Consider the following 230,686-nt stretch of genomic DNA (forward strand, 5'->3'; position numbering starts at 1 on the left):
GGGTGATTGACCCATCTGTAAGGATAGCACAGGATAATCAGTTTGGGAGTGATCCGAACAGATTACCCAATATTCAGATCAGGGGTGCCAATAATTTACCTTCTTTACAGCCTGGGGGTACCACAGGGGCAAATCCGGTTTCCAATGGCGATATCATGGCCAATTATCTGGCTAACCCCAACCAGCCGTTAATTATTTTAGATGGTTTTGAGACTACATTGCAAACACTATTTGATATGGATATCAACCTGATAGCCAATATCACGGTGTTAAAAGATGCGGCAGCAACTGTTGCTTATGGTTCAAAGGCCGCAAATGGTGTAATTGTAATCGAAACAAAAGTACCACTGGCCGGAAAACTGAAAGTGACCTACTCCGTTAATACAAGTGTAGAGCTGCCGGATCTATCATCTTATCATTTGATGAATGCAGAACAGCTGCTGGAGGCGCAAAGGTTAACCGGAATTTTTAGCGACCCCAATAATCAATACAATGATATTGCAAAAAAGCAATGGTACGATTACCGCTTAGCGAAGGTAAAAAGCGGGGTTGATACTTACTGGCTTTCTCAGCCCTTACAAATTGGTTTTGGCTTAAACCAAAGTCTTTCCCTGTCTGGTGGTTCAGGCCCGCTGCGGTATTCTTTTGGTTTAAACTATAATGCTTCTGACGGGGCTATGAAAGGCTCTGGAAGGAACCGTTATGGTTTAAGTTACAATGTTTCTTATGCTGTTAGCCGAATTAAATTAAGTAACAGCATTCTGGTAGGCTACACCAAAGGGAATAATACCTCGTGGGGATCTTTTAATGATTACGTAGATCAATTTCCGTATTTTAGAAATAACGATGAAAACGGAAACCCGATTAAAATTTTAGAGCCTGGTCAATCTGCTTTAGGATTTAATATTACTGCACCGGGTGGCGCATTTACCAATCCATCCTATAATTCTACCTTAAATGTTAAAGACTATAGTACAATTTTAAGTTTTACCAATAATACCAATTTGGATTGGTCGATTACAAATGATCTAAAAATAACAGGTAGCTTAGGCTGGAGTAGTAATTTACCGGGTGCTGAAACATTCTACCCGGCTGATCATACCCGGTTTGTTTCAAATTCATTAGCACTATTTCCTGATTTGGGCTATTACCAGCAGCTTAAAGGTAAAAATAGCGCAATTAGCGGACGGTTAAATGGAAGTTATCGCCTGGCTTTAGGTAAAAATACTATTTTGGCCAATTTGGGTACCTCTTTGCAAAAAACAAGTAGTAATTCCACTACTATTGAAGTATATGGCATTCCTAACGATTATCTGGGTGAACTGGGCCTTGCAAATGGTTTTGATTATCAAACCATAAAACCCAGAACGACTAATAACCTAACTAAAAATCTTTCTAATTATTTAAGCTTAAGTTATAATTACGATAACCGCTATACTTTAGAATTTACAGCTAACCAAAGCGGGTCTTCGCAATTCGGTTCGAATAGCCGGTTTGCTCCATTTTTTGCAGGTGGTTTGGCCTGGAATATTGCCAACGAAAAGTTTTTTAAACCTAACGATATTATCCAGGTGGCTAAACTGAGTGCCAGTATTGGTACTACAGGTAACCAAAACTTTTCTTCGGATATGGCACAACAAATCTATCAGTATAATTATGCAAACAATTACCGCTTAATGGTAGGTGCTTCAACGCTTAATTATGCTAATCCTGATTTGAAATGGCAGCAAACACTTAAAAGCAATATCGGATTAAATCTGGGATTTTTCAAAGGAAGGCTTAATGCCAGTATTGAGTTTTTCAGGGAAACGACTGACAACCTGATATTGCCGCTTGATCTTGCGCCCTCTACCGGTTTTTCAACTTATCAGAATAATTTAGGTGCCACTAAAAATGAAGGATTTGAAGTGGGGATTACCGCTCCTGTAATTAAAAATCCGGCAAGAAACATATTTTGGACGGTTAGCTTTAACGCTGGACATTATACCAATACCATTACCAGGTTATCGCCTGCTATTGTAGCTATAAATAATGCATTTAACAGTGCTACAGCTCCAAATGATGTTTTAAACTCAAGATACCAAACTACGCCGTTGCCACGTTTCGAAGTAGGGCAATCCATGTCGAGGATTTGGGCCGTACCCTCTTTGGGTATCGATCCGGCCACCGGTAAAGAAGTATTCGTTAAATTAGATGGAAGCCAAACCTTTATCTGGGATGCCAGGGATAAACGCCCGATTGCTGATGCTACTGCTAAAATTAAAGGAAGTGCCAGCTCCAGTCTTACTTACAAAAATTTTATCCTGAACTTAAATGTTAGCTATCAGTTTGGTGGTTACATGTATAACCAAACCTTGGTTGATAAAGTTGAAAATGTTGATTTGTTGCATGGTAATGCGGATTTAAGGGTATTAACAGAACGCTGGAAACAACCCGGTGATCAGGTTGCATTTAAGGCTTTGGTAGCAGATGGTTCAACCGGACTGCAGCAAACAAATGCAACTTCGCGTTTTGTTCAGAAAGATAATTTTCTTGAACTGGCAAGTTTAACGGTTGGTTATAACTTTCCGACAAGCCTAAAATGGGTGAAGGCCGCTCATTTATCTGCACCTCGTATCATGATTACCCAAAACAATTTACTACGTTTTGCAACAATTAAAACCGAAAGGGGAACGAGCTATCCTTTTTCCAGAAGTTTAAATTTTGGAATAACTACAAATTTCTAAGTGTATGTTTAAAAAGAATAAAATTACACCGAAAATCAATCAGGCAGCCACTGGCTTGTTATGTTGCTTTGTACTGTTGCTTACATTGAACGGATGTAAGAAATTTCTGGAAATGCCATTAAAAGATAAAGTCCCTCAACAAGCTTTGTTTAATGATGAACAAGGTTTCACCGACGCCCTGACAGGCGTTTATTTAGGGATGGATAAGCCGGCTTCTTTTGCTGGAAAAGGTTTATATACGCAAGATTTATCGGTAGGAATGCTTTCGGTATTGGTGAATAATTACACCAATGCCTCAACCTCGGCTTTAGGCGATAACCTTTACGCCAATACTTACCGGTATGATTATGCCCAGGTAGGGGTAAAAGCTGAAATGGCATTGATATGGGGCGGAATGTATAACAACATCGCTAATCTAAATAACCTGCTTGGTTATGTTGATGCAAAAAAAGAAGTTTTTTCAAGAGATCACTACAATAAGGTTAAAGGAGAGGCTTTAGCACTAAGGGGTTTATTCCACTTTGATCTGGCCCGTTTATTTGGTCAGTTACCTTTAACGGGTATGAATGAGAAGGCAATACCATACGTGAGTAATTTTACAGCTAAAGCAGCCCCTTTTTTAACGCTTAATGCAGTATTGGATTCTTGTATAGCAGATTTAAATCAGGCTAAAAATATACTGGCCCAGGCAGATACTTCAGCGTTACAGCAAGGCAATTTAGATTTATTTTCGGGCTATACCCAAAATCACATGAACTATTGGGCAACCAAAGCCTGTTTGGCCCGTATTTACCTGTACAAGGGAGATTATGCAAATGCTATGGCCAATGCAAAAGAAGTTATTGGAAGTAATAAATTTCCGCTGTCTACCAGTAACGTAGCTTTGGCAACGGCCAGTACCAGAGATCGCCTTTTTTCAAAAGAACTGGTTTTTGCACTTTACAGTACCAACATCGGCTTAATTAACGAAGGGCTTTTTAATGTAGGCGGAACGACGGGAGTTTCACTTCAGCTTGCACCTGCTAATAAAACTGCACTTTACGGCACTACCGACTGGAGGTTATCGTGGTTCGATAATAATTCGGCAAAAGCCTTTAATGTTCCTTCTAAATTTTTCCAGAATGCGGGATTACCCTATCCCATGCAAAATATTATGCCTGTGATCAGGATTTCTGAAATGTACTATGTGGTTGCTGAATGTGCTAATGCAATGGGAGATCTTGCAACAGGATTATCGTACTTGAATTTAGCCAGGAGCGCAAGGGGCTTAACTACATTAACAACAGCCACTGTACCAGATGGAATAGCCTTATCTGCAGAGATTACCAGAGAATATAAAAGGGAATTTATCCAGGAAGGACAAACTTTCTTTTACTATAAAAGACTGAATAAAGATTTGAAAACAGAATCGGGAACAACAGTTCCTGTTCCTGCCAATGTATATGTATTTCCAATTCCGGATAAGGAATTAGAGTACAATAAATAGTAACCATTAAATTAAAGAATTGTTATGAAACTTATTTTGCTGTGTATGACAGCTTTTTTGTCCATCTCCTTTTTTAGCGGATGCAGCAAGGATCCTGCTTTGTTTGCAGAAGCCGATGCCATTTATTTTGGAACGGCCGACACAAGCATCTCTTACTCCTTTGCTAAATACCCTAAAAAGTTAAAAGATACCATTAACGTGCCTGTAAATGTATTGGGAAATTCTGCCGCGACAGATAGGTCGTTCAGTGTTGAAATATTGCCTTCTGCTAACAACGCAGCCATTGAAGGCACACATTTTAAGCTGTTAACAAATCTAATTATCCCTGCAAAATCGGTAATGGGTATGCTTCCGGTTGTAGTATATCGTACTGCTGATTTAGAAAACGGGAAACAGGTTAAAATAAACCTTAAACTAAAGAAAGATCAGAATTTCGCAGCAGAGGGGATTACCACTAAACAGAAAATAACAATTAACCTGGGGTATATGCAGAAACCAGATTCGTGGGGTGAGTTTACCGGAACGGTAACCGGTTTTTTTGCGGGCTATCAGACTAATTTCGGCACCTGGAGCCCCACAAAATACAAAGTGATTTTAGATGCCCTGTACGATCCGGCAACAGGAGTAACCATAACAGAGTTTCCCGGAAGCAGATTTTCTCCCCCTGTGGCCTATAACTTATATCTGGCAACGGTAAGAAATTATATCAAAACAAATTACCCGGGCAATTACGGCTTACCAGGCGCGGTATTAAACGATCCTGACAATGGGAATAAACCCATCCAGGTTGGACCGGCAAACTATTAATGAACTTTCATTTGACAAGTGAAGAAATGAAACAGATGAAAAAAATATTAGGTATTTTCTTAAGCTTAACTGCTGTCGCATCAATAATTATAGGCTGTTCTAAAGATCAGGGAAATTACGATTATATCGAAATCAATACTTTGAAGATTTCGGCTGACATGGCCAGCGCAGATCCAGCTATGTTTGTTACGCCAGATTCAATTATTCTACGTCAGAATGATAGTTTAAAGGTGAAACTAAAAATAGACGCTTCAATTGGTGCTCCGGGCAACCTTTCTTATCAGTGGTTAATTACACAATATTTACAGGCAAATGCGAATCCTTCAAAATATATGATTAGTGAGGCGGCGAGCTTAAAGACTAGGATTACCCTTCCTCCGAATTTATACAGATTGGTGGCCCGGGTAACCAATAACGATACAGGGGTTTCCTATTATAAAACATTTGTACTCAATGTATCTGGGGCAGAATGGGGAGGTGAAGGCTGGCTGGTATTGCAAGAGCAGCAAAATGGAGCCGATATTTCAGTAATTACCACCAGGGATGGCGGGGTAAAAGGGAAAGTCTTCAATAATGTGTATGCTACCATGAACGGGCACAAGCTGCCTGCCGGAACTTTTAAGGTAAACGTAGTTAATTATGCAACTGCAATTAATGCACAAAAGGTCTCGTTCCTTTATCCAAATGGAGGATTACAGGTTAGAAGTGTTGATTTTGCGGACTCAACAAGGATAGAAAACTGGTTTACTCCCGGTGCAATATCTTCGATGAATTTTCAGGCAAACGGTTCTGCGGGTGGCTCGGGAGCTGGATGGGAATATGTAATTGTAAATAACCAGATTGCTTACCGTCAGTTTCAAAGTGTGGCTCATTTGGCTAACCCCCCTTTGTTTTTTCCACCTTATGCTGGTCTTACTATTGCGCCATATGTAATTAATGCCAGTACAAGTGATCAAATATATACCCTTTATGATAGGGTGAATAAAGGGTTTGTGTTGTTTAATGCCTCTACATCTGCATTGGTAAATATACCCGCCTATGCTGCGGCCACAACAAATTTAAATCCTGTTACCGGGAGTGGATTTGATTTGAAAAACATGACCGATAATATGATTTATGCTGAGAATGCACAACCCATGACGGCATCGCTCGCCATATACTGGAATTGTTTCTTTAGAGATGACGCTGGTAACAACACCTACCTGGTGCAGTTTCCAAGAGGTATAGCTTATTCAAACAATTTTACAACCGGACGTTTCCAGTTAAAAGAAGCAAACTGTCCGGGTATTAATACTGCGACCATGTTTGCTAATCCGACCTTTTTATCGCAGCCAAAGGGAGTGTTTTATTATGTAAACAGCAATAAAATATACACTTGTACAGTGAATAATCTGGCCAGTTCTGCTGCAACGGTTGGTTTAACATTTCCAGGTGGCACAGTAATCAAAGCGATGAAGATTTTTAATTCGGGTTATACTGCCGCTAATATTACCGCACTTAATGTACCCGAAGGTAAGGTGTTGGTAGTAGCAACCGATGAAACGGCCAGTGGTGGTGGAAACAAGGTTTATTTCTTTAACCTCAACGCTCAAACTGGCGCTATTTTAGGCTCAGTGTCATCTCCAGCCGATGTTTATACCGGCTTTGATAAAATTACCGATATCACCTTTAAAAAATCTCTCGGGAGATAAGTATATAGAACTTAATTAAACACACATATGGCCGTGAACAACGGCAGCTAATAAGATCAATTAATAAATATGATAAAATTAAAGTTTATACCTGTTTTTGCCCTCGTTTTATTTGCGGCAGAAAAAGGATTCGCACAAGATTCGACCTCGGTTACCAAACCTGTAGTTGTAGCTAAATTAAAGCCCTATAACCAGGTTATTACAGCTAAGTCTATATCAAAGCTGGGTTTGTTTACTGTTCACAAAGTTGATGAACGTTATTATTTTGAAATCCCTGATGAATTGTTGTCAAGGGAATTCCTGTTCACAACGCGTTTGAGTAAAGTTCCGACCGGAAGTCCCCGTTATAGTGGAGATCTGATGAATGGCATTATTGTTTCTTTCGAAAAAGCAGCTGGTGATAAACTATTTGTACGTGCTATAACCAATGTCGCACAAAGCGACCCGTCAAATGAACTGGCAAAAGCAGTTAAAAATGCTACCATTGATCCCATCATTATGGTATTAGATTTAAAAGCACGCAGTGTTGATGGTAAATCTTCTGTTGTGGAAATGACAGATTTCTTTTTAAAGGATAACCTGATTTCCGGTTTCCATCCTGCGGCTAAAAAACAAATGGGTACCGGTGCACCGGCAGCGGATAGGTCGGCAATTCTGGGAATGGAAGCTTATCCAAATAATATCGAGGTAAAATCACTTAAAACCTATGCTTTGGCTGTGGCCCCAAGGCCAGCAGCGGCTGATGGAGATTCTCCTGCCGACGCTTCGGCACCAGCGCCGTCGAGCGTTGGCGTTACCTTCGAAATTAGCAATTCAGTAATGGTATTGCCTAAAGAGGCCATGAAAATTCAGGCTTATGATCCAAGAGTTGGTTTCAAATCTGATTCTTACACTGTTTTTTCTGATGCACAACAGAAGGTGGAGGAAAGACGCTTTATCATTAAGAACAGACTGGAAGTAAAACCCGAAGATTTAAAACGTTATCAGGCAGGCGAACTGGTAGAACCTAAAGAACCATTGGTGTATTATATCGATCCAGCAACGCCAAAACAATACAGAAAATACATGATTGCCGGTATCAATAACTGGAACGAGGCATTTAAGGCCGCAGGTTTCAAGAATGCCATTATTGGCAAAGAGTGGCCGGTTAACGATAAATCAATGGATTTGGAAGATGGACGTTTCCGCGTTATTCGCTACATGCCAGCTATCAGCCCCTTTGTTGATAATAACCAGGTAACAGATCCACGTTCGGGAGAAATTATCCAAACTTATATCGGTTGGTCGCACTCGCAGGTTAAAACCCTTCACGACTGGTACATGATTCAAGCCGGGGCGGCAGATAAAGATGCACGAAACATGAAATTTAGCGAAGAACTAATGGGTGCATTAATACAGGCGGAAATCAGCAGAACTGTAGGCTTTACACTGGGTTTAACAGAAAACCTGGGCAGCAGTTATGCAATCCCTTTAGAAAAACTGAGAGATAAAAACTGGCTGGCAAATCACCCGTTTAATTATTCGATCATGGATTATAACCATTATAATTATGTGGCCCAACCTGCTGATCAGGTTTCGCGTAAAGGTTTAATTCCACAGATTAGCGATTATGATAAATGGGCTATTAAATGGGCTTATACCAACACCGGGGCTACCAGTTTCGAAGCAGATAAGAAAATCAGATTGGGCTGGATTAAAAACAATTTAAATGCAAATACTAACCTGATTTTTGCAAGCCAGCCTGCCGGTATTAAACCTACGGATATTACCAATCCTACAGCGCAATGGGAAGATTTAAGTAATAACCCAGTAGGGGCAGCAGCATATGGTATAAAAAACCTGAAGTATGTTATGGCTAATTTAATTCCGTGGACGACTACAGGCGAAAATACGTATTATAATACTTCAGACCTTTATTACACTCTTGTAAGCCAATATTCGTTCTTTATGCGTTATGCTTTTACTCAAATTGGCGGTGTTACAGAAAATTTGAAAACTGTAGACCAGGTTGGCGATGTATATGTTCCTGTTGCGAAGATAATTCAAAAACAGGCAGTTGCTTTTTTAAATAAGGAAGTTTTTAACACGCCAAACTGGATTTTGGACCCTAACGTATTAAACAAATTCAGAAAGCCCGCTAAAAAAGAAGACGTTACAAAAATGCAGGAAGATGCACTTTTTAAACTTATTGATCCTAACCGCCTTTTCCGTATGAACACTGCTACCATGCGTTTTGGAAAGGATAAAACCTATACGGTTGATGAGATGCTTACTGATCTAAGAAGTGGGCTTTATGCCGAGTTCAAAAATCACCAAATGGTAGATGGCAATAAGCGGTATCTGCAAAAATTTGCAGTAAATTATTTGCTTAAATATCTGGCAGAAGGCGAAGTAGTTCCAGATCCAACAAAAGATGTCCTTATTGCGGGGACAGATATTCCTTTGGCCATGCGTAAAAACTTAAAAGCAATTGAGGCCCAATGTAAAGCTGCAATTCCAACTTACACTGATCCGGTAATGTTGGCGCATCTTAAATACATTTCGGACAAAATCAACAATGCCCTAAATCCGAAAAATTAAAATCACTGTATATTAAGATAATAAGTAGATAATGAAATTCATATATATAGTATTGTTAGGTTTGTGCAGCACTTCGCTATTTGCGCAGAACCCAAAAGAGCAACAAGCTGCGATCAAAATTGATACAGTAAAAAAAGCCGATCCGTTAAAAACAATTATTACCAAAGAGACGGTCATCAAAAAAGGCTTGTTTAATGTTTACCAAACTGGTAACAGGTATTATTTCGAAATTCCGGATTCACTTTTAAAGAGAGAGTTACTATTAACCAATTGGCTGGTTAAAGTACCAGGAGGCAGTCCGAAATACGGAGGTGAAGAAATGGGACAAAAAACCATTTTATTTGATAAAGGGATCGGGAAAAAGATCAACCTGAAAATTGTTAATCAAATTACAAAAGTAGATTCGACAAGTACGATTGCCAAAGCTGTTGCCTATAATAACCTTGATGCTATTGCTACGGTATTTGATGTGAAAGCCAGGGGAGAGGCCAACAGAAGTTCTTTTATAGATGTAACTGATTTTCTGCAAAAGGAAAATTCATTTACCAAACTAAATGATGAGGTACAGAAGCGATTAAGCCTTGGTGCCATCGCCCAGGATAAAAGCTTCCTGAAAAATGTAACAGCCTATCCTATTAATATTGAGATAAAATCGGTTCGGACTTATTCAGCTACAGTACCAGGGAAGCCCTCACCGGTAATGCCAGTTTTAGATGCCGCTAAAATCGGAAATGCCGTTACCATGGAGGTTTCGACATCTATTTTGCTCATGCCCAAAACACCTATGGTGCCGCGCGAATTTGATTTGCGCGTTGGATATTTTGCCGATAGTTATACGCCATTATCAGACGATCAGCAGAATATTGAAACCAAATCATTTATTGTTCGCTATAACCTGGAGCCCAGGGCAGAAGACATGGCCAAATACAAAAGGGGCGAACTGGTAGAACCCAAACAGCCTATTGTATACTACTTAGATCCTGCAACACCAAAGCAGTGGCGGCCATACCTGATTCAGGGAATTAATGACTGGAATGAGGCATTTAAAGCGGCTGGTTTTAAGAACGCGATTATCGGTAAGGAATGGCCGGAAGGCGATACAACGATGAGCCTTGAAGATGCCCGTTATAAAATACTACGTTATCTGCCTTCAGATGTTGCCAATGCCTACGGGCCTAATATCCATGATCCCCGAAGCGGGGAAATATTGCAAAGTTATATCGGGTGGTATCATAATGTAATGTCTTTGGTACATGACTGGTATATGCTTCAGGCAGGACCGAATGATCCAAGAGCGCGCCATATGACTTTTAGTGATGATTTAATGGGCGAGTTGATCAGATTTGTATCATCACATGAAGTAGGGCATACTTTAGGCCTTCGCCATAATATGGGCAGCAGTAGCTTAACACCTGTAGAAAAATTAAGGGATAAGGCCTGGGTAGAGAAATATGGCCATACCAGTTCAATTATGGATTATGCCCGTTTCAACTATGTGGCACAGCCCGAAGACAGCATTGGTGCAGCCGGTATTATGCCACGCATTAACGATTATGATAAATGGGCAATTAAATGGGGTTACACTTATATTGGTGCCAAGGATGTAGCTACTGACCGGAAAATTGTTTCTAAGTGGATTAGCGATACGCTAAAAGATAATCCAAGGTTATGGTTTGGTGGGGAAGGTATGAATAATGATGCCCGCTGCCAGACTGAGGATGTTGGTGACAATAGCATGAAAGCCAGCGAATATGGGATTAAAAACCTAAAGTACGTGGTTAAAAACTTACCCGAGTGGACCAAAGAGGAGGGGATTTATATAAAAACCTTAGCCAAATGTATATTCAGGTGATTAACCAGTTTAACCGCTATGTAACCCATGTGACCAAAAATATTGGAAGTGTTTACGAAACGATTAAATATCCTGGAGATGCAGGTGACAGTTATGCCTCAGCGCCCGTTGATAAGCAAAGAGAAGCGGTAGCGTTCTTAAATAAACAGGTTTTTGAAACGCCTACCTGGCTGCTTGATCAAAACATCTTAAATAAAATTGGTAATCCGATACGTTACAGCAGTGTTAGGGTTATTCAGGAGCGAGCCATGAATGCTGTATTCAGTGATCGTGCGTTTAACACCCTGTACATGATGGAGGAACGTTTTGGTAAAGAAAATACTTATTCGATGAATGCATTGCTGGCCGATATGAAGGCTGGTGTTTGGAGCGAGTTGAATACCCATCAGCCAATAGAGCAATTTCGCAGGGATGTTCAAAAATTCTATGTTAATGCTTTGCTGCGGAGTATGAAAGAATCGGAGGTGGGTTACAATGCCATTGGATTATTATTCGGTGGTACTCAAGCTGCAGAAATGATGCCTTTAACCACAGGCTCAGATATTGGGGCATTAATAGCTGTTCATTTAGAAGACTTGCGTAAAAATATTCTCGCCACAATTCCTTCAACGACCGATATCGATTCAAAAGAGCATCTGGAATATGTGGCCGATTATATCAAGAAAGCCCTCGATAACCGTTTTAGCACTAAATTATAACACTGAGAGAACTTAGGATAATTGATTTTGGGAATTAATACGAAAGCAAAAATGAGGAGTAAATTATTAGCCATTTTATTATGGTGCAGCCTCGCGGCTGGCAACGTTTATGCTAATGGAAATAAAGCAACTATTGACTGCACCATTTATGGAAACAGAGCCAGTGGATTGTTTTTATACGAGCTCAAAGATGGTACGACGGTAAGTTTAGGGTTTAAACGACCCGATGTTAATGGGAACTGTAATTTTGAAGTTGATGTTAAAGAAGGTATCTTTTTTTTCAAAAAGGCAGGAGGAAAGGGGCATGAGTTCAAATATACCATCTACCTTAAAGCAGGTGAACATAAAAAAGTTAGCTTTTACATGGAAAAGAGCTCTGTTGATTACGATAGTTGCGTTATTGAGAATGAAAATACCGAAAGCAAATTTTTACAGGAATGGTTAAATGCCAAGAATGAATATAGTCATTCCGTTGCTACTAAACCAGATATTGGCCGTAGTAAGTATGCTCAGTTCGAAAAATTTGCCATCTCATTTTTGGCTTCACACAAAACCAATAACACTTATTTTAATATCTGGCTTAACGATAAGGTTAGTATTGATCTTAAATATCTGAAAGCTGGCAATTATTTTGGTTTAGGGAGGCTGAATGCCAATTATGATAGTACGGCAAATGCTCAGCCATTTTATAAACCTCTGCTTGATAAAAATATAGTGAACGATGTTCGTTTGCTACGTTCTGAACATGGAATGGAATTGCTTGATTATGTTTTTGGTTATCGGAAGTTTATTGAAGTTAAAAATCAGGAGAAGGTTTTAGAGAACTATTTTTCTCCTGAAAATGCCGCAAAAATAAATAATGGTAGTGTTAAGGTAGCTTTCCTTTTGCATAAGATGCCCGGGGTTAAAGAATTTGAGCATTTTGTGAAGTATGTAGAGCCATACAAGGATATTTTTACAACTGTAGCGCAAAAAGAGGCTTATCAGAAATTATACAATGATTTAACTCCGTTTGCAGTAGGGAAAGCTGGTTATAACTTTGAGCTTAAAGACGTAAATGAAAAAACGTATACCTTAAACGGCTTTAAGGGCAAGGTTGTGGTTATAGATGTTTGGGCCATGTGGTGTGCTCCTTGTTTAGCAGAAAAGCCAATCATGGAAAAAATTGCCGAAGGCTATAAGAATAGGAATGATATTGCTTTTATTGGAATGTCGGTTGATGGGTACAGTAAAAAGGATGCCTGGAAAGGTTTTGTGAAAAAACATGCCTTTACAAGTATTGAATTATTATCACAATTCGATGAATCACTTTTTAAGTTCTACAAGATATCTGTTATTCCACGTTTTCTGATTTTTGACCGTGAAGGAAAAATAGTAACGGTTGATGCACCGCGGCCATCAGATCCCCGCTTTAAGAAAATAGTAGATGCTGCATTAGCGGTAAAGTAAATTATATATGCTTTAAATATTGCTATGATGCAATAATTAATTAGTGAAATGAAAAAAGAGATAAAAATAGTTTTGTGTGCCATTTTTTGCTTTGTTAATGTAATCAATGTTTTAGCACAACAAAAGCCTGCGGAAATTTCGGGAGTGATTACGCAAAAGAAAAATTATGAAATTACTATAGTTGGCAAAGCTGAAGGCAAGTCGTTCAGGGCCATTCAATACTTAATTGATACTGCCACAAATAAGTTTTCGATTGTAATGCCGGTCTTAGCAAATACATCGTATGAAATGCGGGTTGCAGTAATGAAGATGGGCCACAGAAGGTTAGAGACCGATTACGTGGTTAATTTTCCATTGAAACTGGTGGCTGGCCAAAAACTAAATATAGCCCTTGATGAGGCCGCTTTTAAAGCGAAAAAAGGGTTCATTATTGCGAAACAAGCGGCCAAATTCCCGATGACTCAGGTTAGTGGTAAAGTGGTTACAAGTTTAAAATGGGCTATTGATCTTTCTTTAGAAAAAGTGGTTGAGGGGCGTTGTCAAACAATTGAAACGTATACCATAGCTAAAAGCGATTCAACCTTTAATTTTAATCTTCCGATCCAAAAAGAAGGTCTTTACTACCTTTCTTCGGCCAGGTTTAAAAAACGGTTATACCTTAAGCCCAATGATCAGATTAATCTGGTATTTGATTATAATACGGGTGTTGAACTGAGCGCTTCAAAAACAACTGAAGCCAACCGGTTGATTAGTGAATGGGAACGGTTGATTAACCCACTAAAGCTCATGAGCCTCGAAAAGAAGCCTGATCGTGAAGCATTTTCTGCGCTTTATAAACCGCTCCAGGTAAAAGTTAGTGATTTTATCCGCCAGGTTAAAACAGCCGACCCTGCTTTTAACTCGCTCTTTAAGGTAGCGGTTCAGATGGATAACAGTCTGCTGGCATTAAACATGCTGTTAAAATCTTCTACTGAAAAAAGAGGAGGCTACATTTACCAGTCTAAAAACTTTTTAGCCGTCCCTGATTACTATCAGCAGCTTTTGAGAGATAACAGCATAAAATCAGGACAAATTCTTCAATTGGGAGAAGGGTATGATTATATTAATTTGTACGCCAGGTTTTGTTTAAATCATCTGAACGAAAACCAGAAAGCGCAAATGGGTGATGCAGAGCGGGTGAAGTTATTGATGAATGCCATTACAAACGACAGTCTGAAATCTTTTGTACTGAAAGCGCAGCTGGAAGAGTTAGAATTAAACATTGCTAATTACAGCGAATTTAGGGATACTTTCATGCCTTATCAAAAATATGCTAAACCATCTTCTGTGAAACAGAAATATGAAGCACAGTTAAAAACGTTTATTGCCGACACTGCTTTTATCGGGAAATCGGCTGCTGACTTTATTTTGCCTGATGCAAGCGGTAAAATGGTTTCGATGAAAGATTTTAAAGGAAAAGTAGTATTAATTGATGTATGGGCAACCTGGTGCGGACCTTGTAAAGCACAAATACCTTTCTTAAAAGAAGTAGAAGAACATTACAAAGGCAATAACAATGTAGTGTTTGTGGGAATTTCTTTAGATGCCGAAAAAGATAAAGAGAAATGGCTGGGCATGATTAAAGAGAAAGCATTAGAAGGTGTACAGCTTTTGGATAATGTTGGGGATGCTTTTGGGCGGAAATATAAAATGGTGGCTATCCCAAGATTCTTATTAATTGATAAGCGCGGAAATTGGGCTGAGGTAAGATGCCCGCTGCCTGAGAATAAGGAAAAGCTTAAGGGCTATATTGATCGAGAGCTTAGCAGAAGCCTGTAAAAAGAAAAGCAAGAATCCTTAAGGGTTCTTGCTTTTTTAGCATATATGCCAGCTAACTTTAGTTGCCGGGATTTAATTAGCATGAATAAACCGCATGCCATTTTGGTTGTGGCGCCTGTTAGACAAAGTGTTTAGCTCTTTGTATTCTCGCGGGGTTTTTCCGGTAACTTTTTTGAAAATTCTGGTGAAATAGAAAGGATCGTCATAACCAACCTCGCCCGCAATTTCCTTTACAATTAAGTTGCTGGTGGTTAGTAATTCGCTTGCATGCTTAATTTTTATCCTGATAAAGTATTCTATTGGCGATAAGCCTGTTTTTTGTTTAAAAAGAACCGAGTAGTGTGAGGGAGAATACCTGAAGGTTTCAGCAATTTCATCCACACAAAGGCGCTTATGAAGATTGGCTTTCATGTAAGAAATCGATTGTTCCAGCTGATCTTCTCTTTCTAATACTGGTTTCTGCTTTTGGTTCGAAAACAGAAAAAATGAAATAAAACGGTACAGGCAAAGGTTAGCATAAGCTATATTTTCAGCGCTAAGTTCTTTTGACAGGCTGTTAAATATTTCATTCCATGAATCGATAATGAGCCCGTCGAAATGAAGTTCGGTAGGGGAGGCAAATTTATTTAAACCAAAGGCCACATTCAGTTCATTGATCATGTTTCCGTTAAAATGCAAACAATAAATTTCTCCGGGATACTGTTCATCTACTTCATAGCTGTAAAACTCATTTGGAGGGAGTAACATAAACTGGTTGGATTTGAGCTGGAAATTACCATAAGAGGTATTGCAATTCAACTTACCCGTTAAACAATAAATCAATACATAGTCTGGTGTATGTGTTTCACTTTTTAACGGCGATTGACCAATTTGAGTAATGTACAGCAGGTTCTTAAAAGGCATATTTTTAATGCTGTTTTGTACTTCTTCCGGAATGGTAATTTGTTCAGCTAGGAGAGCGCCTTCATGCAAAAAATAATTCATAAACCCTTGGTTAGTTTGTGTAGTTGTTGATGCTCAAAGATGGGGAGAAAAAAAAGGTAACAAGAAAAAAGTACCACTACAAAACCATAACAATATGCCTTTAAATGCAAATAAAGGGTGCTCTTTGCCTAAAAAGGATAAAAAAGCCAAGGTGCTCAGTTTTTTTACCGGCAGCGGGGATAAAAGGATTTGCAGGTATTGGGGTTTTAAATGTGGTAAATTATAGCCGCTGAAGCTGTGAAAGGAAAGTGACTAAGTTATAATCAAGGCCGGTTAAGTTTAACTTTTTACGTAAGCGGGTTCGTGCGATTTCGATCGATTTAATGTTTTGATGAGTGATGGCCGAAATCTCTTTGGTAGTCATGTTCAATTTTAAAAAAGCACATAATTTTTTCTCGCTCGGACTAAGGTTCGGAAATCTTTCGTTAAGCACATCGTAAAAATCTTCATGTATCTGCTGAAATCTGAATTCAAATTCTTTCAGAATCTCGGGACGTAAATTTGACTGCAAATCTGATACGAGTTTTTGCATTGCAGGTTGGACGTCCTGATCCATACCGCTCTTCATCTTTAGCAGTTTTTCCGAAATATGGTCAATAAGCTCATTTTTCTGAATCAGATGCAAGATGTTGGTAGTGAGTTCCTTGTTTTTTAGCTCGATGTCTTTTTCTAAACTTTCTTTCTCTCGTTTTAAATGCGCCTGTTCGAGTACTGAATTCTTTGCCTTATTTCTTTGCAGGTAAAATAAGAGACTCACAATAATCAGCGATAAAACAAGGCCAACCCCTGCCAATAGGTAAGTCAACTCTTTTTCGCGCTGGCTTGCTTCTTTCTCCTTTTGTTTCCTGTCAAACTCAAACTGCATTTCCAGCTGGGTAATCTTATTAGATTTTTCGGCATTAAATAGCGAGTCGCTTACCCGTTTGTTTAACATCAGGTACTCAAAGGCTAGCTGATAATTGCCTTGTTGCTGATAGAGTTTATACAGGTTGGTAGAAGCGCGGCGTACCGTTAACAGGTCGCCTGTTTGTTTTCCAAGGTTAATGGCATCCTTTAAGTATTTCTCTGCTAAAGGGTAATTTTTCAGCTCAAAATAAAACTCCCCTAAACCATCGTACGATAGGATTACGCCCGATTGATCATTGTTTTTTTCGCGGATTGCCAATGCTTCGAGGTAATGCTGAAGTGCCATTTCATTTTTACCTTGTTTATGAAACAGCCTGCCCTGATTGGTTAGTACGTGAACCAGGTTCTCCTCATCATTTAATTGTTTGCAGATCTTTAAGGCTTCATTATAAAAGAAGTTCGATTTGTCGAATTCCTTCATCTCTTCGTAAATGATTCCCAGGTTATTTAAAAGGCTTTCCTTTAATTTTTTTTCACGTTCTATTTCTGACTTCTCGGTAGTGGAAAACTGAAGGGCCTTATTGTAATATTTAATGGCGTTTTTATAATCTCTCTGGTAGTAATTAATGATGCCAATTCCATTGTACGCCGCCAAAAGGTCATTTGATTTTGCGGTTTTACTTTTTATAATCTCCTGATAGATAGTTAAAGATTTTGGATAATTTCCAATTTGTAAATAAGCCCTGGCCAGATTGATGATTGCTTTATTGATAATGGTATCTAATTCGATTTCATTTGCCAGCTGCATCGATTCTTCGGCATAAACCAATGCCTGTTTAGCATCCGATTTACCAACCAGTTTGGAAAGGGTTAACATAGTCCTTACCTTTTCAAGTTTGGAAGATGCTGTGGATAGATGAACTTTTAAACTATCTATTGTACGTCTATCTGATTGCGCATAAATGACATGGCAGACTGAAAATAATGTGATTAAGGTAAAATATATTTTTAGTCGGTATTTCATTCTTTTTTGATATTAAAGAAAGGGGATGCTGTCATTAAACCGAAAGTTTTTTATGATAGTCAAACTTACAAATCTTAAGTTGTATTTGTATAAAGCGCTTGGTTAAATACTTTGTAATATTTAAAAAAAACTTCTACAGGGTAAAGGCAATTTTATTTTTTAGTATAAAAGATATTGAATGAGCGCAGAGTTGATGGCTTCCGACACTGAATGTCTTTTTTCTTCATACCTTAAAATTGGTGGAATAGGATCCAAAATGGTTTACGCAAAATAAGTAAAACTTCCAGTTTTTTTCATTAACATATCAATCATTCGGTAGAGCCAATTGAAACGCGCTTTTAATGGATTCGCAAATCGACTGTTTTTTTTCGCAATCCGATAATATTTTCCCCGAAAAGGCTCTTAGATTTACATAACCAAATTTAAATGAGCCAGTGAAAAATTGTTACCTGAGGCTGCACCCTGTAGTTTCCTTAATGATTTTTATTGTTTTTACTATCCAATAAGAGCTGCAATAAATGAAGAAATAATCTATAGAAACGGTGAAGAAAACACTTGGCTATCTTAACTGGCAGGATTTTTTTCTTAAGTAATTATTCATGAAGTATATCATTGCAATATTTTTTATCAGGAGTCTTTTTGAAAATCAGACCTTTTACCGAGCATAAACCTTGCCTAAACAGTAAATAAATACGAACGGACATTAATCAAAAATAATCACAAAAAATGAGAAGTTTCTTTTCTTTATTACTTTTACTTACACTTAACCAGGCATTTGCACAACAGCCTGCCAATTTAGTTAACCCATTTGTAGCTACAGAAAAACCGCGTTACGATTTTTTCGGGTCGGCAACTCTGCCATCTGGTATGGTCGCGCTAAGTCCTGATACACGGCATGGTGATTTATGGGATGCAGGTTATCGCTATAATGATGGATATGTGCTTAACTTCAGTCATGTACATAATGCACAAACGGCTGGTATTCCTGTAATGCCAGTGGTGGGCACTTGTAAAGCATTACAAGGTTTAGCCTCCTCCAAAAGTAAATTTACCCATCAATCTGAAATCGCCCATCTTGGTTATCATAAAGTGGTTCTAGATGATTATGGCATTACAGCCGAACTTACTGCTTCATTGAGGGCTGGTTTTCATCGTTATACTTTTCCTGAGGCCAAAGAAGCGCACATTATCATGGATTTAACGGCGCCATTAGGACCGGTATCGATGGACAGGGCCTATGCAAAAAAAGTTAGCAATACTGAGGTAGCTGGCTATTCGGTAAATAGTCCAACCTTTAGAAGAAAGAAACCCTTTAAGGTTTATTTCTTTGCCCGCTTTAGCAAGCCGTTTAATAAGTTGAATTTCTGGAAAGCAGAAAGCGAAACATCGGCACAAAAAGTATTGGCTGAAAGTGATATGGTCGATGATAAAAAAGCTGGTCTTTATGTTAGCTATTATGATCTTAAAGCTCATGAGCAAATTATGGTACAGGTTGGGATTTCTTACGTAAGTACTGAAAATGCAAAGCTTAACCTTGATACTGAAATTCCTGACTGGAATTTTGATCTGATTGCTGCCAAAGCAACAAAAGCCTGGAATGAATATTTAGGAAGGATAGAAATAAAGGGAGGTACTAAAAAGCAACAGACTAAATTTTATACCGATTTGGCGCACACTGCAATGGGCCGAAGAATAGCAGAAGATGTAAACGGCGCTTATATCGATAATAATGGAGATAAGCCGGTTGTAAGGCAGGTTTCTATGAACAAGGGCGTTCCTGCTTATCATTTTTTGGATGCGGATGGCTTATGGGGTTCACATTGGAACTTGAATATTTTATGGTCTATGGTGTATCCGGAATTCGGCAATAATCTAGCCTCAACTTTTATTGATTACTATAAAAATATGGGACTATTGGGGCGCACCTCCTGGGGTGGAGAAGAGTGCTATGTTATGGTGGGGGATCAAACCGTACCATTGCTGGCTGCATTAATGCAGACTGGCCGGGCTACCTTTGATAAAGAACTGGCTTACAAAGGAGCTTATAAAAATGCTTTTCCAGGCGGTATAAAAGATAGGGCGGGTTATGAATCAGGGCCAAATCCCGCAGGTGGCGGAATAGATTGGTACCTTAAATATGGCTATGTTCCAATCGAAATCCAGGGGCGTGGCCAGGGGTTTCACAGGGGCGGCGCTGCCATGACCCTTGAATATGCCTATCAGGATTGGTGCGTAGCCAATATGGCCTTAACATTGGGTAAAAAGAAAGACAGCCAGCTGTTTTTGAAAAGGGCTGGGAACTGGAAAAATCTATTTGATGCCTCTACTGGCTATATACGCCCGAAAGATACTTTGGGCAAATGGCTAAGCCCTTTTGTCCCTTTGGACCTCAGGGGAGGTAGCGCTGGTGGTTTTGCAATGCCTGGTTTTATAGAATCAAGCAGTGCTGTTTATAGTTATTATGTGCCACAGGATGTAAACGGTTTGATTAAGAAAATGGGAGGCAATGATTCCTTTATTAAAAGATTAGATACCAGTTTTCAAAAGTCGGTGAGTGTCGAATTTGCTGCCGATCACGGCCATCATGGCGGGGCACTGGTAGATTATGATAACCAACCCAGTTGTGAGATTGCTCACCTATTCAGTTATGCAGGTGCTCCCTGGAAAACCCAATATTGGGTCAGACAAGTTAAGGAGGTTACTTTTGGTGGCATAACTCCTTCTAGCGGGTACAAAGGCGATGAAGACCAGGGACAAATGAGTGCATTAAGCACACTGATGTCGGTAGGTTTGTTTAATGTGCAGGGACTGGCCAATGTCAATCCGTCTTTAGAAATTACCTCACCTATTTTTGATAAAATTACTTTTCATCTTCCAGGTAAAAAAACATTTGTGATAGAAACCAGATCTCCGGTGAAAAAAGATAATACCTATATCCAATCTGTGTTAATAAACGGTAAAACTTGGACGAGTTTCAAATTTCCTTTTAGTGTGTTTGCAAACGGAGGTACCATGAAAATAGATTTAGGCCCAAGCCCTAACAAAACCTGGGGTATAACAAAATGAATCAAATAAGTCTGTAAGAAAAATCTATCATTTCAAATTTAATGCATTTAACTATGAAAATGATACAGCTGAGAGGATAGAAAAACAAGAGTTAACATTTTGTGCCTCGGAAAAAAATAGAATATGCCAATTAACAAGCCAATCATATAAAAACTCAAGATAATTTTTGATATGAAAACCACATTTATAACAAATCCATTCGATTTGGCTAATTATAGCAACCCAATTGGTCACTTATTTCAGCAGCCAAAAACTGCGGCAGAATGGGAGCAATATGTGTTGACAAAAGAACAGATCGATTCTTTTAAAGAAAACGGTTATCTTTCTGGTATCAAAATACTAACCGAGCAACAAGTTGATGCGCTGAATGTTGAACTTATACGCCTGCAAAGTGGTCGTCCGGAAGATAAAGAATTGTTTTATCATTATGAAAGTAATGAATCGGAAGATCCAGATAAAGTGCTTTTTCATGCCATTGGTGCCTGGCGTGTTACTCCGGGCTTTCACGATCTGATTTGGGCACCAGCCTACCGTATGGCAGCTTACCAGTTGCTAGGTCAACCTTTTAGACTTTTTCACGATCAGTTGTTTTGCAAACCAGCCAAACACGGTGGGGTAGTAGCCTGGCACCAGGATTTTTCTTATTGGACATTTACAAAGCCAATGCAGCACCTTACCTGTTGGATTGGTCTGGATGATGCTAATATAGACAATGGCTGTCTTTACTATATTCCTGGTAGCCATAAATGGGGTTTGCTACCTGTCACTGGTTTGGCTGGCGATATGGATGCGGTTAGACAAATTTTAGATACAGATCAAATGCTGGCTTTTGAAAAGAAGTTTGCCAACGAACTACCTAAAGGATATGCCAGCTTTCATCATCCTTTAATGATGCATGGTTCTTACGCAAACTCTTCACAGAGATCGCGCAGAGCCGTAGTAATTAATAGCATGGGACAGGACACGATGGGAAATACAGCTGGTTACGAACGGTTGGAAGCTTTGGGTCATTTTCCGCCAATGCCTCAGGATCAATTGTTAAGTAGCCAGTTTTTCCCCAAATTATTCCCCGATAGAGAGGATGACATCCAGCGACTCATCAATAGTGTACCAACTATAAGCTCTTTAGATTAATTACCCTGAATACGTCAATAACAGAAAAATAATTTTATTGTACTTGTCGCAGGTGTGACGATTCTGGGGGATTATTATTCGGTTTCGGTACAGCCATAATTTGGGGAAACGTTCTCAGATAGTATTGATTGAAAAATGGAAGACATTTTTTAAGTAATAATTGCCAGGTTTTTTATGTAATTGTAAAATAATTTAAACAAAAGGTTAAATGAATAAACAGAGTAGTTGTATCGGATTGGATATTGGTGGAAGTCACGTTTGTGGGGCAATTGTAACCAATTCGGTGTCAGCTTCTAGTCAATCCGAAATCATATATAAGTCGCTAGATACAAGCGGTAGTAGCCTGGCAATTGTCAATATCATTAGTCATGTGATTAGCGAGTTGGTTGCCCAAACAACCGGGAGGGTAATTATTGGTATTGCGATACCTGGACCATTTAATTACGAAGATGGTATTTGTGAAATTTACGGGGTGGGTGGGAAATTCAAGAATGCTTTTGGACTGAATTTAGCAGAAGCGTTTAAAAATTTTGGACATCTGCCAGAAAAAAATGAGCTGTATTTTGCAAATGATGCTCATTGCTTCGCGGTAGGGGTTTATAGGTTTCTGAATCTGCAAAGCAAATTTGCAGTCACTATTTCACTTGGCACAGGTTTTGGCTCTGCCTTTTTGGAAAATGGTAATTTGGTCTTCCAGCACGCAGGTATTCCCGAATCCGGGGCATTTTACTGCGAATCGTTTAAAAATTCTACCCCTGACGATTATTTTTCAAGCAGATGGTTTATTAATGAATTTAAGAAGGTATGTGGTAAAGAAATTCTATCAGTAAAAGCACTTGCCTTGCTGGCTGAGGAAGTAATGGAAGCCAAAATTATTTTTGAAACGTTTGGTGCGAACCTCGCTGAATTCCTAATTCCCTGGTTAATTAAATTTGACTGCGAAACGCTAGTGATCGGAGGTAAGATTGCCAGGGCCTGGCATTTATTCGGTGAAAAATTTTGTGAGGCGTTGGTGAATAGTAACTGCAGCACCAAAGTAATGTTTTGTGATGATACAGAAGAATGCATTATTACCGGAGCGGCCCTGCTTGCAAAAGAAAAAGCAAGCAGAGTTGCATCCAGTGATCATTCAAATCAAAAAATCAAACAAAACTATTCTTATAGAGAAACGCTACCACCCTTATTTTCCCCTGGCAATGAAACAGCTGATCATGACTCTAACCTTTATCCTCCCTTTCAAATACCAATAGAAAAAATCGAAACAGGATTAGATACACTGGCAAAAAAAATTGCTTTGAATAAAAAGGCAATCATTGATGGCATTAGTGTAGTTTGCTGGACTGAGTTTCGAAAACAGTTAAATACTGCTTTAGTGGCGCAGGGAACCAGGCCACTATGGTATGAGGTTACGGCCTGCTTAAAAGGGGGGGATGTCATTGATAAAATGATCAAGGAAAGTTTAAATGATGACGATAGTGGTCTTGGTAAAGAACTTCCTGGAGAGCTTATCGATTTTTTTGATCCACAAAAATTGGCTTTACTACAAGCAGATACTGATGCCGATATTAGCATTGTTTACGGTACTGGCGCTGCCTTAAGTAACTGGGATGGCCCATTGGTTTATCTTGATGTTCCGAAAAATGAAACCCAATACCAAATGAAGGTAGAAGGCATCACAAATCCGGCTACATCCAAACTCAGGGATAATGGGCAAATGTGTAGTCGATTTTATTTTGTCAACTGGTCTGTCCTTAACAGGCATATGCAACAGTTGCTTCCTAAAATTGATCATCTGGTAGATGAGCAGTGTATTCTTAGAATTAGCTAAGGCTAGTCGTATGCAGGAGAAACTGATATTTAAAGCTGAAACAGCCAGAGAATAGACGAATGGAAAAGTCCTGATGCTGTCTAGAGATGAGCGGTAATGGGTAGCGTAAAGAAATCAGGTTAATAGTACAAATGGAGAGCATAACATCTGTATAATGAAGAATTGCTTTTTCATTTCTTTGTGCCATATTTATAATAGGTTTGCAAACCAAATAAAGGCTTTAGCCCGCTACCGATAAATATCAAATCTAATGAATAAGAAGAAATTTAAAATCGCGATCTTGTTGCAGGTTTCCAGGGTATACGATAGAGATATCCTTACGGGAATTACAAACTTTAATAAACTTCACGATAAATTTATTTTCTTCCTTTCCCCGCCTTATTATACCGATATTGATAACGGCGCTAAGCTGATACAACGAATTATTGATTGGAAACCTGATGCTATTTTGACCAATGAGGTACCAGGATTAGATAAATTGGAAGCGTTAGATATTCCAATTATTGTACTGCCATTTAATCAACCTCTCCCAGAGCATATCAACCTAAGGGGCGATGGTAATGAGCTTGGCGGGTTGGTTGCTGACTATTTCACCTCAAGGGGATATAACAATTTTGCATTTTTTGGCCTCAAAGATTTTTACTGGTCTGTTGAGCGGCAAATGGGCTATTGCTTTTCTCTTGAAAAATTGGGATATACTGTCAATACATTCCTATATGATACAAAGGCTTTAAAGTGGGAAGAACTTCCAGTTAAGCTTGTAAACTGGTTTGCTTCAATAAAAACACCATGTGCCATTTTTTCGGCCACTGATGAATTAAATGTTCCATTAATAGAAGCGGCAAAGGAATTTGGCGTAAAAGTACCCGATGATATCTCGATAATGGGAGTAGATAACGATATCATGATCTGCGAGATGATTAGCCCATCTTTGTCTTCTGTAGGGCAAGGTGCAATTCAGGCTGGCTTTGACACGGCTTTAGCTCTACATAGATGGCTGGCTTACAATGAACGACCTGAAGGTGATATCCTGGTAGGCATTGGAGCGATAGTTACGCGAAACTCCACAAACGCATTGGCTATAGCTGATGAACAGGTGCGTAAAGCCTTACACTATATTGCTAATACTGCACCTTATAAGGATATTTCTGTTGAAGATGTGGTTCAAAATACTACCTTATCCCGTAGGGTGCTCGAAAAAAAATTCAAAGGCATAACCAAAACAACTATTCTTGAAGAAATCAAGAAAAAGCGGATTGAAAGAATTAAATTCTTATTGGTAAATTCCGACCTCACCGTGAAGGAAATTGCCTGGGAACTGGATTTTCGAAATGTCGATAATATTACCAGATATTTTAAACAATATACCCATTCTGGGCTTCTGGAATATAGAAACAATTTCAGAAGATTTTAATGTACCCTGTATTTAGAACCTAATCAGAAAGGATAGAAGCATATTAGTTCAATCAATTATGACCAGATCATCCTTTTATTTTTTCTTCTACCGTAATAACACTGCATTGCTGTCATAACCTTATACTTAAGGCCTAAAGACAATTGATTGTAGTCAGTACTATTCTCCTCTTTTGATACTTAACCTATTGATATTTCCTGCGCTTTCAGTTCCCAGATTTCTAAGATGTTTTGATTTAACTTCTTTGGGATATCTGCTATAAGTGTGCTATTTAATAACTTGATTTTTAGTTGTTTGTGGTTTTGTTTAGTCTTCGCAAATTGACTGTTTTTTTTCGCAAAGTGCTCAATCCATGTGCTGAAGGTGTTTTAGATTTACAATACCAAATATAGATTTAAAGGAGCCAAACGATAAAGCTAACTATGAGCCTATGCTTACACGTTACTTCTTCAAGGTTTCTTCTTGTTGCTATACTTGGCCCAAAACCAGAGAATTAACTAATCAATGCACTACAGAATCTAAATAGCAACTGGATGAAAAACCACATTACGCTTAGAAGAAGATTTGTCCTGTTCTCTCTGCTGTTTTTTACAGCTTTTCATAACAATTTATTTGCCCAGTCGCTTGTAAAACAAAATAGAGAAAGCGAAGCAGTCCAAAGAAACCAAAATGTCAAAGAAATCATTGTAGTATTTAAGACGCATTTCGATTTAGGTTATACCCACAGGGTAAATGATCTTGTTCAATACTACCGCACCGATATGATTGATCGGGGACTCAAGACCATGGAATCATCACAATCCTCATCTAAGGAGGAACAGTTTAGATGGACGGCACCAGGCTGGGTGATGTCGAAAGTGATGGAGCCTTGGGAGGGACAAACAGAGGAACGAAGAAAAAAACTGGATGAAGCTTTCCGTAAAGGACGATTCTTAACCCATGCCTTGCCTTTTACTATAGAGTCAGAAATTTGCGAGCCAGAGGTAATTACCAGAGGGCTTGGCTTTGCGTCCAATCTTTCCAGACGCTATCAATTGCCGATTCCGATAGCCGCCAAAGTTACCGATATGCCTTCTCAGGCTGGATCGCTGGCAACAGTACTGGCAAATGCAGGTGTGAAATTTTTGCATATTGGTTGCAACTGGCCCAGTGGATATGTGGAAACGCCAGGTTTGTTTTGGTGGGAAGGCCCTGATGGCTCACGTTTGCTTACCTTTTATTCCAGTAACTATGGTACAGCTACAGGATTGAGTTACCCCCACAAATGGAGCAAAGGCGAAAAATATGTTGGCCGAAATTTAATACCTCCTGCTGACTGGCCTTACAAAGTTTGGCCTGCTATTTTGGTAACCATGGATAATAGTGGTCCTCCAAAGCCGAGCGAAGTGAAAGCATTGTTTGATGAGGTACGTAAAGCGATGCCAGGGGTAAGGGTGAGGACCGGATCAATGGATGATTTTGTTAAAGACTTTCTAGCCGATAACCCTAAAATACCTGTTTTCAAGAAAGAAATGCCCGATACCTGGGTACATGGTGCCATGTGTGACCCGGGAGGTTTCAAATTGGCTAGAGCAACAGCGCCTTTGCTGGCAGCTGATGAACTGCTGAATACACAAATGAGAAACTGGGGATTAACTGTTCCAGCTATTGGTGACTCTATTGCGAAAGCCTACGAAAAAATGGCCTTATATGCCGAGCATACCTGGGGAGGCTCCGCCAGTGTAAAAGAATACGGCAGCGACTTTAAAAAATTACCTGCTGGTAAATTTGCCAATTTAGAGGCTTCCTGGGAAGATAAAACCAATTATGTCCGTACTGCATGGAATATTTCCAGCCAAATCAAACAGGACAACTTGAAAATGCTGGCACAATCAGTTAAAGCGGCCCCAAATACCGCCATTGTATACAACCCTTTACCCTGGGCGCGAAGTGGACTTGTGGAGGTAAATGGTCAGCTGATATGGGCGAAAAATATCCCTGCAGGAGGTTATGCCACAGTACCATTAGTTAGCAAAGAGACCGGTTCGAAGTCAAGCAATTCATTTATCGAAAATCAGTTTTATAAAATAACTTTCAATGCCAGTAAAGGTACTATTCAATCGCTTGTTGACAAACGTAGCGGTCATGATTGGGCGGCAAATTTGTCTGGTAACCAAACGGGTGCATACGTTAATGAACGGTTTACCTATGAACAAAGCGTAAAATATACATCGGATTACCAACAGCACCGGGCTTGGGAGTTGGAACAGAAGAATGTTGACTGGCTACATCCTGGCATCAATAAACCTGGAATGATTTCTGAAAAGCAGGTGCCTTATCGCAAAGCCTCACCAGAGGGAGGTAGCTTAAGCGTTAAAATTAGTGCTTTGCAACAAACCGCAGCAATGGAAATGCCTGCCGATACTGCCAATCATTTACCGGCAACAAAACTAGTGGTTACCCTTACTGATGGGCAGCCTTACCTTGATTTGGAAATAACAATTCTGAACAAGGCAAAAGATAACTGGCCAGAGGCCGATTGGCTCGCGCTTCCGTTTAACATTAAAGACCCGGTTTTTAAAGTCTATCGCCAATTGGGTGTTATGAATCCTGCAACCGATATTGCCACTGGTGCAAACAAAAATTTATATGCTGTGGGGCAAGGGCTTACCATTACAGGGGCCGGTGGAAAGGGTATTGCGGTAGCTCCGTTGGACCATCCCCTAATTAGCTTAGATACCACGGGGATTTGGCAATTTTCACGTGATTTTGTTCCTAAAAAACCGATCGTTTATATCAACTTGTATAACAACCAATGGAATACCAATTATCGTTATTGGTATCCCGGGTCCTGGAGCTCCCGAGTGAGGATATGGAGCTTTGATGGACATACCTCAAAACAGGATCAAATGACAGTTCCAGCTTTGGAAGCCCGAAATCCTTTAGAAGCCGTAATCCCGCAAAATCCAACAGGTAAACTACCGGCCTTGCAAAAAGGCATTACCATTTCCCGCAAAGGCATTACGGTAACAGCCTATGGAAAAGACAATGATGGTAATAAAGGTACGCTGCTTCGTATTTGGGAACAGGCAGGCAGTTCAGGCCTAGTTACCATCACGCTGCCTAGGAAAGGGGGCTTTAGCAAAGCTACGCCAATCAACCTTCGTGGAGAAGTAAGTGGAAAGCCTATTAGTATTCTTGGCGGGAAGTTTAACTGGAATGTTAAGGCATTTGGACCCTCCAGTTTTATATTAAACTAGTCTTTAATCATCAAAATTCAGCAGGGAAGCATGCTGAGCAAAATAATCCATTCTTAATTAATTTTTAATCCATAAACAGCTAAAATATATTGCCTATGAACTAAAAAAATACAACATGAATTTGCTGCTGGCAATGCTAAAATGTAACTAAAAACTGTATTTGGCCAGCTAATTAACTGTTTGTCATTAACCAGCTTATTTGGGGAGGGAATTCTTTCCAAGGAGCTATTAAGATGTATTAAAACCAAATAAACAAATATGAAGAATCGATTTTTTTTAACCCGGCTAAGAGTGAGGTACCTCTGCCACCTGTTGTTTTTTATGGTCATGGCTTTTGAGGTAACCGCTCAGACCACTGTTACTATAACAGGTAAAGTTACCGATGTAAAGGGCGGCCCACTGCCTGGGGTAAGTGTTACCCTAAAAGGTTCTACCACTGGCGGTGTTACCAACAGCGAGGGTGTATATACAATTAAATTAACAAATGGGACAGGAACTCTTGTTTTTTCATTTGTTGGTCATAAGAAACAAGAAATAGCTATTGCAGGACGCAAGACCATTAATGTAGAGCTGCAAGAAGACGAAAATTCCTTGGAAGAGGTTAAAGTTGTGGTGGCCTATGGAACTCAAAAGAAGGAAAGTTTGGTTAGCTCGATTACGACGATTAACCCCAAAGAATTGAAAGGGCCTACCAGTAACTTAACCACCATGCTAGCCGGACGCTTATCCGGCGTTGTGGCTTATCAGAGAAGTGGCGAGCCTGGGTCAGACAATGCACAATTTTTTATCCGGGAGTAGGCTCTTTTGGAGCGGGAAAGATAGATCCTTTAATTTTGATCGACGGGATGGAATCTACGCCAACAGACTTGGCGAGGCTGCAGCCAGACGATATTTCTGGTTTTTCTGTATTGAAGGATGCCGCTGCATCATCATTATATGGGGCAAGGGGAGCAAATGGGGTCATATTGGTTGTTACCAAGTCTGGTGCTGACGGTAAAACGAAATTTAATTTCAGGGCGGAAAATTCGCTATCCTCGAATGTGCAGAATTTTAAACTGGCAGATAATATTACTTATATGAAAATGGCCAATGAAGCGGTATTAACGCGCACCTTGCCAGGTTCCAAATCTGCTCCACAACCTTATTCACAAACGAAAATCGACCGCACTGCCGCGGGCTGGAACCCCTATCTTTACCCCAATAATGACTGGATAAAAACGCTAATTAAAGACTATACCTTAAACCAGCGTTTTAACATGAATATGAGTGGGGGAGGCAAAGTTGCCCAGTATTACATTGCCGGAACCTATAATATCGACAATGGCGTATTGAAAAACGAGGCGCTGAACGCATACGATAATAACGTTAAATTAAAAAGCTATCAGGTACGTTCGAATGTTAATGTAAAACTAACCCCAACTACGGAGGGGATTGTAAGAACCTCAGGTAGTTTTGATGATTATCAGGGGCCAATAGGCGGTGGGGCCGGTATTTTTGCTCAGGCCCTTGCATCAAATCCGGTATTATTTCCTGCTATCTATCCCGAATCAGCACTGCCTTTAGTGAAACATCCTTTATTCGGGAATGCCCTGATTGGTAGCGGGAATGTTTTTTATAATAATCCATATGCTAGTATGGTTTCTGGTTTTCAGGCTTACAATACTTCAACATTAAATGTACAGCTTGAAGTTAAGCAAGACTTTAATTTTATTACGCCAGGACTTACCGCCCGGGTGATGGGCTACACCTCAAGGTATTCTTATTTTGCCTTGAACAGGCAACTCTTCCCCTTCTTTTATGGTGCAAATCCTGTAGATGCACAAGGAAGTAATTACACCTTATCATTGTTAAATGAACAAAGCACCCCGGCCCCTACAGAATATCTTAACTATACGCCGGGAGAACGGAAGGCAAATACGACCACTTATATGGAGGCTGCTGTAAATTATAACAGAACCTTCTCTCAAAAACATGCAGTTGGCGCGCTATTGATTACCACAATGCGCAATTATTTAACGGCAAATGGTACCGATCTTCAGTCTTCGCTTCCTGCCAGAAACCAGGGGCTTTCGGGCAGGGTAACCTATGGTTATGATAGCCGATATCTTTTTGAGGCTAATTTTGGCTACAATGGTTCTGAGCGCTTTGCCCAAAATAACCGCTATGGTTTTTTCCCATCGGTAGGTGTGGCCTGGAATGCAAGTAACGAGAAATTTTTTGAACCCTTAAGAAGTGTCGTATCTAAGCTTAAATTCAGGGCTACTTATGGCTTGGTGGGCAATGATCAGATTGGAAAGCCTGAAGACCGTTTCTTCTATATGGCTAATGTGAATTTAAATGGAGCCGCACAGGGAGGTTTCGGAACGGATTACAGTTATAATAGGCCATCTGTTTCTATAAGCAGGTATCCAAATGATGCAATTACCTGGGAAAAAACAAAAACCACCAATTTGGGGATGGATCTAAGTTTGTTTAATAGCTTAAACCTGGTTGTGGAAGCATATCAAAATCACAGGAGCAATATTCTAATGACCAGGAGCTATATTCCAAGCACCATGGGGCTTTCTGCTGCCATTCAGGCCAATGTTGGTGAAGCTGAATCGAAGGGTATTGATGTTTCCTTAGATTACAATCAAAATTTTGGAAAGGTATGGTTACAGGCACGGGGGACATTTACTTACGCTACTAGTAAATTGCTGGTTAATGAAGAGCCAAATTATGGCGCTGACTTAGCCTACCTTTCTAAAGTGGGCAACTCTCTTGGACAAAATTATGGTTATATCGCCGAAAGGTTGTTTGTGGATGATGAAGAGGTAAGGAATTCACCTCGCCAGGCTTTTGGCACTGGTCTGGACCCGGTTAGGGGTGGGGATATTAAGTACAGAGATGTGAATGGTGATGGTATCATCAGTCCATTGGATATCGTTCCGTTAGGCTTACCAACCACACCGGAGATCGTTTATGGTTTTGGGTTATCCGCAGGGTATAAAAATTTCGATATCAGTGGATTTTTCCAGGGCTCTGCCCGTTCATCCTTCTGGATTGATCCAACCAAAATTACACCATTTGCTTTTGGTACCGATCCAAATAAACCTCTGAATTATCAAAATGGGCTTTTACAAAGTATAGCCGATAATTATTGGTCCGAGGATAACAGAAATATGCAGGCTTTTTGGCCACGCTTAAGTTCAACTGTTAATTCAAACAATATCCAGGTTTCTAACTGGTGGATGCGTAACGGTTCTTTTTTAAGATTAAAAACTGTTGAACTTGGCTATAATGTCTCAGGGAAATGGATTAACAAATTTGGTATTGGTTCTTTGAGAATTTATAGCAATGCTACCAATTTATTTGTCAAAAGCAGTTTCACCATGTGGGATCCTGAACAAGGAAGTAACGGATTAGGTTATCCGCTTCAAAGGGTATACAATTTTGGAGTTAACGTTCAGTTCTAAATTTTAAAAACAAAAGAGATGAAACTATTTAAAACTACATATCTTATTTTATCAGCGGTGGCATTAACTTTGGTGATACCCTCCTGTAAAAAAGGCTTCCTGGACATTGTGCCAGATAATGTACCAACACTGGATAATGCTTTTACCAATCGGAATGAAGCGGAAAAATTTTTATTTACCTGTTACTCGGCATTGCCAAATGATGCAAACCCTGATTTTAACCCAGGGATGAATACGGGCGACGAGTTTTGGATTTACCCAAACCCCTTAGCGAGTGATTACGCTTCTTTTGAGCCTTTTAATATTGCCCAGGGATTGCAAAGCAGGGTAAACCCGGCTATGAATTACTGGGATGGATCCGGGAGCGCTAAATCACTATGGCTAGGTATTCGTAATTGTAATATTTTCCTGGAAAATGTGGATAAACCAATCGATTTGCAGCCTTATGAGAAAGAGCGTTGGATTGCTGAGGTAAAATTTCTCAAAGCCTATTTACATTGGTATTTGTTCAGAATGTATGGGCCAATTCCTATCGTTGATAAGAATTTACCGATTACGGCATCTATCGAAGAGGTAAAGCTAAGCCGCAAACCTGTCGATTCAGTTGTAAATTATATTGCTGATCTCTTGGATCAGGCAGCGGCAGGACAAGGTTCAGGGCTGCCCGATAAGATTTTGAACGCAAGCACCGAACTGGGCCGGATTACAAAGCCGGCGGCATTAGCTATCAAAGCCAGATTATTGGTAACAGCAGCCAGCCCATTATTTAACGGAAACGCTGATTTCAGTAATTTGAGAAGTAAGGATGGACAACCGCTGTTTAACCCCAGCTATGATGTAAAGAAATGGCAACGTGCCGCTAATGCCTGTAAAGCAGCTATTGATGCTGCAGAAGTTTCAGGTGCTTCCCTTTATAGGTTTATCCCAACCAGCCTTCAGGTTGTTGATGAGGCAACCAAAACGGAAATGAGCATTAGAAATGCTGTATGTCAGAAATGGAACCAGGAATTAATTTGGGGTAGTACAGCTTCTACCAATTACCTTCAAAGAACTGCTTGTCCGAATTTATTTGCGGCACCACAGTTTGATAATGGTTTGAGGGGACAGCTGGCCCCAACTTTAAAAATGGCCGAATTATTTTATACCAAAAATGGTGTGCCCATTACCGAAGACAAAACCTGGGATTATGCCAACCGGTATACCCTGAAGGCAACAACGGCTACTGACCAGGGTTTGCAGAACAATTACCAGACTGTAGGTTTGCATTTTGACAGAGAACCACGTTTTTACGCTGATATTGCATTTGATGGCTCTAAAATGTATATGCAGAGTAATCAAAACCCGCCATTGAATATCCAAAATAAACTCACACAAATTTCGGCAAAAAAACAGTCCCTCTATTATTCCATAACGGGCTACTTTACCAAAAAACTGATCAACTGGAATCTGGTTATTGGTGCTAACGGGGGAATTACTACTGAAAATTATCCCTGGCCAATTATCAGGTTGGGAGACCTGTACCTGCTTTACGCAGAAGCTTTAAATGAAACCGGGGATTTAGCAACACCATTAACCTATTTAAATAAAATTCGGGATAGGGCAGGTTTGCAAAGTGTAGAAAGCTCCTGGACGAATTTCTCAAATAATCCTGGTAAATACACTAGCCAAGGTGGATTAAGAGATATCATCCAGCAGGAGCGTGCAATAGAAATGGCCTTTGAAGGAAGCCGTTTTTGGGATTTGAGACGCTGGAAGAAAGCGGGCGCTCAGCTTAATGCCCCAATTTACGGTTGGAATGTTTCTACAGCAAGTTTTGCAGATTACAATACCAGGGTGTTGTTGTTTAACCAAACTTTCGTTAGCCCAAGAGACTATCTCTGGCCAATAAAGGAAAGTAATTTGCAGGTAAATCCAAATTTAGTGCAAAATACGGGCTGGTAAGCAGTGTTCAGTTTATAAAACCTGATTTATTTAATATTAAACTTAAGTAAAATGAAACGATTAATATATAGATTGTCCCTTTGCCTGCTGGTTGCCATGGTAACACACGCTTGCAAACAATCCGCAATAGCACCAATAGAAAACGATGGGGTAGCCCCAGGCCCGGTAACAGGAGTAACTGTAACTAATCTTAGCGGTGCGGCAAAAATAACTTACAAAGTGCCACCCGATCTGGATTTATTATATGTAAGAGCAGTATACACTACTAAACAAGGTGAAGCAAGGGAAACCAAAGTGAGTTCCTACAACAATACCTTGACCGTTGTTGGTTTTGGGGATACCGATAGCTATGAAGTAAAACTGTACGCGGTTGATAAAGGAGGGAATATATCACAACCAACATCAGTTACCGTTAAACCACTTACTGCACCCTTTAAACTTATCCGGAACAGCCTTCAGGTAACGGCTAATTTTGGTGGAATTGATGTTGCTTATCAAAATTCAACAGAGGCAGATATTGCAATTGTTATTTTAATGAACAATAGTGTGGGTGATTTTGTCCCTGTAAACACGGGTTATACCAATTTAAAACAGGGTGTAATCTTAACCAGAGACCTGAAGGCCACTGAAGCCAAATTTGGAGTATACGTGCGGGACCGATGGGGTAATCTCTCGGATACTTTAACCATTAGCCTTACCCCTTTGTATGAAGTTAGGCTAGAGCGGACATTAATGAAGGAAGTAAAATTACCTACAGACGCTACATTAGGCTTTAGTGGTACTGTAGCGGCCCTTTTTGATGGGGTTTCGATTACCGGGGCAGCGCCATATTACCACTCCAACTCCGGTAATGTAATGCCGCAATGGTTTACCTACGATATGGGGGTTACGGCTAAAATAAGCCGCATGGTCTGGTGGATGCGATCGGGTTTTTATTTTGACCTGCATGCACCGAGAAAAGTGGAAATATGGGGCTCTAATAACCCTGCTGCTGATGGTAGTTTTAACGGCTGGACATTGTTAACAACCTATGAACAGATCAAACCTTCCGGCTTGCCTAACGGACAATTATCTACTGCAGATAATGAAGCCGCTCTTGCTGGTGAAACCATTACCATTCCATTAGATGCACCTAAAGTACGTTACATTAGATGGAAAACCCTGAGGAACTGGTCCGATGGCCCTTATGTAAACTTTACTGAAATTGCGATGTATGGTGATCCCAGGCCATAACCTAATTAAATAATAATCAGTTAACGATATAAAATTATGGAAAAGATAAAATGTTTAATCTATCCTTTTCTCCTTGTGACGGTCTTATACCTAAGCTCGTGCACTAGAGATGACGATTATAAAAAGTTTGCAGCTGGCGGAGAGCGTTCTTATCCTGGTAAGCCAACCGCTGTAATTGCACAAACAGGAAATAAACGGGTTTTGTTAAAAGTAGCACTGGGACCAGATCCATTGGTCGCCCGAATTAAATTATATTGGAACAATCGCGCCGATTCCCTGGAGGTTCCTGTTGTAAGAAGTAATGGAGATACCGTAAGGGTTTTTGTTGATCAGCATCTCAACGAAGGCACCAATAATTTTGAGGTGTACACTTTTAACTCCAGAAATGACAAATCGATAGTGACTAATGTTTCTGGAAATATGTTCGGCGATAACTATCTAAGTACAGTACCCAAAACCAACAGGCCCATAACCTCCGTTGCTTTAAGTGCTTTTCCCTTTATAACCATCAATTGGGGTACAGCACTAATCAGTGAACAGTATATAGAAATAAAATATACTGATGTAAGCGGAACAGCTCAGACCCTCACTGTCCCTTCTCCATCGGTATCAACGAAGCTACCCAACTATAAAGCAGGAACTGCAATCACTTACCGCTCTATTTATGCACCAGATGCGACTTCTTTCGATGTGATATCGGCTTCAGCCAGTCCGGTAGATATGTCTGCAGCAAGCTATACGGCGGCCACATCAGGCTACTTATACCAACCTACAGGATCTAAAGTGTTAACTGCGGTAAAAACCTGGGTGCCTAGCGGGACAAATGGTATCGTCATTGGTTTTGCCGATTTGGCCAGTACAGGTTATAAAGCGTTAATTGTGGTAAACCCAGATAATACCTTAACCATTACCGCTGCTCCTGGTCCACCATTGGCTACTGGTGCACCTTATACCATGTTTACTGCTGGCCTGCCAACCCCATATACACCAAATGCGGCGTTCCCGGGGTCTACCTCGTGTAACAATACCTACGATCCGGTTACCAAAACTTACAAGGTGAGATATGGTACAGGCACGGCAGGATCCTATCGTGTAGTTGAAGAGATCATCACCCTTAATTAATTTTTTTGAAGAGTTTTTAAGTAATAATAAGCGTGTGAAAATACCTGAGCGGTGAGCTCGGGTATTTTCATTTTATCGATAGACCTTAAGAGTCCATTACATCCTGATGCTGTGCCTCAAAGAAGACTGCCTCAGCGCTGGCTATTTTTTAATAACCAGATAATGTCATATTTATTAGGTTATCATTCGCAAATTGACATTTTTTTTTCGCAAAGAGTCTGAAAGAAACGCTGGAGGTACCTTAGCTTTATCTAACCAAATGTAAACCACATGAAAGCAATTAGATATCGTCCTGGCTTTGCCTTTATTCTCAAATGCCTCAAGTTTTCCATAATTAGCCTCTTTATTTTTTGGCTAAGCTCAGCCAACGTTTCTGCGCAGTATATTAATGGTAGTATAGCTAATTCGCCAATACCGGTAAGGTACACCAATCCGTTATCTGCTAAAAAAGTGCCGATGGTAACAGATATCTGGGTAGTATTTAAAACGCATTTCGATCTGGGATTTACTGATCTCCCTGAAAACGTTTTTAAGCGATACCGGGAAGAAATGATGGATAATGCATTAAGCATTATTGAAAAAAGTAAAACACAACCAAAAGAAAAGCGCTTTGCCTGGACTGTTTCGGGCTGGCCACTGGAGGCACAAATACTGGGGCCGCTGCAAACGCCCGAAAGAAAAGCAAGAATTGAAAAAGCCATAAAAGAAGGTACACTGGTTGTTCATGGCCTTCCTTTTACCACACATACAGAATCGCTTGATTATGAAGACCTCGTACGGGGTCTTGGTTTTTCTTCTGCAGTAGCCAAGAAATACGGTGTTCCATTACCCATTAGTGCCAAAATGACTGATGTACCCAGTCATTCCTGGATTATGCCAACTTTATTAAAAAATGCAGGCATACAATTTTTGCAATTGGGCTGTAACCCAGCCAGCCAATACCCACGTTTTCCAGAGCTTTTTTGGTGGGAAGGTGCTGACGGGTCGAAAGTATTATGCAATTATACAGCAGAATATGGTTCTGATATCAAACCAACGCCTAACTGGCCATGTAAAAATTACCTGGCTATGCAAATGACGGGCGATAACCATGGACCACCAACAGCAGCGGAGATAGATAAGCTCCTGGCTTACGCTGCCAAAGAGTTGCCAGGTGTGAAAATCCATTTTGGAACACTTGATGATTTTGCTAAAGCTGTACTTGCTGAGAATCCGAATCTTCCAACCGTAAAGGGGGATTGTCCCGATACCTGGATTCATGGCCTGCAATCCAATCCACAGGAAGCAAAAACCGGAAGAAATATCCGTCCACTTGAATCAGCCCTGGATGGGTTAAATACACAAATGAAAGCTTGGGGTATCCCGGTTAAGTCTGTTGCCTCAAAGCTGGCTAAAGCTTATGAGCAAAGTTTGTTATATGCTGAACATACCTGGGGAATGAACGCCGAATATGGTCCACGCTATAGCTATGGCGATGCCTGGAAAAAATGGATGATAGCGGCAGCTGCAGAACCGCTCCCTGAAAATGATAACTATACCGCCCTTAAAAATAGTAATGCTTACCGGATAGAAAGTGGTAGTAAACGCAAATGGTTACGTTCATATGATGATAAACGCCAGTATATCCACAACACGAATGATATTGTCCGTAAAGGACTAGATACAGACCTTAATCTATTGGCTGCATCAGTTAACAAGAAAGGCAAGCGTATTGTAGTTTATAATCCCTTGCCATGGAAAAGATCCGGAGTGATTGAAAATCCCTGGGTAAAAGGAACGTATTTTTATGTAAAAGACATACCCGCTTCTGGTTATAGCTCTTACGGCGCTAATGAGTTAAATGAAGGAAATTTTACAAACGATGAAGCTTCAACCTTTAGTACGCCATATTTCAAAGTAGTTTTTGATTTGAAAAAAGGTGGGATTGCCTCTTTAGTTGAAAAATCTACCGGCCGTGAATGGGTAGATCGATCCTCGAAATACGTTGTCGGACAATTTTTACACGAACGATTCAGTTCTAATGAAGTAGATACCTGGTTTAATGCTTACAGTCGTGTAAAAACTGGTTGGGGCTTAAATGATCTTGGTAAACCTGGTATGCCTAAAGCATCGGAAATTCCATATCTAAATTTTACACCAAATGACTGGGAAATAAATGTCAAACACACACAAGTTGCAGATGTTGCTACATTAACAGCCGTATCAACAGATGGTTTTGCAAAAGGATATACTTTAAGATTTACCTTTCCGCGCAATATGGCTTATATCGATGTTAATTGGGCTGTGGATTCAAAAACACCAGACAAGCAGGCGGAAGGAGGCTGGCTTTGTTTTCCTTTTAATGTAGAAAAACCGAGGTTCACCGTGGGCCGTTTAGGAGGGCCAATTGATCCTGCAAAAGATATTATTCCAGGTACCAACAGGCACCTTATGGCGACCACTACCGGAGTCGCATTAACAGCGGCCAACAAATCTGAGGTAGTGCTAGCCTCATCAGATGCTCCATTGATTAGTCTTGGGGAGCCCGGACTTTGGAAATATTCGATGGATTATGTGCCACGTATTCCATCCGTATTTGTTAATCTTTATAACAACATGTGGAATACCAATTTCGCTTTGTGGCAAGAGGGTTCATGGGATGAAAATGTACGTTTATGGTTGGTTGATAAGAGCACGCAAACAGTTGCGAACCTGACCCATTATGGGTGGGAAGCACGGGTACCTTTATTAACAGGTATAGCTGATGGTGCTCCAGGAGGATTGCCTGTAAGTAAAACTGGTATTTCCCTTTCAAAGACAGGTGTTTTAATTACTGCATTTGGCGAAAATCCAGATGGTGAGGGTACTATATTGCGTTTGTGGGAACAATCAGGTACTGGTGGTGTACTGAATGTTACCCTGCCTTCGGCTAAACAATTTCGTAAAGCTACGCCAGTAAACCTGCGTGGAGAAGTAAAAGGAAAAGCAATCCGTGTCATTAATGGCAATTTCAGCTGTTCAGTTAAGGCATTCGGACCGGTTAGTTTTGTATTGCAATAATTTATTATCAGTAGCCATGCATAGAGGCATATTTGATGTAATTGTTTTGGCTCATTACAACGCTACTCTAAAGAAGGTCAGGTAAACTATGGAAAGAAAAATAATAAATATTATAAAATGTATCTTGCCCATTTTATTATTAATTGGGCCTGTTAGGGGGAGTGCACAATATATTAATGGCAATGTGCCCATATCGCCAATATCAGTACCCCCAATGCCTGCCAATTTATTGCCAGGAAAAAAAGCACCTGCGGTAACCGATGTATGGGTTGTTTTTAAAACGCATTGCGATTTAGGTTACACCATGTCAGCTGAGAAGGTATTTAAGAAGTACCGCGAAGATATGATGGACAATGCGATTCGTTTAATAGAAAACGATCAACAGAAACCTGTGGAAGACCGGTTTAAATGGACAATTGCCGGATGGCCGATGAAAGGCGTTATACTTGGCCCTTTGCAAACTCCTGTTCGAAAACAGAAGGTGGAACAGGCACTCAGATCAGGTGCTATCAGCGTACATGCATTACCCGCCACTATAGAATCAGATGTAATGGAGCCGGAGGATTATGTCCGTAGTTTGGTTTTTTCCTCACAAATTGCACGGGACTATGGGCATAAGTTACCCATTGCAGCGAAGATGACCGATGTGCCGGCACATAGCTGGCTTTTGCCTACATTGCTTCACCATGCAGGTATAAAATTTTTACAAATTGGCTGTAATTATACCGTGCAGCCCATGCGGCTTCCGCAACTTTTCTGGTGGGAAGGTCCCGATGGATCTAAAATACTGTGTAACTATACGCCTCATTACGGTTCGGGGGTAAAACCTCCGGAAAACTGGCCTTCGAAAAATTATTTGGCTGTAATTATGACCCATGACAACGAAGGACCACCCTCACCCAAAGAAATTGAAGATGTTAAAAGGCAGGTTGCGGGGATGAAAGGTGTACGTTTGCATTTAACAGATCTGGATGAGTACGCAAAAGTACTACTGAAAGAAAACCCTGAAGTGCCGACCATCCGGGGGACATGGTAGATCCCTGGATACATGGCGTGATGGCCATGCCACAGGAGTCAAAAACAGCAAGAACAGTTCGCCCGCTGGTGCCTGCTCTGGATATTTTCAATACCCAGCTTAAAAGCTGGGGTATTGGGGTAAGCCCGCTCGCATCTCCTTTAGCTCAAGCCTATGAAAACAGCATGCTCTTCAGCGAACATACTTTTGGAGCCTGGGGACCCAATGGTTATTTTTCACCTGATGGAAAAACAAACCTGGCTGATAAAAATTGTTATCTGTATAATGAGGCATTCTTAAGTGCAAAAAAAGAAGGTTTTTATAAAAGGTTTGAGTCCAGCTTCAGAGACAAGGCACACTACATCAATGTTACTGACAGTATTGTTCGCGACAATTTTACTTCAAGGCTCAAATTATTGGCTGATAACGTAAGAACCAAAGCAGGCAACATTATTGTGTATAACCCCTTGCCATGGAAGCACAGTGGGTTATTTGAGCTCAATGGAGAAAAGTATCTTGCCGAAAATGTTCCTGCCAACGGATACAAAGTAATTGAGTTGAGTGATACGAAATCAGTTAAAATCAAAAACAGCACAATTTTAACCACTCCTTTTTATACTGCAAAGTTCGATCTTAAAAAAGGTGGCATTGTATCATTATTTGATAAACGTACCGGCAAAGAACTGGTTGATCAGCAATCGAAATATGTACTTGGACAATTTTTGCATGAGCGCTTTAGTTATGCCCAAACAAAAGATTACCATGATCGAAATTATACCAGGAATAACCCACACGCCGGGTTGAAACCCAATATGCCCGATGATATTGCCTACCAGGCGAGCACGCCTGCTGATTGGACAATGCAAACCACTCAATCACAAGCCGGCATCAGGGTTATACTCACCGCAACAAATGCAAACCCGATTGCCCAGGCAGTTGCGATTAGTTTTTCTTTTCCTAAAACATTGCCTTGGGTGGATATAGAATGGGAGATAATAAACAAAACGCCTAATACAGTGCCTGAGGGAGGGTGGCTTTGTTTTCCTTTTAAAGTGAATCAACCAAAATATCTCTTGGGGCGTTTAGGTGGTGCTATGGATTTGGCCAAAGATCAGATTGTGGGAGGTAACAGGTATTTATATGCAGTCCAAAGCGGTGCATCTATTGTAGCTCCTGATCAATCAGGAGCCGGTATTTGTGCTATCGATGCACCATTGTTAAGTTTTGGTGAACCGGGACTTTGGAAGTATGATTATGATTATTTTCCAAAGCAACCCAGTGTTTTTGTAAACCTATACAACAATATGTGGAATACCAATTTTCCTTATTGGACAGAAGGCTCCTGGAGCGAAAGGGTACGGATTTGGGGTATTGCTCCAGAAGAGAAAATTGCCGAAAATCTTGCTGTACAGTCCGCAGAAGCAAGAACACCGATTATGGCTGTATTAGCCAGTGGAAAGGGGGTGAAACTTCCGCAATCGCAAACAGGAATTTCACTATCACGAAAAGGCGTGCTGGTAACTGCTTTTGGTGAAGATCCTGACGGTAACAAAGGTACATTACTCCGGCTATGGGAGCAAGGTGGTAATAGTGGTATGGTTAGCGTTACGCTGCCTACGGGTAGACCGTTTCGTAAAGCGACACCGGTGAATCTCCGTGGTGAGATAAGTGGAAAACCACTCAACATCATCCATGGGAAATTCAGCTATGAGATCAAGGCATTTGGACCGGTCAGTTTTATACTAGAATAATTGATATGCAAACAAAAAAAATAAAAACTTTAAAATATATTTTACTCGCTTTGTTACTTGGGGGATGATTAAGGCATCCGCACAAAATGGGCCGGTGTCCCCAATACCAGTGCCTGAACGCCCATCTAATTTATTACCTGGTAAAAAAGCACCAACTGTAACCGATGTCTGGGTGGTATTTAAAACCCACTGTGATTTAGGTTATACCACCTCTGCCAGGGAGGTATTTAAGGAATACCGGGAAAACATGATGGACCATGCCCTTGGTTTAATTGAGGCAGATAGAAAAAAGCCTGTTGATGACCGGTTTAAATGGACGATTGCAGGATGGCCGATGAAAGGTGTTATCCTTGGACCATTACAAACTCCCGAGCGAAAACTGAAGGTGGAACAGGCACTTAGGGAAGGGACAATAAATGTACATGCCTTACCAGTTACCTTAGAATCGGACGCGATGGACCAGGAAGACTATGTTCGGGGATTGATCTTTTCTTCCCAGGTATCCAGAGCTTACGGTCATGAATTACCTATTGCAGCAAAAATGACTGATGTGCCTGCACACAGCTGGTTTTTACCTACTTTGCTTCAACAGGCGGGAATTAAGTTTATACAAATTGGTTGTAATGGCTCATATCGGTCGCCCTTACTACCACAACTATTTTGGTGGATTGGCCCTGATGGATCAAAGGTATTATGTAATTATACTACCAACTATGGTTCTTCGGCAAAACCACCAGTCAACTGGCCGTCAAAAAATTATCTCGCGGTTTTTATGACCTCTGACAACGAAGGACCGCCTTCTGCTAACGAAATTGAGGATGTTAAAAAGCAGGTAGCACAACTAAAAGGTGTAAAATTGCATTTTGCTACCTTGGATGAGTATGCGAAAGCAGTATTAGCTGAAAATCCTGCAATCCCAACAGTAAAGGGTGATATGGTTGATCCATGGATACACGGTGTGATGGCGATGCCACAGGCAACCAAAACAGCAAGGAATGTTCGGCCACTTGAAAGCGCGTTGGATGTTTTCAATACACAGCTGAATGGCTGGGGGGTAGCCGCGGGTTCCTTGTTAAAAGAACTTGGGGTTGCCTACGAAAACAGCATTCTGTTTGGTGAGCATACCTGGGGTGCAAAATCACCAGGTTGGGGTTTCTTTTCAATGGATGGTAAAACCAAGGGAATTGAACGCTACTTATACAATGATGCTTTTGTTAAAGCAAGGGAAGCTGGTTTCTATAAAAAATTCGAAGCCAGTTTTACAGATAAGGCGGCATACATCAATACTACCAATAGTATTGTCTCAACGCAGCTGAATCGGCGGCTTAACCTATTGGCTAATTCGGTAAAGGCTAGTTCAGATGAATACATTGTATATAACCCATTGTCCTGGATACGCAGTGGTTTGGTTGTGGTAAGCGGTAAAAAAGTATGGGTCGATAATGTTCCGGCCAACGGTTATCTAACTATCTCCTTGCCAAAAGAAGCCGCGCCAACCCAGCTTAGCAATCCTTTGATGTTAAACACCCGTTTTTATACTGTTCGCTTTGATGTTAAAAGAGGGGGAATCGCATCAATGATAGAGAAGGCCAGTGGTAAAGAAATGGTAGATCAAAGTTCCAAATATGCACTAGGGCAATATCTTCACGAACGATTCAGTTACGCGCAGACTATTGAATATTACAACCGTTGTTGTAATACCAATAATTCTTTCAATACAACAAAGCCTAACATGCCCAAGGATATAACTTATGCTGCGATCACTCCTGATGACTGGGAGATACAGGTAGAGCACTCTTCCGCTGCAGATGTGGTAACCCTTACCTCAAAAAATAGCAGCCCTCTGTCCAAATCAGTTGCTGTTGTGTTTACCTTTAATACCACTCAACCTTTTGTAGATGTAGAATGGAAGATTGATGGGAAGGTGGCTAACACAGTACCAGAAGGAGGATGGCTTTGTTTTCCATTTAATGTGAACAAACCTAAGTATATTCTGGGCCGTCTTGGTGGAGCAATGGATCTGGCTAAAGATCAGCTTGTGGGCGGAAATAGATATCTCTATGCTGTGCAAAACGGTGCATCTGTTGTTGCTCCGGATCACTCAGGTATGGGCCTTTGTGCAATCGACGCCCCACTGCTGAGCTTTGGTGAGCCTGGACTTTGGAAATATGACTATAGTTATTTCCCCAAACAACCTACCATGTTTGTAAATCTATACAATAACATGTGGAATGTCAATTTTCCTTACTGGACAGAAGGTTCGTGGACTGAAAGAGTAAGGATCTGGGGAATTCAGGCAGGTGTAAAAACTAATGAAAATCTTGCAATACAATCCTGGGAAGCAAGGCTGCCACTTATGACAGTGAAGGCGAGCGGCATGGGGACAAAACTCCCTTCACGGCAAAGCGGTATTGTTATTTCGCGCAAAGGTATACTCGTTACTGCTTTCGGTGAAGATCCTGATGGTAACAAAGGTACGTTGCTTCGGTTATGGGAGCAAGGCGGCAATAGCGGTATAGTTAGTATTACGCTGCCTATAGGAGGTAGACCATTTCGTAAAGCGACACCAGTGAACCTCCGTGGTGAGAGAAGTGGAAAACCCCTCGACATTATTCAAGGGAAATTCAGCTATGGTATTAAAGCATTTGGACCGGCAAGTTTTATTCTGGAGTAAACGCTTAAATATGAGCAACCAAAAAATGAGTGTTATAATGCGGGGGGAAATCAATTTGTGAAGCTCAATTTACACTTCAAATCTGATAATGAAGTAAGGGAAAAGGAATCCCTTCACATTTACTAAAAGCCTTAGCAGTAATGAAAAGACTTTAACAATTATACTCATAAAATTAAAATATGAATAAAAGATTACTATTACTCCTGTTTTTTTTTACTGCTGTTATTCAATTTGCATATGCAGAAGATATAGTAGTTTATGTAGCTCCCAAAGGTGTTGGAAACGGGACTAAAATATCGCCATGCTCACTCGAACAGGCAGTCGCAATGTTGCCGAGGTTGAAAAGGGAAAGCAAAACTGGAAGTATTACCATTCTTTTAAAGGATGGTACTTATGAATTAAACGGTCCTCTTCTCCTTAGCCCGGAGAATGGAGGGACCAATGATTTAAAAATAGTCTTTAAGGCCAGTGGCAATTCGAAACCCGTTATTAGCGGAGGCAGAACAATCACCCTTGCCGGTACTGAAGTTCTATCTGCAGATCTTTCTTTACTGCAGAAAGGGAAGGAGGGAATGCTTCAGGATATTTATGTTGATGGAAAAAGAGCCATACGTGCCAGAATGCCAAATAGTGGTTATTTGAATTTTAAAAAGACTGCTGAAAAAAAGAATTCAGATTTGCCATGGAGCCAAACAAACTCTGTTCAATACTTTGAAATCCCTTCAGAAACCTATGATGAATTAAAAAAGGTACCTGCAGAGAAATTAAAGAACATACGATTTAATGCCTATCACAAATGGATTGCGACAAGCCGCACGATTGATTCATTAAGTTCAGGCAGTCCAGGTTTTTATTCAACCGGTCAAGCCATGGCTCCCCATAACAAAATTGATAAGTCATCGCTTTTCTTTTTTGAGAATGCAGATTATGCATTGGATATGAAAAATGAATGGGTTATCGATGAAAATAATGTGGTGAAATATATTCCTGAAGATAGAAAAATAAAGGAAGTAAAAGCTGTCGTACCCGTAATTGAGAAATTATTGGTTATTCAAGGCGATAGTAAAAATTTGGTAACCAATGTTTCTTTTGAAGGTATCTCATTTTGTTTTGCCAATAAACCATTTATCGCCTCTAAATATGGTCAGGCAGCCACTGCAATTGATGCCGCTATTATGCTAAATGATGCGAAAAACATTCAGTTTGAAAATTGCCGGATCATGCATACTGGCCAATATGCTATTTGGTTTAAAAACAATGTCAAATATTGCGGTTTGCGGAAATGTTATATCAACGATTTAGGTGCGGGCGGTGTGCGTATCGGGCCTACTGAATTGCCTGGTGATACACTAAAAACTACTTCCAATATCCGTATAGAAAATTGTATTATTCAATCCGGAGGAAAAAACTACGCACATGGCGTAGGGGTGTTAGTTGCTCATGCTGCTAATAACATCATCATGCACAATGATATTGCAGACTTTGGGTATAGTGGTGTATCAGTTGGATGGGTTTGGGGCTACGGCTACAGCCCAAGTGTTAACAATAAAGTGTTATTCAATCAAATACACCACATCGGGTGGGGGATTTTAAGTGATATGGCAGGCATCTATACACTTGGTATTTCTCCGGGCACCGAAATAAACAACAATATCATTCATGATGTGTATTCTTACAGCTATGGTGGCTGGGGGCTGTATACTGATGAGGGTTCATCAGATATTCACATGGAAAATAATCTGGTTTATCGTACCAAAACGGGTGGCTTCCACCAGCATTATGGGAAAAACAATATAATCAATAATAATATCATTGCCTGGAGTAAGCAATTCTTAGCTCAAAATTCAAGAATTGAGAAACACCAAAGTTTTGAATTCAAGCATAATATTTTGCTATCAGGCGGAGAAACCTTTTTTCAAGGCACCTGGAAAAAAGGTAGTGTAAATATTGATAGCAATGCATATTGGAACATGCATGATAAAAAGAATTTTTTTATGATTTCAACGAGTGAATATGGAAGTAAACCTGACACTTTATCTTTTAAACAGTGGTCGGAGAGTAGTGGTAGAGACAAAAACAGCATATTCCTTAACCCGCACTTTAAGGATCCTGAGAAATATGATTTTAAGATCAGGAATAAATCTTTGCTAAGGCAAATAGGATTTATTCCATTTGATTATACAAGGGCAGGGGTTACTGGTGATAAGAAGTGGAAAAAATTAGCTGTTTTGCCGGCAAAAATTATTCAGGAATTTGATAGAACAGTTAGGGAAACCATGCTGCAATAAACAGAAAAGAGAATTTCAGGGAATTAGCATTTGTTATTGATGATACAAGCTAAATGAGATATAGTATAATCCATTTTTATGATAATTATCAATAATAGATAATAGATATGAACAATTTGATAGAAAAATATTACAAAGAAGAGAATGGATACCATCCTTTTTTTATTCGTGAACAATGGCAGGTAGCACAATTGAATTATTTGCTATCCTTATGTTTTACCTGTATTGAGCAGGTGGAACGGCATGCGCTTACGGATGAAATTTTGTATTAACAAAAGGTCAGGCCGTATTGATCGGTGCAACAATTGAGCAAGACCAGGTGAGTTTTGAATGTGTACAGATGGAGCAGGGCGTAACGTATAATATTCCGGTTAACTGCTGGCATACGATTGCGATGAGTGAAGATGCTCAGGTCATCATTGTCGGAAAAAACAATACTCATTTGGGTGACGTTTTTTATTATACACTTTCAAACGAGGATAAACAACAGTTAAAAAATACTATAATGGAATTGGTAATAGAATATGGAAGATGCAAATAAACAAAGCCATGAATTGGAATCTTAGGTGACCTTTGCAAGATTTAGTGCAATTTCAGTTGAATGGATAGTGCAGATTATCGCCCATTTCTGGCTCTGGGATTTGTTATAGCCGCAATGATGATTATATAACCATTCAAAGAAATCTTAGTTCCATCTTTTGTATACGCCATAAAAATTATTATTCATGTCATTTATAGATAATTAGAAATGAAAATATTAAAAATCATTGCCTCATTCAGTGTCTTAGTGTTTATTTGCTTTTATGCGTCCGCGCAAAAACAAGTAAATAGTATTATTCAGGAGATTCCTGCAAACGAAATTACCTTGTCAGCATCTACTAGTTTTAGTCCGGATCAAAGTGCTGGCCATTTAATAGACGGTTCTGGCGTTCGAAACAAAGTACATGACAATAATGGTAGCGCTACTACCATGTGGCATACTATTCAAAATCCTGCTGCAAGTATCCCTTCAAAAGGATTGCCTGCATTCAAGGCATGGCTTAGATTTGATTTTTCAACTCAAAAATCTTTTAATAGGGTTTTGATATGGAACCATAATCAGGAGAATCTGACTAACCGTGGATTTCGTTTAATTAAGATTTATGGAACAACTGATAGGGTTAGTTGGACTCAGTTAAATGCATTGGAGTTGCCAAATGCTAAAACGACGAGTGGAAAGGCAACTGAAATCGCCATTGGGGAGAAAAAAAAGCTCAAGGCAGTAATCATTGCTGCAGAATCCAATTGGGGAGGTGATGTTTATGGATTAAGTGAAGTTAGGTTTTTATCTGAGCTTAAGGTTGATAAATCAAATTTTCCTTTTCCCAACGATTTGGAATGTACTTCAACAAGTATTTATCGATTTTGTAGAGATGGGAAGCCGGGGAGAGAGGTCGTACTGAATTTTAAAGGCAATAATTTATTTCAGGCTTCCACTATTGAAGTTTCAGCAGAGGGGCGAACGGAAACTTTTGCTGTTCCATTCCAACAACAGGGACGGACATCAACAAAGGTTACCCTGCCATCCCAAGTAGGTGTTGATAAGGAAGTGTCCATACTGGTCACATTGAAATCAGGAAGTAAAATTCTAAAAAAATCATTTGCGCTGAAACCACAAAGGCAATGGACGGTATATATCTATCCGCATTCTCATGTAGATATAGGCTATACCAACACGCAGGCCAATGTTGAAATTATTCATAAACGTAACCTTCTTAATGGAATGAAGCTGGCCAAAGAAACAGCAAATTATCCTGTAGGATCCCGGTATATCTGGAATCCGGAGGTGATTTGGCCAGTGGAGCGTTATTTAAAGAATGCAACACCAACTGAAAAGGAAGAATTATTGGATGCGGTTCGAAAAGGGTATATCCATCTTGATGCCGGTTACATCAATGACAATACAAGCATTACTGCAGATGAGGAATTTCCAAGATATTTTGGTGATGCAAAGAAATTGGAAAAAGCTACAGGAATACCTGTAAACACAATTGTTCAGGTTGATGTTCCGGGTATGACCTGGGGAATCGTACCCATGGCCGCTCAGTTTGGGATAAAATATGTTTTTGCTCCGTTTAATGGGTCTGATCGCATTGGGTTGGCGGATAAACTCAATTTTAAACCCTTTTGGTGGATTGGGCAGGATGGAGTCTCAAAGGTCTTGTTTCTTCAGCCGGGGGATTATACTCCCGGTGCCAGAGCTAAGGGCTTTAAATATTGGCCTATAATGGCTGGCCAAAAGGATCCTGATAAATTACTGCAAATTGTTAAAACAGCCCATCCCCGTGAAAATTTTATTGATGGTTATTTATGGGGAAAACTAAAGGAATTGGAAAACAACAAAGAATATCCATATGATTTATTTCCAATGACATGGGCAATGGCAGATAATACACCTATTGATGCGGACTTGCCTGAGGCTGTAAAAAGCTGGAATGAAGAATATGCGTTTCCCCGCCTGGTTATTTCCAGTTCAACGGATATCATGTCAGCTTTTGAAAAAAAATATGGTGAGGTCATTCCTTCATATAAAGGGGATTTTACGGAGTACTGGACCGATGGCCTTGGGACGGCGGCCAAAGAGACATCAATGAACCGCAATTCGAAAGAGCGGTTAATTCAATCTGATATTCTTTGGTCAATGCTTTATCCAAATCAAAAGGCACCCCGAACTGAGTTTGATGAAGCATGGCGAAATGTCCTGATGGGGTCAGAGCATACCTGGTGTTACATGAATCCAGCTCAGGCTGATATGCAGGATGTTATATGGAAAGTAAAGCAGGGTTTCTTTAAAACAGCTGAACATAGTAGTCAGCAAATACTTTCTAATATGTTAAAACCTATTGCCAGTGAAACCTCTAATATTGTAGGGGTATTTAATACTTTGTCGTGGCCTCGTGGTGGGCTGATAACACTGACCCCTGAGCAGAGTAAAGGCTTTAATATTGTAAGGGATGAGTATAAAAAGATCATAACTTCTCAGCGGCTGAGCACAGGAGAACTGGTATTTTTGGTGTCTGAAATTCCCGCTTTTGGAACCAAAAACTATTATCTGAGCAATAGCTCTGGAAAGAAGCCTGATGTTAAGATAGCAAAAGGAAATACCCTGGATAACGGAATATTTAAGGTGAAAATAGATACGGTTTCGGGAGATGTCATTCATATAACAGATGCATCGGGTACTGAATTTGTAAATAAGAATGACCCGGCCAATATTAATAGCTTCAGGTATCTGCTGGGAAGTGGCGAACCTGCATCAGCAGGACCTCAGTATGCTGCAAATGCAAACACCGTTTTGAGTAATGATGCTGTGAAAATCGTAAAAGCAACTGGTCCAACGGAAGTGAGAGTCGTTATCAAAGAGAACGGACCTCTTGTCGCATCAATACTGGTCACATCAAAAGCCGATGGCTGTAACAAGCTAACCCGTGAAGTCCGTGTTGTTGCTGGCAAACCTGAAATTGAAATAGATAATTTGGTAGACAAAATAGCAACGATAAAAAAAGAAGGGATACATTTTGGATTTGCTTTTGACGTTCCAAATGGACGTACCAGAATGGATATTCCCTGGGGTGTTGTAGAGGTTGAAAAGAACCAACTTCCTGCAGCAAACCGCAATTGGATGAGTTTCCAGCGCTGGCTGGATATTTCCAATGAGAATAAGGGAGTTTCCTGGTGTGCGCTTGATGCACCTACTTTCGAAAGCGGTAATATGACAGCTAACATTATTGGAGGAGCTTTCCATTCACCACAATGGATTGAAAATCTACCACTAAATTCAACCATTTATTCCTGGGCACTTAACAACCATTGGCATACCAATTACCCCTTGTTCCAAGAGGGGAAACTGAATTTTCGTTATAGGATATTACCTCATAAATATGGGTATAACGCGGTAAAAACAAATCGTTTTGGATTGGAACAATCTCGTCCACTGCTTGCGGTGCTGCTAAAGGAAAAAATATCACTTAAACCTGTAGTTAAAATAGATAATGAAAATGTTTTTATATCAGTCATAAAAACCTCAGCAGATGGTAAATCCAAGGTTATCAGACTACGCTCTTTATCAGAGAAAGAAGAAACAGCAATTTTATCATTTCCAGGCATCAGGCCGAAATCCGTGCGGACCTGTGTTGCAGACGAAACTCCAGGCGAAGAAGTTGGAAGCACCATTCATTTGGCGCCATATGGCATAGTAACACTTGTGATTGAATAGATATTAAAAAGGGAGATATTATATCAGGGAAATGGTTGTAGCGTTAGATTTAGTTATGGGTATTGTTTAACTATATAGTCGTTTGCAAATTGCAGGAGGAATTTATTAGCAAAACATAGGAGATGCTTACTTCGGGGATAGGATTTTTGCTGTGAGGGGTTTCTGAAACTGAAATCGTCAGTTATTCATTAAAGTTAGGCTTAGTATAAGCATCGGTGTTATATATGAACACCGATGCAAATGTATTATAGATAAAGGTTTATTTTAAGTCAGCAGGCTTATAATAATTCTCCAGTGTTACAGGAAACATTTTTTCATTGAATAATTTTTGCATTACCCTGATTGTTACCGGACTGATTCCAGTATTTACATTATTTACTTTAATGGGGTAGGTCATGTTGGAGGAATGCCCGTAGCCTACGCAGTGGCCTACTTCATGAGATAAGACATCTCCTGCCCCCGCAACATTTATATAATCCCTTATTACATGGTTTGCATATCCCAAAGTGGATCCACCGCCTAATCCAGATACATTGGTCACTACTCCGCACTGGAAAAAGCTATGATTTAAAATATCGTTATAGGTTTTTAATTTTTGTGCATCTGTCAAAACAGTTGTTCCATCGTTGGCTACAATCCGCTCGTTTAGGAATTCAGTTTTAAAGTCTGCAGATATGAAAACTGTGCCCATGTTAATCATTAACCCGGTATATCTGCGGATATCTTTCGCAGTTATGTCTTCTGCCCAATTATTTGTTACATCATTATTAGGATCATAATCATGGTATTGTATATCCCATTTGAGCACAGCAAGTTTTTTAAGTTTGAGTATGATGGGATTGTCACCGGTGAAATCGAAGGATATTTTGGCTGGATCGATTCCAGTTCCTTTGTATTGGGAAAGGTCGGTTACTTTATTGTTGGTATCTAAGTATAAAACAGTTCCTTCCATAAATGGGTACTTTATTGTTTGTTTCCCATGAGCCCTTATTTTACTGATTTTAATAAGTTTAACGACCTGTTTGTTTGTGGCATCCGTACCGTTTGAAATAGTTGCCAATATGGTTGCGTTTTCAATATCAATGGGCGCGAAATTGGAAATTTCGATGTTTTTTTCGTCAACAGCCCTTACACGGAGCACATGGGCAATGTTATACCGTCTGGCATCCGAGGTCATGACATCAGGTGATTCGTTGTCCTGAAACATCAATGATGAATTCTGATCGCCATCCAAAGCGATGGTTTTTGTTGTTACCTCTGCTAGCTTTGGGAGCTCAGGGTCGTTGTTTTTTCTACAAGAGAGCGATAAAGCGCTACATAGAAACAAATAAAAGATTTTTTTCATAATAGATAATATTTTAATGGTCTAAAATATGCTTAATAATCTTAGTAGGGGGGAGACATATGTCCTGAAAAGGGGGATAAATGTTTTTTTTGTTGGGTCAGGATTTGAGGTTAAGACCAGCTCAAAAGTAGTAGACGATAAAGGCATACCGGCCATTTTGGTAGATGTAATGCGCTGGTTTAAATGGTTTCGACGATACCGATTTTGCCGCCTTTGCTAATGTTATCAAGCGTAAATGATTTTCGGTATTGGAGTGGACTGATATTTTTTATTTTCTGAAACTGTTTATGGAAATTGGCATGGGTGCTGTATCCGCTTTCATAGCAGATATCAAATATAGACTTGTTGGTTTCAATTAACTGGCTACAGGCATATTCAATGCGCACTTCGTTTAAAAAATCGTTATAGGTTTTTTTCGTGCTGCGTTTAAAGTTCTTGCAAAAAGCAGGAATACTCATACACGCTTTTTTTGCAACATCAGAAAGGGTAATCTGCTCCCGGAAGGAGTCGATAGTGAATTGGAAAACTTTGCCCATAATATCCATACCCTTCTGATCATATGCTTTGGCCTGCTGGGTAGAAACCGAGATATACTCCCGTTGGTTGGCGATTAAAAAGAGGCTTTCAAGTAAAAGAACGATGCGTTTAACGCCGTTCGCGTATTCCAGTTCTTTGATTATTGATGCAAGTTGGTTTTTTATCACAGCTTTTATTTTCAAGCCAAGCATTGATGCTTCAAACAAAGCTTTTATCACACGGTTTTCTGGTAGATGAATGAAACTGGTACCCCAGAAATCTTCCCGGAACTGAACGACTATTGCACTGGTTACCTGATCTCCGGTTTTCTGAAAGGTATGAGGTAGATTAGCTCCAATTAAGTAAATATCACCTGTTTCAAATTCGCCGATATGGTTTCCAACAAAGCTCATACCAGAACCTTCCGTAAAAAGAATGAGTTCATATTCGATATGCTGATGCCAGCCAACTTCAAAGTTTGGGGTGCGGAATGTCTTTGCTATAAATGAGCTGGATTCATCTGGTAATAGCCGCTGGGTAAATGGTTGCATCTGGATGTGGCATTAAAAGAATAATGGATTAAAGTTAACTAAGTTATTCAATAATTACCATTGGTGTGCAATATTTAGTTTATGATAGTTTATTTTTTTGATAATAAAGTAGTGCTGCTTCTTTTTGGAAACATCTAAATTTAAAGTAATTACAAATCTAACCATTTATGTTATCCAACCACTCAATTCTGAAGCGGGACGCTGCAGTAGAAATGCCGGAAAAAGTTGCCGTAAATAAGTCTTTTATCATCTTAATAAGTTTTGTCGCTGCATTTGGCGGATTATTATTTGGCTTTGATACGGCTATTATATCCGGTGCCATTCCTTACATTACTTCTTATTTCCAGCTCAATGAATACATGTTAGGCTGGGCCGTTAGTTCTATTCTTATAGGGTGTGCCCTGGGAGCGCTCATTGCCGGGGTGTTTGCAGATAAGTATGGACGTCGCATCACGCTGATGATCTGTGCCATACTGTTTGCCGTTTCCGGCCTTGGTGCAAGTTTATCTAATGAGTTGTATCTTTTTATACTTTTCCGTTTAGTTGGCGGGCTGGGCGTGGGGGCAGCCGCAATGGTATCGCCAATGTATATTGCTGAAATAGCTCCTGCGAAATTGAGGGGCCGCCTGGTTGCCTTTTACCAAATGGCGATCGTAATTGGGATTTTACTGGCCTATTTCTCTAATTATTTATTTGATGGCTGGGGTACTAACAACTGGAGGTGGATGTTTGCCTCTCAGGCAATGCCTTCCGCCTTGTTCCTGTTGCTGCTATTTGTGGTGCCAGAAACGCCAAGGTGGCTTATTATGAAAGGGAGGAAAAATGAAGCGGCTCAAATTCTGGCTAAAATTTCGCAAGAGATGCCTATAAACGCAGCAGTGCACGAAATTGAACAAAGTTTTCAAAACGATCATAAAATATCTCTGAGACTTTTATTTAGTAAAACCTATAAGCCTGTTTTATTTATTGGAATACTGGTGGCTGTATTTCAACAGGTCACAGGAATTAACTCAATTATTTATTATGCGCCTGTTATTTTTAAAGAAACTGCCAATGATAGCTCTTCGTCGTTAATGCAGACCATCATCATTGGCGTGGTAAACGTGATTGCCACGTTTGGTGCCATTGCACTGGTTGATAAACTTGGGAGAAAGAAATTATTGGTTTCAGGTTGTGTGATAATGGGAATTTCACTGATTGCTGTTGGTTTGTGTTTTCAATACAGGTATTTTGATAATTACATCGTCCTGGTTTTTATGTTGCTTTATGTAGCGGCTTTTGGTAGTACATTGGGGGCTGTTGTTTGGGTATATCTCGCCGAAATTTTTCCTAATCGGATAAGAAGCATAGCCTTGTCTATTGCAACATTGGCCCTGTGGTTAGCAGATTTTGTGGTAACGCTCACCTTTCCGGTTTTGACCAAGCAGCTGGGGATCGCTGGCACCATGTTTATTTACGCCGGTTTTTGTGCAGTGGCCTTTGTATACATGCTGTTTAAAGTAAAAGAAACAAAAGGGAAATCCTTAGAAGAAGTCGAATCATTATTTATACAATAAAATTGTCAAGATGAATAAAGAACATGCTTTTGTTGACCGAAAAGGCCTAACTCAAGAAAATATTTTGTTCTACCAAACCTATGGGTACCTGATAGCCCCGGAATTGTTAATTGCAGATGAAGTAGAAGAACTTAAAGATGAGACTGCTGCAATTTTCCGCGGCGATAGGGGGCAGGTAGAGGGCTTGTTACCGGCCGATAAAAGTAAGAGTAATGCAGAAGTGATGAAGCAATATGTGGCTATACATTTTCCCCACAAAATCTCCCCGCTCATCAAAGAATACCTGTTTCATGAAAAAATAGTAGAAGTGTTAACTAATGTAGTAAGCCCAAACCTAAAATGCATGCAGTCTATGTTGTTTGTAAAGGGGCCTGGTAAAGCTGGACAGTCATGGCACCAGGATGAGTTTTATATCCCAACCAGAGATCAATCGCTAATTGGTGTGTGGATTGCAATTGATGATGCCACAGTTGATAACGGCTGTCTATGGATAATTCCTGGGCGCCCCAAATACATGATGCCCCGTATAAAAAATGAGAATACGCAATACGCAGATGTAGATACGATTGATGTATCTATGTACAGTACTGATCAGATAATACCTATAGCAGTTAAAAAAGGCTCAGTGGTATTTTTTAACGGATATACCCTGCATAGCTCTAAAAGGAATAAGACAAAAGATTGTTTTCGCACCGCTCTGGTAAATCATTATATGAGCGCTGAATCGATGTTGCCCTGGGATCAGGATGGTAAGTTGCCTGCAACTGAAGATCTTAGGGATATTGTGATGATTTCAGGTGAGGATCCTTATGCATGGAAAGGAACCCTAGAGGCAAACCAACCTTATCTTCGTCCAGAAGTATTACAAATTAAAACCAGTTTATAGGGGATGTTAGCAGAATTTTATTGTCCCCGTTGGGGAAGTGAGCAACTGAGTTGGGAAGACTTTTGTGCAAGGGTAAAGCTTGAAGGATTTGATGGTATTGAAGTTGGCATAGCCAATAATGCCTGTCAAAAAGAAATGGATGAAATATGGAATTTAGCCCACAAGCACGAGCTGAAACTTATTGCTCAGTTTTATGACAGTGCTAATCCTGAATTTTCGAAACATTTTGATATTTATGGTGCATGGCTGGAAAAAATAAAATCATATCCTTGTGTGAAGATTGATTCGCAAACGGGAAGGGACATTTTTAGTTTTGAACAGAACCAGAAATTAATATTGGCGGCATCACAGTTTACCAGTCGTACAGGCATAGAGGTCATGCATGAAACGCATAGGCATAAGTGTTTATTTGCTGCGCACATAGCTAAAGATTATTTGCAGAAAATTCCAGAGATGAAAATTACCCTTGATGTCTCCCATTGGGTCTGCGTTGGCGAATCATTTCTGGAAGATCAAACAGAAGCCATACAGTTGGCCATTGCACATGCAGGGCATATTCATGCCCGGGTGGGTTATACTGAAGGCCCCCAGGTACCAGATCCCCGTGCAGAGGAATGGCAGCCTGCTGTAGCAGCCCATTTAGCCTGGTGGGACGGAATCGCAGAACGGAAAAAACAGCATGGCGAAACCCTTACCATTACTTCTGAATTTGGTCCGTATCCCTATATGGTTCATTTACCGGGTAGTAAAACGCCTATTACCAATCAATGGGAGGTGAATGTGTATATGATGCAATTGTTGAAAAAAAGATATCTATAAGTCCTCATGAATAAAATAACAATACAAATGAAAAGAGCTTTTGCTGTTACTGCTTGCATTATGCTTTACTGCAGTATTAGTTTCGCACAAAAACCAATTCTTCCAGCCCAACGCGAATATCATGTCGCTGTTAATGGTAGCGATACAAATACAGGTACATTATCAAGTCCCTATAAAACCATTATGGCTGCGGCTAATAAAGCTATGCCCGGGGATGTAATTACCGTACATGGTGGTATCTATCGAGAATCAATTGTTCCTCCCCGTGGTGGAAACTCCGATAAGGAGCGCATTACCTATCAGGCAGCTAAAGGCGAAAACGTTACTGTAAAAGGTTCGGAAATAGCAAAAGGATGGAAGAGACAGCAGCACGATACCTGGGTATTAAAGCTGCCTAACAACTTTTTTGGATCTTTTAATCCCTATAAAGAGCTGATTCATGGAGATTGGTTTTGGCCGAAGCCCAAAGAACGAAAATATTTGCGAGGCGCGGTATATCTTAATGGCAATTGGTTAATGGAAGCCTCAAAAAAAGAAGAGGTAACAGATAAAGATGCCGATGTCAACAATCAACTTTGGTGTGCTACGGTAGATAGCGACAGTACAACGATCTGGGCGCAATTTAAAAATACAGACCCCAATCAATCTCTGGTAGAGATTAATGTCCGCCAAACTGTATTGTATCCTGATAAACCCTTTATCAATTTCATTACTGTCCGAGGTTTCACTCTTGAGCAAGCGGCAACCAATTGGGCGCCGCCTACAGCCGAACAGCATGGACTTATTGGCACGCATTGGAGCCGTGGTTGGGTGATCGAAAATAACACCATCCGCTATTCAAAATGTGTAGGCATTGCATTGGGTAAATATGGTGATGAGTACGATAATAAAGATACCGAATCAGCTAAAGGCTACGTAGGCACCATTAACCGGGCGCTGGCTTTTGGCTGGAACAAGGGAACAATTGGCGGGCATATTGTACGCAATAATACCATTACCAATTGCGAGCAAACTGGTATTGTGGGAAGCATGGGCTGCTCATTTAGTGTGATAGAAGGGAATAGCATTCATGATATTCATATCCATCGTTTATTTAATGGCGCAGAGCAGGCAGCGATAAAATTTCATGGAGCGGTGGATGTGCAGATTCGCAATAACCATATTTACCGCAGTAATTTTGGGATTTGGCTCGATTGGATGGCACAGGGTGCTCAGATTAAAAACAACCTGATGCACGAAAACGATCACGATATCTTTTTGGAGGTAGATCATGGACCGATGTTGGTAAGTAATAATGTTTTGCTATCCAAAACGAATCTGCTGATGAATTCCAGCGGAGCGGCATTTGTACATAATATTTTCGCTGGCGGAATGAGCGTTATCAATTATGATGGGCGATTAACACCCTTCCATTTGCCGCATTCTACTTTTGTTACTGGTTTACATGATAACCCTGGAGGCGATGTTCAATTTGTAAATAATCTTTTTGTGGCTGCTGGCAATGCCAGTCAATATAGCAAAGCCCTGTTGCCCGTAAGGTTTGAAGGCAATGTATACACCAAAGGAACCATAAGAGCTGTAAACAACGATAAGGCAATGCAGTTTGGAGAAATGAGTAAAGAAGCTCAGGAACAATTTAAAAAATATAAACCAGAAGCAGCCTCCGAAAGCAATGCTTTGGTGAAAACAGATTTTGATGCGATGGCCAATTTATCTGCAGAGAAAGATCATTTTTATTTAGAAATTAATCTGGATAGAAGCTGGTTATCCCAAAAAGCCCGAAAACTGGTTACAAGCGGTTCACTTAATCGTGCTATAGTGCTCAATTTGCCTTTCGAAAATACAGACGGTTCAGTGTTGAGAATCGATACCGATTATTTCGGTAAGAAAAGAAATGTAAATAATCCATCACCTGGACCATTCGAAATAACAGAAAGCGGTAAACAGAAATTAAAATTGTGGTGATGAAATATCGTCTGGAAGAATGGTTCAATGAATGTGTTTTCAAAATTGTAAAGACTGGTATGAAAAGAAAGAATAGCTTAAAACTAAAGATATTGATCACTGCATTTTGCTGGATGTTTGCTTCTTGCATTGTTGTTGCACAACAAATCGTAAAAGCGCCAAAACCTTTTTTTCCCTTGCCGAATGCAGCCCAATTGCGATGGCATAAAGCTGAGTATTTGATGTTCGTGCATTTTGGAATGAAAACATTTTATCCAAGCGATGATCATATGGGCTATGGTCTGGAAGACCCTAAACGGTTTTTTCCCGCAAAGTTTGATGCCAACCAATGGGCCGATGCAGCCAAAACAGGAGGTTTTAAAGGTATTGTGTTCACAAGCAAACACCACGATGGTTTTTGTAACTGGTCCACAGCAACAACCAATCATAGTGTACAAGCTTCGCCCTGGAAAAATGGCAAAGGAGATGTCGTAAAAGAAGTATCGGATGCCTGCAGAAAAGCTGGGATTCAGTTTGGTATCTATGTTTCTATTATCGATAAGCATTTTGAACAAAAGGGATCACCTGAATATAAAACATATGGTGATTACTATTATGCACAAATTAAAGAGCTCAGCACCCGCTATGGAAAAATTGATGAGTATTGGTTTGATGGGTTTAATGCCGATAAACTGAAAATGGATTACCCGAGAATAGGTAAGATGATAGCAAAAAACCAACCCGGCGCAGTAATTTATGATTCAAAGGTATTGGTAAATACTATTCCAGACCGTTGTTTGGCCTGGCCTGGTGGACATGGAGGCATTACTCCTGATCAGGATTACCGGCAGTTGGTAAACGATACGCTACGCTGGTATCCTAATGAGCCCTCAATCATCCTGCAGGGTAATTGGTTTCATAACGGAAAACCTGCTATAGAATTGAAACAGATGCAGGATTATTATCTTAGTTCGGTTGGTTATGGCACCACTGCGTTAATGAATATATCACCTAACAGCGATGGATTGATTGATAAGGAAACTATCCAAAAGCTCAGTGCTTTTAAGCAATGGGTAGATCAGGTTCATCAGCAAAATCCAGCCTTATTAAAAAAAGCAAAATCCTTATCACCATGCAGGGATAACAACTCCAGATATGCAGCTAACAAAGTAAACGATGGCAATTACAACAGCTATTTTGCTACTGATGACAAGGTAACCACGGCAACAATTGAAATTGAACTTGGGCAGACCAAAAAAATTGATGGATTCATTTTGCAGGAATACATTCCACTGGGGCAGCGGGTAGAAGCATACAGCCTGGAATGCCGTGTAAATGGACAGTGGAAAGATGTATTCACCGGAAAAAAAATTGGCTACAAACGCATCATTCTTGCTGGCCGTGCATCGGCAAAAGATATTCAATTCCCTGACGCTGATGCTGTCCGGCTTCGAATTGATAAAGCGGGAGCCTCCCCGTTGATTAATAATTTCCAGGTGATCAGTCTAGGAGGTAAATAAACCTGAAAAGAAGACCTTAAAAGCGGGGATTTTGGTATAGTTCAGACAGTGAATTTCAAGCTTATAGTCATTTTGAATCGAAAAAAGTGTCCGCTTGGAAGAAAAACAAATGGCCATAGTCAATCCCGCTAACGGTTAATCTCTCAAAATGGATTTCCCGAAGAAGTGTGGATTGTGGGGATTACATGGTCTAAGTTTACACTCATTTTCTCTCATTTATCTTCTTCCCGAAAATGAAAGGGAAGAAGATATTTTGTCTTAGCATGCTTGCGGCTTACAACATCAAAGGATTAAGATCGCTCGCCGCCTTTGTACCGGGCGGCAAACCCTGCAACCAGCGGTTTCTGTCGTCTTCCTGGTGTTTGTTGATTGGCTTTGTTACGGTAGCGCCGTCAGCAAAATAAATGATAGTCATTACCTCTCTTGTAACATTAGATTCATTACCTGGAGCTGCATGCAATGTCCATCCATAGTGCCATGTTGCATCGCCGGCATTCATTGTGGTCTCCCTGGTTACTGAATATCCTTTCCGGCTAATATATTCATTCAGTTCCACTTCAGACTCATCCGAAATGGCGACATCTTTAACAGAGCCTTCTGCATGTGATCCTGAAGCAAAAGTGAGCATGCCCATATTCTCGGTAATGTCAATTAAAGGCATCCACATGGTTATAGTATTGGTGGTACTCAGTGGCCAATAGTATTGATCCTGGTGCCAGGGGGTAAAACCTCCACCTGACTCTTTATACAGGGCCTGGTCGTGATAAATACGGACATTGTCTACACCTAAAAGATCGGCGGCAATTTTTGCGAAGCGTTTAGCCAGTGTAAAGTTCTTAACCGCTTTGTCTGATTCCCAAAGGTTCATTATCTGCAAAAATGCTTTTCCGTAAGTATCCCGTTCTTCCAGCTTCCTTGTTTCTGTATTGTATTTATACGCAGCTTCATTAATTACTTCTCTGAAAGCGACAACCTCGCCAGCATTCAAAATTCCTTTTGTAAGGGTGTGCCCGTTTTTTCTGAATGCATTGATCTGTGCTTCGTTCAGAGAGATTGGATCGTTTAACGATGGTAAAATAACTTGGTTCATATATCTGTTTTTAAATACAAACTAACAGCATCTGTAACATGGAAAAAACGAAAATATTGGCTGGCTTATGGATTATTTTGTCATTTGTGTTATTTGTTATAACTTCAAGGGTTAATATTGTCAATAAATGAAGCCGGCATTTGAAGCAGTCAAGACCTCAGAACACATTTCCTTTATTGTGAAGAAGTTTACTGAAAGATATTTCTCAGCGCCTTATCACTATCACCCCGAATATGAGCTAACCCTCATTGTAAAAGGTTCGGGCAAACGGTATGTGGGGACAAACATGCAAGACTATTTTGCTGGCGATCTGGTTATGCTAGGTGCTAACCTTCCACACTATTGGAAAACCGCTGAAGATGCAACAGAGGATTCGGTTTCAATAGTAGTGCATTTCCGCGAAGACTTTCTGGGCGATCATTTCTTCAACATACCGGAGATGAAAAAGATAACACAGCTGTTAAAGGACAGCAGTAACGGTATACACTTTACCGGAGACACTATCGCTGCCCGGCAAATGATGAATGCTCTTTTACTGGAAAACAATAGTTTCAAAAAACTCATAATACTGCTTGACCTGTTGCATCTGCTAGCTACAGCAACCAGGTATTCTATATTGCAAAAACAAAATGAGTTTGCACTGCTATCATTTTCTGGCATAGAGCGCATTCACCAGGTATTTGCTTATATCGTCGACAATTTTCAACATGAGGTTTCACTGGAGGCCGCGGCAAGCATTGCCAATATGTCTACACATGCTTTTTGCAAGTATTTTAAACGGATCACCCGTAAAACCTTTGTTGGGGTTGTTAATGATTACAGGGTCGATTTTGCCGTGCGTGAATTAATCAACACTGACAAATCAATTTCTGAAATCTGTTACGATAGTGGCTTTAACGATATATCCAATTTCCATAAAACGTTTCGTTCAAAAATGGATATTAGTCCCCTGCAGTACCGAAACAATTTTAACAAGCAAACGGCTTAACTTTGTTTATAAAATCCATTGCCTGAAAAGAGGCAAAGAGAAACAAGTGAACTACCCAACCCCAGCATAGCTGATTGGTGTGGCTTCGGAGGTCATAGACTTACTCAGTGGCAACGCCTTACTCCGTTTTTGGTTAATGTCCGAGTTAGTATCTAAACCAGGCAATATTTTTAAACCTTGTATTTTAATGTTTATGCTTGCATTAAAATCTCTATTGGGGACTGTATTACAGCTTTGAAAAGTTCATTCTCTATCTTTTAGAGGTAGGTCTTGGTTCAAATGATTATAGTTTGAACAGGTCTTGCTGCTTGGAAAGAAGCGCTCTATTTTAACAACCGTTTTGTTATTCCAAGTAGCTTTATACTCAAGCATGTCAATATTTTTTGTTTTTATATCAATCCCCAATCCAAAGATATTATCGAAGTTGATTACAGTTATTTCAAAAGAACTGTTTTTTGTAAATTGACTTTACTAATTTTCCATCTATCAAAGAGCATTTTTTAAAATAAAATCTATCATCCGCAGCCAAATTGTTGTTTTTTTTAGGTGTTTTGGCTGTGGATATTTTTTTATCGTCAGCCAAAACTATATATTTGAGATGTGTTTTGGCTGCGGATAAAATTGTTTTTCATCGTTGATCATTAAAAGAAATAAAATGGAATTGCTCATTGGAAGAATAGCTGAGAAAAAAATATTGTCAGAGACACTTGCCTCGCCTTCATCAGAACTCTTAGCGGTTTTTGGCAGGAGAAGGGTCGGAAAAACTTTTTTGATCCATTCAGTCTTTCAGAAGCAGCTTATTTTTGAACTTTCGGGAGTTCATGATGCGAATGCTGCTGAGCAACTGCTCAATTTCAGCAAGGCCATCGCAGATGCCTTAGGCTCCCAATTAACTCCTGCAGCCCCTAAGAACTGGACAGAAGCCTTCTGGCAACTCAGGGAATTTGCAACCCCTATAATTAAAAAAAGAAAAGCTGTAATTTTCTTTGATGAGTTCCCTTGGTTAAGTTCACATAAATCAGGCTTTCTTTCTGCATTTGAATATTTTTGGAACCAATGGGCCTCACAGCAGCCAAATCTGATTGTGGTTATCTGTGGATCTGCTGCCACTTGGATGATCAAAAAAGTTGTCAACAGCAAAGGAGGCCTGCATAATCGCCTAACGCGTAAAATTCGCCTATTACCTTTCACATTGCAAGAGACAGAACAGTATCTAAAAAGCAAAAATGTCCATATTGACCGCTACCAAATGCTAACCATTTTTATGGCAATGGGCGGTGTGCCACATTATCTAAAAGAGCTCAAAAAAGGGGAAAGTGCTACCCAGGCCATTGATAGGCTCTGCTTCACTAAAGATGGTCTGCTTTCAACAGAATTCGCAAACCTATACCGCTCGCTGTTCGAAAACGCAGACAGGCATATTTCCGTAGTGAGAGCGCTCGCGGATAAACCGTCGGGATTGACAAGAAACGAAATTATAGCGGCATGTAACCTAAAGAGTGGAGGAACTACGAGTATTTTACTTGAGGAGCTTGTGGAGTCAGGCTTCATTACACCGCACCTGCCTTTCCAGAAGAATGCCAGTCAGAGCATTTACAAACTCAGCGACGAATACAGCCTTTTCTATCTTAAATTTATCGAACATTCCCGTGCCACTGGTGCAGGGACATGGCTAAAAAAATCATCGACGCCTTCTTGGAGGAGTTGGAGTGGTTATGCCTTTGAAGGGATCTGCATGAAGCATACCGATAATATTAAGCAGGCACTGGGTATTTCCGGAGTGTTCACTGAAGCATCAGCTTGGCGGCATATTCCAAAAGATGGAAACGGTGCACAAGTTGATCTGTTGCTAGACAGACAGGATAATGTGATAAGCATCTGTGAAATGAAGTTTTCAAATACTGAGTTCGCAATAGATAAAACCTATGCTGCCGAGTTACGGTACAAGCTTGATATATTCCGTCGGGAGAGCAAAACTAAAAAATCACTGTTCCTAGCCATGGTTACAACCTATGGCATTAAAAACAACATGTATTCTATTGGCCTGGTACAGAACGAAGTTACCATGGATGATTTGTTTTTACCTTAGCATAATATATCATAAGATAATAAGCCCTAATATTGAAAGTGCTAAAATGTCATGGTCACAGAAAGCAATGAATTGGATGTCTCATCTTTTACCATTTTAATTTTTTATGAATAAAGTTCTTAAAGTTTTGTTCTTTATTTTAGTAGTAATGATTTTTTTTGCTTCAATTATTTTTTTTGTAGAGAAAAGTAGCAATAATAAAATGAAGAAAGACAACGCTGTTTTAGAAAAGAATTTCAAACAGATTCAGTTTAAGGGAAAGGTAATTAAATCTACTATTATAAATCGGTTTGGTAAACAATACTATATCATTTGCATTAAACTCGAATATTCAAATATTAAGGATTTCTATCTTTTCAAGGAGGCCCATGGCCTTATAATAAAAAATGGTATCGCCACGATGTCTGGGGGAATCTTTATGGAAGATAAAATAGTAGATCGTGTAGAAGTAAATATTAATAACAGCAATAAAGAAAAGTTTTTCTATAAGAATGGAGAAATTGATGAATTCGAACTGTCATTTGGTGCCGGTGCAATTAAAGAAAGTGACATGAATGTCTGTAATTAGTGCAATTACTAACCTTATTGTTTTGTTAAGACCTCAAGGATAGTCATTTCAAAGCCTGCATAGTTGTTTGCAGGCTTTTTTTAATAGCATGGCAAGATTGGAATTGCAATAGAGAAGTGGGGGCATTTTATCAGTTTTGGTTTTATTTTCATCATTCACCTTTCAACCTGAGCCGGAGTAAGGTAGCCAAGTTGTGTATTTCAACGAAACTTTCCAGTATCCCAATAACCTGGCGATCGATGCTTCGGGGAGGGGCTCAATTGCGTGTAGCAATCTAATTTTAATTCTATTGGCCTTGTCCAGAACGAAGTTACAATGGATGATTTGTTTTCACTTTAGGTTGTCATCACTATTCAATTGAGATTGCGCAATCTTGTGATTTCAGGACGGTACACTATTCTTTTAATCCGGCTTATTGTCCCCTGAAAAAGGGAAATAGATATTTTTAACCCCTATTTCAGACAATTTTACCCCTCCAATAGAATTGTTTCATTATAGATTTGTATTGGGGAATGCCCTGGGTAAATGGATGTTGTTATGCTCGATATATTTGACAATTGGTAGAACATTGCCCCATCGAAAACTTTAAAGAAATAATTTGGGCAAAAAAAACATCGGTAATAGTCAATATTTGATCATTTTTTAACGAAGCATTTTTTGATTTTTAGAAGAAAAATTAATAGAAGTTTGATGTTGGCTTAGTCAGATGGTTTTAGACGCTGCTTTTAAAGCAAATTAATGGTTTAATAAATATTTAATGCAATTAAAATTTCCTTTTAACACTTTGACAAAAATATTTGCGCTTAAGTTCAGGCATTGGTTTGCTTTGTGCTTTTCACCCTTACGTTTTTTTCCTTGGCCCAGTTACCGGCACTTCTTTTTAGTTTGCCAGGCAACTGGGCTAAGTTTTGTAGCGCGTAATCCCGGATAAATTCTTTAGGTTTTGTAAAGTCCCCTTACACCGAAAGATTATTATTGCCGCTATACAGGAAGGTTACCTTTCTCTGGCCGTGGCAACCTTTCCGCTTAGCACAATATTTTTTGTTACACCAATTATATCACTTTATGACCAATATTCCGGATAATGGCAAATGGGGATCTTATAACGGTAGATCCCCGCTTGTTTCCTTTTGCAATAAGTACCATTTATTAACAGGGGTAATGGAAGCACTTATCAATGCCCAGACTTTTCCTGTCCACTACCGCAAACATAGCTTTATAGTCACCCCAAATGACACGAATCGCTACATTTACCTGATAATGAAAGGTGTTGTAAGGGGATTTTACAAAGATTCAGGGTTTGAGATTACTACCTGGATTTGTCACGAGAATGAGATAGTGGGGGCTATAAATAACCCATGGAAAGATGAGCCTTCACATGGCTATATTCAGGCTTTAGAGGATGTAGAACTCATTGCAGTCCCCCGTGAATTAATTACCATGCTTTATGGGAATTTTTCGGAGGCTGATATCATAGGTAGAAAGATGATGGAACTTTATTATCGGGTAGCATATGATAGGGCATTAATTTGTCAAGTTCGCTCGGCCACTGGACGCTATCGGTATTTACTTAAAGTATTCCCCTGGATGATAGGCCGGGTGCCCTTAATCTTTATTGCTTCATTTCTAGGCTTAAGATTAGAAACATTAAGTAGGACCCGGGCAAGCGAAATCAGAAAAAAAACAATTGACCATGGTCTTAACCTTTAACCCACCATAAGGATTTGATGAATAGTGTGGTAACTATTTTTTGTGTCAATGTTTTAAGGTGATGTTGGCAAAAGAACTTTCCATCAACAGAAATCCAATCCTTTTCCTTGATTAAAAACAGGGGGTATGTTAACAAACTAAAACTCTAAAAAATTGGCGGATGAAATTTAAAGAAAAATTTCATTTTGCAGATGGGTTGTTAAGCCATTGTTTAAAACAAACGGTACAAAATTGTAGAACATAAATAATGAAGATAATAAAGCTTGTTTTTTTGTTAATCCTGTTTTTCCAAAGTGGCTGGTCACAAAATATTTGGACTAAGCCACCAGCGCACACTCCTAATAATGTTTCAATAGATGCCCCATTAATGGGAAATGGTGATGTTACCATGAGTGTAGGCTTTAAAAGAGATCGTCTACGTTATTATTTATCTAAGAATGATTTTTGGCGGTTGCGATCAAAAGCTGATGGGCTGTCAGGCCCCAGGGTGGTAGGTTTTGTCGATATAGCCATTAATGGCTTTAATGAGGATAGTTTTTCTGCTGAACAATCACTTAGCAATGGTGTCACCACCTGTCTGCTACAAAAACAAGGGCAAAGTGTAACTGCAAGATCATGGGTGTCGGCAACAGAAAATCTTATTTTTTTGGAGTTAAGCGCTTCAGGTAAAGCGGCAAAGGTTTCCATTGGTTTAAATGCTCCGGAACATGAGCATGCAAAATTAAAAAGCGGAAAAATAAAAGATGTTTTTTGGTTTACCCGTGCCTTTACCGATAGTGTGGACATTCCGACAGAAGTGGCTGTAGCTTTAAAAAATATTAGCGCTAATGACAGCAGCATTCTACTACAACCAGGTAAGAAAATAACTATTGGAATTGCTGTTGAAAGTAAGTTCAAAAAAGCAAACCCTTTGGAAGATGTGTTGGACCGAATAAAAAAACTTGATAAAAAATCAGCTGCAGCGTTATTGAAAAAACACAATGCGTGGTGGAAAACGTATTGGGACCAATCGAATATAGCTGTTGACGACCCAGTATTGATGAAAGCTTATCATCAGGGACTTTATACGATGGCGGCTTGCAGTCGCGATCCAAAATTCCCTCCCGGAATATTTGGTTGGACCACGACAGATAAACCTGCCTGGAACGGGGATTATCATTTAAACTATAATTTTCAGGCACCTTTTTACGGGCTCTATGCAGCTAACCGAATCGCGCAGGGGGAGCCTCATGATGCCCCTCTTATTGATTTCCTGTCTAGGGAGAATGGTATGCAAAAAATGTTAAAGGAATAAGGGGGATTTTGTATCCGGTGGGTATTGGTCCCTTGGGTATTGAAGTAACCCGTGATTTTGCCGTTGGTGGTTACCAGAAGAAAAGGGATATTGAAAAGGGGGGACTATTTTACGGTCAACGTTCTAATGCAGCATACGGGTTGTTAAATATGGCCCAACAATGGCGTTGCACTTATGATGAAAAGTATGGTAAAAAGATCTATCCCTATGCACTTGCCGTGGTCGAATTCTGGGAGGATTACCTGAAATATGAAGATGGCAGGTACGTCATTTACGACGATGCCATTCATGAGGGATCGGGAGGGAATGAAAATCCTATCTTATCACTTGGTTTGGTTAGAAATGCCTTTGATCTGATCATTGATCTAAGTGCTACATTGAAGCTTGATGAAAGTAGGAAGGGAAAATGGGCAGATATTCTAAATAAATTGAGTGAATTTCCGATTCAGATAAGAAATGGCAGAAAAGTATTTAGGTACACGGAGAAAGGCGTAGATTGGTGGCCTGATAATGGACTGGGAATACAACATATTTATCCCTCAAATTCAATTAACCTGGATAGCAAAGCAGATTTGTTGGCCGTTTCCCGCAATACTATTGATGAGATGAAACGCTGGCAGGACATGAACACGACCAATAGTTTTTTTATGGCAGCAGTTAGGGTAGGATATGATCCGGCTGTTATCTTAAATGAATTGCATAAATATGCCTTGCATACTTATCCCAACGGTTTTCAATTAAATAACCCCCATGGAATAGAAAATAGTTGTACGGTGGCTAATGCACTTAATGAAATGCTATGCATGAGTGCAGGAAATGTAATTAGATTATTCAATGGCATTCCAAAAAAACAAAATGCAAGTTTTGAACGCATCAGGGCATGGGGTGCTTTTTTAGTTTCCGCCAATTTAAAAGATGAAATGGTTACCAATGTTAAGATCATAAGTGAAAAAGGAAAACTTTGTACACTCGTAAATCCATGGGCCGACAAAAAGGTTCTACTCATCAGGAATGGTAAAAAGGCAGAAGTCCTTAGCGGAAACAGGATTTCTTTTAAAACAAGTCCCAATGAATTGATAGAAGTACAATCTAATTAATCTTATGCCAAAAATTACAACATTTTATTTAATTACGGAGTACATTTTGAAGGGAAAAAGGCTACACTTGAATTGATTTTTTAAGTCAGGCTTGCATCGGATGTAAAAGATAGTCAATATTGTTTGAAAGGCAATTATTCAGGTGTTATAACACCTGAATAATTGCCTTTCATTTTTGTGCCATATTACAAGCGATCCTGAAAGTTTGAGTTAATGTGCTGATCCAAAGACTGAATAGAAAAATATTTGTATACTATTTTGCAGCAATATATCTGGCTTGGTACTTTTAAGCTTGCTAGAGCAAAAAAAGTATCAGTAAATATCAATGTAGTTTTCAGATTTAACCATTTTTACTTTTATTGTACCCGATAAGCCTGTTCCAAAATTAATTAACGATCAGGTAAATGTTGTCAATATGGGGATTTCGCTAAAAGTGGTTCTGCACCACTTCTAGCGAAATCCCCAAATAAATATCATACTTACTGTTTTTTTATATTTTTTACGACATACATAAAATGTACAATAAATTATCTTAGCTTCGAAGGCTGAAACTAACTGGAACTGAGCAGATATGTCTTCCCAGACTGATAAAATTTTATTCGTAAAGAACTATAAAGCATTGTGCTATTTTGCCTGGGAAATGGTAAATGATACCGATCTTGCTGAAGATTTGGTTCAGGATGCTTATGTCAGTTTTTTAAAGCATAAACAATCTATTTCCAGCGATGAACAAGCTATCAAATCCTTCCTGTATTCGGCTATACGTAATGCTGTTTACAATCTGAACCGTAAATCCAAAACGGTACAAAAATATTTTCAAAGGCAGAACTTTTCGGATATAGATGAACCCGATTACGAACACATGGTCATCAGGGCAGAGTTCATGTCGGAAGTAAATATGATTGTAGCAGGGCTTCCTGAGGCCTGCCGGAAAATTTTTAAATTAAGCTATTTAGAAGGGCTCTCTAATCAGGAAATATCAGATCAGTTGTCTTTATCCATCAATACCATCAAAACCCAAAAACAGAGAGCTTTGCGTGTTTTAAAACAAAAAATACGTCCAGAGTTTTACGTGGTTTTTACGATGTTATTTTTCCGTTAAAATTTAGTTAACTAATTGTCACCCCTTTTTGTGGTTTAGGTTTCTTATACCTGTAATATGATCCGCATCCTTGAAGTGCAGGATACTAAATATGTATTAAAGATAATCTAGATTGAAGAATTTTATGAACAGCAGAAACTGGAAAGCCCTTTTACTAGGGTTTTGTATAATCGTATGTGGATTTGAAAGCAAATCTCAAGGAATTAATTTCCAACATAACCTGGAGGAGGCCATCGGGCAAGCTAAAAAGGAGAAAAAAATGATTTTTGTAGATTTTTATACCTCCTGGTGTGCACCTTGTAAAGTAATGTCTGATGAAATTTTCCCTAAGAAAGAAGTGGGTGATTTTTATAATCAAATGTTTGTTAACGTTAAGATTCAATGTGATGACAAAGGATATGGCTTAGCGTTAGGTAAGCACTACAAAGTACAGGCATATCCCACTTTAATGTTTTTGGATACAGCAGGTAATACTGTTCATTCTATTGCTGGTGGACTAGATGTGCAGGGCTTTATTCAATTGGGTAAAACAGCTTTAGATCCTAATAAAAATCAATTGGTATTGGTCAAGGAGTGGGATTCTGGCAATCGCACACAAGCCTTCATGACTAAATATTTCAAGACACTGGTTCAATCCTACCGCTCAGATAAGGCGATATATGATTTTGAAAAATATTTTGCATCACTTTCCGGGAAACAGAAGGCCTCAACCAATACGTTTGAGCTGATGCAGATAGTTAAGAGTGTACCCTTTTCTGCTCCATTCGAATATATGGAGATGAATAAGGTGGATTATTATAAGCAACTAGGAAAGAAAAAGATAGACAGTACGATTGCGGCTTCCTATCTCTGGTACTTTAAAAATTTGCAGGCTTCCGGGTTTAGCAATAAGGATCTCAGTGACTTCAAAAATAAAATGAAGCTATTTAGGAGCAAAAAATATCCTTTCTACGATGAGTATGCTGCTTTTTACCAGGTTTTTGATTCCTATGATGCTCAAGGTAAGGATGATATTAAATTGTATATAGCAAGAGGAAATGATTTTTTGACGAAATATGGGTTGAATAATGATGCCTATACTACTTCCTTAACCCATGTACTGGGAAATTTGACCTCCGCTAAAGATGAGGGGGCTGCAGGTATTACCTGGATGGAGTCGCTACTTAAACGCAAGCAAGACCCAAAATATTTAAACACCTATTTCTATATCTTATGGCGTAATTCGCGCTGGGATCAGGCTCTTGAAGTAGGTCAGCAGATCAGGGACAACCAAATCAAGGCTGATCGTTCTACTTTAGATATTGACAAGCAGATAAAAATGGTTAGTGAGCAAAAATCAAAGCATGTTAAATAATTGCTTGAAAAAGATTAAATAATTGTCACCCTTTTTTTAGGTTTCGGTTTCTTAATCTCTAGTATATGAAGAATAACCCATTTGATATAGCTGACTTAATTGTTAAAAAGTTTCGCGGTAACCTTACCGAGGAAGAAAGTACTGCACTTTCCAATTGGCGTGATGATGATTTACGCAACAAGTTATTTTTAGAAGATTTAGAGAAAAAATCAGCCCAGGGAATTGATACGTCGGTATTTAATCAATTCGATACGGCGCGCGGCTGGGAATCTGTGCTTAAAAAACAGCAAAGAGGCACTACAGTATTCATGTGGAGGTCAATAGCCGCCGTACTTGCTGTTTTGATATCGATAACCATATATTTCCTGGTTTATCAGTTTAACGATGGTACTGAGCGGATTGTGGAGAGTAAGGATGCTAAATATAAAAATGACGTGTTACCGGCAATTTTGGGTGCGAAAGTAATCCGGGCAGACGGATCGGAGATCAAGGTAGAAGATAATATTCTTTTCTCTGCCGATGGTCACATGAACAATTCATCTACTGAAGCTATAGGCAGCGAAGCGCAATTGCTGACTAAGCTGAATACACTTGTAGTTCCTGCGGCAAACTATATCAATTTAACCTTGGCAGACGGGACGAAGGTTTGGGTTAATGCGAACAGCCGGTTAAATTTTCCTTCAAAATTTGTGGGAAATGAAAGACGCGTGACGTTGCTGGAGGGGAAGCTTATTTTGAAGTGGCCAAAGATGCTCATCGGCCATTTTATGTAGAAAGTAAGGGAGCAGAAGTTAAAGTGCTGGGTACACACTTCAATGTAATGGCATATTCTAATCAATTGGCAACTACTTTGGTAGAGGGTAGTGTGAAACTCTCTAAAGGGGATAAATCGGTCATGTTACGTCCGGGGAACGGGGAGATATAAACGGGTCATTGATTGACGTACAACCGGCTGATTTTCAAAAGGAACTGGCCTGGAAAAACAATGTGTTCTATTTCAACGGCGATAATATTGTAAAGATTGCCCAGGAGTTACAATCCTGGTATGATTTGGAGGTTTCATTTTCAAATGACATTCCACTATTACAGACCTATACAGGGGAAATCCGCAGAGACGCTAATCTTTCCGAAGTGTTGAACATGTTGGAATTTGTAAGTGACCTGGAATTTAAAGTAGATAAAAATAAGTTGTTAATCTCTAAACGAAAAATATGAAATAAACTTACTCAACTAAACCATTCAAATTTCCAAAAGAAGACAGAGGTGTTGCTGCACCCCTGTCAAGATAATTAAGCTAACCAAACGATTTACATTAACTCAATTACACAAATGTATGAATAACTTATCATTTGGTAAAGGTTGTGGTACACCCGTACACATGCCTTTTCCAATAATTTTCCGGATAATGAAAATAACAACAGCTTTAATGTTGATTTTTATGACCTGTGCGTATAGTAATGGAAAAGCACAGCGCGTATCCCTTTCCCTTCATAATGCCAAATTAGAAGAAGCTTTTAAAGAAATCAGTAAGCAAACCAGCTACAAGTTCCTGTACAATGATGCGTTATTGAAAAATGTTGAGCGAATTAACCTGAATGTTGAAAATGAAGGTTTATCGCAGGTCATGTCGAAATTATTATTGAACCGGAATATGGTTTATAAAATTATTGACCAGACAATTAGCATCAGTGCTGCGTCAGGCTCCAATGTATCAGGTAGTGGCATCGCTTTACAAGAGCCAATCAAAGGCGTTGTGAGAGATGAAGGAGGAGTTTTGGTTGGTGCATCAATTGTCGTTAAGGGGACAAACATTACAACCAGTACCAATTCCAAAGGTGAGTTTAGTATAAACGCACCTGCAAATGCAATTTTGATTGTACGCTTTATAGGTTATAAACCAAAGGAAGTAGCAGTTGCAAACAGGAAAAATATTACAATTCAACTGGAGGCTGATAATCAAACCTTAAATGAGGTGAATGTAGTTTCTACTGGTTATCAAAACATTGATCGTAAATTATTTACCGGTTCAGCAACCAGAGTCAATGCGAAAGATATAGCACGGGCAGGTGTCCCAGATATCTCGCGGATGTTAGAAGGTCAGGTCGCCGGAGTTTCTGTTCAGAACGTAACGGGTACCTTTGGTGCAGCCCCTAAGATACGTGTACGTGGAGCTACTTCTATTTCAGGAGATAATAAACCGTTATGGGTAATTGATGGAATTGTACTTGAAGATATTGTTAATATTTCCAATGAAGCACTTTCTACAGGTGACCCAAATACGTTAATCGGTTCTTCAGTAGCTGGATTAAATCCAGATGATATTGAATCCTTCAATATCTTAAAAGATGCAGCAGCTACAGCGATGTATGGTGCACGGGCCATGAATGGGGTAATCATCGTAACAACCAAAAAAGGGAGAAATACCGATGGGGCACCTCAGCTCAACTACAGCACAACGATGAGTATCTATAGTAAGCCCAGGTATGAGCAATTTAACATGATGAACTCAGGCGAGCAGATGAATGTGTTACTGGAGATGGAGCGAAAAGGATACCTTAGTCATGCCGCCTCTAAAAATTCCAAAGATGGGGGAGTATTTAATAAAATGTATGATCAGATGTACCAATACGATCCGATCAACGATTCGTTTACCTTACGCAATGATGTTGCAAGTAGACAGCAATTCTTAAAACGCTATGCCGATGCCAATACAGATTGGTTTGATGTATTATTTAAAAATTCCCTGATGCAGGAGCACTCATTGAGTTATTCATCGGGTAATTCCAAATCTCAAACCTATGCTTCAACCAGCTTTATGAATGATGCCGGACAGACCGTTGGTGATAGGGTGAAACGATTTACAGCGAACCTACGCACAAACTTCAAATTGAGCGACAAATTCTCTGGCGAGCTATTGTTCAATGGGTCTATTCGAGATCAGCGCACTCCAGGTACCTTGACCAGAAGTGCAAATACATCCACTGGTGGATTCTCGAGGAACTTTGATATCAATCCTTACTCTTATGCGATGAATACAAGTCGCTTAATGACGCCATATAATGAGGACGGAAGTTTAGAGTATTTCAGGCGTAATTTTGCCTCATTCAATATCCTGAATGAACTGGAAAATAATTATATCGAACTGGGATTAAATGAGCTTAAGGTACAGGGAGGTTTTAAATATAAAATACTTCCACAATTAACCTACTCTGTTGATGGTTCTTACCGTTATGCCTCCACTATGAGGAAGCACTATGTCATGGAAAATTCCAATATGGTACTGGCTTACAGGGCACATGGCAATGATCCATTTATTATGGAAAACAATCCATTCTTATTTAGGGACCCTAACTTGCCAACAGCAGCCTTGCCATTTGTCACGCTACCTGATGGTGGCTTTTATAATGCCAACAGTGATAATCTAAAGAGTTACTATGTGCGTCACAATTTGGAGTACGATGCTAAATTTAAGGGAAAACATCGCCTGAATTTATTTGGGTCGATGGAGCTACGTTCAACAGACAGGCAATATGACAATTTTGATGGAGTAGGTTATCAGTATACCAACGCAGGCCTGGTACATCCCGACTATAAATACTTTCAGGATGCGATGTACCAAAACCGGCCATACTTTGGAATGGGTTATTCAAAGGATCGCTTTGCTGCGATGATGTTGCGCGCAGCATATGCCTTTGCAGATAAATACAGTTTCAATTTCACGACTCGTGTAGACCGTTCGAATATGCTAGGCAAGACTACAGCGAAAAGTAAAGCATTAGGCTGGTTACCAACCTGGAATATTTCAGGGGCGTGGGATATCGACCAGGAAAAATTCTTTAAACAAGACAACTGGCTAATAGGTGGCGCCCGTATACGTGGTACCTATGGTTTGGTCGCCAATTTAGGAAATGCCAGAAACAAGTCCGTTTTGTATTTTAATGGCATCACCATGAGGCCCATTGAAGCCGATAAGGAACAGTATGTCAATATTGGCTCCCTGGAAAATGCCGACCTAACCTGGGAAAAACTATATGAAGGTAATATTGGAGCGGATCTGGCTATGTTCAATAGGAAAATTGATGTTACCCTGGATTATTACAAACGCAATATCTTCGACTTGATAGGGCCTGTTACAACATCTGGTTTAGGGGGCAGGTAATCAAGACAGCCAACTATGCAACTATGTCTGGACAGGGATTTGAAGCAACCATTGCAGGCTATCCAATCAAAAAAGGAGATTTCAAATGGCGTTCTTCCTTCAACTTTGGATGGAATAAGAACAAAATTACCAAACTGGAAATTAACCCGGTCATCAATGATCTGGTACGTGCTGAAGGAGGCCCACTTGAAGGCTACTCCCAACGCGGTTTATTTTCCGTTCAATTTGATGGCTTAAACCCGGAATATGGTTATCCAACATTTATTTCCGAGACTGGGGTACGCAATGCGCTACGCCTTGATTTCCAAAGTACAAAAAAAGATTTCTTAATATACCATGGGCCGGTAGATCCTACCTTCACGGGAGGTTTTTATAACCAGTGGGCTTATAAAAACTTCTCTTTATCTGCATTATTTACATTTAGTGCTGGAAATTATGTGCGTCTAGCCCCTGTCTTTGGGTCGGAGATGAGCGATGATATTGGAATGAACAAAGAGTGGTTAAACAGATGGATGGTGCCAGGTGATGAAAAATACACCAATATACCTGCCACCATCGACCCATTGGTCGCTTTCTTTCAAATGTCAACTAACCCAGGTTATCCATATAGTGCCTACAACCTATCTGATGCACGTGTGGCAAAAGGAGATTTTATTCGCCTGAAAAATATTACCCTGGGCTATAGTTTGCCTAAGTCTATAACAGAGCGGTTAAAAGTGAGAAATATCGATGTAGCCATTGTAGGCAATAATATTAGCCTGTTGTATGCTGACAAGAAGTTAAATGGGGCTGATCCAGAATTTTTTGGTAGCGGAGGAGTCGCTTTACCGGTTCCAAGACAGTTTACATTTTCCCTAAAAGCTGGTTTTTAACAATTAAAATGCAATCTAATGAATATAAGAACACTATATAGCATATTGGGATTTACATTCCTTGTACTGATGACACAAGGCTGTAAGAAATATTTTCAGGTTAATCCGGATATGCGTACCGAAATGGATTCTGCCGATAAGGTGGGGCAATTACTGGTTACTGCTTACCCTTCTACAGATTACTTTCTATTTGGGGAGACTGCTTCGGATAACGCTACGGATAAAGGACCTGGAGCTTATGCAACCAATGATGTGGCACGCGGTAGCTATTATTGGGAGGAACTTACGCGGGCAGACGACTCCTATTCTCCAAGCAAATACTGGTTGGATATGTACAAAGTCATTGCAGCAGCCAATCATGCCATCGAAGCAGTGGATGACAACGGTTTTGGCATTAAAGGGCAACAGTTCAAAGGAGAAGCATTAATCTGCAGGGCATACGCACATCATATGTTGGTTTCTCTATTTTCCAAAGCTTATCAGATTGGAGGAGACAATGCTACCTACGGGATACCTTATTTGACTACACCCGAAAAAAATGCCATCCAAAACTACGACCGTGGAACGGTGGCCTCTGTTTACCAAAATATTGAGAAGGACCTTTTAGCAGGCATGAAGTTGATTCGAGGTATAACCTTCAAGTCTTCCAAATTCCATTTCAATGAGCAGGCAGTTAATGCCTTTGCTGCCCGCTTTTATCTTTTCAAAGGAGATTATGATAAAGTAATCCAATACAGCTCGGCTATTTTTCCAGAAAATAATTTCAAGCAAAATATTCGTCCGGTGGCAGGTGCATGGAAAGCAATAGGAAATCCAAACCAGCAATTTGGCAGTTCTACGGCAAATTACAATCTATTGATGGCTAATGTATTTACCAGGTTTGCATACTCATCTGGTGCAAATCGCTACGGAGGGGGTAAACTATTTACGTCCATGATTACCGAAAAAAATGTAACTGGAAAAGGGTTCTTCCAATACCTGACATCAACTGGTGGCGATGCTGAAAAACCAAACCTGAACAAATATCCGGAATATCGGGCAGACGAAAATTATTACAGTGTACAGGTATTGTTTTCAGCAGATGAAGCCCTGATGAACAGAGCTGAGGCCTATATCTACAAAGGACAGTATGATTTAGCATTGAAAGATCTAAACGATTTTGCAGCAGTACGCATTGATGCTTATGATGTGAGCCAACACGCCATTACCCAGCAAAAAGTCCTGGATTTCTATAACACCACGGACATCAAAGAAGGCCTAATTAAAACGGTATTGGATTTTAGGCAAAAAGCATTTGCTCATGAAGGTTTGCGTTGGTTTGACATCAATCGCTATGGAATTGAGATTGTGCATAAATATTATGATAGCAATATGGTTGAGACCACGGATATACTAAAAAAGGATGATCCAAGACGTGTTTTTCAATTACCGGAAAGTAGCTCCCTCTCTGGCCTACCCAAGAACCCAAGATAAAATGAAGGAAATAAATAAACATATAAATAGAATATGATTATGAAAAAATATTATATACCGCTTTTTTTGTCACTTATCATTAGCGCTGCAGGCTGCAGAAAAGCTGAAAAAATTGATTTTCAATTCAATAAAGATTTGGACTATGTCCCTATTGAATTAGATAATTGGCTATCGGGGAATTTCACCAATCCTTATAACATGGAGATCGTCTATCGGTTTGACCGGTATAAAATGGGGGAATTAAAACAAAATTTATCCCCTGCAAAGGAAGAGAAAGTGAAGGAGCAAATGGAGATGATCAGGAATGGATTCATTGTTCCCTTTGAAAAAGCTGCAGGTTCGGTTTTTGCGAAAACTTATTTTCCTAAAGAATGGGTCTTATCTGGTTCCTATGCGGTCACCTCAGATGGGCGTATATTAGCCCTTTCTTCCGGGGGACGCAGTATTACTATATATGAAGTAAACACTGCTGATACGACAAATGCTGAGGTAACCCGGGCGAAGTTAAAGACTGTTCATCATGAGTATGCCCATACCCTGACACAGATTATTCGTATCCCGCGCGAGTTTGAATCCATCTCCGAGGCAAACTATTCTGCAGATTGGCGCAGTAGTTTTACCTATCCTGATGCAATAAATGATGCACAGGGCTTTGTATCACGCTATTCAAGGGCCAATGTAATGGAAGATTTTGCGGAGACTGCTGGATTTCTATTGGTATATGGACAGCTCTGGTATGATACCCGCGCTGGAAAAATACCTGCTTCAGGTTATGATATCCTGAAGAAAAAAGAAGCTGCATTAGTCAAATTCTACAGGGATAGTTATGGGGTAGATTTCAGAAGGGTACAACGTGAAATGGCACAGGCCATGTATACCCGCTTTAACGATAAGCAAAAGCAGTCTTTTGCCTACTGGTTTTTTGATCAGGCTACCTTCACTTACACCTTGCCCTACAACACAGCGGTGAGTTCAGCGGATTTAAAAACGAAGGTAAACAATTTCATTACCAAGGCGCCCTTGGCAGCCAATACCCAATTCGACAAGTATGTTGTAAAAGATCTGACTTTCCTATTTACACCCGGAGCTTTAATTCCAAATAGTAATGCCAAACAAGGGGATTTGATTATCAGGGTTGGTTATCAGCGTAATACGGCCCCAGTAGCCTATGCCGATTATACGTTTAAATATTTAACAAACCCGGCAAACAACACGGTTAAATTTGATAAATCTACTCAAGGTACGGATGTAAACCAAAATGCGAACGCAAAATTGTTTATGACCCCTTTTATGGACGAAATAGCCAGCTATTTCACCAGTGGGAACTTTGTCCCGGAATGGTCTATAGATGCCCCTTCCCGAACAAGATTAGATGAATTCTTTTTTGATTTTGGTGGTTTCTATAAAGAAGCAGATAAGGGTAGTTATATCAATTTCCCCTTACAAAGAGCGAGAAAATAGTATAAACAGTAGAAGTCTAATAAAATAAGAAGATGAAAAAATTAAATAAACTTTTGTTTCTGGGTGTATTATTGTTCTTCGGTTGCCGTCGGGAGGATATTGACTTAGTTTTTGATAAAACGCCTGACCAGCGTATGGGGGAGTTACAAAAAGAAGTTAAACAGCAGTTGGTGGAAGCAAAATATGGTTGGCGGGTGCTTAGCTCAACCTTGACCAAAGGGACATATGGATTTTATATGGATTTTGATGCAGAGGGGAAGGCAGATCGTGTCCGTATGGTTTCCGACATTGACAACGTGTCAAGTAAGGTAGTACGCACTTCTGGTTACCGCGTGAAATTGATTAACGCTCCCATGCTTTCTTTCGAGACATACACCTACATCCATCAACTTGCAGATCCTGACCCTGGTGTAATTGGCGGTGAATATGGGGATGGCTTAAAAGCGGATATTGAGTTTGAACTGCAGCGCACAACTCAAGACTCTTTGTTCTTCAAAGGTCGTAAATTCCGTAGTGATATGATATTAATCCGTGCGAGCCAGGAAGAGCAGCGGGTGTATCTCTCTGGTAATTTCCTGAGCGTGATAAATGAGGTAAAAAGCATATTTGCAAACAATCAAATCTCCTTATTCGACCACGCAGGTGTGACCTACCAGCTGACAATCAACTCCGATTCACGCACACTAGGTATCATGAGTTATGTTAATGATAAAATAGTAACAACCAATGATTTATTTTCTTATACCGCTGACGGGCTTCAAATAGGTAAAGGCATACCATTATTAAATGGAGATGTCATTGCTAAAATTTTACTCCTCGGAGGTAAATTGTATGCAATTACTGGCAAAGGGGACAAACATGAAATCCGGGGTTCCCAAACACCCTTATTGCCACTGGCAGACATGATGGGTAGCATGTATGCCAGAGTATTCTCTCCATTCAGGGTGCAGTACCCTGGGACCAACGCTGCTGGCGCAAATATTCTATATCAGGTACATAGGCAGATCCCAGATCCACCAGTAGCAGGTGGTGCTTCAAAAATTGACCTGGATTTGCAATGGGACACAGCAAATAAATACATTTACCTACAAGGCTATATGTATTATTCTGCTACACCTACGATGACGCGATACCGGTATAATTATACGTATGATAAAACAACAGGCTTATTCAAACTGAGCAATAAGGTGGTACAGTCTACAGGGTTTGCTTCTGTAGGATTAATGGACACTTTCCTTTTGAATAATGAATTCAAATTAGAATACTATTTTGACAGTGGAAATGCTTACGGACGAATAGTAAGTAAGGACGGGAATGTTACTATGACTTTGATGCCCCTTAAATAATCAATCCGAGCTTTAAAGGTAACCCATGTAAACTAGCATCAGTTATCGATGAACAAATGAGTGGAGTATTTTTATTTTTTACTCATTAGGATACATTAGTGGCAAGTGATTATAAATCTAGTAGGGTTTCCCGGTAAAATTCGGTGCTAGCGGTAGGTCGTAAGGAAATGGGGACGACGCACTATTAGCGAAGTCCCCATTGTTAACCAATTTTTTAAGAAAAACATTCACAATTGGTGAATAAATTAGGGTCTTGGTAGTAGTGGCCAGTTATGGAAAAAAATGTCTTTAGCTACTTGTTGGAGAATCACTATAAGGTGAAGAGGGTAAGACAGGAACTGGACAATGTTTTGCTCTGTGAGGGATTGGAGCCGCAACGGATACAGTATGATAATAAAAAACACTGTCAGAGGCACTTGCCTTGCCTTCATTAGAACTATTAGCGGTCTTTGGCAGGGTCATTTTACCAAAGTCTTTCCTAGTCTCTCAAAGGTAAGTTTGGCTTTAATGGAGGGTTCGAATTCCTCTATTTCGTCAATAAGCTTTAAGGTCAATGCTTTTTGGTTTTTCCAAATCGTTGTAAAACTACACGATTTTTGAATCTGCAGAATCACAATTTATTGTTATATTTAAGTAACGTAATCAACTTAGTGTTTCCATTCAATGTCTAACCAAGATACTTCGCTCTACCAATCTGCTAAAAAGATCTGGCGCACTGTTGTTAAAGAAAAACCCAATCGTCCCTACGAGCTTGAGCTACAACTTGAACTCCATAAACGTCTTCTACATCTCTTCCAGCCTGGTACTTACTATTATTATATATTCAATATTTTCCAGGCCGAACTTGAGTTCGTCAGCCCTAGTATCAGCCATGTGCTGGGTTACATACCAGAAGAAATGGATATTCTTCGGTTACTCGACATCCTGCATCCACAGGATAAACCTTATTTCCTTGAGTTCGAACGTCGGATCACAGAGTTTTTTGTCTCACTCCCGTTCGAAAAAATCCCTAAATACAAGATGCAGTACGACCTGCGTATGAGGGCAAAAAATGGTAGCTATATAAGGCTCCTTCACCAGGCGGTGCAAATTGACTATGACGAAAAAGGTTATTACCGTACCTTAGATATAGATACTGATATTACGCATATAAAGCCAGAGGGGACACCCTGTTTTTCGATTATTGGGTTGGATGGTGAACCTTCCTATTTTAACATTAGCACCGATGTTGACCTTCGGCCATCGACAGATCCTTTCACCCCAAAGGAACGCGAGGTGCTAAAACTGGTCATATCATGTTTTAACAGTAAGGAAATTGCTGAGGCTTTGTTCATCAGTCCACATACCGTTAATGCACACAGAAAAAATATCCTTCGCAAAGCACAGGTTCGCACTCCACAGGAACTTATCAGGAAAGCCTTCGAGGCGGGTTGGGTATGAGGGGATAAATAGCTAACGCTAGCTATTGGCGCTGTTCTGACAAATTCGGAAATTTATAGTATCAAACAAATAAATTTATTGTCATGAAAAGATTTTGCTTTTTTTTATTGTTGCTTTTAAGTTTTTATAGGGTTTCGGCTCAAAACCGAGGCTATGGCAAGACCGAATGGAGCGTGGCCAAACAAGCGCCTTGCTTTCCCAATCTATATGTATCTTATAAGTCTATTGGTTATGAGCCTTCAGTAACTGCATATACGTACAATTGGCGCATCGAGAATCGCTCAGACAAACGCGTCAGTTTCACTTTTGGCCCATGGATCGTTGCTGCTGATGGCAAGTTGAAGGAAAAGATGAACGGCGGGTTGTTTGTACTCGATCCTGGACAAACGTATACACATTCACCTGGATATAATAAAGTACTGCCACAGGGAAGTTCTATGGAATTCTTTATAACGGCCTATAGTGATGTAAAAGGCGGACCTTCCTATAACTGTGCGAACGGAACAAAATATTGTGTGTCCAACTGCGCCGGAACAGCTACTGCTTCAAGTACTGGCTCGAAATCAACTTCAAGGTTCGAATCCACGACATCCGTTGGGGCGACAAATGGACAGGCTTCAGGATCTGGGTCTACCCAAAGAACTGGGGCAGTTTCGGCCAAGCAGAATGTAGCTGAGGTAACCCTTCAGGCAACCCGTGGTACCTATAGTGTTAGGGCTGTAATAGATAATGTACAGTGTCCAGGCAGCATTCGTCTTGGTTTAGACCCCGATGCTGGCGATGGAAAAAAATTAACGATCTATGTCATGCCGAAAGCTGACAGCGGAACCTTTGCATCTGACAATGCAGGTGGAAATTGCGCTCTCCATGCTATCCTGTACTGGTTCGAGAATGGAAAATACCGTTATACCACGCCCAATCTAACAGTAACTAAAACTGGCCTCAATAGCTTTACCTTTACCGGAACGCTAAATGGCGGGGAAACGATCAGTGGATCTGGAAATTATACGCTGGTACAATGACAATCGGCTAATTCGCAGAAGCATACGGTGATCCACAGTTTTTTAACTTTATAAGGTAAAAAACATTAGTAATTGTTAAAATTTGAGTAATTCTTGAAGAAGGGCGTTTTAAGTTTTGACACAATTTAGCCGTTTTGTAAGCCCGTGTGGATATACCAATCAGATCCTATAAATAACTACCTGGTACGGCCGAACAGTATTGCAGAAAGATAATTATGGTTGAATAAAAATATCTGAAATCATTAATTTCTTTAAACCTCCTAGTTTATGTAAAATTAGGAGGTTTTTTTGATTTTTATTTTGTCAACTTACGCAAGATATCTTCAAAAGACTCAGACAGCAAAAAAAACTTAGTCTTTTTATTCATCTCCATGGCATCCAAAAGCCCTAATGCTTCCAAATGGTCCAAGTCAGTCCTGGCAGTTTGATTAGAGATACCCATCCGGGTCTCGATCTCCCTAACAGTAAGCAACAAATCAGGCTCATCATATATCAGTTTAATGATAATGGCCTGTCACTCGTTTACGCCATTCATCCTTTGGAAGTTTACCAGCTTCCTCTTCTCTGCTATTTTACGCTCGATATATTTGAAAAGGCAAATGTTTTTACTCCGGGTGTATGTGACCCTTTTGAAATTACAATTAGTGAAATAAATAGCTTTATTGTTATTAAGAATATGCAGATTGGTAAAGTATTTTTTCGTAAATGGACTGTTTTTTTTCGCAATACGACGAGTTTTTCCGTCAAAAGTGAATTAGATTTACTTAACCAAATGTAAACGATCCTGTGATAACTGTTTCTCAGTGGAGGCATCCTGCATTTTGATTAATGATTTTATCAGTTCTGTTTGGGGACTCATAAACACAAATATTGAACGGTGGGATAACACCAGATTGATACTGAGATGAAAATATTAAAATTAATACTTCTGTTCGCTTTATGTAGGGTGGGTGCATATGCCGGGCCAGGGAGTATTGCAAGTAAAGCAAGCGTAAGTGCGTCATCCGAAACTGAGCAGGGAAAAGCAAACTGCATCATCGATGGCATTATCAGAACTGATAATAAAGGCGAATGGGTATCGAAAAGTAAGGTTACCTTTTGGGGGCAGATTGATTACCCCTGGGTGCAATTAGACTGGGATAAAGCCCAGGCTATTAATCAGATTATACTCTATGACAGGGCTAGTACAAAATCGCACAATGCAGGGGGGACACTAATCTTTAGTAATGGAACGCGTATTTCGGTATTTGCCATTCCCAATAACGGTGCGCCAAAAGTGATTAGTTTTCCTGAACAAACTGTTAAATGGGTACGCTTCGAGACTACCGATGCTGACGGTGCAGCTATTGGTTTGTCGGAAATTGAGGTTTACCCCGGGCCTTCGCAAATAGTGGAGCCTGTTTCTTGGGTAAATCCATATATCGAATCCAATCGCGGAAGGTACTTTTTCTTTGTAACCGGGAGTCAGCCTTTTGGGATGATTAGTGCAGCTCCATTAACGCGCAATAAAAACCAGTATGGTGGTGGTTATAATTACAATTCTACAGAAGTTTTAGGCTTTCCGCAAATACACTGCTGGATGATGTCAGGCATTACCTTAATGCCCACAACTGGCGCTATTGACCCCAACAAGGGAGAACAGGAATGGAAATCAACCTTTTCGCACGATGGCGAAATTGTGCAGCCAGGCTACCATCGCCTTTATCTGGATAATTACCATACCTGGGTAGAGCAAACCGCTGGCGACAGGGTAAGTTTTTATCGTTTTACCTACACTAAAGATGCGCTGGCTAACGTGCTGGTTAACCTAGGGGGCTATGTTGGCGAGGCAACCATGAATGATGCGCGGATTGAAAAGATCAGTAACACCCGCATAGAAGGTTCTGTAAATACAACAGGCAGATTATGGGGAGGACCCGAAAATGTGCGCGTTTATTTTGCCATTGATTTCGAAAGGCCTTTTGAACATTTAAACGGATGGGATGGAAAACAGCAGTTGGCTGATGTAAACGTATTAAACGGAACCGCCGATAAGACGGCCAGAAACGGTGGTGGAATGAGCTATTATGATGCAGCAACTACAGGCGTATCGGCACAATATCAGGTAAAAGCTGGTGAAAGTATACAATTAAAAGTGGCGGTTTCTTATACCAGTGTTGCAAATGCGAGGCAAAATCTGCAATCAGAAAGCCCACATTGGAATTTTGGTCAGCTTCGCAAAAAGTCCCAGGAGGAGTGGAATGAGATGTTAGGGCGCATTGCCGTAAAGGGCGGAAGCATTGATCAAAAAACAAAGCTGTATACCGATTTATGGCACGTATTACTTGGTCGCCATAAAATCGATGATGTATCGGGCGATTATCCCGATAATACAGATGGCGAAAAGAAAGGGAGTGCTACGGTAAACCTCAGATTTAAAGTAAGGACCTTGCCCAAAGATGAAAATGGTAAGGCAAAATTTCACATGTACAATTCGGATGCTTTTTGGTTAACCCAGTGGAACCTTAATATTCTTTGGGGCCTGGCCTGGCCCGAGGTACTTGATGATTTTTCAGCCTCATTAATCCAGTATGCCCAAAACGGTAAGCTCTTGCCAAGAGGCCCCAGTGGCGGAGGCTACAGTTATATTATGACCGGATGCCCGGCTACGAATCTGATCACCAGTGCTTATCAGCGCGGAATTTTAACCAAAAAGCCTGTGGCAGTTGCTTATCAGGTAATGAAAGATAACCATGCCCCAGGCGGTATGATGGGCGGTGGTGCAGAGGGTATTAAACCAATGGAATTTTACATCACTAACGGATATTATCCTGGCAATGCCGGTATTACGCTTGAAATTGCCTTTCAGGATTGGGCGCTTGGGCAAATGGCAAAAAAAATGGGGAAAACAGCCGATGCAGCATATTTCACAAAACGATCGCAAGGGTGGACTACACTTTTTAATCCCGAGCAAAAATTAATTTTCCCGAAAAAGACCGATGGCAGCTGGCAAACCAAAGATCCCCTTAGCGGAAGTGGCTGGGTAGAAGCAAACGCCTGGCAGGCCACCTGGTCGGTTTCGCATGGTATAAACCAACTTGCTAAATTAATGGGCGGTGCAGATAGCCTTTGCAACAGGCTTAATTATGCCTTCGAAAAAGCCAAAGACCAGGATTTTGTATTTGGCTATGGAGCAGGATATGTAAGTTATGCCAACCAGCCCGGCTGTTCCAATGCGCATGTATTCAATTATGCAGGTCGCCCTGACTTAACCCAGTACTGGGTACGCAGGGTAGCCGAACAGGCTTATGGTGCTGTTACCCCTGATAAGGGGTATGGTGGGCACGATGAAGACCAGGGGCAAATGGGCGGTGTGAGTGCTTTAATGGCGATTGGTTTATTTAGTTTAAACGGCAATACGGCCATAAACCCCACTTACGATATTACCAGCCCGGTTTTTGACGAGGTAACCATTAGATTAAACAATAAGTATTATAAAGGGAAGGAATTTGTGATCAAAACCCATCAAAATTCAAAAGAGAATTGCTACATCCAAAAAGCAAGCTTAAATGGGAAAGATCATAACCAAATCTCTTTTTCGCATGCCGATTTTAGTAAAGGTGGCATTTTGGAGTTGTGGCTTGGGCCCAAGGCTAATTTGTTATGGGCTAGGTAAATTTCTTTAAGTACCGGTAAGGTTTTTTCTCAAAAATCAATTTGATGGAGACTGTGACTGGTATAGAAGAAATTGGACTTAATCCTTATATTTAGATTGATCAGTTTAATAACCAAATAATTACCTTATGAGGAGGCTTTTTTTTATCCTGCTTGGAGCGGTGCTGCTTCTGGCAGCAAGTATATATTCTTACTCATCGGCCGTTAAGCTGCCTGCCGGGGTAAAAGAAGCTTATGATGCTTTACCGGAGAAATTGGATTACAATGTTGATGTGAAGCCAATCCTTTCCGACAAATGTTTTGCTTGCCATGGGCCTGATAAGGCCAAACAGCAGGCCGGGCTCAGGCTGGATATAGCTGAATTTGCCTACGCCGAATTGCCTGAAGATAAAACTAAGGTAGCCATAAAACCGGGGGATCTGGAGGGCAGCGAATTTTTTCACCGCATTCTTTCCGAAGATCCAAAGTATATGATGCCTTCGCCCGAATCGCACCACACGCTTACCACAACCGAAAAAGCAATATTAATTAAATGGATAAAAGATGGGGCAGTTTATAAACCTCACTGGGCATTTGTAAAACCGGTAAAAGTAGCTATACCTGAAGTGGATGAAGGAAATAGGCTTATCTACAATCCAATCGATAATTTTGTGCTGGCAAAACTGGAGCAAAAAAAACTTCAGCCAGCTAAGCAAGCAGGGAAGGAATTGCTGTTACGTCGGGTTTCGCTTGATTTAACCGGCTTGCCGCCTACATTGAAAGAGATTGATGATTTTTTAAAAGACAATTCGTCTAATGCTTACGAAAAACAGGTTGATAGATTATTGAAATCTCCGCATTATGGCGAAAAAATGGCTGTTGATTGGTTGGATGTGGCACGTTATGCCGACTCGCATGGTTACACGATTGACCGGCTGCGGGATATGTCGCCCTATCGCGATTGGGTAATCAAGGCTTTCAATGCCAACTTCCCATATAATAAGTTCTTGCAATGGCAGCTTGCCGGCGACCTCATGCCGCATCCAACACGCGATATGATTACGGCCACGGCTTTTAACCGCAACCATCAGCAAAATATGGAAGGCGGTATAATTGAAGAAGAGTTTCAAACCGAATATGTGATAGACCGCACCAACACTTTTGGCACCGCTATGCTGGCCATGTCTGTAGGCTGTGCAAAATGCCATGATCATAAGTTTGATCCCATATCCCAAAAGAATTACTATCAGCTTTTCAGCTTTTTTAATAATGTAGAGGAAGCAGGGCAAATTTCATTTGACGATGCATTGCCTACACCAACACAACTGCTACCCACCCGCGAAAAGGAGAAAATACTGCAGTTTATTAACCATAATATTCAACAGGAGCGGGATCAAATCAGGTTAAGTACTAATAAAGCTGCTGCGCGTTTTGAGCAATGGTTAAGCACAGGTAATTATAAAAAGCTGGCGCTTAATCAAATTCCTGTTAATGGCCTGCAAGCTTTTTATAGTTTCGATAAGGGTAACTTTACCAGCAGTGTAAACACTAAAGAAACTGGTGTAATGCGGGGAGATAAACCTGCATTTGTAACAAGCGATGGGGGAAGGCACTCTTGTTTAATGGCGATACCTGGCTTGATTTAAATCAGGTTGGTGTTTTCAGTAGGTCCGAGCCTTTTAGTATCGGATTGTGGGTAAACATTCCGAAGCAGCTTACCGAAGGGGTTATTTTTCACAAAGGTAATTCCGAACGTTTATACAATTTCAGGGGCTACCACCTGTATCTTAAAAATAACAGATTGGAACTGAACATGGCGCATACCGCACCATCAAATGCCCTGACCAGGCTCAGTATAGCAGAGGTCCCCCGAAATAAATGGGTTCAGCTTACTGTAACCTACGATGGCTCGTCAAAAGCCGGGGGTACAGATTATATCTGGATGGTGCCGAAATGGAGATGGAAACCACGATGGATCAACTCACAAAAGATATTTTGTTCACTTCTGGCACGCAGCCCGGATTACAAATTGGTGGATGGTCGCGGGGCGGGGCTTTACAGGCGGTAAGGCCGATGATATTGCCGTTTATAACCGTGGCCTGATTCCTTTTGAAATTAAAACACTTGCCAAAAAGACGAGTTGGGCAAGTATTGCCCTTAAAGATAAACAGGCATTAACTGTTGCAGATAAAGCGATACTCAAAGCTTATTATCTGGCAGCGGTTGATCCGGAATTACTCGCTGAAGAACAAAAGTTGAAAGCCCTGCGCCGCACCCTGGCAGATTCGTCAGAAAATATTGCCGAGCTCATGGTGATGCAGGAAATGCCTAAACCCAAAAAAACTTTTCTGCTAAAAAGAGGCAATTACGATATGCCCGGAGAACAGGTTTATCCCGCTACTCCCGAAGCGATATTGCCTTATGCTAAAAATCTGACTAAAAATCGGCTGGGTTTGGCCAGCTGGGTAACTGATATCAACAATCCGCTGACGGCAAGGGTAGCGGTTAACCGCTTGTGGCAAAACTTTTTTGGTGTAGGATTGGTTAAAACCGCTGAAGATTTTGGTAATCAGGGCGAAATGCCCTCTCACCCCGAATTGTTAGACTGGCTGGCTGTTCAGTTCACGGAATCGGGTTGGGATGTAAAGGCTTTGAACAAATTGATCGTCATGTCAGCAACTTACCGGCAGGATTCCCGTGTAAGTAAAGCGGCTGTTGAAAAAGATACAGAAAATCGTTTCCTCTCTCATGGCCCGGCTTATCGTTTAAGTGCGGAAATGATACGTGATAATGCTTTGAAGGCCAGTGGTTTGCTGAATTCAGCAATAGGTGGCAAAAGTGTAAAGCCATACCAACCCGAAGGTTTATGGGAGATCAACAATACCAGTTATACGCCTGATACTGGAAAGGCGGTTTACCGCCGTAGTTTGTATGTGGTTATTAAAAGATCAGTTCCCAATCCTACACTCTCTACATTCGATGCCCCGGCACGCAGTTATTGCATTATGCGACGCCAGCAAACCAATACGCCGTTGCAGGCCCTGGTTACGCTCAACGATCCCACCTTTGTGGAAGCAGCAAGGGTAATTGGAGAGCAGATGAGCCGGGCAAATCAGATCCGTGAGGGGATAAACGATGCCTATCGCAAGCTTACTGGCCGCAGACCCTTGGCGGCAGAAGTTGAAATGCTTTTAAAGGTACAGCAGGCTGAACTTAAAAAATTTAAACAACACCCTGAAAAGAAATATGGCTGGTTAAATACCGGTCAATATAGAGTGGATAAAAAAATAGACGATGCGCTGATTGCCGCCAACACAGTTGTGGCCAGTACCATTTTAAATTCGGACGCATCATTAACCAAAAGATAAACGATATGTCTAATTTTCATCATCACAACGAGGAGTTCAGGTTACACACCCCTGAATTTAACGAACTTAACAAAAAGCTCGACAGGCGGGAGTTTTTAACCAAAACATCGCTGGGCATAGGGGCACTCGCTGTTGGATCGTTATTTGGGAATAGTCTTTTCGGTAATTTGACTAAAACAGTAGCTACACCATCAGGGGGCGATTTGGAGGCAGATATTTTAAGGGCATTGCCGCATTTTGCGCCTAAGGCTAAAAGAGTGGTATATCTGTTTCAAAGTGGCGGACCATCGCAATTTGAGCTTTTTGACTATAAGCCTAAGTTAGTAGATAGGTTTGGTCAAAACCTGCCCGATTCGGTGCGGCAAGGTCAGCGCCTTACCGGGATGAGTGCTAACCAAAGCGCTTTGCCCATGGTGCCGGCCTTTTGTAAATTTAACCAGCACGGCCAAAGCGGAACATGGATAAGTGAGCTGATGCCGCATACTGCACAAGTGGTCGATGAGCTTTGCATCATCAAGTCTATGCATTCTGAGGCCATTAATCACGATCCTGCCATTACCTTTTTTCAAACCGGCAATCAGTTGCCCGGTAGGCCATCAATAGGTTCGTGGCTCAGCTATGGCTTGGGGTCCGATAATCAGAACCTGCCTACCTTTATCGTACTGGTATCTAAAAACGGACAAAAAGACCAGCCATTATATTCGAGGCTTTGGGGAATGGTTTTCTGCCTTCGTGCCATCAGGGGGTGCAGTTCAGGGCTGGTAAAGACCCAGTTCTCTATTTAAATAATCCGGAAGGTTATGATGGTAAAGACCGAAAGGAAATGCTGGGGTACCTGTCAAAATTAAATCAGTTACAGAATCAGGCCTATGGCGATCCAGAGGTCGAAACACGTATAGCGCAATATGAAATGGCCTACCGGATGCAAACCTCTGTACCTGATGTTATGAGTACTGCTGATGAACCTGATGAGGTTTTTGAAATGTATGGTGCAGATAGCCGTGATTCGGGAACGTATGCTGCCAATTGTCTGCTCGCGCGAAAGCTGTTAGAGAAAGATGTGAAATTTGTACAGTTGTACCATCAGGGCTGGGATCAGCACAGCGGTTTACCAGGTGGTATTACCACACAATGTAAAGCAACCGATCAGGCCACTGCTGCGCTCATTAAAGATTTAAAGCAGCGGGGTTTACTGGAAGATACACTGGTGATATGGGGCGGAGAATTTGGGCGTACCGTGTATTCACAGGGCAAACTCACTGCCAACGATTACGGACGCGACCATCACCCCCGTTGTTTTACTATGTGGATGGCTGGGGCAGGAGTAAAGCCAGGAATAACTTATGGCGAAACAGACGATTTTAGCTATAACATTACCAAAGATCCCGTTCATGTGCACGATTTTCAAGCTACTTTGTTGCACCTAATGGGAATTGACCATGAAAGACTCACCTATAAATTTCAGGGCAGGCGTTTCAGGCTTACTGATGTAGAAGGAACAGTTGTTAAAAATATACTCGCCTAGTTTAGGGGTCGATAATTTAAAAAACAGGATGAACTCAAGAAGAAATTTTATCAAAAATACCGCCGTTGCATCGGCTTTAATTACTGCCTCGCCATCAAAAAGCTTTGCCATCTTACATCCCGATCTGAAACCAGATAACCCAGTCATCGGTCAAGGCGATTTTACCTATAAAGCCGATAAAAACTGGGCGAAAATAAGTGTAAACAGTAATCCGTTGGCCAACTGCCACGAAATGGTACAGGATAGCAAAGGCCGGCTGATTATGCTGGGCGATCATACCCAGAACAATATCCTGGTTTTCGATAAATCGGGCAAACTGCTTGATTATTGGGGTACCGCTTTACCGGGTGGTCATGGTTTAACTATCAGCAAAGAAGGTGGCGAAGATTTTTTATTACTAACCGATTGTGGCTGGGCATTGGATAAAACCGGTAATGGTTATGGCCAATCCGGTCAGGTATTAAAAACCACGGTTGATGGTAAACTGATCTTCGCGATTGGCCACCCCCGAACCATTGGGGTTTATAAAGATAATGAAGACTTTAAACCTACCGAAACGGCTGTTGCCCCTAATGGCGATATTTATGTGGCAGATGGTTATGGCTCTGATTATATTCTTCAGTATAACAGCAAAGGGCAATACATTCGGCATTTTGGTGGACATCACAATACCAATAAAGACCATAATTTAATTAATGCGCACGGGGTAACCGTTGATACCCGCGATCCAAATAATCCAACCTTAATTTGTACCTCGCGGGAGGAGAACTGTTTTAAAGTATTTACACTGGATGGCAAATTTATTAAGCGAATCGATATGCCGGGGATGTACGTATGCAGGGCTGTAATTAATGAACAAAATATTTACGCCGGGGTATGTTGGTCTAAAGATACCGCAGGTAAACGCAATGCCAATACCGGTTTTGTAACGATACTCGATGCCCGGGATAAGGTGATTTCCAATCCCGGAGGGGCGGCGCCAGTTTACAAAAACGGGGTATTGCAGCCAACCTTACAGGCCGTTAACCCTGTTTTTCAGCACGGCCACGATGTCTGTATCGATGAAGATAAAAATGTGTATGTATGCCAGTGGAATGCCTATCATACTGCACCGGTAAAATTAACGCGCGTATGATAGTAGGGGATATAACCACCTTTGCCGGACATCTGCATCCCCTTATTGTGCATCTGCCCATAGGCTTTATTTTATTGGCTGGCATAATCAACACCTTGTCGCATTTTGACCGCTATGCCAATCTGAGACCTGCGCTGCCGGTAATTTTGTTTGTTGGGTTTATTTCGGCGGTATTGGCCTGTATCTTTGGCTACCTGCTTTCCCTGTCAGGTAGTTACAATCAATCTACGCTAAGTCATCACCGGTTTTCCGGAATTATGCTGGCGGCCATTGCTGGTTTGCTTTGTTTTATTTCCCTAGAACGTGTAAAAAGAGAAATACTTATTCCCAAAAAACTATTTTCAGTGTCCTTATTGGCCCTCATTGTTTTGATGAGTTACAGTGGCCATCAGGGAGCCAGTCTTACCCATGGCAGTGATTACCTTACCATGAACATCCTCTTGAAAGAAGTAAGGAAGAAGCCTACCAGCATTCAAAGTGCAATGATTTATGAAGATGTGGTGGCACCAATACTTGCAAATAAATGTGCGCAATGTCATCAGGGCAGTAAACAAAAAGGAGATTTGTCAGTAGAAAGTCTGCAAACTTTACATAAAGGAGGTAAAACAGGTGCTGCGGTTGTTGCTGGCCAGCTTCAGAGAAGCGAATTGTACAAGCGCATTACCCTGGATCCTGCGCACCGGGATTTTATGCCTGCTGATGGCAAGCCACCGCTGAGCAGCACTGAGGTTGCAATAATTAAGTGGTGGATTGAGCAAGCCGGTGCTGTGGAAGGTAAAACCATTGCCCAGCTTAAAAATACGACAGTAATACAACCAAAAATCGGGGCCTATTTAGGTTTTAATAAAGATAACGAAAGTAAAGATACTGATACTCACTTTATCCAGACGGTTAATCCCGATATTCCGCTAACTGTTGATAGTGGGCTGATTGGTAAATTAAGGGCCAGTGGATTAATGGTAAGGATGATGTTGAAGAGACCGGTTATGCTCGATATTACCCTGCCTGCTAGATCAGGATTGAAAATGGCTGATTTTAAGCGAGAGTTGTTGGCTTTGTCCAAAAATATCATCTGGTTAAATTTGTCTGCAAATAATTTTTCAGATGCCGATCTTGCTATATTAAAATCATTCAGCAACCTGGAGAAACTTCGGATTGATAAAAATCCGGTAACGGATCGGATCAGTAATGACTTAATTACTTTAAAACATTTGGAAGCCGTAAATTTAAATCAAACCCAAATTACAGGCGATGCCTTAACCACGCTGAAAAAAAATCCCGCTATCAAACGCGTATATACATGGGGAACTGCCGTGAAGCAGGTTGAATAAATGAGGAACGAAACTTAGAGAATAGTTGAGCGCCAAATCCTGGTAATTTCATAGATGCATAGCTTTTACTTGTACCTGGTTTACCAATAATAAGACGAACAGAGGGCTATGCAAACATATAATGGCGGTAACGATGAAGCTGAATCAATAGTTTACTCATTTTTTGTCGATCCCTTTGCCATCGAAATGGGGAATTTTCAATGCCGCGATGGCTGTTTCAGCTAAGCTTACCTTAAATAATGTAGGAATTCCCAACGACCTCGTTATTAATATCTGGATCTAACTGACCGACATCAATGTCGGTCAGTGCAATACAACATCTTCAGATTGCCTTAATTTAATTTTTATTTCAATCAAATCACAAAATAAATGATTAAGATTCCAATGCGAATTGAAGCAACATATCCTGCGACCTTGCTAACAATCTACTTAAACTTTAATTTCATCATATACAGCATATTAGCGATCATCCTTAATGAATAAACATCAATCATTATCATAGTTCTAATTTTTCATGATGATGAATGTTAAAGTTGCATTTGAACTTTAAACCTCAATGATCAAATCTTTCTCATAGCCATTATACCTCTCATTCAAATAGCCATGTGGATTACAGATAATTTCAGTGTTACCAATAGTATATCTGGTAGGCATATGGATATGGCCATGAATCCAATACAAAGGCTGATGCTCCAAAATCACATCTTCAAGGTTTGAAGCATAGGCAGCTGACAAGACATGATCTCTATCAGGCTCGGGTATCGACTTCACACTAGGAGCATGATGGGTAATTACCACATTCTTAAAACCGCTTGATTCTTTGAGACTTTTTTGTAGCCAAGATTTTGATTTTTTGTGAATCTGGTAAGTATCTATTGATCTTAATTTTGAATATGCTGGATCAACACGTATCTGTGCATAATCGTTCATTCTAGCCTGGCAAATAATGCCAGATTCCACAGGATTTCCAAATAAGCTAAAGTCCGTCCACAAAGTTGCACCGTGGAACCTTATGCCCTCAAACTCAACCATATTATTTTCAAGGACATTTACATTTGAGTTTTTGGATGCTTCAAGTATTTTGTTGAGTGTCTTCGGGTATGATCCCTTATAATATTCGTGGTTTCCCAATAAATATATGACTGGTTTAGAGGGAATATTTTTCTTAACCCATTCTATCCCTTTTGTCCCCAAGTTTGTATCACCAGCCAGGATAACGAGATCGGCATTGCTAAAATCCAAATCTGATAACCCAAATTCTTGATGCAAATCACTAATTATCTTTATTCTCATTTCTTTAGTTGATATGTAGCACACTGACAAGGTTTACTATACTATAAATACCCGTGTTTTTTTCTAATTTGGTCAACGTATTTATAATGATTCCTTTCACTATTCAGTAATTATTCTAAATGCGGGAGACATTTCTTCTTGTTCCGCCCGGGATATTCCCAATTTAGTAGCTATCGTTCGCCAATCCTTTACAGCTATTGAAACCTCTTTAATGACTTGGTGCATTTGATTTTCTTTTAGCTGAAACAATTCGCCAACACTTAAAGCCAAATCGAAATCCAACGCATTATTGTCCATATCAATATTAAGAGCCAATCCATTTTTATCTACTGAGGGATTGATATCATATGCAGGCGATAACCTCCATCCATTTTCTGTCAATAAAAAGCCATGATTCCTTAAATGATCATCCGTGTTGGAGATTGCTATGTTAAATACTATCCTTCTCCACAGTTGATGCAGGTCTGCCTCTATGTTCGATCCATAACGCTGTATAAAATCTGCTATCTCAAGATAACTAGGAGTAGCGTCCCTAATGCTATCCTCACTATTTTTTGTCATAGTCATAGCCGAAGCAAAATGAATACGCTCACCCGTATCCCGATCAAACCGCCTGGATAAAAATGTACGATAGGGGCCTCGTACCTTTTCAAGTGTACAAACTGGCATATTGATTCCAGCCTTGGTCGCCAGTTCATAAGCTAAGTATTCCCATGCAGCTTTATCAATTATGTCAGCTTTTGAGGGAAACTTTGCAATACACAACTGACCATCCAAATCAACAACATTTGCTTTTGGTCTTGCTCCACCCAGCGATGATCCTGGCGCAAAAAGCATTGGAATCCAATCACCACCATTTTTCCCTTCCTCATCTTCTTCGTAAGCTTTGACACTTGCCTGTAGCTCCCGAAGATGAGTAATTGGTGGAGTAGGATTATTCTTGTTATCATCAAGAAAAGGCCCGTTGGGATCTAGCTTAAACCTTAATGCTCCCATCCTGGAAGCATCATGAACGCCCAATAAAAAATCAATTTCGTATAGTTTCGGTGTCGCGTCCCCTTTGGCAAAAGCAGTTTGCGCAGCACGACGCAACATAAGCTTTCGTCCCCAGGTATCCGGCATTGAATCCATAAATATACCAAAATTGTCTTTTTTGTCAGGGTATTGGGTTCCTGAATATAAACCGATTTCAGGATCAAGCAAAAACAACTGATCAGACTTTAGCCAACCCCGGTCGTATTCAAATCCAAATATCCTATGTCCTTTACTCTGCTGAGCAGAAATCACACCTATGCACCGTGGAGTATCCATGCCTTTCCAATGGGCGTATACCCATATATCTGTCTTTGTTGCTGCCATTACTTTAACAAATCTAAGTCCTGAAGCTTTCTGCCAAGTTCATCATCTACTGCCAGCTTAAGGAAATCTTCATGCAGATTCAGTGCCTTAAGTACATTGAAATAAGCTCCCATAGACACTCCAGGATCCCCCCGTTCAATTTTACGAAGAGTTGCTCTTTCAATAGCAGCGCGTTCTGCAAGTTGAATTGCAGTTAGTTTCCTACGCTTCCTAGCAAGCTTGATATTTTCACCAAACTGATCCCAAATCATTTTATATTTTGGAAATATAACAACTTTCTTTGATCTCATAATGAGTATAATTATATCCAAATATAGTTAAAATGAATATAATAACATCCGTTTTCGCTACCTATATAGTTATTTTCTCTCAGTAATTCAGATTAATGAAATATAAATGGGTATTATTATGCTCAATATATGTAAAAATGAGTGTAATATTGATCATGTTTTTCTTTCCTCTGATTAGTTGTGGATGCAGCGAACCGAATATCTCAAACGCCTTATACCCAAAACCTTTTTATTGCTGGTCTAAAATATCTGCAGATGGAACCTATTTTCTGTCGCATTTATGATTTTGTATCCCAGCTTTTCAAGCTTAAATTCAAATAGGACTGAGATTATCGTTGTAGTTAACTAGAAATAATTTGCCTCAGAATTTTTTTTTGAAGTCCGTTTCTCTATACCAGACTATCTTCGATTACCCATATTGAGGCAATTACTGGATGTAGCCTGCTTGAATTCTCTTATGTTGATCTGTTCACACTTAAAGAACGCTCAACGAATATCAAGCTGTGGTGGTTGAGCGTATGCGCGCAAAAAGTCTCCCATTCATTATCATCACTCAGCTCAAAATAGCCATCCGCATCATAACTCACTATTTGCTTTCCGCCGTCTGCATCCAGGTCGGCTAATTGTAGCTGCCCTCCCAAGCTTGATAAAGAAGGTTTGGGAGAAACCAATCTGGCCTGTTCAAATTTCCCCTTACCCTGGTTGTGTTTATAATACCATCCAGTAGCCTGTTCGGTAAGAATGCCTGATAAACCTAAATATACCAAAAGCAATGAAGAGAAAAATCTCATCTAAATGCCTGGGTATATGAAGAATGGAATCAGTAATAAATATAACTAATTGATTGTATATAAATTAATATTTCTTACAGCTAGTTGAATCCTTTTTTGAACAGCTCATCTTTCTGCCTGCTTTGCGCAGATATATTAACCTCAATTCATCAATGTTTGAGCTTAAATTACAATCTGATCGAAGATTTTTGTATTCTGTGCTTAATTCATATCTTGCTTTCCAAATTAACACGATCTCATAGGGTGGTACTAGAGCTTTTTTTACTTGATATTATTCAGACCGGACAGGTTATTGTGCCTGAGAAACTGATTGATTTTGATTCGCAATCTTCAGACCGTTCTGCAATACTGCTACAAGACTACCACAAAACTGATGCACTTCACTTACCTGGCTCGGCACCAGACTTTCATCCTGATGCCGCATTATGGGCAGCCAGGTATATATTCAGCACCATCCAACTGGTACTGCTTCGTGATAGCGGTGAAGATCAAATAAATCGTTTACTGGTCCCTTACGAAGGCAAAAGGTCTGCAGAGGAAATTTACTCAGCTGATCTGATGCTTCGCTTTCTCCCTGATTTATTCAATTTTGCCAGCGGTCTATCCCCGGAGGACCCCCTGGTTAACAAACTAAAAGAAACAGCCGTTCGTTGGCCATTTTCTTCGGTGGGAATAGACAGCGTAACCGTTTCTCCAGAAGTTGCCATTTTGGAGCATCCGGCATTAAAACAAGAATATGTAGATAGAATCATACAAAGGAAAGATCTCAAAAGGCTTAAGGGGATTCCGGAACGAAAGCTTTTAGAAACCGTGCTGGGCATGCACCAGGAAAAACTCTGGCCCAAACTGAACCTGATCCTTGACGAAGAACAAACGACATGAAAGAAATTCAATCAAACATCCTTTTAACCATCGATAAGCTTAAGGCGGTATTAGCACATTTAAAGGACACCTTTGTTGGCAAAGACGAAATTATCGACCTGATGGGTATGTGTCTTGTAGCAAGAGAAAACCTGTTCATTCTAGGGCCTCCGGGAACGGCAAAAAGCGCCACGGTGCGCGAACTCTCGAAGTTGATTGAAGGGCAGACCTTTGAATACCTGCTCACCCGGTTTACCGAACCCAATGAACTTTTCGGCCCCTTTGATATCAGGAAACTTCGCGAAGGCGATTTGGTAACCAATACCGAAGGCATGCTGCCTGAAGCCTCATTTATCTTTTTAGATGAACTTCTAAATGCGAATAGTGCAATCCTAAACAGCCTGCTGATGGTATTGAACGAAAGGGTTTTCAGGCGGGGAGGGAAAATAAGAAGCTGCCTGCGCTAATGGTTATAGGAGCTAGTAATCATTTGCCGGAAGATGAGGCTTTACAAGCGCTTTTTGATCGGTTTTTGATTCGTGTTAAATCTGACAACGTTGATCCCGGACAGCTTAATGAGGTGTTGAATGCCGGCTGGTCACTTGAGCAGAAAATGAGCGCTGAGCGCCCGGGAATTCTCGCCAATGAAATCCGTAGCCTTCAGGAATTGACATCCAGTATCGATCTTGAGCAGGTAAGGCCATTTTATATTGAACTTGTACATAAAATGAGAAATGCAGGGCTTCAGGTTTCTGATCGCAGAGCAGTGAAATTACAACGTATGATTGCCGCCAGTGCCTTACTATGTAAACGCTCAAAGGCCATCCTTTCGGATCTTTGGATATTAAGGCATATTTGGGATACAGAAGAACAGCGGGAGATTATCACCAATATCGTTGATGCGATCATACTCAAAGACGACCAGCAAAACCAGCACCCAAGGGTAAATGAAAATAATCAGCCAGATGCTGAAGAAATTTATAAAGAAGTGAAGCTTCTGTCGAGTCAATGGGCGCAGCCTGAGATTGAACCTGCTGAAAAATCTTTAATCAAAGATCGGTTGATGCATTTAAGCAACCGATGTGAGTGGATTGGCAATCTGGAACAAAGAAAATATATTAAAGAGCCCATTGATGAGCTTTGGAAACAGATAATGGTAACCGCGTGAATTTAGCTGTTCTGGTCTTGGAACCACAATATGAAGGTCAGCTGGGAAAGATCAGGATAATTCCAGGCTGGAAAGCAGCCAGATATGAGGATCATATTTGGCTTAAGGGACCTTTGGATAACGGCAAACAACAGCTTTTGATCAATTCGTTGCCAGCCACTATAAGGTATGAAATGGATGCGAGTAATCGACTTTTTCCTATAGGCAGACTCACACCTACCGCTTTGCTGGAGGAATTGGACTGGTTACCATTAATTGATTTTTTGCCACTGGAAATTCCAGTTTCGGCTTTGCCGGGCATCCTTCAGACTCAAATGGGGATTAGCTTAGTCCACTCCACCAACCCTAAGCCGGCATCCGCATTGCAAACCAGTCTTGAGGAGTGGAAAGCATTCGTTAACGATGCACCATTGATCAGGCTACAGCGGTTGCAATTTGCGGTATCGCTTACTAGGGAGGTAATTGTTATAGGAGATCCCTTGCCGCCTATCCCGGGTAAAGTATACTGGATGGATAAAAACCTGGTGATTCCGGTTGGCTTTGACTTTGACCCTCCTTTTTTAGCTGGGCTAATTGGAAATAAAGCTGCCGCTGAAATCCGGGAATATATTTTATTTAAAGAAAATGGAACTCAAAGATCTATCCCGTCTGACATTTTTAAACCAGCGGAAAGGGCTGTGGTAAGATTAATCAATTTATAACATGGCTTACGAATCTCAGGGTACCATAAATTATTTCAGCGCTTATCATGATTATTTCTGGAGGTGGGCAGATGGAGGGCAGGTAATCGAATTTGCCAATGAAAAAACCATTTGTTATCGTGAGGACCTAACTGGACTACTAAAAGAACTACCCAAAACCACATCCTTTTCCTTAGGGACCATTTTACTGATGCTCTCTGCCTGTAAAGATGATTGGGAAAATGTTTTCAACGCGAAAGAGGTGTTGATCAATTTAATGCCTTTTGATTGTGAGGATAGGGATATACAGGAGGGCGCTGAATTCAATCTAAAAGGGGAGGCTTACGGTTTTTTATCCCTGATCAATCAATTGCCCAAAACATACCGCTCCGAGCTAAACAGGGTTTCGTTATTACAGTCGGTATTTGATGCGCTAAATGTTAAGGGTTATCATATGGGGCTGCTACCGATATTGAGAGAATTCAATAGCGGGGAAATGGATGAGGAAATTTTTAATCATTCCAAACCATTTAACCAAAAGCAGTTAATACAGGATCTGGCGCCACTGGCTTCGGCATATTCCATTTTTAAAAGTGCTGAAAGCCTGGAGAACAAAATACGTACAGGGCTTAATGCTGCTCCTATGCCCGTTGAGCTAATAGATCCGGAGCCAGGATACAAGGATTTACTCGATGAACTTGAGAAAGATGAAAAAACATACCCGGTATCTAAACTGGCTCGCAGCGTAATTGCCTCATTGAATATCCCAATGTATCTCAGCGGGCAAAGTGAACAGCCTCTGGGTGGGGTTTCCGATCTTTCCAATAAGGGTTCCTATGATAAACTTTTGCTGAGTGAACTTGCCCAGGACGATGCACTATTGACAGCAAGGCTGGCTAATAATGAGGCCCTTTATTTAAAGCGCGAAGCATCTCCCGACCAAAAGCCCCAGCAACTGGGCATCCTTATCGATTCAACATTGAAAACATGGGGATCAGCCCGGGTACTTGCTATCGCGGCAGCGCTCGCCTTTAATGAAAGTAAGCTGCCAAATCAACACCTCAAGGTCTTCTCATTGGGTGGAAAAGATATGAGCGCCCAAAGTTTAGCACAAAAAGAAGATGCGATCTCTTTGCTTGAAAAAATGGATCCCGCATTACATTGCGGTCAATCACTTGCAATGGTAATGCAAGACTTTGCTGAAAAACAAGGGCAATATATTTTCATTACCACACCATATTTTTTGAAAGACCCTGTTTCTGCTGCCTATTATTCAAAAATCAGACACCAGCTAAAATATTTGGTTACCGTTAGCAGTGAGGGGAATATCTCACTGAACCAGTTAAATAAAAGGGAATCCAAGTTAATCCGTGAGTTGCATATTGATCTGAATGAATTGCTTTTAAAGCCAAGGAAGATAAAACAAGATATTACCCAATCTGCTCTGCCCGCTATATTTCAGCAAAGTCCATTCCCGCTGTATTTTCCGACTTCAAAAATTAGGCTCCAGGAAAATAGCATCTACCAACTCCAGAATAAAAAGGTGCTTGCGGTTTCTATCGATCAAAGGCTACTATACTGGTCAAATGAAAAAAGTGGTGCGATTGAGCTCCTTGGGAGCGTTGTGAAAGGGAAATATTGTTTTGGTGAATTTGGGGAAACTCCATTTTTGATGATTATCCCAGAAGAAAAAAAAGCCCCTGTTAAGGTCTGTACCTTAAATCTGGTAGACTGTGAAGCTACGGTATCTGAAATCAAAGTGTCGCACCATTCGGTGAGAGAATTTATCTTCATTTCCCCTTTTTTCTATTTCAGGGCTGCAAATGGCATAACCATGATTAATCCGCAGAACAGGATTGTTATTCCAGTACATGATCCGAGCACTGAGATATTCGAAAATCACAAAACGTTATCACCAACGGCCCGTACGCAGATCAAAAGGCAGATTAACAACGGCTATAGCGTGATTAATTCTTCAAAGAAAATCTTTATTTGCTCCGCAGGAAAGCTTTTTTCAGACCGTAAAGAATTTGTCTTGATTAAGGAAGATTTTTTTTGGCAAGAAAATAGGGCTTCGCAAGTTGAGTGGCGAAGAGCCATCCCTCAGCAAAACCTAACCATAGATCATTTGCCGCAGTTAAGCTTCAATAAATTTGTATGGCGCGGAGGCAATAGCGCTATAATGGATTCAAGAGGGTTACTTCATCTTAAAAGCAATGACCCGGCCATCCCGGAGGTTTGTATTGTGATGATTATTGACAGGCCTACGGCCTGTTGGAGCAGCGATGGGTATGTAAGCGGGTCGAAATATTTTACAGGCGATTTTACGCCCCAACAGCTAAAACCATCCGAATTTTATTCGCGGTACATCCAGCCCTTTATCGACCAACTTCAATAATATGAAACTCCAACTCATCTATCAGGAAATCGCCAGTGGGGCTACCAAGGGAGCCTATCTTACTGGTAGCCCCAAGCAATGGTTTGCAGAGATTTCGACATGGGCTATTGATCCCTTATCTATTGAGCTTTATCTGGTTCCCCAGGGCGTTTCAGAACGCAGTTGTAGCGGGATACTTGTGGTTTTTAAAGCGGAGGTACCGCGGCTCAATAAGCTGCGGTTTCCATTAACCCAGGCTGCAGAAGGTTTTTATATTCCACTCCATGCCCGGCTTTTTCCTGCTGTTACCGAGGGTGAAATAGATTCGATTCGCCTTTGGCCAATCCAACTGTTTCATCCCACCATCGGATTAGTTGGTTTTGAACTTAACGATGCAAAATCTTTAAAGGATTTAATCACAAAAATAAGCCCTGAAAAGGTTGAATGGCTTACCGAGATCCCCGTTGCAGCAGAATCACCAAGGCTAAAGGCGATTTCAGTAATGCAAGCAGAGACTGAAAATGTGATGGATGGGCTAAAGGAGTTGATGGGCATCCGGCCACTTTCGGAAATACGGGATTTAAAAGACGACAAATCAGGTCAATCTTCTTTTAGTAAATTACCCAAACCCCTGATGGATTTAGCCTTATGGATCCTACTGGTTTTCGCTTTTATCGGTAAATATATATTAAAGCTAATCTCGTTTTTTCTTCCAAAATCTGATCTGTTTTCAAATCCTAATCAGGCGACTGGGTTTCTTCAGCAATTAGAATCCTGGATTAACCAAAAAATGGAGTCCATTGAAAAGCAGCGTGATACTGAATTAAACAGGCTGGTCAAACTTTTTGATAAGGATAAAGATATGGCTTTGCAGTACGCTATTCCTTTGAATAGCCCGTACCTTAACCGCGGCACCGCCCCTCGGACTGCAAAACTTACTAGAAGGAGTCTAAACCTGAACATTCGGGGTTTTGGTTCGGGAATAGCGAGCGATGCCTGGGATTTAGGGAATTATCATTGGGTATTGCAGCAGCGCTATGAAAAAACTGCAGCAGAGTTAATTGCATCGGGGGATTTTAAAAAGGCTGCGTATGTCTATGCTCACTTGCTTGGGGATCTTTTCCGCTCAGCACAAACCTTGCAGCAGGGCAGGCACTACCGCGAGGCCGCTGCAATTTTCAAGGATCACCTGAATAACAAAAATCAGGCTGCTGAATGTTTAACAAGTGGCGGCCTGTTGACAGAGGCTATTGCTTTGTATGTGGAAATGGAAAATTATGAGAAAGCAGGGGACTTGCATAAGCAGATCGGCCAGCACGATAAAGCCGTTAAATATTATGAAGATGTGGTTCGCAAATCGCTCGGTGCACGTGATCATCTGAAGGCATCGAGAATAATCGAGCTAAAAATTGGAGATCAGCAAAGAAGCCAGCAGGTGTTACTGAATGGATGGAAAGATAATAACCAGTCATATAAATGCCTTAAACAATATTTCGAAAACATCATAACAGTGGGGGAACCCCTTCAGCCAGAAATCAGGCAGGTGTTTGAAAAACATGTCAGCAAAGGCAAAAGTACGAGTTACCTAAACATCATTGCAGATGTAACCCAGCACAGCACGGATGATCTGCTCAAGGCTGAAGCCCTTGATCTTTGCTATACAATCGTTGCTGAGCAGATGAGTTACGGAGATTATAGTGGGCTAAAGCTAATGCCTCGTTTTATGCCGGATGACAGCATGATCATTAACGATGTATCCAGGTATGCGGTGAACAATCGAAATGAGGTTAAATTTCAAAAAGCAGATTATTACATCCAACTTGCCCGAGATATCCAGTGGGAAGATTTTTGTGCTTACCACGACCAGCTTATAGGTATCGGTATCAAAGATAAAAACCTACATCTGCTCAGGATGAGCTGGGAAGGGGAAGAAGAATATTCCTATTTATTCAGAGCTGAAGGGGAGGCGATATACACGCTGACAAGCGATCCTGGTTTATCCGCTGATATCTTGATTAACGGGCCCGGAATATTTGGTCAAAACCAAAAATTACCATCCAGCACTGCATTTGAACGGGAGGCAAACTTACACCAGCTCGACTGGCTTAGTTCCAGTGTCTTTGCCGTAGCTGTCAATTCTACTTTAGGAATGGTAACCTGCATGGTCACCCACTGTGAAGATATCCGGTTAAATACCTATGAAATAAATGGCCGGCCATTGACTTCAGTCGCTTGTCTCGTAGATGAAAGCTTTAATGTATCGGAGCTATCGCCAGCTTTCTCCAAAATGTATAAAAGAAAAGACCACTATTATTTCATGGGAAGGAATATGATTGTTAGGGTTGAGCACAGTGGTATTATGGAAGTCATGGCGCTGGAGCATGTTGTATGGACGTTTTCGATAAGCGGGGTACATGCTGCCCTTAAGATAGCCGTTCTCACAGAGGAAGGTTGCCTTATTGTCGTCCCTAAGCTCACAGAAATGGTTATCGGTACCTCGTATTTTGCGCAGGGACTCGGTGCACATATGGTGCAATTACTGCCCGATAATCACGTGGTACTGGCAACGCCCAAAAAAGCCCATGTATATGATATTAGTGGCAAAAGAGCAGAACTTTTATTTGAGTTGATAACGGATAATGATATTGTCCAGATTTTAAATGTGCCTAAACGCAATCATTTCGCTTTATTGGAAGCGGATAACAGAATTTCAGTTCATATAATTTCAAATGAGCAGTGAAAGTTAAAAGTCTAATCTCAAATAGCGTTAGTGGATATAGCCTAATGTGCTTAAGGGTCAGTAGCTTCCCATGTAAAAAATGATTATAGAAATAATTATTGATTTAACTCCTATGATATGAACTATTTAAATAAATATGGACATACTTTAGGGCTTATTACTGTAATTTCATTCTTAATGATTTGTGTAGCCTGAGATAAAATCGGTGCATTTACTTTTATGATGCTATTGTTGTATCCATTGGTCATTGCGGATGGATCTGCAAATATATTTTTCTTGACCTGTCCGCCGGTATAGTGATATTGGTGGATTTTTTTTATCTGTTTGCGAACTATTTTTTTGTCTTTTTATATTATCAGATCTGCAATTAAGAAAAAAATGCAACATGGGCTAAAAATGCCTGAAAATTAGTACTCGGCCACCTTAGCTCACATCTAGGTCACATCACTAAAATTTAGAAAATACCCACTTTTAGGTATTGATTGACAGTGTTTTGTTAATTACATTAGTTTAACCGAATCTAATCAAACGATCATTGAGAATGAAAACAACAAAAACTGCCGTTGACTTCGTTGATAAAACTGTTTCATTGGTGAAGTATACTATTCAATGGTCAGCTGAAAAAAAAGACTACAATATGTTCCGCCTTGTACACGGGCTTTATGTAATCTTAACTCCTTCTGTCTTCCAGATATTCTCTGGATCCAAATCTGAAGTGAAGCACAGTCATCGTTTTAGGTGCTCACGCAGATCATTGCCTATTTTCCTAGCTGATCCTTCCCCATAATAAGCACTAGTCACAGCGCCATGATTCAACTTAAATTAATTATATACTATTATAATAGGGTCAGTACAATAGAATCATTATCGAGAGATAGTAATTTGGCACAAACAGAAATTTCTATCGAATGATGGTGAGAGAGTTAGAACTTTGATACCCTTGAGGTAGTAATCGATATATTGAAACTCAAAGTAGGTCAAAGTAGTATGGCTAACTTTAATGCAGCGCTTCATTATTTCATTTTAGAGCTAGATTTTTTTAAAAGAAGATACTTTGCCAATTCACTAAGGTGTCAGCCATATTGAATATCATTTAATAATATTGACAAGAGTCTTCGTTTTGCAGTGAGAATGAAGTCCATTGCACAAAATTCTGACAATTTATCAATGCTTTATTCCCATCTCGGGATGTTATACATTTTTTGTCTTGTAGATCAATCTTAAATAATAATCTCATTATGAATAACAAACCAATTGCCTATCTTATCTTAAGTTTATTATCAATCGGAGTTGCTGCATATTTATATGGTGTATGGATAGCCTGTAGCATTTCATGGGCACCTAGAGATACCCCTGTTAGTATCAATTCATTTCTGTCTAGTGTGGTTTCTAGCATTGCTGCCGTATTAGCGACCAATCTAGGTGCTGTATTGGGGATTTCTATAACTAAGCCTCAATCTCCATTCGGTAAGTTAAAGAATTGGACGTCCTTTAGTCTTTTAGCTAACGACGGGGCAACTATATTTCAAATAATTGCCTGTTTTGTGTACGTTCTTTCTCTTCTCGCGGCAGCGATTGTTTGGGTTCATACTGGTTTCGAAACTGAAAGTACTAAAATCATATCGTTAATTCCCGAGATGACGAAATCACTAGTAGGGGTAATTATAGGGGTTATGGCAATTTCTCTTAACGTTAAACCATTGGCAAATAAAGCCTAAATATGCATTGGAGTACTGCTTTCCAATTTTTTAAATAACTGTTTTTAGATTTTACCAAAAGCATTTTCTGTGTTAACCAATCATTCAATGGATTTAGAAAGGCTACGATTACTTCACATCTTTCCAAAATAGTGACTCTTAATTGAATATTAAGATCGCGATTGGACAAAATGCTGCATTAATATTTATTACAGCCTTATAGTCTGAAGAGTATATCATATCTAAGCTAAATACTTGTAGTATATTAAAGTAAAGGAAATGGTGTGGCAAAGCAGAATTTGCGGCGCCCTGAGCGGTCAACTTAAAAGTAAAATTTTAAGGTTTTTGGTAGTGTAAATCCGGTAAGGTACTCGTTAAAATCTATAGAAATGAAACTAAATCAAAACACTTTTTTTTTACAGTTCATCGGTGGGATTGTATTGCTGTGTGCAAGTTGTGCTAAGCCACTGCAGCGGAATTCATTTACTATTAATGATATCATGCCCGCTGGAGTATGGAAAACCTTGGAAAGTTCTTCACAATACATGCGGCCGATTAAACCGGGAAGTATCATACACTTGGACTGTTTTACAGCTACACAGCCGTACGGCCACTCCAGCTTGATGCCGTTACACTACACATTCGATATCCCAGTAAGAATGATCGATACGGAAATAAAAGGCAAAGACGGCAATGTTCTCGGAAAGCTTAAAAATTATGAAAAGGATTTCTTATTGGCTTACCTCGCAACAAATACAAAAGCCGCTTTCGGAGCTATTCCTCCGGATTCAGCACTTGTTAATTTATGGAACTTCTTGATGAAAAATTTATGGTTAACAAAGGGAACGATTAATAGTCCTTTATCAAAAGTGAGTGTTGACTACACTAACCTAGAAAATGATTTGTTGAAGCAGGATCCAACCTTCAGGAACCAATTACGTGGTTTGGGGCAATGGCAGGCAGTGATTATACCACGGGCTATTTATAAAGATCATAGGGGATTTTTCGACAAACAATTAACTGGGAATAATCCCAATGCAGTTTTTTACGAGCCGCTCGACAGCGACCGTTTTTTTTCATACGTTTCATTTACAGTATTTGTAGATGGGGCGTTCTATAATCAAAATCAATCTACAGAAGAGTTACGCACCTGGTCTATATTTGATTGGCTACACTCAGGTATACCCATTTATGAGAGCAATAAGGGAAAAAAGATAAAAATTATAACTTTTAAAAAGAACAGTGGCCGCTATAAAATAGTTCCGGCGGGTACAGTCCCTGGAAGGCAAGTCAACTATAAGATATCGAGCGACCTCCTGTTGATTGGCAACGGTGATCGAAAAACGATTCTTGAAGAAGATCTTACAAATATTTTCCCACCTTCTGTGAAGCGTCTGGTGTTTCGGAAAGTAAAATAATAATATCTAAACTATTGATATGGAAGCGATTATTTTTGGTTATAAATTGCAATTGGAAGATGGAAAAGATGCGAAACTTTTCTGGGGTAGGGAAAAGGTTGCCAGTATTCTGTTAAAAGGTAATAGCCTTAAAGTCAGCTTTGTTGCTGATGCTAGTCATGTGGCAACAGGAGGGACATTTTCTTTTTCAATTAAATCTGGAACGCAATTCTCCTACGACATCGTTTCTCGCAACGGTTCTTATACGGGACAATTTTCCGTCGAAATATTTAACAATACGATAAATAACATTACTCCTGCCATATCTCAAGCTGGTGAGCTGTTGTTTGGCATTGAGATCAACGATGCGCTAAATAAATTTATTTATGACGAGACGATCAATAGCTATTTTCAGGGTTATGGAACCATCGGTCTTAATAATGTAATCGATAAGATTCGTTCGACTGCTTTTACTATTGATCTCAGTAAGGAGGGAGTGGACCTATTTGTTGCAGCGGATCAGTACTATCAAATACGCGACAGGATCAATATTAAAACTGGGCCCGTTGGCGGTAGTGAAGCATTGGAGTTTGGACAAATCATGTCTATCGACAGGATTAGGCTTCATAGTGAAGGCGGATCTGAGTTGTTTGTAGTCCCGGAATATAAATACGTTCCTGTTTTTCCCGATGTACTGAGCATTAATCAGGACATGACGGCCAGTAAAAGTGAACTGCAGATCAAATACCAGTTTGCCTTGGCGAACGGTATATTCTCCTTCGAAAAAATGCCTGGAAAAAAAGGTATAATATCATGGGTTAGCTCGCTGTTTTCCGATGAGCGTCCTTTGTTGATGATGCCCAACCTATCAGATAGTAATAGTTATCCGACTGCGTTGAAAACTGCTACAGATAAATTCAGGCTTGTTTTCAGGGAAGGTCTATTTTCGTTATTTGATCCTACTCCGATAAATCGATTTGAAAAAACCATCCGCGGTCTCTCCATTGAAGAAGTTACCGGCGCTACGCTTCATGAACTAGCATACGAAACGATCGACTGGGAACGCAAGGAACGCCAACTCTATGGTGTTAAACTGAAAAGTTCGAATACCACTGAAGCACTGGTATCTCCGTTTTGGTTGCCTGCCAATGGAATCGTAGTTGTGCAGGAATCCTCGCCCAGCAATATTCATAGCCTTGTAAAAGGGGGCTGGCTGGAATCGAAAAATAAATCTTTGACTACGCTTTTGAAATGTTCTTTAAAGGCAGAGGCTATAGATTTGGGAGGTGAAGATATTTATCATGTAATGACGATTGAACTGGATCCCGCTGATTGGGATCTCTATTCTCAATATGAAGAAAGAGAAAGTTATTTAACAGGGATCCTAGCTGCAAACGGTGTGTATAATATCGATAGTCGCAAATTTGCAACACAGCATACCGGACCACTAGTATTACCGGCCACCGACTATTTACTGGGTGTAGCTAATATTGCTGATCCTGCTGGTAAGAGCGGAGCTAAAATTCCCAAAGTAATACAGGAGAAAATAAAAAAGCTTAACGATGCGTTTTCAAATTTTAGCGCCGATGCGGTAGGACAGGAGCATATTCAGGGTTTTCTGCGTGAATATAATGGATTGACAAAGAAGATAAGTATCGATACTATTTTTCAATACCCCCCATCCAAAGCCAATACGATAAACGATACATTATCGATACCAATTCAATTGAAACCAGCTGCCGTTGATTTTAAACATGGGAATGTCCGACACGTGCCTGCGGCGACTGGGATACCACTTACAACAGTAGTTGTTAATCGGATGGATCCCGTTTCGGCGCAACGTTTGGCTGACCAATTGCATCATCTCTGGAACGACCATCTCCTCCTTGCGGAAAATGCATCGGATGCCGGCTTGCGCAATGCCGCGGTTGCAATACATAAAGTGCGCATTTACCTCGAAAATCTTTCGAGCGAACAGAATATTGCTACACTCCGTGTTCAGACCAGGAACGGCGTTTATTACCGATTGAAACTGAATACACTCGCCCCCAGTCCCGAAAACAAGCTGGCTTTATTACACCGTGTTAAGACTTTGGTGAAAGGAAACTTCAATGCAATCCCTGGGCTGGGAAAACGCTTGAAAACAGTGCAGCAGCAAGTCGAAGACCTTACCATTGCAGCATTCACCACACTTTGGGATCAAGGTTGGAACAAACTGGCGACTGAGGAGGATAAAATAATATATGCTCTTTTAGATACGGTTTATAAGCAATTTGATCGTAGCGTGATCAACAAGCTTCTGGAAATACTTTTAAGTACTCAGACAGCACTGGATGAAATTCGTCTACAGGTGAAGATCATTTTTGATCACCTCAAACTAACTCCGGCTGAAATTGAAGCATTCAAAAATAAAGTTGAAGAAGAGGTTACCACGGTGCTCAGCAATGTGATACAGGGCTTGGATCCCTATGTTGAGAAGTTGCGTGAAATATGGGATAACGCGACAGCGGGCTGCAATGATGTACCGATGTCAGAAATGAAAGCTTTGTATGGTGAACGTTTTGGAGTAAACACTATCAATGGTATACTGAAAGATCTTAAAAGTGGCAATTCCTCAATAGAGCAAAATGCAAAACGGGTAATAAACTGTCTGGAAAGAAAACTGAAGCAGGAAATAAAAAACAAATTACTTGAGGAATGGAATCAATTGGCAGCTAAACCCTGGAATGATATCGAGGGTTGGCTAAGCGAAACATTCGAGGCCTATCAGGAAGATATCTGGAATTTCTACAGTTTTATTTTAAAAGTTGAAGCAACAAAAAGCAAACTCGAAGGATACCTTGTTTTAGTGAGAAAGGCAAGTAAGGTGAAAAATGCGGCAGAACTGATTGCATTGCGAAGCGAGCCGGGTTTTAAAGAATTATATGATGAAGCTTCTATCATCATTCAAAAAGAATATGGGGATGAGCTGCAAAGGCTACAGGTTATTACACAGGCGAAGTTTGAAGAACTTGTGAATAAACACTGGGAAAAGATTCTGTTTGTAGCGGATGCTGTGGAAAAGCTGATCGATGAGTATAACTTTTGGAAGGACATTATTCCAAAACTGAAGGTAGCAATTGAAGATTTAAAGTTTACCATCACAGGTTTTATTACTGGTCTTAATGATGATAACAAACGCCGCGCCATGTTGCGCATCCTGGTGTTTTACCTTCTTGAAAAATACCAGGTAAATATATCGCTTCCCGACTTGCGGATAGACCCGCCTCAGTATATCATTTACAGCAAGCATCTTTCTTTCAACACCAGCCCGGCATTTAAAAAACAGATGGAAGATTTGCTGAAGAAATTACACCTTCAGCAACTGGTACTTTGCAAATTAGGTTCAGGCAAGCAATGGGATCATTCGTTTAGCGAATCTTCAGTGTATATCCTGAAACTGGGGAACGATATGAACCTACCTGCCATTCTGAGGGAAGTAAATTCCAGTAACAAGAAGCCAGGACTAAAATATGGGCCATTTAATGATGAGAAACCCAGCAATAATGCCGATAGCCCCCTGGAGGAATTGATCAAAGATCTGCATCCGGATATGCTTGATGCGAGATGGCGGGGCATATTCATTTATAAGCCATTTGCTGATATACGAAATGATGCACTGTTGCGAGACTTGGTTGGTAAATCCAGTTTACAAATGGCCTACTCGGCAATTGGCGGCACCTCGCCTGGAAGTAGCGCAGGGCAGTTGGATGTACCGTTTAACATTTACGCCCGGGTAAAAGAAAATGCGGAAAAAATGGACATAGAACTGGGAAGTGGTGATGATCGTCCTGATTCGGAACTCACACTAGTCAAGTTCGATGCTTTGATAAAAAATACTACTCTTGAATCGGGAGAAGCTTTGTTGCGTCTAGATTTTAGAAATGTTTTCAGTAAGGAATATCCAAAAGATGCCGAGCATATTATGATCCGCGGCTCACTTCCCTCGAAAATAGAAGGGGTTGATACGCCGCGTGACTTCGAGTTCGGGGTTACTTTTCACCCTGAAAAAGAGTTGAAAGATTTACCAGGTTTTATGGACAGTTTACAGCTGCGGGGCATAAAGGCCACCCGACAGGCGGGCCGATCGGTGCTGGAAATTGACGCAATACTAAATTTTAAAGAATTTGATGTAGTTGTAAAGGTCAAAAAACTTGCCCTGAAGAATTTTTACATCATACTTCCTAGCTCTGATAATGGCACTGAAAACCCTGCTGGAAAACCCAGGGGAGTCAATTTCGACATCGGTGCAGTCGAGTTCATTATTGATGCACCAAGACCGATCAATTTTTCGGGCATTGAACTTCTTCCAAAAGGAATTGGCTATATAAAAAGCTATGTAGGAAAACTAGCGGATGATTTTGATGCCCCTGTTATTTGGATAGCTAACAGACCCTCCAAAGATAATTCCATTATGTACTTCAAGCTAGATGTACAGATGGGCAAGTTGCCTTCGTTGGGAGGAGTGAATGCAAAGGACCTTCGCCTGGAAGGCGTGATTGGTATCAAAGTTAAAAACAGTGTTCCCAATGGAAAGCCTTTCTTCGGCCTTACAGGTCTGAGTGCAAAAGAAATCTCGATCGACCTATTCCGTTTTATATCCATCTATATTAATGAATTGCTCGTTAGAAATGCAAAGATTGGTGTAGCACCGAACGAAACAAAAGTGACATTCATCGGAGCAAAAAAGATAGACCTGAAAATACTGGACTGGTCTCCACTGGGCAAGAATGCTGACTTTAGTTTGGCGTTTTTTCATAATGATCCGAAAGATGCGACCGAAGCTGCCAAATCCCCTAGAACAGGGATGATTGCCGCATACAGCAATAAGAACGGTACAGATATTGGTATTATCAAACTCTATTGGATATTGCTGGCCAACAATCTGCAATTTGATCCAAAGTTACTCAACGGTCTTCTGTCTCCACCCAATGTAGATGCAAGCCCAGTTAACGAAATAATGAATCGCGTATTCAAGGGTATACAGGATGATAGCCAGACATCATTTAAAGATATCTCATTCACGTCTAGCACCAGTTGGTTATTCGGTGCGTCGTTCTCTATTGCAGGCATTCTTGATCGTTGCAGTTTTGTTTTACATGATCAATATTATTATGGTGTCATGCTAAGTTCAACAGAGCTATGGTTCAAAGAGTTGTTTGGCGTTGATGCACTTTCGCTTGCTTATATTCCTGGGAAAACAAAACAACTCGATCGCTTTCGCATTGAGATGGGCCTTCCATTGCTCGACTTGCTTGGCCCCCTACAAGCTGGTCTTGTGGCACTAGAGTACGGACTCAACCGCGACTTCCTGATCGATTTCGGTTTTCCGTGGAAAGATGGTAATCATTATTTATGGCATCGTACGTTCAGCTTTGCCGCAGGAATTTATGAAACAAGGTTTGGTTTCTATTTTGAAAAACGTACGGATATTACCCCGGACAGCAGTAAGTCCATTACCATTGGTGCCGGGGTGGCTTTTTCTTACGGTTATAAAGTTGGTGCACGTAATCCTGTTGCATGGGCTGAGGCAGGTATATCCGTAACTGTTATCTTGATGGGATCGGTCACGTTTAAATTTGCAAATGGTGGTAGTGCAATCACACAGTTGAAAGGCACGCTAGAAAAAATAGAAGTGATTGGTGTAATCGGTATTTACGCTTATGCAAGGGGTGGCATCAATTATTGGGTACTTTCCGCTGAGATACGCGCAGAAGTAGTAGCAGCATTGGCGGGGCATCTGATTTATATGCCCAAAGGCAATAGCTCACTCACGTTTGCAGCTACATTAAGTGTTCGCTATTCGGCTTCCTGTCGGGTACGATGCGGCTTTACAAGCTTTACATTCCGGGTATCCGGAAGCCTGGGATACGGAGTACATGGAAGAATTGGTTTAAACTAAATAATAAGACAATATGCCCGATAAAATATTTTACGTCATCGATAATTTTTGTCCTACATCGTACTACGATCAGTCGTTCATTAAAAATGATATGTTCTATGTGATTGTAAATACTTATATTATCAATACAGATAATTTTAAGGAATGCCCATTGCTGGCAGATTACCTCGATCCTGCAACACAGTTGAGCAGCTATACTTGGGAATATTTGGGTAATAACGCCGCCGCCGCAGTAGAGATACAGAAAGACCCTTCCTGCCTGGTACCGGTACCGCCACCAATAAACATACCATTCTCTTTTTCTTTCAATGCCACTACGCTAGATAATAAACTGGGTTACGAGTTTTCATCTGCCAAAGATATCATTGAATGGATTAGGCAAAGTAATAGTTCGCTGGTAGTAAGTCTGTTAACGAGAAAAACGGGAATCAATTACTTCAACTATATCACCTTTCCCCAGTTAATTACGTTGAATAAATGGCTCACCGCCTTGCTTACCGAAATATTTCGTAAAGAACCCGCCAACATAATTGACGCATTGGAAAGGAAAATCTATGATTGCTTATGGACAGGTATTGATGCCAATAAGTTTCGGGAGAATTTTTTGGAATTGATCGAGAAGGAACAGGGCGGTATCACATCGAAGGCAAAATTACCGTTAGGTATTACTGATTTTTATCTGACCAAGTATTGTAACCTACTTGTTGCCGAAAATGTAAAGACGGATTCATCATTTGCGCCAGATCCCTTGAAGTTGGAGCCAGAGGCGCTTGACTTATTAATTAAAACACCGGCAGAGGCAAAGGCAGAATTAGGTGACGAGAAAAATTATCGAAAAATTCTTTGCCAAAAAATATCTACCGAAAAGAAAGACCCTTCGAAGCTGGCCGAGCGACTGCAATTTTATTATGGAGCCGGTGAGCGGGTTCGAGCGAATGGTGCTGTGACTATATCCATGATGATGATAAAGGATATAGATACACCATCCGGCATGCAGTTGAACACTGATGGAACTCCGACGGGGTGGATTGAAACCAATGCATATTCTTTTTGTGGACAGGTAGCAGCAATTCCTCTAGCGGAAGTTAGGGATGGTGCATTTACCAATTCATTTACGATCAATGCCGGTGGCATGAAGTTATTGGATATGCTTACACCAAAAGACAGAAAAGAATATTTTGAATCCATCAGAGCTCACTTGCATAATATCGATAATAACGATCATACTAAACTGAAAAGGAGCCTTTCGTTGCCAGCAACATATTCAGTAGATCAAATAACGCGTATACAGGAGAAAACCAATTATTATCCGGTAAATGCATTGTTAGAACATAATTTTAAACCCTACACGGTAGTGTTTGATCAAGATCAGTTTGCAACTGCCATTAAGATGCCGGAAGCATTGCTTGATACACTAGTAGATAAACCCAAAGTCAGTTACCAGGATACTAGTACGGACACAGCATTTATTAAGCTTAATCCACAGCGGATGTTACTTCGGGAAGAGGATCTGTTTAAGGACGACAGAACGAATGCGGTGAAACTGATTTCAATGGAAAATAGTGTAGCGCTTAATCAGTTTCGGCCGGCCATCATATTGAGCGTACTGGTCAAGAAAGTTAAGCTTCCGCAGGAACAAAAAGAGGTGTATAAAATTTCGCGTAAAGCATATGTGCCCATTACAAATACAGATCCAGCAGCTAAAGAGGTTTTGATGGAGTTGAAAGAACTACGAGAGCTTCTATATGCACCCGATAACAGTTTGCGTAAGGATGATTTTGCGTTCCGTGTACGTAAGCTCAAACCAAAAGCTGATATCGTGCTTAAGGATATCTGGACGGATGGAAAAATCGATGACGACGAGATGATTGAACTTTACGCAGATGGGCTCAAAACATTATTTGAAGACGGAAATTCGAAAGGAATAAAAGATACAGTAGAGGCTGATTTGGTCATCATCCCGATTGTTGCGAATATATCCAACATGTTTAAACATGGTTTCAATTTATTGTTGCACAAAGATCCGGGACAGAAGGTATTTATAGCTCTAGACAAACATTATCAATTTAGATTTAATGTTTCGATCAATGGCTTTTCACGTTCGATGCAACTAAAGTTGGATAAAGATGGGTTCGTAAATTCAGGTTTAGGAAATGTGGAGCCGCTGCTCTTCGACTATAGTAATTTCAACAAGTTTCGAATATCATTGATGAACGGTGAGGAATTGAAGCTTAATACGAATGATGCATTGTTTCCTGTTGGTGAAAATAATCCAGATAAACTTCCGACAAACTTTTACTACCGCACTACACACCGTTTTGCAGAGGAAGTGAGTGCTAAAAGCACGGATGATGCCCAAGAAAACCGTTATAAACTTTATCGTCTGAATGCAAACGCACTTTCATTGAAAGCCAAAATTGAGAACCAGTATGCCTTCAGGTTGGCTGTGGAACAGAATGGTATACATTTTCCTTACAGTAACCCTATCAGGAATATCGGTGATCTTAAAACGACCAAGGTGGAGGATGAACTGGTATCTGTCATTCCGTTGCTACGCTATGCGGTCTCTGACAAAAATGACCAGATTATTCTTATTCTCAATAAAAAATACTTAAAGGGATTGCTCCGTAACATTAAGGATCAAGATGAAGCGCAGATGACCGTTTATCGAAATCTTTACGAAGCGTTTTTTGATGCGATCAATAACCAATGCCTATTGTGCATCGAACTTTGGAATTTTAATAACATGCTTCATACCCTCGACGACGAATATGCCGCGCATCCGGAATCCTCGAATGAATGGCCTTCGTTGATGAAACATCTGGAAAAAGTAAAAACAGTATCATTTCCGGTTAATTTCACAAACATGCTTACGCCCTTCAATAAATCGACCTTTGCCGGTTTTAAAAAAGCTGTTGAGGAATATACTGATGGGACAGATGAATATACGGAGAAAATTAATCTATCCAGTTCACTCAGTGCCGAGATATTAAAAACAAACCTTCTACGATTGGGGCTCTCCATTGTACGGGCAGAAGATAAAACAATACGAGTCCAGTTCAATAATGGGGTACCGGTAGCCAGTGACTTGCGACCATTTCCTTTAGGTAGTGAGGATGAGCTGGGCAGCGATTTCGCATTTGGCCGAATAGAAGAACCCAGAAAAGCACTGGAGGCTTATCTGGATACGATAAATATGGGCAACCCCCTGTTCAATTCATTTACCTATATCTGTTCCAATTGGTATGATGATAATAAACCAGCGGCAGGTACAGGGGCCGATAAACGAAAGAACATAAAGGAACTACTGGGTGAAACAACTTCATTTATATGGATTCCCAAAGGATCGGCACCAAATACCACCGATATGCTTTTGTATTATGTTCCTTATTCTTTCCGTCCGCTACAGGTGCATTCAAAGTTGATCGATCTTAAAACGACTATCGGCTTTTCTGAGTACCTACTGCGCATCCTGGTTTGGTTGGCATACCCAGAGAAACAGAAGGAAAATCCTGAAAATTTCCTAGTCGATATAAACGTGCTAAACGATATGGAAAAACTTTTTAAAATAAAACTGCAGGCGCGCGATAAAATCCTCCCCGCAATAGCCTCAAAGCTGGCAGCGTTGCTTACTTATGTCGACAACCGTCCGCTCGCTTCAACCGATGCACATTATAAACTGGTAACCGACATCACCAACCGCCTGCAGGATAGTATTTTAAAAGCATTTCGATCGGTGCTTATTGAAGATCCGATGAAATATATTACTGCTAAAGGGTTTGGACTTGGACTTTTTTCGGGTGTAAGCACAAAACACATCAATACACCAATCGGTCTGCCACGTGACGGAGAAATGCAGGATCTTTATATGCTGCAACTGATTAAGGATATCCGGAAGCCATTGCCGCAGAATAGCGGAACCCCATTAAAAGGGAGTGATACTACCCGCATTAATTTTAAAGCATTTCTTGACAATACATCGGCAGGAATAACCGAGAGGTATTTTATAGAAAATCTTGAAGATGCGTTGTATGATAATGAGTTCCAGATCATGGAAGCCAGTAATGCCATTTCAGAACCTTTCGACGCTTCACAGGTACGTACTGCCGAAGATATGCTTGAGAATACTAACCGCTTCAACGAGCAGGTTCCTACTGGAAATGCCGCAAAATTTGCGGTGGCACATTATTGCCCGGATTGGAGGACTGATGAAGATGAGAAATTCTATTTGCTGCCATCACGTACACCACCTTCTATCCCGGTGCCGTATATTCCGACTCAGCCCATGATGAGAAGGGAGGAAAAAGGCGATTGGAAAAGATTGGTGATGGATAGGTCTGGGGAACTTTCTCTTGATTTTGGAACGCAAAAAGTAATTTTTGAACATCCGGCTCATAAGAACTGGCTCACTTATAATAAGGACATAGTCAACATTGAAAAAAAATATAGTGATCGTTGGGATATATTCATCAATACCTACGACTATATTGTAGATCCTGATGAAGAGGGTGATCTTTCCAACGACCTGTTCGAAATATTCCTGGCACATGTTAATGAATCCTCGATGCCTTTGAAGAGAACTGCTTTCACGCTTACGGATATACCGGAAACCATGTTGTTTAAACAGTTTGAAAAATATGTCCGCAAGAAAGATGAGCCTATCAGTGCCTTGGACCTGGAGAAATTGGTCCCCCTTGATGGCACTATAGGTGAAATTGAAAGCCTGTTGAATGAATTGCTTGTCGCGGGTATTGGTGATGACAGCGGAAGCACGGCAGATGTACAACTGCGTAAAAAAACTAATGATACCTTTGAATTGATTATCAATCCTAATTTCGCTCTACGAGAAAGGGTATTGAGCGCTGAAGTATTCCGGGTAAAAGGTGAACCAGATCATAAGCCGGTTAAACACCTTATACGAATAAAGATATTGGGCGATCCATGGTCCCATTATCGATGCCGGCTTCGTGTGAGACGAAATATGCGGGATGTAGCTGGTGATGGACGTTTTGATATTAATCCTGCATTTGTTATCAATTCTGCTTATTCTACCTGGACGGATTACGGCATACAGTCATTACACTACGATTATCTCGCCGATGTAGGAAACGCCGAAGACTGGGATCCTGCGCTGAAATACCTTGCGCCTACTACATTGAGTTACAAGGAGTATGTGGCCATGATCAAAAATGTGCAAGCGGGTAATCCTATCCAATTCGGAATGCTATTGCTGGAACATCTTAATATACATAATAAACTATTTAAATTGACGGAGATGGTTCGTAAAGAGAGGTTGTTTAACGCATATGTCGAAGAAAAAATCCGGTCTGCGACTCCTCAGTTGTTTCATAAAAGTAAACAAGTGGATTCGATCTTGGCCTATAAAAAGATGGCAACGGATAGTCTGGCCAAATCTGGTGTGACCAAGATTGCTGCCGATATGATCAATACATTCAGAGTGGTGCCACATACCATTCGTTCACACGAGCCAATTATACACTATTTCTGGTATAGTATTGAAGACTCTACGAAAGTGGTATTTACCCTCTCGTTAAAACTAAAGCTAAAATAGCAATGGTGTTTTTACAAATTATAAGCTGTATAAAATGATTAAAGTCAATCAATATACGAATTCATAGATCTTTAGTACGAATAGGTTTTTTGACTGTTAGATAAAATAGGCGTGAATTTTTACCAAATCTCGTCAATCAACAGATTCAAAATAAAATCTAAAACTATTTCATAATCTTAAACATTTTAAAATGAAAAAAATTAGTAAGAGAACTCTAAAAGCTTACCCGGACAATGCCTATATATTGGACCAGAAAAACAGAATCACGTCTATAGAGACTGGCTTGCTTGTCACGGGTGATGATAACTGGTTGCTGGTAAAAAAAGATTCAAATAATTCGCTGATTTCTATTCCGAAATACTGTAGGGTTAAAAATGTGACAATCAGTAGTGGACGAGAAAAATTTACTATTGTTGACTGGCCCTATGCCAATGTTGCTTGTAGTGTCACTGCACTGCCGGATAATACATCAAGATTCGGCAATGTGTCATACAATTCAGGTGCTGTTCTTGTGTACGATTATGCAAGTCTTACATTGACAGCAAATCCTGGTAACATTATAGTAAAGGCAGGTTTTGATGTTGCCAATCCATTGCCTAATGGCGATTATTATCTGTCACTTGCAGATGCGCCACACAGTGCTGGCACAGGGTATCTTGACAAGACGAAATTTGCTCTTACTTGGTTTTTTATTAATGATAGTGACACGCTGAATAGGTATTTTCATACTGGTAGTGTGAGCTTGGGCTGCCTGACTGTTGGTGTCAATGGAACAGATGCAGATATCCGCAGGTGGTCAGATCTTGCTGATTTGATGTCCAGGCAAAGAATGGGGGCATCCAGTTTATATTCCGGTAAGCTGACTGTAAAAAACCGTCCGGGTGGATAGTTCTTGTTTCCAACCACATAAACTGGCAAAAACTGTTTGTGAAGGTGCAACAGGTAAAATGGGTCTTCAACAGAAAGTTCTATAAATTTATTCTGAGCAGCATATTTACCCTTGCGCCGATGTTTTTGCCAGGTATAATTACCACAGGATATGCCGAATGTAAACTTACGTTTGTAGAAGACAATTGGAGATTGGGTCTTACGGCTTGCGGAAAATAAATTTCTATAAATATTATTTAAGTCAACTGTACCTTTCCCTCTGAAGAAAAACAGGCTCCGACCTCAAATTTCCTTCCACCAGAAAACAATCCCAATCATCGAGTTCAAAGACAATACCTAAAGCTTTCACAAGATCAGCAAAGCATAAACAGGAAAGCAAAGCTAAATATCCCTCCAAAAGAAGCCCTGAAACGCTCAAATCCCATTCGACAGATCAAAGATTACATCAAGTAGCATCTGAACCTATAAACGATAAAATAACATGTGCAACCTAAGCTTGCAATAAAATTGAGAAAGCTGCATATTATAACTTTGAACTGTGTTTTTTGCTTAAACTATAATCAATCAGAAAATAACCAATTGTGCAATTTTAGTCGAACGGGCCTTAGTACCAAGGTTTGACTTTGATGACAGGGTTAGGTTGTAAATACCTTTATTGCTGCTTAACTCGATTTTAAACTTTGTTTTTCGCCTATAGAGCCCCTTATGAGTGTTTTTTTAAAACTTAACTTTTAGCTAAATATTTAGATAGGGTTACCTTTAGGGTTACATATAGGGCTACAATTTAACAGATTTATGGCCGTTTCCCAGGTGCTATATAGCCTTTAAGTAGTTAAAATATCCACATTTTAAGGCGATTGTATACCCCAAATTACCTCATTTTTACGGGGTAATTTATTGTTTAATATCTTGTTTATTAGTGTTTTATTTGTTTTTGTGTTTGTTGGTGGTGTGTGGGGAAATAATCTAAGACATATTGTTTATTCTGATGCTTGCCTTTACTAAAGCAATACTTGAAACCCCTGCAATTCTGATATCCTTGGCTTGGTGATTAGAGTTTTGGCTAACTAGTTTGATGTAGTCATCACCCTTATCTGATTTTTGGATGTACTTTACTGTTACCATCTCATCGCCATCAAAGGAATAAGACAAGAGATACATCTCGCCCCAAAAAATATTTTCAACAAAGTTTTGGATCACCTTGTAAATTACAATATCGCCTGATTTTAACAGCGGGTACATGCTGTCCCCAACTATACTGATAGCGCCGTCACATTTAGGTAGGTTGGGTATTTTGATTCGATCTAAGACGTTAGCTTTTTCATTAAAGACCGAAGTTAAGCCTGCTGCTGCCTGGAAGTCATACAGCGGAATTTCCTGTAATTCTTGTTTAATGTCTGTTCGCATCAAATATTTCTTATTAAGTATAGCAACTTGTTCGTTTGCGGGAGCGTGTGTGTCTTTCATCATTAAGCCAGTTCCGGTAATTAACCATTCTAGATTTATATCCTTATATTTTGAGTAAAATTTCTCAACAGTATCCATCGTTAGCCCACTGCTTTTATCTAAAACCCCATTGGAAATGCCTGTTTCAGTATAAAATTTGTTTTTGCTAACTCCTTTTATTTCAAGGTACTGCATGATGCGCTCCTTCTGAATTGAGATATTTTTCATTATTTATTTTTTAAACTGAGATATTTATCTATACATTTGCTTTCGTATTAAAAGCAATAAGAGCAATGAACAAAAATAGTCAAAATCGTAATACATACAATACCGTAGTGATCTCCGAATTATCGTCTAGACATGGATTTACTAAGATTTTTATCAGACAATGCCTCAAGGGCGATAGGAATAGCCTTTCCGCTGATACAATCAGGAGAGAGTATAAACAACTTGTAAAAAAAGTAGAAAGTGCATTAAACCACTAATATTTATGTATAAGGCTCCATACGAATTATTTAACAATCAATACGGGGTGCGCTTGAGCTACATTGTAAGTGATGTAGATAAGCGTAATGCCGAGAGTGTCGCTTTATTTAGTTACAGTGCTTACAAACTACGGTCTCATCGAAATGAAGGGTTCAGAATTAAAGAGGGAAGGGGTTTAGGGAATGAAGCTCTGATAAATTTCTCCAAGCTACCGGTTCAGGAACAAAATGTGTTGATCGAAAAATGGGGCGATCCGGCTAAAACGACAAAGCATCATCAGTTTAAGGACTTTATTACACCGGATGCTGCAGCACTTAGTTTTTTTAGTGCCTATCGCCTTGCCGACGGCCGGTCATTGCCGAAAGAGGTTATTTTGAATTACACTACTCATGCTTCCATTTTAAATGCCTGCCACATCATTATCAGCAATAACAGTGCAAGACGTAAAGCAATGGGTGGCGTAAAGGCCAATATCTGGGGGAAACTGGCAGAGTGTGTATTTAATTTGGATAAAAAAGAATTTGGCCATTCACTGCCACCTAACTATCGCCGTTTACAGGAAAAATTTAGAAAGTATAAAAAAGAGGGGTATACAGCTTTAATACATCGAGGGTTTTGCAATGATAATAGTAGAAAAGTAACTGTAGATGTAGAACGCTTGATCCTAAGTTTATATATCGCACAAAATAAGCCTTATGTTGGCGATGTAAGTAACGATTACCTGCGTTTTTTGGCAGGGGATATCGATATTATTGATTTTCAGACAGGGGAGGTTTTTGATCGCAACCAGTTCTGTGAAAACGGGCAGCCGATAACCTTGAGTGAAGCCACTGTCTGGAATTATATCAATGAACCTGGCAACAGGATTATTGTAGATAAGTTTAGAAGCGATAGTCTCACATTCAATAGTACGCATCGCCCACATCACCATAGGCACGCACCAAACTATTCTTTCAGTAAAATATCAATGGATGACCGTGATTTACCACGGAAAATGCCTAATGGCAATCGGGTTAAAGCATATTATGCTTATGATATTACCAGTGGGTGTGTAATTGGCGCGGCTTACAGCCAAACTAAGGATAAGGCATTGTTTATCGATTGCATGCGCAATATGTTTCATTTTCTTGACCGAAACGGCTATGGGATGCCAATGCAGGTTGAGGTTGAGCATCACCTGGTTAATACTTTCAAAGAGGATTTAATGCAGGCAGGGGTAATTTTTCCATTTGTGCGCTGGTGCAATCCAGGCAATTCGCAGGAAAAATGGGCTGAAACAGGCAACCGAATTAAGAAGTATGGCTATGAAAAGCGCTACCAGGATGGTATCGGGCGTTTTTATTCGCGCCTGGAAGCAAATAAAACCAAAAGTGAGAAAATATTCGATGCCCAGAACAATAACTATAAGGAGAAAACATATTCCTATCAGGTTCTTACTGCCGATGACGAGGAAATTATTGAAAAATACAATAATGCCCTGCATCCAAATCAAAAGAAGTACAAAGGTTTAACACGCGCCGAAGTATTGGCTATGTATGTAAACCCGGAACTGGCTCAAGTAGACCGTGCACTCCTGCTACGTTACATTGGTAATGTTGCAACCACAAGTATTCGCAGAAGCCAGTATGTACAGGTGCAATACGCTAAATACAGTTTGCCTGATCCTAAAGTTATGCTACGTCTGCTACCTAACAATTATGAAGTTAAGGCATATTATCTCCCAAACGAGTTTGGCGAAACTGACAGTGTTTACCTCTATCAAAATGAGGTATTTATCTGCAGATGTGAGAAAATAAGCGCTTACAATACTGCAAATGCAGAGTGGTCAGAAGAAGACCCCTTAAGTTATTCAAAGCAGGCGCACTATGTAACCAAATTCGACAGCATGGTTAAACAAAAAAAAGCCGGTTTGTCAAGGCTTAAGGTTGTCGAAAACACCAATTACTATGCCCAGGGCGAAGTGGAGGTTTCTCTTGAAAGTGCCTTGCAGCCCAATGAGCGGTTTGATTTGCCAGAAGATTACCATTACGAAGATTACAACAGAATGAATGCTATTAACGCACTATAAATATGACACCTGAAAACATTAAAACCAAAATTGTTGCAGCCATAGGGCTGCAGCGAACGAAATTTGTGAGCGATGCCTCACAAGCGGTGGCCTTAGGCATAAATGCTGCACAGCTTAACCGCTTAAAAAAAGGGGATACACAAAATGTACTAAGTCATGGGAAATGGATTAGTATAGCCCGAAAACTTGATGTGCAATTAACTGATGCTCCGGCATGGGTGACTGCAAAAACCAATGTTTACCACTTTGTATATACCCAGTTAGAAACTTGCCAGAATAATTCACTCTCAGGAATATTATGTGACATGGCGGATATAGGAAAAACCTATGCCGCCCGTCAATATGTTAAAGAACACCAGAACGCGATATATGTGGACTGTGCCCAGGTAAAAAGCAGGCAGAAATTAATTCGTCATGTGGCCAGGGAGTTTGGGGTAAACCATACCTGCAGATATACAGATGTATACGACGATTTAGTCTATTACCTGCGTAGTGTTGAAAAACCAATCATTGTACTCGATGAGGCCGGTGACCTGGATTACTCTGCTTTTTTGGAGCTGAAAGCGCTCTGGAATGCAACTGAGCGATTCTGCGCCTGGTATATGATGGGAGCTGAGGGGCTGGAAGCCAAAATAACCAGGAATAAAGACCTGAAAAAAGTTGGCTATACCGAAATATTTAGCCGCTTCGGCAATAAGTACCAACAGGTAGTGCCCCACGGAAAAGAAGCCCGAGAAGATTTTATTAAACACCAGGCGGCTTTGGTAGCTAAAGCAAACGGAGCAACCGATATGCAGAAAATTTATGCCCGGACAGAAGGGAGCCTGCGTCGGGTATTTACTGAGGTTCAAAAATTAAAATTGGTATAAATGAATTTGAAAAGAGCTTTAAGTGGTGCTGAAGTTAAGACCATGAAATTTAAAACAATGGATTTTACCGGTGGCTGGTTAGATCTATTAGGTAAGCCTGAGCCTGCGGGGTGCTGGCTGGTATGGGGTAACTCGTTTAATGGTAAAACACGCTTTGTACTTACCCTTTGTAAATACCTTACTGCTTTCGGAAAAGTAGCTTACGATAGTTTGGAAGAAGGTTTTTGTAAAGATATGCAGGATGCATTAAGCGATGTAGGCATGGAGGATGTTAAAAACCGGTTTCAGTTTTTAGGAAAAGAAAGCATTCCAGATTTGACTACAAGACTTGAAAAGCCCAAAAGCGCTGCCATTGTGGTTATAGATAGTTTGCAGTATTCAGACCTTAACCTAAGGTCATATAAAGAATTACGCTCCAAATTTCCCAAAAAACTTTTCATTATCATCAGTCATGCCGATGGTAAAGAACCTGAAGGGAGAGTGGCCAAGAAAATTAAATATGATGCCGCTAAAAAAATCAGAATAGAAGGTTACCGTGCTTTTTCTCAGGTACGGGGAAAAGGATCGGCGCATTATGATATATGGCCGGCGGAGGCTGCAAGGTATTGGAACGAACTAACTTAAAAAAATGAAGGATTTTAACCAGCATATCAAAGAAATGTCGCAGCACTTTAATTTAAATAAAGAGGAAGTTACCAATCTGTTTCTGGATTTAGCAGATGAATTTTTGATGGACTATTCTGGTAATGCAAATGCTGCGAAAGTTTGGAAGGCAACACCAGAGTTTTGGCAGTGGTGGCAGCAGATCTGGCTAAATAGAGACAGCATGATCTTGAAGCGATATCCCCAAAGATTAACCGGTAAGAAGACCCTAAATCTTTATCTGATATGGCATAGCTCCAAATACACTGCAATGAAACCAAGCAAGGCGGTTTATGACGCCTTTATACAGATCATAAAACAAAATGAAATTTTACTTAACGAACTAATATAGCTATGGAACTAGGACAAATTGAAAAACTATTAAAATATTACAATAACAGCGAAATAAGGGTTGTTAACGATATGCATCCACATTTTAATGCGGTTGGGGACGTGATTGGTGGTGAAGAAACCGGGCTTAAAGTCAAACGTTTCGATACCCAGCAAACCTTCTTCGTTCAGGCAGCTGATATTAAAATAACCAAAAGAAAGTAGACCCTAATAGATCATAAAGAATAATTACGCCATAAAATAGAGAATATGCAAAACAGATCAATCAACATTAACGAATTAAGTACCCTTGAACTGGAAAAATTACTTGCCGAGAAGAAGAAAGCTGAAAAACAACAACGCATGGCTGAAAAAGCCATTTATGAGAAGCATAAGGACGGCACAATCGAATTGCTTTGGGAGGAGGCGAATGAGCTGGCGCTGGCAACAGCCAGATTTAAAAATAAACTGCATACCGTTATGGATTTGCAGGCCGAGAAGCTGAATCAATATGGCGGTATAAGAGGCAATAGCAAGGGTGGGTTTGCAATTGTACACAGCAATGGCTCTAAAAATATTACCAGGCGCAGGGATACTGATCGTTTTTGGGATGAACGCGCAACAAAAGCTGTTGGATTAATTAAAGATTTTTTAAGCGATACCGTTAAGAAAAGAGATGCCCAGCTCCATGATATTTTAATGAGCTTTTTGGAAAGAAATGTAAAAGGTGATTTAGAATACGCCAAAGTCATGGACTTACTCAAGCATGAGGATAAATTTAATGACGTGCGCTGGGTCAGCGGCTTACAGCTGATTAAAGAAAGTTACAGCCAATCCTTTAAAGCCTTCGGTTACGAATTCAAGAAACGAAACCAAAGTGGCAAATGGGAGAGTTTGAGCCTTAATTTTTCTAGTCTCTAATTTCTTGCATATGCTACAAAGCACTGCCGAGGGATTAGTTGACACCGGCGCTGCATACTAAGTTTTAGAAAGCAAGTATTTCAGTGTTAATAGTTATAAATACTGCTGATAAACAATGTTTTAAAGCAGATGTGAGTTGGTGTATCGGGTAATTAGCCGATAAATTAAATTATCGGCTAATTACCCGATAAAAAAGTGAAAAATCAATCTTAATAAAATCAGGCTATGCCTCAAAAAAAAGCTTACACCTGGTAAGCATCCTATAGAACGACTAAAATAAATTACATTTAATTAAATACACCATGGCAAAACAGCAATTTAAACTACGTAACCAGGACGTCAAAACTTATTTTGACGATTTGTGCAGAAAGTATCCCGAGTGGCGATTAGACGCTCTAGAAGAGAAAACTGCACAACGGTTTTACATCAGTCCGCGTACAGTTAGGGCAATCTTAAAGGGCGAAGGTAATTACGCCCTTTAAGCCTTGCTTAAATAAGTTTTAAACGATGTTAAGGGATGTGTCATCAGTACTACTAACGCCTCTAAGCTTGCTTAAAACTTATTTTTAATGCTGCAAATTTATTCTATTGTGATTTTTTGCGGTGTGTATTTCGAGGTTGTTACCTGATAAAATACGGTCGAAAAAGTAAGCTTATCAATCGAAATACCCATAACGCCAGCTTCCTCATCCTCAACAACATTTTCTTCTGCCAGTTGTTGCAGCGCTTTAAAAGTATCGCCCTTTAAAAATTGTAGTTGCGCTGCAATGCGATCAATCAAATCTATTTCTGCCAACCCATCACTATTTCCCATCGTACCGGAAATATGGTCCGCAAACCCATCCCTGGTGTATAGCTTTATTTCAATTGTAGCTGCGGCTTCCTGCCGCTGTTCAACCATGGTAGACCATTGTATGGGTAAAATTTTAATCAGGCAACCTGTATAGTATTGCGTGTAATTTTCGTTGCCCGGGCCAAACTGTTTGCGATGCAAATCAACATATTCAATACCCGTTATGGCTGTAAGTTTATCTTTTACAGCCAAAAATAATTCTTTGCGTGGTGTCATTCTCTTAATCTTTTTTTAATTGTTAAACGCAAAGCCATGTAGGGGCTCCTTTTTCCCCTAGCGATGGCATCCTCTTGCATGTTTGTTTTTATGACCGGCATGCCTAGTAACTGGCTTCTATATGTAAACTGTTCTGGTCAGTAAACTTAAGCTCTTTTACCTTCATCCTGTCGTATTCAAAATTCTGTTTAGCCTCTATCAGCAGGGCTGTTGCATTCTCTCCGTTTAAGAGGTTTAAAATGCCTACCCCAAGTTCAGGGTATTGTTTGTACTCACCTTTTTCGGCAAGTAAAATGTGTTTTTGGTGCAACTCATCTGAGAAGCCAACAAGGAAATCCCCCTGTTCCAATTCTAGGTCTGTGTTAAATATTAAGTCTTGCATAATTTATTTATATCAACAAATCTCCAAGAAATTTAATTCAGGAAAAAAACCGTGTTCAGGCATTGTAGAGGTACTTTACAGCGCTTGTTAAATCGTTTACAATGCCTGATACCCAATTTTTTTTGCGCCCAAAATCGTAGCAATTTTGTCTTAACAACGGGGAAATAAACACATAAACTCCGGGTATAATCAAAGAGAAAAAATGACGAATTGGATTAATGTTGCTCAAAAACAAATCGGAGTGGAAGAGTACCCCAAAGGAAGCAATGGCGGTAAGCAGGTAGAGGAATACTTAAAAGCTGTAGGACTTGGTAAGGGCTACGCCTGGTGCATGGCATTTGTATACTGGTGTGTGCTTCAGGATTGTAATGCTAAAGGTTCTAAAATGCAGCTAAAACGTACTGGTGGCGTTAACGATCAGTACATCGCCTGCAAAAAGCTAGCGGTACATACACCAAAGGCCGGAGATATATTTATTATGATCAACCCCAATGGTACCGGACACACAGGCTTTGTTGAGAAAGTGTTGGAAAACGAATTACTCCAGACCATTGAAGGAAATACAAATGGTGATGGATCCAGGGAGGGATATCAAGTAGCAAGACGTACCAGAAATATAAAAACCATTAAAGCATTTATAAGATTAAATGAGGCCATTTAGGATAGTTTTTTTCGGGTTGATTGTACTTTGTTTGCAGGTAGCCTGCCGTTCCAGGCAGGTTGCCACAAACGAGGTATTAAGAATCAAAACCATTACCCAGGTACAACGCGATACCATTATCCAAACAGATCCAGATAGTAGTTTTTATCAGGCATGGATTGATTGCATTAGTGGCAAGCCGGTTCTAAGGGTGGATAGTGAAACTAAGAAGGCTGGAAATTACCTCAATGTTCCAACGGTGAAAATGGAAGGAAATGAGTTGAAGGTGGATTGTTATGCCACAGCACAAAAACTATTTAGAACCTGGCAACAGCAGTACATAGAAGAACTTAGGACGGAAACCATTATACGCCCGCCGATTGAGGTAATAAGGCCTTTAACCTTATGGCAGAACCTACAGATTTATCTCGGGCGGGCAGCACTTGTGCTTAGTATGGTATACCTGATCTACCGCTTAATTAAACAAAAATTAAAAATAAATTAAATATCGTTAAAATGAATTTACCTTCAGTAAAATTTAACATCCAAAACGGCGGTTTATTACAACAGCCAGCAACAAGCGATAAAGTTATCGGACTTATTGCAACCGGTGAGGCAGTAACAGGCACCCCGGGTTTGACACTTGATACTTCGTATCAATTATTTAGCCTAAGCGACGCAGAAAACATCGGAATCGTGGCAGGTGGAGCAAACGACTTTATCTACAAACAGTTAGAACAGTTTTATACCGAAGCTGGCCAAGGGGCAGAACTTTGGTTAATGTTGGTGGCTGCGGATATAGCTTACACCGAAATGCTTGATGTTACCAAAACTTATGCTAAGAAATTACTGGCAGATGCCGCAGGCGCTATCCGTGTTTTGGGTGCCTTAAAAAAATCGGCCGGCACTGAAGTGGCAGTAGATGGTTTAGATGGTGATGTGCATACTGCAGTAGTTAAAGCGCAGGCTTTGGCCACATATTATGCCGAAAAGTATATGCCAGTTCGCGTAATTATTTCGGGCAATAACTATAGCGGAACCATTGCCGACCTAAAAGACTACACTACCGCTTCATTCAATAAGGTTGCGTGCCTTTTGGCCAATACCGATGCTACTAAAGTGGCTTCAGTTGGTTTAGCATTAGGCCGTTTGGCAAAAACTCCTGTACAAAGAAATTTGGGACGTGTTGCCGATGGAGCTGTCGAGAGTCTAACCGCTTACTTTACAAATGGCGAAAAGGTAGAGAGCCAGCAAGACGCCTGGGACGCCATTTATAACAAGGGCTACATCTTTTTAAGATCATTTGTAAGTAAGAGCGGTTACTATTTCAGCGACGACTTAACATTAACAAGCGAAACAGACGATTTTAACAGTCTTGCACGTGGCTTAGTGTTAGATAAGGCCATCATTTTAGCCTATGCTTCTTTAGTTAACAATTTATTGGATGAAGTTGAAGTTGCTGCCTCAGGTACTATCCATCCGGCGGTTGTAAAAAGCTGGCAAAGTCAGGTTGAAAATGCCTTAACTACAATGGTTGCGGCAGGCAACTTATCTAACGTTGAGGTCTATATCGACGAAAATCAAAACATCTTAAGCACCGGCATTATGCAGGTTGCAATTAAATTACAGCCAGTGGGTTATGCTAAGCAAATTACCGTAAACATTGGTTTTACCACAACAATTAATAACTAATATGACATTTGGAAGTAAACAGTATTCGTGGAGCGATGTAAGCATCGCCATTGGCGGAAAAATCATTAATGGTGTAACAGAAGTGGAATACACCGTGAAAAAAGAAAAAGAAGCCCTTTACGGTCGTGGTTCCGATCCACATGCTATTTTAAGTGGTAAAAACACTTATGAAGGCAAGATAGGTATTTGGCAGAGCGAACTGGAAAGTATGGTACAATCTGCACCAAACCGTGATGTGTTATCACTAAAATTTGACGTGGTGATCACTTACGTGCCTGAAGATGGAGGTGTTGTAGTGGTTGATATTCTTAAAAACGTAGAATTTACGGAAGTAAAGAAAGCCATGAAACAGGGCGATAAAAACATGGTGGTAGAAATGCCAATCGTATTCACAAAAATTAAAACTCAGCAATAACCAATCATGAGTAAAGTTACAACCCAACAGATTGCCGACTGGAAAAAACAGCATACCGATGTGTACCAAATGCCTATCGATGATAAGGTATGTTATTTGAGAGCACCCCAAATGGTAGATTGGAAAAGGGCATTTACGATTATGCAGAAAAGCGGCGACGTAGGTTTCGCTGAAGAAATGCTAGCCACTTGTTGGTTAGGTGGGGATGAAGAGATCAGAACAAAAGATGATTATTTTTTATCAGCACGTAAGGAAATCGCCTCTCTGTTTAATTATTCAGAAGCCATTGTTAGCCCAACGGAGAGCAGAGGTTCTAAAATTACAATCGACGAATTTAGTTGTATTGTAAGGGTAATTACCAGGGAAGATTTAAAACTGGCCGACAAGAGAAATCCATCAAATAAGCCTTTTGTAACACAAGAAGCCCTGTTTGATTTGATTTGTACCGAAAAGGATGAGGCCTTCGCAGATAAAAACAATGCAAGCTTAAGGTTTCCGCTTTATCAGGCAATCGAAAATTTACAAAATCAAAAAGCTGCTCAGCTAAAAAAGCTCTAATTGAGGCTGTCGTCGATCCCGACGACACCTCAGCTTATTCATTAGCTGAAATTAGTGTAAGGCTAGGAGATGCTTTTTTGAAATACTACATGCACATTCAAAGCCCTTCCTCTCTTTCTGATGAGGAATGGGCTGAAGAATTGCAAAACTTACACTACATCAGACAACAAGAAGCCGAGGCTTCAAAGCCCAAATAATAAATGAATCCAGTTGAATATATAATTAGTTTAAGAGACCAGGCAACCCCTGTTTTAGCCAAAATAGCTGAAAGTATTGGTTTGGTAATGAACAGGTTTAAACAGCTTAGCAATGAGTCTTTGGCTTTTGTGCGGACTGTGGCAACCAGAATTGGAACAATATATACTAATGTCATCAATAATATAGCCTCAGGGATTACCAGGGGAATAAATAATATTAATAATACCGCCAGCAGGGCGAAAGCAATTTATGACAGTACAGTAAATTCAGTCAAGGCCGGAGCCACCAAAGTCAAAGATTTTATTACCACAAATGCCAGTAAGCCCTTGATTAATCCAGCTGGCCTTGGTGTTTCACAGTTGATTGACTTCGGGAAAAAGATTAAAGAGTTAACCGAAGAATACAACGGCTTTAAAGAAACATTAGGCGAAACATTTAATTCCCGCGATATTGGAGATAGCGCCATGAATGCGATCTCGCAATTTGCAGTTAAATCCCCTTCTCAGCTAGCTGATGTAGTAGAGTCCTTTGACAACCTTGCTAAAAATGGAATTAATCCAACTTCAGCAGAGCTAACCTCATTAGGGGATCTTGCGGCATCTAAAGGTAAAAAGTTCGAAGATATTGGATCAGCACTCTTGTCAGCTCAAGGTGGTGATTTTCAGGCTCTCAAACAGCTAGGTGTGGAGGCTACCGCATCCGGGGATAAAGTTAAGCTGTCTTTCAACGGCCTAACAAAAACAGTGGAAAACAATGGCCAGGCCATGAAAACCGCCTTAGCTGAATACGGAAATATGAATGGTATTGCCGGCTCCATGGAAAAGGTTGGTCACTCAGTTGAGGATATTACTAGTTTTAAGTTTCTGGCTGAATATATTCCGGTAATTTCCCGGTTTTTCGAGATTTTGCAGAGTAATATTCAACCGGTTATAAATTCTGTCTGGAATTTTTTGAGGGCAATGTTTGGTTTAGATGAAGGAGGGGATAGTCTTTCAGTTTTTAAAGATATCTTAAGTGGTGCCCTCTTCGTTGTTGACCTTTTATCATCTGGGGTAGCAACTCTAATTGATTGGTTAGCACCACTAGCGCCTTCAATTTTTGCGATAGTAGCATCAGTGGCAGCATTTAACCTGGTAATGGCCATGAACCCGATAAGTTGGGTGGTACTGGGTATAATTGCTTTAATTACTATCATCGGTTTAGTTGTAAAATATACTGATGGTTGGGGAAAATCATGGAATGCCTTAGGGACTATGTTTAGGGTGGTCTGGGACCAAATTGGTGCTGATTTTAACTTTGGGATTGATAGTATGGTCTACGGTTTTACCCTAATATACCTGCAGGCCAAGGATGTGGTTGAGCAAATTGTAGGAACCTTTTCTAACCTTGGCGAGGCTATTGGGATGGCCTTAGATGGCAATGTGAGTGGAGCGATGGACCGTGCTTTTCAGGGGGTTAGAACAGAAGCTGGGGCAGAGATCGAAAGACTCCGAAAGGAGCATCAAACCCAAACGGACGCATATTACCGGGGTACTGCCCAAAGGGGACAGAAGCTTGCTGGTGCAGCAAATCAGTTAGGGATTTCTTTTGATGTAGATCGCTTCTCTAAAGATGTGAGCAAGGTAGCTTCCGGGCTTTCAGGTGCCGGACAGGATACCAGTTCATACGACAAATTTGCCAGGGATAATAAAGGTACGAAAGACAAAAGCGGCAGTAAACCAACAAATGTTGCTGGTGGTATTACCGGAGGCGGGACACAGACCTCACATATTACCATCAACCTGGCCAAAATGCAGGATCAAATTGTAATCAATACCATTAACTCGGGCGAAGGGGCCACGAAAATGCGGCAAATGCTCGAGGAAGAACTAAACCGGCTTTTAGGCTCAATCACACTAATGCAAACTGCGTAATGACACTAAATATTAAAGAATTAACTGCGCTGGCTCATTTGAGCTATATCGCCTCGCCATACCCAGGCTTTGATAAAAAGCTGAGTATGTTCAATCTTCCTGATATGAATAACATTGGAAACATATCAGGCTCACCATATTTTATGCAGCTGAGCTTAAAAAAGCAAAGTGGCGAAATTATAACCCTGCCTAATGAGCCACTGGTTTCTATCTCATTGCAAAAAACGATTGTAGAAACAGCAACAGTGGGTGAGGGGAGAACGGGAACAGTAAAAGAGTATATCTGCACTGAGGATTTTGACATAGAAATAAAGGGCGTTTGTATTGGCGAAAATGGCGCGTATCCAACAGAAGATGTCAAAGCAGTAAAAGATCTCTTTCTGGTTAACGAGGCCCTTGAGGTACAGGAAAACTTGTTTTTTGAATTGTTTGACATCAAAAAAATTGTGCTTAAAAGTTTTAAGCTCGATGAAATGGTGGGACAGGAAGGTGTACAGAAATACAGCATCAATGCGGTGAGCGATATACCTTTTTTCGCCGAATTATCCGAAAGGACCAAATTTATTAATGAATCAGTAACCAAAGCACTAAATAATGTTCGTCTTACAGGGGTACTTTGAAATAGGGGTTTATAAGTTCAGTACTATAAACAACGTAGAAATTACGCGTTCGGTGGATGAGATTACCGATACCGCAGTAATTAAAATGCCAACAAAATTTTTGATTAAAGAGGGGAATGGGAAACTGGTATATACCGAGGAAGCGATCAAAAAAGGTGATCGGGTTAAAATTGTTTTGGGGTATAAGGATAAATTGGAAAGGGTAGAATTTACCGGATACGTAGACCGGATTAAATGTACTACTCCAATGGAAATTCACTGCGAAGATGCCACCTGGTTGTTGAAACGCAAAGATGCCGCTTTTAGTAAGAGCAATACAACTTTGAAACAGGTACTGGAAAGTATTGTGAGCGGTACAGATCTAAAACTGGCCGCAAACATACCTGAAATGGCATTGCAAAAATACCTCATCAAAGATAAAAATGCTGCTCAGGCCCTTAAACAGATTAAAGATGAATTTAAGGAAATCTATAAAATTTACCTAAACGATGCTGGGGAGTTATACTGTGGTTTACAGGAATTAAACAACATTAACCAAAAAGCCAGCTATGATCTTAATTACAACATCATTGAAAATAAGCTCGAGTTTAAAACTGGAGAGGATAGACGGGTAAAGATCATATGCGAGGGATGTACCAGGGACAACAAAAAGATCACTGCTACCCTGGGAGATAAGGATGGCGAAGAGTTTAAGTTTACTAGCAAGGTGATTACCGATCAAAGCTCGATTGATAAACTGGCAGAAGAATACCTGAAAATCGCAAAATACGGGGGCTATAGTGGAGACATTACCAGTTTTTTATTGCCTGTTGCAAGCCCGGCAATGGCTGTGGAAATTATCGATAAAAAACATCCCAACCGGGAGGGCAGCTATTTCATAAAAAAGGTAGTAACCACTTACGGTACCGGGGGCGCAAGGCGAACAGTTAGCATTGGCAATAAATTAACCACCAACAAAAAGTAATGACCGAAGAGATCGCAAAAAAAATAAAACTGCTGGGTAAACAAGATACCGATACCACCATTATGACGGTAAAGACAGTAGATAAACAAGAAGGCACCTGCACCTGTGATGATGGGCAGATATTGCATACAGATGTAAGGTTGTCGGCCATTATTGATGAGAAACTGCAGAAATATTATCTCTTTCCGAAGGTGGGTAGTACCGTACTTGTAACACCTATAGATGCTGATTACAGTATGCAATTCGTATCCGCTATAAGCGAGCCTGAGGAAATGGTGTTACATATCGGTGAGGTGATTTTTGAAATCAACAAAGATGGCTTTCTGCTGCAGAAAAATAATGAAACACTTAAGGCTTTGATGATTGATCTGATCAAAGAAATTAAAGCGATGAAGTTCACAACCAATGCAGGGCCAACCATTGCGCTGGTTAATACCCCCAGTTATCTGCTATCGAAAACCGGTTCGAACAATTTTTAAAAGAGAATTAAATGGCTTTAAATAAAAACAGATTAAAATCTAAAATCATAGCCGCCTTTGAAGCGGAGCAAACCGAACAGGAAGATTACAGCGCCAGTTTAGATAGAATAGCCGATAAGCTTGCCCAGTGCATTATCGAGGAAATCAAACAACTGGCTATCACCTACAACAGTGGTCTGCTCGCACCAAACGGAGCGGTATCGGGAACCTTTAATGCAACGCTAAGCTAATGGAAGAATTTATTAAACAACATGTTGGGGAATTAATTACGGCAGTTATTGCAGCTTTCGGCGGTTGGTTCTTTCAACGAAATAAGCAAAAAGCTGAACTTCAGGCGAATGAGATCGATAATGCAGACAAGGTTTTAAAGTACTACAGGGAAATGGTTGACGATTTGGGGCTTCGGCTTAAGGAAGCGATAGTAGAGTTAAATAAAACAAAGGAAATGGTTAAGGAACTTGAAGAAAAAGTAGAAGCCTTAACCGATGAACTTAAAAAGCACAAGAAGTTAAATAATACAACATCATGATTAAAAAAGCCTTACATAATCAATCGGTTCTGGATTTTGTACTGCACCATACCGGTAGCATCGTTGCAGCACTGGATTTCAGTTTCGATGCAGCCATAGCAATCACAGATGATCTGCTTGTTGGTAACAGTTATCCGGTAAGTGGAAATCTGCTCGCCGACACCGATATTTTAAACTATTACACCAGCAACAATTATACACCTGCAACAGCAACACTTATCGATACCGATTACGGAATTGGGGAGATGAGGATTTTAAGCACTTTTATTGTAAGATAATGGCAAGAAGCATAGAACAAATTCAAAATGAAATCATTAATGCTAAAGAAAGTAATTCTGATTTAGCCGAATTAACCAGTACCAGTAAAACCGCAGTATGGAGACTGATAACCTTTGTTATCGCTTTTTCCATTTACGCACTGGAAAAACTGTTTGATATCCATAAAGCAGAAACAGATGATAAAATCGCATTATTGAAACCGCATACTGCGCGTTGGTATCGCCAAAAAGCATTGGCTTTTCAATATGGGTATCCTTTGGTAGCAGATTCAGATGTTTACGATAATAGTAACATTAGCGAAGGGCAATTGGCCCAAAGTAAAATAGTCAAGTACTCTGCTGTAACAGAGTCTAAAGAAGGGCTTGTAATCGTAAAAATCGCTACCGAAAGCGGTGGGGTGTTAAGTCCGATCAGCGATGAGCAAAAGGCAAGCTTTGAAGCTTATATCGCCGAAATTAAAGATGCAGGTGTAACCATCCACACCATCAACTATCTACCGGACAAACTGTACTTAAACATGACAGTTTATTACAACCCTTGGTGTTGGATGCACAGGGGAATAGCATTATAAGTGGTGGTAAACCTGTGGAAGAGGCCATAAAGCAGTATTTAAAAGAATTGCCTTTCAATGGCGAGTTGGTATTGGCCCATTTGGTAGATAGGCTTCAGGAAGTGGAAGGGGTTTTAATACCGCAGATAAATAACGCTGAAAGCAGTTGGATCAATGAAGATATAAATTCAACAACCTATGCAGCTCCCGTAGCAATTGAAGTTAAAAAAATACCTGTATCAGGATATTTTGAAGTTGTCAATTTTAACAATATAAGCTATGTGGTATAAGGTAGATATAAATAAACTAGTCATCCTGCTTACCCCCACCTTTTTAAGGAAACCGGTATTTGTTGCATGGTTGCAGGCCCTGGCAACACCAATCGCGACCCTGCATCAGCAATGGTATAATAAAAGGCTCGATAATTTATACCGCCTGGCACGTAACGGTCAGGTATGTTATTTACGCGCCACCTTAAATGATGCTTTCGATGCTGGCCAGAGGCGAATTAAAATTGCAAACGGCAACAAATATCAGCGTAAATACATTTATACCGGTACTGAACAAAAACATAAATACCTGGGCATAAATTATTTGCTGAAAGTAGGGGATTACGCCGATACGGGTGCCGATTTTAGGGTAGTCATCCCACAAGATTTCGATCTGGTAAATAATAAATACCAGTTAGAAGCAATGATAGATTTTTATAAACTGGCGGGCAAACGCTATAATATTGAAAAAGAATGAATCAAATAAATTTACAGCAGGCAGGAGGTTTTCCGCTTGAAACCGATACACTCGATTTTATGCAAACCGCTTACACAGCGTTGCAGGCCATTGCAGCCCTGGGGGCGACAATTATATCCTTTCTGGTTGTGTAACCAACGGAAACACGGTTGGCGATGGTTACCTGGTTATTAATAATGAAGTGTTACCCTTTAAAGGTGGTTTGCTCCAAACCAACATTGTGGTTCGGGAAGACAAACAAACACGCCCCTTTGAAAATGGCCAGGTTAAAGAGGTATTTTTTACCCGTTATGCCTCTTTTGGCACAGGAACAAATGCGATACCCTGGACAGGCCTCTCTCGCTTAAAGAACCTTGCAGCATTTAAGGATCTTCCAACGCAGATAAGTTCTGCAATTGATTTGGATGGCGCGGATACCCTGGCAACCTCAAAAGCAGTAAAAACATTAAACGACAAAATAAATGCACAACTACCTTCAGGTGCAATTGTGATTTGGAGTGGGGCAATTAATGTTATCCCTGTAGGTTGGGCCTTGTGCGATGGTCAAAATGGTACGCCCGATTTGAGAGATCGATTTGTTTTAGGGGCGGGCAGTAATTATTATGTTGGACAGGTTGGTGGAGAGGAGAAGCATGCACTGACTATCCAAGAAATGCCAAGGCATAACTTTACAACAAGGTTTCAGCTAAATATAGTTGATAGTTCTAACTATACCAGTACTTTATCTTATCCAGGTGAAGGCGATCGAAATGAATGGAGGGAGATTGGTTCCAACTTTTTAGGTAACGATATACCCCATAATAACATGCCCCCTTATTTGGCATTTGCTTATATCATGAAACTATAATGGCAAAACAAACTTTAAATGCAATAAAAAACTGGTTTAAAACCGGTTTAAAGCCTACGCAACAGCAATTTTGGGACACCTGGGATAGCTTCTGGCATAAAGACCAGGTTATTCCTTCAAGTTCCATTGAGAATTTGGATGCCCGTTTTGATGAAAAAGCTGATGTTGAATTTTTAGCAGCGCATTTAACGGATCCTAATGCACACGGTCTTGAAAATAAAGTCGATAAAGAAGCAGGTAAAGGTTTATCTGCCAATAATTTTACCGATGAAGAAAAAACAAAACTTGCAAATTTATCTGACGAAGATGTTTCTGCGCTTACCCAAAGGGTTGGAGATTTGGAAACCCAAAAAGCAGATGTCGAAAACGTATATACCAAAAATGAACTGGATATCATTGTTAATGGCATTGCGCTAACACCCGGGCCTAAGGGAGAGCCCGGTATCCAGGGACCTAAAGGTGAGGCAGGGAGCGACGCTACAGTAGCTGATGCAGATGAGATAGTTAAAGGGAAAATAAAACTGGCGGGCGATTTAAGCGGAACAGCTGATGCGCCAATAGTCCATGGTTTGGTTGGTAAACAAGCAACCCTTGTTAGTGGAACGAATATTAAAACAGTTAATAGCATTTCGCTGTTGGGAAGTGGCGATATTACCCTAAGCGTACCTGTAATTTCAGTAAACAGCAAAATTGGTGCAGTTCTCTTGGATAAGGTGGATATGGGGCTCAGCAACGTAGACAATACAAGTGATATCGATAAGCCGGTTAGTAATTTACAGGCAGCAGCCCTTAATTCTAAATTGACCGGGGTTATTGCTACAGATGCTGAAACCCAGATCACAGTTGGCGTAATTGAAGACAGTAAAATCGTTAGCCGCTCCAAACTGTTTAACTGGTGGGCCTGGATAAAAACACAAGCTTTAACCTTGGGAAATAATCTTACCCTTGCAGTAGGAACGGATACCACAGCGCCTTTAATTATTCCAAGCGGAACTTTAACCACAATACCGCAGGATGGTGCAATTGAAAGGGATGAGGGTGGAGTACTTTGGGAAACCCGCAATGGGCTTAGGTCAACTATGGCTCCACCTGTTAAGTTGATTGGAAGTTCAATTGCAGATAAAAGGACTGCAATCTTTTCTGATTCTAATTCCAATTTTTTGGGACAAAATGCGGGGATGCAGGCAACGGAAGCAGGTAATTCTAATTTCTTTGGTTTAAGTGCAGGAAATCAGGCAACGGAAGCTTCTTACGCAAATTTTTTAGGTGCGAGCGCAGGAGATGGTGCTACATATGCCAGTAATTCTAACTTCTTGGGCCCCTCAGCGGGAAAAAGTGCGATAAATTCAAGCGGTTCTAACTTCATGGGGCCAGCTGCGGGTTATAATGCAACGACGGCATCTAATTCTAATTTCTTTGGACAATCGGCTGGAATGGAAGCGCCTAGTGCAAGTAGTGCTAATTTTCTTGGATTTTTTACGGGTTATAAAGCAGACAATGCCAATAATTCAAACTTTTTTGGATATAGGGCAGGTAATTCAGCAACAAATGCCAGCAATGCTAACTTTTTAGGGCAGTCTGCCGGTTTTAAGGCAACAGGTGCATATCATGCTAACTTTTTGGGTTTTAATTCAGGATATGATGCTACAGATGCAGCCTACTCCAATCTATTTGGATACAAGGCTGGCAGCACTTTTACCGATAATAACCTCGGAAGTAACAATATCATCATTGGTACCAATGTATCGCTGCCTAATGCAACAAGCAATGCCATAAACATTGGAGGTATTCTTTTTGCCGAAGAAACTTATTCGGATACCTCTGGGAATCCTTCCATACAGCCTGCAACTAATGGAAAAATAGGTATAGGCATTGTAAAGCCAACCAGTACCCTAGATATAAACGGAGACACTGAAATTTCTAAAATTGGCTGCGGGTTAATTCTAAAATCAGCTAATGGTACACGCTACAGGATAATAGTGACTGATGAGGGAACATTAAGTATTTCAAGCGCAGGTTAACCTGGTTAATAAAAAACGGAAGATAACCATTGACTCAAAAATATGCTTTTGGGCTGTTTGCATAATTAATTCCTAAAGAAGAACAAGTTATAAAATTGAAATACAGCAATAGTGAGATGGATCCACCACCTCAAATAATTAAACAATGGCAAAACAAACTTTAAATACGATTAAAAACTGGTTTAAAACTGGTTTAAAGCCTACCCAGCAGCAGTTTTGGGATAGCTGGGATAGCTTCTGGCACAAAGACCAGGTTATTCCTTCAAGCTCAGTTGAAAATTTGGATGCCCGTTTTGATGAAAAGGCTGATGATGATGCATTTCAAAGCCATTTAACTGATGATCATGCTCATAATATGGATGCGCGTTTAGCCCATAAGGTGAGTGTTGAACAGTTAGAGGCAGAGTCCGCTGCAAGATCAAACGGAGATGCTTACTTGCAGGGGCAGGTCGATGAACTTTTTGCTAGCCCCAAGGTTCACTTGAAATGGTAAGGGCTCTGGATAACAAAATATTGGGTGATATAGATTTTAATGGCAATAGGGGAATGAACGTTGCCATGCCAGAAGAAAATGGTCAGATTGCCAATAAGGAATACGCCGATCAAAAGGAAATCAACGCAAAGAATTATGCCGATTTGGTTGCCACCGATGTGCTAAGGTATGCCGGCAATTGGGATGCAAGTAGCGGACAATATCCAACATCAGGTACAGGCTTTGGGGGCGAAGTTAGGCGGGGAGATAGTTTCGAGATCACTGTTGAAGGAACTATTGAGGACAAAGAATATGAAGTTGGGGATCAGTTAAGGGCTAAGGTTGATGTGCCGGGCCAAACATTAGCAAATTGGGGAAGCAGCCAGGTCAATACACAACAGGCAACTGAAGTCAGAATTGGTATTGCAAAGGTGGCAACAACAGCGCAGGCTATAGATAGGCTTAGTGATACGGAAATGATGACACCATATAAATCAGGAATTCTAATTGCTGATGTTAAAAAGCACTATGAAACTCAATTCAATATTTTGTCCCATACTGGCTATTCAATATTAATGATTAAGGCTGGCCAAATTGATCAACTTTTCTCAGCAGGGATAATCGATCTACAAATGAGAGTGGGGGCCGGTGATTTTCAAACCCCTGTTTTTCCAATGAGCTACAATGCAGGGGATAGGGTATTTTTTCAATTCGATTTTGAAGATGCTAATGAAGCATCTGGAAACATAATTATTTTAGGGAGGGATAACTAATGGGACAAGCCACATATAATTGGTCAATAAGACCGGGAGTAAAAAATAGGTACGGGATTATTATTCCGCCTAGTGAAGATTGGGAAAGGCCAGGGGATAACCATGCATATTTTGCTACTTGGGGAAGTGATGAAACGGGTAATGGAAGCAGGATGTACCCTTTTAAAACACCTAATAGCAATTATTATGGGATTTTAGCCAGTGGTGTTTATAGAGGTTTACAAGGTTTTTACTGTTATGCCGATGGCAATGTAATTTTTGACAATGAAATCGCAGGGTCAGACATAAACGTGTCTTTTTGTTTCGGGGCTAAAATTAGATCGAGTTATTCAGTTTCCTGTAATGAATCTCGCTATTGTGAATTTAAGGCTAAGGCTAATATTGTTAATAATCAAGCATATTATCAACAATACAACACCTATGAAACTGGTTTTTCTGATACTACAAAAATATTTTTGTTTGCAAGGCGATACGAATTGGCTTTGCCCCTTAGTGGAAACAATACTTTTGTGAATTCAAGGGTTTTGATATCGCCCGATCAACACAATCATGTTTTAAATAATGGCTATTTTTCAATTTTCGACAATTGTGAGATTGAGTTTAATAGTTTGATACCCAGACTGGACTACTGTTTATTTAACAACTGCAAGTTTAGGATGGCCTATGTTGAGGGCGAACAATTTCAAGAGTTTGATTCAATAGATGATTTAACTACTTGGTTAAAGTCAAAAATGGATGGAGCCGAACTTTTGGGATGGGAAAATTGCGCATTCGGCGATCCTAAATTTAACAATCCTGAAATAGGTGATTACACCCTGGCATTTGATAGCCCTGCTAAAAACATGCATTATAATGGTACGTTTATCGGCGCGAAACCGATAGCTGTTCCATTAAAAATTACCGATAATGCAGAGGAAAGTGGTCTTGATCTTTCAACAGCAATTAACTTAACCATTGCGCCGAATACGGCCAAACTTACAGATAGAAATCTTGCCGCTAGTATTGAAAGTAAACCGATTGTAAACCTTACCGGTAGAAGGATTTTGTCTTTACCAACTTTTGGTTACAATGCAGATAGAAATGGTGAATACATTGATAGCACACCCGATTTATCAAATGTACCCACCCAAGCAGGTGAGATTTTGCAGGATGGCACACCATATCTGGTTGTGGGGGGAAGTATCGTGTATAATGGGGAGATACTGCCTGATGACAGCAGATTCGTATCCTTAAGGGAAAATGCAGGCACTTTCTCAACTGTAGTTGATGCCTATGTTGTAGAAATATTGGAGGCGCCAGCAAGGGAGAACGTTGAATGTCGATTCAGTAATGGGACAACCACAACAATATCAGCAGGTACTAGCCTGGAAGTCGGGGCTTGGTACCATGTTGAACAGGCTGAAATTACCTATAATAGTGCTACTGTAGCGATGGGCAAGTGCTTGAAGTGTGTTGAAGGGCAGGTGTTGTTTACCGGGGCAGGGGTTTTAAGGAAAATTTTTGATTTGACATCCCCTTGGAACTATTTTGAGATAAACCAACCACTTACCAGCAATAATGAAGGTAATTTTCCGACAGGAGCAATTATGAGGGGAAACGGGGATAGAAATTTCGACAGGTCTAAGCCCTTCAAGATTTACCATAAATTTTCGCAGGTACGCTACACCATTCAGCCAAATAATTTAGCCCCGCCAGCATATGAAGTATAATGTAAAAACCGGTGAGATACAACCAAACCTCAGATATATTGTTGCTGGTGAGCAATCAGTGATCTATAATGAAAAAGCCTATGTTACGGGCGATGAATTTATCGGTATCAATGGATTGATTGATTTTATTTATGATGGTTCCGGAACGCAGGTTTTAAACGAAGTAACTGAATTTCTAGGCGGTGGTATGGGACTAGAAGTAAGTCAACCCGCACAATATAACGAAGTAGCTGAGCTCGCTGGCGGCAGTTTAAATCTTGAAGGAGAACGGCCAATACGATACAATGACCCGGGAACCAATATTAATGGTTTAGGTCTTGAATTTAATCAGGCAGGCGGCGATATACAGGTGATGGAAACTACATTGATTAGAGGCTTCGGTGTTGAATTTAATCAGGCAGGTAGTGATATACAGGTGATGGGAACTACATTGATTAGAGGCTTCGGTGTAGAATTTCAGGATTATCTCGCTTATGTTAATACGATACAAACAAGAAGATTATAGCGGAGAGACCGCGATCCATTAGGAGTTGAAATAGGGAGGGACAATCCAGCTTTTTCCATTTAAGGAGAAATCCAAAATTATGTTCCTATAGCCGAAAATAATGAGTGCTTAGTCACTCGAAACTATTTAATTGGTTCGGCTGGTTAAAGGCACAAACTTTAATGATAAGCAATAAATTGATCCTCCCGGCAGGATCTAATACAATTCCATCTTTAATTATTTAGTCTGGTAAGGTTGAAGGAAGAATCTGCTAAAATCGTCTTTGCTAATGTAGTAAACCAACTAATTCGGTAATCCAGTTGAGAACACAACTGGATGCTAATAAGCTAAAATACATATGAAACGAATACTAATCTTTGCCATGTTGTTGGTTAGCCTAACGACAATGGCACAAACACCGCCCCCTTTAAAAGTCAGGTCAGATGCTGCTTTTACGCAAGCTGATACTTATTTAGCAGCTCTAAAAGGGCTGCAAATACCCTCGGGTGCTACAAATACACTTATAGGTAGTGGTACACGTGTTAATCTATTTTACAATACAGTTGACAAAATACTCTACATCCACAATGGTGTAGATTGGAGGCCAGCTATTGAAGCAGATTTAACTCAATTTTATACCAAAGCAGAAACAGATCTTTTATTGAATAAATATATTTTGGCCAATGTAAAACAAACGGCAAATATTAATTTAAAAGGTAGTGTTACTTCAAGTAACAATGATGAATCACTTAATACAACAATTTCCGGTGGAACAGTTGCTTTTTACGGGAGCGCCGGAGGTGGTCAAATAAATCTTGATGGATATAATACTTCTACCCCTAGCGGTTCAATTCAGATTACACCAGTCGCAGTAAACATCAGCACAGATAACAATAACAGTTTAGAGATGACACCCTCATATATCCGAATGAAATCGGGTGGATATGAAAATTCAATAGTAAGAGGCTTGGAGCCTGCCAATGTTACCAATAGGCTACCAAGCAAGGATGGCACATTTGCTACACTAGAAGATTTACCTGATGTAAGCGCTTATGCTAAGTTATATGGTGGAAATGCTTTCAGTGGCGCGCAAGATATTGATGGACTTTTAAAAGTCAAAAATATCAATGTATCCGGAAAAGTGACAATACCAAATGGGAGCATAACCAGCTTAAAGTCTTCTGCTGATACAATTGCATTTAATGGAGCTAAGTCTAATTACATCATAAGAAGCGTAACAACTGGTAGTGGGCCAAGTGCAACAAATAATTTAATAGTTCAAACGAGTTCAGCTGCAAACCCCTCAGTATACAGTACAGTGCTGACTATAGACAATGGGGGAATAACAGCACCTTTGGTAAGAATTAGTGGGGGCGGCGGAGCTCCAAATGGAGCCAATGCGGTGTCTGCAGCCTATTTGAATTCTATTTATGCAAGTGGGACATATACACCAGTTTTATCTGCTCGATTGAATACTGCAAGTGCTACGGCAGGTACCTTCCATTATACTAAGGTGGGTAATGAAATTACAATATACGGTAATGTCACTTTTATGCCTTTCACAGCTAATGAGGATTCAGCTTTTAAAATTAGTTTACCCATGGCTTACCAGTCAACTTTTACAACCCCTGAAGACTTGGCAGGGCATGGGTCGCTTAGGTTACAGGGACCTGTATTTATAGAAGGTACAGTAAGCGACGGCACAGCTGATGTATCTACAAGACCAACACTAACTACCCCATCCAGTTGCTATATATCATTTACATATACACTTAAATAAAACCTGATGTCTCTGCATCTTCTTAAATAATTTAATAATGGCAAAACAAACTTTAAATACGATAAAAAACTGGTTTAAAACCGGTTTAAAACCAACCCAACAACAATTTTGGGATACATGGGACAGCTTCTGGCACAAAGACCAGGTTATTCCTGCGAGTTCAATTGAAAATCTGGATGCCCGTTTTGATGAAAAGGCTGATCAAGAGGCTTTTGACGCCCTTCTGCAAAATGTAAATAATAGGTTTTTGGCCTACCCAATCACTGTTTCTGGTACCGAAGAGTATGTGCTTCCCTGGAGTGGCGAGCTTAAGGCAATTTTTGGGGCCTATGGCAATTTTAGCGTTTGGCTGAATGGTAGTTTAGAACAGGTGCCCATCACATTTACTACTGGTGAGGATGGTAAGCCAAAAGAATACCGGTTTACATTGAGTGGAATCGATGCACTGATATTGATCAAATAAAATATAAATGAAAAAATATTTATTAATTATGCTGGTGGCTATGGCCTTATCGGCAACAGGCCAACAAACACCAACAAATAAAACTCGGTCTAACAGTGATTATTCACAGGTAGATAACTATTTGATTGGTTTAAAACGCTTAGGCATCCCAACTAGCGTAACGGATAATTTGGACGCGGGCGGTTTACCCCAAAATACCGTCAAAATCATCTATAACACAACCTTAGGGCGGTTAAGGATTTATAATCCACTGACAGCTACCTGGAGTGATGCTACTCAAGTAGATTTAAGCGGATATATTCAAACCAATCCAAGTAGCGCGCAATTAGGCTCTATTGTTTTAAATGGTGATATCGCATTAACAAATGCGCATTCCATGGCTCTATATACTGGTAATGATCAAACAGAGACTGGGGAAAGGGCTGTATGGACTAACCAGTATTTAAAAATGATTAATCCCTTGAATTCAACTTTTTTTGATGTAACTGAAGGTTATTTAAAACATAGCGGTGCACTAGAAATAAAGGGGCAAACTGACTTGTATGGCCATTTATGGATTAATCAAATGGATGAAAATACTACAGGAAATGATTTCGATATTGCTGTAAGAAATAGAACAAACGGAAATCTGGATAAAGTTAGTTTTAATAATTTTCCGTTTTTACCTTTAACAGGTGGTAACATCAAAGGCCATGTGTCTATTGGTCAAGGGGAAGCTACCACTGGATTCATATCCGACCCTAATGGGTATACTGGATTTGCTTTCGGTGTCCCTAACTTTACTTCACTTCAAATGAGGTATCAGCCCAATGCGTTAGGACGGGGACTTCAAATTTATGATCCCTATGATCCAACAAATGTGATGGAGGGTAATGCTGAATGGAAAAAGGTTCTAGTGGAAGGTGATGCTATAGAAGCAAGTTCAGGAATTCCACAAAATGCCAATATTAATATTAATGGGAACCTGAGGGTTAATGGGGTATATCTTGGAGCTGATAAATTAGATCTAAATAATACAGGGTACATTGATAATGTAACATCCATTTTTGTTAGGGGGAAGCAGGTCAAATATCTACCGCTAATTTGGGGGCGAATCGCATTGATGCTGTTCAGGGGCATATTAGGCATGCCTATTTCGATGTAAATAGCTTGTCTGAAGGTAATTATTTAAAGTTTTTCAACGGGATTGTCAATGAAGGGGAAAGGGATTATTCGGAACTGCGTACTGATAATGGTGGCTTTCAATTTACTAATGATGGAGTAAATCTAATGGATATTAATTATAGTGGCGGCAGTAAGTTCTATAATGATTTAGAGGTATCGGGGACCTTAAAGGCTACCGGAGGAGTTGATTTGGGTTATTCAACTTTTAGTGGCGCCAGTGATGCAGGTGCTTGGTCTTTTGGCCGGTTTGGTGGATCTGGAAAGTTCAGATTCGATTTTGCCAATGCTGATGTCCCTTTTTTAGGTGGTTTGCTTGTCTCTGAAGGTATTGAGGCGGGCAATGGAATTTCTGCAAATAATGGGGAGACAACGGGTGCCTATAATATTCCTTTGTTGGCTTATGGGTCTAATCCTATGTTGGGTTTGCGTTCATTAGGCTATGGAAAGTCAGCGGGAATTGCCTACAGCGCAGGTGGATTAGATTTTTGGATAAAAGGCAATAGTAATGCTGATCTAACAAGTACAGGAATGAGGCCACTGAGAATTGCAGATGATGGCAAAGCTGAATTTTACAATGATGTTGAAATCTCAGATTTAACTAAAGGTATTATTATGAAGTCTCCAAACGGAACACGCTACCGCGTAACTATTAATGATGCCGGAGATTTTGTGAAAACAGCCCTATAGGTAGCGTCTTTTAGTACATGGCTATAATTGCTTGTATTCTAATCTATCACTTAACAACAATTCTGAATTTTCCGGACTGAGTTGCTTTTGGAGCTGGGATTAGATCTACGTGCGAGAAAAATTGAATTGAGCACTCTAATATTGATACAATAAAATACAAATGAAAAAATATTTATTAATTACACTAATGGCAATTGCGCTATCGGCAACTGCCCAGCAAACCCCAACCAATAAAATCCGTTCTAGCACCGACTATTCGCAGGTTGATAATTATTTAGTCGCTTTAAAACGCCTGGGTATTCCAACAAGTGATTCTGATAATTTGGATGCGGGTGGTTTACCGCAAAACACTGCCAAAATTATTTTTAATACAACCTTGGGAAGGCTAAGGGTTTATAACCCCATTGCCGGAACATGGGCTGATGCCACAGCAGTAGATATGGCAGGCTACTATACCAAAGATCAGATAAATAATTTGCTAGCCGGTTATTTACCTTTAGAAGGTGGGGCTTTGTCAGGTACTTTAAATATAACAGACGGAGATTATTCCGTTACAGCTTTGCCTAGCGGCTATTTAGCCGCTACAAACATAAAGTCAAGGCTAAAAGTTAATAACACATTGGCGGCAATGTACTTCGGTTATTACCCTTCAGAGGCATCTGCAAATTTCGAAATGTCGGAAGAATTAAACGGAGAAAAGTTACTAAATATATTTACAGCCACGAGCTCCGATTCTCCAAATGGAAACGGAGTTCAAAGAGGTATTTCTTGGCATTCAGACGATTCAGGAGGCATTAGGATTACGGATAATATTTCGCATAGAGGTTTGACATCTGGGGAAGTTTTTACGCCTGTCGCTGCGGAAGACTATGTACAAAAAGAATACGCTGATAAGTATTGGGGGAAATTAGCTAATGGAGATAATTTTACATCTGTTCAAACAGGTTTAATTACTTCAATATTAGGCAAGGATCAAGATGGGACAGCATATTTATTTAACAAACATGCATTACGTGTTTTTGCAGACTTAGATTATAATTTAGCGAATGATGTAGAGGTTTTGCATAAAAGAGGAATTGAAACAAGAAAAGGCAGTTTGTTTATAACCAATGAACTAGATACTAATTCTGCATCCTATTTATTTGCGCAAGACTACAATACAGGTTTAGGTGTGCAAATTACTTCTGATGGCGCGATTAATATGAACGCAAATAAACCAACAGATACATATGGTGGGCTAAGAATGATCAATTCAAATGTAAAAGGAAACGTACCGATAATCCTATCTGCAGGTTCGAATATTGGTTATATAAATTACACAGCGCAAGATTATTACCCGAATGCCAATAATTCCCTGGAATTACGTAATACTTCCGCTGGTTCTGATGCTTCTATTGTAATTATGCTTGATGCAAAAGGTAATAGCATAAGATTAGATAGCGCTGGCGTTGGTATATATCGACTAGAGCGAAAATTAAGCTTTGATTCTCCCTTATTAACCTGGGAAAACGGAAGATTGAAAACAGTTAAAGATTCTGTTCGATTAAGCCCTAGTGCATTGAATTCACATTTGGTAGGTAATGCCGCAAGTTTTAAAATATCTCCTCCAGATGGCGGGTCGGTAGTAGGGGCAAGGCATGAAATAGGCTTTAATTCATGGAATGCAAGCGGAACAGCTTACGGTATAGGTGGAAGGGTCACAAGTACAGATGGTAATGAGACCAACGATCTTTATTTATACAATGCAGGTGCTGAAAGGCTGATAATTGAAGCGGGTGGCAAAGTAAAAATACCCGGTGTTACAGAGGTTGCCAACGATGTCGAATTAACTGACCCCACAAAAGGGGTTATATTAAAATCACCAAACGGAACACGCTACCGAGTAACCATTAGTGATGCTGGAGATTTTGTAAAAACAGCGCTGTAGAGGTAACTACTTATAATACCAGGATTATACATGCTTGCATGTTAATCTATAACTACATAACAATTTTGAGCTTCTTGAACTGAACTAATTTTGGCGCTGGGATTAGACCTATATGTGCGAAAAATCGAATGCTCTAATATTGACATGATAAAATACAAATAAAAAAAATATTCTTATGGAAACTGACTTATCAGCAGCAGCTCAGCAAACACCAACCAATAAAATACGTTCCAGTAGCGACTATTCGCAGGTAGACAATTATCTTATCGCTTTAAAGTGTTTGGGTATTCCAACAAGCGATACCGATAGTTTGGATGCGCCAGGCTTGCCGCAAAACACCGTTAAAATTATTTTTAACACAAGCTTGGGAAAGCTTAGGATTTATAACCCCGCTTCAGAAATATGGACTGACGCCGCAGTTAGTGATTTAGCTGACTATTTGCCATTAACAGGTGGGACTTTAACGGGTCCATTATATACCCCAGGATTAATTACAAAAATCTTTAGTACTGGCCACCCTTCTATACCATCTACGATTTCATCGAGATTTGATGGGGACCTGGAGGGTATTCCATGGCTTGGGATTTTGATAATGGTGAAGGGACACATAAAAGGATAGAGTGGATTACAGGATTTAACGAAGATCGATTGACTTGGGACGGTATTCCTTTGGCCTATAGAAATGATTTATCAAATTATGTTGAAAATACAAGAGCTATTTCAGACTCTTATCAATCCGGCGGTTTAGCCCTGTCTACAGGGAAATTTGGCCAATTAGCCGTGAATACGAGTGAGCCAGCCGGTAATTTTCATGTTAGAGGCACATCATTTTTAGATGCTAGTTCAGGAAGCGGAGGAGTTCAATTTTATGGCGTAGCAGAAGGAAATACTGGTGGTATTAATATAGGCAGTGCAGCTGAAAATGTAGCCCCATCTACTAATCATTACCCATTGGTACAGGATGTCAATACAGGACTAATGAAACGCAGTTCAAAACGAGGGTTGTATGAAGGGGATGTTCCGGTATCACCTACAGGTGAGTTTATTTATGCAAGTCCCTCAACACCTCAAAATGCTAGTATTAGCCTAGATAATGCAGATATTAGGATTTCAGGTAATAGGTTTCAAGGTTTGTACGCGCCCAGAGTTCGCGTTAATACTATAACAGATAATGATGAATTTGAAACCCCAGGATTAAATATAACCAGTTCGAGCTCGCTTGCCATTGCAGCAACGACTAATATGGGTATATCAGCTGACAAGGAATTGTTTTTTAATATGGGAGGTACAGGTTCCTCAATTTTATTAGGTAACTATAATATTGGTGGTGTTGAAAGATTAGCTTTATCTGGTGCAAAAGTCGAATTAGTAGAAACTCCACCGGTTGCAACTTCAAACTACAGTTTACTTGTTAGGCAAGATAATGGAGGTGAATTAAAAACCATAGATGGGAATACTTTTATAACAAAAAACACAAGTACGCTACCACTAAACGAGGGTACAAATAATTTAGGTTTTCAGAAAAATTCAGATGATACGTTTACAGCTAATGGGTATATGAACATTAAGTCTGTTGAAGGTGCGCCAATTGCCTCTATAGGGGAAGCGTACAATACATTTTACGGTGCAATGGTTTTGACAGACAACCCTGCGTATCCGGGCTATAATTATTTTGAAACGCAAAATGCAGCTACCGGAAACAGGGCATCACTTAGAAGTAGTGGCATAAGCTTTAATACGGCTGATGGGTACTTGAATTTATTGCCAGAAAACGGAATTACTGGGGGGCATAACGTAATATTTCCCACCCCATTATCAAACGCAACAGTAGCATATACAAGTGATTTAGGCTTTTTGCCCTTAACTGGTGGAACTATTTCTGGCGATACAACTCTTGAAGGTGGTTTATATGGCCATGGTCCAGTTGATATATGGACGGATCTAAATTCTGCACGGCTAAGTTTAAGCAGTAGTAATGCAACTATAAAACACACAAATCCTTATGGAACAGGAATAGCACAAGTAGGCGCGTATAGTGATGGTGATCACAGTCAGATTCAAATAATAGCAGGTGGAGCAGCAGGACAAAGAGCCATTAATTTAGAAAGTCCTGATCCGGAAGGTAGAGGTATAACCATTACTGAGCAAGTCGAGGGAAAAGGTATTCAGTACGTAACTGATGAGGACTGGGCTAATTTAAATGAACAAGGTCTAGTACCTAAGAAATATGTAGATAATGGATTCATAAAGGCAAGTCCTATTGAACAGCAAGATGCCTTTATTAATCTTGAAGGGGGATAAATAAAGGTTACAGAATTGGTAGCACTTTTCAACTCTATACAGAAGGTACGGGAACAGCAGGGGATAATATATACTTTGTTAACGGAGTTGGTGGTAGCTTTAATTTTCAAGGTTATTCGTTAAACTTTAGTGGTATTTCTGCAAACCTTACATCAGATTTAAATGTAACTGGTAGCTTTTCCGCTACCAAGGGGCAAATAGCAACAGCCCCATTCGTAAGTAATGATATCGCTAATAAGGGGTATGTAGATGAAGAATTGGCAAGTATAGGGGCTTACGCAGGAGATACATATTTCAAGAAAACAGGTGGGGCATTAACAGGAAATCTTACTGCACCAACAATATTTCCTACGAATGTTAAAATAATAAACTCTGGTGCAAGTGGCGGCAATTGGGTTATTGATAGCAGTGACGATAGATTTAGGTTCTACAACGATGTTACGGGGTTCGGTTTTGAACTGGCAGGTAATACCATACGGGATGTAGGCGGCTCAAATTCCAAATATTTAAAAGAAAGCGATAACGTCACAATGGCTGGGCTTACAGTTACTGGAAACGTTAGCATAGGGAGTTCCGGAAGCTTAACACGGATTTTAAGTTTTGGACTAGAAGATAATAAACCACTTATAATTAACAGTACTTATTTAGGTACTGCTGAGCACATAAGTTTTGGTAGCGGAGATTTACGTGTAAATAGAGGACCTGGTTTTAGGCCTGTTTTATTAGAAGGGGAAGCAACACAAATAGTAGATACTGTTACTTCTGCTCCAGTACCAACGGGTACTGGAACTAAAGGACAAGTAATTATTACTGGTGGCTATCGATACGAATGCATTTCAGTAAATACCTGGGTAAGATCGGCTGTAGAAACAACCTGGTAATGGGTAATGTTTTAATGATCGTAATGGGGGGGCTGGGGATCCTCATTTACAACCTATTCAAAGCGAAAGAATATATTGCTACAAATTCATTTAAACCGGATATTTTCGTGAAGGAAAATTTTGCCATTTGGCTTTGGGCATTTTGTGTAATCGTCGTTGCTAGCTTGATTTTATATATTGAACCAAAGGCCAACGATGTAATAAAAAGCCTTTTCGGCTTAGACTTGGCCAATACGAAAACGGGATGGCTTTTATTTGGGATTGGTTTATGTGGTTTGTTTAGAAATATTAAAAAATAGAAAGAAGCACGGTTTATTATCGTGCTTCTTTTACTTTCGCTAATGATTTAATAGGCTATTAAATTAATGGGGCGTCAAATTTCAATGTACAAATCGATTTAAAAATTTGCATGATTCGATTTGGCGAACATATATAGATAGAAAAGTCTAGTTTTCCTTTTCGTCTTTACTTCTTTGAACCCTTTTTAGAAGTTCCCGCATAAATTCATTAGTGTCATTCTGATCTTTGTTCTTTTGTTTAGGAATTTCTTGTTCTTGAACCACTGGATGTATTGTGGGCAAGAACCTTAATGTTCCTCCATCATTAAGTATTAATCCAGAAAAACTTTGGGGCTCAATTCGACTATTTATTATTCTCCTTTCCCCAGAACAGTCCAAAAGATTCGTAATCCCTTTTTCTTTAATTGTTTTTCTAAAATTTTGCGTTCAACAAGAAGCCGGCTTTTGCTATCGTGCCTTACATGCGGGTCGAAACAAACAACTTCCCCTTTACTGTTTACAAATTCGCCTTCTTCTTGACCATACTCAAGTTCGAGTGCTTTGAACAATTCCATAGATGGCTTATGGAAATTTGTGACTTGATCCTTACTGTTGTCAAATTCTTCCTCCCAAAGAAAGTCTATGGCAGTAGGGGCAACACTTCCAATATATTTTCTATTGACTTGAATATTTCGCCATTCAGGGTTCTCCTTTATAAAGTCTTTAAATGCTGGTGACCAGTAAAATTCGCGGTTCAATAATTCATGGACTGTATGTGCTTCTGGCATCCATCTGCCCATAAAATCTTCTGTCATTAATCTATTTGTAATGGAGTAATAGGAATCTTCGGCAACCAGGTAACTACGCAATTGATAATAGAAGTCCTTATATGGGGTTGAAAAATCAAATGCTCCGGATTTATTAGAACTAGAATAGCTCTCATTGGCTTCTAGTGCCAACCACTCGATTTCCGGTTTGTTATTTTCCTTAAATGAAATAACGGACAAAGGATCAAAGGCATAACGATGTGATGACATCCACTCTGGGTCTGGTACATCTTTCCAAACCGCAAAATCCGGCACATCAAAATCCAAATGGATTTTGGCTTTTTCCGGGTTCTCTAAAAATGTTGGGTCAATATCCCGGACATAGGGTTCCCATGGCCCATTATAGGAAAATGAAAGGTCATTATCTGCCACGCGGGCAAGGATTTCATAAAAAGCAATCCATTGATATTTTTTACCGATTCTTTCATTTAGCCTTTTCCCAATGCGAGCATTATACCCGCCTTCCCGATCAAATGATCCATGCTTATCTATATTATAGCCGTATTTGTCAAAAATATATTTTACGGCAAGATTGCTTAATCCTTGGATATTCGCATTCTTCCAAGGTCTTAAAGCGCTTTGAAAAACATACCTGCCAAAGTCCCCGTACATTCGACCATCCCGACCCTTCTCTGTTATCATGGAATTTAATATTGAAATACCGGCATTGAATTTACCAGCAGACCCCTCGCCGATTTTTTCTTCCATAAGTGCAATTTCCTTATTGGCTGGAAGTTTGCTCTCCAGGGAGCTATTGTATGGTGGCCTTATTTCCCTTACATTATAAATTCCTACTTTCCTGAAAACAGCGTATTCTATAATACTTCTGGCATAGTCCCTAGCTAGGATATCAGGAATGATTTCACTTGTTTCAAAGAAATTTTTATAAATGTAATCTGCTATTGATTTCAAAAATTCCCCCGATGATTTTACTGCGCATCCATAAGCAATTGCATATACCCTCTGGGTTACGTATGGATCGTTTACCATTCTGAATTTTTCAACCCAGGTAAGTAAATGATCTTGATAAGTTAGAAAGATGTGTATGAGCACTTTGGTTGAAATATCCCTTAAGGTTCTGTTGGTACTGGTGAGAAACCATCCAAGAGCAGTAACGGCAAGAGAAACAGTCTCCTCATCATAGACAATTCCATCATTAATTTTCCAGGCCCATTTTAAAAGCCGTTTCACGACATTTATCTCGCTACCTACCTGATTATCGCTATATCTATCATTCAAATAAATATTCCATGATGCATCTCGATCTGCCATTGAAAAATCACTTAACATGCCATGCAGGAAAAATGCGTTGAAAGGTTGGTCCGTTTCCAGGCACATGTCAATAAGTTCATCATAAAATGAATTTTTGGACAATCCTTCTGTTTCAATATAGCCCTGGGTAAACGCCTCAAGTTTTTCTGAATCGACTTTTGCGGTGCGCCAGGAAAAACTTTTGTAAAACGCTCTGACTATTGCCGGGGCATATTGTTTTTCTTTAGGCAAGACTTCCCAAAATTCCTTTTGCCTTTGTTCTGGTAACTGTATACTGAGGGCATCAATCAATCCTTGGTTAAGTTTGTTCGATTGTGCATCGGAGAGAATAGTTTTGAACATGCCTTGGTTGTGCCAATTTGGATTCAACGGATCCGGGAGGCTAGCTATAAGCTCCTTAGCCATTAAATGATCACCTAATCTGTCATATGCATACGTAACTTGGTACCTCAAATCTGTTCGTGAAATATATTTAATGGTATCAATAAAAATATTTTCGTCAATTAGCTTATCCAAAAATCCTGGTTTACCTAAAAAGCGGTGAACTACATCTTCTGTGAGCAAAAATGCATCTTCATAATCCAAGTTGCGATCTTCGATCTTCACCACCTTAGCTGTATAAAAATCAAGAACGCGTTTAACGTGATTTATTTTGTGCCATGCATAACCAAATTCTTTATGTTTCCCTATTTCACGGTTGACATATTCAATATAATATTGAAAAATCCGGTCAATGCCAATCTTCTTGAAATCCCTAATATTGGCCTGATCCTTTTTTAGCCCAATGCATAGCAACTTTAAAAATAATGGATTGCCAAACTCCTTATTGAGCATAGGTACGCTATCGATAGGCAATTCATAGTGTTTAGCAAAGGAAATGAATGCTTCACGCTCAAAGCCAGAAAAGCCGGAGTGTCTGATAATAAAAATATCTTGGAGTTCTGTAGCCTGGAAAAGGAAATCCCTATAAGTAGTCCTATAGCTTATAACCAATCCTATGTATTGGTATGGTTTTATGGCATCGACAAAATTTCTGAACCCATCTCGCCATGATACAATTCCTTCGCCTTCATTAATGGCATCGATCATAATAAATACCCGCTCATTAATTCTACGGCCTTTCGCATCAATAATTTCAAGAAACGAAGTGAGTTCGCAGCTGCAACCAAGTTGGGTTAATATTTGATCCCATGGACGATGGATCCCGTCAAAGTTTTGTCCAAGAAACAGCAAGGTAAATTTATTTGCTTCAGTTCTTTGCGTTACAATATCTGCTAAAAGATGCGATTTTCCAGATCCAGGTTCTCCTTCGATAAGTATTAATGACTTATCAAAATTTTGTCCTGCACCGATGAATCTTTCGGCCTCCCGAGAAAAAATTGAGACTGCTTTATCAAAGTCATCAAACTGAACCGTTGTAGATATAAAATGACTTTTTAAAGAATACATTATATTATACATGCCATAACCAAAATCATATGATTGGCGTTGCTTCTTCCGAATTTCATTCCAATCAAGTTCGAGTAAGCGGCTGCTATTAAATGCTTCTGAAAAATAGGCTATCAATTCCCCTATCTTCAAAATAATCTCTTTTCCGGTAAATAGGTTACCTTTTGTGTTATAACCAAAGGTTATTGTTTGTTTTTTTCGATTAAAAGAGGATTTTTCAATCTTGCCTAATTTCGAGTATGAATCCAATAGGCCTTTATAAACCTCAACCAACAAGTTCAAGTTTGATTGCAGCTCTTCTTTCTTTGCAGATGTCAGAGCCAGTGTATCAAAGTTTTCGCCTATTTTCAGCTTGAGGTTTAGTTCTGGGGAGTACCTAGGGCCTAAAGCAGAAATGGCCAATTTATTTTGTTTGAATGCCAAGGAATAGGGGACAAGGCGTTCTTCCTTTGCACTGTAAATGCTTATACCGGCAATCATTTCCTCCATCCAAGGAGCAATTTTGCTCGCCTCAAATCGTCTGCCGGCTTCGCTATATTTAGAGATTAACCCTATCAAAAATAATTTTTCATTTACCTCTATACACAGACCACTTCCAGAATACCCTTCTACATTATAATCGCCTGAGGTATTTTCATCACTAAAGTCATTGTTGCACTGGGCGTGGATATTTGCCCCTTCGCTATCCTGTGAAATTATTTCCACGCCGGATGTCAATGGAATTTCATTATTTGTGAGGGAAGGAAAGCCTTTGAATACTCCGACGAGCTCGGAATATTCATAATTTGAAAGATAAGTAACCGGGAATCTTCCCAAAGCACCTTCTAGGGATTCCCGCTTTAATTTGAGTGCAAGAATATCGGGAGAATTTTCATTTTTTACAATAATGGAATCTGTATCCAATAAAGAATATGAGGACAAAATTTCTGAACTCTCTGTTTTCTTTCTTGAAATTAGGATCTGTTTTAAAATTGGTTTTGCCTTGAAGCTTTTTCCGTAGATACAATGTTTTGCCGTTAAAATATAAATCCATTCAGATTCTTCGCTGGGTAGGTACACATATCCGCTTCCGGTATACTTACCTTTTGTCTTTACCCTGACGGCAACTTTTGAAATTAAATTTTCTTTTCCCATAACCCTAAAATTTTATATCATAATATTTTTGAGCCCCTTTGGGAAAGGAACATTTAAAATTATATTTCTTACGTGCATTTTTATCAACGGCAAATATTGACCTTAAGGTTGAATTGTTATAGTTAAATATAAAGTTGATCTTCTTATCCTTATCCCTACTTGGATGACATAAGATTTTTGCAAGTGTTTCTTTGTTCGGGAGTTTGTTGGAATTGTCGCCATTTGAGCAGATGATAAATTGGCTGCATTCAATTAGCCCATATAGAGATTCACTATAATTATAAATGCTACCGTGATGCGGGAGTTTCACATAATCGCATTTGAGTTTTTTCTCTTTCGATTCCTTTAAATATACCTGTAAGCCCTGCTTTATGGCATTCGGGGTGGCATCGCCTAAAAACAGAATCTTTGATCCATTAAAGTTCAATATAAATGCGATGCTGCTGAGGTTATTAATATCGTTTTTGCTTTCCTTTCTGTCGCGTTTACTGCTGAGATTCTCTATGGAATTTTCATAGTCATTGTTTTCAACGGCTTTCAACCTCCCCAACTTCTTTTTTTGATATTCAGCCTCTTCCTTTTCCCATTTTTCCCCCAATAGGTCGTATTGAGCTTTACCAGGAGCAATGACCTCTATCGCCAGGCCTTGATTTGTCCAATTTTTTCCTGTTAGGATTTGATTGTCCAAAACTGTTTTTGAACCCTTTAAAAAGTCCCTTATCTCAATCCCTTTATCTACACTTTTCTCCTCGGATTTTTCTTGAATCCTAAAATTGTCAAAGCAATTAAACCACAACTCTTCAGGCATCCGCTTGGGTGCAAATTTCTTGTCCCGGAAGAAGGCAACAGCTCCATTGATGTGGTCCGCATCCAGATGCGTTAAAATCCAAAGCTTAAAATTTTCATTTGGCTTATCAAATTTCTTCATTTGAGATTTTAATGCAGTTATATAAGTATCCATATAGCCAGAATCAACCACTATGTTTTGAACAGGTTTCTGTCCGTGTTTTATGATTATCGCATCGCCGCATTTAGTTTGTAAAATCCTTATTATTAGAGTCATTGAAATTTAGATTAAAAGTAAGGCAGAAGGCCTTTAATTGGCTTTAAATGTAGTGAATTATTCCTATCCTTTGTGGGCAATTCCATCAGGGGTTGATACTGCTTATTTGCCAGGCGAATCAAGGGGTTACAATCAGCTTTATTTTGAATGCCGTTATGTCTCTTAAATTCTTTTTTATCTCGAATATGGGGATGAGAATGTTTACACACATGCTTCTGGCATTTAAACTGTCACCCTGTTTCATTGCAAGCTGATGCGCTATTTCATGCAGGCTAGCCGTACTGATTTTTACCAGGCAATCTTATCCGGCTGTTCGTCAACGTAGCTTCGCGAATTAAAGACATTTGAGCCCGTTTTTCCCTTGCGGTTCATTCAGCCATTGCTTACTTTAGCTGAAAAAGATCATGGCCTATAAAACCTTTGATATACGGGGAAATGAAATTGTACAGCACGACTTGCAAGACAAAGGGGATTGGTGTGAAAAGGGGGCGAGCTTTGAGGAAGTATTCGTTAGGCGCTACCCACACCTTGAACTTATAATCAACCCTGAGAAGCAGAGTAATATTTACGCGCCGGATCTTTCTTACAGAGAAAGTGGCTTGTACGCGGATCTTAAAACACAGAATACCCCATTTTTTCTTTCTGGAGCCAAGTACGGGATCGATCCCCAGTACGCAGTTACCTTTAATGAAAAGGACTTTTTACGCTACCGGGAAAATTATCCTGGCATAGATATCTATTTTTGGGTGGATTGGCAAGCAATCAGGTTCGTAGGGACAACAGAAATATCGGTACAGCCCATGGTTGGCGTTTGGCGCCTAAAATACGCCGATATGCTTAAAGCCGTAGCTTCGGCATCGCTACATGTCTATACCCAAAGGGTGGGGGATCAAAAGGGAAATGCCAAGGGAAGTTTTGTGCTGGACCTTAAAGGCGGGGCTTTCACCCGGATTGCCTAACTGAAAAAGTAAAAATTGGTTGGCCACTTCCAGCAGATTATTGATTGTCCCTGCGCCAACGCACCATCAAGGAATAATGTGGAAAACTAATTTTTTTAGTATATTCGCAATTTCAAATATGTTTCTATTTTTGTAACCATGTATAAGGTTGTGTAATATGGTTATAAAAGACAGGTACTCCCTAGAGGAGGTGGCTTCGATACTCTCCAGAAGCAAAGAAACCTTAAGGAGGTGGGATCGGGCAGAAAAGCTAAGCGCCCACCGTGACCCAATGAGCAATTACCGATACTATACACTAGATCAACTCCAACAGTTCGAAGAATTCCAGAATATGCCCAAAAACAAAACCCTAGACCAGAGGATATCATTGCCCAAAGCCGACAACCAATACAGTGTACTTGAGCTCTTTGCCGGCGCCGGCGGGCTGGCTATAGGCATGGAGAAGGCGGGGCTAAAATGCCTTGCCCTAAATGAAATTGATAAATACGCAGTTAAGACTTTACAGGCAAACAGGCCGGAATGGAATGTCATTCCTGGCGATATACGGGATATTTCCTTTAAGGAATACAAGGATAGGGTTGACGTGGTTACAGGCGGCTTTCCTTGCCAGGCCTTTAGCTATGCCGGAAAACGGTTCGGGTTTGATGACGCAAGGGGAACCCTTTTCTATGAGTTCGCAAGGACGGTACAGGAAACCAACCCAAAGATCTGCATCGGGGAGAACGTGAAAGGCCTGCTGAACCACGATTCGGGACGTACGCTTAAGACAATGATTGCCATTTTGGATGAGATCGGTTATAGGGTTATTGACCCAAAAGTATTGCGTGCAATCTTTTACAATGTCCCTCAAAAGCGAGAACGACTGATATTGGTTGGGGTAAGAAAAGATATTGACATCGATTTCAATTACCCCGTGGCCAGTAAAAAAGTATTCACCCTCCGAGATGCACTAAAGGCAGGAGCACTGTTTGAGACAGACGTACCGCATTCTGCCGGGACGAAATACCCTGCATCAAAAAAAGATGTTTTGGACCTTGTGCCCCCAGGCGGGTACTGGCGGGATCTTCCCTTGGACATCCAGAAGCAGTATATGCAAAAAAGCTTCTATCTTGGCGGTGGAAAGACTGGCATGGCCAGGAGGATCAGCTGGGACGAGCCATCGCTTACGCTAACCTGCAGTCCTGCACAGAAACAGACCGAAAGGTGCCATCCTGACCACACCCGACCTTTTACGGTAAGGGAATACGCCAGGATACAGACTTTTCCTGATGACTGGGAATTCCAAGGCCCCGTTTCGGCACAATATAAACAGATCGGGAATGCCGTTCCTGTAAATCTCGCTGCCGCAATCGGGGCTCAATTGTTGAATTCCTGAATTCCTATTATGCCCAGGCCGAGAAACTTAAAAGTGCCTGATACCCAATAAAGGCAAGCGGTTAAAATACTGCATCAAAGCTTATCAAAGCCATTGTAATATCCGAAATTATCAAAAGTAATCTGATCGAGGATGCTGCGGTGGCTTTTTTCAATCTCTTTGTTGATCTCTGAAAGTGCAGAATTCTTTGCCTGCTCCTCTGCTTTGGGAATCGTGGCCAGATAGGCATCTGTAGCCTTTGGCAAGGCAAGGTATAGCTTTGCCAATGCATCATCCTCATCAGTTAAAAGTGCGTAGAACCGGTCGCCGGAAATCTTGTTTACCCTGCTATGGCTATACTCTTTCCCGTTTATGATGCCTGCCCATTTGGAATCAAAGCTGTCAGTAGCCAGGATTTGTACCCAGTAGCAAGTCGATTTCTTGAAATTGTCTGCATATTTCGCCAGTTTCTGGAAAAGGGCTTCCGCGGCACTGCTATTCATTGTATTGTGCTTGTTTTTGATATCGGCAAAAAGGGTGTCATTTTTTGCTTTGATATCAAAACCGCTAAGTTTTCCGACTTCAAACCCCTCAATTCCCCCAAGATCTGTTCGTGGAAAGTCCCTATGGAATTGTTTATTGATTTATCGATTTGGCGGAGGATCTCCGATTCGATCAAGGCCTCCTCATCGATTTCATTGAACTTGGTATCAAAGGTCAGCTTAATGGTGTCTACCTTATTTTTATAAAAGTCCTTTTTATTTACGTTGTTTTTGGCGCGGAGGTAAGAGTTGTGGAGATTTGCGATACATTTCAAAAAGTGTTCATCAGAAATGTAATTTAGATAGTTGTTTGCCATTCTGTTTTTCTTCAAAAATAACAAAATCTTCAATATTTGTTATTTGAAATAAATACTGTATCCTGAGGTGTTTACTGAGGCAGTGCAACTGAAAGAAAACAGTGATTAATCGCATGGTAGTTTAATTTAAACAAAATCGGATAGCGTCGATATGCAAAAAGGTAGCATAATTTCGGAAGAGAAAATACCTGCGGCATTGTAATTGAAAAAATGCACTAGGATACTTAGGGGACTTATTCAATTTCGTTGATTTGAAACGAAGTTTTAACTCATCTATTTTTTACCTAAATTGGCACTGTGCTAAATTTAGTCTGGAATTTCGACAATTACATTGTTACGACTGGATGAAACATAAGTACTTTTTGACTGTTGTTGATTTATGGCTGGAAAAAAGAAAATGAAACCCTTTCATTCCAATGGAATATCGTCCCATTCCATAGTGGAAAAAAGACTCTAAATGTTTGATGAAAGTGGCGATGCAGGAGTACGGACTTGATAAAAAAACTATAATCCAACGCTAAACAAGGCTGGGTGAAGAAAAATATCTAAAATACAAATATTAGGTGTTAATTGTATCAATCAGGTTATCAGTTTACTGAAACAATCAATAAAATACACCTTCGTTACAGTATAAAACCTTAATTAAAACATATACTTAAAGCCATTATTGCTTGCAATAGTAATTAAAGGCTCGATGGTTGTTTTAAACTTAAGCTTATATTCAGCTGGTAATTCCTTAACACTTTCCAGGTCAGGAAAAATGCTCAGATAATCTTCCAATAGCTTTTCTTTGGGTATTTTATATTTAATTATTTCGATGGCAGTTTTCTGCAAGTGATAAAAAGCATCAAAGTAAATATCCATCTGGGGTAGCTTATCCGATTTCGTACTGTTAAAGGAAGGGTTTGCAGGTATCAGATTCCAGAGCAGATCATGCGAAACAAATGCATAGGGAATAAAGTGCTCTACTGCAAAGTCATCTTTGTATAGTTTTTGGTTTGTGTAGATGCAATCTACACCGCCTAACTCTTCAATTACAATATTCCACACCTTACGCTGTTTTACCAAACTGTTTCTTTTTGCAGGCTTAATTAACTTATTCGGAATATCTGGGACATTAGGATTGTGTTTCTGCAGATACAAACTTAGTTTCCAGTAACAAAAGCTTTTTAAAATTCCTGAATTCTTACTGAGGTAATCTATCCAGATTGGATTAATGGTAATATGAGTTTGATCAACCGCATAAAGGCAATTGTTTTCAAAAAATTGTGATGCCTGATAAACTGAATTTCGGTTTTCTGCAATGGATGAAAACCAAGGGCTTAAAAAACGGTGCGGGACCTGTTTATCAAAATGCCATAATAACTTCTGTGTAGCCAATAGGTTACTATTGCTCAAGCGTTGTTTGATCTTGTTTCGATCTTCATCAATATTGATCCCTTCAATTGTTGCAATTTCTTTCACTTTATCATGCAACTGATCCTGTTTACCGAAACTAATGTGGAAATAGTTGATGGTGTACCAACTAGCTGCAACCATACCCACAAATATTCTTTGCTTAGGGATATGATAATGACCATTTTCTACTTCATCTAAAATAGCTAAGAACCAATAGAATTTATAAGCCGCAGCCGTGTTATTAAAACTGGCAGCTAAAAGGTTTACAGGTAAGTATTCGTGAATAGGAATCATTTAGCTGCAAGGTAATAATCTGATATGGTGGATTAAATTTCTTTTTATAAAATGCATATAAAAAATTAAGTGAACACCTCATGTACCTTGCGGGAGCATTAGCTTTATACTGTTTCAATAAACTTATCAATAAATGCCCGCGTAGACAGCTTTATCCATGCTTGTATTTTACATCTCCGCTAGCATTCCTAATTTCTTTAAAATATCCTTTTTAAATTTACTTAAAGGTCGCTTGTGAAAGTTGTTTTGATCGTAAATTACTCCAAATAGTAATCGATAAACTTCTTCTTTACTCATTTTTGACCTTAACATTTTTTGCATTTTATCAATATATCCTAAAGAATAGTTTCTTTGAATAGTTATCATATCTCGTAACTCTGAAATATTACTATTATATACCTCGTCTATGTACATTGCTTCTATTGTATTTTTGGCTTTGAATCCTTGCCTATTCCCATTTGATGTATCGTTGACAAAAATTCTGAAGCCGCGAAGAGAGGTATAACCATAATCAAATTCAAAATCTTCGCTTTGCGTCTGGTCTACGTAAGGATGAATATATTTATTTAACAATTGGATACCAGCTCCTTTCACAGAACTATTACAAGAGCTACATGATGGTATCAAATTATAAAATGAAATAGCTAATAAGGGAAATTTAGATTCGGGAAACCAATGGTCGAGGGTAGGCCTTATTACTGTTTTTTTTGCTTCTGTGATTACGGTTGATGTGTAACTACGGTTGCAATAAGTACAAGTATATCTGTCTAACTTTTGGCAAAGTTTGTAGGAACTGTAGATTACATTGGTATTGCTATTAAACCATTTGTAATTAAAAATACTGTTCAACTGTTTTACAAAGGGGTTTATGAGTTTATATTCTGATTGGAAATTAACGCTTTTCTTTTTCAAGTTCTCTGCTGAAAAATCTATTAGATAAGGATATATTTTACTTAAATTCATTGTGGGCAGCATTTCGTTCCAAAAAAAAATGTTTGTCTTTTGTAACGTTGATGGATCGCCGATTAAAATTTTGTCAATGTTGTTATCGCGAAGTAGAAATGTTTTGATCGACACTTTGAGACGACTCACTGGACGGATACCGCTTGTGCATATTATACAGCCAGCATTTGAGCAAGCGGGCTCACCTATTTTTTTGTTAACATAACACCTCATGTATTGATGGTGTATTGTCCTTGCAGAAGATATCGTCGGACTAGCTGGGTCTAGATAAAGCATAGTTATAATTCATTTGGTTTTAAGTTATGTTCGTTCATTAATTGGTTGATATAATCTTTTATTAACTTTTTGTGATCATCACTGCCATCTAAGATAACTTCCTCATACATTTCCATTAATTTAAAACGTAAAATCGGCTCACCAATCATATTGATAACTTGATATAATTTCTTGCTTTTTTTTTCCTCTTCTATTTCGTGCCTAAAATCGATTGTTACAATTTCCGATGCTTTAATCCTTGCCTTGTGGTCAGCAATTATTTTTTTCTCTGCGAGCGTTTTTGTTTTTTTTCTAATGAGATCTTCAATTTCCTTAAATATCCGAATATGCTCTAGTGTATCAATGCATTTAGAAATAATTTTTTCTGCATAAGCTCCAATTAAACTTTCATCTAGAAAAAAAGAATCTGCTAACATCTCGTGTATATTTGCGCCAAAAGTTGGAGTGGTAGTTCCTGTTGAAGGTTTTCCTTCATCTAATTTTAGCACATTTGTGTTTGGGATATCGGATAGAATAAAGGGGGAGTGTGTTGAAAAAAGTATGTTTATTGCTTTGATATATTTCAAGTGGCATCTTTGGATGTTTTCTAACAAAAATTTCAAAAAATCACGCTGATAACTAGGGTGATAATAAAGTTCAATTTCATCGAGAACTAAATTGATATACTTATAATCATATTTCGCCCCCTCTCTTGAGTCAAGATTAAGCAAGTGGTAAAGGACTGAATGTATAGAATGAATAAGTTGTTGCTCTCCTGAGCTTAGCTGAGAGAAAGGAAACTCTTTTAAACCGTCAGATATATTTATTGAAGGTCGGAAATATGCGACCGGTACAAACTGTGCTAACGTTTTATTTTTTAAAAGCGATTCACTAAACGCATTTTGAACTACTTTCTCAAACTCGATAAATTTTAAAGACATGCTATAAACAGGAAATTCCGGGAACTCTTCATCCTGTGAGGTAGTCCATTTTTTATTATGGAATTGCTGGTGAATAAATGAGTTTACAGCTTGCCTAAGTTTTAGGGTGATGTGGCTTTGATCGGTTAAAATCTGTTTAACGAAGTCCTGAATGTTTCTAATCAAATAGAATTGAAATTTACCATCTTTATCTACATAAGCTTCTGCATATTTCTGAAATTCACTATAAGTATTAACTATTTTAATTAATTTAGTCACAATATATAGTCCAAGTTGAAAATCCATTTCATTCGGAGTAAAATTATCTTGAACATTTTTTATTTTAAACCTATCAAATGGTTTTGCCAAATTAAACCAAGTTCCTAAATTATCTTTGGTTGTTTTTACTCGCAAATCATTTACGGATCGTATATTAAAAAACCTTAAAATCTCCGTAAACAGATCCGCCAAATCTATTTTGGTTTCATCTTTTGATTTAAGGTAATAATCAATAAGATCAATATCCTCTACATACCCAAGTCTCGATGGCCGGATAATAACACTAATGCTGCTGATTGACTTATTGTTAGTTAAGTCTTTAGTTGTGAACTGTTCATGGCTCAAGTTCGTGAGTATACGCGTTTGTGCTAAATGTAATTCGATATTAATATTAATGTTGCCTTTCTCCCTGAAAGGATTAAGCACAATCGGCGTTCGATAGCCATCGTTTTTATGAAATAATGGTTGTAGCCAATAGTAATTACCCGATGCATTTAACCCATATTGAGAATAATTCACGCAAATAGTGTAAAACAATTTTTCGTAATTAAACCCAGGGCGTTTCCATGTTCCATTTTCGAGTGAGAATTGATTAACCTGACTTTTGGTTTTCCGGATCAAAATTTGTTCAGCCCCTACTTGATAATATAATTCAATTTCAGTAGAGTCAAGTGTATTATCCACACTTTCAAGCAATGCCTTCCATTGAATAATTTCGGGAAATTCAACTGTTTTAGTTTGAAGTCGTTTACGAAGGTGCGTTAAGCCTTTATTTTCTGAAACACAAAAAACTAACAAGTAGAGCATTTCTAAAATACTGCTTTTACCAGATCCATTACGCCCCAGAAGAGCTCCTACATGCACATGAATATCACTCCCATCCCTTTCTATGTCATATAAAGTTGTGGGGTAATTTTGCACAGTGTTGATTTTCTTGATGGACCGATAATCCTTTATTTCTTGTAATTCATTCCCATACTTATCCAAAAAGATAGTGTCGTTTGAAAACTTATATAAAGTGTCAATGACAAGCTTTTTTTGAAATACGGAATCTTTATTTAGTTTTAATGCTAACAGTTTAAACATATTACGAGTTCGTTTATTTAAGATTAAGCAAAGCTAACTATTTGAACTAACTAAGAGAATAAAGTGGCTTTTTAAGCTTGTGATAATTAGTAGATAAAATAAATCTACCGTTCCAGTAAGCTATTAGTTATTTCGAAACATAAATACTTGTTGGCTGTTGTTGATTTATGGCTGGAAAAAAGAAAATTAAACCCATGCATTCCAACGGTAGGACATGCTATTCCGCAACTTCTTCGCGAAGCTTCATTATGTCAAGGATTCGGTCAAAGGATACAAAGGCTGAATTGGTTTTAAGGAGGGCGCTCTGGGAAAAAAACATCCGATTCCGAATACATTCTGATTTAGTCTTTGGGAAACCTGACATCTTTATAATGAAACATAGGCTTGCTGTTTTCGTGGATGGCAGTTTCTGGCATGGATACAACTGGGAATCCAAACGAATACAGATTAAAAGCAATGTTGATTTCTGGGTGGCCAAAATTGAGCGGAACATGGAGCGCGACAGGAAAGTCAACATTACCCTCTCTGAACAAGGCTTCACAGTCATGAGGTTTTGGGATCATCAGGTTTTAAAGGAGCTTCCAAAATGTGTGAACCAAGTGTTGCTGTATATTGAATCCTGTAGAATGGGTAAGATCCCAGATTTTAATTAGCCCTAGTAATAGCAAACTTTTTTTCACTGTTTAACCTTTCATTAAGAACAGTCTCTTTGATTCATTGGAGCACAAAGTTGAGAAAATAGTGTTTATCATTAAATGGCAGACGTACACAGTAAAGAAATCCGCTCATACAACATGAGCCGCATCAAGGGTAAAAATACCAAACCCGAAATGCTGGTGCGGCAGTTTCTGCATGCCAATGGTTTCAGATGCCGCCTCCAAGTTAAAGATTTACCGGGCAAACCCGAGATTGTGTTACCAAAATACAAAACTGTTATATTTATACAGGGGGTGCTTCTGGCATGGTCACGATCAATGCAGGTAATCCCAAAAACTAATACTGAATGGCGGCTAAACAAGATTACTGGTAATAAAACGAAAGACATCATGGAAATCGAGACGCTAAAAAATCAGGTTGGCAGGTTATTGAAATATGGGAGTGTGAGTTAAAGCCGAAATTACGTTGCATAACTTTAAACGGGCTAATTTCATCAATAGTGCTATAGGAAGCTTTCTTTAAAGTGCAACGATTTTCGTTTTGCCAAAAAATCTTTGCTATCTTCACAAATTTATTAGACATTAACGTGAACTATATAGACCTCTTCGCTGGTGCAGGCGGCTTGTCCGAAGGCTTCAAAAGAGCTGGTTTTGAGCCAGTTGCTCATGTCGAAATCGACAGTGCTGCTTGCTATACACTAAAAACCAGGGCTGCTTACCACTACCTAAAGTCAAATAATCTTTTCGAGAACTACCTGGATTATCTTAAGGGAAATATAAATCGGAATGAGCTATATTCTTTTATACCTGAAGAGCTTAAAAATTCGGTAATCAATAAAGCCATTGGAGAGGAAAATAATCCTGTTATTTTTGGCGCTATTGATAGACAATTAGCAGGCAAGGAGGTTGACTTAATTATTGGTGGTCCTCCTTGTCAGGCGTACTCCTTGGTTGGCAGAGCCCGTTCAGATGATGGAATGAAAGGTGATTCCAGAAATTTCCTCTATGTGCAGTATGCTAAATACCTTGAAAGATATCAACCCAAAATGTTCGTTTTTGAAAACGTGCTTGGTTTAAAGTCAGCTGGAAAAGGTGTTTACCTGCATAACATGGAGAAGCTTTTCCTTAAAAAGGGATATAAAATAAATGTGTTTTCTGTGAAAGCAGAAAACTTTGGGGTACTTCAAAAAAGACGCAGGCTTATCATAATAGGCTGGAAAGATGATTTTACACCAAACTTACCAGATCTGGGTAATTTTAAAAGCGGGATAGGCGGTATGGTTTCTGATTTATTTTCTGACTTGCCGGATTTACAGGCAGGGGGTGGGGTAGATAAGTTTACAAAATATGCCTCTACCAGTAACGATTATCTGGCCAATGCGCATATCCGAAATGGCATTGATACGCTTACCCAACATATAGCGAGGCCACATAATGCTCAAGATAAAGAAATTTACCGGATAGCTACCGGAAAATGGAACGATAATCAGGAACGCTTAAATTATAATGATCTTCCTGAGCATCTGAAAACACACGATAACAGAACTTCCTTTTTCGATCGTTTTAAAGTTGTTGGGGCTAATTTAAATGCATCTCATACCGTTGTGGCACATATTGCGAAGGATGGACATTATTATATCCATCCAGATCAGTTACAAAACAGATCAATTAGTGTTCGTGAAGCAGCTCGTTTACAATCTTTCCCCGATGATTTCTATTTTGAAGGTGTGAAAGAGGGTGCTAACCGTACAGCTGCTTTTAAGCAGATTGGGAATGCGGTGCCTGCATTAATGGCGCAATCTATAGCTGATCAAATTATTAAAAGAGTAAAGTTGAAATAATAGCATTCAACTTTACCTTAATTGAAATTTATTTCAATTAATTTTGATGTTCATTATATGCTTCGATAAATTCCCTATGATATTCTTTTGATTGTTCGAGCAATTCTCTGTAAGTTTTAACGAACACCTCACCCGATTGCATATAGGTTTGTTCTTTTCTTTTGAAAAGGTTGTCTTCAGCTTTTTCTCCTCCTACTACGTAGCAGACAACTTTAGAAAAGCCACTTTGTGAGGAATATCTATCTTTCAAGAATGCTCCATACTCATAGGCTTGTTCTAGCGCGTTTTGATCTACTTTGAAATTACTTCTTTTGATTTCGATAACATATAAAATTTCACCCAGTGCATTACTGCATAAGAAATCGATCCTTCTGTTATTTAGATCAAGTCGATCATCTGGAAAGGTTTCTTTTAAAAGGGTTGTATAAGTTACCTCATCTCTGAATTCTAAAATCCTTGGGTCTAACAACCAAGAGAATTTTTTAAGGAAATTATGAAGTGTGGGCACCTCTCTAGTATTGGTCCGAATATATTCTTCAAATTGTTTTATTACTTCTATCCTAGAAAAAGCCAAATCTCTAAATTGCTTAGCTTCAATCATTTTCCAATCATCCATTAGTCTTAATAATGTTGGGATATCTTCAGGTTTTGAAACATCAGCAATTCTTGAGGCATACTCTTTGAAGGTTTTATTTTCAAACTTATCGATTACATTACTTATTATTTCTTTCGATTCTTCAATATCTATATTAGGGTTTTCTAAAATTGGATCGATAATTCTGTTACTCAGTTCTCTCTCATAAGTCGGCAGAGTGTCTTGCCAATCTTGAATGTCTAAATCCTTATGGTGCTTAATTTCTGACCGTTTTAGAGAACTTCTTTTTTCCCGCCACTCACTACCAATTTTTTTTACAACTTTTTGGATGTAGCTCTGTAGTTCCTTTGTTTTATCATTTTCCCAGTTTAACGAATGCCGATCTGTGGATATTACATCTTCATCAAATTCGTCTATAAAATCAACTTCTAGATAACCAGTAACATAACTATGGAATTGATCATTGTCCCTTAAACCATAAAAGCTTGCAGTATTAACAATTTTTCCCCTCGACGTTAAATATATACCACTCATCTCAGTGTCTTTGATTGGTGTCTCTGCCGTGATTATTGTCCCTTTAATTCTGCTTGAATATGTGTAGTTGTCATCATATTTGTCATCTGGAAAATTCCATTCAAACTGCTTTTTTAGATCAGTAAATTTAAGCTCGTTCGTAACCTCCTTTTCTTCCAAGTCATTCAAGTACAAAGTAGTAGACATCCGATCAAAAATCAGAAACTTTTTAGATAAAGAAATCGCGAGTTCATCAAGGTTGAATCCTGATTTTCTTCTTACTTTTTTTAACTTGAGAATTAAACCATTGTCTGCAATTTCGGAAGGTGTATTCTTTTTTACTATTTTGGGATTATATGCATTATTTTGACTTGCTTTTATATCCATTAGATTCATTATGAAATGATTTTCAAGATTATCTTTAATGGATATTATCTCGATTTCATCACAAATACCAAATACAGCTAATTTACCAAGCCCCTTCTTTCCAATAACGCTTCTGCCTTTGGCCGTAATTTCATTCGTTGTTCTGCGCCTATTTCTCCCTATTAATAAATATTTTTCATTCAATTCATCAAATGTCATTCCTTCACCAAAATCCTGATAGATTATTTCTTTAACCGTTTCAGTATCATAAAATTTTATTGATACACTATCGGAATCTGCATCCCATGAATTCGATATTAACTCTGACAGTACGCTTGGTAATTTAGAGTATAACGAAATGCCTAAGTGCTCGATGGTATTGGGATCAAATTTAAGTGTGAGTTTAGCGTTATTTTCCATGTTTATTTTTAATATTATAAATTAAAGTTTTATCTGCCCCTTTAGTAAATCGCTGGGTATTCCACCTAGAAGGCTGGATATACCACATAAAAGTAAGTCGACCATTTACTGAAATTATCATAATGAAAGTTTCTTGCCTTTATTGTAATTTCATATTTATACTTTGGAGAATTTTGTTCGTTATTCATTTAGATTAAAGTTTAATCATTTTTATATTTAATTATCTAACTTACCGAGAAAGTCTACGAAAAGGGCTTTCAGACATATTCTCGCTTTTAATCTCCAAAAAATATGATGATTACTATACTAACGTTTAAGTGACTATGGGCTTATTTACAATGATATCCCTATTTAAGGACTGCTCTCATTGATACTAATTCGCAACTCCCGCTATCGACATCGAATTTGTATTCATAGTGGGCCGGATCCGCATTTGATAAATTTATATCAAACTCAAACATATCACTATTCTTTCTTAAAAATTCTGCATCGCCGGTTTCAAAATAATTTTTATATATAGGGTACTTTTTACCTACCACAGTGGTAGTGCTTATTGTTATTTCAATTTGATAATTCATAGATATCTTTTTGAAATTATTTCTTTATTTCCTTTACCTCAATTATCCTTTCCTCAAACTGTTTACTCTGGCCACCGTCCTTATTCAGCTTAGGAACTTTTTCATAAATTATTTCTATCATATCATGGGCTTGAATACCGTTCGGAATTAATTCTGCAACGGATTTTAACTTTAAAGCTTTAGCAATTAGATTTAGGTGTCTTATACTGTACTTATCTGGCTGACCTAAAGCTTCGACTTTTCCTACAAAACTTTTGCTTAGATTCATTTCCTCGCTCAAATCTCTTTGAGATAGTTCTCTTTTCTCCCTTAAGGTCTTAACCTTAAGAATGATTTCATAGTCTAATTGCGATATTATAGTTGAATTATATTTCATAAAATTGATCCGATTATTTGGAGCGTTAAATTTATTTTACTATATTTGTTATCAGTTATTTATAGCGACAAATAGAGTAGGGCTAAAACCTTGCTTTTTACGATGTCACTCATGGTAGAAAACCGTCAAACTTTCCACATGGGCAGATCGTGAGTTCGCCATTTCTATTGGATTTTGCTATCTTCGTGATATCTTATTCAATAGGGCGAACCTCATGTAAGTCTTTTGTGGAACTTAGGCTTAGGCTTAAGCGGTTCTTGACGGTACCTCTATCAAACGCATTGGAGTTCGTCCTATTGGTTTTACCAGTCTGGTTTCCTTTCTTGCTTCGTGGGTACATCGTTTTACATAAAAATTAACCGTTTATGAAAACGAAAAAATTAAGCACCATCAAATTGTTTCCCTTCAAGGAAGTAGTATTCAATTATTCCCTTAAACTTCTAATAAAGAACGTTATTTGTTCTCCATCGTAATGTGGACTAGAATTTCCAAGTAAAAATATAGCCCAAAAGAACAGAGGCTCGTGTGATGAGAGCGCACAAAGTCACTGTAGGTTAATTTAACTTGGTACCAGCCCTTTATTGCTTAATTAGGCAAGGCACACCACTATGGTTTTTCGCAATCCCAAGGTAGGTATCTTTTTCCTAATAACAAAAACAGTATCCGCATCTACATATTTAAATGCGGAAGGGCTGGTTTTTCATTAGCTTTTTCTTACCAATATATTAAAATAATCTGCAGACATGAGCCAGGCTAACTTTAGTTCATTTGATCGGCTTTATGCATTAAAGCCCAAAAATCCCACCTGATGATGTGAAAGGGCAGGAATGGCCTTTACGGCTAGTAGAAATAGGTTCTTTAATGATGTTCCTGCCCTTTTTATTTATCACTATCAACTAACCACTTGGCTCTCGCTATTGTATTCAATCAGCGATGGCCTAACTAACCTTGAGTTTTATGTCTTTCAAAAAAATAACGGAATTTTCCGTAAGGGAATTCCCATGCCCAAACTTTTCATCCTCTTTAGGCTTGAAAAATACTGTTTTATGCTTTAGCCTACTGTTTATTGTACTCTTTCAATGTTCGTCCTATGGTCAGGTACCCCCAAAAGAGATTGCCATTGGCCAGACTATCCCGGACGCACTGTGGAATGAACCACTGAAATTGCGCCTCCCTTCAGGTAAATTCGAGCAGGTTTCCCTCTCTAAATACCGGGGAAAGCTAATCATCCTGGATTTTTGGGCTAGCTGGTGCTCGACCTGTATCGCTTCTTTTCCTAAGGGGCATGCGCTGGAGCAACAGTTTCCAGACAGTCTTGCTTTAATTCCTGTATCTGATGAAAAAGAGGAAGGGGCACTTGCGCTGCTTAATCGCAAGACTTCCGCTTCCTGGGCTGATAAGCTGACAACACTAATTGGAAAAAATAACCTTTCAACTTATTTCCCTCATCAGGGCAATCCGCATTTCGTCTGGATATCGCCTGCAGGCAAGCTCATTACCACCACTACTAAATTTGAGCTTAAAGCGGAGAATATCCGCGCTGCGTATTCTGGAGATAAGCGGTTTAACCCTGCTCCAAATGTTCATCAGGACTTATCTCGTCCCATTTTTTCATCTGACTTGAGACCACTTGACCAGTTATCCTTCAGTTCCTCTTTTTACCGGGGACATATTGCAGGCACCGGCCCTGGGCCACACTCTTATTATTCTGGAAAAATCGTTCGGGGGATCAGGCATGCCAATAGCCCTTTATTTAATCTATATAGCTATGCAGCAAAGCAGCTATACCCCGATATCATCCGCTGTGTAATAGAATCACACGATTCTGCTACTTTAAAGCTCCCTTTATCTCTTGGGGAGGAAACCTACCGCAAATATTGCGCTACCTATGAACTCTGGATGCCTACTGAAAGGTCTGCCGAGCTCTATTCCATTATGCTGGATGATCTGAACCGGTATTCAGGTTATAGTGGCACTTTAGAAAAAAAGGTAACTAGGTGCCTGGTGATAACCAAGGCTAAAGTCGCGAAGCCCTTTAAAGGCAAATTGCCTACTCCACGCTCTGATGCTAAGGGGAGCCTGGTAACCTTTGTGCGTACGCAAAACGGGCAGGGCGGGGTTTCCATGCCCTTGGTTGATGGGACTGGTGGCGAGACAACAGCAGTGGGCAGTTATGGACCACTTGACAGATCTGCTTTGGAAGCAGTGCTATCCTCTTTGGGTTTGGAGCTGAAGGAGGCGGAGCGGGAAGTGCAGTGGTTTGTCATCCGCAATAGAACTAACCTCAAAAACTAAAAAGATGCGCTTATGAAATTAAAATATCAAATATCGTCCCTGATATATATCCTGCTGCCTTGCCTGTCTATTTTTTTTATGTGCAGCCCGAGCACTTGTGTCGCCCAGCAGCGAATTTCCGGTAAAGTGTCTGGCTCTAATGGTGATGGTGTTGCTGCTGTACGCGTCAGGATTGTAGGCGCTTCACCTGGCGTTTCCCTTACAGCAGCTGATGGCAGTTTTACAATCAGCTGCGCTGCGGGAGATACGCTTATTTTTAGCCACATTTCTTATCAGCTATTAAAACTTCCCGCTTCCTTATCCATGCAGGTTAGGTTAGTACCACTTGAGCAGCAGTTAGACGAAGTAACCGTTTCGACAGGCTATCAGCGCCTGACTAGGGAACGTGCCACAGGGTCTTTTACTTTGATAGCAGAGAAGCAGTTGAACACCCAAGTGAGTACTTCGGTACTCTCCCGGCTGGAAGCAGTTACTAGCGGACTTGTGATCGATAGGACTACCAATAGCCAGGGTAATTTTACTATCCGGGGGCTCAGCTCAATATCTGGGCCTAGAAGTCCACTTATTGTGTTGGACAATTTCCCTTATGAAGGGGACTTAAATAACACAAGTCCCAATGACGTGGAAAGTATCACAATGCTTAAAGACGCAGCAGCTGCATCCATCTGGGGTACCCGGGCCGGGAACGGAGTGATTGTCATCACTACCAAAAAAGGAAAAATGAATTCACCGCTTTCCATTAATCTATCCGCGGCCGCAACGCTGGTAAAGCAGCCAGACTTATATCAGCTGAAAGTGATTAGCACCCCTGACTACATTAATCAGGAGATACTCCAGTATTCCAGGGGTGCCTATGCGTCCGATCTTTCCTCTCCCGAGCACCCTGCGCTTAGTCCGGTGGTTGAAATCCTGACCAGTAATTTAAGTGAGACAGAAAAAAATGCGCAGATCAATGCATTAAAAGGAATTGATGTACGCGATGAATTTGAACGCTACCTTTACCGCAGGGGAATTAACCAGCAGTACAATTTAAGCCTTGATGGGGGATCAAGCAAGTTCTCCTGGCGCAGCTCCGTAAGTTTTGATGAGAGTACTGGCGTGCTTTCCGAAAAGTTCCGGCGTACCGCCCTGGGCTTTTCAGCACGGGCAATCCTTACTAAAGGTGTTGAATTATCCTTTGGCTTGCGTTATACCCAGAGTTCAACTGGGTCAGGGGCCCCAGGTTATGGCGATATTCTCTTCCGTGGCAATGTGCTCTATCCTTATGCCCGCTTTAGGGATGACAGTGGAAATGACCTTCCCATCATCCGGGATATTAGCAGTTCTTACCTCTCGCAGCTCGGAGGGGGAAGGCTACTGGACTGGAAGTATTACCCTTTGCAGGATTACCTTCAGGATACCAGTACCGGGCTGCTTCAGGATATCTTGCCCAATGCCTCTCTAAAGGTTAATCTTTTTAAAGGACTTTCTGCTGAGCTTCGCTATCAGTATGAGCGGCAAAGCCAGGCTACTAATCACCTTTCCACAGTGGAGAGTTATGCTGCCCGTTCCCTGATCAATTCCTTTACGCAGCTTCCTTCCTCAGGCCCTCCAGTACTAAAAGTGCCAATCGGTGGGATTTTATCCCGCAGTGGCTCTGAACTTGAATCAACAGCGGCAAGAGGTCAGCTAGATTACCAGAACAGTTTTGGGCAATTCTCGCTCTCTGCGATCGCTGGGACTGAAATCAGAACATTAAGGTCTTCGGCCCTAGGAAGTAGGGTTTATGGTTATGATCCATCGAACTTAAGTTCAGTGGCAGTAGATTATACCACCTTTTTTCCTGATCTGGTGACTGGGTTTGAAACCCGCATCCCTCAAGGCGTTTCAGCATCAGAGAAAATCAACAGATATATTTCGGGCTTTACCAGCGCTGCGCTAACATTTAAATCCCGCTATACCCTTTCCCTCAGCTCAAGGGCTGATGGATCGAACCTTTTTGGTGCCGCTGTAAAAGACAAGTGGAAACCGCTTGCTTCAGCAGGGCTTGCCTGGACGATATCTTCGGAGCCTTTTTATAAAGGAAACCTTCCTGGATATCTCAAAGTAAGGGTGACTTACGGCAAAAGCGGCAATGCAGATCCCAGCCAGACAGCAGTGACTACCATCCGTTATGGATCAGTATCCCCATATATCGGCAGTGCCTACGCGCAGCCTGATAGGTATTATAATCCTGGGCTAAAGTGGGAAAAGGTTAGTGTGCTAAATATTGGGTTAGATTTTTCTGCACTTTCTTCCAGACTTTCGGGTAGCATCGAATATTACCGCAAAGATGCATCAGACCTTTTTGTTCCTTACCCGATCGACTATACTACTGGGGTATCTACAACCGTGGTTCGCAATGCAGGCAGGATGCGAGGGAATGGGGTAGACTTGGTACTGCATTCAGCAAATATCAAAGGGACTTTTAACTGGGAAAGTGATTTAAATCTTTCTTATTACAGTGACCGGCTGAAAGCTTATTTTCTTAGCCCCGCATTGATTGATATCAGCAGTGCCAGGGTATCGGGCGTGGTCGGAAAACCCCTTTATGGGATTTATGGTTACAGCTGGGCAGGGCTTGATCCGGTAAATGGAGATCCTCTGGGAATACTAAAGGGAGTCCCAAGCAAAGATTATACAGCCTTAACGCAGGCCGTAGGCGACGACGGACCAAAATACTTTGGGTCGGCAACACCAGTGTTCTTTGGCTCACTGGGCAATACTTTTTCATATGGCAATTTTGCATTAAGCGTGCAACTCACTTTTAAGCTGGGTTATTATTACCGTAGCCCTTCTATCAGCTATTCTTCGCTCAACGGTTACTCTCCTGGGCACTCGGATTTCGCGCTAAGATGGCAGAAGCCTGGCGATGAGCTTTATACCCATGTGCCCTCAGAGATTTATCCCAGCAATACTGCGAGGGATGCATTTTATCTGGGATCAGAAGTGCTAATTAAAAGAGGTGACCATATCAGGCTAAACTTTATTAATCTGGATTATAGTCTCCCGCTAAGACTGGCAAAAAAGGCAGGATTGGCCCGGGCATCTCTGTTTGCGAATGTAAGTAACCTAGGGCTGATCTGGAAGGCAGGAGATGAAGACCCGGAATATCTTGGAAATTCTTTGCTTAGTTATAACCGTAATTTTTCAATAGGCTTTAGGGCCGGATTTTAAAGCATGCAATAATGAAAACGAGAAAAAATATAACAATAGTGATGGTGGCTATACTAGCCATTACCACTATACCAGGGCTGATGTCCTGTAAAAAGCTGCTGGAGGACAAGCCTGACAGCAGCCTTTCTCTGGTAACAAGCCTGAAAGATATGCAGGCATTAATGGATTATTACCCAACCGTAAATTTCAGGGAAGCAGGTTCGGGTGAGGCTAGCAGCGATGATTATTTCTTGACCTCCGCTGACTGGGCGGCAAGGACAGAGCAGGAGCGAAGGCTTTATCTCTGGGAAGCAGATAATATCTTTGCCCCGGTATCAAATCCCTGGCGCGATACCTTTCAACCTGTATTTTTAGCCAATACTGTGCTTCAGTCACTGGAAGCTAGCAGCAAGGATGCCTTAGGTGCAGGCTATGAGGATATCAAAGGACAGGCGTTATTTATCCGGGCGAAATGTTATCTTCAGGCTGTAGCCATTTGGTGCCTTGCTTATGATTCTGCTACTGCAGAAAGTACCCTTGGGCTTCCTTTAAGGTTAGATCCAGACTACAATACCCCATCGGTTAGATCTAGTTTAGCGCAGACTTTTGTACAGATTGAGAACGATTTACTTGAAGCGGCAAGATTACTGCCTGAAAAGCCACTGCATGTTATGCGGGGATCGAAAGGGGCTGCTTATGGCCTGCTCTCTAGGCTATACCTATATATGGGGCGTTATGCCTTAGCAGGGGAATATGCATCAAAGGGACTCGCTCTCAATAGCACTTTGATCGATTACAATAGCCTTTCTACCACTGCCAATTTTCCCTTAGTGCAGTTTAACCCCGAAGTAATCTATGCCAGCCACTTTTCAACGCCGGCGCAGTTAACCCAGGCCAGGGCCAGAATTTCTGATGGCCTGCTATCCCTTTACCCAATAGAGGATCTCAGGCGTAGCATTTTCTTTAAGGCAGGGACATCAGCCTCCACCATCTTTAAAGGAAGTTACGAAGGGTCAGCGTCGCTGTTTTGCGGGGTGGCTACAGATGAGCTACTGTTGAACTTAGCTGAAGCTAAAGCCAGGGAAGGGAATGCTTCTGAGGCGCTTACCTGGCTAAACAATCTTCGTATTAAACGGATCAAAAAAGCAAACTATGTGCCCTTAAGTGGCCTTGACGCGTCAGTTACACTCGAACAGGTGCTACTTGAAAGAAGGCGTGAACTGGTATTTAGGGGGATAAGGTGGATGGATATTAAGCGGCTAAACAAGGAAGGGAGAACAATTACGCTAAAGCGCACCCTGGATGGAAAAGAATATATGCTTGCGCCAAATGATCCGCGGTTTGCTTTAGCGATCCCGGAAGATGTTATTCGGCTTTCAGGGATGCAGCAGAATCCAAGATAGGAGGTGAAAAAAGAGCTGCCTTGGAGACAGGCAGCTCTCAAAGCTTAGCTTAAGGATTGATTTCCTTACGGCTTATTGCTGCATCAGCGATATCCTGGGTAGTAGAGAAACCCGCTAAGTAGGTTTCTAGTTCTGGTCTGGTGTCGATAGACTCATCCACTTCTAAAACACATGGAAGGGGATGCGGATCATCATCACAGCCAGTAGCCGAAGGAGAGCCGACCATACTGTACTGGTTTTCATCAAAAACCAAGCTTTGACTGTTTGCATTATATTTCCAGTAAACAGTAGTGCGTTTTTTTGCTGCAGTTGACTGGTTTGAAATGGTAAAGGCGCTAGCGCCTAAAATAAGTACCATGGCAGCTGCGCCAAGGATACTTTTTGTATTGAAGATATTCATGTTAATGTTCTTTGAATGAAATAAATTGTTGCATTGTCTTTGAGGCAGACCTGCCGAGAAAGCCTTGGATATAACCTTCTCCTTTAGCTCGCTTATAGGCATCGCCGGAATAATGCAGATCTCAATGGGAACAGCCGCCGGAAGGAGGGAACTTGAGCGTCGTTCGTAAAGGATTGCGTTTTTTCGGATTCCATTAGCTGATTTTGAGGTTAATGGAATAAAGTTCAGTAGGTTTTTATAGCTGGATGATACCCAAATGTTACTAAATGAGGCCGCAGAGTGAAAGATGGGCGGACAGAAGTCACCTTTTACGCATTATCGCCTGATTCTGCTTAAAGTTCTGTTATCAATCCCTAGATAACTTGCAATATGCTGTAACTGACTTGATTTTGCGATAGTGGGATATTTGCGGATAAAATCAGCATAGGCCTGACTGGCCTTGGCATTTTGAAGCATGAAGCTATGGTAGAGCATTCGCTGGATTTCTGAGCCGTGGAGTAGTTCAATGATGGTGCTGAATTCCCTAAAGTTGTGGTAGAGATTGTAGAGGTGCCTTTGATCAAAGCCTAATATGGTCACTTCATCAATCGCGTGTAAGAAAGTAGGCAGGTCTAGTGCCTTCAAATAATGCGACGGAAAAAAGAATGTTCCTTCAGGGAAAAAATGCAAGGTATACTCTTTTCGTTCCTCCTCATCTAGCGCAAATAGTCTCAGGCTTCCATACTGGATGAAAAGTAGTGGCTGTTCAATGAAGTTTGCTGTTGATCGGACTAGCCCACAGGATAAATGCTGCTCTTTAAGTATGTAATCGAGATAGGCCTTAAGACCTGCACTAATGGGATGATAGTTAGAAAGGGTTTCGAAGATTTTTTCTTTTTCCATAACAGTTGTTTTCGGGTAAAGAAAAAGTATTTCGAAGGCTTGTCAAGTGGCTGGGAGGGTAACCCTAAGCAACTACTACAAGATAATTTTTTTGGAGCTTTCTAATCGAAGCCTTCACTAAAGAATTCTTCCATAGAAATGCCAAAGGCGCGAACAATTTTTTTTAGGCTGCTATAGCGCAAATCTTCGCCACGCTCATAGCGGCCGTATTGTGAACGGGGAATTTCATGCTTATAAGCAAAGTATTCATAGTTACTATAACCCGCTTTGATCCGCAGAGATTTGATGCGATCTCCGAGCTGTTTTAGCTCTGCTGTCCGTTCATCGCCCCGCTTTTCTTTTTCACCATTTGCCATGGGGTAAAATAAAGCAATGGTAATGTCTAATATTACCACTTAATAGTTACCATTTATTAGTGTCTTTTTAATTTTTTATGTAATTTAAACCCTTGCCAGTCGCCCTTTTACGCTGGCTGATGCTCACGAATAATGGAATTAAATAGATCCGAACACGAAAATGTTTTCCTTTCAACTCCAATAGAACAACTAGCGGTTACCGAAGTCTTTAAGCTTCGCTCAAAACTGATGGGCTTTTCGACGATATCTCAAATTTTGGATACTGATATGAAACTGATAAGTCAAAAAGAAGATTATTCGGAAAGATGGTATTTTGAGTTGGTTAGTTTACTTGATAGAAATAAGCTCCTGCATTTAATCTAGACATTATAGAGAATGAAAATGCGGAGATGTATGTTTTCAAATAAGATGAGGGTTACATTGAAAAATTTACTGGTCAGTTTTTAACTTTACCATGCCAGTAAGGGTTGAAAGCTACCAGGATAAGCAGTTGTTCCCATATAACCTTTATTCTTTTCCCTGGGATATAGCAAGCATTTCTGAAAGCTTTTCGCTTACCTTGGTGATGTCCTGCTGGCTATGAGAGTAATAGGCATTTTTAAAGCTTTTTTCTGAGATATTTTCAATTTCAGCAGTGCTGTAGTGGCTGGTGGCATGCTGGCGGATCTGTTTAGGTCTAGTCTCAAGGATGATTCCGCACTCCACTTGCAGGTGGATAAAAAACGCCAGCTGCTTTACGCTTAAAGATACCATATAATCATCTTGGACAATTCCATTTGCTGAAAGACTGGATGCTATCCCTTCAATCTCGCGCAGGTAGCAAAGTTCAGCTTCGACAAATTTTAGCAGCGATTCTTTTATTGGTGGTAAGTCTATGCGTAGCGAGCTTGAAAGACACAGCGAGAGACTTATCAGTTCTTTTTTATCCCGCGAGAGTAATTCAAATTGATCTCTTAGCGAGCCAGCAGTATCCAGTCTGCTTAGAATAATCTCACAGCAGGTTTTGTGGAATAGGGGAGAATTCAGGTTGCATTCTATCAGTAAATTAACCAAATCTTTCCAGCTGCGTATTTTTCCAATTTCGTTTTCTCTGTTTAGGATATCTAAAACAGCCATTAAATAATCCAGCTGATAAAAGCAGACTGCTCTTTTTAGATTTTCCCTAAAATGAAATAGACTATTCAGTACGCTATGAAGCTTGTCATCTGGACTAATGCGCTGAGAGAGTGCTAGCAATGATGATATTTTATTTTCATTTGAGTTGGTAAAATCATTCAATAAAGCTTGGGGTACTTGCAAGGATTTATCCCAGAACTTTGGAAAGTGGATCTCTAAATTAAAAATCAAACCTCGGATAATATTAACGCACTCAGTCAGAAAGGGTAATTCTGCTTCTTTAGATGGACTAATGGGATTTTCCATTTTTAGATGTATCCCCTGGTAGATCAATAGCAGATCGTTCTGATGCTGGGAAAAACCGATTTGCAGGTTTTCAGGAACGCTGCTACCCAAGCAGTGCTGCAGTGATAGTAATACCCGCCCGCATTCATCTTCCAGTTCAACCAAGATTGATTTTTGTTTCTCTTTAGTTAGCGGTAAACCGGTACTAATGTTTTTATAAAGGCTATTGATGTAGTCAAGTTGATAATTCATAAGGCTGAAGCGTAAAGAGATTAAAAATAATCTACCAGAGTTGGAAATCCTTTTTTTTCGGACAAGAGGTGTTTTGACTGATGCGTAAACAGCTTTGACTTGTTTAAAGCGAATAAACGCGGTATCCAAATTTAGGTTTAACCAAACTCCCAGGGATAGACATTCATATCTCTGCTAAGATTTATCATAGGTGGCGATGCATCAACAGATTTAGCATAATTGTAAATCCTTCTTCAAGAATAGCTTTGGTTAATGTGAATAGCCATTTAAGTATTGCAAAAGCATTTTGATTAAAGCTTTCTACTGGCTTGAGATAATAGCCATGGTGGATAAAAAGAGGGGTTGCTCAAAGGGGAACCGCTCGGTAACTTGATGGATATAGCCCAAAAGATAAAATTTGTCTTAAGCTGAGCAGCTGCATTTTACTCTTGAGGCTGATGGCGTAATCTAACCTAAATGAAAAATATGATAAAAAAACTAAGTGCCGATTTATATCAGCAAATGAAAGCTGATCTTGATGATTTAAAAGGTAGCGCAATACCAAAAATCCAAATGCTAAAGGATGCGATTTTGATTGTGCAAAAATATTTGGATGAGTTAAAGGTTTTGGTAGATGCAAATCCCTTTCTTGGTGAGGAAGAAGAAATATGGTTTTTCAAAATCGAAAAACCCAGGTTTTACAGGTGGCTAATCTTTTATACTGAACTATTTGCAATCGATAGCACCAAGCCTATCATCGGAAAAGAAGAAATAAAGGAACACTACAATGATCAGATGCGATACATTAACCGTTTCTTTAGATCTCATGAGTTTCATTACCAGTATTTCAGGCTGGATAGCAACGAGCTTGACCGGTTATATTTTATCCGCGGAGCCTCGCCATTAAAAACAGAGATGAGTTTGGTACCAAGGGTAGATCCATCCTTTGGAACAGGCCATGAGTTTCTTTTTTCAAATTTTAGAGCTTACGAAATGCTACAAAGATACTTGAGTGATCAGCTCACTTCTGATGTGGGGATTGGTTTGGAGAACCAATCAAGTGAACAGAAAGGAAAGAAGTTTGCCTGGACAGGTGATCAAATTAATTTAATAGAAATGATTTATGGACTTTGGCTAACCGGACAGTTCAACAATGGAAAAGCAGACCTATCCGATATAGTGGCTGTTTTACAAAATGTTTTTCAGGTGAATTTAGGCCAATATTTTAGAAGATTCTCTGAAATTAAGCAACGTAAAGGAATGAGCAAAACTAGATTTTTGGATCAAATGCGTGATGCGCTGCAGAAGAAAATCTTTGATTGGGAGGGCGGGATAGCTAAAAAATAGGAATAATTGATTTGAAGTAAATCTTAATAAATAGCTTCTACTTAGCCCGTTTTAGAAAATGAAACACCTATGGCTCATAAAAAAGGGATATGTTTTGACTAACATATCCCTTTCTCGACCTTGGCTTTGCTTTTACCTCGTCACTTGCTGCAAGCAAGCTTACTTCACAGACATGTTGAAGGAAGGAGGAAGCGAACTTTCCTCTGATGCCCATAATTTATTTGGACGTTTACCCATGATCAGTTCCAATTTTCCACCTTTCATTAAATCCTCATGGGAAAACCATGATTTATTCCAGATCTGTCCATTTAGCTTTGCCGATTGTATATATTTATTTTCAGGCGCATAATTTAAACATGCCACTTCGAATTTCTTACCATTTCCAATATCCAGTTTTACATTAGCAAATGTTGGGCTACCGATAACATACATTGGTAAGCCTGGGGTTATTGGATAAAAACCCATTTGAGAAAAAACGACAAATGAGGTTAACCCGCCTCCATCTTCATCACCCGGAATGCCCATTAAATCGTTTCGGAACCATTGAGCAAGTAAACTGCGCACGCGTTTCTGGGTGCGCCAAGGTTGACCTGCATAGTTGTATAGGTAAGGGATATGCATGGCAGGCTCATTGCCCATTGAAAACTGACCAACATTGCCAGTATGGTCTGGCAATTGGGAATAAAAATCAAACCTACTTTTTCCAAGCGGGGTGTTATACATTTTCTCCAGCTCATCAACAAAAGCCTGTTTTCCGCCGATCATCTCTACTAAATCACCTAAATTATGCAAGACATCCCAGCGGTAAAGCCAGCCATTGTTTTCATCATACGTCTCCCTTGCACCCAATCCACCCGAAAACCGGTAGTCCAGCGGCTGGATAAATTTGCCATCAATATCTTTTGGATGAAAGAATTTGGTTTCCTGATTAAAGACAGTATGGTAGCTTTTGCTCTTCTCTAAAAAATCTTTAGCCTCATCTGTTTTGCCCAGTTGCTGCGCTATGTTCCCTAAGCACCACTCATCGTAAACGGTGCCCAAAGTAACCGCAATAGGCTGGCGCTTTTCAAAACCATGAACCTCTGGCGCAGTTTCTTTTTCACCTGGAGGCAATGCTGGGAAATACCCTTTGTCTTTAAAAAACTGATCTAGTACGCCAGCTTTTTTTGCCGACCAAGGCGACAGCGTTTTTTCGGTAATTCCTGCCTTACAGTATTGATAGGCCTCCTCAAGGTTAAAACTTCGAAGGCCCTTATTATAAGCATCAATTATGGTTGCCACGCCATGATTGCTATTCATTCTGCGACTATCGCCAGTAACTTCTGGGAAAGTTGGCATCCAGTGGTCGTCCATTTGCTGAGCCATACGCAAATATGAGTTAATCATATTGCCTTCCATTTTTGGCTCAATGATTACCCGCAGTGGGTGGGTTGCCCTATAAGTATCCCAGATCCAGTCATCGGTAAAGAAGGGCGTCCCGTTATCATTGTGAATTTTTCCATCGAAGGCGCTAAAATATTGACCATCTTCAGATAAACTGATCATGCGCTCGTATGTGCGGTAAAGTGAGGTGTAAAAGATGGTTTTAGCTGTTTCATCTGTTCCCTCCACAGCAATTTTTCCAAGGGTTTGATTCCATATATTTTTACCGTTTTGAGCAACTTTATTAAGCTCATAATCTTTTATTTCCCTATCAAGGTTTCGTTTTGCCTGCTCTACACTAATAAACGATATGCCGTAATGGGCTTTGATTTGCTTGGTATTATCTGGATATTTTAATATCAGGTAAGCATTCTGACCGGAAGCGGATTGTTCCTTTGAGTCGATTTGATCATCCTTTTGCTTGCCGGCAGAAGTGGGGGATAAATCTGTTTGGAAATAAATATAAACTTTGGTGTTGTTGCTCAATTTCTGAAAGCCACTTACTACATTTTCTTTGACCGACAGTTCCCCGTTTCTGGTATTTAGAACTAGGTAGGCTGGTGCTGATTTAGAAAAATTAATGGCGTAAATTCCCGATTGGTGTGAAGGAGCAAACTGGACATTAATGCCATAGTCATCTAGGTCTACCTCATAATAGTAAGGCTTGATAATTTCATTATCGTAACCATAAGCCAACACCGGCTTAATGTTTTTCAAATCGCCCTGAAATGGACTCAAGTTGAATGCTGAACTTCCCCTGTGGCTGGTGATGACTAGCGGTAAACCGTGAATAGTGTTTGCCGTGAAGTTATCTCTTTCTGGATAAACCCTTAGCAGACTGTTAGGCAAATGGACAGTAGGATAGGTGGGAACAAGTAGGTGGCTGATGTTACCAATATAGGGGTTAACATAATCTACCGGCTGTTTTTTTACTTGAGCGTTCACTATACTTGTAAAAAATGTGAACCAGACGCAGCTTAATAAAGCGCAAAAGTATTTTTTCATATTTAATTTTTCATAGAACCCCATAAACTTAACGCGTTTTGAATCCGGCATTTTCAACCTTATCAAATAATAAATATATTTAGCTGTGAGGTTTTTGATTAGGAAAGCAAGTTAGTAAAACGATTTATTAAATTTATTATGAATCTTATCATTTTTGGTGTTTTCTTATTATATAGAGGTTTTTGCTCATTTTTTCTTTAGCAAACTTCGATCTGATATCCAGGAATCTTTTAATGTTTTTTCTTTTAGAATAAGATTGATTTGGTATTTTGCAGGCCCAATTAGATAAGGATATGGCTTCAGGTTTTTTTGCAATTTTAGACGATATAGGTGCTTTAATGGATGACATTGCGGTGAGCGCAAAAGTCGCTGCAAAAAAAACAGCAGGTATATTGGGTGATGACCTTGCCGTTAATGCGGAAAAATCGACTGGTTTCCTATCTTCTAGGGAACTTCCTGTACTTTGGGCAATAACCAAAGGATCATTAATCAATAAGCTGATTATTGTTCCAATAGCGCTATTGCTAAATGTGTTTTTTCCTGTGGCCATCAAAGTAATTTTGGTGCTAGGAGGGATATACCTGGCTTACGAAGGCGTCGAAAAGATTGTAGAGTACCTTTTTCATCGCTCTGCAGATACGCATGGGGAAGCTGCTGAGGTTTTAGAAGAAGACGAAAATGCAGAGAAGACAAAAGTGCGATCCGCCATCACCACAGATTTTATTCTCTCCATCGAGATTGTAATTATCGCCCTTGGTAGCGTGCTGGAAGAAAGCCTCACCTTACAGATCGTAACCGTTTCAATTATAGCGCTTTTAGCTACAATAGGGGTTTATGGGATTGTAGCCATTATTGTTAGGATGGACGATGCAGGTTACCGGTTGATCAAACGTTCAAATGGAAAAGGAGCACTTTCATTCTTTGGCAAACTGCTGGTTTCTTCGCTTCCTATAGTGATAAAAGTTTTAAGTGTAGTGGGCACAATTGCCCTAATCCTTGTTTCGGGGGGATTTTCGTGCACAATATTGAGTTCATGCATCATCTTTTACCAGGCGTCCCTTCAATAATAAAGGAATTTGGTGCTGGTTTAATTGCGGGACTGTTGGCTGTGGCGCTTGCAATGGCAACTAAAAAAATCGTAAAGCTTTTTAAGCGTAAAGCTTAATTTCAAAAAACAGATCACTGCTTTGAAAGGAGGGATTCATTTTGTTTTCCTGAATTTCTGAGGGTAACTATAATTTCTTTTCCGCCGCATTCTGGCTTTAATTTACCATTATAGAATCATTAAACACATCTTAGTTTTAAGGTAATTTAAGGCTAGAGTAATTATCAAGCCATGTAAACCTCGAAGGCTTCCATTTTTAGCAAGTGGATTTCCTCCAGATAATCCTGCCTATATTGTTTCAATATTGCCTAGTCAATCCCACTGGCTTTTCTTTCGATCTGTATTTAACTACAGTATCCAAAACTTCATTCAAATTAGTAAGAATCTGCTTGGCCTCTTTTCCCATCTTTTTTTAACTGAAATCAATTTTTAACTCTTTTATTCTTATTGATAATTATCAAAACTATTGATTTTTTGTATTATTTATAATGCATTTAGTTTTATTTTTGATCATATGAAAAATGCAGTTTCGATATTCTGTCTTGCCTTACTATCGCTCTTTGGACTCGAAACCAGGGCGCAAGGCACTTATTCGGGCTGTTTGGTGTCATCCCAAGAACGGGTTTACACTTACGATGGTGGCGGAAGTGTATATGATCCTGGTTCTTTCATAGATCTTTCACCGAATTATTGTTCCTGGACCCCAACTTCTGGAACCGTTTGTAATATTTGCAATGGTTCGCTCAATGGGGGCGGTAATTGTCCTGGACACAACTACCAGGCGCAGGGAGTTGAAGGATTCTTTACAATGCTTGCTTGCCCAATAGACGATTATCTTCTTCCTTTAATTTTGACTTTAGCAGGATTAGGCGGCTTTTTTGTGAGGAAAAGGACGCTTTTATCTGTTTAAATAACCCTTCTTTTTTCTTTTGTCGTAATTTAAACGATGCTAGTTTTATTCTCCTAACGTATAGAAGTGATTGGCGGTACTTTTTATTGCTCTGTTCAATTTTAAATTGCAATTGACGCTCATAAATGTGCTGAGTAGAATTATGAATCGCTTTGACAGGGGAAACAAATCGACCGGTGGTTTGAAAATAAGTAATTTGATAACGCAACTTCAAAATTGTAAAACAGTAGCCTATTGTTTCGATTTTGCTTTACTGACTACTATAGCATGCTGATTAAAAAAAAAACAAAAGAGTTAAAAGCATCTGCTCCGTGCCAAGAAAATATTGCCAATGCCGAAGCTGAGAGGCAATTTCAAAATAAATCGTTAGCAATGTATATCGTAATGGTGAAAGAAAAATAATTAGATGTCGAAACTTTGTTATGCACGCCGGTGAAACGTTTCGTTTCTCTGCTGGACAAGGTCTTTGACATTGGGGAACGAAGCATTATCCTGTTAACATGGGAAATTTTGCGAAGCCTTGATCTTTCAGGGTGAAAGCGCATTGGCAGACTTCTAAGGTCCAGTTTGTAGAAACTGAGGTGAGTAGTTCCGAAAAAATAATTCAGTTTTGAATACAAAAATGGGCAGGCGCGCTAATGGCGTTTCTGCCCATTTTTTTTGCCCTCACTTTGTCTATAGTTAGAGGCACTTTTTTCATTAACCTTTTTGATCATTATAGTTTGATAATTGGACTGCATTGATCATTCAACATCGCTCAGTCTTAGAATTGCGAATCATCTGGGCCTTTTGGCTAGCTAATAAACCGCGTTATGGAAGAAAATAGATACGATCTTAACAAGATTAGGGAAGAAACCGATCTTGTAACCCTGCTTTCAAAACTAGGCTATCAGCCGCTCAAGCAGTCTGCAGGAGAACTTTTTTATCTTTCTATGCTCCGCGATAGTGATACTATGCCTTCTTTCTGCGTGAACGAAAAGCTAGGTATCTGGTATGATCATGGCCTGGCTAAAGGAGGCAATGTAATTGATTTTGCCTTGAGCTTTTGGCCTGCCCTCACTTTCCGGGAATCGATAGGGAAATTACTCGAAGCCTACGGAAACCTTGACGCTGTACCACTTAAAGCTAAGCCGGCCCAAATCGAAATACCTTTAAAACATCCTTCTTATTTAATTAGGGAGGTAAGAGAATTGGGAGGGAACCCTGCGATCAGTGATTACCTCGCACAAAGAGGAATTTCAGCAGTTGCAGTTGGATTTATTAAAGAGGTTTATTACAGCATTAAAAAGGACAATGGGAATAGAAAAGAATTATTTTCTGCTGGCTGGCAGAATGATCTTGGGGATGGGAGGTAAGAAACAAACTGTTTAAAGGGTGTCTTGGTAAAAAATCAATGAGCTTTATTTCCGGAGATCCGGATAAGCTTGCTGTATTTGAAGGAATGATGGATTTTTTAAGTTGGAGAATTGAGCACCGTGAAAACAGTGCAAGTGCCCTGATTTTAAATTCAGTTTCCTTTTTAAAGCCTGCAATACAAAAAGCCAGCGAATTCGCTCAGGTTGAAATATTTTTTGATCACGATCCTTCAGGAAGAAAATCAAGCGAGGAATTTTTAAATAAGCTCAGCTATAGTAAAGATTGTTCTGTGATTTACCAAGGTTATAATGATTATAATGAAATGATTCAGCATCGGCTGAATGAGGCAGTAAAAACGGATACAGATCAGAATATAAATCTATATAGAAAAACTGCACGGTAATTAGAAAGAAAAGTATCTAACTACAACCAAAAGCTATCTTAACCAACACGTTTTCTCAAGCAATCAGTGGCTGATTTCTAAGCTCACCTCAACTCACAAAATTCTATTACGCTAAACTTTATCATTTATGACTAGAGCAAAAATATCCGGTCGCCGTGGAAATCCGGTGCGATGTTATTTAAGTGATCATGAATATTCCAGGCTCATTGCCTTTGTAACCCCAATAGGCATTTCCATTTCAGAACTCATCAGGCAGGAACTCATCTATGGTTCGACGCTCGATGTTAACCCCTCTACTTTGCTTCAGGTATTCACCCAAATCGGAGCAGATTTATCCCGGATCCATAGTCAGCTGCAAAAAATAAGTGAAGAGCTAGCCATAGTGCCAATGGATGAGATAAAAGAAGAGCAGCGCTTTCGGGTAAAATTAATCGCCCAGGAATCTGATGCAGTAGCAGAGTGCCTTACCAAAGCAATTAGGATGATGATAATTAGAATGGATAGAAAAAGAAATAGCTTATGAATACAGTAATAGTGCGGCTATTTACCAAGTCTAATGGGTTTCCAGCGGTGAGCTATAATATGGACAAAGTAAATGCCAGTGCAGCCGAGCTGCTTAGCGTGAGAAACATGGATCTATTGAAAGCCTATTCCTTTATCCGCTCTATTGACATTGAACATTATTTTGGTGCAATTGCCTCACTAAACACCAGAAGCCATTTTGACCAGTTTCATGCGGTACTGTCTACTAAAGGAGTGCAGATGGATAAACAGGTATTTTTAGATATTGCCCATAAGTGGATGGAAGCGATGGGGTATAAAAGGCAGCCTTATTTGATTTTTCTGCATACGGATACCCCTAACCGGCATATTCATATTGTATCCACCGATGTAAGGTTAGACGGAAGTAAGATCTCTGATTCTTTTGACCGAATACGCGCAGTGACCGAGCTAAACCGGATCTGTGGGGTGGATGAGGCTAAGTCTTTCCAGGAAGATATTTCTCGGCTGATCAAATACCGCTGCAGCAGTACCGCTCAACTCGAAATCTTATTTAAACAAAAAGGGTACCGCTTCTTTAGCCATAAAGACAACTTTTTAGTGCGTAAATATGGGAAAACCTTAATCAGAATTCCAAGTGACGCGTTACTGAACAGCCTGTCAGCCGCTAAAGCAGATTTTAAAAGAATAGGGGAGATCAAATCATTTATTTCCAGCGCCATGTTTATCCATAATAGAAAGCCCGAACCGATTTATCAGCTGGGCCCTGGTAGGGCGTGGCGGAAAATTATTGCCTACCGCTCAGATCTTGCTGATTTTTTGCATTCAGCTGCCAATTTGGAAGTCGTTTATCTTTTTTCAAGAAGAACAGTTACCGGTTTTATGCTTATTGACCACCATACCGCTCAGCTTTTCGCTGGCGAGGAGCTTACCGATCTTCATTATTTCATGGGTAGCTTAAAGCAGCAGTCACCTGCATTAACGCCTAGTCATCAGCACTAGGCCCAAACCAATTTTTCCTTAATTTTTCACCTACTAATTCTTTGACTTATGGTTATCGCATTTGGCAATATCAAGCCAGGTACGGGTAAAAGCACCTTACTTTTACTCTTAGCCAATTACCTCGCCAGCAAGGGAAAAAAGAAAATTTATCTGGTAGATATGCAAACTGAGGGAGCATTGGGGCTGCTTTTTGAAAAGTCACGCATCTTAGAGCACCAGCTGCCTTTCGAATATTTTCATTGTGATCTAGAGCGTTTTGCGCTTTTGTTTGCAAGACTTGGATCTGAAAAGGATGCTTACATTTTAATTGAACTTCCTTCCAGTATGCATGATGAACGGATTTTGAGGGTTTTTTCTAAGCTTCAAATTCTGATCTGCCCGTTTTGTTACGACAGCCCAACACTAAATTCCACCGTTTACTTTGCCAGCCTTGCACGCAGGATTAAACCACACCTTGAAATACTTTTCCTGCCTAACCGCATTATCAGCTCAGCCACATATGAATTTAAGCAGGAAATCGATGAGCTATTGCGCCAGATTTCTCCACTATGCCCAGGCATCAGTGAGCATATCGGTTTTCAACGGATCAGCTCGCTGCAATTACAGCCGGCACTGATTGATCGCTACTGCGCTACCCTGGATTTGATTTACTCGCTTTATCTGACTAAAAAAGAATAACAATTTATTAAACCTAAATTTTTTATCATGACCAATTGGACCCCATTTATTTATGGCCTTGGAGCAGTTTACCTCCTTTACTATCTAACCAATCTTGCTTTTGATCTCTTAAAGACCAAGGCGGTGGATCACACCGGTGGCGGCTCACTTACTATCTCGCTTGCCGATTTAGAAGAGCCTATTGATGCCTCCGCTTACAACTTAGTGTCCACCAAGGATGAATCCCAGCCCTCAGCGCTACTAAGTTCTGGAACAATTAACAGCTCCGGCGGAGTACCTTTTGGCGAATTAATAGAGCTAGCTGCTAAAGATGCCATCCTTTTCACCCGGCAGATACCCACTTAAGTTTTAGCGCTATGTACTGCACTAAAACTTTATTCTTTTTGCAGGTAAGAATCGCCGCTCGGCCAATCTTGCTGGCTTTACAAGATCCCCCTGGTATCAAAGAATTTTACCAGGCCAGTTCTTCCATGCATGGCTATTATTACAGTTTTTCTGATCTCAGTCTTGTACTAGGTGCGATCGTTGGCATGCTGGGCGGGCTCCGGGTGTATCTTAACTGGCAATCTGGCCGCCATCACATCGATGCCCAGGTGATGGGCTGGTTTTTTTCCAGCCTTTTCCTTTTACTCTGCTCGGTATTCCTGCGCGGGCTATTTGGCCTATAACTCATTCAACAAACTTTAAACTTTAAAATCATGAACATGCAAAAAACAAAAAGATTCTTCCTCTGTGCTACCGGCCTGCTTTGCTCTACTTCACTCTTCGCCCAAGGCGGAGGTACTACAGGGATTAATGCCGCAACTTCTTCGCTGACCAGTTACGTTGACCCCGTTGGTAATTTGATCCTGGGGATTGGCGCAGTCGTGGGGCTTATTGGTGGGGTAATGGTGTATATCAAGTGGAATTCGGGTGACCGCGATATCAATAAGGAAGTGATGAGCTGGGGAGGCTCCTGCCTTTTTCTGGTACTGGTTTCGGTGGTCATCAAAGCATTTTTTGGCGTATGAATGCAGCAAAAACTTTTCCAGTTTACAAGGGGCTCCAGAAGCCCTTAACTTATAAAGGCCTTAAAGGGAAGTTCATTGCCTGGGGGCAGTGGCGCTAGTGGGAGGGCTAGTGCTGGGCGGGATAAGTGGGGCTTTTATCAACATGTACCTGGGATCTGTAGTTGCCCTTAGTAGCACGGGTGGGATGCTTTACTACATCCTTTCCCATCAAAAAAAAGGATTGCACAGTAAATCCCGGCACAATGGCATTTTCATTCAATCACTAAACATAAAAATTCGTTATGAAAACAAAGCAAACCTTTGAGCTTCCTTACTGCGGCATTGCTCCGTCAGCAGGAATCGACCTGCTTTATGGTGAACGTGGGGATTTTTCAGTAATTATTAAAATGACCAACCCCGTGCTCCAGTATTCAGCCGAAGGGGCGGCCTATCTCGCTTTTCACCTCTTATTGATCAATATGATCAAGATCTTGGGAGAGGGACATGTCATCCAGAAACAGGATATATTTTCTTCGCTTCGCTACCAGGCGGAAAAGAGCGATGAATTTTTGCAGCAAAGTTACAACGATCATTTCAGTGGCAGATCATACACGAAAATTACCACCTATCTGACCCTTACCCGGCTCATTAAAAAAAGAAGCTTTTATGTCTATGATGCTAGAGCCATAGCTGATTTTACCTCCAAAGTGACCAAGGTGATTGATCTTCTACATCAAAATGGCCTTGATCCTGTGCTGCTTAAAGAAAAAGAAATCAATGGGCTGATTAAGCGAATACTGGCCATGGATTTTTCTTCCCCACAGATTGTCCTTAACAACCTTAAAGCCAAAGAAGATGGTCTTGAAATTAGTGAAAAGCATATCAAAAGTATTTCGCTAATTGATATTGATGCAATAGATCTCCCGATGAGCCTTGGCACTTTCAAAGAGAAAAGCGATGGAAAGGCTTTCAATGATTTTCCTTTAGATAACCTTTACTTTTTACATCAATTGCCCAGCTACGACTGCTTAATTTATAATCAGCTACTAGAAATTCCCCATCAAGGATTAACCCTGAACAAGCTTTCACTCAAGCGTAAACGCCATGCAGGGATTCCCGATCCCGCAAACCAGATGTGCGTAGAGGATATCGATAAACTGCTCATAGAGGTGGCAAGGGAAAACCAACTGCTGGTCAATGCCCATTACAATATGCTGTTATGTGCTAAAGAAGCTGATCTTGCTAAAGCGGTCAACTTTATTGAATCTTCTCTTTTCTCCAGCGGAATTATTCCTTCTAGAAATGCCTATAACCAGTTGGAACTCTACCGATCCATTCTTCCTGGAAACAGCGTATCACTGAAAAGCTATGATTGGTATCTGTTAAGCTGCCAGGCGGCGGTATGTCTGATGTTTAAAGAAAGACTTCCAGAAAGCGAAAAGAGTGATTTTTTGATCCACTTTACCGATAGGCAAGGCATTCCTGTAGGGATAGACCCGGCGGATATGCCCATGAGAAGTGGAAGGATTTCTAACCGCTCGAAATTCGTACTTGGTGGATCGGGATCTGGAAAATCTTTTTTCATGAACGCGCTCATCCAGCAGTATATGGGCTACAATATGGACGTGGTCATTGTGGATACTGGGCACTCCTATAGCGGCCTGTGTGCATACTTCAATGGCAGGTATCTTACTTACAGTGAAGAGCATCCCATCACCATGAACCCTTTCGCTATTTCTAAACTTGAGTATAATATTGAAAAGAAAGACTTTTTAAAAACTTTGATCTGCCTGCTTTTACGCGGGGCGAATGGAGAAGTATCCCAGGTGGAGGATACGGTGATCTCCGGGGTAATCTCTGCCTACTACACCCACCATTTCTCCCTGGAGCATCCAGCGCCTTTGGATTTTGATTCTTTTTACGGCTATTCACTGGAAAAGATTGCGCAGATCAAGAAGGAGGAAAGGATAAGCTTTGATTTGGATGAATACCGCTATGTGCTTAAAAAGTTCTGCTCTGATGGAGAATTCGGAACCCTGCTCAATCAGCAGGTAGATGATTCTTTGTTTTCTGAACCTTTCATCGTTTTCGAAATCGACGCTATCCGCGAACATAAAGTGCTCTTTCCCATTGTCACGCTAATCATCATGGATGTTTTTTTACAAAAGATGCGCCACCGTAGCCAGCAGAGAAAAGCATTGATTCTAGAAGAAGCCTGGAAGGCAATTGCCTCTCCACTAATGGCCTCGTACCTGGTTTACATGTATAAAACGGTGCGTAAATTTTGGGGTGAGGCAATTGTGGTTACTCAGGAACTGGGGGATATTATCGGCAATGCTATCGTAAAAGACAGCATCATTGCCAACTCAGATACCATATGCCTTTTAGATCAGGGCAAATTTAAAGAGAACTACACTCAGGTATCTGCTTTGCTTTCGCTAAACGCGGTTGAACAAAGAAAAATCTTTACCATCAACGCCCTGGATAATAAATGGGGGCGCGGTAGATTCAAAGAAGTATATATCAGAAGAGGGCTGGTAGGAGAAGTCTATGGAGTAGAAGTCTCGCTCAGACAGTATTTGACATTCTCAACTGAAAAGCCTGAAAAGCGAGCACTGGAATATTACGTCTCCCGCGAAGGATCCTTTCACCAAGGCCTTGAAACCTTCATTGCCGAGATGGAGTCTTGTGGCCTTTCTCTAGATGCTTTTGTGAAAAAAGTTAACCATTTACTTTAAAATTCAAGACTATGAAAACAATCTGTTTATTTCTGCTTTTGATGCAATTAGTTGCTTTTTCTGCGCCCGCTCAAATTTATGTTGACCCGGTAACTTCGGGCGCAGTGGCCGCTGGATCCTCAATGATGGATTCCCAACTAAAAAAGAGTAATAATGAGCTAACCTTAATCCAAAGGGCGCAGCTATCGGTTACCGCGCAGTTGGGAATTGCCAATGATTTGCAGCGAAATATCTACCGGGGTTTGAGTGAGGTATCCGCTGTGATGCGTTCGCTACTTTCAGTAAAAGATATCTATGAGATATCCCAGGACATTATTCAGGATGCCAATAAAGCTATCGTGATTGCTAAAAATAATCCCCAGCTGTTGTTATTTGCCCAAAGTGGCGCCCAGGAATTTAAAACGCGGGCAACGAACCTCGCCACTGAGGTTAGTGGTTTTGTGCTGCGAGGGGGAAAGGAATCCTTAATGGACTCAGGCGAAAGGATTAAGCTACTCAATAGGATTGTTCTTGAGCTAAGCATCATCAGAGGCGTATCTTACGGGATTTACCGCTCGATGTATTGGGCAAAGCAGCGCGGTTTTTTTGCTTCCATCAATCCCTATAGTGGGTTTGTCAATATCGATAAGCGCATTGCCGATGATATTCTTTTCAAAGCCAAAATGCTAAAGCGATGAAAAATATCCTGCTTTTATTGCTGCTGCTATCCTCTAGTGCTAGTCTGCAGGCTCAGATTAATATCGCCCTATTGCATCAGCTGGTCGCTGAAAGTAAATCCGAACATCAGCGGCAAAGCGAGCTCCGGGATAAACATGGTGCAGCGTTTGTAACCGAATCGCGCAATAAAGCTGAAATGGGGGATTTAAAAGATAGCTACCGGCAGATTTCCTCCCGCTTTTCCCTCGCTGGTCCGCTGCTGAGTACCCTTCAAATCAGCCTTGAAGCTGCTCCTTTAATTTCTGAAGTTTACCGTCACGAGTCTGAGCTGATTTCGCTCTGTGAGCATGATCCAATGCTGATTCCCTTGGGCCTTGCTGCACAGGCTGACCTTGCACAGCGCTCAGGCTTGTTGCTTAAATTTCTGTATGGTCTGGCCTTAAGCTATACGGAGCTTTCCCATATGAGCCCTTCGGACAGGAAACTTCTTTTTGCTCATGGAATCGCCCAACTGAGATCAATCAGCGGTACTTTAAAAGGATTGTGCCAAGTAATGCGTGCATCAGCGCAGGCTAAAAAGATTAAAAAAAATCCCTTTTCTGATTTCACTGTCCGCGACCGTGCCCTGGTTGAGCGAATTCTCCAATCAGCAAGGCACTTAAAGAATTGAAAAATGAAACTGATCCTTTTATTATTTGCCTTGAGCTGCAGCACGCGTGTTTTAGCCCAGCGGATCGTTTTTGATCGCCGGCACTTTGCGATCGTAAATGAAAATAATGCAGTAAGGCTTTCCGCTGAACTTAGCCATCAATCTGACCTCAGGGAAATAACATCCCACTTGAAGGATATTCAACTCAACCTAACTGGGGTAATACTTACCGAACAGCTCATATATGCTTCCTTGACCCAGGTCGAAAACGGACTAAAGAGTGCCTATGCGCTTCGCCAAATTGGTGAGCTGAGTTTAGAAATTATCACTGAAAGCAAAGAGGTGCTCGATGCTGCACGCTCCTCGCCGGCGCTATTACTCTTTGCCCAGACTAACTGCCAGCAGCTTGAAGGTCGGGGGGTAAAGCTTGTTCAGGAAGTATCTACAGTAGTGATGCGCGAGGGGGAAAACTTGCTCATGGATTACGCCAGCCGGGATGCGCTTTTAAAAAAGATATCCCTGGAGCTTAAAACCATCAGGGCACTACTGTATAGTGTAAAAAAATGCATGTACTGGGCTAAAGTAAACGGAATGCTGCAGACAGCAAATCCCTTCAAAAGTTTTATTAATACCGATAAGCGGATGGTAGAAAATCTGCTGCTAAACTATAAAACATTAAAAAGAAAATGACTAAACTTCTCTTATTTTTCCTGCTATGTGCAGGAGGCTTCCATGCCCGGGCGCAGCGGACCATTCATGATGAACACATTGAGCACCAACAGGAGCGTATGGTCTTTAAGTCCTGGGACAAGGATAAATTTACGCCAAAGCCAGGGTTTTTAGGTCTCAATCCACTCTACTGGGCTACTTGGGGACTGCATCCCAATTACCCTAAGACCGATCTGCGGCCACTTGGCCCTTTTGGTCCCCAAACCCAGCGGCTTTTACTCACCGCAGCTACCTCCAGAACCGATGAAGCTTATAGCCTGCATAGCGATACGTTAAAAAATACAGCTTTGTCCAAGTCTTCTATTTATTCCGGGCTGCTTTCGGATTTAGATCCCCTATGGCTGCTATATTACCAAAAGGAATTCTCTTCACTGATCCACCCTGGGGCAGATCCTTTAGATGGGGCAGGGGAAAAGGAGAAAAAATACCTGATTTCAAGTGGGCTTTACCAGTGGTATCTCTCTGAAATGGATGGCATTGCTGAAAGGTTGGAGCTTACCCGAAAAACAACCCTACAGCGTGGCGAACGCCTACTGTCTTATCAGCGCCTACTGGGTGAATATCAAAAGCTCCAGTCTACATGGCTTGAAAAAAAGCGCCTGGCAGGGAAATATATTTCGCTTTCAGAGGTGAAAAAACCTGCCAAGGCTAGCAAAAACCTTTCGAAATGGGACAAGATTGATATCGCAATAGCTGATAGAATACTAAAAGAGGCAGCATTAAAGGTGGGAGGTAAGCTATGAACAGTTTGTTAATATCAACCGGCACTGCCGGTTTTTTTGTGCAATCACCCTCCCCTGAGGTTCCTGATTCTTTTAAAGAAACATTTAATTTTTTACAGGGAAATGGGGTATACGAGGAGGGGACAATGCATTTTTTAAAACAGATGAAATCTGCCATCTGGGCCAGTAATGATGCTTTTATAGCTGATGCCCAGGCTTTGTGCGCAATTTTTATGCTCATTTTTTTTGCCATCAAATCTTATGAGATGATCTCGGGGATAAAAAGCTGGAAATTATGCCGCTGCTGAGGCCTTTTGGCCTTTCGATGGTCATTCTCTGGTGGCCGGTATTTACCAAAGTTGTGGCCTTTCCCGCTGAAATTGTTGAAAATAAAACTTCAGCACTTTTTGATACTACTCAAGGAGATATCAATGCGCTACGTATGCAACGCGCCAAGCTTATGGTAGAGGTGGCTGATGAGCTCTTTAAAATCCAGGCAGAAACGGAAGTTGCCAAAAAGGAAGCGGACAGTTGGTATGAGCATGCATGGGAATCGGTGCAAAGCTCGGTGAAAGAGGGCTTTTCCAAACTCTGGAACCCGGTGGTGGAAATGCGTAACCGGCTGCAGATCGGCCTGCAGTTATTGGCAACTTCGCTACTGGAATCCCTTGCGATTTGGATTTTACGCATCAGTGTATATATCATCTTTATCGTGCAAATTATTTTCTCCACGATCCTGATCATCCTTGGCCCTTTTTCGGTGGCAATGAGTATTTTACCTGCATTTCGCGATTCGTTCTCGGCCTGGATCGCCAGGTTTATTTCGGTAAACCTGTATTCAGGTATCGGCTTTTTGGTGATGTACATTTCCTCGCTTTTTCAGCACTATGCCCTGGAGGCAGAAATCAGCCGTTATCAGGAACTGCTGGAAGGATCTGGGGAGAGCATAGAAAAGCTAACCTGGTTTGCTTCCAACGGGATACTTTCTTTTGGCATGGTCATTATCACCTTCATTATCGGTGCGCTCACCATGTTTACTGTACCAAGTATTTCTACCTGGATCGTATCCACCTCAGGAGTAAGTTCAGCGACCAGCGCGATGAGCTCCGGGGCATCCAAGATGCAAAGCGTGGCTACTAGCGTAATGGGAGGATAGTTATGCTGATTAAAAATATAGAATCTAAAATCCGCCTGGCCAGCTACCTGTCTGTTTTGAGTTTCATACTCTGTTTTTGCGTGAGCACAGTAGTTTGTTTTTTTGCATATCGGCAGGTGAGTGATGCCAGGAAAAGCATCTATTTGCTCGATAGTGGGAATATTCCCTTGCTTGCAAAAAGGACAGATCTACAGGCCAACCGCGCAGCGGAGTATCGGGCTCATATTGCGCGCTTCCATAGTCTTTTCTTTTCACTAAGCCCGGATGAAAAATATATCGAAAGCCAGATGCGGCAAGCCATGTACTTAATTGATGAAAGCGGGGTTCAGCAATACAATAACTTAAAGGAACGCAACTTTTTTTCATCGGTACTTTCTTCTTCTGCTGTACTTACTATTCAGGCTGATTCGATTTTTCTGGATGAAAAAAATAAGTATTTCCGCTACTACGCGACCCAGAGGATTGACCGCAGGAGTTCAGTAATTACCCGCTCTCTCATTACCGAAGGGCATTTGAGTGATCTGGCAGCACGTTCAGAAAATAACCCACATGCCGTGCTGATTACCCGGTGGAAGACCCTTGAAAACAAGGACCTTTCCAATGCTCAAAAAAATCCACTTTAAATATAATAAGATGAAAAATACCCTCTCTCTTCGCCGCCTTCAAGGCGGGATTTTAGCTCTGACCCAGGCAGCTGCATCGAGGTTCAAACAGCTGCTTATCCAGTATCCCCAGCGAAGCCTGGTGCTAATGTGCATAGTGCTATTTACTTCCTTCGTCCTTTGCTTCACCTTGCTCAGGCAGCCCAAAAATTCCTCACCATTTGCCAGCTCAAAGGCGCAAAAACCAATGGGAGAGGTGGGCGGCGCAGTAAGGGCAGCCACAGCACTATCGCAGGTGCTTTTGCTGCAAAGTGAGCTCAATGAGCGTTTATCTGCTAAACACCTCAGCGCCCAAGACAGCGTGCAAATAGGGCAAATGATCTTTAGAATTAAAACACTTCAAACCCATATCCTATCCCATGAAAAAGATAAACCTTAAAGGCCCCCGCTATATTTTGCCACTAATCTGTTTACCCTTTATTTTGATTTTATTTGGTCTTTATACCAGCAGTTCATCTACGGCCAAAGATCAGCGTGATACTGCTGAAAGCTCCTTAAAAAGCGAAATCGCTGAAGTCTCCACGGAGGTTCAAAGCCAAAAGCTCCAGGATAAGCTCCAGGCCTTTCAGGATAAATATACCAAAGGGGATGGCTATAGCGCGGTAGAAAATTTAGCCGACGAAGATCCACTAAAAGCTGCCAGCAGCTCAGTTTATTCAGAAGTTGAAAAGCGCATGCTCGATTCCATAGAGCTTTCTATCCGCTCAAGGTACTCTAATGGCAAAAATAGTTTTCCAGAGAAGCTGGCGATGCCCAGAAGTAATTTTAGCGGGGCAAATGTATCCAGTAGATCGCCTCTCGCGCAAGACCGGGCGCTTAGCGAGGCCTTAGCTGCCATGCAAACCCAAAGAAAACCTTTAAGCGCCAAGCAGCCTGTATCAAATGATCCTGTGGAGATTTTCAGAGCGCAGATGGCCATCATCGATAGCATGGGTAAAGTAAATGAACGAGTAGGGAAACCCGTAGAAGGAAAGGGGCAGGGTTTAGAAAAACTTCCCGCTGCCCGAGACATTCAAAATGCTTTGAGGGTGAGTAAGAACAGCCCTGAAAAAGCGAATGATTTTAACACCATTACTGCCCTGGTAGAACAAGGCGTGAATATCCCAGCTGTAATCGATGAGCAGGTTACCGGATTTTCTGGTTCCAGAATCCGTATGCGCTTACTCTGCGATATATGGGCAGGAAAATTCCTGATCAAAAAGGGAAGCTACCTATATGGCTTGATTTCTTCTTTTTCTGCCCAACGCGTACAGGTAACAGTCAGCTCTGCGCTCATCAAGGGAGAGATCCTGCCCATCCATCTAGAGGTTTATGACAGGGATGGACAGCGCGGCATTTATGTGCCTTTTTCTGTTTTCAGGGAATTTACCAAAGAACTGGCAGGCTCCTCTATTCAAGAAGTTTCTATCGATGAATCAGGAGAAAAAAATAAGCAGCTGCTGAGTTTACTTGGAAGGGTATTTCAATCTTCAAGTGGCGCAGCGAGCCGTCTGATCCGCCAAAATAAGGCGCGGATCAACTACGCTTCCATAATTTACCTCATTGACCCCAATCAGCTTCAGTCCAGACAAAAGAACTTTAAAGAAAAAGAAAAATGAAAAAAATATCTTGCTTACTCGCGCTTTTACTAGCCAATTTTTACCTATTTGCGCAAGGCCCTGGCTTCCGGTCTCTTTCCGCTATTCCTACTGTCGAGATTTCAGCTGGGACAGGCCTTCATTTCCGCTCACCTGAAGCTATCCGGTATGTGGATTTATCGACCAAGCTTCTGAGCGGCGATTTACCCATAAAGAATTTGCTTAATGTTAAAATTAGCTCAGACTCGGTAAAAAGGAACTTACCGCTAAACCGTGAATTAGGAGTGGTCACCATTGTTGCAGAAACCTTTATGGCGCAATACCGCCTGTTTCTTTCACCTAATGTTTCATCCGATAGATCGGCCGTGGATATAGAAATTCTTCCAAGCGAGATGGTTCCGCTAGATCCATCCCACCAAGATCTTTCAACACCGGAAATTAAGTCCCATGCGATGGCTGTTTTAGCAAAAAGGGGCGGCCGTCCGCTGGCTAATGCAACCATGCTAGGCATCTCCGCACAGCTAAACCAGGTATACTCTGTTGGTGAGCTTATCTTTTTAGATATCAGTTTTAAAAACGAGACCTTAATGGAATATGATATTGATGAGCTAAAGTTTAGTGTTGAAGACAAAAAAGTCCATAAGGCCACAAATCTACAGTCCATAGAAATTTCCCCTGTATTTTCTCTTTATTCTTCTGAGCGCTTTAAAAAGAATTTCCGGAACATTTATGTCATTAAAAAGGTGAGTTTTTCAAGCGAAAAGTTGCTCAAAGTATCAATGAGCGAAAAGCAGTTGTCAAAGCGAACCTTGAGTTTAAATATTTCCTATGGTGATTTGCTCAATGCAGATACCTTTTAAACTACCCTTATGGAAGAAAGCAAAGAACAGCAGGCACTGCACCGTTTTTTGCAGTCCTGCATTTATTTATCACTGTGTTTAGATATTTTAATCTTTATTTACTGCGCTAAAAGCCCCTTGCCGGATTTTCTTCCGAGCTACTGGATGATGCGGCCCTTAAGATCGCTTTCCAAAATCATAATCTATAGCGATCCATTATATTCCAGGGGATTTATTTTGCTGCAGATTATGTTAGTTTCGATTGGTACCCTGGCTAAAAAGGAAAAAGATCTTAATGCAAAAAGGACAATTGTCTATCCACTTTCAGCAGGACTCATCCTATTTTTCTGCAGCCTTTATTTTTATCATAAGGCAGGAAAAGAGATCTTGCTGCTTTTGAGCTGGAATGAGCTTGCTTATTGTTTTTGCCTGCTCATGGGAACTATCCTGATTCATATTTCTATGGATAATATCTCAAAAATCATTAGTGCAAGACTTGGAAAGGACCGTTGGAATATCGAAGAGGAATCTTTTATGCAGGCTACAAAAGCCAAAACAGGACCGTACAGGATTTGTATCCCCATGCTATTTTATTACCGCAAAAAAGTTCATTCCGGTTTTATTAATCTGGAGAATATTTTCCGGGGTACGCTGCTCATCGGGACGCCCGGATCGGGAAAGAGTTTCAGCATCGTTATGCCTGTTATTCGTCAGCTGCTAGAGAAAGACTTTTGCCTAGCGCTATATGATTTTAAGTTTTGTGATCTCGCTCAGATCGCCTATCATCATTTTCTTTTGGCAAAAAAGCAAGGAAGGATGCCCCTTCACAATTTTCACGTTCTGAATCTAAACCAGCTTGAAAACTCCAGGCGAATTAATGTATTAAGACCAGATTATATCCTCACGCTCGCAGATGCCTCAGAAACTGCAGAAGCGCTCGTAGAGGCACTAAAAAAGGGTGATAAATCCACAGGGAGCGATCAATTTTTTACCCAGAGCGCCGTTAATTTTCTCTCTGCCTGTATTTATTTTTTCTCCAGGTATGAAAATGGCCGCTACTCTACGCTTCCGCATATTCTCTCCTTTTTAAATTGTTCATACGATCAGATTTTTGCTGCGCTGGTGAGTAATCCAGAACTCAGCTCACTGCTATCGCCTTTCATGAGCGCATACCGGGCAAAAGCCTTTGATCAACTCGAAGGTCAGATTGGAACGCTAAAGATTTTCATTTCAAGGCTAGCTACTAAGGAAACTTTCTGGGTGTTTTCCGGGGATGATTTTTGTTTGAAAATTAGCGATCCTTCCTCTCCCTCAACACTCGTTTTGGCCAACGACCCTAATACACAAAATATCAATTCTGCTTGCTATTCAGTGGTATTGAACCGATTAATCCGGCTTATCAATTCTAAGGGAAACCTGCCAAGTGCGCTTTTGCTTGATGAGTTGCCCACAATATATGTCCACCGGATCGAAAATCTGATCGCAACGGCCAGGAGCAATAAAGTTGCGGTATTAATGGGGCTTCAGGAGCTTCCCCAATTTCAGCAGCAATACGGCAAGGAAGTAGCATCGACAATCTGCGCTGTGGTAGGAAATGTGCTTTCCGGTTCTGCGCGAAATAAAGAAACGCTGGACTGGTTAGAAAAGCTCTTTGGTAAAGTAAAACAGATGAGCGAGAGCCTTTCTATTGATCGCAGCAAAACTTCAATCTCTTTAAGTGAAAAACTGGAACACCTCATCCCATCGGGGAAAATCGCTTCACTAAAGGCAGGAGAGCTTGTGGGCATGCTCGCTGCTGATACAGATGAAAGCTACAATGGAAGTTTTTCGCCTTCGGTGATTAATTGTAAGGCGAATCTGGATCTGAAGGAAATTGAGAAAGAAGAATCCTTATACCCTAAAATGCCCGTATACTATGACTTTAAAGGTAAAAAGGAACAAATCCTCAGCGAGAATTTTCAGCGCATCAACGCTGAAGTAACTGAGCTGATATCCCGCTTTCCTACTGGTTAGACCTTACTCCAGTCTTGCTAAACCTAGTTAAAACTTCAAATCTAAACTTTATGGAAAAATATTCAGGAATGCTCGCGCTGGTTAGTGACCAGTCGCAGGATGGAAAAATGAAATTAGGGGTTATTGGAGGCCTTAACCCCGCAGGTACTCTGGTTAATTTAAGTTTTGCTGACCTATCGGTTTCCAGTCTCCCCAGTGATCTTGTGTTAGTGCTAAAAGATAAAAATGCGCTTTACGGGCAGCTTTTATCTTCCTCAAGGGAGCTTGAAATGCAGGATTTTAAAGTGTTGTTGAGGGTGAACATGCTTCAGGAAAAAAATAGCATGAGCTCAATCCTGCAGGCTATGGAACTTCTTAAAACCAGTCCCAGCGCAGCCCAGTTTGCAACAGTTAGTCTCTCGAGTCAACTTGGCCTTAGCCCTCAAGTTTTGAAAACTGAAACGCAAGCAATAGAAAGGAGGGGGCGATGAAACTTTTTTTATTAACCAGTCTATTATCGCTAGCAGTAATTCCGCCGGCTTCACTTTTTTCTCAAGTTGTGTTGCCGCTTTCTCCAATGCTCATCACCAGTCCTTATGGCTTTAGAAATCATCCAATAACAAAGGTTAACGATTTTCATAGTGGGGTTGATCTAGCAGCAAACCATTCCATTATTTATGCAGTGCTTGCCGGCAAAGTGATAAGTTGTGGCGATCACCTTATACTCGGAAGGTTTGTTAGGGTTACTCACGGAGAAATTCAAAGCGTATATGGACACCTTTCAGTTATCTTTCCGAGGCAAGGGGACTGGGTAAAAGCTGGTGATCCAATCGGGATTTCAGGGAATAGTGGTCGAAGTACCGCAGAGCACCTTCATTTTAGCGTGCTATATCAAAATCGGCCCATTCATCCGCTGAAATTTCTGCTTCAGCTTCAAAATGATGAGAAAGGAGGAGGTGATGGATAAAACCCCTTTATACCTTCAGGTTGCCCACAGGCTTATTGAAGAGTTAAAAAAAGGAACCGCTCCCTGGCAAAAGCCATGGAATGTTCAAGGAATCCCAGCCATTTCCATGCCCTACAATCAGCAGACCGGACAGCGCTATAAAGGCATAAACGCAATCAATCTACTTTTGAGCGGGTTTGAAGATCCGCGTTGGCTCACTTTTAAGCAGGCCGAGTCGTCAGGGTTTAAAGTTAACCATAAAGCGCACGGCAGTCTGATTCAGTTCATTAAAACCCATCAGCAAAAAAGCTTGCTTGATGAAAGGGGAAACCGGATTTACGATGAGCTTGGTAATGCCCTTTACGAACAGGAATTACTCAGGGTACCCATCATCAGTAATGCCTGGGTTTTTAATGCAGAACAGATGAGCGGGCTTCCGGCCCTGGCTCCTAATGCTAAAGAGATAAAATGGGATCCGGTAAAAAGAGCTGAATCGCTAATTGCCGCTAGCGGAGCTAAAGTGGAGCATAAGTTTATCGACCGGGCTTATTATCATCCCCTTTATGATATCATCACTATGCCCGACCGATCGCAGTTTGATTTGTCCTCAGGATACTATGCCACTTTGCTGCATGAACTCGCACACTGGACAGGGCATCCAGATAGGCTAAACAGGACAGAGCTAATGAGCAGTGGCAAGGAAGCTTATGCTAAGGAAGAGCTGAGGGCTGAGATCGCATCGATGCTGATAGGGGATGAGTTTCGTATCGGACATGATCCATCGCAGCATACTGCTTACATTGAAAGCTGGGTATCAATACTCGAAGATACCCCTTTTGAAATCTTTAGTGCTGCTGCAGATGCTGAAAAGATATTCTCATTTCTTAGCTCTTTTGAGCAGAAAAGGGAAATATCCCTCCAAAACCAAGCAGGAGCAGAAAAGCTGTTAACAGGTAGTGCGCAAAGAGTAGTGAAATATTTGTCCACGGGGGATGAGATCAGCTATAATGGTCAAATCTATAAGATTCAAGGGCATTTAAAGCAAGGTAGGCTCAAAGTCGAGCAGCAGCCTTCGGGAATTATATTCACCCTCTCAAAAAGCGATCAGCTTTATCACTCATTAAGCGAAATCAAAAGCTCACTATTGCAGACAGCTAAAAAACAGGATTCCTCCCAACAGACAACTTCTGAAAATCACAACATTAAAAGATAACCTATGAAAACTCTATTTCAACAAAGTCAACTGCCTTTAGAGCAGTTAAGTAAGCTTGGGATCTATCACCATGACCAGCTTTTGCTTAATCCAGAAGAAATCGGTGCACTTTTATCCGGACGACGGACTCAGCTTATTAGTCTTCATCACCTAAAAGGAGAAAAATTTGATATCGAGCGGCTGGATGCGCGCCTTTCCCTTCACCAGGATAAGCATAATGGGGTGGAACTCTTAATCCACCCCATATACCATGCTCCAAGAAAACATCCCCTGCTAACTGAGCTTGAAATGCACGGGCTTATCCAGGGCCAGAAAGACTTTATCGCCAAGAGTATTCAAATCGAAGAAGGCATCTCGGCTATGTACAATATCGAATATGATCCAGTTACTAACGATTTCATCGGCTACAGTGTTCCTGAGGTGCAAGCACCAGATCTGGTAAACGGGATAATGCTCGATGCAGAGCAAAAGGAAGCATTTAAAAAAGGTATGCTGATTGAACTTCGTGATGGAACTAGATTTCAGCACCGTGTTACCCAGCCTAAGGGACTACTTGCAGATCGCAAGGAATTAATACTCTCTGTGCTCGTGGATGGTGGAATTTCCTATTTGTTAATTAAAGATATTCAGCCGTTAAATAGTACTTCTCAACAGCTGGATCATCATACTCCGGCTTTTACTAAGGCGTTTGCTGATATGCAGGGGACATCGTTAAGTGCTATTGAGGAACGCAATTTGCCACAAAGAGCTTTCATCGAGCCTCCAGCTTATAGCGGCATAGCTAGATAATGGACAATAATTAATCATCAATCTTAAAACTTACCACAATGAATGACAATAATTTGCAATACCTACAAAAAATGCTTGATCACCTTGGCTTTGGAACCCGCCTTAACTCAGTATTAGAAAGCGCCATATACAAAAAGCCAGAGGCCTTCACTATCGGCCTTAATCAGAAATATATACCTGCTGAATTCCGGTCTGACCCTTCTAAAGGGATTGATATGATGCATTTCGATCTTCAGTTTAATAAATCAAGGGAAACTGACGCCTACTTTTTAAACGGGTTTGAAGCGAGCCTTAAACGCTACAATACTGATCAATCTGTGTCGAAGATCTTTGATATAGAAAAACATCACCGGATGACGGCGCTCCAGTCGTATAAACTCTTATGCGGATTGTCTTTACAAAAGGATATTTTCTTGCGTGATCTTACCCATAGTAGCGAAGATACCTTGGAGCGTATCCCTGTTTGGTTTTCGCTGGATTTACAGGTGACTAATGAACGTGGCAACCATCCTTTGAATAGGTTTTATCCTGGCTACGGCTTTGACCTTGAAGCAACAGTAGACCGCTATAATTTTAAGGGACTAGAAGACAAGCAGAAACGGGAGTCGGTTATCAGGGCATTAAAATATGGTAATTTAATTGAGCTGCCATTAGAACTTGAAGGGAAAACGCAGCCTGTATATCTCTGTGCAAATCCTGAAATGAAAACCTTAAATGTATATTCTAAAGAAATGCAGCCTATAAAGGCTGAACAGATATTTCCCCCACTACTGCTAGTGTTGTACAAATTGCTGCACCGGATGTGAGCGCTAGTGTTCAAAAAGCCGAGTCTATCAATGAGGAAACTAAATCGCCAAAAATTGGCCGCTAATAAGCAATAAAGACTTTGTATTTAGTTTAGCTCAGCTGTGCGGGATATACTCCCTGGCGCAGTATATTTTCGTCTTTCACTCATCCACTCCTTTATTTTTGGGAAAATGAAAAGAATTGCAAAGGCAAGTACCGACATCACCAATTGGAGCACAAGGTTTATTTTGGTTACCGGACTTGCGTCTACCTCACCCATTACAACCCATAATCGATAAATACTCCTTAAAATAATGAGCACCAAAAGGTATTTGCTCCATTCAAACCGGCGTTTGATGAGGATAAAAAGCACATACCGCATTATTAAAATAGCGATGAGCACCACAAATTCTTGCGTGCTCTCATAATCGTAGAAAAATAGATTGATTATCCCGATTAAAAAAGTAATTAAAATAAGGTTGGAAGACAGTGAGTATTTGTTCTTCCAGAGTTTAAGATTAACCAACTTATAAATATTTATGCTATAGACTAAGCAAATGTCTTGATAATTTTTAACAAGCACCAATTTTTTATTTAATAGAATGGTAAATATTTTGACAATTATCAATGTAAATGAAAAACGAGATCTGATTATGATCTCGTTCTTTAAAATTTTGCTAAAAAAGTGCTTTGCTAGCTTACTTTTTAATATCGCGTTCTTTAATTTTTATTGCCGGATTACCCTGATAAATGGCATAAGCGGATAAATCCTTTGTAGCCACGCTACCCATTGTTAAAACAGCATGGCTGTGCAGCGTTACCCCCGGACAAACTTTAGCTGCGGCTCCAATCCAGGTGCCTTCCGCTAAAATGATAGGCGCTACCATCAAGTCAAAATTTGTACTGCTATAGTTATGGTTACCGGTAATAAGCACAGCCCGCTGTGATATGCAGCAGTTTTTGCCTATAATAACCCGGTCTAAATTTTCAATATAACAATCGGCAAGCCAGCTATAATCGCCAATTTCAAGTTTCCAAGGATATTTAATATGAATACCCGGTTTAATGCGTACTTCTTTGCCTATTTTAGCACCAAAAAGCCGCAACAAGACCACAAGTATTGAACTAACAGGTATAATGTGGCTTTTAAAAAACAAAATATCCGTAAAATACCACAACAATTGCTTTAAGGTATTTGCACCTACCTTAAAATCGCCGGTATCGAAATTTTTGTGAAGCTGGGTTTTTAGCAAAATATAGGTTTTAACGGTATAAATTAATGCCCGGTTACAACTGGTTTATTGTTCTTTTTAATCCAGAAATATAACATGGTAAATACGCAGATATATACAATGATATTAAAAACTTCGTGGTGATAAGTAAAGTTATGCCGCTGCGATTTAAAGAAACCTAGTAGCACTCCAAGGCCGGCTATCCTCAACACGTTTAGGATATAGATGGCAATAAGACCAATCACAAGCATCTTAAGGGTTGATTTCCACGAAGCTGGAAAGGCAAGCACAAATGCCGACAAGAAACTCATTACGCCCAAACCCAAACAAGAATAATTGACCCTTAAGTATGGCCCTGCAACTACCATTACATCCATTTCGTTATGGATAGCATAAAAACCGAAGAGTTTAATAATCCAAACTGCAGGTATAATCAATGCCGATTTTAGACCTTGAATGTAGTTAAAATGTGCTGAAATATAAGCATTGTAATACTTCGATCCCGGGGTCATAACGCTGTTCATAAACAGGTTGCCCTGGCTAAACACGATATAGAGCACAAACAATGCGATTACAAATTTAATGGCCTTTTTATTAGCCTGTTTTTTAGCTTCTTCCTGAGTCATAATTATCGGCAGTTTATATTCTTATTTGTTTGTTTTTTGCAAAGCTTTAATCTTTTTATCTACCAGCTGCCTAAACCAGAAGCTCTGCAGATAATGAAATTTAATACCTGTGGCACCTTCAAATATACCCAGTTTAAAAAACATTCGGTAACCAAAATAAAGATAAGGCCGAAAGCCAAGTGGGAGTTTCCACCATAAGCGTTTTAGCCATGCCCGCTTTTCGTCAGGGTTCCCGAGTAAATTTGGCTTAATACTCTGAATCCTTAATTTTTGCATTCTTTCTATTTCTTCCTGAGCAATCAAATCGCTGTATCGTTCGTGTTTCGATTTCCAGAAAGCAATATCATTTTCTTTTAGGTTTTCTTCCAATATCCAGCCTTTTTTCCATATTTCGGTTTTACCAGGGACAATAAAACGGTGATCCATATTTTCGCTCAGGTCAGAAAAACCAATCCCCGTTCTAAACATTTTTAAAAGGTAAAATGGATAGAAAGTGCCAAACCTGATCCAGCTCCCCTGAAAGAAATTTTTGCGGTTTAAATAAATGCCATTAATGCCCGTGTGCTCGTCATCATTGAAATTATCTAGCATTTCAAAAAGTTCAGGGGTAACAGTCTGGTCAGCATCCAGGCCAATGGTCCAAGGTGTAGTTACTTTGAAGTTTTTTAAGGCAAAATCCCACTGTTTTGGATGGTTTTCGAAAGGGTTTTGTAGTACTTCTGCATCATAATTAGCTGCAATTTCAAGTGTTTTATCAGTACTATAGCTATCTAAAATAAATGTTTGGGCATTGAGGTTTTTAATAGATTCCAGTAGCCTGGCTAAATGAATTTCTTCATTGAAAGTTAGTATGATGAAGCTGAATTTTTCGTTCATGTATTGGATTATTTCAACCCGTGATTGAAATATAGCTTATATAGTATTATAAAATTCGAGATATCGATTTGCCAATACCTCATCATTAAAATCTTCCCTGATGGTGGATGGAGCAATATCGCTGATTTTTTGCCTTTTTTCTGGATTTTGGTATGCTGAAATAATATTGTTTTTTATCTCGTTAGTTTCCAGACTTGTCACCCAGCCAAGTTCATTATCTTTAACGTACTCAGCTAGGCCCACATATTCACTAATGAGTACTGGTGTACCAACACTAAAGCTTTCTACAACAACATTGGCAAAATTTTCATTGTAAGAAGTAAGTACCAATAAATCATGTGCGGCGATTAGGGTATATTTATCCTCGTTGCTTACCTGTCCAATCCAATAAATGTTATCGCCTAGTTTTAGCTTGTTAGCCAAAAGCTTTAGGTCTTGTAAGTATTTTTCTTCACCAGAACCCGCGATAGTTAATTTCCAGGCGATATCAACAGTTGCTAGTGCGTTAAATAAAAGTTCAAGTCCTTTCTTTTCTTCAATGCGCGAAAGAAAAATAAGCTTAAAACAATCCTCATCTTGATTCTTAATACTTGCTACTTGATACGGACTCCCCACTTGCGATGGTAAACTCACCAAATTCGGAATCACCCTGATACTTTTCGGCTTTACAATTTTTAAAATATCAGCTTTTTCTTGCTCGCTGGTAGCATGGATGTGGCAATATTTTAACAGGTTTTTACCCAATAATTTGTGAATCAGTTTCTTTGATAAAGAATTGCGGTTAGCAAGCGTGTAAGAGGTAAGCATCCCTCGGGGAGATAGCACCACGCGAATCTTATACCATTTAGCAATAAAGCAGCTCAGAATCGAAACCAAATTCCACCAGGCATGGATATGGACGACTATTTTGTCGCCCTGAGCCTGTCGAAGGGTCTTTCTTAATCTCCACAACAATCCCGGCGAAAAATGACTATGATCTTTAGTCCATCTTTTAAAATAAGTAACAGGTACTCCTTCAATCAAAACAGGAACACCAGTTTTTACATCCAACTCCTTTGTACCATTTGCCGTAGTTGTAATCACCTTTACATTGACACGCTTGCCATCCTCAGCACTATATTTGTCATCCTGATTGCTGGGGTTGCCATTCTGAATACCTAGTTTGTCATCCTGAGTGCAACGAAGAATCTCTTCCTTTAAAACCGCTATACGCTTATCGCCCGACAGGACCTCACACAACTTCCCAACACTTTGTATAGGGCCACCATAAATATAGGCTGGTTTATAAGAAGCTGTAATGTGGATGATTTTCAATGATGAAGTGATATTAATCAAATGTTGGTTTTAATACCTTTATCGTTCTAAGTAAAGCAAAAAGCATCCACATAATTATATAACCCCAGAAAATATTATTGAACATAAACTCGAAGTTATTTCCCCGCCAAAGACCTTGGAAAATACTATTAAACATAATTACGCAACCTAGTTCATAGCCTCCGAATATTTCTTCAGCTTTATCAGACAAATGCTGTACCAGCATACCATAGATCAACATAAAAAAGAAAACTCCAGGAATGCCGAAACTTAAATAAGCATCAACTATAGGGCGTGTTTTAGCCGAAACACTCGACATTCTGTGTGCTACTCCAGCATCATAAACCCTTTGCATAGAAACCGTTTCCATATTGGGTTTTCCTAGCCAGAAAACTCTTGGAATCAACCCTTCTAAAGAATTTTCAACTATTTCCCAGCCGTAGTGTGGACGGTGACCAGGTACATAATCTACAAACTGTGTAAACATTTCTATTTCACTCAAGCGTTTTGTCATGAAGCCCCAGTTCGTATTTTCAATTTGTTCCTCGTTTTTCGAATCCAGATTTTCAAAAGCCTGGTTTTGTGCTTCCTCAGCACTTACTTCACCATTCCAGCTTTGTCTAACAGTATTGTTATAAGTTGGTAAGAAATAAAGCAACACATAAGCTGTGGGAATAGCTAAGTAGAGAATCAATTTCTTGTAATAAGGAAAAAATACGCAAGCAATAACAATGATATTGATAATAATAGGCTCTTTATATCCTGAAAGAGAGGCATGAATGAAGTTAAGAATGAAAATAGTGGCACCAATGCCGAGGTATTTAATATTTTTGGTATTAAACCCTTTAACAAATAACACCGCTGCACAGGATATACCAACGATGGTAAGGGGAATGGCAATTTGGCTAAGTCCTGGGAAACGTTGCGTTATTGATCCAATTCCAAATACAATGATGCCGAGCCAGATGAGGAAATCATCACCATCAAAGGTTTTTATGCTCTTAACTTTTATATTATCTTTTTGTACTAAAAGTATGCCGCTAACCAACGCAGCATGGGCCAATAGACTCATCCGTTGGCAGCTGGCTATCAGTGCCGTTTGCTCGCTTTCTTTAAACTGTGCTCCATAATTAACTTCCGTAAAATACCGGTAACCCAAATGGTCCATAAAGTAAAATATAGAAGTAACGCACATAAAACCTGCAAAAATAAGTTGTAGAAGAAATATGGGTCGCATGATTTGTTTATGGATAGGAACATCAGTTTTAATAATCGCAGCAGGCGAGAGTATAGTGGTATAAAAGATAAAAAGTGACCCAAACCAGGAAACAAAATAAGAGATGATTGGACTATTGATCAATATATAGGAGATGAGTACAGGGAAGTATAAGGTCAGGATCAGTTTAGTTGGGTTGTTATTTTGCATGTTTATTCTGTATAGTATCAACAATCGCTATCACTTGTTTTTCAAACGACCATTCCTGGATAGTTTGATGTGAAGCCAATCCCATTTGAGCTAATTTACTTTTATTTTCAATGAGTATCCTAAGTTTTTGTTTAAGATCAGATAAATCACCCGATTCAAATGTTGCACCATTAATCATAGGTTTAACCAGATCAGCTGCACAGCCAACCTTATCCGATACCAATACCGCTTTACCAGCTGCCATAGCCTCGTTAACGACCAATCCCCAGGTTTCACCAGGTCCCTGCGAAGGTAAACAGAATAAATCACAAGCCTGGTAAACAACCGGCATTACGGTTTGATTCTGGAAATCCATAAAATGAATTCGCCTTTTTAGGTCGTCTCGTGTGCTCTTGCCTTGTTTGTCATCCCGAGCGTAGTCGAAGGACGCAACTTTCCCTTTTAACCGCTCCTCCAACACCCCATTTCCAACAAAAAGTAAATGTGCATTTTTCAAATCAAGATCTATAAAAGCATCTAATATAAGTTCAGGATTTTTTTTGGGCTCTAATTTGCCAGCGAAAAGAATTAATATTTCATCAGGAGTTATGCTAAGCTTAGCTCTTAATGATCTAGCCTCTATACTTCTATTTTCTGCAAATCTTTCATTATCGATCGCGTGCGGTACGAAAATTAACTGTGGATCTAATAATCCAACTTTTTTAAAATAAGCTTTATTCGCTTGGCCCACATAAAATGCAAAATCGATATGGCGATACACCCACTTTAAAAATATATTTCTCGTCCAACGTTTAATGCTGGTTTGATGATCTAAAAGTGTGGAATCGCCCCTGAAATAAATCGGAACGCGGTTGTGATAATGCCTGAGTAGTTTGAGATGGCTTTCATATGCCCAACCATAGACGAGTATTTTGGTAGGTGCGTAATTGTCAATTTCTTTTACTGCATTTGGATTGATAATTGATGTGAAGTGATGCGTTTCAGAGTCTTTTACCGTATTCTCCAAAAATTGGAAATCATATTCCGTTAACAGTGGAATGTCCCATTGAATTTCTTTTTTAAAGCCGTTATCAAATGTTTTTGATGAACGATCACCAGCAGTATAAAATACTTTGAGCTTAACTTTTTTAGCTAAAAATTGAAATACGGGTGCGTAATACTGTATAGGGTGACTAACAATAATCGCTAACTTTTCTACTTTGTGCATTCTATTGCTACAGCCTCATTAAAGCGATCGGCTTCTTCAACAAATTTAAAATGGTCGTCTTTGCTATCGTTAAAAAAGCAGATTCTACAGTTTTTAAATCCGCTTTTTTCCAGTTCAGACATCAGCGATTTTTCATCCCACATCCACAAATGCTTGGAGTTGCCTACGTAGTCTTTAATTATGCCGGTTAAACCTCTGCTTCTTTTTTCTTTGCCCAATAACGTCCTTCGCATGAATTCTGATGATGGATTTTCTACGGAGTCATAGTCTTTCAAATACTTTTCTATCGCAAATTTCAAATCTGGTACCACGCACCTAAAAGTTCCCCGAGGTTTTAAAATGTGATATGTGTTTTTTAGCGCCGCCTGAAAATCTTGGTAAGATAAATGTTCTAGAACGTGCGAACAATAAAGCCCGTCGCAGGTGTTTTCTTGTTCGGGCAAACCCTTTACAATATCTCCGTAAAGCACATTTTCGGGAAAAGGTTGACTATTCTTCTGGTAAAGTTTGCCAATCAGCCAAGTTCTTTCGAATCTCAAAGTAGGAGACGAATCGTAATTTTTCCAGTTTTTGGGAGCGCTAAAACCGCAGCCATATTGTACGTATAACGACATATTTAATTTTACTTTTTAGGTGGTTTCGCTAAAATATTTCCCGATAACAATTGAACCAGATTATTGATCACAGTTTGTTCTGTTCTTTTGATCAAATAAAATTGGTAGCCTAAGGGCTTCAATAAATTGAAAATATAATTAGGCTCAAATCCCGTTTTTAAATGGTAATCCTGATCGTATTCAAAAACCAGATACGGCAAATTTTTGGTAATCGACCGCATCAATCCTGCAATTACAAATGCTTCATAGCCTTCTACATCAATTTTGATAAAGTTGATTTTTTCATCAATTAAAAATTCATCGCCAATTTTACAATCGACAGTCACATCTCCATTTTTTTCGAATAGATTAAATGATCCAGGGTTATTACTGGCAGCATCCGCTGTAATTTTAAATGTTTCGTTTTTATTGCTCAGCGCAATGTTTTGTGGGGTAATTTGAGGGAAATTATTTAAGCTGATATTACGAATTAATGCGCTGTAATTAAATGGTATGGGCTCAAATGCAGTTACCTTGCCCGATTGCCCAACCAGTTCTGCAAAATATAAGGTATGAAATCCGATGTTTGCACCAATATCTAGCACATAGTCGTTTTTAGCAATGTACGAACTGAAAACTTGTTTCAGCGAGGCTTCATAATCACCAGTGTATACGATTTTAGAACCAATCCATGTTGTTGGATCACATTCAATTTTGAAATTCCCAATCAATGGTTTTACGATAACTTTTGCTTTGGAAAATCTGTTGTTTTTAAACAAAAAATGAAAAATGCGGTCCTGCCCTTTAAAAAAGCGTCTTTTGAGAATGGTTTTATATAGGTACTGAAGGATCATTTCGTTAGCTATGTTTCAATTCCAGTACTTCATCAAATACATCTACCTGTTTTTTGGTCAAAGATTTTGCTGTATATTTTTCAAACTCTTTCCAATTCGTGTTAGGAGATTTTTTCTCGATTACCTGTTCCAAATAATGTTCAAAAATACGTTTTACTGCTGGAGAAGATTGTTCAAGTGTAATTAAATTCCCTGCATGACAATCTTTAATCGCAGTTGCCGCTTCACTTTTTGGGTGAAAAAGCGCAAGTAAAGGTTTTTTCGCCATTATGTATGGGTAAAGTTTGGAAGCTGTATACGATGCATCATTCGAGCCGACAATGAGCAACCCATCCGCTTCCTGCAAATTTCTGATGCTTTGGTAAAAACCTATCCGATCGGTATATTCCGTAACTTTTTCGCCCAAATCCATTTCTTGCGCGGTAGGCGCTATGGTGGGAGTACCGGTTCCATTTGGGGCATAACTTGTACCGATAAAATGTAAATGTAGAAGAGAAAAAATTACCGGATTGGTTTCTTTGATGGCTAAAAGTTCTTCAAATAATAATTTAATTGCCGGACGGATATCATAGCCGCCACGACCAATATAAATGAGGTTAATTTGGTTCTTATCAATTGGATAAACCAATTGAAGCTTCGATTTATTTTTCTCGGCAATCTCAAAATCCAGCTCAAATGAACCGAATGTAATTACCTTTGAAGGTTTGTTTTTTAACCAAGGGTATCTGCTTTCCAACGTTTCAATATAGTCTCTAGATACGCTGATGACGCCATCTACATTTTTCATGGCAATTGGTTCCAAGTATTTATTTAAACGATAAGAGAACCAATACTTTGGCGGTTGCTGTGATTTTGGCTTATCCAAATAATAAGTAGAATGCCAGGGATCTTGCATATCGATTATATATGGAATACCAAACTTTTTCTTCCAATAATTCCCTAAAATACATACTGGAAACTGCGTAGTAGAAAAATAAACAAGATCGAAGAGACCACTTTTAAGCAATTGACTGCCTTTTTTTCTAAAAGACCATAAAGAGCGGAGTGCCAAGCTTCCCAAACCAAATTTGCTGGTCCATTTTTTAGGGAGCGCACCCACTTTATGGATAACGATATCAGAAGGAATGGACCCTAGTAAAAGACCGTCCTTTACTACATCAAAATATTTCTCATCAACTGTAATCACCTCCGGCTCCCAACCCAAATCTTTGAAATATGGCAGGCTCATCCTCACGCGTTGCATATCTGCCGTGTTTGCAGGAGGAAAGTGTGGAGATATAATAAGTACGCGTTTCAGGTTATAGATCTTTTATAGTTTACTCAATTAAGTGTTTTATTAACGATAGCTATAAATTTCTCAGATTCCTCATCCCAATTTAAAGTAGCTTCAAACAAATGGTAAGCTTCATTTTGATGTTGAACTAAGAGCGCTGGATTCTGAATATAATTTAATAGGATTTCAGCCAATTGTTGAACATTGCCAATCTCATAACTGGCACCTATTGATGGGTGATCATTTATAAATTCTTTTTGAGCAATTGTTTCTGTAACTACTGTGGCCAAACCAGCTTGTAGGTAAGTAAACAGCTTATTGCTTAGCGCCAGATGGTTGTTGATCGAAAAACCAGGCTCGGTAGCTAATCCGATATTGAATTGGCTTGCAAATTCGGCAAGTTTTGAAGAGGCAATCGGTTGATGAAAGTTGATACGTGGTGGATTAGCAAATGCTAGACTTTGAATAAGTTCATCAAGAACGATTTTAACTGTGTTACTTAAAAAACCTAGTATGTGGAATTCAATTTTAAACCCTTCAAGTATTTTTAAGCTTCTTATAGCATCCTGCAAACCACGCGAAAGCCCAACATTTTGGCTAAACCAAAACAGCTTTAGCGGTTGGCTGGAAGCCGCACGGTTGGTGAATGAGTTTTTAGGAAATACGTTAAGAATGGGATGAAATGTCAACGCCGGAAACAGCTCTTGGTATTTTTTTGCAATTTGAGGGCTGCTTGTACTGAGGTAATCTGTTTTCGGAAAATATTTTTCTTCAACAAATTTAACGAGGCGAAAATTTAAATCTTTGCTATGTGTTTCATATCTATGCATGTCTTCTGCATCAAATCCACATTTTGCCCTGTGTATTGAGGCTGCTTTTACTGCTGCGGGTAAAGCCGCTAGGTTATGGGCAATATAAAGGTCGGCAACAATGGTCTTCGCTTTATTAGTCAACCCATAAGTACCTCTTGATAACGCAAAAATAACAATAGTAGGATTTAATCCAACTAGCCTAATCATTTTTCTTGCTGCTTTGTGTATGCCTCTTGTTAGCCAATAAACAGTTTTTTGCTTAACGGGATCCCCGTTAACACGTATGGCTTTCCACTCTTTTTTAGGGAAGAGCTCCTCATCTAGCGCTGTACCCCATGCATTCCAATATTGATAAAGAACTGTTACATGATAGCCAGCATCTGCAAGTGCATCGGCTTCTTTAACTAATCTTGGGTTTAGGGAAGGCTGACCAGAAGTAATAAGCAATACTCTTTTCAACTTCTATTCTAATCAAATAAATTTAAGTATTCGCTGGCAATGACACTTACATCGAATCTGCTTTTCGCATTTTCGCTGCAACGGCCTCGGTTAATATGGCTTACCTCATCCAATGCCTGTATCATCTCGTCTTTATTGCTTACCACAAGGCCATTAACCGAATTAATAACTACTTCTGGGGTTGCCCCGGCATTAAATGCAATAACCGGTGTACCACAAGCCATGGCCTCTACCATTACCATTCCGAATGGCTCATCCCATTCTATTGGAAAGAGCAAGGCTTTCGATTTGCCGAGATAATGGTTTTTTTGATCATCATTAAGCGGACCTAGGTAAATGATCTGCTTTCCATCAAATTTTGGTTCAAGCTCTTCCTTAAAATATTGGTAATTATCTGTTGTATTTGGAATGTTGCCGCCAATCCAAAGTGTGCTTCCCGTATCTAAAGCCACAGCGATGGCAGTTTGTAGCCCCTTTATTTTATCAAGCCTGCCCAAAAACATAAGTGGCGCATCTGGTGCTATGGTAGGTTGTGGTACATACTTAGAAAAATCAATGGCATTATACACTGTTCTCCAGTTACCCATAACATTGCCTGTTGAAACACAATAATTGCTACAAGCGGTAAATAATAGATTGCGGTTAGGCAATTTGGTAATCAGTTTTATGCCCTTTACACTAACTGGGCGGCCATAGGTCATGATTTTTTTTACTTTATTGTTTAACACTGGAAGCAAGTAAGCCAAACGCCCAAAATTGTGGATAAAATCAAAGTCATTTCTTCTTTTACGTAAAAACCTCCATGCTTTAAAAAGTTCCTTTAACCTTTGGAATTTGGATCTTTTAAGGTCGTTGACGCCAAAAGAATGTACGGTTCCAGAGATATCAGAATTTGGACCTGCCAGCAAATGAACGGTATGACCCATTTTTTTGTATTCTTCAGCAAACATATAGACAAGACGCTCGTGTCCTCCGTAAAGTGGAGGAGGCACAGGAATTCCAGGATCCATAACTAAAAGAATTTTCATTGTGCTATTGAATTGTACAGGTCAAGATATTTTTGGGTCGAAGCTTCTAGACTCAGGTTTTCCAATACGTAAGCTCGAGGCATAAATTTATTTTCTTTGTTTTTAGCGATAAACTCAAAGAGTTTATCGCTAAAAACTGTTGCGTTGGTGAATTTTACTCCACATCTTTCGTCCCAGTAAGGTACTGATGTTACCGGCTGATATTGAACTTTATGTGGATAATAGCTCGGGTCTTGCCAATATCCGCCCTTGTCCCAGGCTAATACGGGCGTATTGGTTGCTAATATCTGTTGGTATGCTTGGCCCTGTGTTTCGTGTTCGCATAGAAAAATGGAACCTTTACATTTCGATAATTTTGCCGTTAGTTCAGCATGGTTATAAGTACCATATCTAATTACCTCATAGCTCAGATTGTGGTTATCGAGTATTTTTTTGATTGGCTTTAGTAAAGAAGCCTCAAAAGTATCATATTGCCATATTATTTTGTCGTAAATTAAGAAATCTACGGTGGGAGATGGGGTCTTAATCTTATCACTCCATTGCTCGGTATCTATTCCAGCAGGCCAAAAATCAACCATATGAGAGCCGTAAAACGGATCGAAAACTTCTTTCATCCAAGGACCAGGGACTAATATTTTTTTAATAGTAGGATATTTTATTAAAAAGTCCAGATCATCAGTAGGGTGAGAAAAGATGCCTGCTCCGTAAATGATCGGGTTTTTCCACTTGAACTTGTCAAGTATTTGAGGTTTGCCAATTATGCATGCTATTTCTTCAGGATGTTTTTTGATATAGGAGAAATCGTTAAAACGAAAGGGAATATTCAATTTATCTAGGCCTTTCATCAATTGCAGAGCAATCCTCATTACCCCGCCAGGTTTGGTTTTTCCCCTAACAATCCTGCGGACAATCTGCCGGAGATATCTGTCAAACTTTATCCATCTGTCTGGATTTGGTTCTTCGTAAAATATATTTAATGGCTTCATTTTATCTCGAATTTAGAAAAGATAAAATTTCCACCTCTTTCCAAGAAATATTTAAATGAAAAGCTAATCATTATTTGCTTGAGGTTTTGTAGATCAACACCCTCGTGTATTTCGATGATAATCGTATTTGTTTTGCTTAGCCATTCGTTATTCTGGGTTAGCAAAACTCCTTCGTAACCTTCTATGTCGATTTTTAACAGATCTATTTGCTCCCATTGATAGTCGGCAAGTACCGTTGGTATACTAACGCCTTTCACTTCATAAACTTTACTGTTTAATAGTTGTTTCCCAAATTCGATGTCTTCAACTTTATGGCCATAATCCTTATTGCTTAAGGCCATTTGTAGGTATCCATCATTTATTGATACCGCGGCTTCTATAACCTTTGCTTTTATATCATTTAGCCCAATGTTCTGTTTCAAAACGTCAATGTTTGTGTTAATAGGTTCAATACATGCAATTTGTGCTTGCGGAAATAGTTTGCTAAGGTAAACAGTTGTGAAACCTGCATTAGCACCTAAATCGAGAATGGTACGAATAGGCTGAGTCGAAGACAAAAAATAACAATTATGTTCAAACACTTCTGAGATGATAAAAGTGTCTGCACCTCCATTGTCTCTTATTATTAAGTCAATAGAGCCAATAGGGTAGGGATATTTAAATTTTACTTTGAATTTCGATTCGCGTTTAGGGTTTAGCTTTTTAGGAATACGATAGATCAATAGTAGCCATTTTATTCCGTTTATTAAACCTGATGTAATTTTTTTTGTATGCTTAATGTTTTTTAAAAAACTAGATATTTTCATTTTAATACCATAATAATTGTAGGCGGCGGGCTATTTTCCAACCGAAGATTTTTGTAATCAACTTGCCTATTTTACCACCTTGGAATCTCTTCCCTTGATAATTCAATTCTTTGCTTCTATTGCTACACAGTTCAAAGAGCTTTTTTTGTTTAGGATAAGATAAAAATGCAAGTTCCCAATATGATCTTGCCAATAAGTTAGCAAGCTGTTCATTTGGAAAGTGATCGATCAATAATTTTCGCTTCATTTCTATCGAATTAACCGAAGAAAGCAGCCCTTTTCTATTCTTGATACCTGACGATAAGCTTATCTGTCCCGAATGTTTTCTATACAAAACCATTGCGCTTTCTACATATATGATTTGGATTGATGCTAAGGCAACCCTTAAATAGTATTCTCCATCATCGTCAACGGAAAGGCTTTCATTCCAAGGATCAATTTTATCTAAAATAGTTTTTGGTGCCAACCACGAATGGATTTCTACCATCGTTCCTGGATAGTCTTTGGTGCCCCCAAATAGAATTTTAACAAAATCTTTAGGATTATTGAACTCGCTAAAGAAATTTTGCTTTGGGATTTCAGAAACATGTCCTTCTTTATTGAAAAAATGTATAGAAGGGCCGATAGCAACAGAATTTGGATTTTTTTCTAAAACATTAACCTGTAAGGCTATTTTTTGTGGCAACAACAGGTCGTCGGCATCTAAGAATTGAATATATTTTCCTTTAGATTTTTTAAGTCCGTGGTTACGGGCAGCACTGGCACCCAAGTTTTTTTGAGACAAGATAGTGATCCCATCGGTCTCAAATTTTTTGGCAATCTCGAGCGAATTGTCTGTTGATTCATCATCAACAATGATGATCTCTTTATTTGGCCAGGTTTGATTAATAGCCGATTGTATAGTTGCTGCTAAAAAAGCGGAGGAATTATATACTGGAATTATAATAGAAACTAAAGGTAGATTCACTAAACGCTGTTTTTTGTCTCCCTAAATATCATTGTCCATCTTTGTTTAGATTGAAGATTTATTAATGAATATTCTGGATTGAGCCAGGGCTCCTTGAGATATTTAATGTAAAGGTCTATATCATTATCTATTTCAATAATTCTCTCGATAAGTGGCGTAAAGTTGAGTTGATTAAATTGTAGTTTCATTTTGAGGTTGCGCCCCAAAGTTTTCAGCCTCCTGTCGAAACGATTTTTAAGCGAGTTAAAATGTTGTGGCCTGATATCGATAAAATTGCGTTGACCTTTAGATTCCAAGGTGTCAATCAGCCAATTGTTTCTCAGTTTAATATAGTCTGGGCAATTTAAAAAGCTTTGGGTATTAAAAACATCATCTATATGCATATCTCCACAATAAATAGGCAGGCTATTCACCAACATGGCATCATATAATTTCTCTGTTTGGTAGCCCGGATAAGCATAATTTTCAAAGGCAATCGTAAACTTGTATTGGCTTAAAAACTGGCGCTTTCTTTCCCATACCGTTCCTTTATATTGTGAATCGATTGAAGGCATATTATTCATTGATTTGCTTGGTGCATCGATTTTTTTATACTTTGATAGTTGTCTGAAAAATGATTCTCTATAGGGAACCTTGTTGGAATAGATGAAATTACAGAACTTCTTTTTCTCTGAGACGATCTTGTCTATCTCGTTGTCGTCAATTTTTTTTGCCAAAAGATTTGGATCAAAACCGTGCCATTGTATGCGATGGTATTTGGGATCTTGAATTTCTTCTTCTCTAGGCACGCCGAATGCCCACTCGCATGTCGACAAATCAGGGGTTATGTTTTCACAAAAATAGCCGATTCTTACGTAATCGCCCTTTTTTGGGATGTCGTTGCCATAAGGACCAAAAAGAATAAATTCGGGGTTTTGATTTTCTTCGATGAACTCAAACTCATCCTGTAGCTCAGAAAAGATTTCTTGTTGCGCAATTTCAAAGCTGATGCCGTTCTTAAATTGGATGTGAATTTTTTTGCGCATTAACATAAAGGTCTTTATTTGGTAGTTTCGGCTAAGATCGAACTTATTCTTTTTTGATAAAGACAAATTCTCCAGAGTTTGTGGCTTCTAATTGATTTTGGAGATATTGGTATATTTTTACCATTTCGTTAGCTGAGGGTTCCTGTCTGAAGTCTGTCTTTGATGGCTTATGTTTGCACAAAGCTTTACCAAAAGCGATTTTTATTTTTGACCACAATGAAATCTCCGCATTATCGCCAGCATATTCATAAAAACTATGAGCTTTTTTCCCCTGCCGCTCAATTTCCTTCCTATTTTTTAAAGCACTTATACTTTCATTGTGTGCTACAGATAATGCGTTATAACCAGTATAGTAGGTAATATTGGCTTGTAGATAACTAATTCTTAAACTATATTCCCAATCCATCATTACATATGAAGTATTGTAAAGCCCGATGTAAGCCAATGAGCTTTTTCTCACCAGCATGTGGACATCTCCGAAGGTAAAAGAGGCAACAGCGCCTTTTAGCCATTTTTGGTATTGACTGATTCGACTTGCTTTATGGACTTTAGTATGGTTTTGTAAAGAGCCAAATAAGTCGTTAGAAATTAAAACATCAATTTCAGGATGTGAAAGCATGTAGATAGCGCATTTTTTGATCGCGTTGTAATCAAAAACGTCATCATCTATTATTTTTTTTATAATGGTACCTCTTGCCAAGAGCATAGCCTTGTTCCAGCCATGAGCCTGTCCTTTATCTGGTTCTGAGACAAGCTGATGGATTTTTCCATTGTCTAAAAGTTCTTGAAGATATTCTTTGGTGCCATCATTACTGTTGCCATCAACAACTACAATTTCGTCCGCATCAGTTACTTTAGAAAGCAGTGTCTTTAAGGTTATCTGCAAAAATGGTAATCGGTTTCTGGTTGAAATGATGTAAGATATTTGAAAACTCATTAATCTAAAATAAGACGCTCTTCACGATGTGTTTTATTGTTTAATCTAATCTTTTGATTGCAAAATGTGTATGGATTATCTGTAATGTGACTTAAAATCATAGGGTGGGTGCTAATTGCCGACTTTTCTGGCAACAGTGGCATATTGCTGGTATTTTGTGTCTTCAAACCTATTATTTGTAATTAAATTGAGCATACCTATAAGGTATTTGAATCTGGGAGCTAAGGATTTATTTATACCGACATGGCGTACAACTTCAAAACCCAAAGCCTCATACATTTTTTTTATGCTTTTTTTTGTGAAAAACCTGAGGTGCGTTTTGTCCATGATCCCGGAGTTCTCGTACTGAAATTCTCCTAGATAAGCCAGTCTGTATAAATAAGGCGCATGCCTTAAATTAGGTATTGAACTAACGATAACCCCAGCTGGCTTAAGCAAGGCTTTGCAGTTTAGCAAAGTGGCTTGCGGATCAGCCAAATGTTCTAGAACATCATTGAATATAATACAGTCGAAGTGGCTGACAAGCAAATTATTTTCAGCTGTAAATAATGAGTTGTCAAAATAATCAAGCTTTTCAGCCGCAGATTTACTAAATCTGCTATCAGGTTCAATACCATAATAAGTGCAAGGAATATTCGATTTCACATAAGCCCCAAAAGAACCATCGCCACATCCAATTTCTAGAATATTGATAGCGGTTTTGGGTATAAACTCGAGCATTTCTTCCCTTACATGCTGAAAATACCCATCTTCTTTTGCCTGATAGTCTATTGTATTATACATTCTTGAAAGATCTGGTTAACTCTTTGATCATAAAACCAAAACACGTTGCAATGAGAATAGACAACTTTTTCCATTTTTACTATCTAAAAAACAACTTCTTTACTTTATAAAACATCAAGCTGGCAACGTATCTTGGATAGGAGTGGTGATGCCATTTGTAATTAAAATAAAACCGAGGGATTTGAGTTAACCTCTCTTGTTGTTTCTCATCTAAGACACTTACTGATTCGCTACCCAAATGCGTAATTTTTGAGGTAGGTATGAGACAATTTTTGACATAGAATTTTTCCAATGTGTTGCTGTAATCATAATCGCAATACCAAAAAACAAAATGTTCGTCCAAAAGTCCGATGGTGTTAAAGATTTCTCTTTTTACAAAGATGCACCATCCGGTTAATACTCCAAAATAACCTTCAATTGGCGCACCACTTTCTGGAAAATTATTCTTCCTGTGGAAATTAGTACAGAAAGGAACTGCACTTTTGATTTCTGGATCAATTTCCATTGCCTTTATAATTTCGCTAGCCCAATGCTCATGGAAAATGAGGTCATTATTACATAAACAGACATAATCGCTAGCAGTTGCGTTTATACCTATGTTCAAGTATTTATGGAAACCAAATTTCTCTTTCGGATAAATGGTTTTACTATTTTCGAATTGATAAGGAGCCATGGTCTTATTCGATTCTATTACTAGCACATTGAAATGTATTTTTTCGGGATTTTCGCTTTTGAGTAAAGTCGCTATGCTTTGTTCGGTTAGCTCTTTTAAATGTTCGTTCTTTGAATAGCTTAGAAAGATAATGTCGATATTTATAGCACTCATTTGTGATACTTTGTCACTGATTAATTAAACTCCTATAATTTTATTCATTATTTAGATCGACCATTTCTATTTTTTGAGCTTCTAAACTCAATTCTCCTATCGACTATTGTTAACCTTTATTTTTATTTTCCAAAGAATGTCCTGACTTTGTAATATATAAAATATGGAACCTCTATTAGCAACCAGGAAATGGCACTAGCTATAAATCTAGAAAAGCCAAGCTTATGCAGGAGAAGCAATAAGTTCTGTTTATTGTAAGGAAATGATCTTAAGGAATTTCCTCCAAAATGCACTATAATAGGGCTATAATTGCCATTTATATACCATCTCCGATGTTTTGGCATAGTTGGAGGAGGATTGTTCAACTTACTTTTGCCCTTTAATACATTTAGACCGTAAGGGTGTGGAGAGGTATAAAGGTCGGTAATAAAGGTGCCATTATCTGTTATTGGGGTTTGCAAATGGGCAGTTATTGCTATAGACATTGGCCACTCGTCATTGATGTGGATACCACCAATCCGGCCAAACCCAAGACTGTCATAAATAGGCATGATAGATCTTGCTTGATTATATATGCTAGTACTGGTTGCAGATTTTTTTATATAATAAAACCCACCATTAAAACGAATCAATTGATCTATGCCAAAATTTTCGATGAAGGGTTGGGCTTCCGCCTTGCTTCCGCAAAATTCTTCAATACCAATAGGAAATCCAACAACTGTTGTTTCTTTACCTTGGCAAGCGTCGAATAATGGGGATAGGTCTGCGTAACATAAACAATCAGAATCAATAAAAAGAGTTTCTGTTGTTTGCAGGTATAGATCAGTGTATAGCTTAATAGCAATGCCCATTTTCGCATGCTCAGGATCAGCTTGTAATTTGAAAACATGTTCTTGCAAATCAGAAGGCACTTCTAAATTAAGATTGGTTACTATGTAAACATTTAATTTATTGTATAATAAGATAGAACGGGCACAATTAAGAGCCATTTTAAAATATGCTTCCTTATTGGTGGCAAAAGTGATAACAGATCGACTATTTTTATTTTCTATCATTCAATAACTAGATTATTTAGCGTTTCGCATTTTGTGCCAAATAGATAAAATCAGGATAAAGCATTAATAAATGAATCTATCGCTTTTGTGGGATCAAGTACCATTGAGTAAAACTGTTCGCAATCTGATTTTTTGCATTTTGAGAGGCTGTGGTTATTGATGTGATAGGAAAGGTCATTTTTGTCATTGATTATTTGGCCAATAGCATAATCATTTATTATTTGCTTATAGGTGTTACACTTAGAAAGGATAGTGGGTAAACCAAGCATCATATAGGTTGAAAATTTGCCAGAAGCCAAACCAATTTCTTCAATGTTCTTACCAGTAAATATGCCTCCATCAGGATCATAAATAGTAATCCCATAGTCGAAACACAGCAAGAAATCGTAATATTCATCATAACTTTCAAACAGCCCATCGTGCAGAATAAGATTGGCTCCGTTTTCTTTTAATTCGAAAAGTTGGCGATGATGGCCATCGCTTTTATTAAACTTAGACCGATTATGTATGAAGATATAGGTATTATCAGGGAGGCCCTTCTCTATGGCTTCAATAATTTGGTTAATACCTGCCCAAGGACTT

184 protein-coding genes and 5 pseudogenes (2 of these 189 running past the window's edge) are annotated in these 230,686 nt (G+C 40.0%); 140 read left to right on the top strand and 49 right to left on the bottom strand.

What is annotated here, in order from left to right:
• From G7074_RS15285 to G7074_RS15325, 8 genes and pseudogenes are all read left to right on the top strand, one after another.
• Positions 1-2,726, top strand: the 3' portion of a protein-coding gene (locus G7074_RS15285) for a SusC/RagA family TonB-linked outer membrane protein (RefSeq protein ID WP_166209415.1). It extends 463 nt beyond the left edge of the window; 2,726 of the gene's 3,189 nt are visible here — the last part of the coding sequence; the start codon falls outside the window, past its left edge; its stop codon occupies positions 2,724-2,726.
• A 4-nt stretch (positions 2,727-2,730) separates the two neighbouring features.
• Complete coding sequence (locus tag G7074_RS15290) at positions 2,731-4,212, top strand: RagB/SusD family nutrient uptake outer membrane protein (protein WP_124561845.1); 1,482 nt, start codon at positions 2,731-2,733, stop codon at positions 4,210-4,212.
• 45 nt (positions 4,213-4,257) lie between these two features.
• Positions 4,258-5,019, top strand: a complete 762-nt coding sequence (locus tag G7074_RS15295; RefSeq protein WP_158674106.1) for a DUF4843 domain-containing protein — start codon at positions 4,258-4,260, stop codon at positions 5,017-5,019.
• A gap of 35 nt (positions 5,020-5,054) precedes the next feature.
• The gene (locus G7074_RS15300; protein ID WP_166209418.1) at positions 5,055-6,710 is read left to right on the top strand and encodes a PKD-like family lipoprotein; all 1,656 of its coding nucleotides are present in this window, start codon (positions 5,055-5,057) and stop codon (positions 6,708-6,710) included.
• A gap of 69 nt (positions 6,711-6,779) precedes the next feature.
• Positions 6,780-9,290, top strand: coding sequence for a zinc-dependent metalloprotease (locus G7074_RS15305; protein ID WP_166209420.1), 2,511 nt, complete (start codon positions 6,780-6,782; stop codon positions 9,288-9,290).
• A gap of 31 nt (positions 9,291-9,321) precedes the next feature.
• Positions 9,322-11,840, top strand: a pseudogene (locus G7074_RS15310) (zinc-dependent metalloprotease).
• Positions 11,841-11,891: 51 nt separating this feature from the next.
• Positions 11,892-13,289: a TlpA disulfide reductase family protein gene (locus G7074_RS15320; protein ID WP_166209428.1), complete on the top strand. Its 1,398-nt coding sequence runs from the start codon at positions 11,892-11,894 to the stop codon at positions 13,287-13,289.
• Between the two features lie 48 nt (positions 13,290-13,337).
• The gene (locus G7074_RS15325) at positions 13,338-15,107 is read left to right on the top strand and encodes a redoxin family protein (RefSeq protein WP_166209431.1); all 1,770 of its coding nucleotides are present in this window, start codon (positions 13,338-13,340) and stop codon (positions 15,105-15,107) included.
• 72 nt (positions 15,108-15,179) lie between these two features.
• Here G7074_RS15325 and G7074_RS15330 read toward each other — a convergent pair whose 3' ends face one another.
• Both G7074_RS15330 and G7074_RS15335 read right to left on the bottom strand, forming a co-directional pair.
• Positions 15,180-16,091 (bottom strand): AraC family transcriptional regulator, encoded by a 912-nt coding sequence (locus G7074_RS15330; protein WP_124561838.1) that lies wholly within the window; start codon positions 16,089-16,091, stop codon positions 15,180-15,182.
• A 220-nt stretch (positions 16,092-16,311) separates the two neighbouring features.
• A complete protein-coding gene (locus tag G7074_RS15335; protein ID WP_158674104.1) occupies positions 16,312-17,814 on the bottom strand; it encodes a tetratricopeptide repeat protein in 1,503 nt (500 codons plus the stop codon).
• 873 nt (positions 17,815-18,687) lie between these two features.
• On the opposite strand from G7074_RS15335, the gene G7074_RS15340 reads away from it, so the two are divergent.
• From G7074_RS15340 to G7074_RS15415, 17 genes are all read left to right on the top strand, one after another.
• Positions 18,688-21,027: a GH92 family glycosyl hydrolase gene (locus tag G7074_RS15340; protein ID WP_166209434.1), complete on the top strand. Its 2,340-nt coding sequence runs from the start codon at positions 18,688-18,690 to the stop codon at positions 21,025-21,027.
• A gap of 171 nt (positions 21,028-21,198) precedes the next feature.
• Positions 21,199-22,161: a phytanoyl-CoA dioxygenase family protein gene (locus tag G7074_RS15345; RefSeq protein WP_166209437.1), complete on the top strand. Its 963-nt coding sequence runs from the start codon at positions 21,199-21,201 to the stop codon at positions 22,159-22,161.
• A 208-nt stretch (positions 22,162-22,369) separates the two neighbouring features.
• A complete protein-coding gene (locus G7074_RS15350) occupies positions 22,370-23,989 on the top strand; it encodes an ROK family protein (RefSeq protein WP_166209440.1) in 1,620 nt (539 codons plus the stop codon).
• A gap of 250 nt (positions 23,990-24,239) precedes the next feature.
• Positions 24,240-25,403: a substrate-binding domain-containing protein gene (locus G7074_RS15355; RefSeq protein ID WP_166209443.1), complete on the top strand. Its 1,164-nt coding sequence runs from the start codon at positions 24,240-24,242 to the stop codon at positions 25,401-25,403.
• 533 nt (positions 25,404-25,936) lie between these two features.
• The gene (locus G7074_RS15360; RefSeq protein WP_166209446.1) at positions 25,937-28,642 is read left to right on the top strand and encodes a glycoside hydrolase family 38 C-terminal domain-containing protein; all 2,706 of its coding nucleotides are present in this window, start codon (positions 25,937-25,939) and stop codon (positions 28,640-28,642) included.
• A 258-nt stretch (positions 28,643-28,900) separates the two neighbouring features.
• Positions 28,901-29,440, top strand: coding sequence for a carboxypeptidase-like regulatory domain-containing protein (locus G7074_RS26675; protein WP_205944067.1), 540 nt, complete (start codon positions 28,901-28,903; stop codon positions 29,438-29,440).
• A gap of 47 nt (positions 29,441-29,487) precedes the next feature.
• A complete protein-coding gene (locus G7074_RS15365) occupies positions 29,488-32,097 on the top strand; it encodes a TonB-dependent receptor (protein WP_240916319.1) in 2,610 nt (869 codons plus the stop codon).
• 18 nt (positions 32,098-32,115) lie between these two features.
• On the top strand, positions 32,116-34,038 hold the full coding sequence (locus G7074_RS15370) for a RagB/SusD family nutrient uptake outer membrane protein (RefSeq protein WP_166209449.1): 1,923 nt from the start codon (positions 32,116-32,118) through the stop codon (positions 34,036-34,038).
• A 51-nt stretch (positions 34,039-34,089) separates the two neighbouring features.
• Positions 34,090-35,271, top strand: coding sequence for a DUF5000 domain-containing lipoprotein (locus tag G7074_RS15375; RefSeq protein WP_166209452.1), 1,182 nt, complete (start codon positions 34,090-34,092; stop codon positions 35,269-35,271).
• A gap of 36 nt (positions 35,272-35,307) precedes the next feature.
• Positions 35,308-36,393 carry a DUF4998 domain-containing protein gene (locus tag G7074_RS15380; RefSeq protein ID WP_166209455.1) on the top strand — a complete coding sequence of 362 codons (1,086 nt, stop codon included), beginning with the start codon at positions 35,308-35,310 and terminating at the stop codon, positions 36,391-36,393.
• 270 nt (positions 36,394-36,663) lie between these two features.
• On the top strand, positions 36,664-39,432 hold the full coding sequence (locus G7074_RS15385; RefSeq protein ID WP_166209458.1) for a DUF5054 domain-containing protein: 2,769 nt from the start codon (positions 36,664-36,666) through the stop codon (positions 39,430-39,432).
• An 88-nt stretch (positions 39,433-39,520) separates the two neighbouring features.
• Complete coding sequence (locus G7074_RS15390) at positions 39,521-40,468, top strand: hypothetical protein (protein WP_166209461.1); 948 nt, start codon at positions 39,521-39,523, stop codon at positions 40,466-40,468.
• Complete coding sequence (locus G7074_RS15395; RefSeq protein WP_166209464.1) at positions 40,462-42,198, top strand: hypothetical protein; 1,737 nt, start codon at positions 40,462-40,464, stop codon at positions 42,196-42,198. The genes G7074_RS15390 and G7074_RS15395 overlap by 7 nt, the downstream gene beginning before the upstream one ends.
• Before the next feature lie 64 nt (positions 42,199-42,262).
• On the top strand, positions 42,263-44,872 hold the full coding sequence (locus tag G7074_RS15400) for a hypothetical protein (RefSeq protein ID WP_166209467.1): 2,610 nt from the start codon (positions 42,263-42,265) through the stop codon (positions 44,870-44,872).
• Between the two features lie 179 nt (positions 44,873-45,051).
• Complete coding sequence (locus G7074_RS15405; RefSeq protein WP_166209470.1) at positions 45,052-47,160, top strand: right-handed parallel beta-helix repeat-containing protein; 2,109 nt, start codon at positions 45,052-45,054, stop codon at positions 47,158-47,160.
• A gap of 289 nt (positions 47,161-47,449) precedes the next feature.
• Positions 47,450-47,701, top strand: coding sequence for a hypothetical protein (locus G7074_RS15410; protein ID WP_166209473.1), 252 nt, complete (start codon positions 47,450-47,452; stop codon positions 47,699-47,701).
• A gap of 207 nt (positions 47,702-47,908) precedes the next feature.
• Complete coding sequence (locus G7074_RS15415; protein WP_166209476.1) at positions 47,909-51,415, top strand: glycoside hydrolase family 38 C-terminal domain-containing protein; 3,507 nt, start codon at positions 47,909-47,911, stop codon at positions 51,413-51,415.
• A gap of 259 nt (positions 51,416-51,674) precedes the next feature.
• Here the strand turns inward: G7074_RS15415 and G7074_RS15420 are convergent, their stop codons facing one another.
• A complete protein-coding gene (locus G7074_RS15420; protein ID WP_166209479.1) occupies positions 51,675-52,760 on the bottom strand; it encodes a hypothetical protein in 1,086 nt (361 codons plus the stop codon).
• 179 nt (positions 52,761-52,939) lie between these two features.
• Positions 52,940-53,827, bottom strand: a complete 888-nt coding sequence (locus tag G7074_RS15425; protein WP_124561820.1) for an AraC family transcriptional regulator — start codon at positions 53,825-53,827, stop codon at positions 52,940-52,942.
• Positions 53,828-53,994: 167 nt separating this feature from the next.
• Here G7074_RS15425 and G7074_RS15430 point away from each other — a divergent pair, with 167 nt between their 5' ends.
• Genes G7074_RS15430 through G7074_RS15450 form a run of 5 tightly spaced genes read left to right on the top strand, consistent with a single transcriptional unit; the run spans position 53,995 to position 60,552 of the window.
• Positions 53,995-55,383, top strand: coding sequence for a sugar porter family MFS transporter (locus G7074_RS15430; RefSeq protein WP_166209481.1), 1,389 nt, complete (start codon positions 53,995-53,997; stop codon positions 55,381-55,383).
• Positions 55,384-55,393: 10 nt separating this feature from the next.
• Positions 55,394-56,269, top strand: coding sequence for a phytanoyl-CoA dioxygenase family protein (locus G7074_RS15435; protein ID WP_166209484.1), 876 nt, complete (start codon positions 55,394-55,396; stop codon positions 56,267-56,269).
• 3 nt (positions 56,270-56,272) lie between these two features.
• On the top strand, positions 56,273-57,088 hold the full coding sequence (locus G7074_RS15440; protein WP_166209487.1) for a sugar phosphate isomerase/epimerase: 816 nt from the start codon (positions 56,273-56,275) through the stop codon (positions 57,086-57,088).
• A gap of 27 nt (positions 57,089-57,115) precedes the next feature.
• Positions 57,116-59,053, top strand: a complete 1,938-nt coding sequence (locus G7074_RS15445) for a right-handed parallel beta-helix repeat-containing protein (protein WP_166209490.1) — start codon at positions 57,116-57,118, stop codon at positions 59,051-59,053.
• A gap of 59 nt (positions 59,054-59,112) precedes the next feature.
• Positions 59,113-60,552 carry an alpha-L-fucosidase gene (locus G7074_RS15450; RefSeq protein ID WP_166209493.1) on the top strand — a complete coding sequence of 480 codons (1,440 nt, stop codon included), beginning with the start codon at positions 59,113-59,115 and terminating at the stop codon, positions 60,550-60,552.
• A 274-nt stretch (positions 60,553-60,826) separates the two neighbouring features.
• Here the strand turns inward: G7074_RS15450 and G7074_RS15455 are convergent, their stop codons facing one another.
• Positions 60,827-61,642: a phytanoyl-CoA dioxygenase family protein gene (locus tag G7074_RS15455; protein ID WP_124561798.1), complete on the bottom strand. Its 816-nt coding sequence runs from the start codon at positions 61,640-61,642 to the stop codon at positions 60,827-60,829.
• A gap of 127 nt (positions 61,643-61,769) precedes the next feature.
• Between G7074_RS15455 and G7074_RS15460 the strand changes: the two genes are divergently transcribed.
• Positions 61,770-62,630 carry an AraC family transcriptional regulator gene (locus G7074_RS15460; RefSeq protein ID WP_166209496.1) on the top strand — a complete coding sequence of 287 codons (861 nt, stop codon included), beginning with the start codon at positions 61,770-61,772 and terminating at the stop codon, positions 62,628-62,630.
• Positions 62,631-62,873: 243 nt separating this feature from the next.
• Here the strand turns inward: G7074_RS15460 and G7074_RS27950 are convergent, their stop codons facing one another.
• Positions 62,874-63,002 (bottom strand): zinc ribbon domain-containing protein, encoded by a 129-nt coding sequence (locus G7074_RS27950; protein ID WP_124561796.1) that lies wholly within the window; start codon positions 63,000-63,002, stop codon positions 62,874-62,876.
• A 283-nt stretch (positions 63,003-63,285) separates the two neighbouring features.
• On the opposite strand from G7074_RS27950, the gene G7074_RS15470 reads away from it, so the two are divergent.
• The 16 genes and pseudogenes from G7074_RS15470 to G7074_RS15550 all read left to right on the top strand — a co-directional run bounded on the left by G7074_RS15470 (position 63,286) and on the right by G7074_RS15550 (position 83,617).
• A complete protein-coding gene (locus G7074_RS15470; protein WP_166209503.1) occupies positions 63,286-64,719 on the top strand; it encodes an ATP-binding protein in 1,434 nt (477 codons plus the stop codon).
• Positions 64,720-64,825: 106 nt separating this feature from the next.
• Positions 64,826-65,287: a hypothetical protein gene (locus tag G7074_RS15475; protein ID WP_124561795.1), complete on the top strand. Its 462-nt coding sequence runs from the start codon at positions 64,826-64,828 to the stop codon at positions 65,285-65,287.
• A gap of 1,161 nt (positions 65,288-66,448) precedes the next feature.
• Positions 66,449-66,997 (top strand): Crp/Fnr family transcriptional regulator, encoded by a 549-nt coding sequence (locus G7074_RS15480; RefSeq protein WP_240916320.1) that lies wholly within the window; start codon positions 66,449-66,451, stop codon positions 66,995-66,997.
• A gap of 247 nt (positions 66,998-67,244) precedes the next feature.
• Positions 67,245-68,291: a hypothetical protein gene (locus tag G7074_RS15485; RefSeq protein WP_166209509.1), complete on the top strand. Its 1,047-nt coding sequence runs from the start codon at positions 67,245-67,247 to the stop codon at positions 68,289-68,291.
• Between the two features lie 8 nt (positions 68,292-68,299).
• On the top strand, positions 68,300-69,388 hold the full coding sequence (locus G7074_RS15490) for a hypothetical protein (protein WP_166209512.1): 1,089 nt from the start codon (positions 68,300-68,302) through the stop codon (positions 69,386-69,388).
• Between the two features lie 571 nt (positions 69,389-69,959).
• A complete protein-coding gene (locus G7074_RS15495) occupies positions 69,960-70,490 on the top strand; it encodes a sigma-70 family RNA polymerase sigma factor (RefSeq protein WP_124561792.1) in 531 nt (176 codons plus the stop codon).
• 124 nt (positions 70,491-70,614) lie between these two features.
• Positions 70,615-71,844 carry a thioredoxin fold domain-containing protein gene (locus tag G7074_RS15500; RefSeq protein ID WP_166209515.1) on the top strand — a complete coding sequence of 410 codons (1,230 nt, stop codon included), beginning with the start codon at positions 70,615-70,617 and terminating at the stop codon, positions 71,842-71,844.
• Positions 71,845-72,371: 527 nt separating this feature from the next.
• Positions 72,372-72,769 (top strand): annotated as a pseudogene (locus G7074_RS27955) (FecR family protein).
• Positions 72,770-72,777: 8 nt separating this feature from the next.
• The gene (locus G7074_RS15515; protein WP_166209524.1) at positions 72,778-73,059 is read left to right on the top strand and encodes a DUF4974 domain-containing protein; all 282 of its coding nucleotides are present in this window, start codon (positions 72,778-72,780) and stop codon (positions 73,057-73,059) included.
• Between the two features lie 190 nt (positions 73,060-73,249).
• Complete coding sequence (locus G7074_RS15520) at positions 73,250-76,003, top strand: SusC/RagA family TonB-linked outer membrane protein (RefSeq protein WP_166209527.1); 2,754 nt, start codon at positions 73,250-73,252, stop codon at positions 76,001-76,003.
• Between the two features lie 23 nt (positions 76,004-76,026).
• Positions 76,027-76,875, top strand: coding sequence for a hypothetical protein (locus tag G7074_RS15525; protein ID WP_166209530.1), 849 nt, complete (start codon positions 76,027-76,029; stop codon positions 76,873-76,875).
• Between the two features lie 18 nt (positions 76,876-76,893).
• Positions 76,894-78,348, top strand: coding sequence for a RagB/SusD family nutrient uptake outer membrane protein (locus tag G7074_RS15530; RefSeq protein ID WP_166209533.1), 1,455 nt, complete (start codon positions 76,894-76,896; stop codon positions 78,346-78,348).
• Between the two features lie 39 nt (positions 78,349-78,387).
• A complete protein-coding gene (locus G7074_RS15535) occupies positions 78,388-79,809 on the top strand; it encodes a substrate import-associated zinc metallohydrolase lipoprotein (RefSeq protein ID WP_166209536.1) in 1,422 nt (473 codons plus the stop codon).
• A gap of 32 nt (positions 79,810-79,841) precedes the next feature.
• A complete protein-coding gene (locus G7074_RS15540; protein WP_166209539.1) occupies positions 79,842-81,155 on the top strand; it encodes a DUF4302 domain-containing protein in 1,314 nt (437 codons plus the stop codon).
• A 663-nt stretch (positions 81,156-81,818) separates the two neighbouring features.
• Positions 81,819-82,595 carry a LuxR C-terminal-related transcriptional regulator gene (locus tag G7074_RS15545; protein WP_166209541.1) on the top strand — a complete coding sequence of 259 codons (777 nt, stop codon included), beginning with the start codon at positions 81,819-81,821 and terminating at the stop codon, positions 82,593-82,595.
• An 83-nt stretch (positions 82,596-82,678) separates the two neighbouring features.
• Positions 82,679-83,617: a hypothetical protein gene (locus tag G7074_RS15550; protein WP_124561784.1), complete on the top strand. Its 939-nt coding sequence runs from the start codon at positions 82,679-82,681 to the stop codon at positions 83,615-83,617.
• A gap of 295 nt (positions 83,618-83,912) precedes the next feature.
• On the opposite strand, the gene G7074_RS27960 is transcribed toward G7074_RS15550, so the two are convergent.
• Positions 83,913-84,092 carry a DeoR family transcriptional regulator gene (locus tag G7074_RS27960; RefSeq protein WP_166209544.1) on the bottom strand — a complete coding sequence of 60 codons (180 nt, stop codon included), beginning with the start codon at positions 84,090-84,092 and terminating at the stop codon, positions 83,913-83,915.
• Between G7074_RS27960 and G7074_RS15560 the strand changes: the two genes are divergently transcribed.
• The 8 genes and pseudogenes from G7074_RS15560 to G7074_RS15585 all read left to right on the top strand — a co-directional run bounded on the left by G7074_RS15560 (position 84,018) and on the right by G7074_RS15585 (position 94,609).
• Entirely contained in the window at positions 84,018-84,395 is a 378-nt protein-coding gene (locus tag G7074_RS15560) for a hypothetical protein (protein WP_166205928.1), read from the top strand. The genes G7074_RS27960 and G7074_RS15560 overlap by 75 nt on opposite strands.
• A gap of 126 nt (positions 84,396-84,521) precedes the next feature.
• On the top strand, positions 84,522-87,272 hold the full coding sequence (locus G7074_RS15565; RefSeq protein ID WP_166209547.1) for a GH92 family glycosyl hydrolase: 2,751 nt from the start codon (positions 84,522-84,524) through the stop codon (positions 87,270-87,272).
• Positions 87,273-87,399: 127 nt separating this feature from the next.
• Positions 87,400-88,896: a DUF1549 domain-containing protein gene (locus tag G7074_RS26680; RefSeq protein WP_205944068.1), complete on the top strand. Its 1,497-nt coding sequence runs from the start codon at positions 87,400-87,402 to the stop codon at positions 88,894-88,896.
• Positions 88,866-89,318 (top strand): LamG-like jellyroll fold domain-containing protein, encoded by a 453-nt coding sequence (locus tag G7074_RS26685; RefSeq protein WP_205944069.1) that lies wholly within the window; start codon positions 88,866-88,868, stop codon positions 89,316-89,318. Before G7074_RS26680 ends, G7074_RS26685 begins: the two co-directional genes overlap by 31 nt.
• A complete protein-coding gene (locus tag G7074_RS26690; RefSeq protein ID WP_205944070.1) occupies positions 89,287-90,618 on the top strand; it encodes a DUF1553 domain-containing protein in 1,332 nt (443 codons plus the stop codon). Before G7074_RS26685 ends, G7074_RS26690 begins: the two co-directional genes overlap by 32 nt.
• Before the next feature lie 5 nt (positions 90,619-90,623).
• Positions 90,624-92,143, top strand: a pseudogene (locus G7074_RS27250) (DUF1501 domain-containing protein).
• Between the two features lie 28 nt (positions 92,144-92,171).
• A complete protein-coding gene (locus tag G7074_RS15580; protein ID WP_124561780.1) occupies positions 92,172-93,278 on the top strand; it encodes a twin-arginine translocation signal domain-containing protein in 1,107 nt (368 codons plus the stop codon).
• Positions 93,275-94,609 (top strand): c-type cytochrome domain-containing protein, encoded by a 1,335-nt coding sequence (locus tag G7074_RS15585; protein ID WP_166209550.1) that lies wholly within the window; start codon positions 93,275-93,277, stop codon positions 94,607-94,609. Before G7074_RS15580 ends, G7074_RS15585 begins: the two co-directional genes overlap by 4 nt.
• Before the next feature lie 546 nt (positions 94,610-95,155).
• Here G7074_RS15585 and G7074_RS15590 read toward each other — a convergent pair.
• The 4 genes from G7074_RS15590 to G7074_RS15605 all read right to left on the bottom strand — a co-directional run bounded on the left by G7074_RS15590 (position 95,156) and on the right by G7074_RS15605 (position 98,342).
• Complete coding sequence (locus tag G7074_RS15590) at positions 95,156-95,902, bottom strand: metallophosphoesterase (protein ID WP_166209553.1); 747 nt, start codon at positions 95,900-95,902, stop codon at positions 95,156-95,158.
• 99 nt (positions 95,903-96,001) lie between these two features.
• The gene (locus tag G7074_RS15595; protein ID WP_124561777.1) at positions 96,002-97,261 is read right to left on the bottom strand and encodes a type II toxin-antitoxin system HipA family toxin; all 1,260 of its coding nucleotides are present in this window, start codon (positions 97,259-97,261) and stop codon (positions 96,002-96,004) included.
• Positions 97,261-97,551 carry a helix-turn-helix domain-containing protein gene (locus tag G7074_RS15600; RefSeq protein ID WP_124561776.1) on the bottom strand — a complete coding sequence of 97 codons (291 nt, stop codon included), beginning with the start codon at positions 97,549-97,551 and terminating at the stop codon, positions 97,261-97,263. The genes G7074_RS15595 and G7074_RS15600 overlap by 1 nt, the downstream gene beginning before the upstream one ends.
• Positions 97,552-98,006: 455 nt before the next feature.
• Positions 98,007-98,342: a hypothetical protein gene (locus G7074_RS15605; RefSeq protein WP_166209556.1), complete on the bottom strand. Its 336-nt coding sequence runs from the start codon at positions 98,340-98,342 to the stop codon at positions 98,007-98,009.
• A 243-nt stretch (positions 98,343-98,585) separates the two neighbouring features.
• On the opposite strand from G7074_RS15605, the gene G7074_RS15610 reads away from it, so the two are divergent.
• The 11 genes and pseudogenes from G7074_RS15610 to G7074_RS15655 all read left to right on the top strand — a co-directional run bounded on the left by G7074_RS15610 (position 98,586) and on the right by G7074_RS15655 (position 121,664).
• Entirely contained in the window at positions 98,586-99,224 is a 639-nt protein-coding gene (locus tag G7074_RS15610) for a hypothetical protein (RefSeq protein WP_166209559.1), read from the top strand.
• Positions 99,221-99,807: pseudogene (locus tag G7074_RS26705) on the top strand (AAA family ATPase); the annotation flags it as partial. The gene G7074_RS15610 and the pseudogene G7074_RS26705, both read left to right, overlap by 4 nt.
• Before the next feature lie 123 nt (positions 99,808-99,930).
• Positions 99,931-100,371 carry a hypothetical protein gene (locus tag G7074_RS27255; protein ID WP_370526650.1) on the top strand — a complete coding sequence of 147 codons (441 nt, stop codon included), beginning with the start codon at positions 99,931-99,933 and terminating at the stop codon, positions 100,369-100,371.
• Entirely contained in the window at positions 100,344-101,072 is a 729-nt protein-coding gene (locus G7074_RS15620; protein ID WP_166209562.1) for a hypothetical protein, read from the top strand. Before G7074_RS27255 ends, G7074_RS15620 begins: the two co-directional genes overlap by 28 nt.
• 1 nt (position 101,073) lies before the next feature.
• Entirely contained in the window at positions 101,074-103,449 is a 2,376-nt protein-coding gene (locus G7074_RS15625) for a hypothetical protein (protein ID WP_240916321.1), read from the top strand.
• Position 103,450: 1 nt separating this feature from the next.
• Entirely contained in the window at positions 103,451-106,168 is a 2,718-nt protein-coding gene (locus G7074_RS15630) for a hypothetical protein (protein ID WP_166209568.1), read from the top strand.
• Between the two features lie 1,238 nt (positions 106,169-107,406).
• The gene (locus G7074_RS15635) at positions 107,407-107,886 is read left to right on the top strand and encodes a hypothetical protein (protein WP_166209571.1); all 480 of its coding nucleotides are present in this window, start codon (positions 107,407-107,409) and stop codon (positions 107,884-107,886) included.
• A 368-nt stretch (positions 107,887-108,254) separates the two neighbouring features.
• Positions 108,255-109,283, top strand: a complete 1,029-nt coding sequence (locus tag G7074_RS15640) for a hypothetical protein (RefSeq protein ID WP_166209574.1) — start codon at positions 108,255-108,257, stop codon at positions 109,281-109,283.
• 19 nt (positions 109,284-109,302) lie between these two features.
• A complete protein-coding gene (locus G7074_RS15645) occupies positions 109,303-115,203 on the top strand; it encodes a hypothetical protein (protein ID WP_166209577.1) in 5,901 nt (1,966 codons plus the stop codon).
• A 13-nt stretch (positions 115,204-115,216) separates the two neighbouring features.
• Positions 115,217-120,775: a hypothetical protein gene (locus G7074_RS15650; RefSeq protein WP_166209580.1), complete on the top strand. Its 5,559-nt coding sequence runs from the start codon at positions 115,217-115,219 to the stop codon at positions 120,773-120,775.
• Positions 120,776-120,965: 190 nt separating this feature from the next.
• Positions 120,966-121,664 (top strand): hypothetical protein, encoded by a 699-nt coding sequence (locus G7074_RS15655; RefSeq protein WP_166209583.1) that lies wholly within the window; start codon positions 120,966-120,968, stop codon positions 121,662-121,664.
• A gap of 965 nt (positions 121,665-122,629) precedes the next feature.
• Here G7074_RS15655 and G7074_RS15660 read toward each other — a convergent pair.
• Positions 122,630-123,337 carry a S24 family peptidase gene (locus tag G7074_RS15660; RefSeq protein ID WP_199748406.1) on the bottom strand — a complete coding sequence of 236 codons (708 nt, stop codon included), beginning with the start codon at positions 123,335-123,337 and terminating at the stop codon, positions 122,630-122,632.
• A 262-nt stretch (positions 123,338-123,599) separates the two neighbouring features.
• Between G7074_RS15660 and G7074_RS15665 the strand changes: the two genes are divergently transcribed.
• The 7 genes from G7074_RS15665 (at position 123,600) to G7074_RS15695 (ending at position 128,907) form a co-directional block, all read left to right on the top strand.
• Positions 123,600-125,663, top strand: coding sequence for a hypothetical protein (locus G7074_RS15665; RefSeq protein ID WP_166209586.1), 2,064 nt, complete (start codon positions 123,600-123,602; stop codon positions 125,661-125,663).
• A gap of 2 nt (positions 125,664-125,665) precedes the next feature.
• Complete coding sequence (locus tag G7074_RS15670; RefSeq protein ID WP_199748405.1) at positions 125,666-126,532, top strand: AAA family ATPase; 867 nt, start codon at positions 125,666-125,668, stop codon at positions 126,530-126,532.
• On the top strand, positions 126,533-127,156 hold the full coding sequence (locus G7074_RS15675; protein ID WP_124561766.1) for a hypothetical protein: 624 nt from the start codon (positions 126,533-126,535) through the stop codon (positions 127,154-127,156). It abuts the gene before it with no gap.
• A gap of 4 nt (positions 127,157-127,160) precedes the next feature.
• Complete coding sequence (locus tag G7074_RS15680; protein WP_166209589.1) at positions 127,161-127,526, top strand: hypothetical protein; 366 nt, start codon at positions 127,161-127,163, stop codon at positions 127,524-127,526.
• A gap of 2 nt (positions 127,527-127,528) precedes the next feature.
• Positions 127,529-127,729 carry a hypothetical protein gene (locus tag G7074_RS15685; RefSeq protein ID WP_124561764.1) on the top strand — a complete coding sequence of 67 codons (201 nt, stop codon included), beginning with the start codon at positions 127,529-127,531 and terminating at the stop codon, positions 127,727-127,729.
• Between the two features lie 45 nt (positions 127,730-127,774).
• Positions 127,775-128,425 carry a DUF3164 family protein gene (locus G7074_RS15690; protein WP_124561763.1) on the top strand — a complete coding sequence of 217 codons (651 nt, stop codon included), beginning with the start codon at positions 127,775-127,777 and terminating at the stop codon, positions 128,423-128,425.
• Between the two features lie 302 nt (positions 128,426-128,727).
• Positions 128,728-128,907 carry a hypothetical protein gene (locus tag G7074_RS15695; RefSeq protein WP_025143062.1) on the top strand — a complete coding sequence of 60 codons (180 nt, stop codon included), beginning with the start codon at positions 128,728-128,730 and terminating at the stop codon, positions 128,905-128,907.
• Between the two features lie 98 nt (positions 128,908-129,005).
• Here the strand turns inward: G7074_RS15695 and G7074_RS15700 are convergent, their stop codons facing one another.
• Positions 129,006-129,494 carry a hypothetical protein gene (locus G7074_RS15700; RefSeq protein WP_166209592.1) on the bottom strand — a complete coding sequence of 163 codons (489 nt, stop codon included), beginning with the start codon at positions 129,492-129,494 and terminating at the stop codon, positions 129,006-129,008.
• A gap of 103 nt (positions 129,495-129,597) precedes the next feature.
• Positions 129,598-129,876: an oxidase gene (locus G7074_RS15705; RefSeq protein WP_124561761.1), complete on the bottom strand. Its 279-nt coding sequence runs from the start codon at positions 129,874-129,876 to the stop codon at positions 129,598-129,600.
• 202 nt (positions 129,877-130,078) lie between these two features.
• On the opposite strand from G7074_RS15705, the gene G7074_RS15710 reads away from it, so the two are divergent.
• From G7074_RS15710 to G7074_RS15855, 31 genes are all read left to right on the top strand, one after another.
• Entirely contained in the window at positions 130,079-130,537 is a 459-nt protein-coding gene (locus G7074_RS15710) for a CHAP domain-containing protein (RefSeq protein ID WP_166209595.1), read from the top strand.
• Complete coding sequence (locus G7074_RS15715; RefSeq protein ID WP_124561759.1) at positions 130,524-131,021, top strand: hypothetical protein; 498 nt, start codon at positions 130,524-130,526, stop codon at positions 131,019-131,021. The genes G7074_RS15710 and G7074_RS15715 overlap by 14 nt, the downstream gene beginning before the upstream one ends.
• An 11-nt stretch (positions 131,022-131,032) precedes the next feature.
• Entirely contained in the window at positions 131,033-132,208 is a 1,176-nt protein-coding gene (locus G7074_RS15720) for a DUF2586 family protein (protein ID WP_124561758.1), read from the top strand.
• Between the two features lies 1 nt (position 132,209).
• Complete coding sequence (locus tag G7074_RS15725) at positions 132,210-132,623, top strand: hypothetical protein (protein WP_124561757.1); 414 nt, start codon at positions 132,210-132,212, stop codon at positions 132,621-132,623.
• Between the two features lie 6 nt (positions 132,624-132,629).
• On the top strand, positions 132,630-133,181 hold the full coding sequence (locus tag G7074_RS15730; protein WP_124561756.1) for a hypothetical protein: 552 nt from the start codon (positions 132,630-132,632) through the stop codon (positions 133,179-133,181).
• 200 nt (positions 133,182-133,381) lie between these two features.
• On the top strand, positions 133,382-135,292 hold the full coding sequence (locus G7074_RS15735) for a hypothetical protein (RefSeq protein WP_166209598.1): 1,911 nt from the start codon (positions 133,382-133,384) through the stop codon (positions 135,290-135,292).
• Positions 135,292-135,912, top strand: coding sequence for a DUF6046 domain-containing protein (locus G7074_RS15740; protein ID WP_166209602.1), 621 nt, complete (start codon positions 135,292-135,294; stop codon positions 135,910-135,912). The genes G7074_RS15735 and G7074_RS15740 overlap by 1 nt, the downstream gene beginning before the upstream one ends.
• On the top strand, positions 135,887-136,876 hold the full coding sequence (locus tag G7074_RS15745; protein ID WP_166209605.1) for a late control protein: 990 nt from the start codon (positions 135,887-135,889) through the stop codon (positions 136,874-136,876). The genes G7074_RS15740 and G7074_RS15745 overlap by 26 nt, the downstream gene beginning before the upstream one ends.
• Positions 136,876-137,355 (top strand): hypothetical protein, encoded by a 480-nt coding sequence (locus G7074_RS15750; protein ID WP_166209608.1) that lies wholly within the window; start codon positions 136,876-136,878, stop codon positions 137,353-137,355. The genes G7074_RS15745 and G7074_RS15750 overlap by 1 nt, the downstream gene beginning before the upstream one ends.
• An 11-nt stretch (positions 137,356-137,366) precedes the next feature.
• Entirely contained in the window at positions 137,367-137,585 is a 219-nt protein-coding gene (locus G7074_RS15755) for a hypothetical protein (RefSeq protein ID WP_124561751.1), read from the top strand.
• On the top strand, positions 137,585-137,884 hold the full coding sequence (locus tag G7074_RS15760) for a hypothetical protein (RefSeq protein WP_199748404.1): 300 nt from the start codon (positions 137,585-137,587) through the stop codon (positions 137,882-137,884). Before G7074_RS15755 ends, G7074_RS15760 begins: the two co-directional genes overlap by 1 nt.
• Positions 137,881-138,162: a hypothetical protein gene (locus G7074_RS15765; RefSeq protein ID WP_166209611.1), complete on the top strand. Its 282-nt coding sequence runs from the start codon at positions 137,881-137,883 to the stop codon at positions 138,160-138,162. The genes G7074_RS15760 and G7074_RS15765 overlap by 4 nt, the downstream gene beginning before the upstream one ends.
• Complete coding sequence (locus G7074_RS15770) at positions 138,162-138,734, top strand: hypothetical protein (protein ID WP_205944075.1); 573 nt, start codon at positions 138,162-138,164, stop codon at positions 138,732-138,734. The genes G7074_RS15765 and G7074_RS15770 overlap by 1 nt, the downstream gene beginning before the upstream one ends.
• Before the next feature lie 14 nt (positions 138,735-138,748).
• Complete coding sequence (locus tag G7074_RS26715; protein WP_205944076.1) at positions 138,749-139,003, top strand: hypothetical protein; 255 nt, start codon at positions 138,749-138,751, stop codon at positions 139,001-139,003.
• Positions 138,993-139,460, top strand: coding sequence for a hypothetical protein (locus tag G7074_RS15775; protein ID WP_124561748.1), 468 nt, complete (start codon positions 138,993-138,995; stop codon positions 139,458-139,460). Before G7074_RS26715 ends, G7074_RS15775 begins: the two co-directional genes overlap by 11 nt.
• Positions 139,457-139,594 carry a hypothetical protein gene (locus G7074_RS15780; RefSeq protein WP_166209614.1) on the top strand — a complete coding sequence of 46 codons (138 nt, stop codon included), beginning with the start codon at positions 139,457-139,459 and terminating at the stop codon, positions 139,592-139,594. Before G7074_RS15775 ends, G7074_RS15780 begins: the two co-directional genes overlap by 4 nt.
• 47 nt (positions 139,595-139,641) lie before the next feature.
• On the top strand, positions 139,642-140,307 hold the full coding sequence (locus G7074_RS15785; protein ID WP_166209617.1) for a tail fiber protein: 666 nt from the start codon (positions 139,642-139,644) through the stop codon (positions 140,305-140,307).
• Positions 140,307-142,328: a hypothetical protein gene (locus G7074_RS15790; protein WP_166209620.1), complete on the top strand. Its 2,022-nt coding sequence runs from the start codon at positions 140,307-140,309 to the stop codon at positions 142,326-142,328. The genes G7074_RS15785 and G7074_RS15790 overlap by 1 nt, the downstream gene beginning before the upstream one ends.
• A gap of 145 nt (positions 142,329-142,473) precedes the next feature.
• The gene (locus G7074_RS15795; RefSeq protein ID WP_166209623.1) at positions 142,474-142,821 is read left to right on the top strand and encodes a hypothetical protein; all 348 of its coding nucleotides are present in this window, start codon (positions 142,474-142,476) and stop codon (positions 142,819-142,821) included.
• Between the two features lie 20 nt (positions 142,822-142,841).
• Entirely contained in the window at positions 142,842-143,573 is a 732-nt protein-coding gene (locus G7074_RS15800) for a hypothetical protein (protein WP_166209626.1), read from the top strand.
• Positions 143,573-145,282, top strand: coding sequence for a hypothetical protein (locus G7074_RS15805; protein WP_166209629.1), 1,710 nt, complete (start codon positions 143,573-143,575; stop codon positions 145,280-145,282). Before G7074_RS15800 ends, G7074_RS15805 begins: the two co-directional genes overlap by 1 nt.
• The gene (locus tag G7074_RS15810) at positions 145,272-145,787 is read left to right on the top strand and encodes a hypothetical protein (protein ID WP_166209632.1); all 516 of its coding nucleotides are present in this window, start codon (positions 145,272-145,274) and stop codon (positions 145,785-145,787) included. Before G7074_RS15805 ends, G7074_RS15810 begins: the two co-directional genes overlap by 11 nt.
• A 337-nt stretch (positions 145,788-146,124) precedes the next feature.
• Positions 146,125-147,546 carry a hypothetical protein gene (locus G7074_RS15815; RefSeq protein ID WP_166209634.1) on the top strand — a complete coding sequence of 474 codons (1,422 nt, stop codon included), beginning with the start codon at positions 146,125-146,127 and terminating at the stop codon, positions 147,544-147,546.
• A gap of 37 nt (positions 147,547-147,583) precedes the next feature.
• Complete coding sequence (locus tag G7074_RS15820) at positions 147,584-148,009, top strand: hypothetical protein (protein WP_166209637.1); 426 nt, start codon at positions 147,584-147,586, stop codon at positions 148,007-148,009.
• 7 nt (positions 148,010-148,016) lie between these two features.
• Positions 148,017-149,153: a hypothetical protein gene (locus G7074_RS15825; protein ID WP_166209640.1), complete on the top strand. Its 1,137-nt coding sequence runs from the start codon at positions 148,017-148,019 to the stop codon at positions 149,151-149,153.
• A gap of 5 nt (positions 149,154-149,158) precedes the next feature.
• On the top strand, positions 149,159-149,860 hold the full coding sequence (locus G7074_RS15830) for a hypothetical protein (protein ID WP_166209643.1): 702 nt from the start codon (positions 149,159-149,161) through the stop codon (positions 149,858-149,860).
• A 160-nt stretch (positions 149,861-150,020) separates the two neighbouring features.
• Entirely contained in the window at positions 150,021-151,787 is a 1,767-nt protein-coding gene (locus G7074_RS15835) for a hypothetical protein (RefSeq protein ID WP_166209646.1), read from the top strand.
• 175 nt (positions 151,788-151,962) lie between these two features.
• A complete protein-coding gene (locus G7074_RS15840) occupies positions 151,963-152,406 on the top strand; it encodes a hypothetical protein (protein ID WP_166209649.1) in 444 nt (147 codons plus the stop codon).
• The gene (locus G7074_RS15845; protein ID WP_166209692.1) at positions 152,361-154,088 is read left to right on the top strand and encodes a hypothetical protein; all 1,728 of its coding nucleotides are present in this window, start codon (positions 152,361-152,363) and stop codon (positions 154,086-154,088) included. Before G7074_RS15840 ends, G7074_RS15845 begins: the two co-directional genes overlap by 46 nt.
• A gap of 257 nt (positions 154,089-154,345) precedes the next feature.
• The gene (locus tag G7074_RS15850; protein ID WP_166209695.1) at positions 154,346-154,969 is read left to right on the top strand and encodes a hypothetical protein; all 624 of its coding nucleotides are present in this window, start codon (positions 154,346-154,348) and stop codon (positions 154,967-154,969) included.
• Positions 154,969-155,268 carry a hypothetical protein gene (locus G7074_RS15855; RefSeq protein WP_166209698.1) on the top strand — a complete coding sequence of 100 codons (300 nt, stop codon included), beginning with the start codon at positions 154,969-154,971 and terminating at the stop codon, positions 155,266-155,268. The genes G7074_RS15850 and G7074_RS15855 overlap by 1 nt, the downstream gene beginning before the upstream one ends.
• 350 nt (positions 155,269-155,618) lie before the next feature.
• Here G7074_RS15855 and G7074_RS15860 read toward each other — a convergent pair whose 3' ends face one another.
• Both G7074_RS15860 and G7074_RS15865 read right to left on the bottom strand, forming a co-directional pair.
• Positions 155,619-159,929: an ATP-binding protein gene (locus G7074_RS15860; protein ID WP_166209701.1), complete on the bottom strand. Its 4,311-nt coding sequence runs from the start codon at positions 159,927-159,929 to the stop codon at positions 155,619-155,621.
• 4 nt (positions 159,930-159,933) lie between these two features.
• Positions 159,934-160,992, bottom strand: coding sequence for an MBL fold metallo-hydrolase (locus G7074_RS15865; protein WP_166209704.1), 1,059 nt, complete (start codon positions 160,990-160,992; stop codon positions 159,934-159,936).
• 404 nt (positions 160,993-161,396) lie between these two features.
• Between G7074_RS15865 and G7074_RS15870 the strand changes: the two genes are divergently transcribed.
• On the top strand, positions 161,397-161,951 hold the full coding sequence (locus G7074_RS15870; RefSeq protein ID WP_166209707.1) for a hypothetical protein: 555 nt from the start codon (positions 161,397-161,399) through the stop codon (positions 161,949-161,951).
• Between the two features lie 157 nt (positions 161,952-162,108).
• Positions 162,109-163,326 carry a DNA (cytosine-5-)-methyltransferase gene (gene dcm / locus G7074_RS15875; RefSeq protein ID WP_205944077.1) on the top strand — a complete coding sequence of 406 codons (1,218 nt, stop codon included), beginning with the start codon at positions 162,109-162,111 and terminating at the stop codon, positions 163,324-163,326.
• 74 nt (positions 163,327-163,400) lie between these two features.
• Here the strand turns inward: dcm and G7074_RS27965 are convergent.
• The 4 genes and pseudogenes from G7074_RS27965 to G7074_RS15895 all read right to left on the bottom strand — a co-directional run bounded on the left by G7074_RS27965 (position 163,401) and on the right by G7074_RS15895 (position 169,359).
• A pseudogene (locus G7074_RS27965) lies at positions 163,401-164,164 on the bottom strand (Eco47II family restriction endonuclease).
• Between the two features lie 642 nt (positions 164,165-164,806).
• Positions 164,807-165,856: an HNH endonuclease domain-containing protein gene (locus tag G7074_RS15885; protein WP_166209710.1), complete on the bottom strand. Its 1,050-nt coding sequence runs from the start codon at positions 165,854-165,856 to the stop codon at positions 164,807-164,809.
• 168 nt (positions 165,857-166,024) lie between these two features.
• Positions 166,025-166,819 (bottom strand): HNH endonuclease, encoded by a 795-nt coding sequence (locus tag G7074_RS15890; protein WP_166209713.1) that lies wholly within the window; start codon positions 166,817-166,819, stop codon positions 166,025-166,027.
• A gap of 278 nt (positions 166,820-167,097) precedes the next feature.
• Positions 167,098-169,359: an AAA family ATPase gene (locus G7074_RS15895; protein WP_166209715.1), complete on the bottom strand. Its 2,262-nt coding sequence runs from the start codon at positions 169,357-169,359 to the stop codon at positions 167,098-167,100.
• 248 nt (positions 169,360-169,607) lie between these two features.
• Here G7074_RS15895 and G7074_RS15900 point away from each other — a divergent pair, with 248 nt between their 5' ends.
• The 3 genes from G7074_RS15900 (at position 169,608) to G7074_RS15910 (ending at position 171,856) form a co-directional block, all read left to right on the top strand.
• Entirely contained in the window at positions 169,608-170,012 is a 405-nt protein-coding gene (locus G7074_RS15900) for a very short patch repair endonuclease (RefSeq protein ID WP_240916561.1), read from the top strand.
• A 102-nt stretch (positions 170,013-170,114) separates the two neighbouring features.
• Entirely contained in the window at positions 170,115-170,468 is a 354-nt protein-coding gene (locus G7074_RS15905; RefSeq protein ID WP_240916322.1) for a very short patch repair endonuclease, read from the top strand.
• A 134-nt stretch (positions 170,469-170,602) separates the two neighbouring features.
• Positions 170,603-171,856 (top strand): DNA cytosine methyltransferase, encoded by a 1,254-nt coding sequence (locus tag G7074_RS15910; RefSeq protein WP_166209718.1) that lies wholly within the window; start codon positions 170,603-170,605, stop codon positions 171,854-171,856.
• A 37-nt stretch (positions 171,857-171,893) separates the two neighbouring features.
• Here G7074_RS15910 and G7074_RS15915 read toward each other — a convergent pair whose 3' ends face one another.
• The 3 genes from G7074_RS15915 to G7074_RS15925 all read right to left on the bottom strand — a co-directional run bounded on the left by G7074_RS15915 (position 171,894) and on the right by G7074_RS15925 (position 174,704).
• Positions 171,894-173,750, bottom strand: a complete 1,857-nt coding sequence (locus G7074_RS15915; protein ID WP_166209721.1) for an ATP-binding protein — start codon at positions 173,748-173,750, stop codon at positions 171,894-171,896.
• A 347-nt stretch (positions 173,751-174,097) separates the two neighbouring features.
• Positions 174,098-174,328, bottom strand: a complete 231-nt coding sequence (locus G7074_RS15920; protein ID WP_166209724.1) for a hypothetical protein — start codon at positions 174,326-174,328, stop codon at positions 174,098-174,100.
• Positions 174,329-174,344: 16 nt separating this feature from the next.
• Positions 174,345-174,704 carry a helix-turn-helix domain-containing protein gene (locus G7074_RS15925; RefSeq protein WP_166209727.1) on the bottom strand — a complete coding sequence of 120 codons (360 nt, stop codon included), beginning with the start codon at positions 174,702-174,704 and terminating at the stop codon, positions 174,345-174,347.
• Between the two features lie 957 nt (positions 174,705-175,661).
• Here G7074_RS15925 and G7074_RS15930 point away from each other — a divergent pair.
• The 3 genes from G7074_RS15930 (at position 175,662) to G7074_RS15940 (ending at position 181,576) form a co-directional block, all read left to right on the top strand.
• Positions 175,662-176,999 (top strand): TlpA disulfide reductase family protein, encoded by a 1,338-nt coding sequence (locus G7074_RS15930; RefSeq protein WP_166209730.1) that lies wholly within the window; start codon positions 175,662-175,664, stop codon positions 176,997-176,999.
• 126 nt (positions 177,000-177,125) lie between these two features.
• Positions 177,126-180,194 (top strand): SusC/RagA family TonB-linked outer membrane protein, encoded by a 3,069-nt coding sequence (locus G7074_RS15935; RefSeq protein ID WP_166209733.1) that lies wholly within the window; start codon positions 177,126-177,128, stop codon positions 180,192-180,194.
• Positions 180,195-180,205: 11 nt separating this feature from the next.
• Positions 180,206-181,576: a RagB/SusD family nutrient uptake outer membrane protein gene (locus G7074_RS15940; protein ID WP_166209736.1), complete on the top strand. Its 1,371-nt coding sequence runs from the start codon at positions 180,206-180,208 to the stop codon at positions 181,574-181,576.
• A 49-nt stretch (positions 181,577-181,625) separates the two neighbouring features.
• Here the strand turns inward: G7074_RS15940 and G7074_RS15945 are convergent, their stop codons facing one another.
• The 4 genes from G7074_RS15945 to G7074_RS15960 form a co-directional block, all read right to left on the bottom strand.
• Entirely contained in the window at positions 181,626-181,976 is a 351-nt protein-coding gene (locus G7074_RS15945; protein ID WP_166209739.1) for a hypothetical protein, read from the bottom strand.
• 315 nt (positions 181,977-182,291) lie between these two features.
• Positions 182,292-182,858, bottom strand: coding sequence for a Crp/Fnr family transcriptional regulator (locus tag G7074_RS15950; RefSeq protein WP_166209742.1), 567 nt, complete (start codon positions 182,856-182,858; stop codon positions 182,292-182,294).
• Between the two features lie 101 nt (positions 182,859-182,959).
• Complete coding sequence (locus G7074_RS15955; protein WP_166209744.1) at positions 182,960-183,214, bottom strand: helix-turn-helix domain-containing protein; 255 nt, start codon at positions 183,212-183,214, stop codon at positions 182,960-182,962.
• A gap of 507 nt (positions 183,215-183,721) precedes the next feature.
• Positions 183,722-184,996 carry a hypothetical protein gene (locus G7074_RS15960; RefSeq protein ID WP_166209747.1) on the bottom strand — a complete coding sequence of 425 codons (1,275 nt, stop codon included), beginning with the start codon at positions 184,994-184,996 and terminating at the stop codon, positions 183,722-183,724.
• A 336-nt stretch (positions 184,997-185,332) separates the two neighbouring features.
• On the opposite strand from G7074_RS15960, the gene G7074_RS15965 reads away from it, so the two are divergent.
• Positions 185,333-186,193 carry an RteC domain-containing protein gene (locus tag G7074_RS15965; protein ID WP_166209750.1) on the top strand — a complete coding sequence of 287 codons (861 nt, stop codon included), beginning with the start codon at positions 185,333-185,335 and terminating at the stop codon, positions 186,191-186,193.
• Positions 186,194-186,352: 159 nt separating this feature from the next.
• On the opposite strand, the gene G7074_RS15970 is transcribed toward G7074_RS15965, so the two are convergent.
• Positions 186,353-188,644: a GH92 family glycosyl hydrolase gene (locus G7074_RS15970; protein ID WP_240916323.1), complete on the bottom strand. Its 2,292-nt coding sequence runs from the start codon at positions 188,642-188,644 to the stop codon at positions 186,353-186,355.
• Between the two features lie 269 nt (positions 188,645-188,913).
• Here G7074_RS15970 and G7074_RS15975 point away from each other — a divergent pair, with 269 nt between their 5' ends.
• The 27 genes from G7074_RS15975 (at position 188,914) to G7074_RS16100 (ending at position 211,039) form a co-directional block, all read left to right on the top strand.
• Positions 188,914-189,687 carry a DUF808 domain-containing protein gene (locus tag G7074_RS15975; protein WP_240916324.1) on the top strand — a complete coding sequence of 258 codons (774 nt, stop codon included), beginning with the start codon at positions 188,914-188,916 and terminating at the stop codon, positions 189,685-189,687.
• 552 nt (positions 189,688-190,239) lie between these two features.
• A complete protein-coding gene (locus G7074_RS15980) occupies positions 190,240-190,635 on the top strand; it encodes a hypothetical protein (protein WP_166209753.1) in 396 nt (131 codons plus the stop codon).
• Positions 190,636-190,902: 267 nt separating this feature from the next.
• Entirely contained in the window at positions 190,903-191,037 is a 135-nt protein-coding gene (locus G7074_RS27630; protein WP_255456738.1) for a hypothetical protein, read from the top strand.
• Between the two features lie 410 nt (positions 191,038-191,447).
• Positions 191,448-191,990, top strand: a complete 543-nt coding sequence (locus G7074_RS15985) for a hypothetical protein (RefSeq protein ID WP_166209756.1) — start codon at positions 191,448-191,450, stop codon at positions 191,988-191,990.
• 38 nt (positions 191,991-192,028) lie between these two features.
• On the top strand, positions 192,029-192,394 hold the full coding sequence (locus tag G7074_RS15990) for a toprim domain-containing protein (protein ID WP_166209759.1): 366 nt from the start codon (positions 192,029-192,031) through the stop codon (positions 192,392-192,394).
• 127 nt (positions 192,395-192,521) lie between these two features.
• Positions 192,522-192,917, top strand: a complete 396-nt coding sequence (locus tag G7074_RS15995; RefSeq protein WP_166209762.1) for a hypothetical protein — start codon at positions 192,522-192,524, stop codon at positions 192,915-192,917.
• Positions 192,914-193,897: a relaxase/mobilization nuclease domain-containing protein gene (locus G7074_RS16000; RefSeq protein ID WP_166209765.1), complete on the top strand. Its 984-nt coding sequence runs from the start codon at positions 192,914-192,916 to the stop codon at positions 193,895-193,897. Before G7074_RS15995 ends, G7074_RS16000 begins: the two co-directional genes overlap by 4 nt.
• Before the next feature lie 48 nt (positions 193,898-193,945).
• Positions 193,946-194,575, top strand: a complete 630-nt coding sequence (locus G7074_RS16005) for a hypothetical protein (protein ID WP_166209768.1) — start codon at positions 193,946-193,948, stop codon at positions 194,573-194,575.
• Between the two features lie 27 nt (positions 194,576-194,602).
• Positions 194,603-194,920, top strand: a complete 318-nt coding sequence (locus tag G7074_RS16010) for a hypothetical protein (RefSeq protein WP_166209771.1) — start codon at positions 194,603-194,605, stop codon at positions 194,918-194,920.
• Positions 194,921-194,958: 38 nt separating this feature from the next.
• Complete coding sequence (locus tag G7074_RS16015) at positions 194,959-195,243, top strand: DUF4134 family protein (protein ID WP_240916325.1); 285 nt, start codon at positions 194,959-194,961, stop codon at positions 195,241-195,243.
• Between the two features lie 30 nt (positions 195,244-195,273).
• A complete protein-coding gene (locus G7074_RS16020; protein ID WP_166209776.1) occupies positions 195,274-195,585 on the top strand; it encodes a DUF4134 domain-containing protein in 312 nt (103 codons plus the stop codon).
• Between the two features lie 281 nt (positions 195,586-195,866).
• Positions 195,867-198,302 carry a TraG family conjugative transposon ATPase gene (locus tag G7074_RS16025; protein WP_166209779.1) on the top strand — a complete coding sequence of 812 codons (2,436 nt, stop codon included), beginning with the start codon at positions 195,867-195,869 and terminating at the stop codon, positions 198,300-198,302.
• Positions 198,303-198,313: 11 nt separating this feature from the next.
• Positions 198,314-198,979 (top strand): hypothetical protein, encoded by a 666-nt coding sequence (locus G7074_RS16030; protein ID WP_166209782.1) that lies wholly within the window; start codon positions 198,314-198,316, stop codon positions 198,977-198,979.
• Positions 198,976-199,629 (top strand): hypothetical protein, encoded by a 654-nt coding sequence (locus G7074_RS16035; protein WP_166209785.1) that lies wholly within the window; start codon positions 198,976-198,978, stop codon positions 199,627-199,629. Before G7074_RS16030 ends, G7074_RS16035 begins: the two co-directional genes overlap by 4 nt.
• A 3-nt stretch (positions 199,630-199,632) precedes the next feature.
• A complete protein-coding gene (locus G7074_RS16040; protein ID WP_166209788.1) occupies positions 199,633-200,298 on the top strand; it encodes a hypothetical protein in 666 nt (221 codons plus the stop codon).
• Positions 200,295-201,080, top strand: coding sequence for a hypothetical protein (locus G7074_RS16045; RefSeq protein ID WP_166209791.1), 786 nt, complete (start codon positions 200,295-200,297; stop codon positions 201,078-201,080). Before G7074_RS16040 ends, G7074_RS16045 begins: the two co-directional genes overlap by 4 nt.
• A gap of 274 nt (positions 201,081-201,354) precedes the next feature.
• Positions 201,355-202,215 (top strand): plasmid transfer protein, encoded by an 861-nt coding sequence (locus tag G7074_RS16050; protein WP_240916326.1) that lies wholly within the window; start codon positions 201,355-201,357, stop codon positions 202,213-202,215.
• 2 nt (positions 202,216-202,217) lie between these two features.
• Positions 202,218-202,838 carry a conjugative transposon protein TraK gene (gene traK, locus G7074_RS16055; protein WP_205944080.1) on the top strand — a complete coding sequence of 207 codons (621 nt, stop codon included), beginning with the start codon at positions 202,218-202,220 and terminating at the stop codon, positions 202,836-202,838.
• Between the two features lie 10 nt (positions 202,839-202,848).
• Complete coding sequence (locus G7074_RS16060; protein WP_166209794.1) at positions 202,849-203,256, top strand: hypothetical protein; 408 nt, start codon at positions 202,849-202,851, stop codon at positions 203,254-203,256.
• Positions 203,237-204,475 (top strand): conjugative transposon protein TraM, encoded by a 1,239-nt coding sequence (gene traM / locus G7074_RS16065; protein ID WP_166209797.1) that lies wholly within the window; start codon positions 203,237-203,239, stop codon positions 204,473-204,475. The genes G7074_RS16060 and traM overlap by 20 nt, the downstream gene beginning before the upstream one ends.
• Positions 204,472-205,314, top strand: coding sequence for a DUF4138 domain-containing protein (locus tag G7074_RS16070; RefSeq protein WP_166209800.1), 843 nt, complete (start codon positions 204,472-204,474; stop codon positions 205,312-205,314). Before traM ends, G7074_RS16070 begins: the two co-directional genes overlap by 4 nt.
• A 9-nt stretch (positions 205,315-205,323) precedes the next feature.
• The gene (locus tag G7074_RS16075) at positions 205,324-207,306 is read left to right on the top strand and encodes a type IV secretory system conjugative DNA transfer family protein (RefSeq protein WP_166209803.1); all 1,983 of its coding nucleotides are present in this window, start codon (positions 205,324-205,326) and stop codon (positions 207,304-207,306) included.
• A gap of 50 nt (positions 207,307-207,356) precedes the next feature.
• Positions 207,357-207,776: a hypothetical protein gene (locus G7074_RS16080; protein ID WP_166209806.1), complete on the top strand. Its 420-nt coding sequence runs from the start codon at positions 207,357-207,359 to the stop codon at positions 207,774-207,776.
• Complete coding sequence (locus tag G7074_RS16085; protein WP_166209809.1) at positions 207,773-208,252, top strand: M23 family metallopeptidase; 480 nt, start codon at positions 207,773-207,775, stop codon at positions 208,250-208,252. Before G7074_RS16080 ends, G7074_RS16085 begins: the two co-directional genes overlap by 4 nt.
• Positions 208,224-209,444, top strand: coding sequence for an ArdC family protein (locus G7074_RS16090; RefSeq protein ID WP_240916327.1), 1,221 nt, complete (start codon positions 208,224-208,226; stop codon positions 209,442-209,444). Before G7074_RS16085 ends, G7074_RS16090 begins: the two co-directional genes overlap by 29 nt.
• A gap of 3 nt (positions 209,445-209,447) precedes the next feature.
• Positions 209,448-210,233, top strand: a complete 786-nt coding sequence (locus tag G7074_RS16095; protein WP_166209812.1) for a DUF4099 domain-containing protein — start codon at positions 209,448-209,450, stop codon at positions 210,231-210,233.
• A gap of 38 nt (positions 210,234-210,271) precedes the next feature.
• Positions 210,272-211,039, top strand: coding sequence for a hypothetical protein (locus G7074_RS16100; protein ID WP_166209815.1), 768 nt, complete (start codon positions 210,272-210,274; stop codon positions 211,037-211,039).
• An 86-nt stretch (positions 211,040-211,125) separates the two neighbouring features.
• Here the strand turns inward: G7074_RS16100 and G7074_RS16105 are convergent, their stop codons facing one another.
• The 21 genes from G7074_RS16105 to G7074_RS16205 form a co-directional block, all read right to left on the bottom strand.
• On the bottom strand, positions 211,126-211,545 hold the full coding sequence (locus G7074_RS16105; RefSeq protein ID WP_166209818.1) for a hypothetical protein: 420 nt from the start codon (positions 211,543-211,545) through the stop codon (positions 211,126-211,128).
• A 172-nt stretch (positions 211,546-211,717) separates the two neighbouring features.
• Entirely contained in the window at positions 211,718-212,272 is a 555-nt protein-coding gene (locus G7074_RS16110; protein WP_166209821.1) for a WcaF family extracellular polysaccharide biosynthesis acetyltransferase, read from the bottom strand.
• A gap of 23 nt (positions 212,273-212,295) precedes the next feature.
• The gene (xrtY, locus tag G7074_RS16115; RefSeq protein WP_166209824.1) at positions 212,296-212,877 is read right to left on the bottom strand and encodes an exosortase Y; all 582 of its coding nucleotides are present in this window, start codon (positions 212,875-212,877) and stop codon (positions 212,296-212,298) included.
• 21 nt (positions 212,878-212,898) lie between these two features.
• On the bottom strand, positions 212,899-213,753 hold the full coding sequence (locus G7074_RS16120) for a glycosyltransferase family 2 protein (protein ID WP_166209827.1): 855 nt from the start codon (positions 213,751-213,753) through the stop codon (positions 212,899-212,901).
• Positions 213,754-213,789: 36 nt separating this feature from the next.
• Positions 213,790-215,088 carry an XrtY-associated glycosyltransferase XYAG1 gene (locus tag G7074_RS16125; RefSeq protein WP_166209830.1) on the bottom strand — a complete coding sequence of 433 codons (1,299 nt, stop codon included), beginning with the start codon at positions 215,086-215,088 and terminating at the stop codon, positions 213,790-213,792.
• On the bottom strand, positions 215,081-216,493 hold the full coding sequence (locus tag G7074_RS16130; RefSeq protein WP_166209833.1) for an exosortase Y-associated Wzy-like protein: 1,413 nt from the start codon (positions 216,491-216,493) through the stop codon (positions 215,081-215,083). The genes G7074_RS16125 and G7074_RS16130 overlap by 8 nt, the downstream gene beginning before the upstream one ends.
• A complete protein-coding gene (locus G7074_RS16135; RefSeq protein ID WP_166209835.1) occupies positions 216,483-217,700 on the bottom strand; it encodes a glycosyltransferase family 4 protein in 1,218 nt (405 codons plus the stop codon). The genes G7074_RS16130 and G7074_RS16135 overlap by 11 nt, the downstream gene beginning before the upstream one ends.
• A complete protein-coding gene (locus tag G7074_RS16140; RefSeq protein ID WP_166209838.1) occupies positions 217,688-218,314 on the bottom strand; it encodes a methyltransferase domain-containing protein in 627 nt (208 codons plus the stop codon). The genes G7074_RS16135 and G7074_RS16140 overlap by 13 nt, the downstream gene beginning before the upstream one ends.
• Before the next feature lie 8 nt (positions 218,315-218,322).
• The gene (locus tag G7074_RS16145) at positions 218,323-219,024 is read right to left on the bottom strand and encodes an FkbM family methyltransferase (RefSeq protein ID WP_166209841.1); all 702 of its coding nucleotides are present in this window, start codon (positions 219,022-219,024) and stop codon (positions 218,323-218,325) included.
• 127 nt (positions 219,025-219,151) lie between these two features.
• Positions 219,152-220,390 carry a glycosyltransferase gene (locus G7074_RS16150; RefSeq protein WP_240916328.1) on the bottom strand — a complete coding sequence of 413 codons (1,239 nt, stop codon included), beginning with the start codon at positions 220,388-220,390 and terminating at the stop codon, positions 219,152-219,154.
• 77 nt (positions 220,391-220,467) lie between these two features.
• A complete protein-coding gene (locus G7074_RS16155) occupies positions 220,468-221,691 on the bottom strand; it encodes a glycosyltransferase family 4 protein (protein WP_166209844.1) in 1,224 nt (407 codons plus the stop codon).
• 8 nt (positions 221,692-221,699) lie between these two features.
• On the bottom strand, positions 221,700-222,719 hold the full coding sequence (locus tag G7074_RS16160) for a glycosyltransferase (RefSeq protein ID WP_166209847.1): 1,020 nt from the start codon (positions 222,717-222,719) through the stop codon (positions 221,700-221,702).
• The gene (locus tag G7074_RS16165) at positions 222,716-223,705 is read right to left on the bottom strand and encodes a glycosyltransferase (RefSeq protein ID WP_166209850.1); all 990 of its coding nucleotides are present in this window, start codon (positions 223,703-223,705) and stop codon (positions 222,716-222,718) included. The genes G7074_RS16160 and G7074_RS16165 overlap by 4 nt, the downstream gene beginning before the upstream one ends.
• Positions 223,702-224,511: an FkbM family methyltransferase gene (locus G7074_RS16170; RefSeq protein ID WP_166209853.1), complete on the bottom strand. Its 810-nt coding sequence runs from the start codon at positions 224,509-224,511 to the stop codon at positions 223,702-223,704. The genes G7074_RS16165 and G7074_RS16170 overlap by 4 nt, the downstream gene beginning before the upstream one ends.
• 1 nt (position 224,512) lies before the next feature.
• On the bottom strand, positions 224,513-225,478 hold the full coding sequence (locus G7074_RS16175) for a glycosyltransferase family 2 protein (RefSeq protein ID WP_166209856.1): 966 nt from the start codon (positions 225,476-225,478) through the stop codon (positions 224,513-224,515).
• Positions 225,478-226,503, bottom strand: a complete 1,026-nt coding sequence (locus G7074_RS16180) for a glycosyltransferase family 10 domain-containing protein (RefSeq protein ID WP_166209859.1) — start codon at positions 226,501-226,503, stop codon at positions 225,478-225,480. Before G7074_RS16180 ends, G7074_RS16175 begins: the two co-directional genes overlap by 1 nt.
• A 43-nt stretch (positions 226,504-226,546) precedes the next feature.
• Entirely contained in the window at positions 226,547-227,440 is an 894-nt protein-coding gene (locus G7074_RS16185) for a glycosyltransferase (protein WP_166209862.1), read from the bottom strand.
• A 111-nt stretch (positions 227,441-227,551) separates the two neighbouring features.
• The gene (locus G7074_RS16190) at positions 227,552-228,223 is read right to left on the bottom strand and encodes a class I SAM-dependent methyltransferase (protein WP_166209865.1); all 672 of its coding nucleotides are present in this window, start codon (positions 228,221-228,223) and stop codon (positions 227,552-227,554) included.
• A 79-nt stretch (positions 228,224-228,302) separates the two neighbouring features.
• The gene (locus G7074_RS16195; RefSeq protein ID WP_166209868.1) at positions 228,303-229,049 is read right to left on the bottom strand and encodes a glycosyltransferase family 2 protein; all 747 of its coding nucleotides are present in this window, start codon (positions 229,047-229,049) and stop codon (positions 228,303-228,305) included.
• A 122-nt stretch (positions 229,050-229,171) separates the two neighbouring features.
• Positions 229,172-230,104 carry a hypothetical protein gene (locus tag G7074_RS16200; protein ID WP_166209871.1) on the bottom strand — a complete coding sequence of 311 codons (933 nt, stop codon included), beginning with the start codon at positions 230,102-230,104 and terminating at the stop codon, positions 229,172-229,174.
• Between the two features lie 50 nt (positions 230,105-230,154).
• A protein-coding gene (locus tag G7074_RS16205; protein WP_166209874.1) for a hypothetical protein crosses the window boundary here: on the bottom strand, positions 230,155-230,686 show its 3' portion. It continues 335 nt past the right edge of the window; 532 of the gene's 867 nt are visible here — the last part of the coding sequence; the start codon falls outside the window, past its right edge; the stop codon is at positions 230,155-230,157.

The sequence above is a fragment of the Pedobacter sp. HDW13 genome, from assembly GCF_011303555.1.
GTDB lineage: Bacteria > Bacteroidota > Bacteroidia > Sphingobacteriales > Sphingobacteriaceae > Pedobacter.

Bases quoted from the DNA above. Each gene is read 5' to 3' on its own strand.
- G7074_RS15290 (WP_124561845.1), top strand. From the start codon at position 2,731: ATGTTTAAAAAGAATAAAATTACACCGAAAATCAATCAGGCAGCCACT.
- G7074_RS15295 (WP_158674106.1), top strand. From the start codon at position 4,258: ATGACAGCTTTTTTGTCCATCTCCTTTTTTAGCGGATGCAGCAAGGAT.
- G7074_RS15300 (WP_166209418.1), top strand. From the start codon at position 5,055: ATGAAAAAAATATTAGGTATTTTCTTAAGCTTAACTGCTGTCGCATCA.
- G7074_RS15305 (WP_166209420.1), top strand. From the start codon at position 6,780: ATGATAAAATTAAAGTTTATACCTGTTTTTGCCCTCGTTTTATTTGCG.
- G7074_RS15320 (WP_166209428.1), top strand. From the start codon at position 11,892: ATGAGGAGTAAATTATTAGCCATTTTATTATGGTGCAGCCTCGCGGCT.
- G7074_RS15325 (WP_166209431.1), top strand. From the start codon at position 13,338: ATGAAAAAAGAGATAAAAATAGTTTTGTGTGCCATTTTTTGCTTTGTT.
- G7074_RS15330 (WP_124561838.1), bottom strand. From the start codon at position 16,091: ATGAATTATTTTTTGCATGAAGGCGCTCTCCTAGCTGAACAAATTACC.
- G7074_RS15335 (WP_158674104.1), bottom strand. From the start codon at position 17,814: ATGTTAACCCTTTCCAAACTGGTTGGTAAATCGGATGCTAAACAGGCA.
- G7074_RS15340 (WP_166209434.1), top strand. From the start codon at position 18,688: ATGAGAAGTTTCTTTTCTTTATTACTTTTACTTACACTTAACCAGGCA.
- G7074_RS15345 (WP_166209437.1), top strand. From the start codon at position 21,199: ATGAAAACCACATTTATAACAAATCCATTCGATTTGGCTAATTATAGC.
- G7074_RS15350 (WP_166209440.1), top strand. From the start codon at position 22,370: ATGAATAAACAGAGTAGTTGTATCGGATTGGATATTGGTGGAAGTCAC.
- G7074_RS15355 (WP_166209443.1), top strand. From the start codon at position 24,240: ATGAATAAGAAGAAATTTAAAATCGCGATCTTGTTGCAGGTTTCCAGG.
- G7074_RS15360 (WP_166209446.1), top strand. From the start codon at position 25,937: ATGAAAAACCACATTACGCTTAGAAGAAGATTTGTCCTGTTCTCTCTG.
- G7074_RS26675 (WP_205944067.1), top strand. From the start codon at position 28,901: ATGAAGAATCGATTTTTTTTAACCCGGCTAAGAGTGAGGTACCTCTGC.
- G7074_RS15365 (WP_240916319.1), top strand. From the start codon at position 29,488: ATGGAATCTACGCCAACAGACTTGGCGAGGCTGCAGCCAGACGATATT.
- G7074_RS15370 (WP_166209449.1), top strand. From the start codon at position 32,116: ATGAAACTATTTAAAACTACATATCTTATTTTATCAGCGGTGGCATTA.
- G7074_RS15375 (WP_166209452.1), top strand. From the start codon at position 34,090: ATGAAACGATTAATATATAGATTGTCCCTTTGCCTGCTGGTTGCCATG.
- G7074_RS15380 (WP_166209455.1), top strand. From the start codon at position 35,308: ATGGAAAAGATAAAATGTTTAATCTATCCTTTTCTCCTTGTGACGGTC.
- G7074_RS15385 (WP_166209458.1), top strand. From the start codon at position 36,664: ATGAAAGCAATTAGATATCGTCCTGGCTTTGCCTTTATTCTCAAATGC.
- G7074_RS15390 (WP_166209461.1), top strand. From the start codon at position 39,521: ATGGAAAGAAAAATAATAAATATTATAAAATGTATCTTGCCCATTTTA.
- G7074_RS15395 (WP_166209464.1), top strand. From the start codon at position 40,462: ATGGTAGATCCCTGGATACATGGCGTGATGGCCATGCCACAGGAGTCA.
- G7074_RS15400 (WP_166209467.1), top strand. From the start codon at position 42,263: ATGATTAAGGCATCCGCACAAAATGGGCCGGTGTCCCCAATACCAGTG.
- G7074_RS15405 (WP_166209470.1), top strand. From the start codon at position 45,052: ATGAATAAAAGATTACTATTACTCCTGTTTTTTTTTACTGCTGTTATT.
- G7074_RS15415 (WP_166209476.1), top strand. From the start codon at position 47,909: ATGAAAATATTAAAAATCATTGCCTCATTCAGTGTCTTAGTGTTTATT.
- G7074_RS15420 (WP_166209479.1), bottom strand. From the start codon at position 52,760: ATGAAAAAAATCTTTTATTTGTTTCTATGTAGCGCTTTATCGCTCTCT.
- G7074_RS15425 (WP_124561820.1), bottom strand. From the start codon at position 53,827: ATGCAACCATTTACCCAGCGGCTATTACCAGATGAATCCAGCTCATTT.
- G7074_RS15430 (WP_166209481.1), top strand. From the start codon at position 53,995: ATGTTATCCAACCACTCAATTCTGAAGCGGGACGCTGCAGTAGAAATG.
- G7074_RS15435 (WP_166209484.1), top strand. From the start codon at position 55,394: ATGAATAAAGAACATGCTTTTGTTGACCGAAAAGGCCTAACTCAAGAA.
- G7074_RS15440 (WP_166209487.1), top strand. From the start codon at position 56,273: ATGTTAGCAGAATTTTATTGTCCCCGTTGGGGAAGTGAGCAACTGAGT.
- G7074_RS15445 (WP_166209490.1), top strand. From the start codon at position 57,116: ATGAAAAGAGCTTTTGCTGTTACTGCTTGCATTATGCTTTACTGCAGT.
- G7074_RS15450 (WP_166209493.1), top strand. From the start codon at position 59,113: ATGAAAAGAAAGAATAGCTTAAAACTAAAGATATTGATCACTGCATTT.
- G7074_RS15455 (WP_124561798.1), bottom strand. From the start codon at position 61,642: ATGAACCAAGTTATTTTACCATCGTTAAACGATCCAATCTCTCTGAAC.
- G7074_RS15460 (WP_166209496.1), top strand. From the start codon at position 61,770: ATGAAGCCGGCATTTGAAGCAGTCAAGACCTCAGAACACATTTCCTTT.
- G7074_RS27950 (WP_124561796.1), bottom strand. From the start codon at position 63,002: ATGCTTGAGTATAAAGCTACTTGGAATAACAAAACGGTTGTTAAAATA.
- G7074_RS15470 (WP_166209503.1), top strand. From the start codon at position 63,286: ATGGAATTGCTCATTGGAAGAATAGCTGAGAAAAAAATATTGTCAGAG.
- G7074_RS15475 (WP_124561795.1), top strand. From the start codon at position 64,826: ATGAATAAAGTTCTTAAAGTTTTGTTCTTTATTTTAGTAGTAATGATT.
- G7074_RS15480 (WP_240916320.1), top strand. From the start codon at position 66,449: ATGGAAGCACTTATCAATGCCCAGACTTTTCCTGTCCACTACCGCAAA.
- G7074_RS15485 (WP_166209509.1), top strand. From the start codon at position 67,245: ATGAAGATAATAAAGCTTGTTTTTTTGTTAATCCTGTTTTTCCAAAGT.
- G7074_RS15495 (WP_124561792.1), top strand. From the start codon at position 69,960: ATGTCTTCCCAGACTGATAAAATTTTATTCGTAAAGAACTATAAAGCA.
- G7074_RS15500 (WP_166209515.1), top strand. From the start codon at position 70,615: ATGAACAGCAGAAACTGGAAAGCCCTTTTACTAGGGTTTTGTATAATC.
- G7074_RS15520 (WP_166209527.1), top strand. From the start codon at position 73,250: ATGAAAATAACAACAGCTTTAATGTTGATTTTTATGACCTGTGCGTAT.
- G7074_RS15525 (WP_166209530.1), top strand. From the start codon at position 76,027: ATGTCTGGACAGGGATTTGAAGCAACCATTGCAGGCTATCCAATCAAA.
- G7074_RS15530 (WP_166209533.1), top strand. From the start codon at position 76,894: ATGAATATAAGAACACTATATAGCATATTGGGATTTACATTCCTTGTA.
- G7074_RS15535 (WP_166209536.1), top strand. From the start codon at position 78,388: ATGAAAAAATATTATATACCGCTTTTTTTGTCACTTATCATTAGCGCT.
- G7074_RS15540 (WP_166209539.1), top strand. From the start codon at position 79,842: ATGAAAAAATTAAATAAACTTTTGTTTCTGGGTGTATTATTGTTCTTC.
- G7074_RS15545 (WP_166209541.1), top strand. From the start codon at position 81,819: ATGTCTAACCAAGATACTTCGCTCTACCAATCTGCTAAAAAGATCTGG.
- G7074_RS15550 (WP_124561784.1), top strand. From the start codon at position 82,679: ATGAAAAGATTTTGCTTTTTTTTATTGTTGCTTTTAAGTTTTTATAGG.
- G7074_RS15560 (WP_166205928.1), top strand. From the start codon at position 84,018: ATGGTCCAAGTCAGTCCTGGCAGTTTGATTAGAGATACCCATCCGGGT.
- G7074_RS15565 (WP_166209547.1), top strand. From the start codon at position 84,522: ATGAAAATATTAAAATTAATACTTCTGTTCGCTTTATGTAGGGTGGGT.
- G7074_RS26680 (WP_205944068.1), top strand. From the start codon at position 87,400: ATGAGGAGGCTTTTTTTTATCCTGCTTGGAGCGGTGCTGCTTCTGGCA.
- G7074_RS26690 (WP_205944070.1), top strand. From the start codon at position 89,287: ATGGTCGCGGGGCGGGGCTTTACAGGCGGTAAGGCCGATGATATTGCC.
- G7074_RS15580 (WP_124561780.1), top strand. From the start codon at position 92,172: ATGAACTCAAGAAGAAATTTTATCAAAAATACCGCCGTTGCATCGGCT.
- G7074_RS15585 (WP_166209550.1), top strand. From the start codon at position 93,275: ATGATAGTAGGGGATATAACCACCTTTGCCGGACATCTGCATCCCCTT.
- G7074_RS15590 (WP_166209553.1), bottom strand. From the start codon at position 95,902: ATGAGAATAAAGATAATTAGTGATTTGCATCAAGAATTTGGGTTATCA.
- G7074_RS15595 (WP_124561777.1), bottom strand. From the start codon at position 97,261: ATGGCAGCAACAAAGACAGATATATGGGTATACGCCCATTGGAAAGGC.
- G7074_RS15600 (WP_124561776.1), bottom strand. From the start codon at position 97,551: ATGAGATCAAAGAAAGTTGTTATATTTCCAAAATATAAAATGATTTGG.
- G7074_RS15605 (WP_166209556.1), bottom strand. From the start codon at position 98,342: ATGAGATTTTTCTCTTCATTGCTTTTGGTATATTTAGGTTTATCAGGC.
- G7074_RS27255 (WP_370526650.1), top strand. From the start codon at position 99,931: ATGAGAAATGCAGGGCTTCAGGTTTCTGATCGCAGAGCAGTGAAATTA.
- G7074_RS15625 (WP_240916321.1), top strand. From the start codon at position 101,074: ATGGCTTACGAATCTCAGGGTACCATAAATTATTTCAGCGCTTATCAT.
- G7074_RS15630 (WP_166209568.1), top strand. From the start codon at position 103,451: ATGAAACTCCAACTCATCTATCAGGAAATCGCCAGTGGGGCTACCAAG.
- G7074_RS15635 (WP_166209571.1), top strand. From the start codon at position 107,407: ATGAATAACAAACCAATTGCCTATCTTATCTTAAGTTTATTATCAATC.
- G7074_RS15640 (WP_166209574.1), top strand. From the start codon at position 108,255: ATGAAACTAAATCAAAACACTTTTTTTTTACAGTTCATCGGTGGGATT.
- G7074_RS15645 (WP_166209577.1), top strand. From the start codon at position 109,303: ATGGAAGCGATTATTTTTGGTTATAAATTGCAATTGGAAGATGGAAAA.
- G7074_RS15650 (WP_166209580.1), top strand. From the start codon at position 115,217: ATGCCCGATAAAATATTTTACGTCATCGATAATTTTTGTCCTACATCG.
- G7074_RS15655 (WP_166209583.1), top strand. From the start codon at position 120,966: ATGAAAAAAATTAGTAAGAGAACTCTAAAAGCTTACCCGGACAATGCC.
- G7074_RS15660 (WP_199748406.1), bottom strand. From the start codon at position 123,337: ATGAAAAATATCTCAATTCAGAAGGAGCGCATCATGCAGTACCTTGAA.
- G7074_RS15665 (WP_166209586.1), top strand. From the start codon at position 123,600: ATGTATAAGGCTCCATACGAATTATTTAACAATCAATACGGGGTGCGC.
- G7074_RS15670 (WP_199748405.1), top strand. From the start codon at position 125,666: ATGACACCTGAAAACATTAAAACCAAAATTGTTGCAGCCATAGGGCTG.
- G7074_RS15675 (WP_124561766.1), top strand. From the start codon at position 126,533: ATGAATTTGAAAAGAGCTTTAAGTGGTGCTGAAGTTAAGACCATGAAA.
- G7074_RS15680 (WP_166209589.1), top strand. From the start codon at position 127,161: ATGAAGGATTTTAACCAGCATATCAAAGAAATGTCGCAGCACTTTAAT.
- G7074_RS15685 (WP_124561764.1), top strand. From the start codon at position 127,529: ATGGAACTAGGACAAATTGAAAAACTATTAAAATATTACAATAACAGC.
- G7074_RS15690 (WP_124561763.1), top strand. From the start codon at position 127,775: ATGCAAAACAGATCAATCAACATTAACGAATTAAGTACCCTTGAACTG.
- G7074_RS15695 (WP_025143062.1), top strand. From the start codon at position 128,728: ATGGCAAAACAGCAATTTAAACTACGTAACCAGGACGTCAAAACTTAT.
- G7074_RS15700 (WP_166209592.1), bottom strand. From the start codon at position 129,494: ATGACACCACGCAAAGAATTATTTTTGGCTGTAAAAGATAAACTTACA.
- G7074_RS15705 (WP_124561761.1), bottom strand. From the start codon at position 129,876: ATGCAAGACTTAATATTTAACACAGACCTAGAATTGGAACAGGGGGAT.
- G7074_RS15710 (WP_166209595.1), top strand. From the start codon at position 130,079: ATGACGAATTGGATTAATGTTGCTCAAAAACAAATCGGAGTGGAAGAG.
- G7074_RS15715 (WP_124561759.1), top strand. From the start codon at position 130,524: ATGAGGCCATTTAGGATAGTTTTTTTCGGGTTGATTGTACTTTGTTTG.
- G7074_RS15720 (WP_124561758.1), top strand. From the start codon at position 131,033: ATGAATTTACCTTCAGTAAAATTTAACATCCAAAACGGCGGTTTATTA.
- G7074_RS15725 (WP_124561757.1), top strand. From the start codon at position 132,210: ATGACATTTGGAAGTAAACAGTATTCGTGGAGCGATGTAAGCATCGCC.
- G7074_RS15730 (WP_124561756.1), top strand. From the start codon at position 132,630: ATGAGTAAAGTTACAACCCAACAGATTGCCGACTGGAAAAAACAGCAT.
- G7074_RS15735 (WP_166209598.1), top strand. From the start codon at position 133,382: ATGAATCCAGTTGAATATATAATTAGTTTAAGAGACCAGGCAACCCCT.
- G7074_RS15740 (WP_166209602.1), top strand. From the start codon at position 135,292: ATGACACTAAATATTAAAGAATTAACTGCGCTGGCTCATTTGAGCTAT.
- G7074_RS15745 (WP_166209605.1), top strand. From the start codon at position 135,887: ATGTTCGTCTTACAGGGGTACTTTGAAATAGGGGTTTATAAGTTCAGT.
- G7074_RS15750 (WP_166209608.1), top strand. From the start codon at position 136,876: ATGACCGAAGAGATCGCAAAAAAAATAAAACTGCTGGGTAAACAAGAT.
- G7074_RS15755 (WP_124561751.1), top strand. From the start codon at position 137,367: ATGGCTTTAAATAAAAACAGATTAAAATCTAAAATCATAGCCGCCTTT.
- G7074_RS15760 (WP_199748404.1), top strand. From the start codon at position 137,585: ATGGAAGAATTTATTAAACAACATGTTGGGGAATTAATTACGGCAGTT.
- G7074_RS15765 (WP_166209611.1), top strand. From the start codon at position 137,881: ATGATTAAAAAAGCCTTACATAATCAATCGGTTCTGGATTTTGTACTG.
- G7074_RS15770 (WP_205944075.1), top strand. From the start codon at position 138,162: ATGGCAAGAAGCATAGAACAAATTCAAAATGAAATCATTAATGCTAAA.
- G7074_RS15775 (WP_124561748.1), top strand. From the start codon at position 138,993: ATGTGGTATAAGGTAGATATAAATAAACTAGTCATCCTGCTTACCCCC.
- G7074_RS15780 (WP_166209614.1), top strand. From the start codon at position 139,457: ATGAATCAAATAAATTTACAGCAGGCAGGAGGTTTTCCGCTTGAAACC.
- G7074_RS15790 (WP_166209620.1), top strand. From the start codon at position 140,307: ATGGCAAAACAAACTTTAAATGCAATAAAAAACTGGTTTAAAACCGGT.
- G7074_RS15795 (WP_166209623.1), top strand. From the start codon at position 142,474: ATGGCAAAACAAACTTTAAATACGATTAAAAACTGGTTTAAAACTGGT.
- G7074_RS15805 (WP_166209629.1), top strand. From the start codon at position 143,573: ATGGGACAAGCCACATATAATTGGTCAATAAGACCGGGAGTAAAAAAT.
- G7074_RS15810 (WP_166209632.1), top strand. From the start codon at position 145,272: ATGAAGTATAATGTAAAAACCGGTGAGATACAACCAAACCTCAGATAT.
- G7074_RS15815 (WP_166209634.1), top strand. From the start codon at position 146,125: ATGAAACGAATACTAATCTTTGCCATGTTGTTGGTTAGCCTAACGACA.
- G7074_RS15820 (WP_166209637.1), top strand. From the start codon at position 147,584: ATGGCAAAACAAACTTTAAATACGATAAAAAACTGGTTTAAAACCGGT.
- G7074_RS15825 (WP_166209640.1), top strand. From the start codon at position 148,017: ATGAAAAAATATTTATTAATTATGCTGGTGGCTATGGCCTTATCGGCA.
- G7074_RS15835 (WP_166209646.1), top strand. From the start codon at position 150,021: ATGAAAAAATATTTATTAATTACACTAATGGCAATTGCGCTATCGGCA.
- G7074_RS15840 (WP_166209649.1), top strand. From the start codon at position 151,963: ATGGAAACTGACTTATCAGCAGCAGCTCAGCAAACACCAACCAATAAA.
- G7074_RS15845 (WP_166209692.1), top strand. From the start codon at position 152,361: ATGGCTTGGGATTTTGATAATGGTGAAGGGACACATAAAAGGATAGAG.
- G7074_RS15855 (WP_166209698.1), top strand. From the start codon at position 154,969: ATGGGTAATGTTTTAATGATCGTAATGGGGGGGCTGGGGATCCTCATT.
- G7074_RS15860 (WP_166209701.1), bottom strand. From the start codon at position 159,929: ATGGGAAAAGAAAATTTAATTTCAAAAGTTGCCGTCAGGGTAAAGACA.
- G7074_RS15865 (WP_166209704.1), bottom strand. From the start codon at position 160,992: ATGACTCTAATAATAAGGATTTTACAAACTAAATGCGGCGATGCGATA.
- G7074_RS15870 (WP_166209707.1), top strand. From the start codon at position 161,397: ATGGCCTATAAAACCTTTGATATACGGGGAAATGAAATTGTACAGCAC.
- dcm (WP_205944077.1), top strand. From the start codon at position 162,109: ATGGTTATAAAAGACAGGTACTCCCTAGAGGAGGTGGCTTCGATACTC.
- G7074_RS15885 (WP_166209710.1), bottom strand. From the start codon at position 165,856: ATGATTCCTATTCACGAATACTTACCTGTAAACCTTTTAGCTGCCAGT.
- G7074_RS15890 (WP_166209713.1), bottom strand. From the start codon at position 166,819: ATGAATTTAAGTAAAATATATCCTTATCTAATAGATTTTTCAGCAGAG.
- G7074_RS15895 (WP_166209715.1), bottom strand. From the start codon at position 169,359: ATGTTTAAACTGTTAGCATTAAAACTAAATAAAGATTCCGTATTTCAA.
- G7074_RS15900 (WP_240916561.1), top strand. From the start codon at position 169,608: ATGTCAAGGATTCGGTCAAAGGATACAAAGGCTGAATTGGTTTTAAGG.
- G7074_RS15905 (WP_240916322.1), top strand. From the start codon at position 170,115: ATGGCAGACGTACACAGTAAAGAAATCCGCTCATACAACATGAGCCGC.
- G7074_RS15915 (WP_166209721.1), bottom strand. From the start codon at position 173,750: ATGGAAAATAACGCTAAACTCACACTTAAATTTGATCCCAATACCATC.
- G7074_RS15920 (WP_166209724.1), bottom strand. From the start codon at position 174,328: ATGAATTATCAAATTGAAATAACAATAAGCACTACCACTGTGGTAGGT.
- G7074_RS15925 (WP_166209727.1), bottom strand. From the start codon at position 174,704: ATGAAATATAATTCAACTATAATATCGCAATTAGACTATGAAATCATT.
- G7074_RS15930 (WP_166209730.1), top strand. From the start codon at position 175,662: ATGTCTTTCAAAAAAATAACGGAATTTTCCGTAAGGGAATTCCCATGC.
- G7074_RS15940 (WP_166209736.1), top strand. From the start codon at position 180,206: ATGAAAACGAGAAAAAATATAACAATAGTGATGGTGGCTATACTAGCC.
- G7074_RS15945 (WP_166209739.1), bottom strand. From the start codon at position 181,976: ATGAATATCTTCAATACAAAAAGTATCCTTGGCGCAGCTGCCATGGTA.
- G7074_RS15950 (WP_166209742.1), bottom strand. From the start codon at position 182,858: ATGGAAAAAGAAAAAATCTTCGAAACCCTTTCTAACTATCATCCCATT.
- G7074_RS15955 (WP_166209744.1), bottom strand. From the start codon at position 183,214: ATGGCAAATGGTGAAAAAGAAAAGCGGGGCGATGAACGGACAGCAGAG.
- G7074_RS15965 (WP_166209750.1), top strand. From the start codon at position 185,333: ATGATAAAAAAACTAAGTGCCGATTTATATCAGCAAATGAAAGCTGAT.
- G7074_RS15970 (WP_240916323.1), bottom strand. From the start codon at position 188,644: ATGGGGTTCTATGAAAAATTAAATATGAAAAAATACTTTTGCGCTTTA.
- G7074_RS15975 (WP_240916324.1), top strand. From the start codon at position 188,914: ATGGCTTCAGGTTTTTTTGCAATTTTAGACGATATAGGTGCTTTAATG.
- G7074_RS15980 (WP_166209753.1), top strand. From the start codon at position 190,240: ATGAAAAATGCAGTTTCGATATTCTGTCTTGCCTTACTATCGCTCTTT.
- G7074_RS27630 (WP_255456738.1), top strand. From the start codon at position 190,903: ATGCTGATTAAAAAAAAAACAAAAGAGTTAAAAGCATCTGCTCCGTGC.
- G7074_RS15985 (WP_166209756.1), top strand. From the start codon at position 191,448: ATGGAAGAAAATAGATACGATCTTAACAAGATTAGGGAAGAAACCGAT.
- G7074_RS15990 (WP_166209759.1), top strand. From the start codon at position 192,029: ATGAGCTTTATTTCCGGAGATCCGGATAAGCTTGCTGTATTTGAAGGA.
- G7074_RS15995 (WP_166209762.1), top strand. From the start codon at position 192,522: ATGACTAGAGCAAAAATATCCGGTCGCCGTGGAAATCCGGTGCGATGT.
- G7074_RS16000 (WP_166209765.1), top strand. From the start codon at position 192,914: ATGAATACAGTAATAGTGCGGCTATTTACCAAGTCTAATGGGTTTCCA.
- G7074_RS16005 (WP_166209768.1), top strand. From the start codon at position 193,946: ATGGTTATCGCATTTGGCAATATCAAGCCAGGTACGGGTAAAAGCACC.
- G7074_RS16010 (WP_166209771.1), top strand. From the start codon at position 194,603: ATGACCAATTGGACCCCATTTATTTATGGCCTTGGAGCAGTTTACCTC.
- G7074_RS16020 (WP_166209776.1), top strand. From the start codon at position 195,274: ATGAACATGCAAAAAACAAAAAGATTCTTCCTCTGTGCTACCGGCCTG.
- G7074_RS16025 (WP_166209779.1), top strand. From the start codon at position 195,867: ATGAAAACAAAGCAAACCTTTGAGCTTCCTTACTGCGGCATTGCTCCG.
- G7074_RS16030 (WP_166209782.1), top strand. From the start codon at position 198,314: ATGAAAACAATCTGTTTATTTCTGCTTTTGATGCAATTAGTTGCTTTT.
- G7074_RS16035 (WP_166209785.1), top strand. From the start codon at position 198,976: ATGAAAAATATCCTGCTTTTATTGCTGCTGCTATCCTCTAGTGCTAGT.
- G7074_RS16040 (WP_166209788.1), top strand. From the start codon at position 199,633: ATGAAACTGATCCTTTTATTATTTGCCTTGAGCTGCAGCACGCGTGTT.
- G7074_RS16045 (WP_166209791.1), top strand. From the start codon at position 200,295: ATGACTAAACTTCTCTTATTTTTCCTGCTATGTGCAGGAGGCTTCCAT.
- G7074_RS16050 (WP_240916326.1), top strand. From the start codon at position 201,355: ATGCCGCTGCTGAGGCCTTTTGGCCTTTCGATGGTCATTCTCTGGTGG.
- traK (WP_205944080.1), top strand. From the start codon at position 202,218: ATGCTGATTAAAAATATAGAATCTAAAATCCGCCTGGCCAGCTACCTG.
- G7074_RS16060 (WP_166209794.1), top strand. From the start codon at position 202,849: ATGAAAAATACCCTCTCTCTTCGCCGCCTTCAAGGCGGGATTTTAGCT.
- traM (WP_166209797.1), top strand. From the start codon at position 203,237: ATGAAAAAGATAAACCTTAAAGGCCCCCGCTATATTTTGCCACTAATC.
- G7074_RS16070 (WP_166209800.1), top strand. From the start codon at position 204,472: ATGAAAAAAATATCTTGCTTACTCGCGCTTTTACTAGCCAATTTTTAC.
- G7074_RS16075 (WP_166209803.1), top strand. From the start codon at position 205,324: ATGGAAGAAAGCAAAGAACAGCAGGCACTGCACCGTTTTTTGCAGTCC.
- G7074_RS16080 (WP_166209806.1), top strand. From the start codon at position 207,357: ATGGAAAAATATTCAGGAATGCTCGCGCTGGTTAGTGACCAGTCGCAG.
- G7074_RS16085 (WP_166209809.1), top strand. From the start codon at position 207,773: ATGAAACTTTTTTTATTAACCAGTCTATTATCGCTAGCAGTAATTCCG.
- G7074_RS16090 (WP_240916327.1), top strand. From the start codon at position 208,224: ATGATGAGAAAGGAGGAGGTGATGGATAAAACCCCTTTATACCTTCAG.
- G7074_RS16095 (WP_166209812.1), top strand. From the start codon at position 209,448: ATGAAAACTCTATTTCAACAAAGTCAACTGCCTTTAGAGCAGTTAAGT.
- G7074_RS16100 (WP_166209815.1), top strand. From the start codon at position 210,272: ATGAATGACAATAATTTGCAATACCTACAAAAAATGCTTGATCACCTT.
- xrtY (WP_166209824.1), bottom strand. From the start codon at position 212,877: ATGACTCAGGAAGAAGCTAAAAAACAGGCTAATAAAAAGGCCATTAAA.
- G7074_RS16120 (WP_166209827.1), bottom strand. From the start codon at position 213,753: ATGAACGAAAAATTCAGCTTCATCATACTAACTTTCAATGAAGAAATT.
- G7074_RS16130 (WP_166209833.1), bottom strand. From the start codon at position 216,493: ATGCAAAATAACAACCCAACTAAACTGATCCTGACCTTATACTTCCCT.
- G7074_RS16135 (WP_166209835.1), bottom strand. From the start codon at position 217,700: ATGCACAAAGTAGAAAAGTTAGCGATTATTGTTAGTCACCCTATACAG.
- G7074_RS16140 (WP_166209838.1), bottom strand. From the start codon at position 218,314: ATGTCGTTATACGTACAATATGGCTGCGGTTTTAGCGCTCCCAAAAAC.
- G7074_RS16150 (WP_240916328.1), bottom strand. From the start codon at position 220,390: ATGCAACGCGTGAGGATGAGCCTGCCATATTTCAAAGATTTGGGTTGG.
- G7074_RS16160 (WP_166209847.1), bottom strand. From the start codon at position 222,719: ATGAAAATTCTTTTAGTTATGGATCCTGGAATTCCTGTGCCTCCTCCA.
- G7074_RS16165 (WP_166209850.1), bottom strand. From the start codon at position 223,705: ATGAAGCCATTAAATATATTTTACGAAGAACCAAATCCAGACAGATGG.
- G7074_RS16170 (WP_166209853.1), bottom strand. From the start codon at position 224,511: ATGAAAATATCTAGTTTTTTAAAAAACATTAAGCATACAAAAAAAATT.
- G7074_RS16180 (WP_166209859.1), bottom strand. From the start codon at position 226,503: ATGCGCAAAAAAATTCACATCCAATTTAAGAACGGCATCAGCTTTGAA.
- G7074_RS16185 (WP_166209862.1), bottom strand. From the start codon at position 227,440: ATGAGTTTTCAAATATCTTACATCATTTCAACCAGAAACCGATTACCA.
- G7074_RS16190 (WP_166209865.1), bottom strand. From the start codon at position 228,223: ATGTATAATACAATAGACTATCAGGCAAAAGAAGATGGGTATTTTCAG.
- G7074_RS16195 (WP_166209868.1), bottom strand. From the start codon at position 229,049: ATGAGTGCTATAAATATCGACATTATCTTTCTAAGCTATTCAAAGAAC.
- G7074_RS16200 (WP_166209871.1), bottom strand. From the start codon at position 230,104: ATGATAGAAAATAAAAATAGTCGATCTGTTATCACTTTTGCCACCAAT.